The sequence below is a fragment of the bacterium SCSIO 12696 genome, assembly GCA_024397955.1.
In the GTDB taxonomy this organism is placed as follows: domain Bacteria; phylum Pseudomonadota; class Gammaproteobacteria; order Pseudomonadales; family Porticoccaceae; genus SCSIO-12696.
On sequence record CP073744.1, the window covers coordinates 2,075,941 to 2,300,000 of the forward strand.

General features: G+C 52.8%; 219 protein-coding genes and 1 other annotated feature (2 of these 220 only partly in view). Of the genes, 138 read left to right on the forward strand and 81 right to left on the reverse strand.

Going from position 1 to position 224,060, the window contains the following annotated elements; all coding sequences use genetic code 11:
- Window positions 1–88, reverse strand: the 5' end (the start) of a protein-coding gene (locus KFE80_09555) for an energy-coupling factor ABC transporter permease (GenBank protein UTW44638.1). It extends 581 nt beyond the left edge of the window; 88 of the gene's 669 nt are visible here — the first part of the coding sequence; the start codon lies at window positions 86–88; its stop codon lies off the left edge, out of view.
- Window positions 89–373: 285 nt separating this feature from the next.
- Window positions 374–991, reverse strand: a complete 618-nt coding sequence (locus tag KFE80_09560; protein ID UTW44639.1) for a DUF4329 domain-containing protein — start codon at window positions 989–991, stop codon at window positions 374–376.
- A gap of 183 nt (window positions 992–1,174) precedes the next feature.
- Here KFE80_09560 and KFE80_09565 point away from each other — a divergent pair, with 183 nt between their 5' ends.
- The 3 genes from KFE80_09565 (at window position 1,175) to KFE80_09575 (ending at window position 2,947) form a co-directional block, all read left to right on the forward strand.
- On the forward strand, window positions 1,175–1,771 hold the full coding sequence (locus KFE80_09565) for a DUF488 domain-containing protein (protein UTW44640.1): 597 nt from the start codon (window positions 1,175–1,177) through the stop codon (window positions 1,769–1,771).
- Complete coding sequence (locus KFE80_09570) at window positions 1,764–2,162, forward strand: DUF2007 domain-containing protein (GenBank protein ID UTW44641.1); 399 nt, start codon at window positions 1,764–1,766, stop codon at window positions 2,160–2,162. The genes KFE80_09565 and KFE80_09570 overlap by 8 nt, the downstream gene beginning before the upstream one ends.
- A 77-nt stretch (window positions 2,163–2,239) precedes the next feature.
- Window positions 2,240–2,947: a hypothetical protein gene (locus KFE80_09575; GenBank protein UTW44642.1), complete on the forward strand. Its 708-nt coding sequence runs from the start codon at window positions 2,240–2,242 to the stop codon at window positions 2,945–2,947.
- A gap of 13 nt (window positions 2,948–2,960) precedes the next feature.
- Here KFE80_09575 and pspF read toward each other — a convergent pair whose 3' ends face one another.
- Window positions 2,961–3,944: a phage shock protein operon transcriptional activator gene (gene pspF, locus KFE80_09580; GenBank protein ID UTW44643.1), complete on the reverse strand. Its 984-nt coding sequence runs from the start codon at window positions 3,942–3,944 to the stop codon at window positions 2,961–2,963.
- A gap of 177 nt (window positions 3,945–4,121) precedes the next feature.
- Between pspF and pspA the strand changes: the two genes are divergently transcribed.
- The 4 genes from pspA (at window position 4,122) to KFE80_09600 (ending at window position 6,645) form a co-directional block, all read left to right on the forward strand.
- Entirely contained in the window at window positions 4,122–4,814 is a 693-nt protein-coding gene (gene pspA / locus KFE80_09585; protein UTW44644.1) for a phage shock protein PspA, read from the forward strand.
- Window positions 4,815–4,877: 63 nt separating this feature from the next.
- Window positions 4,878–5,138 (forward strand): envelope stress response membrane protein PspB, encoded by a 261-nt coding sequence (locus KFE80_09590; GenBank protein UTW44645.1) that lies wholly within the window; start codon window positions 4,878–4,880, stop codon window positions 5,136–5,138.
- A gap of 15 nt (window positions 5,139–5,153) precedes the next feature.
- A complete protein-coding gene (pspC, locus tag KFE80_09595) occupies window positions 5,154–5,612 on the forward strand; it encodes an envelope stress response membrane protein PspC (protein UTW44646.1) in 459 nt (152 codons plus the stop codon).
- A 25-nt stretch (window positions 5,613–5,637) separates the two neighbouring features.
- Complete coding sequence (locus KFE80_09600; protein UTW44647.1) at window positions 5,638–6,645, forward strand: DUF4097 family beta strand repeat protein; 1,008 nt, start codon at window positions 5,638–5,640, stop codon at window positions 6,643–6,645.
- On the opposite strand, the gene KFE80_09605 is transcribed toward KFE80_09600, so the two are convergent.
- From KFE80_09605 to glyQ, 6 genes are all read right to left on the reverse strand, one after another.
- Window positions 6,642–7,511 carry a DMT family transporter gene (locus KFE80_09605; protein ID UTW44648.1) on the reverse strand — a complete coding sequence of 290 codons (870 nt, stop codon included), beginning with the start codon at window positions 7,509–7,511 and terminating at the stop codon, window positions 6,642–6,644. The two genes, KFE80_09600 and KFE80_09605, sit on opposite strands and share 4 nt — an antisense overlap.
- A 150-nt stretch (window positions 7,512–7,661) precedes the next feature.
- Complete coding sequence (locus tag KFE80_09610; GenBank protein UTW44649.1) at window positions 7,662–7,826, reverse strand: hypothetical protein; 165 nt, start codon at window positions 7,824–7,826, stop codon at window positions 7,662–7,664.
- Window positions 7,827–7,913: 87 nt separating this feature from the next.
- Window positions 7,914–8,141, reverse strand: coding sequence for a hypothetical protein (locus KFE80_09615; GenBank protein ID UTW44650.1), 228 nt, complete (start codon window positions 8,139–8,141; stop codon window positions 7,914–7,916).
- A 134-nt stretch (window positions 8,142–8,275) separates the two neighbouring features.
- Complete coding sequence (locus KFE80_09620; GenBank protein UTW44651.1) at window positions 8,276–9,010, reverse strand: 1-acyl-sn-glycerol-3-phosphate acyltransferase; 735 nt, start codon at window positions 9,008–9,010, stop codon at window positions 8,276–8,278.
- 107 nt (window positions 9,011–9,117) lie between these two features.
- Window positions 9,118–11,193: a glycine--tRNA ligase subunit beta gene (gene glyS, locus KFE80_09625; GenBank protein ID UTW44652.1), complete on the reverse strand. Its 2,076-nt coding sequence runs from the start codon at window positions 11,191–11,193 to the stop codon at window positions 9,118–9,120.
- Window positions 11,190–12,170 (reverse strand): glycine--tRNA ligase subunit alpha, encoded by a 981-nt coding sequence (glyQ, locus tag KFE80_09630; GenBank protein ID UTW44653.1) that lies wholly within the window; start codon window positions 12,168–12,170, stop codon window positions 11,190–11,192. Before glyQ ends, glyS begins: the two co-directional genes overlap by 4 nt.
- Before the next feature lie 121 nt (window positions 12,171–12,291).
- On the opposite strand from glyQ, the gene KFE80_09635 reads away from it, so the two are divergent.
- From KFE80_09635 to KFE80_09705, 15 genes are all read left to right on the forward strand, one after another.
- Window positions 12,292–13,164 carry a lysophospholipid acyltransferase family protein gene (locus KFE80_09635; protein UTW44654.1) on the forward strand — a complete coding sequence of 291 codons (873 nt, stop codon included), beginning with the start codon at window positions 12,292–12,294 and terminating at the stop codon, window positions 13,162–13,164.
- 60 nt (window positions 13,165–13,224) lie between these two features.
- Window positions 13,225–13,869, forward strand: a complete 645-nt coding sequence (locus tag KFE80_09640) for a DUF2959 domain-containing protein (GenBank protein ID UTW44655.1) — start codon at window positions 13,225–13,227, stop codon at window positions 13,867–13,869.
- An 80-nt stretch (window positions 13,870–13,949) separates the two neighbouring features.
- Entirely contained in the window at window positions 13,950–15,140 is a 1,191-nt protein-coding gene (locus KFE80_09645) for a hypothetical protein (GenBank protein ID UTW44656.1), read from the forward strand.
- 61 nt (window positions 15,141–15,201) lie between these two features.
- Window positions 15,202–16,092 carry an MBL fold metallo-hydrolase gene (locus tag KFE80_09650; protein ID UTW44657.1) on the forward strand — a complete coding sequence of 297 codons (891 nt, stop codon included), beginning with the start codon at window positions 15,202–15,204 and terminating at the stop codon, window positions 16,090–16,092.
- A gap of 58 nt (window positions 16,093–16,150) precedes the next feature.
- Complete coding sequence (locus KFE80_09655; protein ID UTW44658.1) at window positions 16,151–16,753, forward strand: YfbM family protein; 603 nt, start codon at window positions 16,151–16,153, stop codon at window positions 16,751–16,753.
- Window positions 16,754–16,849: 96 nt separating this feature from the next.
- Entirely contained in the window at window positions 16,850–17,320 is a 471-nt protein-coding gene (locus tag KFE80_09660) for a hypothetical protein (GenBank protein UTW44659.1), read from the forward strand.
- Window positions 17,321–17,380: 60 nt separating this feature from the next.
- Entirely contained in the window at window positions 17,381–17,848 is a 468-nt protein-coding gene (locus tag KFE80_09665) for a DUF2269 domain-containing protein (protein ID UTW44660.1), read from the forward strand.
- Window positions 17,845–18,843, forward strand: a complete 999-nt coding sequence (locus KFE80_09670) for a DUF4166 domain-containing protein (GenBank protein UTW44661.1) — start codon at window positions 17,845–17,847, stop codon at window positions 18,841–18,843. Before KFE80_09665 ends, KFE80_09670 begins: the two co-directional genes overlap by 4 nt.
- Window positions 18,844–18,851: 8 nt before the next feature.
- Window positions 18,852–19,958, forward strand: coding sequence for a saccharopine dehydrogenase NADP-binding domain-containing protein (locus KFE80_09675; protein UTW46688.1), 1,107 nt, complete (start codon window positions 18,852–18,854; stop codon window positions 19,956–19,958).
- A 279-nt stretch (window positions 19,959–20,237) separates the two neighbouring features.
- Entirely contained in the window at window positions 20,238–21,668 is a 1,431-nt protein-coding gene (locus tag KFE80_09680; protein ID UTW44662.1) for an SMEK domain-containing protein, read from the forward strand.
- Window positions 21,646–23,103, forward strand: a complete 1,458-nt coding sequence (locus tag KFE80_09685) for a hypothetical protein (protein ID UTW44663.1) — start codon at window positions 21,646–21,648, stop codon at window positions 23,101–23,103. Before KFE80_09680 ends, KFE80_09685 begins: the two co-directional genes overlap by 23 nt.
- A 351-nt stretch (window positions 23,104–23,454) precedes the next feature.
- A complete protein-coding gene (locus tag KFE80_09690; protein UTW44664.1) occupies window positions 23,455–24,660 on the forward strand; it encodes an RtcB family protein in 1,206 nt (401 codons plus the stop codon).
- A 104-nt stretch (window positions 24,661–24,764) separates the two neighbouring features.
- A complete protein-coding gene (locus KFE80_09695; GenBank protein UTW44665.1) occupies window positions 24,765–25,700 on the forward strand; it encodes a hypothetical protein in 936 nt (311 codons plus the stop codon).
- Window positions 25,701–25,830: 130 nt separating this feature from the next.
- Window positions 25,831–26,022, forward strand: coding sequence for a hypothetical protein (locus tag KFE80_09700; protein ID UTW44666.1), 192 nt, complete (start codon window positions 25,831–25,833; stop codon window positions 26,020–26,022).
- A 174-nt stretch (window positions 26,023–26,196) separates the two neighbouring features.
- The gene (locus tag KFE80_09705; GenBank protein UTW44667.1) at window positions 26,197–27,633 is read left to right on the forward strand and encodes a hypothetical protein; all 1,437 of its coding nucleotides are present in this window, start codon (window positions 26,197–26,199) and stop codon (window positions 27,631–27,633) included.
- A gap of 94 nt (window positions 27,634–27,727) precedes the next feature.
- On the opposite strand, the gene KFE80_09710 is transcribed toward KFE80_09705, so the two are convergent.
- Window positions 27,728–28,684: a LysR family transcriptional regulator gene (locus KFE80_09710; protein UTW44668.1), complete on the reverse strand. Its 957-nt coding sequence runs from the start codon at window positions 28,682–28,684 to the stop codon at window positions 27,728–27,730.
- A 102-nt stretch (window positions 28,685–28,786) separates the two neighbouring features.
- On the opposite strand from KFE80_09710, the gene KFE80_09715 reads away from it, so the two are divergent.
- The gene (locus tag KFE80_09715; protein UTW44669.1) at window positions 28,787–29,776 is read left to right on the forward strand and encodes a zinc-dependent alcohol dehydrogenase family protein; all 990 of its coding nucleotides are present in this window, start codon (window positions 28,787–28,789) and stop codon (window positions 29,774–29,776) included.
- Window positions 29,777–29,908: 132 nt separating this feature from the next.
- On the opposite strand, the gene KFE80_09720 is transcribed toward KFE80_09715, so the two are convergent.
- Window positions 29,909–30,742 carry a mechanosensitive ion channel gene (locus KFE80_09720; GenBank protein ID UTW44670.1) on the reverse strand — a complete coding sequence of 278 codons (834 nt, stop codon included), beginning with the start codon at window positions 30,740–30,742 and terminating at the stop codon, window positions 29,909–29,911.
- A 250-nt stretch (window positions 30,743–30,992) separates the two neighbouring features.
- Here KFE80_09720 and KFE80_09725 point away from each other — a divergent pair, with 250 nt between their 5' ends.
- From KFE80_09725 to KFE80_09745, 5 genes are all read left to right on the forward strand, one after another.
- The gene (locus tag KFE80_09725) at window positions 30,993–31,463 is read left to right on the forward strand and encodes an NYN domain-containing protein (GenBank protein ID UTW44671.1); all 471 of its coding nucleotides are present in this window, start codon (window positions 30,993–30,995) and stop codon (window positions 31,461–31,463) included.
- A complete protein-coding gene (locus tag KFE80_09730) occupies window positions 31,460–34,012 on the forward strand; it encodes a YdbH domain-containing protein (protein ID UTW44672.1) in 2,553 nt (850 codons plus the stop codon). Before KFE80_09725 ends, KFE80_09730 begins: the two co-directional genes overlap by 4 nt.
- Window positions 34,013–34,087: 75 nt before the next feature.
- Entirely contained in the window at window positions 34,088–34,285 is a 198-nt protein-coding gene (locus tag KFE80_09735) for a YnbE family lipoprotein (GenBank protein UTW44673.1), read from the forward strand.
- A gap of 10 nt (window positions 34,286–34,295) precedes the next feature.
- Entirely contained in the window at window positions 34,296–34,625 is a 330-nt protein-coding gene (locus tag KFE80_09740) for a YdbL family protein (GenBank protein UTW44674.1), read from the forward strand.
- Window positions 34,610–35,143, forward strand: coding sequence for a hypothetical protein (locus KFE80_09745; GenBank protein ID UTW44675.1), 534 nt, complete (start codon window positions 34,610–34,612; stop codon window positions 35,141–35,143). The genes KFE80_09740 and KFE80_09745 overlap by 16 nt, the downstream gene beginning before the upstream one ends.
- A 38-nt stretch (window positions 35,144–35,181) precedes the next feature.
- Here the strand turns inward: KFE80_09745 and KFE80_09750 are convergent, their stop codons facing one another.
- The 9 genes from KFE80_09750 to KFE80_09790 all read right to left on the reverse strand — a co-directional run bounded on the left by KFE80_09750 (window position 35,182) and on the right by KFE80_09790 (window position 43,177).
- Complete coding sequence (locus KFE80_09750; GenBank protein ID UTW44676.1) at window positions 35,182–35,718, reverse strand: VOC family protein; 537 nt, start codon at window positions 35,716–35,718, stop codon at window positions 35,182–35,184.
- 170 nt (window positions 35,719–35,888) lie between these two features.
- Entirely contained in the window at window positions 35,889–36,662 is a 774-nt protein-coding gene (gene hisF / locus KFE80_09755; protein ID UTW44677.1) for an imidazole glycerol phosphate synthase subunit HisF, read from the reverse strand.
- Window positions 36,644–37,378, reverse strand: coding sequence for a 1-(5-phosphoribosyl)-5-[(5-phosphoribosylamino)methylideneamino]imidazole-4-carboxamide isomerase (gene hisA, locus KFE80_09760; GenBank protein UTW44678.1), 735 nt, complete (start codon window positions 37,376–37,378; stop codon window positions 36,644–36,646). The genes hisF and hisA overlap by 19 nt, the downstream gene beginning before the upstream one ends.
- Before the next feature lie 130 nt (window positions 37,379–37,508).
- The gene (gene hisH, locus KFE80_09765; GenBank protein UTW44679.1) at window positions 37,509–38,090 is read right to left on the reverse strand and encodes an imidazole glycerol phosphate synthase subunit HisH; all 582 of its coding nucleotides are present in this window, start codon (window positions 38,088–38,090) and stop codon (window positions 37,509–37,511) included.
- 3 nt (window positions 38,091–38,093) lie between these two features.
- Window positions 38,094–39,161 carry a bifunctional histidinol-phosphatase/imidazoleglycerol-phosphate dehydratase HisB gene (gene hisB, locus KFE80_09770; GenBank protein UTW44680.1) on the reverse strand — a complete coding sequence of 356 codons (1,068 nt, stop codon included), beginning with the start codon at window positions 39,159–39,161 and terminating at the stop codon, window positions 38,094–38,096.
- Window positions 39,158–40,219 (reverse strand): histidinol-phosphate transaminase, encoded by a 1,062-nt coding sequence (gene hisC / locus KFE80_09775; protein ID UTW44681.1) that lies wholly within the window; start codon window positions 40,217–40,219, stop codon window positions 39,158–39,160. Before hisC ends, hisB begins: the two co-directional genes overlap by 4 nt.
- Entirely contained in the window at window positions 40,216–41,544 is a 1,329-nt protein-coding gene (gene hisD, locus KFE80_09780) for a histidinol dehydrogenase (protein ID UTW44682.1), read from the reverse strand. Before hisD ends, hisC begins: the two co-directional genes overlap by 4 nt.
- Before the next feature lie 2 nt (window positions 41,545–41,546).
- Window positions 41,547–42,446: an ATP phosphoribosyltransferase gene (hisG, locus tag KFE80_09785; protein UTW44683.1), complete on the reverse strand. Its 900-nt coding sequence runs from the start codon at window positions 42,444–42,446 to the stop codon at window positions 41,547–41,549.
- 60 nt (window positions 42,447–42,506) lie between these two features.
- Window positions 42,507–42,635, reverse strand: a sequence feature (His leader region).
- A 113-nt stretch (window positions 42,636–42,748) separates the two neighbouring features.
- Entirely contained in the window at window positions 42,749–43,177 is a 429-nt protein-coding gene (locus KFE80_09790) for an Lrp/AsnC family transcriptional regulator (protein UTW44684.1), read from the reverse strand.
- A gap of 165 nt (window positions 43,178–43,342) precedes the next feature.
- Between KFE80_09790 and KFE80_09795 the strand changes: the two genes are divergently transcribed.
- The 4 genes from KFE80_09795 to KFE80_09810 all read left to right on the forward strand — a co-directional run bounded on the left by KFE80_09795 (window position 43,343) and on the right by KFE80_09810 (window position 46,702).
- A complete protein-coding gene (locus tag KFE80_09795; GenBank protein UTW44685.1) occupies window positions 43,343–44,860 on the forward strand; it encodes an aldehyde dehydrogenase family protein in 1,518 nt (505 codons plus the stop codon).
- A gap of 136 nt (window positions 44,861–44,996) precedes the next feature.
- The gene (locus tag KFE80_09800) at window positions 44,997–45,377 is read left to right on the forward strand and encodes a hypothetical protein (GenBank protein UTW44686.1); all 381 of its coding nucleotides are present in this window, start codon (window positions 44,997–44,999) and stop codon (window positions 45,375–45,377) included.
- 16 nt (window positions 45,378–45,393) lie between these two features.
- Complete coding sequence (locus tag KFE80_09805) at window positions 45,394–46,029, forward strand: LysE family translocator (protein ID UTW44687.1); 636 nt, start codon at window positions 45,394–45,396, stop codon at window positions 46,027–46,029.
- Between the two features lie 4 nt (window positions 46,030–46,033).
- Window positions 46,034–46,702: a penicillin-insensitive murein endopeptidase gene (locus KFE80_09810; protein UTW44688.1), complete on the forward strand. Its 669-nt coding sequence runs from the start codon at window positions 46,034–46,036 to the stop codon at window positions 46,700–46,702.
- A gap of 35 nt (window positions 46,703–46,737) precedes the next feature.
- Here KFE80_09810 and KFE80_09815 read toward each other — a convergent pair whose 3' ends face one another.
- From KFE80_09815 to KFE80_09825, 3 genes are read right to left on the reverse strand one after another with little or no spacing between them, the layout of a single operon-like run.
- The gene (locus KFE80_09815; protein ID UTW44689.1) at window positions 46,738–47,124 is read right to left on the reverse strand and encodes an acyl-CoA thioesterase; all 387 of its coding nucleotides are present in this window, start codon (window positions 47,122–47,124) and stop codon (window positions 46,738–46,740) included.
- A 42-nt stretch (window positions 47,125–47,166) separates the two neighbouring features.
- Window positions 47,167–48,531, reverse strand: a complete 1,365-nt coding sequence (locus tag KFE80_09820; GenBank protein UTW44690.1) for a TRAP transporter large permease subunit — start codon at window positions 48,529–48,531, stop codon at window positions 47,167–47,169.
- A 2-nt stretch (window positions 48,532–48,533) separates the two neighbouring features.
- A complete protein-coding gene (locus KFE80_09825; GenBank protein ID UTW44691.1) occupies window positions 48,534–49,085 on the reverse strand; it encodes a TRAP transporter small permease subunit in 552 nt (183 codons plus the stop codon).
- 200 nt (window positions 49,086–49,285) lie between these two features.
- On the opposite strand from KFE80_09825, the gene KFE80_09830 reads away from it, so the two are divergent.
- The 5 genes from KFE80_09830 to phoU all read left to right on the forward strand — a co-directional run bounded on the left by KFE80_09830 (window position 49,286) and on the right by phoU (window position 54,857).
- Window positions 49,286–50,350: a PstS family phosphate ABC transporter substrate-binding protein gene (locus KFE80_09830; protein UTW46689.1), complete on the forward strand. Its 1,065-nt coding sequence runs from the start codon at window positions 49,286–49,288 to the stop codon at window positions 50,348–50,350.
- Window positions 50,351–50,511: 161 nt separating this feature from the next.
- The gene (pstC, locus tag KFE80_09835; GenBank protein ID UTW44692.1) at window positions 50,512–51,906 is read left to right on the forward strand and encodes a phosphate ABC transporter permease subunit PstC; all 1,395 of its coding nucleotides are present in this window, start codon (window positions 50,512–50,514) and stop codon (window positions 51,904–51,906) included.
- The gene (gene pstA, locus KFE80_09840; GenBank protein ID UTW44693.1) at window positions 51,899–53,200 is read left to right on the forward strand and encodes a phosphate ABC transporter permease PstA; all 1,302 of its coding nucleotides are present in this window, start codon (window positions 51,899–51,901) and stop codon (window positions 53,198–53,200) included. The genes pstC and pstA overlap by 8 nt, the downstream gene beginning before the upstream one ends.
- Before the next feature lie 100 nt (window positions 53,201–53,300).
- Window positions 53,301–54,143: a phosphate ABC transporter ATP-binding protein gene (locus KFE80_09845; GenBank protein UTW44694.1), complete on the forward strand. Its 843-nt coding sequence runs from the start codon at window positions 53,301–53,303 to the stop codon at window positions 54,141–54,143.
- An 18-nt stretch (window positions 54,144–54,161) separates the two neighbouring features.
- The gene (phoU, locus tag KFE80_09850) at window positions 54,162–54,857 is read left to right on the forward strand and encodes a phosphate signaling complex protein PhoU (protein ID UTW44695.1); all 696 of its coding nucleotides are present in this window, start codon (window positions 54,162–54,164) and stop codon (window positions 54,855–54,857) included.
- A gap of 61 nt (window positions 54,858–54,918) precedes the next feature.
- Here phoU and KFE80_09855 read toward each other — a convergent pair whose 3' ends face one another.
- Both KFE80_09855 and KFE80_09860 read right to left on the reverse strand, forming a co-directional pair.
- Complete coding sequence (locus KFE80_09855; GenBank protein UTW44696.1) at window positions 54,919–56,280, reverse strand: hypothetical protein; 1,362 nt, start codon at window positions 56,278–56,280, stop codon at window positions 54,919–54,921.
- A gap of 92 nt (window positions 56,281–56,372) precedes the next feature.
- Window positions 56,373–57,662, reverse strand: a complete 1,290-nt coding sequence (locus tag KFE80_09860) for a M48 family metalloprotease (GenBank protein UTW44697.1) — start codon at window positions 57,660–57,662, stop codon at window positions 56,373–56,375.
- A gap of 79 nt (window positions 57,663–57,741) precedes the next feature.
- Here KFE80_09860 and yaaA point away from each other — a divergent pair, with 79 nt between their 5' ends.
- The 6 genes from yaaA to KFE80_09890 all read left to right on the forward strand — a co-directional run bounded on the left by yaaA (window position 57,742) and on the right by KFE80_09890 (window position 61,850).
- The gene (gene yaaA, locus KFE80_09865) at window positions 57,742–58,515 is read left to right on the forward strand and encodes a peroxide stress protein YaaA (GenBank protein UTW44698.1); all 774 of its coding nucleotides are present in this window, start codon (window positions 57,742–57,744) and stop codon (window positions 58,513–58,515) included.
- A gap of 16 nt (window positions 58,516–58,531) precedes the next feature.
- Window positions 58,532–59,125 (forward strand): DUF938 domain-containing protein, encoded by a 594-nt coding sequence (locus KFE80_09870; protein ID UTW44699.1) that lies wholly within the window; start codon window positions 58,532–58,534, stop codon window positions 59,123–59,125.
- A gap of 3 nt (window positions 59,126–59,128) precedes the next feature.
- Window positions 59,129–59,734: an FMN-binding negative transcriptional regulator gene (locus KFE80_09875; protein ID UTW44700.1), complete on the forward strand. Its 606-nt coding sequence runs from the start codon at window positions 59,129–59,131 to the stop codon at window positions 59,732–59,734.
- Window positions 59,727–60,662 carry a pyridoxal-phosphate dependent enzyme gene (locus KFE80_09880; GenBank protein UTW44701.1) on the forward strand — a complete coding sequence of 312 codons (936 nt, stop codon included), beginning with the start codon at window positions 59,727–59,729 and terminating at the stop codon, window positions 60,660–60,662. Before KFE80_09875 ends, KFE80_09880 begins: the two co-directional genes overlap by 8 nt.
- Before the next feature lies 1 nt (window position 60,663).
- A complete protein-coding gene (locus tag KFE80_09885) occupies window positions 60,664–61,263 on the forward strand; it encodes a DUF924 domain-containing protein (protein UTW44702.1) in 600 nt (199 codons plus the stop codon).
- Between the two features lie 113 nt (window positions 61,264–61,376).
- Window positions 61,377–61,850: a DUF4234 domain-containing protein gene (locus KFE80_09890; protein ID UTW44703.1), complete on the forward strand. Its 474-nt coding sequence runs from the start codon at window positions 61,377–61,379 to the stop codon at window positions 61,848–61,850.
- A 56-nt stretch (window positions 61,851–61,906) separates the two neighbouring features.
- Here the strand turns inward: KFE80_09890 and KFE80_09895 are convergent, their stop codons facing one another.
- Window positions 61,907–63,055 (reverse strand): N-acetyltransferase, encoded by a 1,149-nt coding sequence (locus tag KFE80_09895; protein UTW44704.1) that lies wholly within the window; start codon window positions 63,053–63,055, stop codon window positions 61,907–61,909.
- 88 nt (window positions 63,056–63,143) lie between these two features.
- Here KFE80_09895 and KFE80_09900 point away from each other — a divergent pair, with 88 nt between their 5' ends.
- Complete coding sequence (locus tag KFE80_09900; GenBank protein UTW44705.1) at window positions 63,144–64,430, forward strand: Glu/Leu/Phe/Val dehydrogenase; 1,287 nt, start codon at window positions 63,144–63,146, stop codon at window positions 64,428–64,430.
- A gap of 54 nt (window positions 64,431–64,484) precedes the next feature.
- Here the strand turns inward: KFE80_09900 and phoR are convergent, their stop codons facing one another.
- The 4 genes from phoR to ubiA all read right to left on the reverse strand — a co-directional run bounded on the left by phoR (window position 64,485) and on the right by ubiA (window position 68,174).
- Window positions 64,485–65,771 carry a phosphate regulon sensor histidine kinase PhoR gene (gene phoR, locus KFE80_09905; protein ID UTW44706.1) on the reverse strand — a complete coding sequence of 429 codons (1,287 nt, stop codon included), beginning with the start codon at window positions 65,769–65,771 and terminating at the stop codon, window positions 64,485–64,487.
- An 88-nt stretch (window positions 65,772–65,859) separates the two neighbouring features.
- Window positions 65,860–66,564, reverse strand: a complete 705-nt coding sequence (phoB, locus tag KFE80_09910) for a phosphate regulon transcriptional regulator PhoB (protein ID UTW44707.1) — start codon at window positions 66,562–66,564, stop codon at window positions 65,860–65,862.
- A 146-nt stretch (window positions 66,565–66,710) separates the two neighbouring features.
- Window positions 66,711–67,193, reverse strand: coding sequence for a peptidylprolyl isomerase (locus tag KFE80_09915; protein ID UTW44708.1), 483 nt, complete (start codon window positions 67,191–67,193; stop codon window positions 66,711–66,713).
- Between the two features lie 114 nt (window positions 67,194–67,307).
- Window positions 67,308–68,174, reverse strand: a complete 867-nt coding sequence (gene ubiA / locus KFE80_09920; GenBank protein ID UTW44709.1) for a 4-hydroxybenzoate octaprenyltransferase — start codon at window positions 68,172–68,174, stop codon at window positions 67,308–67,310.
- Window positions 68,175–68,403: 229 nt separating this feature from the next.
- Between ubiA and KFE80_09925 the strand changes: the two genes are divergently transcribed.
- From KFE80_09925 to KFE80_09940, 4 genes are all read left to right on the forward strand, one after another.
- Window positions 68,404–69,024, forward strand: coding sequence for a phosphoadenosine phosphosulfate reductase family protein (locus tag KFE80_09925; protein UTW44710.1), 621 nt, complete (start codon window positions 68,404–68,406; stop codon window positions 69,022–69,024).
- Between the two features lie 331 nt (window positions 69,025–69,355).
- Window positions 69,356–69,688, forward strand: a complete 333-nt coding sequence (locus tag KFE80_09930; protein ID UTW44711.1) for a hypothetical protein — start codon at window positions 69,356–69,358, stop codon at window positions 69,686–69,688.
- Between the two features lie 98 nt (window positions 69,689–69,786).
- The gene (locus tag KFE80_09935; protein ID UTW44712.1) at window positions 69,787–70,131 is read left to right on the forward strand and encodes a hypothetical protein; all 345 of its coding nucleotides are present in this window, start codon (window positions 69,787–69,789) and stop codon (window positions 70,129–70,131) included.
- Between the two features lie 177 nt (window positions 70,132–70,308).
- The gene (locus tag KFE80_09940) at window positions 70,309–70,653 is read left to right on the forward strand and encodes a hypothetical protein (protein UTW44713.1); all 345 of its coding nucleotides are present in this window, start codon (window positions 70,309–70,311) and stop codon (window positions 70,651–70,653) included.
- A gap of 112 nt (window positions 70,654–70,765) precedes the next feature.
- On the opposite strand, the gene KFE80_09945 is transcribed toward KFE80_09940, so the two are convergent.
- Window positions 70,766–72,088, reverse strand: coding sequence for a PDZ domain-containing protein (locus tag KFE80_09945; protein UTW44714.1), 1,323 nt, complete (start codon window positions 72,086–72,088; stop codon window positions 70,766–70,768).
- A 122-nt stretch (window positions 72,089–72,210) separates the two neighbouring features.
- On the opposite strand from KFE80_09945, the gene KFE80_09950 reads away from it, so the two are divergent.
- The gene (locus tag KFE80_09950) at window positions 72,211–73,005 is read left to right on the forward strand and encodes a LytTR family transcriptional regulator (GenBank protein UTW44715.1); all 795 of its coding nucleotides are present in this window, start codon (window positions 72,211–72,213) and stop codon (window positions 73,003–73,005) included.
- Between the two features lie 12 nt (window positions 73,006–73,017).
- On the opposite strand, the gene KFE80_09955 is transcribed toward KFE80_09950, so the two are convergent.
- A complete protein-coding gene (locus tag KFE80_09955) occupies window positions 73,018–73,608 on the reverse strand; it encodes a chorismate lyase (protein UTW46690.1) in 591 nt (196 codons plus the stop codon).
- Between the two features lie 143 nt (window positions 73,609–73,751).
- Between KFE80_09955 and KFE80_09960 the strand changes: the two genes are divergently transcribed.
- The 4 genes from KFE80_09960 to KFE80_09975 all read left to right on the forward strand — a co-directional run bounded on the left by KFE80_09960 (window position 73,752) and on the right by KFE80_09975 (window position 76,873).
- Window positions 73,752–74,084 (forward strand): YbjQ family protein, encoded by a 333-nt coding sequence (locus KFE80_09960; GenBank protein UTW44716.1) that lies wholly within the window; start codon window positions 73,752–73,754, stop codon window positions 74,082–74,084.
- A 2-nt stretch (window positions 74,085–74,086) separates the two neighbouring features.
- Complete coding sequence (locus KFE80_09965; protein UTW44717.1) at window positions 74,087–74,590, forward strand: heavy metal-binding domain-containing protein; 504 nt, start codon at window positions 74,087–74,089, stop codon at window positions 74,588–74,590.
- Between the two features lie 10 nt (window positions 74,591–74,600).
- On the forward strand, window positions 74,601–75,446 hold the full coding sequence (locus KFE80_09970; GenBank protein UTW44718.1) for a M48 family metallopeptidase: 846 nt from the start codon (window positions 74,601–74,603) through the stop codon (window positions 75,444–75,446).
- A 116-nt stretch (window positions 75,447–75,562) separates the two neighbouring features.
- Window positions 75,563–76,873 carry a dicarboxylate/amino acid:cation symporter gene (locus KFE80_09975; GenBank protein UTW44719.1) on the forward strand — a complete coding sequence of 437 codons (1,311 nt, stop codon included), beginning with the start codon at window positions 75,563–75,565 and terminating at the stop codon, window positions 76,871–76,873.
- Here the strand turns inward: KFE80_09975 and KFE80_09980 are convergent.
- The 4 genes from KFE80_09980 to KFE80_09995 all read right to left on the reverse strand — a co-directional run bounded on the left by KFE80_09980 (window position 76,847) and on the right by KFE80_09995 (window position 80,510).
- Window positions 76,847–77,107 carry a Rho-binding antiterminator gene (locus tag KFE80_09980; protein ID UTW44720.1) on the reverse strand — a complete coding sequence of 87 codons (261 nt, stop codon included), beginning with the start codon at window positions 77,105–77,107 and terminating at the stop codon, window positions 76,847–76,849. The genes KFE80_09975 and KFE80_09980 overlap by 27 nt on opposite strands.
- Before the next feature lie 85 nt (window positions 77,108–77,192).
- Window positions 77,193–78,467: an inorganic phosphate transporter gene (locus tag KFE80_09985; GenBank protein ID UTW44721.1), complete on the reverse strand. Its 1,275-nt coding sequence runs from the start codon at window positions 78,465–78,467 to the stop codon at window positions 77,193–77,195.
- A gap of 116 nt (window positions 78,468–78,583) precedes the next feature.
- A complete protein-coding gene (locus tag KFE80_09990; GenBank protein UTW44722.1) occupies window positions 78,584–79,258 on the reverse strand; it encodes a TIGR00153 family protein in 675 nt (224 codons plus the stop codon).
- 238 nt (window positions 79,259–79,496) lie between these two features.
- Window positions 79,497–80,510, reverse strand: a complete 1,014-nt coding sequence (locus KFE80_09995; GenBank protein UTW44723.1) for a helix-turn-helix domain-containing protein — start codon at window positions 80,508–80,510, stop codon at window positions 79,497–79,499.
- Window positions 80,511–80,622: 112 nt separating this feature from the next.
- Between KFE80_09995 and KFE80_10000 the strand changes: the two genes are divergently transcribed.
- Together KFE80_10000 and KFE80_10005 are read left to right on the forward strand one after the other, a co-directional pair.
- Window positions 80,623–82,524, forward strand: coding sequence for a beta-ketoacyl synthase (locus KFE80_10000; GenBank protein UTW44724.1), 1,902 nt, complete (start codon window positions 80,623–80,625; stop codon window positions 82,522–82,524).
- Between the two features lie 255 nt (window positions 82,525–82,779).
- Window positions 82,780–83,247: a septum formation family protein gene (locus tag KFE80_10005; GenBank protein ID UTW44725.1), complete on the forward strand. Its 468-nt coding sequence runs from the start codon at window positions 82,780–82,782 to the stop codon at window positions 83,245–83,247.
- 125 nt (window positions 83,248–83,372) lie between these two features.
- Here the strand turns inward: KFE80_10005 and KFE80_10010 are convergent, their stop codons facing one another.
- From KFE80_10010 to pilM, 16 genes are all read right to left on the reverse strand, one after another.
- Window positions 83,373–84,413, reverse strand: coding sequence for a putative porin (locus tag KFE80_10010; protein UTW44726.1), 1,041 nt, complete (start codon window positions 84,411–84,413; stop codon window positions 83,373–83,375).
- A gap of 184 nt (window positions 84,414–84,597) precedes the next feature.
- Entirely contained in the window at window positions 84,598–88,500 is a 3,903-nt protein-coding gene (locus KFE80_10015; protein UTW44727.1) for a hypothetical protein, read from the reverse strand.
- Window positions 88,497–88,913 carry an MSHA biogenesis protein MshP gene (locus KFE80_10020; GenBank protein ID UTW46691.1) on the reverse strand — a complete coding sequence of 139 codons (417 nt, stop codon included), beginning with the start codon at window positions 88,911–88,913 and terminating at the stop codon, window positions 88,497–88,499. The genes KFE80_10015 and KFE80_10020 overlap by 4 nt, the downstream gene beginning before the upstream one ends.
- Window positions 88,914–88,935: 22 nt before the next feature.
- Window positions 88,936–89,715, reverse strand: coding sequence for a prepilin-type N-terminal cleavage/methylation domain-containing protein (locus tag KFE80_10025; protein ID UTW44728.1), 780 nt, complete (start codon window positions 89,713–89,715; stop codon window positions 88,936–88,938).
- Window positions 89,715–90,218, reverse strand: a complete 504-nt coding sequence (locus tag KFE80_10030) for a prepilin-type N-terminal cleavage/methylation domain-containing protein (protein ID UTW44729.1) — start codon at window positions 90,216–90,218, stop codon at window positions 89,715–89,717. The genes KFE80_10025 and KFE80_10030 overlap by 1 nt, the downstream gene beginning before the upstream one ends.
- Window positions 90,208–90,624: a type II secretion system protein gene (locus tag KFE80_10035; protein ID UTW44730.1), complete on the reverse strand. Its 417-nt coding sequence runs from the start codon at window positions 90,622–90,624 to the stop codon at window positions 90,208–90,210. The genes KFE80_10030 and KFE80_10035 overlap by 11 nt, the downstream gene beginning before the upstream one ends.
- Window positions 90,625–90,650: 26 nt before the next feature.
- Window positions 90,651–91,052, reverse strand: coding sequence for a type II secretion system protein (locus KFE80_10040; protein UTW44731.1), 402 nt, complete (start codon window positions 91,050–91,052; stop codon window positions 90,651–90,653).
- A gap of 196 nt (window positions 91,053–91,248) precedes the next feature.
- Window positions 91,249–92,478, reverse strand: a complete 1,230-nt coding sequence (locus KFE80_10045) for a type II secretion system F family protein (protein UTW44732.1) — start codon at window positions 92,476–92,478, stop codon at window positions 91,249–91,251.
- Entirely contained in the window at window positions 92,475–94,214 is a 1,740-nt protein-coding gene (locus tag KFE80_10050; GenBank protein ID UTW44733.1) for a type II/IV secretion system protein, read from the reverse strand. The genes KFE80_10045 and KFE80_10050 overlap by 4 nt, the downstream gene beginning before the upstream one ends.
- A 28-nt stretch (window positions 94,215–94,242) precedes the next feature.
- Entirely contained in the window at window positions 94,243–95,220 is a 978-nt protein-coding gene (locus tag KFE80_10055; protein UTW44734.1) for a hypothetical protein, read from the reverse strand.
- Entirely contained in the window at window positions 95,217–96,134 is a 918-nt protein-coding gene (locus KFE80_10060; protein ID UTW44735.1) for an AAA family ATPase, read from the reverse strand. The genes KFE80_10055 and KFE80_10060 overlap by 4 nt, the downstream gene beginning before the upstream one ends.
- Window positions 96,135–96,175: 41 nt before the next feature.
- Window positions 96,176–97,858 (reverse strand): secretin N-terminal domain-containing protein, encoded by a 1,683-nt coding sequence (locus KFE80_10065; protein UTW44736.1) that lies wholly within the window; start codon window positions 97,856–97,858, stop codon window positions 96,176–96,178.
- 8 nt (window positions 97,859–97,866) lie between these two features.
- Window positions 97,867–98,256 carry a hypothetical protein gene (locus KFE80_10070; protein UTW44737.1) on the reverse strand — a complete coding sequence of 130 codons (390 nt, stop codon included), beginning with the start codon at window positions 98,254–98,256 and terminating at the stop codon, window positions 97,867–97,869.
- The gene (pilO, locus tag KFE80_10075) at window positions 98,249–98,890 is read right to left on the reverse strand and encodes a type 4a pilus biogenesis protein PilO (protein ID UTW44738.1); all 642 of its coding nucleotides are present in this window, start codon (window positions 98,888–98,890) and stop codon (window positions 98,249–98,251) included. The genes KFE80_10070 and pilO overlap by 8 nt, the downstream gene beginning before the upstream one ends.
- On the reverse strand, window positions 98,887–99,507 hold the full coding sequence (locus KFE80_10080; GenBank protein ID UTW44739.1) for a hypothetical protein: 621 nt from the start codon (window positions 99,505–99,507) through the stop codon (window positions 98,887–98,889). Before KFE80_10080 ends, pilO begins: the two co-directional genes overlap by 4 nt.
- On the reverse strand, window positions 99,504–100,388 hold the full coding sequence (pilM, locus tag KFE80_10085) for a pilus assembly protein PilM (GenBank protein UTW44740.1): 885 nt from the start codon (window positions 100,386–100,388) through the stop codon (window positions 99,504–99,506). The genes KFE80_10080 and pilM overlap by 4 nt, the downstream gene beginning before the upstream one ends.
- Window positions 100,389–100,619: 231 nt before the next feature.
- Here pilM and speA point away from each other — a divergent pair, with 231 nt between their 5' ends.
- The 4 genes from speA (at window position 100,620) to KFE80_10105 (ending at window position 104,763) form a co-directional block, all read left to right on the forward strand.
- Window positions 100,620–102,536 carry a biosynthetic arginine decarboxylase gene (gene speA / locus KFE80_10090; protein UTW44741.1) on the forward strand — a complete coding sequence of 639 codons (1,917 nt, stop codon included), beginning with the start codon at window positions 100,620–100,622 and terminating at the stop codon, window positions 102,534–102,536.
- A gap of 109 nt (window positions 102,537–102,645) precedes the next feature.
- Complete coding sequence (locus tag KFE80_10095) at window positions 102,646–102,828, forward strand: hypothetical protein (protein UTW44742.1); 183 nt, start codon at window positions 102,646–102,648, stop codon at window positions 102,826–102,828.
- Window positions 102,829–102,883: 55 nt separating this feature from the next.
- The gene (locus KFE80_10100) at window positions 102,884–104,275 is read left to right on the forward strand and encodes a DNA-3-methyladenine glycosylase 2 family protein (protein ID UTW44743.1); all 1,392 of its coding nucleotides are present in this window, start codon (window positions 102,884–102,886) and stop codon (window positions 104,273–104,275) included.
- An 11-nt stretch (window positions 104,276–104,286) separates the two neighbouring features.
- Complete coding sequence (locus KFE80_10105) at window positions 104,287–104,763, forward strand: methylated-DNA--[protein]-cysteine S-methyltransferase (protein ID UTW44744.1); 477 nt, start codon at window positions 104,287–104,289, stop codon at window positions 104,761–104,763.
- 88 nt (window positions 104,764–104,851) lie between these two features.
- Here the strand turns inward: KFE80_10105 and KFE80_10110 are convergent, their stop codons facing one another.
- The gene (locus KFE80_10110; GenBank protein ID UTW44745.1) at window positions 104,852–105,367 is read right to left on the reverse strand and encodes a hypothetical protein; all 516 of its coding nucleotides are present in this window, start codon (window positions 105,365–105,367) and stop codon (window positions 104,852–104,854) included.
- A gap of 61 nt (window positions 105,368–105,428) precedes the next feature.
- Window positions 105,429–106,898 (reverse strand): 4-hydroxy-3-polyprenylbenzoate decarboxylase, encoded by a 1,470-nt coding sequence (ubiD, locus tag KFE80_10115; GenBank protein ID UTW44746.1) that lies wholly within the window; start codon window positions 106,896–106,898, stop codon window positions 105,429–105,431.
- Window positions 106,899–107,049: 151 nt separating this feature from the next.
- Between ubiD and KFE80_10120 the strand changes: the two genes are divergently transcribed.
- Window positions 107,050–107,256, forward strand: coding sequence for a cold-shock protein (locus KFE80_10120; protein UTW46692.1), 207 nt, complete (start codon window positions 107,050–107,052; stop codon window positions 107,254–107,256).
- 68 nt (window positions 107,257–107,324) lie between these two features.
- On the opposite strand, the gene rho is transcribed toward KFE80_10120, so the two are convergent.
- Together rho and trxA are read right to left on the reverse strand one after the other, a co-directional pair.
- Window positions 107,325–108,584, reverse strand: a complete 1,260-nt coding sequence (rho, locus tag KFE80_10125; protein ID UTW44747.1) for a transcription termination factor Rho — start codon at window positions 108,582–108,584, stop codon at window positions 107,325–107,327.
- A gap of 309 nt (window positions 108,585–108,893) precedes the next feature.
- Window positions 108,894–109,214, reverse strand: a complete 321-nt coding sequence (gene trxA, locus KFE80_10130; protein ID UTW44748.1) for a thioredoxin TrxA — start codon at window positions 109,212–109,214, stop codon at window positions 108,894–108,896.
- 154 nt (window positions 109,215–109,368) lie between these two features.
- On the opposite strand from trxA, the gene ppx reads away from it, so the two are divergent.
- The gene (gene ppx, locus KFE80_10135; protein ID UTW44749.1) at window positions 109,369–110,874 is read left to right on the forward strand and encodes an exopolyphosphatase; all 1,506 of its coding nucleotides are present in this window, start codon (window positions 109,369–109,371) and stop codon (window positions 110,872–110,874) included.
- Between the two features lie 376 nt (window positions 110,875–111,250).
- On the opposite strand, the gene ppk1 is transcribed toward ppx, so the two are convergent.
- Window positions 111,251–113,401, reverse strand: coding sequence for a polyphosphate kinase 1 (gene ppk1, locus KFE80_10140; GenBank protein ID UTW44750.1), 2,151 nt, complete (start codon window positions 113,399–113,401; stop codon window positions 111,251–111,253).
- A gap of 147 nt (window positions 113,402–113,548) precedes the next feature.
- Between ppk1 and KFE80_10145 the strand changes: the two genes are divergently transcribed.
- The 5 genes from KFE80_10145 (at window position 113,549) to KFE80_10165 (ending at window position 120,173) form a co-directional block, all read left to right on the forward strand.
- Entirely contained in the window at window positions 113,549–115,708 is a 2,160-nt protein-coding gene (locus tag KFE80_10145) for an FAD-dependent oxidoreductase (GenBank protein UTW44751.1), read from the forward strand.
- Between the two features lie 89 nt (window positions 115,709–115,797).
- Complete coding sequence (locus KFE80_10150) at window positions 115,798–116,877, forward strand: methyltransferase domain-containing protein (protein ID UTW44752.1); 1,080 nt, start codon at window positions 115,798–115,800, stop codon at window positions 116,875–116,877.
- Between the two features lie 388 nt (window positions 116,878–117,265).
- Window positions 117,266–118,429 (forward strand): 2-octaprenyl-6-methoxyphenyl hydroxylase, encoded by a 1,164-nt coding sequence (gene ubiH, locus KFE80_10155; GenBank protein ID UTW44753.1) that lies wholly within the window; start codon window positions 117,266–117,268, stop codon window positions 118,427–118,429.
- On the forward strand, window positions 118,429–119,616 hold the full coding sequence (locus KFE80_10160) for a UbiH/UbiF/VisC/COQ6 family ubiquinone biosynthesis hydroxylase (GenBank protein ID UTW44754.1): 1,188 nt from the start codon (window positions 118,429–118,431) through the stop codon (window positions 119,614–119,616). Before ubiH ends, KFE80_10160 begins: the two co-directional genes overlap by 1 nt.
- 104 nt (window positions 119,617–119,720) lie before the next feature.
- A complete protein-coding gene (locus KFE80_10165) occupies window positions 119,721–120,173 on the forward strand; it encodes a phosphate-starvation-inducible PsiE family protein (protein UTW44755.1) in 453 nt (150 codons plus the stop codon).
- A gap of 11 nt (window positions 120,174–120,184) precedes the next feature.
- Here KFE80_10165 and KFE80_10170 read toward each other — a convergent pair whose 3' ends face one another.
- The 4 genes from KFE80_10170 to KFE80_10185 all read right to left on the reverse strand — a co-directional run bounded on the left by KFE80_10170 (window position 120,185) and on the right by KFE80_10185 (window position 125,996).
- Complete coding sequence (locus KFE80_10170; GenBank protein ID UTW44756.1) at window positions 120,185–121,006, reverse strand: aminotransferase class IV; 822 nt, start codon at window positions 121,004–121,006, stop codon at window positions 120,185–120,187.
- The gene (locus KFE80_10175; protein ID UTW44757.1) at window positions 121,003–122,289 is read right to left on the reverse strand and encodes a dicarboxylate/amino acid:cation symporter; all 1,287 of its coding nucleotides are present in this window, start codon (window positions 122,287–122,289) and stop codon (window positions 121,003–121,005) included. The genes KFE80_10170 and KFE80_10175 overlap by 4 nt, the downstream gene beginning before the upstream one ends.
- A gap of 4 nt (window positions 122,290–122,293) precedes the next feature.
- The gene (locus KFE80_10180) at window positions 122,294–124,903 is read right to left on the reverse strand and encodes an EAL domain-containing protein (GenBank protein UTW44758.1); all 2,610 of its coding nucleotides are present in this window, start codon (window positions 124,901–124,903) and stop codon (window positions 122,294–122,296) included.
- Window positions 124,904–124,991: 88 nt separating this feature from the next.
- Window positions 124,992–125,996: a serine/threonine protein kinase gene (locus KFE80_10185; protein UTW44759.1), complete on the reverse strand. Its 1,005-nt coding sequence runs from the start codon at window positions 125,994–125,996 to the stop codon at window positions 124,992–124,994.
- 98 nt (window positions 125,997–126,094) lie between these two features.
- Between KFE80_10185 and gcvT the strand changes: the two genes are divergently transcribed.
- From gcvT to waaA, 20 genes are all read left to right on the forward strand, one after another.
- The gene (gene gcvT / locus KFE80_10190) at window positions 126,095–127,189 is read left to right on the forward strand and encodes a glycine cleavage system aminomethyltransferase GcvT (GenBank protein ID UTW44760.1); all 1,095 of its coding nucleotides are present in this window, start codon (window positions 126,095–126,097) and stop codon (window positions 127,187–127,189) included.
- Between the two features lie 246 nt (window positions 127,190–127,435).
- Window positions 127,436–127,825, forward strand: a complete 390-nt coding sequence (gcvH, locus tag KFE80_10195; GenBank protein ID UTW44761.1) for a glycine cleavage system protein GcvH — start codon at window positions 127,436–127,438, stop codon at window positions 127,823–127,825.
- 200 nt (window positions 127,826–128,025) lie between these two features.
- Window positions 128,026–129,228 (forward strand): class I SAM-dependent rRNA methyltransferase, encoded by a 1,203-nt coding sequence (locus tag KFE80_10200; GenBank protein ID UTW44762.1) that lies wholly within the window; start codon window positions 128,026–128,028, stop codon window positions 129,226–129,228.
- Window positions 129,215–129,445, forward strand: a complete 231-nt coding sequence (locus KFE80_10205) for a DUF1653 domain-containing protein (GenBank protein UTW44763.1) — start codon at window positions 129,215–129,217, stop codon at window positions 129,443–129,445. The genes KFE80_10200 and KFE80_10205 overlap by 14 nt, the downstream gene beginning before the upstream one ends.
- 220 nt (window positions 129,446–129,665) lie before the next feature.
- Window positions 129,666–131,096 carry a PhoH family protein gene (locus KFE80_10210; GenBank protein UTW46693.1) on the forward strand — a complete coding sequence of 477 codons (1,431 nt, stop codon included), beginning with the start codon at window positions 129,666–129,668 and terminating at the stop codon, window positions 131,094–131,096.
- Window positions 131,097–131,223: 127 nt separating this feature from the next.
- Entirely contained in the window at window positions 131,224–131,730 is a 507-nt protein-coding gene (rppH, locus tag KFE80_10215; protein UTW44764.1) for an RNA pyrophosphohydrolase, read from the forward strand.
- Window positions 131,723–134,011: a phosphoenolpyruvate--protein phosphotransferase gene (gene ptsP / locus KFE80_10220; protein ID UTW44765.1), complete on the forward strand. Its 2,289-nt coding sequence runs from the start codon at window positions 131,723–131,725 to the stop codon at window positions 134,009–134,011. Before rppH ends, ptsP begins: the two co-directional genes overlap by 8 nt.
- A 99-nt stretch (window positions 134,012–134,110) precedes the next feature.
- The gene (locus tag KFE80_10225; protein ID UTW44766.1) at window positions 134,111–134,962 is read left to right on the forward strand and encodes a prolipoprotein diacylglyceryl transferase; all 852 of its coding nucleotides are present in this window, start codon (window positions 134,111–134,113) and stop codon (window positions 134,960–134,962) included.
- Window positions 134,959–135,792 carry a thymidylate synthase gene (locus KFE80_10230; GenBank protein ID UTW44767.1) on the forward strand — a complete coding sequence of 278 codons (834 nt, stop codon included), beginning with the start codon at window positions 134,959–134,961 and terminating at the stop codon, window positions 135,790–135,792. The genes KFE80_10225 and KFE80_10230 overlap by 4 nt, the downstream gene beginning before the upstream one ends.
- 9 nt (window positions 135,793–135,801) lie before the next feature.
- Entirely contained in the window at window positions 135,802–136,320 is a 519-nt protein-coding gene (locus KFE80_10235) for a dihydrofolate reductase (protein UTW44768.1), read from the forward strand.
- A gap of 224 nt (window positions 136,321–136,544) precedes the next feature.
- A complete protein-coding gene (locus tag KFE80_10240; protein ID UTW44769.1) occupies window positions 136,545–137,312 on the forward strand; it encodes a DUF3450 domain-containing protein in 768 nt (255 codons plus the stop codon).
- Window positions 137,312–138,697 (forward strand): MotA/TolQ/ExbB proton channel family protein, encoded by a 1,386-nt coding sequence (locus tag KFE80_10245; GenBank protein ID UTW44770.1) that lies wholly within the window; start codon window positions 137,312–137,314, stop codon window positions 138,695–138,697. The genes KFE80_10240 and KFE80_10245 overlap by 1 nt, the downstream gene beginning before the upstream one ends.
- 2 nt (window positions 138,698–138,699) lie before the next feature.
- Entirely contained in the window at window positions 138,700–139,230 is a 531-nt protein-coding gene (locus tag KFE80_10250) for a MotA/TolQ/ExbB proton channel family protein (GenBank protein UTW44771.1), read from the forward strand.
- A 67-nt stretch (window positions 139,231–139,297) separates the two neighbouring features.
- Window positions 139,298–139,705 carry a biopolymer transporter ExbD gene (locus tag KFE80_10255; protein ID UTW44772.1) on the forward strand — a complete coding sequence of 136 codons (408 nt, stop codon included), beginning with the start codon at window positions 139,298–139,300 and terminating at the stop codon, window positions 139,703–139,705.
- Between the two features lie 3 nt (window positions 139,706–139,708).
- Window positions 139,709–140,341 carry an energy transducer TonB gene (locus KFE80_10260; protein UTW44773.1) on the forward strand — a complete coding sequence of 211 codons (633 nt, stop codon included), beginning with the start codon at window positions 139,709–139,711 and terminating at the stop codon, window positions 140,339–140,341.
- Window positions 140,342–140,615: 274 nt separating this feature from the next.
- Window positions 140,616–141,860 carry a hypothetical protein gene (locus tag KFE80_10265; GenBank protein ID UTW44774.1) on the forward strand — a complete coding sequence of 415 codons (1,245 nt, stop codon included), beginning with the start codon at window positions 140,616–140,618 and terminating at the stop codon, window positions 141,858–141,860.
- Window positions 141,861–142,034: 174 nt separating this feature from the next.
- Entirely contained in the window at window positions 142,035–143,810 is a 1,776-nt protein-coding gene (locus KFE80_10270) for a type II/IV secretion system protein (protein ID UTW44775.1), read from the forward strand.
- 3 nt (window positions 143,811–143,813) lie between these two features.
- A complete protein-coding gene (glnE, locus tag KFE80_10275) occupies window positions 143,814–146,783 on the forward strand; it encodes a bifunctional [glutamate--ammonia ligase]-adenylyl-L-tyrosine phosphorylase/[glutamate--ammonia-ligase] adenylyltransferase (GenBank protein UTW44776.1) in 2,970 nt (989 codons plus the stop codon).
- Between the two features lie 9 nt (window positions 146,784–146,792).
- Window positions 146,793–147,527, forward strand: a complete 735-nt coding sequence (locus tag KFE80_10280; protein ID UTW44777.1) for a glycosyltransferase — start codon at window positions 146,793–146,795, stop codon at window positions 147,525–147,527.
- 25 nt (window positions 147,528–147,552) lie between these two features.
- Window positions 147,553–148,827, forward strand: a complete 1,275-nt coding sequence (gene waaA / locus KFE80_10285; GenBank protein UTW44778.1) for a lipid IV(A) 3-deoxy-D-manno-octulosonic acid transferase — start codon at window positions 147,553–147,555, stop codon at window positions 148,825–148,827.
- Window positions 148,828–148,841: 14 nt separating this feature from the next.
- On the opposite strand, the gene KFE80_10290 is transcribed toward waaA, so the two are convergent.
- The gene (locus KFE80_10290) at window positions 148,842–150,233 is read right to left on the reverse strand and encodes a TolC family outer membrane protein (protein UTW44779.1); all 1,392 of its coding nucleotides are present in this window, start codon (window positions 150,231–150,233) and stop codon (window positions 148,842–148,844) included.
- Window positions 150,234–150,760: 527 nt separating this feature from the next.
- Between KFE80_10290 and KFE80_10295 the strand changes: the two genes are divergently transcribed.
- From KFE80_10295 to KFE80_10325, 7 genes are all read left to right on the forward strand, one after another.
- On the forward strand, window positions 150,761–151,180 hold the full coding sequence (locus tag KFE80_10295) for a DUF1249 domain-containing protein (GenBank protein UTW44780.1): 420 nt from the start codon (window positions 150,761–150,763) through the stop codon (window positions 151,178–151,180).
- A 49-nt stretch (window positions 151,181–151,229) separates the two neighbouring features.
- A complete protein-coding gene (locus tag KFE80_10300; GenBank protein ID UTW44781.1) occupies window positions 151,230–152,048 on the forward strand; it encodes a metallophosphoesterase in 819 nt (272 codons plus the stop codon).
- 61 nt (window positions 152,049–152,109) lie between these two features.
- A complete protein-coding gene (locus tag KFE80_10305; GenBank protein ID UTW44782.1) occupies window positions 152,110–152,685 on the forward strand; it encodes an alpha/beta fold hydrolase in 576 nt (191 codons plus the stop codon).
- A 23-nt stretch (window positions 152,686–152,708) separates the two neighbouring features.
- Window positions 152,709–154,592, forward strand: a complete 1,884-nt coding sequence (gene parE, locus KFE80_10310) for a DNA topoisomerase IV subunit B (GenBank protein ID UTW44783.1) — start codon at window positions 152,709–152,711, stop codon at window positions 154,590–154,592.
- Window positions 154,593–154,728: 136 nt separating this feature from the next.
- Window positions 154,729–156,981, forward strand: a complete 2,253-nt coding sequence (gene parC, locus KFE80_10315; GenBank protein UTW44784.1) for a DNA topoisomerase IV subunit A — start codon at window positions 154,729–154,731, stop codon at window positions 156,979–156,981.
- 145 nt (window positions 156,982–157,126) lie between these two features.
- The gene (locus KFE80_10320; GenBank protein UTW44785.1) at window positions 157,127–157,990 is read left to right on the forward strand and encodes a mechanosensitive ion channel; all 864 of its coding nucleotides are present in this window, start codon (window positions 157,127–157,129) and stop codon (window positions 157,988–157,990) included.
- A gap of 35 nt (window positions 157,991–158,025) precedes the next feature.
- Window positions 158,026–158,277, forward strand: coding sequence for a GlsB/YeaQ/YmgE family stress response membrane protein (locus KFE80_10325; protein UTW44786.1), 252 nt, complete (start codon window positions 158,026–158,028; stop codon window positions 158,275–158,277).
- 702 nt (window positions 158,278–158,979) lie between these two features.
- Here the strand turns inward: KFE80_10325 and KFE80_10330 are convergent.
- Both KFE80_10330 and KFE80_10335 read right to left on the reverse strand, forming a co-directional pair.
- Window positions 158,980–159,507 carry a hypothetical protein gene (locus tag KFE80_10330; protein UTW46694.1) on the reverse strand — a complete coding sequence of 176 codons (528 nt, stop codon included), beginning with the start codon at window positions 159,505–159,507 and terminating at the stop codon, window positions 158,980–158,982.
- 46 nt (window positions 159,508–159,553) lie between these two features.
- A complete protein-coding gene (locus KFE80_10335) occupies window positions 159,554–160,672 on the reverse strand; it encodes a hypothetical protein (protein UTW44787.1) in 1,119 nt (372 codons plus the stop codon).
- 165 nt (window positions 160,673–160,837) lie between these two features.
- Here KFE80_10335 and KFE80_10340 point away from each other — a divergent pair, with 165 nt between their 5' ends.
- The 5 genes from KFE80_10340 to KFE80_10360 all read left to right on the forward strand — a co-directional run bounded on the left by KFE80_10340 (window position 160,838) and on the right by KFE80_10360 (window position 167,445).
- On the forward strand, window positions 160,838–162,946 hold the full coding sequence (locus KFE80_10340; protein ID UTW44788.1) for a TonB-dependent receptor: 2,109 nt from the start codon (window positions 160,838–160,840) through the stop codon (window positions 162,944–162,946).
- Window positions 162,947–163,037: 91 nt separating this feature from the next.
- Window positions 163,038–165,047, forward strand: a complete 2,010-nt coding sequence (locus KFE80_10345; protein ID UTW44789.1) for a TonB-dependent receptor — start codon at window positions 163,038–163,040, stop codon at window positions 165,045–165,047.
- Between the two features lie 12 nt (window positions 165,048–165,059).
- Window positions 165,060–166,421 (forward strand): DNA repair protein RadA, encoded by a 1,362-nt coding sequence (gene radA, locus KFE80_10350; GenBank protein ID UTW44790.1) that lies wholly within the window; start codon window positions 165,060–165,062, stop codon window positions 166,419–166,421.
- Window positions 166,422–166,489: 68 nt separating this feature from the next.
- Window positions 166,490–167,137 carry an SPOR domain-containing protein gene (locus tag KFE80_10355; GenBank protein ID UTW44791.1) on the forward strand — a complete coding sequence of 216 codons (648 nt, stop codon included), beginning with the start codon at window positions 166,490–166,492 and terminating at the stop codon, window positions 167,135–167,137.
- 20 nt (window positions 167,138–167,157) lie between these two features.
- Window positions 167,158–167,445: a DUF4404 family protein gene (locus KFE80_10360; protein UTW44792.1), complete on the forward strand. Its 288-nt coding sequence runs from the start codon at window positions 167,158–167,160 to the stop codon at window positions 167,443–167,445.
- A gap of 4 nt (window positions 167,446–167,449) precedes the next feature.
- Here the strand turns inward: KFE80_10360 and KFE80_10365 are convergent, their stop codons facing one another.
- The 3 genes from KFE80_10365 to KFE80_10375 form a co-directional block, all read right to left on the reverse strand.
- A complete protein-coding gene (locus KFE80_10365) occupies window positions 167,450–169,393 on the reverse strand; it encodes a hypothetical protein (protein ID UTW44793.1) in 1,944 nt (647 codons plus the stop codon).
- Between the two features lie 106 nt (window positions 169,394–169,499).
- Entirely contained in the window at window positions 169,500–170,000 is a 501-nt protein-coding gene (locus tag KFE80_10370; GenBank protein UTW44794.1) for a VOC family protein, read from the reverse strand.
- A gap of 106 nt (window positions 170,001–170,106) precedes the next feature.
- Window positions 170,107–171,117: a GGDEF domain-containing protein gene (locus tag KFE80_10375; protein UTW44795.1), complete on the reverse strand. Its 1,011-nt coding sequence runs from the start codon at window positions 171,115–171,117 to the stop codon at window positions 170,107–170,109.
- Between the two features lie 262 nt (window positions 171,118–171,379).
- Here KFE80_10375 and KFE80_10380 point away from each other — a divergent pair, with 262 nt between their 5' ends.
- From KFE80_10380 to KFE80_10425, 10 genes are all read left to right on the forward strand, one after another.
- Entirely contained in the window at window positions 171,380–171,835 is a 456-nt protein-coding gene (locus tag KFE80_10380; GenBank protein UTW44796.1) for a GAF domain-containing protein, read from the forward strand.
- Window positions 171,835–173,190 (forward strand): 23S rRNA (uracil(1939)-C(5))-methyltransferase RlmD, encoded by a 1,356-nt coding sequence (gene rlmD, locus KFE80_10385; protein UTW44797.1) that lies wholly within the window; start codon window positions 171,835–171,837, stop codon window positions 173,188–173,190. The genes KFE80_10380 and rlmD overlap by 1 nt, the downstream gene beginning before the upstream one ends.
- A gap of 360 nt (window positions 173,191–173,550) precedes the next feature.
- Window positions 173,551–174,255, forward strand: coding sequence for a response regulator transcription factor (locus tag KFE80_10390; protein ID UTW44798.1), 705 nt, complete (start codon window positions 173,551–173,553; stop codon window positions 174,253–174,255).
- Window positions 174,256–174,294: 39 nt separating this feature from the next.
- Window positions 174,295–175,563 carry a HAMP domain-containing protein gene (locus tag KFE80_10395; GenBank protein UTW44799.1) on the forward strand — a complete coding sequence of 423 codons (1,269 nt, stop codon included), beginning with the start codon at window positions 174,295–174,297 and terminating at the stop codon, window positions 175,561–175,563.
- A gap of 52 nt (window positions 175,564–175,615) precedes the next feature.
- Entirely contained in the window at window positions 175,616–176,092 is a 477-nt protein-coding gene (gene moaC / locus KFE80_10400) for a cyclic pyranopterin monophosphate synthase MoaC (GenBank protein UTW44800.1), read from the forward strand.
- The gene (gene moaD, locus KFE80_10405; GenBank protein ID UTW44801.1) at window positions 176,085–176,333 is read left to right on the forward strand and encodes a molybdopterin converting factor subunit 1; all 249 of its coding nucleotides are present in this window, start codon (window positions 176,085–176,087) and stop codon (window positions 176,331–176,333) included. Before moaC ends, moaD begins: the two co-directional genes overlap by 8 nt.
- Entirely contained in the window at window positions 176,333–176,800 is a 468-nt protein-coding gene (moaE, locus tag KFE80_10410) for a molybdopterin synthase catalytic subunit MoaE (GenBank protein UTW46695.1), read from the forward strand. The genes moaD and moaE overlap by 1 nt, the downstream gene beginning before the upstream one ends.
- 7 nt (window positions 176,801–176,807) lie before the next feature.
- Entirely contained in the window at window positions 176,808–177,800 is a 993-nt protein-coding gene (gene moaA / locus KFE80_10415) for a GTP 3',8-cyclase MoaA (GenBank protein UTW46696.1), read from the forward strand.
- Window positions 177,801–177,839: 39 nt separating this feature from the next.
- A complete protein-coding gene (gene moaB / locus KFE80_10420; protein UTW44802.1) occupies window positions 177,840–178,343 on the forward strand; it encodes a molybdenum cofactor biosynthesis protein B in 504 nt (167 codons plus the stop codon).
- A gap of 5 nt (window positions 178,344–178,348) precedes the next feature.
- Window positions 178,349–179,581 carry a molybdopterin molybdotransferase MoeA gene (locus KFE80_10425; protein ID UTW44803.1) on the forward strand — a complete coding sequence of 411 codons (1,233 nt, stop codon included), beginning with the start codon at window positions 178,349–178,351 and terminating at the stop codon, window positions 179,579–179,581.
- Here KFE80_10425 and KFE80_10430 read toward each other — a convergent pair.
- Window positions 179,574–181,139, reverse strand: a complete 1,566-nt coding sequence (locus KFE80_10430; protein UTW44804.1) for a hypothetical protein — start codon at window positions 181,137–181,139, stop codon at window positions 179,574–179,576. The two genes, KFE80_10425 and KFE80_10430, sit on opposite strands and share 8 nt — an antisense overlap.
- A 144-nt stretch (window positions 181,140–181,283) precedes the next feature.
- On the opposite strand from KFE80_10430, the gene KFE80_10435 reads away from it, so the two are divergent.
- Both KFE80_10435 and KFE80_10440 read left to right on the forward strand, forming a co-directional pair.
- A complete protein-coding gene (locus tag KFE80_10435) occupies window positions 181,284–181,817 on the forward strand; it encodes a TlpA family protein disulfide reductase (protein ID UTW44805.1) in 534 nt (177 codons plus the stop codon).
- On the forward strand, window positions 181,818–182,564 hold the full coding sequence (locus KFE80_10440; GenBank protein ID UTW44806.1) for a HesA/MoeB/ThiF family protein: 747 nt from the start codon (window positions 181,818–181,820) through the stop codon (window positions 182,562–182,564).
- A 29-nt stretch (window positions 182,565–182,593) separates the two neighbouring features.
- On the opposite strand, the gene ettA is transcribed toward KFE80_10440, so the two are convergent.
- Window positions 182,594–184,258 carry an energy-dependent translational throttle protein EttA gene (ettA, locus tag KFE80_10445; protein ID UTW44807.1) on the reverse strand — a complete coding sequence of 555 codons (1,665 nt, stop codon included), beginning with the start codon at window positions 184,256–184,258 and terminating at the stop codon, window positions 182,594–182,596.
- 403 nt (window positions 184,259–184,661) lie between these two features.
- Between ettA and KFE80_10450 the strand changes: the two genes are divergently transcribed.
- The 3 genes from KFE80_10450 to KFE80_10460 all read left to right on the forward strand — a co-directional run bounded on the left by KFE80_10450 (window position 184,662) and on the right by KFE80_10460 (window position 190,807).
- Window positions 184,662–185,945: a TlpA family protein disulfide reductase gene (locus tag KFE80_10450; GenBank protein UTW44808.1), complete on the forward strand. Its 1,284-nt coding sequence runs from the start codon at window positions 184,662–184,664 to the stop codon at window positions 185,943–185,945.
- Window positions 185,946–186,141: 196 nt separating this feature from the next.
- Window positions 186,142–188,397 (forward strand): thioredoxin family protein, encoded by a 2,256-nt coding sequence (locus KFE80_10455; GenBank protein UTW44809.1) that lies wholly within the window; start codon window positions 186,142–186,144, stop codon window positions 188,395–188,397.
- A 349-nt stretch (window positions 188,398–188,746) separates the two neighbouring features.
- Window positions 188,747–190,807 carry a M13 family metallopeptidase gene (locus tag KFE80_10460; GenBank protein UTW44810.1) on the forward strand — a complete coding sequence of 687 codons (2,061 nt, stop codon included), beginning with the start codon at window positions 188,747–188,749 and terminating at the stop codon, window positions 190,805–190,807.
- Between the two features lie 37 nt (window positions 190,808–190,844).
- Here the strand turns inward: KFE80_10460 and KFE80_10465 are convergent, their stop codons facing one another.
- On the reverse strand, window positions 190,845–191,114 hold the full coding sequence (locus tag KFE80_10465) for a helix-turn-helix transcriptional regulator (GenBank protein ID UTW44811.1): 270 nt from the start codon (window positions 191,112–191,114) through the stop codon (window positions 190,845–190,847).
- Between the two features lie 91 nt (window positions 191,115–191,205).
- Between KFE80_10465 and KFE80_10470 the strand changes: the two genes are divergently transcribed.
- Both KFE80_10470 and KFE80_10475 read left to right on the forward strand, forming a co-directional pair.
- Window positions 191,206–191,511, forward strand: coding sequence for a hypothetical protein (locus tag KFE80_10470; GenBank protein UTW44812.1), 306 nt, complete (start codon window positions 191,206–191,208; stop codon window positions 191,509–191,511).
- Between the two features lie 18 nt (window positions 191,512–191,529).
- The gene (locus KFE80_10475; protein UTW44813.1) at window positions 191,530–191,799 is read left to right on the forward strand and encodes a hypothetical protein; all 270 of its coding nucleotides are present in this window, start codon (window positions 191,530–191,532) and stop codon (window positions 191,797–191,799) included.
- A gap of 289 nt (window positions 191,800–192,088) precedes the next feature.
- Here the strand turns inward: KFE80_10475 and KFE80_10480 are convergent, their stop codons facing one another.
- Complete coding sequence (locus tag KFE80_10480; GenBank protein ID UTW44814.1) at window positions 192,089–192,466, reverse strand: hypothetical protein; 378 nt, start codon at window positions 192,464–192,466, stop codon at window positions 192,089–192,091.
- Window positions 192,467–192,564: 98 nt separating this feature from the next.
- On the opposite strand from KFE80_10480, the gene KFE80_10485 reads away from it, so the two are divergent.
- The 5 genes from KFE80_10485 to KFE80_10505 all read left to right on the forward strand — a co-directional run bounded on the left by KFE80_10485 (window position 192,565) and on the right by KFE80_10505 (window position 197,203).
- On the forward strand, window positions 192,565–192,888 hold the full coding sequence (locus KFE80_10485; protein ID UTW44815.1) for a hypothetical protein: 324 nt from the start codon (window positions 192,565–192,567) through the stop codon (window positions 192,886–192,888).
- A gap of 40 nt (window positions 192,889–192,928) precedes the next feature.
- On the forward strand, window positions 192,929–193,528 hold the full coding sequence (locus tag KFE80_10490) for a sigma-70 family RNA polymerase sigma factor (GenBank protein UTW44816.1): 600 nt from the start codon (window positions 192,929–192,931) through the stop codon (window positions 193,526–193,528).
- Between the two features lie 2 nt (window positions 193,529–193,530).
- A complete protein-coding gene (locus tag KFE80_10495; protein UTW44817.1) occupies window positions 193,531–194,010 on the forward strand; it encodes a hypothetical protein in 480 nt (159 codons plus the stop codon).
- Window positions 194,011–194,035: 25 nt separating this feature from the next.
- Window positions 194,036–194,884: a PDZ domain-containing protein gene (locus KFE80_10500; GenBank protein UTW44818.1), complete on the forward strand. Its 849-nt coding sequence runs from the start codon at window positions 194,036–194,038 to the stop codon at window positions 194,882–194,884.
- Window positions 194,885–195,127: 243 nt separating this feature from the next.
- Complete coding sequence (locus KFE80_10505; GenBank protein UTW44819.1) at window positions 195,128–197,203, forward strand: VWA domain-containing protein; 2,076 nt, start codon at window positions 195,128–195,130, stop codon at window positions 197,201–197,203.
- Between the two features lie 66 nt (window positions 197,204–197,269).
- Here KFE80_10505 and KFE80_10510 read toward each other — a convergent pair whose 3' ends face one another.
- A complete protein-coding gene (locus tag KFE80_10510; GenBank protein ID UTW46697.1) occupies window positions 197,270–197,989 on the reverse strand; it encodes a helix-turn-helix transcriptional regulator in 720 nt (239 codons plus the stop codon).
- Between the two features lie 178 nt (window positions 197,990–198,167).
- Here KFE80_10510 and KFE80_10515 point away from each other — a divergent pair, with 178 nt between their 5' ends.
- From KFE80_10515 to KFE80_10540, 6 genes are all read left to right on the forward strand, one after another.
- A complete protein-coding gene (locus KFE80_10515) occupies window positions 198,168–201,629 on the forward strand; it encodes an acyl-[ACP]--phospholipid O-acyltransferase (GenBank protein ID UTW44820.1) in 3,462 nt (1,153 codons plus the stop codon).
- A complete protein-coding gene (locus tag KFE80_10520) occupies window positions 201,622–202,284 on the forward strand; it encodes a hypothetical protein (GenBank protein ID UTW44821.1) in 663 nt (220 codons plus the stop codon). Before KFE80_10515 ends, KFE80_10520 begins: the two co-directional genes overlap by 8 nt.
- Window positions 202,281–202,943 (forward strand): alpha/beta hydrolase, encoded by a 663-nt coding sequence (locus tag KFE80_10525; protein ID UTW46698.1) that lies wholly within the window; start codon window positions 202,281–202,283, stop codon window positions 202,941–202,943. Before KFE80_10520 ends, KFE80_10525 begins: the two co-directional genes overlap by 4 nt.
- A complete protein-coding gene (locus KFE80_10530) occupies window positions 202,936–203,304 on the forward strand; it encodes a DUF393 domain-containing protein (GenBank protein UTW44822.1) in 369 nt (122 codons plus the stop codon). Before KFE80_10525 ends, KFE80_10530 begins: the two co-directional genes overlap by 8 nt.
- Window positions 203,305–203,316: 12 nt before the next feature.
- Window positions 203,317–203,571, forward strand: a complete 255-nt coding sequence (locus tag KFE80_10535; protein ID UTW44823.1) for a YkgJ family cysteine cluster protein — start codon at window positions 203,317–203,319, stop codon at window positions 203,569–203,571.
- Window positions 203,572–203,705: 134 nt separating this feature from the next.
- A complete protein-coding gene (locus KFE80_10540) occupies window positions 203,706–204,875 on the forward strand; it encodes a hypothetical protein (GenBank protein UTW44824.1) in 1,170 nt (389 codons plus the stop codon).
- Between the two features lie 3 nt (window positions 204,876–204,878).
- Here the strand turns inward: KFE80_10540 and KFE80_10545 are convergent, their stop codons facing one another.
- Entirely contained in the window at window positions 204,879–205,319 is a 441-nt protein-coding gene (locus tag KFE80_10545; GenBank protein ID UTW44825.1) for a DUF3010 family protein, read from the reverse strand.
- A gap of 133 nt (window positions 205,320–205,452) precedes the next feature.
- On the opposite strand from KFE80_10545, the gene KFE80_10550 reads away from it, so the two are divergent.
- Window positions 205,453–205,980 carry a hypothetical protein gene (locus KFE80_10550; GenBank protein ID UTW44826.1) on the forward strand — a complete coding sequence of 176 codons (528 nt, stop codon included), beginning with the start codon at window positions 205,453–205,455 and terminating at the stop codon, window positions 205,978–205,980.
- Window positions 205,981–206,040: 60 nt separating this feature from the next.
- Here the strand turns inward: KFE80_10550 and KFE80_10555 are convergent, their stop codons facing one another.
- Genes KFE80_10555 through KFE80_10565 form a run of 3 tightly spaced genes read right to left on the reverse strand, consistent with a single transcriptional unit; the run spans window position 206,041 to window position 207,791 of the window.
- The gene (locus KFE80_10555) at window positions 206,041–206,625 is read right to left on the reverse strand and encodes a YceI family protein (GenBank protein UTW44827.1); all 585 of its coding nucleotides are present in this window, start codon (window positions 206,623–206,625) and stop codon (window positions 206,041–206,043) included.
- Complete coding sequence (locus tag KFE80_10560) at window positions 206,622–207,173, reverse strand: cytochrome b (protein ID UTW44828.1); 552 nt, start codon at window positions 207,171–207,173, stop codon at window positions 206,622–206,624. The genes KFE80_10555 and KFE80_10560 overlap by 4 nt, the downstream gene beginning before the upstream one ends.
- A gap of 15 nt (window positions 207,174–207,188) precedes the next feature.
- On the reverse strand, window positions 207,189–207,791 hold the full coding sequence (locus tag KFE80_10565) for an NAD(P)H-dependent oxidoreductase (protein ID UTW44829.1): 603 nt from the start codon (window positions 207,789–207,791) through the stop codon (window positions 207,189–207,191).
- A 108-nt stretch (window positions 207,792–207,899) separates the two neighbouring features.
- Here KFE80_10565 and KFE80_10570 point away from each other — a divergent pair, with 108 nt between their 5' ends.
- From KFE80_10570 to KFE80_10580, 3 genes are all read left to right on the forward strand, one after another.
- The gene (locus KFE80_10570) at window positions 207,900–208,808 is read left to right on the forward strand and encodes a LysR family transcriptional regulator (GenBank protein UTW44830.1); all 909 of its coding nucleotides are present in this window, start codon (window positions 207,900–207,902) and stop codon (window positions 208,806–208,808) included.
- A 75-nt stretch (window positions 208,809–208,883) separates the two neighbouring features.
- Entirely contained in the window at window positions 208,884–209,642 is a 759-nt protein-coding gene (locus KFE80_10575) for an NINE protein (protein UTW44831.1), read from the forward strand.
- A 52-nt stretch (window positions 209,643–209,694) separates the two neighbouring features.
- A complete protein-coding gene (locus KFE80_10580) occupies window positions 209,695–210,375 on the forward strand; it encodes a hypothetical protein (protein UTW44832.1) in 681 nt (226 codons plus the stop codon).
- A gap of 49 nt (window positions 210,376–210,424) precedes the next feature.
- Here KFE80_10580 and KFE80_10585 read toward each other — a convergent pair whose 3' ends face one another.
- Window positions 210,425–211,492 carry a branched-chain amino acid aminotransferase gene (locus tag KFE80_10585; protein UTW44833.1) on the reverse strand — a complete coding sequence of 356 codons (1,068 nt, stop codon included), beginning with the start codon at window positions 211,490–211,492 and terminating at the stop codon, window positions 210,425–210,427.
- A 235-nt stretch (window positions 211,493–211,727) separates the two neighbouring features.
- Between KFE80_10585 and KFE80_10590 the strand changes: the two genes are divergently transcribed.
- Both KFE80_10590 and KFE80_10595 read left to right on the forward strand, forming a co-directional pair.
- A complete protein-coding gene (locus KFE80_10590; GenBank protein ID UTW44834.1) occupies window positions 211,728–212,093 on the forward strand; it encodes an STAS/SEC14 domain-containing protein in 366 nt (121 codons plus the stop codon).
- A gap of 206 nt (window positions 212,094–212,299) precedes the next feature.
- The gene (locus tag KFE80_10595) at window positions 212,300–212,857 is read left to right on the forward strand and encodes an NAAT family transporter (protein ID UTW46699.1); all 558 of its coding nucleotides are present in this window, start codon (window positions 212,300–212,302) and stop codon (window positions 212,855–212,857) included.
- Here KFE80_10595 and hemJ read toward each other — a convergent pair.
- Window positions 212,854–213,297, reverse strand: coding sequence for a protoporphyrinogen oxidase HemJ (hemJ, locus tag KFE80_10600; GenBank protein ID UTW44835.1), 444 nt, complete (start codon window positions 213,295–213,297; stop codon window positions 212,854–212,856). The genes KFE80_10595 and hemJ overlap by 4 nt on opposite strands.
- A gap of 26 nt (window positions 213,298–213,323) precedes the next feature.
- Window positions 213,324–215,090 carry a chloride channel protein gene (locus KFE80_10605; protein UTW44836.1) on the reverse strand — a complete coding sequence of 589 codons (1,767 nt, stop codon included), beginning with the start codon at window positions 215,088–215,090 and terminating at the stop codon, window positions 213,324–213,326.
- Between the two features lie 676 nt (window positions 215,091–215,766).
- Between KFE80_10605 and KFE80_10610 the strand changes: the two genes are divergently transcribed.
- From KFE80_10610 to KFE80_10630, 5 genes are all read left to right on the forward strand, one after another.
- Window positions 215,767–216,318 carry a polymer-forming cytoskeletal protein gene (locus KFE80_10610; GenBank protein UTW44837.1) on the forward strand — a complete coding sequence of 184 codons (552 nt, stop codon included), beginning with the start codon at window positions 215,767–215,769 and terminating at the stop codon, window positions 216,316–216,318.
- A gap of 131 nt (window positions 216,319–216,449) precedes the next feature.
- Complete coding sequence (gene erpA, locus KFE80_10615; protein ID UTW44838.1) at window positions 216,450–216,803, forward strand: iron-sulfur cluster insertion protein ErpA; 354 nt, start codon at window positions 216,450–216,452, stop codon at window positions 216,801–216,803.
- 9 nt (window positions 216,804–216,812) lie between these two features.
- Window positions 216,813–217,304 (forward strand): acyl-CoA transferase, encoded by a 492-nt coding sequence (locus KFE80_10620; protein UTW44839.1) that lies wholly within the window; start codon window positions 216,813–216,815, stop codon window positions 217,302–217,304.
- Window positions 217,301–219,706, forward strand: a complete 2,406-nt coding sequence (locus tag KFE80_10625; protein UTW44840.1) for a DNA polymerase II — start codon at window positions 217,301–217,303, stop codon at window positions 219,704–219,706. Before KFE80_10620 ends, KFE80_10625 begins: the two co-directional genes overlap by 4 nt.
- A 38-nt stretch (window positions 219,707–219,744) precedes the next feature.
- Window positions 219,745–220,770 carry a putative sulfate exporter family transporter gene (locus KFE80_10630; protein UTW44841.1) on the forward strand — a complete coding sequence of 342 codons (1,026 nt, stop codon included), beginning with the start codon at window positions 219,745–219,747 and terminating at the stop codon, window positions 220,768–220,770.
- Here KFE80_10630 and KFE80_10635 read toward each other — a convergent pair.
- Window positions 220,767–221,900, reverse strand: a complete 1,134-nt coding sequence (locus tag KFE80_10635; protein ID UTW44842.1) for an anhydro-N-acetylmuramic acid kinase — start codon at window positions 221,898–221,900, stop codon at window positions 220,767–220,769. The genes KFE80_10630 and KFE80_10635 overlap by 4 nt on opposite strands.
- 6 nt (window positions 221,901–221,906) lie before the next feature.
- Window positions 221,907–223,283, reverse strand: a complete 1,377-nt coding sequence (locus KFE80_10640) for a peptidoglycan DD-metalloendopeptidase family protein (GenBank protein ID UTW46700.1) — start codon at window positions 223,281–223,283, stop codon at window positions 221,907–221,909.
- Window positions 223,284–223,480: 197 nt separating this feature from the next.
- Between KFE80_10640 and tyrS the strand changes: the two genes are divergently transcribed.
- A protein-coding gene (tyrS, locus tag KFE80_10645) for a tyrosine--tRNA ligase (protein UTW46701.1) crosses the window boundary here: on the forward strand, window positions 223,481–224,060 show its start. It continues 695 nt past the right edge of the window; only the first 580 of its 1,275 coding nucleotides appear in the window; its start codon is at window positions 223,481–223,483; the stop codon falls past the right edge of the window.

The window sequence follows — 224,060 nt, forward strand, 5'->3', positions numbered from 1 at the left end:
GCCAAATAGCCAGGCCGCCGCAGAGTACCAATAGTGGCCAACAGAGCCAGTGCCAAAACCAGGGGAGAATGTCGGTATAAAACGTCACGATATCGGCTTTGTAGAGCGAGTGACGCTATTGTAATGGCGTTTACTTAAGCGTTGGTGATAAATCGAGATTCGCGCTCTTAAACCGCTTTTTAGAGAGAAGTGTAGACTCAGAGCAAGCCTTCCCTGGCTTGTAAAACGTATTAATCAGTCCCTGCTATGACGACTTGAAACGATACTCAGGCTTGCAGTGGCTCCAGCGCAGATCTGCACCACTGAACCGAAAAAAGCTCGCACCCCACGGGATTCCCGTGAGGTACGAACAGGGGACAAACTTGTCACAGGCTTACTCTTCCAGCTTGGCGACCTGTTTTTTGTCGTCAGTGCTATGCAAGTCACTGGGTTTGGTGGCGATGGCGACAGAGTTACCTTGGTCGTCTTTTACCAACGTTCCCTCAGAGGCGCCTCGAGCGTAGAAGCCCAACCGTTGTGCGGTTCTCAGTGGCAGGGTTTTATCGCCAGGGTTATATACCTTCAGTTGCCCGGTGTGGTCTGCCAGGTAAAATGGCAGGTTCAATTGCTCAGACACATTTCGGTCGGAGGGTGAGAAATAACGGTTGTAATGGCTAACCCGGCCGTGTGTTTGCCACAAGGCAACGGCGTTGCCAAAGGACTCATCGGGCAACAGCGTGGTAATTTCGTCGTGGCCACGAGCACCGACAGTGTAGGTGTAGTAAAACAGGCCATCCTTTTCCAAGATGGTACCCATGTACTCTTTATCTTTGCGAATGGAGTTTGGGTTAAAGCGGTTGGCGGCAGCGGTAACTGCGGCCACCTCGGTAGCGTAAGGTTGAGTAACCATACGAGTTTCATCTGCGAAGCTGCTGCTGGCAAATGCAAACAGTGCAATGGTCAATGCGAATAAGCCGGTGGTTTTTGCTGGGGTGCGTTTCAGAGTAGTCATGGTCAGTTTCCTCCTGGTATCGTCTCTCTGTGGCTATATAGACGCAGCGAAAAACAGTTTCGGATGCGGAAAATTAAAATTTTTTTAAAACCGCTTTAAAAATTTTCTATTCAGGTGGAATCCGCGGTCTAACTTACTGATATCCATCCATTTCCTTTGTTTGTTAAGAAACGTAAAAACAAAATGGCGCAACTCTACAGCATTGGCTATGCCACCAAGCCACTGGATACATTTTTGGAACAACTGGCGGCGAACCGTATCGCCGCTGTTGCCGATGTGCGCTCTGTGCCTTACAGCAAGCGCTTTTATGACTATCACCGGGAAGCCCTGCAAGCCACTTTGCGAGCTCGAGGTATTTACTACATCTATATGGGGGAGGAGTTGGGCCCACGCTCCAAAGATGACAACCACTACGATAACTGCGGTCAGGTGCAATTTGATCGCCTGATGACATCGGCGCTTTTTCAAAAAGGCATTGAGCGTTTACAAAATGGGTTGAGCAAGGGCTTGAACATTGCCCTGTTGTGCGCAGAAAAGGATCCAGCGGAGTGTCATCGCAGCTTGTTAGTGGGCTACTATTTAAAAAGTCGGTTGGCGCTTGAGGTCACACATATCGGTCACCACGGAGAGCTTGAAAGCCAGGCTGCCATGGAAGATCGTCTGGCAGAGCTACACGGTGTCAAAGGGGATTTGTTCTTGTCAACGGAGCAGCAGCTGCACTCTGCCTGGAAACAACAGTGTCAGCGGATGGCGTATACGAGGCCTGCTACTGATGAGTAAATTTACCACTATTGCCAGGTTTGATTTTCCCTTTCAAGCGCAAATTGCAAAGTCTTCTCTTGAGTCAGCAGGTATTGAGGCATTTGTTTTAGATGAGCACACAATTAATATGAACTGGTTGTACTCTAATGCCATGGGCGGTGTTCGTTTACAGGTTTTTACTTGCCAAGCAGAAGAGGCTAAAGCATTACTCAGTGAAGACTACTCCGAAAAAATACCAGAGGATAAAAAAGAAGCCTGCCCTGAGTGTAAAGAAAACCAGTGGGAAATTTTTACTCAAGGAAAAAAGCCCGCATTTATTGTATTTTTACTCTTGGGGTTTCCTCTTTTCTTTTATAAAAAAACACTCCGCTGTTCGTCTTGTGGCTATATAAAGAAAAGCCAATCATAAAATAAACGATGAATAGAAAAACTCTGGTTATCCAATCCCATCGTTCTCCACTGCCTTATTCCTGGCTGAATGTTTGCTTGGAATCGGTAAAAAATTGGTCTGAAAAAAATCACTACGATTACATTTTTTTAGGCGATGAATTTTTTAAATTAATGACTACGGAGTTGTTGGAAAAAACAAACCGTCAAAAAGTGATTGCGACCGACTTGGCGCGCTTAAAATGGATGCAGAAGTTTTTAGCAGAGGGTTATGAGTCGGTTGTTTGGTGTGATGCGGATTTTTTGGTTTTCTGCCCAGATCAATTTATTTTACCTGGCACAGAAAATCTACCGGAAGGCTATGCGTTAGGTAGGGAAGTGTGGGTGCAAAAAAATCAGCAGCAAACGGGAAAATTAAAAGCGTACAAAAAAGTACACAACGCATTTTTGTTGTTTCGCCAGGGCAACCATTTTCTCGACTTTTATTGCGCCCATGCAGAGCGCCTATTGCAAAACACAACGGGCCCAATGCCCCCGCAGTTTATCGGCCCCAAATTACTGACGGCGTTGCACAACACCATCCAGTGTCCGGTGGTTGAGTTCGCTGGCATGCTTAGCCCAGTTGTTATTCAGGCGATTAACCAGGGCGGTGGTCCGGCTGTCGATGCAATGACAGCGCGTTCCTCATCCCCACTGTATGGCGCCAATCTTTGTACCTCTATGGCGGAGCGGGGTGAACTGAATAATAACGATATGGAGCAAGCGATAGGCCGCTTACTTGACAACGGCATACCTGGGTTCAAGTAACCGCGTTTAAAAATTAACCGCCCAGTTTGTGCTTGCGGTACAAGCCACGGAATTGGTGATAGGTGAGCCCCAGACTTTTTGCGGCTTTGCCCTGATGGAAATGGTTAGTCTCCAGGGCTTTCTGCATTAACTGCGACTCGAATTGCCGAGTGGCCTCGGTAAAGTTGGGCAGCTCGCTATTACCGGCAATGGTTTGATCCAGCTCAGTAGCAAGGCCTGTGGTATCCGTGTCAGCGGCAAATGGATCGATCACTACCCGGTCAATGGCGTCTTCGGGGTTGCCCCAGCGGTACACCGAACGTTCGACCACGTTTTTTAGCTCGCGAACATTGCCGGGCCAGGAATAATCGCGCAGCTGGCGCATGGCTGAGGGCGAAAAACCGGGAAAGAAATCCCAGCCCAACTCATGGCCCATGCGCACCGCAAAATGCTCGCACAGTGGTTGTATATCCCCTTGCCGTCGGCGCAGTGGTGGCAGATGCACCACATCGAAAGCGAGCCTGTCCAGAAGGTCGTGGCGAAATTGGTGGTTATCTGCCATGGCTTTAAGGTCGGCATTGGTAGCAGCGACAATGCGTACATCCACGCTAATGGCTTCCTGGCCACCAAGGCGCTCAAATTCACCGTATTCAATAATGCGCAGCACTTTTTCTTGAACTCGGTTGGGCATCGTGCCCAGCTCATCCAGGAACAATGTGCCACCATCGGCTCGCTCAAAATGGCCTCGGTGCAAGCGGGTGGCCCCGGTAAAGGCGCCGGGTTCATAGCCAAATAACTCAGATTCCAGCAGCCCGTCGGTGTAGGCGGCGCAATTGATTTTGATAAACGGCTGATCCCAGCGCGGCGACAGGTAATGCAGCCGCTCTGCCACCAGCTCCTTGCCGGTACCCCGTTCCCCCAAAACCAGTGCGGCCCGGTTGATTGGGGCCAGTTGGGATACCTGGTCCAACGCCTCTACCCAGGCGGGAGACTCACCAATAATACGTTGTTCACTCATAATTAGTTAAATTTACCAAATAATAAGCGGCTTAAATAGCTAAATATAAGTTTTAAAGGCCACATTAGATTTGCTCTAAAACATAAAATTCAATAAAAACAAATGCTTATGTTTTTGGCACGGTAGTTGTAATGCAATAGGCAACACATTCAATATGCATCAACAGGAGAGCAACACATGGGCATCTTTTCTCGAATGGCCGACATCATTAATTCCAACCTCAATGCCATGTTGGACAAGGCCGAAGACCCTCGCAAAATGATCCGCTTGATTATCCAGGAGATGGAAGAAACCCTGGTGGAAGTGCGCAGTTCATCGGCACGGGTTATTGCCGATCGCAAAACCGTCCAGCGTCGCCTGGATCGAGTGCGCTCCGAGGTGGACGAATGGGAAAGCAAAGCCCGTTTGGCAATCAGTAAAGGTCGCGAAGATTTGGCTCGCGCTGCACTGGCTGAGAAGCAAGCAATGTCTGAGGAGTGTGTTGCCATTGAAGAAGAGCTGATCGCCCTTGACGAACAAATGGAACACCTGAATGACGAAGTGGCTCAGCTGCAGCAAAAGCTCAACGACGCTCGCGCCAAGGAAAAGGCCCTGCTGCTGCGCAACAAAACCGTCAATGACCGCATGCGGGTTAAACGTCAGGTGCACCGCGAAGCACTGGACGAAGCCTTTAACCGCTTCGAGCACTTTGAGCGCAGAATGGATCAACTGGAAGGCCAGGTAGAAGCCATGGACCTGGGTAAAGAGCCCAAACCAGACCTGGCTACGGAAATCGACAACCTGCAGCAGGACGAAAAAGTCAACGAAGAGCTGGAGCGCATCAAGGCAGAGATGTCCGGCAATACCGAAGGTGAAGGCAAGCAGCACTAATCCCCCCGGTGGTAAACTTTGGATCTATTCCTTTTTTAGTACCAGGGCCGGAGCTCATTCACTATGCAATCATCACATTTATTTGTACTGGCGCTCGTTTTTATGGTCGTGGTGGTACCGATGCTGATTTCCAGCAGAAACCGCCACACCAAGTCCATGGAACGCACCGCGGGGTCGCCCTTGGATCAGCAAGATCGCGAAGTGGTGGAAGAAATGTTGGAAACCATCGACACCTTGGCTGACCGCATCGAAGTGTTGGAATCCATACTGGACGATACCCACCCGAATTGGCGCAAGGTTAAAAAGCGCAGCGCTGGGGAATAACGGAGAACACATACTATGTCACAGCATCACAATGACTGGCAGAAAACCAAACGTAAATTTAATAACTCCCGTGAGTCGGGCTGGAACCGCGATCTGTATCGCAACAAAAAAGAGGGTGTTATTGCCGGTGTTTGCGCGGGCCTTGCCGACTACTTCGGTTGCGCCACCTGGATTATGCGCCTGGGTTTTGTTCTGGGCTTCTTTATGCTCTCGGGCACGGCAATAATCATTTACCTAATTGCCTGGCTGGTGGTGGGCAAGCGCCCAAAGGAAGCCTATGAAAACGCGGCTTCAGGCACGCAAAAAAAGGCGACCGAAGCCCCCAAAACTCGCGAATACAAAGTGTCATCTATTCGCTTGCGCCGGGCACAGGAACGCTTGAAACGCGCCGTTAGCCGAGTAGAAGGAATGGAAGCTTATGTGACGTCCCGACAGTTCGAACTCAATCGCGAGTTCGCCAAAATGGATTCTTGATGGATACCCAAGGGGGAGGGGAACAATGAACAAACTAACTACTGCACTGCTATCCACGCTACTACTACTGCTGCTGCCTGTGCTCAGTACCGCTGCGGATCGGGAAGTGAAAAAAGCATTCACAGTGAATCCCGGTGAACAACTGGTGGTGGATTCTGAAAGGGGTGCCATCAACGTGGAATCTCACTCAAAAGACACCGTAATAATACGAGTGGAGATCGAAGGTCTGGATGATGACGAATTCCAGGTATCCATGGACTACCGCAACGGTGTTGTGGAGGTTGTTGGAGAAATGGAAAAGAAACTGCTCAATTGGAGCTGGGGCAACCGTCGAGTACGCTACCACCTGGTGGTACCCGAGCAATTTGATGTCGACTTAAAAACCCGCGGCGGCGCCATTGATGTTCGCGACCTCGAAGGCGATATAGAGGCGAAAACCGCCGGTGGCAGCCTCGGCTTTGATGGCATTACTGGCAACATCAACGGCAAAACCTCTGGGGGCAGTATTCAGATTGCGGATGTCTCCGGTGATGTCACAGTGAAAACCTCCGGTGGTGCCATCAGTGCCAAGAGGATTGAGGGTGATCTGGAGGCGCGTACCGCCGGTGGCAGTATTCAACTGGCAGGCATAAGCGGCTTTGCGGAAGTGGCCACTTCTGGTGGCGGCATCAACGCAACCGGTGTGCATGCTGGCTTGAACGCAAAAACCGCTGGCGGCAGTATCAAGGCGGTATTTAATCATCAGCCCAGTGCCGACTCTCGCCTGGCCACCAGCGCTGGGAGTGTCACTGCATTGATCGCATCGGGAGTTGCACTGGATATAGACGCCAAGGGCTCGCGGGTTCGTTCAGAGCTGTCACTGGAAAACACCACCAGCAACCGCAAAAAATCCCTTAGCGGTACTCTTAATGGCGGTGGCCCACAGTTGAAAATACGCACCAGTGCCGGGAATGTGCGAATTCTGAAATCAACGGCACAGCGGCAGGCGATTAAAAGTCACTCGCCCCGCCGGTTTTCAGGCATTGCCCTTTAAACAACCACCAGCGCGACGCCCGGCAATCCCAGCAACAACCCAAACCATTGAACCGGCCGCAACCGCTCCCCCTTGATGGCGGCAATCACCGCCGCCATCAGCGCACAAGTCACCAACAAGGTTTGGGCAACACCGGCTGGTAGCTCTTTAATGGCCAGCTGCAGCCCCCACAGAGCCACGAAAGTACCCAGCACAATCGCCCAGAACAGCAACCAGTATTGGCGGTTGCTGGGGCGACTTTTGGGCACAAGGCTCACCCGGTTCACCGCCATCAACAACAGCACAATGGCCAGGCCACCGAGCAGCCGCCAAAAGGCGCTGGCTTCGGCACTGATGTCCTCGGTGGTAAAAACGGCCCTGGAGATAATAACGCCGATGGCCTGACACAATGCCGACAGGGTAGCCCAGCCAATGCCGACCCGGTTAAGCACATTGCCGCTATTGGTTGCGCGCAGGCCCACCACCATATCCACAGCGGCAACTACCACGACCATGCCAATGATCTGGCGAACACTCAGCTGTTCGTTGAGGAAAAACCAGGCGGCGATAACCACAAAAGCAGGGGCAAAGGTCTCTGCAATCATCAAGCTGCGAGACTCCCCCATCTGCATCAGGGCGCGGAACAGCGCGGTATCCCCAAGGCCGATGCCAATCGCCCCGCTGAGTATCAGCCAAACAATGGCCTCACCGAAGTTATTGCCAAAGCCGCTACCAAACACAAGGATCCAAACAGCGAACATCACGCTGGCAACACCGCTCTTGATGCAAGTGAGCACCAGGGGTGGCCACAGGCTGCCCATGGCTCGATATATGCGGGTGGCGATGGCCCAGCCCAGTGCGGCAATCAGTGCGGCAAAAACGCCCATAGGGTATCTATCTGATGCTAAAGGAGCGCCAGTTTAGGGGGGTATGGGGCAAATAGAAAGCGGCTAGCAGCGCGGAATCCGGTGTAAACCAAAATCCGGTAAAACCGCGTTGCCAAGTAACGCTTAAAATTGAAGGTTTGTAAGTGCTTACTACGGAGCGTCGTGCCAGTACTCGTGATCACAGTCTCGTCGGCCTGGGCCAATACGGCGATCCGGTTTGCCGGGCTCGAAGCGAATATCCTGGCGCCGATCGGCCAGGGTGCGGCGTTTTATCTGGCGGCGCTCAGGGCCAGTATAGGGGGTGTTGGAAAGCATGGCTCGGGTCCCTTATGAATATGCTTACACCGTTAAATGTAGCAATAAAAGGCCGTGTTGAGCCACAACAATCTGTGGGAATCTAAGCTACAGGATTTCCAGTTTTACCTGATAATCACGCATGTCGAAATCCTCTTTGCGGCGGCCGGCGTTGGTGCGCCGATCGGCCTCAAAGCGAATGTCCTTGCGCCGGTCACGCTGGGTACGGCGCGGCCCCCGGCGGCGGTCAGCCCCGAAAAATAGTTTTCCGTCTTTGGTTCTGCGGCAATTGTGCGCATACACCTGACCGGTGGTGTCTTCTTCAACCAGTTTCATACGTATCAGTAGGTAATTAATGCTTTGGCGTGAACAATCGACGCCAAAGCTCAGAGGTTGGCGATAGCTTTATCGCCAGTAAGAATTATAAAAGTGTGAACTGGTTAATACTTTAGTTGTGAGACAGCTGGTACTTATGGGCGATCAATCACGGCTTGTTGCCGTTCAATCCAATTTTCCACCCGTTCGGTGAGCTCTTTGCTGGTTAGCCCTTCGGTGGTGATGGGTTCGCCAATCACCACTTTAATGGTGCCGGGGAATTTGAGAAAACGGCGGCCAGGCCAACACAGGCCCGCATTATGGGCCAAGGGCAGTACCGGAACACCGGCCTCAATGGCCAGTGCGGCGCCGCTGCGGGCGTATTTGCCTTTCTCACCGGGGTCGACTCGGGTGCCCTCTGGGTAAATGACCACATTGTTGCCCTCCGCCAGGCGCTCCTTGCCCTGCGCCATAATCTGTTTCATGGCGGCGCGGGGGTTGTCCCGATCAATGCCAATAGGGTGCAACTTGTTGAGCCCCCAGCCGAACACGGGTATCGACAGCAGTTCTTTCTTGAGAATGGTGCTCACCGGCCGGAACAGCCGCTGCATATGGTAGGTTTCCCACGTAGACTGGTGCTTTGCCAGCACTACCATGGGGCCTTCGGGGATATTCTCTTTGCCCGTGGTTTCGATTTTTACCCCACAGCACACCCGCAGCCAAAAGTTGGTGCATGTGGTGCCCAGCGACACAATGTCGTGACGGGTTTTGTAGGGCACCAGCAGGCCGATGGTAAAACCACAGCTGGAGAAAAACGTCATACAAGGCACGTAAGTGATGTAAAACAGTGCGGAACGTATGCCGTAAAATGCTTTTTTCACTGGGCTCATAGTTTATGGCTCATTTTCGTTGCTCATGTCGCCCCCACAACAGCGGGGGTAACTCATGAGTGAACAGTCGTAACCTGATGGATTTCCGCCCTGGCGGAAAACCGGTTCTATTTTGCTGGAACCAGCAGTGAAATATCGGCGATGTCCAGGAACAGCTTGCGAAGCTTGGTGAGCAGGGCAAGTCGATTGTTCCGCAGTGCCGAATCGTCGGCCATGACCATAACATCGTCAAAGAATTTGTCCACACCCTCACGAAGCTGGGCCAACTCACCCATGGCATCGGCGTAATGGCGCTCTGCCAACATCGGGGCAATGGTGGGTTCCAGTCGCTCTAAATCGGCGGCCAAAGCCTGCTCGGCGGGCTCTTGAAGTAAACCCTTCTGAATCTCACCAGCCACGTCACTACCCTCCAGCTTAGCAAGGATATTGGACACTCGTTTGTTGGCGGCAGCCAGTGCGGCGGCGGCTTCCAGTTGACTGAACTGGTGAATGGCCTGCACCCGCTGATCGATATCCAGTGGGTTGCTGAGCTGTTTGGCGACTACCGCCATAAACACTTCGGCGGCGATGCCCTGGTCAACATATATAGCGCGGAAGCGATCTGTCATGTAAGTAAGTACTTGCTCCACAACGCTGTCGGCCTTTGGTAGCCCACTGTATAACTGAGCCGCCTGAGTCAGCGCATCGCGCAAATCCAGATCGATGTCGTTCTCCACCAACAGGCGCAACACACCCAGGCTGGCCCGGCGTAACGCAAATGGGTCCTTGGAGCCAGTAGGGGTCATCCCAATACCAAAGATGCCCACCAGAGTATCGATGCGGTCTGCCAATGCCAGGGTGGTACCCACCTGAGTTTGTGGCAACCGGTCTCCGGCAAAGCGGGGCAGGTACTGCTCGAACAGAGCTTCGCAAACGTCGCTTGGCTCGCCATCGTGCTGGGCGTAGTAGCGGCCCATCAAACCCTGCAGGTCGCTGAACTCCAGCACCATTTCCGACACCAGGTCGGACTTGCTTAACTGCGCCGCCCGATTCGCTTCTGTGGGGTTGGCGCCAACGGTGGGCGCCAGCGCTTCGGCCAGCTTGGCCACCCGTTCGGTCTTTTCGAAAACCGTGCCCAACTGCGCCTGGAAAACAATTTTTTGCAGCTTCTCGCGGCGATTTTGCAATGACGTCTTTTTATCGGTGTCGTAGAAAAACGCAGCGTCCGCCAGCCGTGGGCGAATCACTCGTTCGTTGCCAGCGATTACCTGAGTCGGGTCTTTCGACTCAATGTTGGCAATGGTGATAAACAGTGGCATCAGCGCGCCGTTACTGTTCACCACATGGAAGTACTTTTGGTGTTCCTTCATAGAGGAAATCAGTGCCTCGGCGGGCACCTCCAAAAAGCGCTCTTCAAAGCGGCCCAACAGTGCAGTGGGCCACTCGTTCAAGGCGGTCACCTCATTCAACAGGTCGTCGTCAATTACCGCCCGGCCACCGGCTTTTTCAGCGGCGGCTTCCACCTGGCTGCGAATCAGCTCCCGGCGTTCGTTAAAGTCCGCCATCACGTAGCCACTGCGCAGCAGCTCCAGGTAATCAGCTGGGCTATTAACGGTGATATCGCCGTCGCTGTGGATGCGGTGGCCACGGGTAGTGCGGCCAGATTCAATACCCATCACGCTGCCATCAATCACCTGGTCGCCATGCAGCAGCACCAACCAGTGCATGGGGCGAACAAACTCGGTGCGCGACGCCCCCCAACGCATACGTTTGGCAATGGGCAGTGCCTTTAGGCTGCTTTCAATAATGCCGCCAATCACCTCGCGGGTTTTGGCACCCTCCTGAGTAGCTCGGTGGCACAATTTGTCTTGCTTGCCGTCGTTCTCAACTTGCAGAGCAGACACCTCAAGGCCGTTCTTCTTGGCAAAGGCTTCGGCGGCTTTGGCTGGGTTGCCCTCTGCATCGAAGGCAATTTTTGCTGGTGGCCCCCAGGCGACAACCTCTTGGGAGGGGGCCTGTTCAACCAGGCCCTTTACCAACACCGCCAAGCGGCGGGGCGAGGCGTAAGCCACGCTGGACTCAAAAGCCAATTGCGCTTCTTTCAAACCGCGGGTTATGCCGTCGTGAAAGCCGTTGGAAAGTTGCAGCAACGATTTGGGTGGCAGCTCTTCAGTGCCAATCTCAACCAGAAAATCTGCGCTCATGGCTTGTCTCCTTCTGGCTGGTTGGCAGCAATCACTTCATCCGCCAGGGCTTTGGGTGCCAGCGGAAAGCCCAGAGCCATTCGCTTGTTGAAATAGCTGGTGGCGGCATCTCGGGACAAGGCCCGCACCCGCAAAATATAGCCCTGGCGCTCGGTAACCGAGATCGCATGACGAGCATCCAACAGGTTAAAAATGTGCGATGCCTTCATCACCATTTCGTAGGCGGGCAAGGGCAGGTCCGCAGCCACCAGCTTGGCGCACTCGCGCTCGTAGTGGTCAAACTGCTGGAATAAAAAGTCCACGTCCGCCTGTTCAAAGTTGTAGGTGGACATCTCCACTTCGTTTTGGTGGAAAATATCCCCGTAAGTTACCGGCGTGCCGTCGGGGCCGTGGGTCCACACCAAATCGTAGATGCTGTCCACGCCCTGCAAATACATGGCAATGCGTTCCAGGCCGTAGGTGATTTCGCCAGTGACCGGGTAGCATTCCAGGCCACCGGCCTGTTGGAAGTAGGTAAATTGGGTGACTTCCATACCGTTGAGCCACACCTCCCAACCCAAGCCCCAGGCACCCAGAGTGGGTGATTCCCAGTTGTCTTCCACAAAGCGGATGTCGTGGATTTCGGGGTCAACGCCCATGGCCTGCAATGAGCCCAGGTACAGTTCCTGAATATTGTCAGGGGATGGCTTCATCACTACCTGGAATTGGTAGTAGTGCTGCAGGCGGTTGGGGTTTTCGCCGTAGCGGCCATCGGTGGGGCGGCGGCAAGGTTGTACGTAAGCGGCGTTCCAGGATTCCGGGCCCACAGCGCGTAAAAACGTGGCCGGATGGAAGGTGCCGGCACCTACCTCCATATCCAGTGGCTGCATCACTACACAGCCCTGAGCACTCCAGTAATCCTGCAGTGCACTGATCAGCTCCTGAAAGGTGCCGGGAAAAGTCTGTTTGTCTGCCACGTTAGGAAACTCCGCAGGCATTATAAAAGCGGGCCATTATACGGGGCACCGATGGTCTGTGACAGAGTGGCCGAGCAATTTGATTGGGGTGTGCTTCAAATTCCGGTAAGCTCTGGCCCCATTATTGGCACAGCGTTTTTTTATGAAAACCAAAATAGCTCTCGCTCTGTTCCGCTTTGTGGGTTATTGGCCTCTGGGTGTGGCCCGTGGCCTGGGCACCTTGGTGGGCCGCATCATGTGGCGTAAGCAAACCCGCGAAGCGCGCATTACCCAAACCAATATCGAGCTGTGCTTCCCGGCCCTGAGTGCGGATCAACAAGCCGAGCTGGCCAGAGCCAGTGTGATCGAATTGGGCAAAACCTTTTTTGAATTGCCCCTGGTGCTGCAACGCAACCCCCAGTGGGTGTACCGCAAAATCAAAAAGGTTCATAACCAGGCGTTGCTGGACGAAGCGCTGGCCAGCGAGCGGGGCACACTGATCGTCAGCCCTCACCTGGGCAACTGGGAAGTGATCGGCTTTGAAGTGGGCCGCCAGTGCCACATGACTACTATGTACGAACCGTCCCGCTACCCGGAAATGGACGCCATCGTTAAAGAATCCCGCAGCAAATTGGGCGCCGATCTGGTACCCACCGACAAACGCGGGGTAATGGCGTTGGTCAAAACCCTGCGCACCGGTGGAACCGTGGGAATTTTGCCCGACCAGGAGCCCGACCTGGAAAGCGGCGACTTCGCGCCTTTCTTTGATACCCCGGCTCTCACCATGACCCTGCTAAATAAACTGGTGCAGCGCACCGGTGCTCGTGCCATTATTACCTTCAGCTTACGAGTGCCCGGCGGTTTCGAAATGTTTTACCAAGAGCCGGAGGCCGAGTTTTACGGCGATGATGAAAAACAGGCGCTGGCCGCGCTCAATCGCAGTGTTGAAGCGGCGGTATCAAACGCGCCAGCCCAGTATCAGTGGGAATACAAACGTTTCAAGCGGCGCCCGGATGGGCTGCCACCTGTTTACTAATTTACCAATGTGGGTTTATTGAGCTTTTTACAAAAAGCTTGCCCAACACAAGGAGCTACCATGCTGACAAGAGCACTACTGTTATCTGCTGGCCTGTTACTACTGGCCGGCTGCGAAAGCGCTTACTACAGCGCCTGGGAAAAAGTCGGCGTCCACAAGCGGGATATTTTGGTGGACCGCATCGAAGATACCCAGGAAGCCCAGGAAGACACCCAGGAACAATTTCAGGATGCCCTGGAAAAATACCGCTCGGTGGTTAACTTCGATGGCGGCAACCTGGAAAAGCTCTATAACCAGCTCAAGGGTGAATACGAAGACAGCGAGGCCGCTGCCGCCAAAATAACCGCGCGCATCGACAGTGTGGAAGACGTGGCCGAAGACCTGTTCGACGAATGGGAAGAAGAGCTGGAAAGCTACACCAGCGATCGCCTGCGCCGTGACAGCGCCAGCAAATTGCGCGATACCCGCGCCCAATACCAGCGCCTGGTAAAAACCATGCGCCGTGCTGAAAAAAGCGTTGCCCCGGTACTCAATACCCTGCGCGACCAAACCCTGTACCTGAAGCACAACCTCAACGCCCGTGCCATCGATTCCCTGAAGGGCGAGCTAAAAACCATCGATGCCGATGTGGGCCGACTGATCTACCAAATGCAGCAGTCCATCGAGCAGGCCAACCAGTTTATTAACAAGATCAAACAGGGCTAAGAGCGCTTCTTACGCGTTCTTGCCTCCGCGCCTTTGCCCGGCAAAGGCGATCAAAACCAGCACCAAACAGAGGAATTGCCATGAATCACAAGCACACACTCGGGGGAATACTGCTAGCGTTATTGCTGTGCGGCTCGGCCTGGGCTCACAACAGCAAAGTGGAAAACCCGGCCCCCACTTGTGGTTTTGGTGACCTGCGCATCGACAGCGACTTTCCAATGGGACGGGTAAGTGAGTGCTCACAAATTGGCAAGAACGAATACAGCATTAGCGTTAAGCCAGAGAACCGACCCATCAACCACTCTGCCTGGTACGCCTTCAAAGTTTACGCGGCGAAAAAGCGCACCATCCGTATTTACCTGAACTACGACCACTCCCCCCATCGCTACCCGCCCAAAATGAGTCGCGACGGTCGCAACTGGGAACTGTTGCCAGAGAAAAACCAGCAGCTGCTGTACGACAACAAAACCCTGAAACTGACCTTGAAGGTTGGGCCTGAGCCCCTGTGGATATCCGGCCAGGAAATTATCAGCAATCAGGACCACATCAACTGGGCAGACAACGTGGCAGCCCGGGGCCTGATGCAAAAGACCCTGTTGGGTGAATCCGCCGAAGGCCGCCCCATCTACAAGTTGGAATCCAACACCGCCGAGCGCCCCGGCTATGTGGCCATTGTGGGCCGCCAACACCCTCCGGAAGTTACGGGTGCACTGGCACTGATGCCGTTTGTGGAAGAAGTGATGGGCGATAGCGAACTGGCCCGTCAGTTCCGCGACAAATTCAACGTACTGGTGGTACCCAATCTCAACCCAGACGGTGTGGAACACGGCCACTGGCGCCATGGTACCGGCGGTATCGATCTGAACCGCGACTGGGGGCCGTTCACCCAACCAGAAACACAACTGATGCGCGACGAACTGGCTCGCTTTAAAGGCGAAGACGGCGACTCCCTTTACCTGTTCCTGGACTTTCACTCCACCTACGAAAACATTTTCTACACCCAGCCAGACGACAAAAAGAACTTCCCACAAGGGTTCACCAAAGCCTGGCTGGAAGCGCTGCTAAAACGCATTCCCGGCTTTACCATGAAGCGCAATCCCGGCCACAACCCCGGGCTGCCTACCTCGCGCAACTACATGCACGAAAACTTTGGGGTAACCGCGATCACCTACGAAATGGCGGATAAAACCGACCGGGAAGAAATCAAAATCATCGCCGAGCGCGCCGCTCAGGAAATGATGAAACTGCTGCTTTCCAGCTATCAGGAATAAAAGCTGCCATCCCCGCGAAGGCGGGGGCGGGGATTCACTGTTTTAAACCGGAGGGAGAACCATGAAAAAAACCGTACTCGCAGTGGCGGCACTGGTTGCATCCAGCGTTACCTTTGCTCACAACCACGACCGCTTTGCCAACGTAAAAATAGAAAGCACTCAAGTGACCGACGGCATCTACATGCTGAAAGGGGCGGGCGGTAACCTGGGCCTGTCGATAGGGGAAGATGGTACCTTCCTGATCGACGACCAATTCGCACCCCTGGCAGATCGTATTGCTGCAGCCATCAAAAAGCTCGGTGGTGACACGCCCAAATTCCTACTCAACACCCACTGGCACGGCGACCATACCGGTGGCAACGAACACTTTGGTAACGCGGGCAGCATTATTGTGGCCCACGACAACGTGCGCAAACGCCTCACCACCGAACAGTTTGTCAAAGCCTTTAATATGAAGTCGCCACCACAGCCCAAAGCGGCGCTGCCAGTGGTGACCTTCTCACACACCATGACCTTGCACTGGAACGGTGACGAACTGAACGCCGTGCACGTAGGCAACGCCCACACCGACGGCGACAGCTTTGTGGTGTTTAAAAACGCCAACGTGATTCACACTGGCGACCTGTACTTTGCCGGTATGTACCCGTTTATTGACCCGGACAGCGGCGGTTCCATCGCCGGTGTGGTTAAAGCCGTGGACAAAATGTTGGCTCACAGCGACGACAACACCAAAATTATTCCCGGCCACGGCCCGCTCTCCAACAAAGCGGAACTGCAAAAATACCGGGATATGCTGGCCACTGTTCACAAGCGCATCAAAGCCCTGAAAGACCAGGGCAAAACCGAAGAAGAGACAGTTGCGGCAAAACCCACTGCGGATCTGGACGCTGTGTGGAATGGCGGTTTTTTAAAAGCGGATAACTGGGTAGGAATTATTTACCGGGGTATTTAATACCCGAACCATACAAGGCTCCCGCCCAAGAGGGAGCCTTGTCTCAAAGGAGTGAAAAATGGGAATGTGCTTGGCGCTTCACAGCGTATCCGATAAAAACATTGAAAAAATCCTGAACCAGCCAGAGCTTATATGGCAGCTCATTGCACCAGACGACCCAGAAATTTACCAAGACGCTATTCAGCAAATACAACAACCGGGCTTTCTGGCCCGGCTATTTGGTAAAAAGCCACCCGCCCCCGTTGAACCCCAGCAACTGAACCTGGCAGAAGGCGAGGGCGTTGAAGATGACCTGGATAAATCCTGGCATGGCATCCACTTTTGCCTGAATAAAACCGACTATGACGCACAGCCGCCTATGGACTTTATTACCGTGGGCGGCCTAAGCGCTGGTGATATTGATGTGGGCTACGGCCCCGCAAGGCTTTTTCACCACGACACAGTAAAAACCATTCACCAGCACCTATCGGAAATATCCACGGAAGGCCTACAGGCCAACTACGACCCACAGAAAATGGACGAACTGGATATCTACCCCAATATTTGGAAGCGTGATAGCGATGAAGGTTTTGAATACATCGCAGACTACTTTGATAACCTTAAAACCTTTGTTGAAAAGTGCGTAAAAAATAAGCTGGGAATGGCGGTGTATTTGTGTTGAATATCCGTTACGAACCGTAATCGGTAGCACAAAGAAGGCGCTGGTAAATTTGTATTTAACGGTAACATCCATTGATAAACAAAAATAAGGAACGTTATGACGGATAATAACTTGTATAAATCTCCAGATAGCGAATTGGTAAGCACTTCTTCAGCTGAAGATATTGCTACCTATCGAAAAAAGCTAATACCGAAATGGATCAAAGTATTTGGCTGGATATTTATTGTGATAGGTAGTTTGGCGCCAATGATAGCTATTTTTTCAGCAATGACTGGAGTGAATGGCGAGTTCGCCCTTTATGGGTTAGAAACTACCGGGTCGATACTTTCCCCAGTAGCGATGCTAATTGTAGGACTTTTTTTGGCCCATGGAATTTGCGCATTTGGCCTACTGTTTACAAGATCTTGGGGTGTTAGCTCTTGTATGGTGTTGGGGTATATCAGTGCAGGAATATGCGTTTATACAATGTTTATTGGTGATGGCCTATTCATTCGCTTGGAATTAGCTGTTCTCATCCCGTATATCGTTAAGTTGCACAAACTAAAACCAATTTGGTCAGGTAGTTAAAAGGTCGGCAAGTTTAAAAACTGTTAAAAGCACCCTAAATTTGAGGCGAAAAATTTAACAATGAACATCTACCTCGCCATAAAAACTCTCCATATCCTGAGTTCCACCGTGCTGTTTGGTACCGGCATAGGCATAGCCTTCTTTATGTTTCGCTCGATGCGAGCAAACAACCTTCACGAAAAACTTTACGCTGCTAAAAATACCGTATTGGCTGACTGCCTGTTCACCCTGCCCGCAGTGATTATTCAGCCGTTATCTGGAATCGCACTGATTTATCTGGTGGGCTATAACTGGAACGATTTTTGGTTAACCACCACCTACATTATTTATATTCTGGTCGGCTTGTGTTGGCTGCCGGTAGTGTGGATTCAAATACAACTGAAAAAAATGCTCGCTTTGGCCATAGAAACAGAGGAACAACTTCCCCAGCGTTATTATCGGCTATTTAAACTGTGGTGTGCGTTGGGTTGGCCAGCCTTTATAGGTTTGATGGCAGTGTTTTACCTGATGGTGGCCAAACCGGTATGAACGAGTTTTCCGCAGAAGGCGTTTGGTTTATCTACGATGGCGAGTGCCCAATTTGCAATCAGGCTGCCCAGGCCCTGCGTATCAAAGAAAAGTACGGCGCACTACATTTATTAAATGCTCGCGAAGAAAAAGGACATCCTCTTCTACAAACAATTACACAAAAAGAATTTGACCTGGACGAAGGCATGGTGATCTACACTGATGGCCGCTTTTACCACGGCAAAGATGCCCTCAAATTTATGGCCCGCCATGGCGAAACCAAAAATCCGTTTATGGCGTTTTGCAAAAGCCTGTTCTGGTCAGACGGGTTGGCCAAATTTTTATACCCGCCCATGCGTGCAGTACGCAACTGGTTAATCAATCGTAAGGGCGCAGGGCGTATCGATAATTTGCAGTTAAAAGAACAGCCGATTTTTCAATCTATCTTTGGTGACAGCTGGCAAGCACTGCCACCAGTAATGCACAAGCACTACCGCAACCGGCCCTACACAAACGACAAATATTTGGTGCGCGGACGTCTGGATGTAATGTGCAAACCCCCCCTTACTTGGCTAGCACCGCTGATGCGTTTAATGGGGCAAATCCCCACCCGCAACGCGCAAAACGTACAGACAACAGTAGAGTTTCAAAGTGAGATAAAGAGTAAGGCATTTCACTTTTACCGCAAATTCTATTTCACGGCTGACAAGCCCTATATCTTCCATTCAAAAATGCTGCCGCTAAACGATGGCGAAGTCGTGGAACTAATGGCGTTTGGATTGGGCTGGAAATCCAAATACAGCTGGGACGGCGAAAAGGTGATTCTGGCGCACAGGGGTTATGTACTGCGTTTGTTCGGCTGGCTTATGCCACTACCTTTGCATTGGTTTATGGGCAAAGGCTACGCCGAAGAGCGCGCCATAGACGACAATCACTTTGAAATGGAAACCCATATTCGCCACCCATGGTGGGGCAAAGTGTATGAGTACAAAGGAAAGTTCGAGGTGGTCGATTGAGTGGCCCTATAAAGCGTGTATTGATTATTGGTGGTTACGGCAACTTTGGCCGTTTTATCGCCAAACGACTGGCTACCGATGCCAACCGGCAATTGATCATTGCCGGTCGCTCACTGGAAAAAGCCCAAGCACTGATTGCCGACATGGAGGCGGCCAATCAGCCAGAAGCAATAGCCCTGGATATTCACCAAAACCTTGAACAGTCATTACAGGCTATAAAGCCAAATATCGTGATTCACACCTCCGGCCCCTTTCAGGGGCAGGGCCACGATGTGGCGAAAGCCTGTATCCAATGCGGCGCACACTATATTGACTTGGCAGATGGTCGGGAATTTGTGGCAGGCATTGACGCACTCGACGCTCAGGCAAAAGCCGCCGGAATAACTGTAATCAGCGGTGCCAGCTCTGTTCCCTGCTTAACCTCGGCACTGATGGATTACTACCAAGATGACTTCAGTGAAATGGAATCGCTGGATTACGGCATCACCACCGCCCAGAAAACCACCCGCGGCTTGGCCACCACAGCAGCCATACTTAGCTATACGGGCAAACCGTTTACTACACGGATAGAAGGCAAAGAGCGCTCTGTCTATGGCTGGCAAGGGCTAAAGCGAAAGCACTTTAAACAACTTGGCTGGCGCCTGCTGGGCAACTGTAATGTGCCTGATCTGGCGCTGTTTCCCAAACGTTACCCAAGCCTAAAAACTATTCGCTTCTATGCCGGGCTGGAATTGCCATTTATTCATATAACTCTATGGTTGCTATCCTTTTTGGTACGAATCGGGTTAATTCGCAAATTGGAAAAGTCCGCAGGCTTACTACTAAAAACCTCCTTCCTGTTCGACCGCCTGGGCAGTGCCAATAGTGGCTTTTATATGCAGCTTTCAGGTAAGGGGAAAGAGGGCAAGCCCAAAACCATAGAATTTGAGCTTACCGCTAAAAGTGGCGATGGGCCCTATATTCCCTGTATGCCAGCTATATTGCTTTGCGGCAAATTAGCACGAGGGGAGCTGAATCAGGCAGGGGCTTATCCCTGTATTGGGTTTATCAGTAAGGAAGAGTATTTAATGGCTTTGGAAAGTATGGATATTTCTTGGGAAGAAAGCACCTCCTAACCCCTCCCCGTCATTGCGAGGAGCCGAAGGCGACGCGGCAATCTCTCTCAGAAACCGCCTATCTTCAAGTCGACATGGCCTGTTCACATCAAATGTTAAATAAAGCACTATAGTGCCTATACAGCTGGCAGGATGTGCGGCAGGGGGTATTCAGGGTTTCCTTTCTAGTTTGTTTCTTGTCGGCTAATAATGCTCTTTTGAATAGAGTGTCTGTTTTCGAACCAAAGCGGACACTGGAACCAAAAATCGAACGAATAAATAAATTTAAGGATTTCGTCATTGAAAGCTAAATTAGAATTGGAAAACGATCTAAGAGATATTGTTTCTCGCATAATGTCTCAAGTATCCATAGCTTCAAAGCAAACCCGAACAGATATCAATCTAGCCTCTGAGGATGCATGGATACCGATCCTGAGGGAGGTATTTCAGGCGTCTAAACTTGAAAATTTAAATCGCCATCAAAAAAATTATCCCGGGATTGATCTTGGAGATACCGAAAATCGCATTAGCTTTCAAGTAACGGCAACAACTAACCTCGACAAAGTAAAAGATTCAGTAACCACATTTATTGACAAGCAATATTACAATACTTTTGATGACCTCTATGTGTTTACCCTAGTTAAACGGCAAAAAACATACTCGCAAGAAGCAATCGATAAGATAGTTGGTGAAATGCCGTTTCATTTTTCTACGAGTGAACACATTGTTGATCCAGAAGTAATAGTGGAAAAAATTACGAGCATGCGTTTTGCGACGCAGCAGAGATTACTTAGAGAGTTAAAGGGCGTCGCAGGAGATATTGATGCCAGAATTAACAGTTTGGATACGGATGACAATGTTCCATATGTTTTTGTATCTAACTTAGCTCAAGTGACTTTCCCAACTTCGATCTATAGTGCAGTTCCAGAAATTGATAAAGATGGCATTTGGGAGACTGCAAAAGAATTCTTGACATATCTGCCTAAAAAAAAGACGACGCGATCATGTTTGTATCTAGGGTTAGAGTTAGCTGGGTACTCACACGCTCAATTTGTACTTCACGAAAATAAAGTATTCACATTTGAAAACTTGGAAGAGTCTTCTCCTTTCTCTGGAATGATAGATGAGGGAACAATCGAACGGTTTGATGTTACAGAATTTTTCAATAGCGAATTCTCAGAATATGAAAATATTTTTAAACAACTTTTGAAGTCCAATATACAAGAGACTCTAAAAAAGGATGAGGTTTATTATCGGAGAAAAGATAGACTTTTCTTGTTTATGCCAAAAGAGGAAGGCGATAAAGCGAGAAAAGTAACTTGGAAAGATAAGCGGAAGGCGACGAGAACTGTTTATGATCAGATAAAGTCTTCTAAAGATGAATATAAAATATACGCACATAGGCACTTTGGCTTTGATTTAACTTTTACCATGATTGAGGATGAATGGTACTGCATGATATATCCATCGTGGCTGTTTACATACCAACTAAAGCGCACACATTTAGACAATCATAAATTGGTATCAGATAAAAAGAAGCTTGAGAAAAATCATTCTGTCAGGGATCACATTAGATTCGTATCCAGTTACCTAGGTGAGCTGACATCAAAAAATGAATCATTTGTAAAAATAAGCAGCCCTCTGGAGTTTGAATTCAAACACTCAGAGATCGTTGATTTGTCCGACGAGGAAGATTTGGAGGGAGAAAATGAAATTCAAAATATTGGATGAGCCCAAATTAACTTTTGGTAGAGGCGATCACGTTTGCCCTAAAACTGGAATTGAGTCTCTTGGTGTTTACGATATCAATGACGAGCTTAGAAAGTCAGAATTACGAGTTGGACTTGTGGGGCGACCAAAAGGAATAGATGATTTGAATGGATGGTTGCGTCATTGTCAATCATTTATAGAAGGTAAAGAAAGCAAGCTGCCTAACTTGTTTCGAGGGTTTGGCGGGTTTTCAGATACACATGGTTATTACTGTAAGCTGCTCTATGGGGATAGATCAACTCGTCCTATTGAGAATTCGAAAATCCAAAAAATACAGAAGATAAAAGATATTGAAGAGCGTATTAATTCTTGTGTTCAGCTTTATTTCGAAGAAATTCGCTTCTTAGCCGAAAATAGGCCTGTGGATGTTATTGTTTGTGCGCTGCCAGATGATTTATTTTCGGCCGTTACTGAGAGCCCATCTTTAGAAAAAATTAAAAACAATGAAGATATTTTAGAAGATCGGCTAGGTGAGCAAGCTGATGAGGAAGCTACCCAGCTAGAATACAATTTTAGGCGTCTTCTAAAGGCGAAAACTATGCCGTTCGGTGTTCCGCTCCAACTTGCGAGAGAGAAGGTGTTCTGTGTTGGAAAAAATCCGAGAGATATTGAGGATGAGGCTACGAGAGCTTGGAATTTTTGTACAGCCCTTTACTATAAAGGTATAAAAACTATTCCGTGGAGATTAAGAGAAGACGTTAATAAACCCAGAACATGTTATGTTGGAGTAGGGTTTTATAAGAGCCGTGATAAAAAAACAATTTCTACAAGCTTGGCGCAGGTTTTCGATGAATATGGTCATGGTGTTATCTTAAGAGGCTCTCCAGTTTCAATAGACAAAGATAATAAACGACCGTATATGGATAAACAGCAGGCATTTGATTTGCTGTCTAATGCTTTAGATGAATACAAGCGCGCTTTAAAGCAATCTCCTGCTCGTGTTGTTGTTCATAAAAAAAGTAACTTTAGAAAAGAAGAGATTGACGGATTTAATATCGCACTCGAATTGAAAGGCGTTCAGCTAAAAGACTATGTAACTGTTATGCCGTCCTCTATTAAATTATTCAGTTACGAATTATTTCCTCCACCTAGAGGAAGCTTTTTAGCATTGAGTGATGATCGAGCTATTTTATATACTCGTGGTTTCATCAACTACTATAAAACTTACCCTGGCGGTTATGTGCCCACTCCTATAGAGATAAGAGCTTTTGAAAACGAATATTCAATAGAAAATATCGCTACGGAAATCCTGGGCCTTACAAAGATGAACTGGAACAATGCCCGCCTAGATGGAAAATGGCCAATTACCTTGGAGTGTGCGGAACGAGTTGGTGAAATCCTAAAGTATGTGGAAGACAAGCAGACGCCTCAGGCGAGCTATGCATTTTATATGTAGTAGTGTGTAAATATGCACAGCATGAAATGTCCGCTCTTGGCCGAAGGCATACATAATTTTGCCACTTGACACAAATCTCAATCTCGCTATCATTCCCACCACTCAACCCTCGCTGCCAATCAGCCACCCAAATGAGGAGCACTTAAATGTACCAATCAACAATTCGGAAAAATAAAAAATAACCTTTTAAGTGCTGATGCCTGGAAGGTTATTCAAAATACCTTCCAGCCCGAAAACCGCTTTCTATAAAGCCCTGGCTGGTACTGCCGGGGCTTTTTCGTTTTTGCGTTAACAATCCCGCTGGAAGGTTTAATCAATAACAGCATGCCCGAAACAGGGCAGGGGTTTGTTATGCCTGTAAAAATGGAACTCAATGCCGGCAATAACGGTTTTAAGCCGGTAAAAAGTTATACGCGGGATGTGGATAACACCGCGTTGACGCAATTAAAAAATTTGTCGCAATTGTCTTTTATTCACTCCCATGTGGCCGCGATGCCAGATGTGCACGCGGGTATTGGCGCCACGGTGGGCTCTGTGATTCCCACTAAGTCGGCAATTATTCCCGCGGCGGTGGGGGTGGATATTGGCTGTGGGATGGTGGCGGTACAGCTATCGCTGAATGCGGCGCAGCTGCCAGATAATCTGAAGCCCATGCGCGATGCCATTGAGCGTGCGGTGCCGGTGGGTGCCAGAGCGCACAAAATGGTGAGCGCTCGTGATTCCGCATGCCGCTCTTTGCAAGGCGGTGTCAGTTGGTTGTTGGAGAAGCACCCAACGCTGCAAAAAATGCTGAAAAACCCACAACAAACCTGGGTAAAGCAGCTGGGCACGTTGGGCAGTGGCAATCACTTTATCGAGCTGTGTCTGGATGAAAGTAACGGCGTGTGGGTGATGCTGCATTCCGGCAGCCGGGGCATTGGCAACGCTATTGGTCGCTACTTTATCCAGCTGGCTCGCAAAGATATGAGCGGCCATATGCACAATTTGCCAGATCGTGATTTGGCCTACTTTAGCGAGGGCAACCCACACTTTACAGACTATATGGCGGCGGTGGAGTGGGCGCAGGAGTACGCGCGCATCAACCGGGAAGAGATGTTGAATCTGGTATTGCGGGCCATTCGCCCACTGTTGCCGGCGTTTACTTTGATGGAAAGCGCCATTAACTGCCATCACAACTACGTGAGCCGTGAACATCACTACGGCGAGGACGTATACGTGACGCGCAAAGGCGCTATCCGTGCTGGTGAAGGTGAGTTAGGCATTATCCCCGGCAGTATGGGGGCGCGTTCTTACATTGTGCGCGGCAAGGGCAGTGAGCAGTCGTTTTGTTCCTGCGCCCACGGTGCTGGTCGCACCATGAGCCGCAGTGAAGCGCGGCGGCGCTTTAAGCGCGAGGATTTGGTGCGTCAAACCCAAGGTGTGGAATGCCGCAAGGACAAGGGCGTGCTGGATGAAATCCCCGCCGCTTATAAGGATATCGATGTAGTGATGGATAACCAGAGTGATCTGGTTGAGGTGGTGTACACCCTGAAACAAGTACTTTGCGTTAAAGGTTAGCGATTTAAAAGAAACATTCCTGAGGAGGAAGCCAATGAAAACCATTCCCGGTTTTAACACCGAACGAACGACAACACTTTTTAGAAAAAATTTTGGAAAGAACTATGGACACTCAATTACTCGACGAAGTAATCGCTTGTCTGTCTGGAGAGCGTTATCTGTTCCCCTACAACGATGATCGCTATGCGGTCGCGTTGTTGCAACGCCTGTTGCGCAGTGGTGAGCAGAGAATATCCGACTTAAAGCGTACTCCCTACGGCAAGCTGTTAAATAAACCGGCCATTCAGAAAATGGTGGCCACAAAAGGTGATGGCAAACTCAACCGCCAGGATTTGGATTGGTTGGCGATGAGCAGTAACCCCTATGTGCTTACCTTGGGTCGTTGGGGCGGCAAGCCGGATTACCGTTGGAGCCAGATTTCCCGCCCCGGCGAAAACCTGGTATTGCAGCTGAATTTTAATCGCGGTCACGATCAAGACTTTGAGCACTCCCTGACTATTGATCGGGAGGAATTTAACGGCTGGAGTCACCCCACCAGTGATAGCGGCAGAAGCACCCTGAGTTGGGCACGAATCGATCTGGATCTGGACAGCGGCCAGGCGCTGATTGAGGAAATACAAACGGACTGGTACCGGGATGTGCTGCGTTTGTATCGCCGCAAACAGTGGGCGGAAAACCAAAAAAGGGAGCAGTTTTTCTTTTGGGGTTATGAACTGTCCGTTAAACAGGTTCACGGTTATTGCATGCGCACATTGGGTGCGCACCAAAAGTGGAACGAAGCCATGCTAACGGCGGCACTGACGTTTTTGTGGGAGCAGGTGGGCATTAACGACATTTACTACCACAGCTACGAAACTGGCCGCATGCTGAAAAACATTGGCGAGTACAGTGGTCCGCCCCGTTCCCTGTACACTGATCTACCCAAGCGCTTTTGTTTTCAGGAAGTAGAGCAAGGCCCGCAGTGGATCGAAAACTGCACACCGGCGCGGCGGCGGTTAAAGAAAGTGAAACAACCGAAGTGGTTTCGGTTGTGCATTTAATCCGGTTCGTCATTGCGAGGAGCGAAGCGACGCGGCAATCTCCATCAATGCACTGCCATGCTAGCTGAGATCGCCGCGCTTCGCTCGCGATGACGAGAATTAAACGTGGGATCACAATAAAGGAGGAACCATGCCTGATAGAAACCACAACAATCGGCGCACTCAGCGTCAAGCCACGGGCAATCCCATTGCCCAAAATCCTTTGCTTCGCAAAGGTGGCGTGCACGAAAAATCCAATAGTGCCAAACGCCAAAGCGCCAAGCGCGACCTGAAACAGCGGGTTCGCGCCTGGCGCAATTTTTTAAAAACTTTGCCTGCCTAGCTTTTATATACTTAAAATTAACAGCCAGCTGCTTCACTATAAGACCAAGTATAAGTTCTCTGCTTATACCTTTATATTTACTTATCAAGCAGTGTAAATTTATATACTGCTGGCGTAATTTCCCCAGAAAAATACTCATCTGAAACATTAATTTCTATAAAAAGGGATTTCGTAATGATCAATATTAAAATACTCGTTGCTTCTATTTTATCTGGCCTTTTGTGTCCAGAAGTAGCACCCGCGTGTGAACGCACCTTACAGTCATATGGGGCAGTTGGTGATGGTGTCACTGATGATACTTTTGCATTGAATGCAGCTTTTTCGGACGTCTGCGATCTTGATGGCGAGTGGCTAACTTACGTTACTACTTCTGAATTAAGAATTGAGAACGATATACATGTTAAGAATTTTGAATTGAGGCTATCAGAGCTGGCTTGTACGACTGAATGTTATCCAAGCCTGTCTGCTGTAGGTACTGATATTCTGACGAAGTATGGGGGCACTGTAAGCCTTAAAAATGTGACAGTGAATCGTGGCGCAAATTTAGCGAATGGAAGAAGCCCAGACTCTACTGCAGCGATCCTCATAAGTGGGGTAACAAGCGGTCTTCTTGAGGACGTTTCGGTCACGGGCGATGGTATTGGTTCTGGAATTAGAGTAGTCGATTCAGATAATGTTGAATTGAATGGCGGTCTAATACATGACATGAAGTTTTCTTCAGAAACACCACTGGATGCTTCTGGAGAGCACGAAAGGCTTCAGGGTATTTTAGTTCAGAGGTCAACTAACGTTAGAATTTTGGGTACGAAAATAGAAAGATTGCACTCTACAGATGATGGAGGAGTAACTTATTTGCCATTTCAAACAGATGGCATAACAGTATCCGGTACGGATGGTCTGTTTATTCTTAGTGTAGCAGTTGAAAGTGTAGGTGAAGGTATCGACTTGACTGGCAACCTGACTATTCCTGGTGGAAGTGGTTTAGTTGGAAATAGGAACTTTGAAATTGCGCACTCTTCGGTTTTTGATGCTCACTCATGGGGGTTCAAATTTGCCAATACGGCTCGTCATGGGTTGGTGCGAGATTCGACCGCCGTACGGTCGGGCTATGCAGGCTTTGTGTTCTCAGGGCCATCTAATAGCAATACAATAGGGGCTGAGGCAACACAGAATATAATTGCTGATAACTGTCTTGCAAAAGATACGGGCTACAATAGTTCTTGGCCTGCTGCTTATGGCTTCTTGGTTTTAAAAAACGACAATTTTTTTTCATCATATCCAAAAAAAATAGTCATCCGAAATAGTGTCGCTAAAGACGATCAGGCCATTCCTACCATGAATTATGGCTTCTTTAGTCAAAACCCGATTAACGTTGTGAACAACGTCGATTCTTATCACCATATTATCGATGGAGCTAGTGGGTTCGACTCTGCAGCGTACACTACTTCTACAATCGAAGCCCATCATCAGAACATACTTGGCTGCGCCGTAAAAGATACAAGCTTAGAGTGGTGGTTTGAAAAGGGCGCATTTGGTGGCTGGGACGAAGCACGTTTGGTTGCAGACCTTAATGATCTTCTTAACAGACATGATTTTGGCAGCTGTCAGTAGGTAAACACTGATGGCGATCACTTTTGCAAAGAACACAAACGCCAAAGCGCCAAGCGCGACCTGCAGCAGCGGGTTCGCGCCTGGCGCAATCTTTTTATGGTTTTTGTATAACGCGACTATCCAGGTAACCCGCCTCAACCAATTGCTTGAGTAACTCCTGACATTTTTCTCGCACCCGATCTCGCAACAACCGTACCGCCGGAGTGATGGATTGCCGACTGGGGCAAATTAGCCACAGTTCCGTAGAGCGGGGCTGGTAATCCGGCATCACGGTAACCACTTTGCCTGCCAACAAGTCCGCCGCCATATCCAGGCAAGACTTTATCGCCAAACCGTGTCCGGCCACGCACCAGCGTCGTACCAGGTCGCCATCGTTAGAAGCGCGATTGCCTTTCATTTTTATTTTGTGAGTTTTTTCTTTGTTGGCCCGCCCTCTATGAGTAAAGGCCCAAGTGTCGTGAATCACATCGTGCAGTTGGTAAAAAAGCCCATTGTGGGCGGCCAAGTCTTCCGGCTTTTTGGGCGTGCCGTGGGTTTGTAAATACGATTCTGTGGCGCACAGCAGGGCGGGCACATCGCAAATTTTAAAACCGTACAGGCTGGCGTCGTTGGGGGAGCCGTAGCGCAGGGCCATATCTACCGAGTCCCGATAAAAGTCGATATTGCTGTCGCTCACATTGAGTTTCAGGCTCAGGTTTGGGTAAGTTGCGACAAATTCATCGAGCCAGGGCGTCACCAGATTGCGCCCCAAATCCGATGACACCGCAAGGCGCAGCTCACCGTCCACCACGTCCAGGTCGTCTTTCATGTTTTGTTTGGCCTGCTCCAGCACCTGAAGTGCTTGCTGGCACTGAGGAATGTACTTTTCCCCGGCGGGAGACAAACGCAACTGCCGGGTGGTGCGGATAAACAGCTCCGTGCCCAGGTGGTTTTCCACCCGTTTAAGGGCGGCACTGGCGGTGGCGGTGCGCATATCCAGGTTGGTCGCGGCTGCGGTGATGCTGCGAAACTCCGCGACTTTCAAAACCACTTGCAAGTCTTCTACTAACATATTCTCAAATTATTTTTGATAATTATTCAAAGATTACGCTGTTTAAGGGTGTGCTGGCAAATTCTAAGATGCCTCTCGTTGCTAACGAATTGGAGAGAGCCCATGAAAGCCATGATCATCAACGCCTACGGCGACAGCGATGTGTTTGAAGCCGCCGATATCGAAAAGCCCGCGGTAAAACCCGGCCATATTCTGGTTAAAGTCGCCGCCACCAGTGTCAATACCGTGGATACCATGATTCGTTCCATGGGCGAAGAGCTCCCGTTGTCACCGCCATTGCCCGCCGTACTGGGTATGGATTTCGCGGGGACGGTGGTTGAGGTGGCGGATGACGCTACCGGGTTCAGTGTGGGCGACGAAGTCTACGGTTGTGCGGGAGGCCTGGCCGACCTGCAAGGGTCTTTGGCGGAATATATGTTGGCGGATGCCAAACTGGTTGCCCACAAACCCAAATCACTGTCCATGCGCGAAGCGGCGGCATTGCCACTGGTAGGTATTACCGCCTACGAAGGTTTGGTGCGCGCTGGTGTTGGCCAGGGCCAGAAAGTGTTGGTTCACGGTGGCGCTGGCGGTGTTGGCCATGTGGCGGTGCAACTGGCCAGGCACATGGGAGCAGAGGTGTACGCCACCATCGGCCGCGACGAGCACGTAGCGTTGGTTGAACAGTTAGGGGCTACGCCCATTAACTATCGCACGGTAACCGTGGCGGATTACGTCAATGAACATACCGCGGGTGCGGGCTTTGATGTGGTGTTTGACTCTGTGGGCGGCGCCAACATTGTGAATTCTTTTGAAGCGGCGGCTTTAAATGGCCAGGTGGCCACCACCGTATCCATGTTGGAATTGGATCTGACACTCGCGCACTTTAAAGGCTTGTCGTTGCATGTGGTGTTTATGCTTATCCCTATGTTGCATGATTTTAAACGGGAACAACACAGTTCGATTTTGGCCGATATTGCAAACATTGCCGATGCGGATCACCTAACGGCAATTGTTGATAAGCCGGAATTCGGATTGGATGAAATTGGCAAAGCCCATGACCGGCTGGCCAGTGGTCAGGCGACTGGGAAGGTGGTTGTGTCTGTTAAATAAAAGTAGTCCGTCATTGCGAGAAGCCTTTCCTGTAAGGAAAGGCGACGCGGCAATCTCAAGAATTTGGCACGTTGTAGAATGAGATCGCCGCGCTTCGCTCGCGATGACAGCTCTGTGATTGGCGTAATATTTTCAAACTTGCCCGGATTTAATATGCAAATCCCGCTGTGGGTAAGGAATGGAAATACCTTCCCGGTCAAACGCCAGTTTTACATTTTCCATCGTGCCAAAGTGCACATCCCAAAAATGCTCTGACTTGCACCAGGGGCGCACCAGAATATTGATAGAACTGTCGGCATGGGCGCTGACAAAAATATCCGGGGCCGGTTCTTTTAATACATTTTCGTCCGCTGCCAGCACATCGGCGATCACTTGTTTGGCTTTGCCAATATCGTCTTCGTAGCTGATGCCGTAGGTCATATCCACCCGGCGAGTGGGCTCGGCAAAAATGTTTTTCAGACAACCGTTGGATAAGTTGCCGTTGGGAATCACAATTTTTTCGTTGTCGCGGGTCAGCAGAATGGTGTTAAAAATCTGAATTTCCTGCACCACACCGCGGTAGCCCTGTGCTTCAATTTCATCCCCTGCTTTGAAAGGTTTGAAAAACAGAATCAGCACCCCACCGGCAAAGTTGGCCAGGCTGCCCTGCAACGCTAACCCCACCGCCAAACCTGCGGCACCCATAATGGCAATCAGCGACGCGGTTTCCACGCCAATGGTGGTGGCGAAAATCACCAGCACGATCATCTTTAAAATAATACCGACAATGCTCCGCAGGAACTTCACCAGAGTGGGTTCGGCATTGGTGCGTATCAAAGTGCGATGCATTAACTTAACCACCCGGTTGCTCAGCCACCAACCAATAACCAGTACCAGTAAGGCCAGCAGCAATTTGGGGCCGTGGGTCATGGCCAGCTCAACCGCTTTGTCGATGTATTCTTGTTGGTTTTCCATCAAGCTTTCCATAGTTCCTCCAGAGTTAAAGTCGATTGCATTGTGTTGGATATAGTCTGTCTTTAGTATGGTTGCCACAGATTTTTTACATTCAAGTCCTACGGGCACCCCTAAAAATGCACTATTTCCCCGATAGCTGCGTTGGCGTCGTACTCGCCTCCTCATGTATGCCTTATACACTGCGGGTCTGCGTGCGCCGCCGCCTTGCTATCGCAAAAATATCACTATTTTTAGACGTACCCTTACATTAAAGAGAAGCAGCATGACCGAAGTCGCTATTTTTGTCGACGTGCAAAATATCTACTACACCACTCGCGAGGGTCACGGGCGCCGTTTTGATTACAATCGTTTTTGGGCTCAGGCGACCGAGGGTCGCGAGGTCGTTGCGGCCTACGCCTACGCCATTGATCGCGGCGACGAAAAACAGCGCCAGTTCCAGAATATCCTCCGCGCTATCGGCTTTGAGGTAAAGCTAAAACCGTTTATTCAGCGCAGCGATGGTTCTGCCAAAGGGGATTGGGACGTAGGCATTGCCATTGACGTGATGGATCACTTGGCAACAGCCGATGTAATCGTGCTGGCCTCCGGCGACGGCGATTTTGATTTGCTGCTGCAGCGTGCTGAGGAACAGGGCACTGCTACAGAGGTCTACGGTGTACCGGCGCTAACCGCTGCATCGTTGATTAACAGCGCCGGTGAATTCATTCCTATCCAGGGCGAGCTGTTGTTGTGAACTTGGTAAAAAAGGGCTCGGTAAAAAAGTGGGTTGTGCGAAGCCTGATTGTTATCGGCACGGTTGTTTTTGTGCTGGCAGGTCTTTTTGTGTTTCGCCAACCGGTTGCCACTTTTACCCTTGAACGATTGCTGGCCGATACCACAGTCACGCTCGAGCAGCTGGACGGTCTGGATATTGGCTGGAGCCAGATACAGATTAAACAGTTGGCGTTGCGCACAGACAGCTTTCAGCAGCCGATTCGCATACGCGGCCTGAAGGTGGGCTTTTCAGCGTTTGATGGCAAGCTGAAAGATATCGCTATTGATCGCCTTTTTATTCCCGCTTACCAGCAAAAACAAACCTCGCCTGAGGAAACATCACCACTGCCCGGCTTGGGTGAGTCCATCCGCCAGTTGCACGAGTTGCCTGTGCAATCGCTGCGAATTCACCAGGTCAGTGGGTTGCCGCAGGGCGAGCTGGAGGATGTGCACTGGCAGCACAAGCCTGGTCAGCAATTATTGCACCTCGAGTACAAAGACTTGCTGCTGGCACTGGATCTGACAACTACGGTAGAACCCTCGGTGCAGATGCTGGTGGAGGCAAAGCTGCGCAGGGAAAAACAGGATGTGCTGGCGTTACAGATTGCATTGACCCAGCAAGAAGACAATTACCTGGGTAAGCTGGTTCTGGAATCATCTTTTCAAAATTGGGCGGCTGAGTTGGCGTTATTGCAACAGCAGATTCCCAGCTTGGCCGCAATCAGCGATGTTCACGGCCAGTTGAATTTATTGCTGCAAACGGAGCTGACCGACAACCTCGACCAGCTTTTTCAGCAAGCGCTTTCGGTAACAGTTATTCCCGATATGGATAGCACGGCGCAGTATGCGGATGCCGCATTACCCAAGTCGCCACTACAAATGGCTCTCAAACTGGATCAACCGATAGCGCTAAACATCAAAAATCAGGAAGCGGCTAACCTTAGCCTGGCGTCTCTCAAAATATCGCTGTCTGATATGAACGATCAGCTGACTGCCAACCTGGATTTGTCCGCCATAAATTGCCAATGGCAATCCACCTTAACCTGCAATATGGCTTTGAGCGCTGCGCTGCAGGCAACGGCACTGTCGGTGCAAGATGTTCAAGTGCAGTCTGTTGAAGCCAACACCAGAGGCACGTTGATGGTTACCGATCAACAAGTAGTTGCGGTATTAAATGCCGGTCAGTTACTGCGAATGGAAAAACTTCAGCAGGAAGAAATTACTCTGCAAGAACTGGCCTTGAATAGCCCCAAGCCAATACAAATCACCTTGGACAGATCGAGTAACGAGATTGCCCTGATAGCAGATACGTTGCTGGCAAAAGTTAAAGATGCCCAGTTGCCACAAGCTGAGTTAAGTACCGAACTGGTATTTAACAAGCTTCGCTTAAAACAAACGGATCAACTGGCTTTGCAAACCGCGGTGTCGGCCATGCCCATTAATGTGCGAATCCCCGAACAGCCTCTGCCGGATTTTGGTTTTGTGGGTGACCTCAGCTTACAAGATGAAACATTGGCAATCTCCGGCTCCCTGAGCAGCGATTTGGCAAAACCGCTGGTGGAGGTTAAAGGTGAACACCGTATCGACGAACAAGATGGAAACCTTCGCCTGCGTTCGGCAACCGTACCCTTTGACCAAGCCGCCAATAGCCTGTCAAAGCACTTTAGCAACTGGCCCTGGAAGTTCGATATTGTGAGTGGCCAGTGGCTGATGAATTCAACCCTGGCCTGGCAACAACAAGGGGATGAGTTTGCGGTTAGTGGCCAATTTTCTCAGACACTGGAGCAGCTGGCGGGCAACTACCAGGATATCGCCTTTAGCGGATTGCAAAGCACGCTGGATACTCAGATTAAAAGTATCGACAGCCTGGTGAGCGCGGCACCAGCGACCCTGACTATTAAGGCGATGGATATGGGGTTGCCGGTATCCGATATTCAAGTGCGGGCCTCTTTTGATAGCAGTGCACCGCAATTACATCTGCATCAATTTGATGCCCGGTTACTGGGTGGCACCGTGTCCGCTGAAGATATTGTCTACCGGCCCGGCGAACAGGAAACCCCGGCCCCTGTGACCATAGCCAATATCGATTTGGGGGAGCTGGTGCGTTTAACCTCCAGCAAGGAGATTTCCGTCACCGGCAAACTCAGTGGCGAGTTGCCTTTGGTGATTGGCCCCGACGGCCCCTATATGGCGAAGGGGCTGCTGGGGGCGCTGGAGCCCGGTGGGGTTCTCAAGTATCAACCGGATGCCGCCACCCAGCAGGCAATCGCGGAAAACCCCGCCACCCAGTTCGCTTATCAGGTGCTCGGCAACTACCACTACTCGACGCTGGATGCCGAGGTGAGCTATCAGCCCGACGGCCAGTTGGTGCTCAGCAACCGCATGTACGGTATTAACCCGGATTTAAATAACGGCCAGCCCATAAAACTTAACCCGAAAATAGAAATCAATGTATTGGATACCCTGAAAAGCCTGAGGATTGGCCGTGCGGTGGAAGATTTTTTTGAACAGCAGCTGGAAAATCCCTGATCTCCTGTTCAGCTGGTGTTAATCTTCAGTGCAGTACCATTGAAAGTGAACCTAATAGCCAACGAGATTGCGCCCATGACAAAAACCTCTCTCAAAGTGACGTTGCCAGTGATGTTGTTACTGCTGACTGCAGCGTGCACTCCCACGGTGAAAGTCGCCGTGCCGGACAAGCCCATTGAAATCAATCTCAATGTCAAAATCGAGCACGACATTCGCGTTAAGGTGGATAAAGAGCTCGACGAACTCTTTGAAGAAGAAAGTGACCTGTTCTAAGGAGTCTGCAATGTTTAAGAAATTACTGTTAGGCGTGGTGTTAGTGGTTGCCGGTATTGCCCCGGCACTGGCGATGGATTTGAAACAGGCCAAAGACAGCGGCCTGGTGGGCGAGCGCAATGACGGCTACGTGGGCTATGTGGTCAAGCCGCCCCGCAATGAGGTGGTGGCCATCGTCAAACAGGTGAACAACAAGCGCAAAGCCAAATTTGCATCTACCGCAAAAAATAATGGCATTACCGTGGAGCAGGTTGCCGCCCGTTTTTACCAGCGTGCGGTGGGTATGACCAAATCCGGTAATTACTATCAGGACGCCAGTGGCCGGTGGGTGAAAAAATAAAGGCATTGGAAAAAGCCATCGAGGCATTTGATGGCAAAGACATTTCCAATCTGAAACAAGCCGCCGCCTTGGTGGATGTAAAGGTGGAAGCAAATAAGGCCGCAGTAGACGGCCTTATTTGCTACTGTCAAAAAGACTCAGACACTTCCGCACAAGGTGCCAGTTGGGTATTAAAATTTTGGTGGGAAAAAGGCTGGGCGTTTAGTTCATCTCAAGCCAACAAGCTAATAGATAGTTTAATCAACGCGGAAAGCTGGCAATTGCGACTGCATATTTTGCAATTGCTTTCCGGATTGACCATTGCTGAAAATCAAACCGAAAAATTGCACTACCACCTGCGACACTGCCTGTGTGACACCAATAAATTTGTGCGCGCCTGGAGCTATAACGGCTTGGCAGAATTGGCCAAGCAATACCCACGGTATCGGGATGAGGTGAAACAGTTGTTTGAACTGGCGCAGAACGATGATGGTGAAGCGGCCTCAGTAAAGGCGCGGATTCGGAATATAAAGATATAACCCGGGTGGCGCGGTGCTCCACCCGGGTTATTAGACGTTTAGCCTTCGCCTTTAATCTTGGTGGCAAACATCCAACGGTGGCCGTCCCAGTCACTGATCAGTGCGGTGCGGTCGCCCCACGGAGAATCCATGGGTTCTGCCAGAATATAAGCACCGGCTTCGCGGGCGCGTTCGGTCAAGGCGTCCACGTTATCCACATACACGTACAGGTTAACGGCACTGACAATGTGATTGTGGGCTGGCGTAGCAGCAATACCGCCAAAAGCACCTTCTGGAGCGAACATGGCGACAATCTTGCGCTTGTACATCATCTCTGCGTGAATGGTCACGCCTTCCGGACTCTGAGTGCTCTCACCCACGGTAAAGCCAAAGGCCTTCTGGTAGAAGTCCAGGCTGGCATCCGCATCGCGCACGGTTAAGTAAGGCGTCAGCCAGTTGGCCTTGGCGGGCTTAACATCGGCAGAGGTAGGTTTTTTGGGAGCGGCTTTCTTAGGGGCGGCTTTTTTTGCAGGTACTTTTTTCTTTTTGGCCGCAGGTTTTTTTGGGGCGGGTTTGGCGTCTGTTTTCTCAGCCATCACAGGGTCCTCGGTTATTTCAAGTGGGGCTATCAGCGCGCATCAGACAACAACAATGGCCTGGAAAACATACCCTTTACGCAGTAATCGGTGAGTGCTGTTCGAGGTTTTGAAAAATGAAGACTGTAGGGCGGATTACGCTGCACTAATCCGCCCTACAAGTGTGGTGATTATGGGCGAACTACTACGCCTTCATTGGTCAGATATTCTTTCAGTTCACCAATATTAATCACCTGGCGGTGAAACACGCTGGCGGCTAGAGCGCCGTCTACATTGGCTTGCTGGAATACGTCGCGGAAGTGCACCATTTCGCCAGCACCGCCAGAGGCAATCAGTGGCACCTTGCAGCGCTCGCGAATTTTTGCCATTTGGTCAATATCGTAACCTTTGCGCACGCCGTCCTGGTTCATGGCGTTCAGTACAATTTCTCCGGCGCCGCGCTGTTGCACTTCGTCGATCCAGTCCAGGGTTTTGCGGCCGGTGTTGCTAGTACGCTTTTCGTCACCGGTAAATTGGTACACCTGGTATTGGCCTTGCTCGGCGTCGAAGTAGGAATCCACCCCCACCACAATGCACTGCACGCCAAAGGCGTTGGCCAGGTCGGTAATCAATTCCGGGTTACTGAGCGCCGGGCTGTTGACCGACACTTTGTCGGCGCCGTTTTCCAGAATACGGCGGGCGTCGTCCAGAGTTTTAATGCCGCCTGCCACGCAGAAAGGAATGTCAATCACTTTCGCCACTTTGCTGACCCAGCTTTTGTCCACCACCCGGTCGTCGGAGCTGGCGGTAATGTCGTAAAACACCAGTTCATCGGCGCCTTCGGCGGCGTAGCGTTCCGCCAGCGGCACAATGTCGCCAATAATGTCGTGGTTGCGGAACTGCACGCCCTTGACCACCTGGCCGTTGCGAACGTCCAGGCATGGGATTATTCGCCTTGCCAGCATGCGATAGCCTCCTCGGTGGTGAATTTGCCTTCCAACAGAGCGCGGCCAACAATCACGCCGCTCACGCCAGTGCCGCGCAACGCGGCGATATCGTCCAGGCTGCCAATGCCGCCGGAGGACTGCCATTGAATATCCGGGTATTCGGCGGTCACTTCTTTATATAAGTCCACGTTACTACCCGCCAGGGTGCCGTCCCGGGAAATGTCGGTGCACAACACATGGCGCAGGCCAAGAGGTTGGTAGAAGCGAATCAGGCTTTCCAGGGTTTCCTGGGAATCTTCTTGCCAGCCGGAGACTGCGACGCGTTTTTCGCCGTCGATAATATTCACATCCAGCGCCAGTACGATTTTCTCTGGGCCAAACTCCACAAACCACTTGGCCACTTCGTCTTTTTGTTTTACCGCACAAGAACCCACTACCACGCGGGCGGCACCGGCAGCCAATAAGTTGCGCACATCATCGGCTGAGCGCACACCACCGCCGATCTGGATTTTGGCGGGCACGCCATCCAGCAGCTGACGAATCACATCGAGTTGGCGACCGTCTGGGTTTTTAGCGCCATCCAGATCCACCAGATGCAACCAGTCTGCGCCGGCGTTGTGGTACAGGCTGAACTGCTGTTGTGGGTTGTCGCCGTAAACGGTTTTCTGGGCGTAGTCCCCCTGGTAGAGGCGGACGATATTGCCGTCGATTAGATCGAGAGCGGGGATAATCATATTGGTTTTCCTAAAGCCTGCGTCATTGCGAGGAGCCTTTTGTTTTAAAGAAAGGCGACGCGGCAATCTCAGCCAGTTTGGCAGTGAACTGATGGAGATTGCGTCGCTGCGCTCGCAATGACGGCGGTGGTTACATCTCTAAAAAGTTCTTGATCAACTGCGCCCCAGCTTTGCCGGAACGCTCCGGGTGGAATTGCACCCCATAAAAGTTGCCCTGTTGTACGGCGGCGGTAAATGGCGATCCGTAGTCGCAGGTGGCAATGGTGTAGTCACCTACTGGCAGGGCAAAGCTGTGGACAAAATAAAAGTAGTCACCGGATTTAATACCCTTAAATAGCGGGTGCTCGCTGGCTACTGCGTTCCAACCCATATGAGGCAGTGGTAATTCACCGGTTTCCATTTTGTTGACATTGGCGTCTACCAGGCCCAGGCATCTTTGTTCGCCTTCTTCTGAGAAAGTGGCGAGCAATTGCATGCCCAAACAGATACCCAGTACCGGCTGAGTCAGACTGTTAATCAGCTCCGGCAACTGGCGCTCTTTCAGGTTGTTCATGGCTTCGTTGGCAGTGCCCACGCCCGGCAGCAACACCTTGTCGGCGGCGTGCACCACATCCGGGTCGCGACTGACCACTGGCTGGTAACCCAGCCGCTCCACCGCGTAACGCACTGAGGCCAGGTTGGCGCAGCCGGTATCGAGAATAACCACGTTCATTGTTTACAGGACTCCCTTACTACTGGGCAGCTCATTGCCTTCCACTCGAATGGCCTGGCGCAGGGCGCGGCCAAACACTTTAAACAAACCTTCCACCTGATGGTGGCCGTTGCCTTTATCCACCCCCAGGTGCAGGCTGCAGCGCAGGCCATCTGCCAGGGAGCGGAAAAAGTGGGGCACCATTTCGGTGGCCAGACCGCCGACGGTTTCCCGGCTGAATTCCCCTTCAAAGCGCATAAACGGGCGGCCAGATAAGTCGATGGTGCAATGGGCGCGGCACTCGTCCATGGGCAGCACAAAGCCAAAGCGGCCAATGCCGCGTTTGTCGCCGAGGGCCTGAGCCAGCGCATCGCCCAGTGCGAGGGCGGTATCTTCCACACTGTGGTGGTCGTCGATATGCAGGTCGCCCTTCACACTCAAATTCATGCGAAAACCACCGTGGGTGGCGATTTGATCGAGCATATGGTCAAAAAAGCCGATGCCCGTCTCTATTTTGCTGCCGCCGCTGGCGTCCAGATCAACCGCCACCTTGATGTCGGTTTCCTTGGTGGTGCGCACCACTTCCGCCGTGCGGGGAGTGGTGGTGAGCTGGCGCACAATGGCGGGCCAGTTCAGGCCGTCCGGCGAATACTGAAGGCCCGTAATACCCATATTCTCTGCTAGCTGCACATCGGTGATGCGGTCGCCGATCACGTAGCTACTGGTAAAATCCACTTTGCCTTGTTGCAGGTACTCTTTCACCAAGCCCAGTTTGGGTTTGCGGCAGCTGCAGTTGTCTTCGTCGAAGTGGGGGCAGATCAGTACGTCGTCAAAGCGCACGCCCTGGCTTTCGAAGATGTGCATCATCAGATCGTGGGGGGCGTCGAAATCCGCTTGCGGAAAGCTGTCGGTGCCCAGACCATCCTGGTTGCTCACCATCACCAACCGGTAACCCGCATCTTGCAGGGTGAGCAGGGCAGGGATAACGCCGGGCTCAAAGGCCAGCTTGTCGAGGCGATCCAGTTGCTTGTCTACTGGGGGTTCTTCCACCAGAGTGCCGTCGCGGTCGATAAAAAGGATTTTTTGTTTCATGTTTTGCTGCTCTTTAGTACGTCTACTGCCCGTTCCAATTCTTCCCGCTTACCCACAGTAAACCGCAGGCAGCCATCCAGGCCCAGCTGTTTGCTCTGGTCGCGCACGATGACGCCATTGGCACTGAGCGCGGCAAAGGTTTTGGGAGCGTTGTGAAAGCGGGCCAACAAATAGTTGCCGGCACCGGGGTAGGCGGCGGCCACGTCTGGGCATTGTTCCAGCTGCTGCAACAGCCACTGGCGGTTGTCATTCAGTTCTGCCACTCGTTGCTGCATGGCATTAATACCGGCAGGGGTCAGCGCTTGCGCTGCCAGGTCAGCTATCGGTACCGGAATGGGGTACGGGGCGATGACTTTTAGCAGCAGGCCAATGATCTCGGCACTGGCCAGGGCAAAACCGCAGCGCAAGCCCGCCAGGCCAAAGGCCTTGGACAGGGTGCGCAGTATGGCCACATTGTCGTATTGGTTAATCAACTCAACGCAGTTGGCCTCTGGTGAAAATTCGATATAGGCCTCGTCAACCACCACGATGGCGCGGCCTGCACAGGCCTGAATCACCGCTTCAATATCTTCCCGCTTTAGCAGGTTGCCGGTGGGGTTGTGGGGGGAGCAGACAAATACCAGTTTGACGTTATCCAGATTAGCTTTGATGGCGTCCACATCCAGCTGCCAGTCTGCCGTTAGCGGCACGGTTTTAATACCCACGCCGCAGGTTTGCGCGGAGATGGTGTACATGCCGTAGGTGGGTGGGCAATAAAGAATGTTGTCGTCGCTGCCGCAGAAAGTGCGGATCAGCAGTTCAATAGCTTCGTCTGCACCGCGGCTTACCAACAGTTGATCTGTGCCAATACCTGCGTACGCTGCGTAGTTGGTAAGCACTTGCTCCGGCTGTGGCTCCGGGTAGCGGTTAAGGGCGTCGTCAGAGAGCGTCAGGTTGGGTGCCGCCGGGGCTTCGTTGGCGTTAAGCCATACGTCGCCATTGCCGCCAATGCGGCGGGCAGATTGGTACGGCGTCAGTTGCCGCACATTGTTTACTGCTAATTTTTCTATATCGCTCATGGCTGCTCCCCTTTACTCTCCCCTTTGCTCAGGGCATCCAGGCGCAAGCGTACGGCGTTGCCGTGGGCGGCCAGTTGTTCCGCATCTGCCAGGGTGGCCACGGTGGGGCCCAGCTGGCGCAGGCCGTCGGCGCTGAGTTCTTGCACGGTAAAACGCTTCATAAAATCCGCCAGCCCAAGGCTGGAGTAGTTGCGGGTGTAGCCGTAGGTGGGCAATACGTGATTGGTGCCAGAGGCGTAATCCCCCACCGATTCCGGTGACCAGGGGCCGAGGAAAATAGAGCCGGCGTCGCGCAGTTGTGGCAACAGGGCGCGAGGGTCTGCAGTTTGCACAATCAGGTGCTCAGGGCCGTAGTAATTACTTACTTCGATGGCCTGCTCCAAGGTATCTGTGACAATCAGGCGGCTGTTGGCCAGTGCCTGAGCGGCAATCTCCGCCCTGGGCAGTTGTGCCAACTGCTGAGCCAATTCGGTAGCCACAGCATTGGCCAGAGATTCGCTGGGGGTGGCCAGAATCACTTGAGAGTCGGGGCCGTGTTCTGCCTGGGATAATAAGTCCGCAGCCACAAACCCCGGGTTGGCGCTGTCGTCTGCCAACACCAATACCTCCGATGGCCCGGCGGGCATATCGATGGCAGCCCCGGAGATGTCGTTGCTCACCTGGCGCTTGGCTTCGGTCACAAAGGCGTTGCCAGGGCCGAAGATTTTATCCACTTTGGCAATGCTGTCGGTGCCGTAGGCCATGGCGGCGATAGCTTGCGCGCCACCCACTTGAGCGATGGTTGTCACACCACACAAGCGTGCCGCATAGAGGATTTCATCGGCTACCGGTGGCGGTGAGCACAGAGTAATCTGTTGGCAGCCGGCAATTTGTGCGGGGATGGCCAACATCAACACGGTGGAGGGCAGCGGAGCGCTGCCGCCGGGCACATACAGACCCACCGAGCGCATGGCCACGCAGTGTTGTTCACACACAACACCTGGCTGGGTTTCCACCTGAATAGGCTGGGGTTTCTGGGCTTCGTGGAAGCGACGTATGTTGCTGGCGGCCTGTTGCAGGGCTTGCTTTACATCATCCCCCAGGCGGGCTTCGGCATCATCAATACTGCTGGCGTCTACCCGCAGCTGTTGCAGTTCAACCTTATCGAACTGGGTGCTCAGTGCCTTCAGGGCGTTGTCGCCCTCAGAACGAACGCGCTGGATAATCGCGGCAACTGTGTCTGCCAGGCTGTCGGCATTAGCCAGCGCCGGGCGCGACAGCAATTGACGTTGCTGGCTGCTGTCTAGTTCGCTCCAGCGAACCGCTTTTGGTAACGGCGTAGTCATGGTCAGCCCAGCATTTTCTCAATGGGCAGCACCAGAATAGAGCTGGCACCCAGGGTTTTCAGTTCTTCCATGGTTTCCCAGAACAGGTTCTCGGTGCTGACCACGTGCACGGCCACCTGATCACTGGAGCCTTCCAGCGGCAGGATGGTGGGCTTTTCTGAGCCGGGCAACAGTGCGGTCACTTCCGCCAATTTGCTCACCGGTGCGTGCAGCATGATGTATTTGCTTTCACTGGCCTGCATGACTCCCTGTGCGCGGGTCAGCAGTCGGTCGATCAGCTGAGCCTTGTCGGCGTCGATTTCGCCGGTGCGTTGGATCAGGGTGGCGGTAGAGCGGTAAATCACTTCCACTTCCTTCAGGCCATTGGCTTCCAGGGTCGCGCCGGTGGATACCAGATCGCACACTGCGTCTGCCAAGCCAGCGCGTGGAGCGACTTCCACCGAGCCGGTGAGCAGGGTGTGCTTGATGGCAATGCCCTGTTCATCCATAAAACGCTTGAGCAGGCACGGGTAGGTGCTGGCGATGCGCATATTGGCTAGGTCGGCGGCACCGGTGTAGTTCATCTTCTGCGGCACTGCCAAAGACAGGCGGCAGCCACCAAAATTGAGCGGGCTCAGCTCGGTGTAATCCGCAGGCAGGCCGTTGTGCATGCGGGTCATGGACTTTTCTTCCAGCACGTTCTGGCCGACGATACCCAGGTCAACCACGCCATCCATCACCAGGCCCGGAATGTCGTCGCTGCGCACTTTGAGCAAATCCAGCGGCATATTGGTGGCGTGGGCAATCAGGTTATTGTCTCGCAGGTTCAGCTTAACGCCACACTGCTTCAGCAGTTTGTAAGCGTCGTCACTGAGGCGGCCTTTTTTCTGTACGGCGATGCGCAAGCGCTTGCTGTTGTTCATTTGTCTCTCTCGTTGCACTTTCGTTTAAGCACGTTAGTTAAGCCTTGGTGCGGCGAACGTAAAAAACCCCCGGAAGAGGTGTATCTACCGAGGGTTTGAGAATTCTGTTTGCCTGACCCGGAAGATACCTTTCTATCTTCCAGCAGCACACTCACACTGGAAGACTATTCAGCGTGGTGATGGTGATGCACGGATTGTGCGTAAACCTGTGTGCAGTTGGTCATTTTGTGGTCACCTTGTCAGGAGGTGGCAAGTTAACCAGAGGGGGGGTAAAAATGCAAGAAAAACGCCCTTCAAAAGGGCTATCTGACGAACTTGGTTTCCAGGATTACCGATGAATTGGTGCGCTCAATGCCCTCCAGGTTGCCAATCTTGTCGATCACCTGATTCAGCTCTCCCGCAGATTCCGCACTCAACACCGCAATCATGTCGTATTCGCCGCTGATGGAATAAAGCGCACTGATCTGGGGGATTTTTTGCAGAGCAACAAACGTGGGGCCGGTGAGCTTTTGCACCAATTGCAGCATGACGTGTGCCTTGAGTAGTCGCTTGTCGTACTCTTCATTAAACTGAACCGTGTAGCCGCTGATCACCTTGCGAGTTTCCAGGCGTCGCAGCCGGCTCTGAATCGTGGAGCGTGAGATATCCAGCTGGCGAGCCAGTTCGGAGGTGCTGAGGCGGGCGTTCATGCGCAGTAATGAAATCAGTCTTCGGTCGGTATCATCAAGCATACTGTCAGCGCCTTTGGTTAAATTGCATTTTTGGTAAGTAATTTTGCTAATTTTAGCCCTTTATTTTGATGGTGCAAAGACTGACACTACTGGGCAAATTTTTGCGTGTGCGGAGTGCTTTTTCCGCCCCAATGCCTACAGCAAGCGATACAAGAGAGTCTGACTATGAGCGTTCAAAACCAGTTGAGCAGTGCCCTGGGGTCCATGGGTGTGGATATGGCGGTGATCAACAGCGGCAGCCTGGCTGTGTTTTCCCCCACCGACGGCTCAAAACTGGGCTCGGTTGTGCCACACAGCGCTGCTGATGCAGAAGCCAAGATTGCTCGTTCGACTAAAGCGTTTAAAGCGTGGCGCAGTGTTCCGGCCCCTCGTCGCGGCGAGCTGATTCGCCTGCTGGGCGAAGAACTGCGGGAGCATAAAGAGGCGCTGGGCTCTCTGGTGACATTGGAGTGCGGCAAGATCTACCAGGAAGGCCTGGGCGAAGTGCAAGAGATGATCGATATCTGCGATTTTGCCGTGGGCCTTTCTCGCCAGCTCTATGGCCTGACCATCGCCTCCGAGCGCCCCGGCCACAAGATGAGCGAGTACTGGCAGCCCATTGGCCCGGTGGGCATTATCTCTGCGTTTAACTTTCCGGTGGCGGTGTGGGCGTGGAATGCGGCGCTGGCGCTGGTGTGTGGTGATAGCGTGCTTTGGAAACCATCGGAAAAAACCCCGATTACCGCCATTGCCTGCCAGCACTTGCTCGGTAAAGCCATTGCTCGCTTTGGTGAGGACGCACCGGAGGGGTTGTCTGAACTGCTGATTGGCCACGCCGATATTGGCCAGCAGCTGGTGGATGACAAGCGCGTACCGGTGATTTCCGCCACCGGTTCCTGTGCGATGGGCCGCAAAGTTGGCCCTCGTGTCGCCGAGCGTTTTGGCCGTTCTATTCTGGAGTTGGGCGGCAACAATGCGATTATTGTCGCCCCATCAGCGGATCTGGATATGGCGGTGCGCGCCATTCTGTTTGGTGCGGTGGGTACTTGCGGCCAACGCTGTACGTCTACCCGGCGTATCTTTGTGCACGACGATATTTACGACAAGCTGGTTCCAGCTCTAAAAACCGCTTACGGCAAGATTTCTCTGGGTGATCCTATGGACGCCAGCACCTTGGTTGGCCCGCTGATTGATGAGGATTCCTTTAACAATATGGAGGCGGCGCTCGCTCGTGCTACTGAAGGTGGCGGCACAGTAGTGGGTGGCGGCCGTGCCCTGGCGGATCAATACCCCAACGCTTACTACGTGAACCCGGCCATTGTGGAGATGAAAGGCGAAGCCAATAATGTGCAGGAAGAGACCTTTGCGCCAATCCTGTACGTGTTCCGCTACAGCGATCTGGAAGAGGCCATTGAGCGCCAGAACGACGTGCCTCAAGGGTTGTCTTCGGCCATTTTCACTCTCAATGTGCGTGAGGCGGAAACTTTTGTGACCGCTGCTGGTTCTGACTGCGGTATTGCCAACGTCAATATCGGTACTTCGGGTGCGGAAATTGGTGGGGCCTTTGGCGGTGAAAAAGAAACCGGTGGTGGTCGCGAATCCGGCTCCGATGCCTGGAAGGCCTATATGCGCCGCCAAACCAGCACGGTTAATTACTCCAAAGCGCTGCCGCTGGCCCAAGGGATTGAGTTCAACTTGGACTAAAGCCTGCCCCTGTCGCGGTAACAGCGCCTCAATATTTTACGCTTAGCCCTCCCCAAGGTCTGTTGTTGCACCAGGCCGCGGTTGCGCCAATAATGGCAGCCGAATATCCATGGTCTAAGTAGGGAAGAGACAGGGAATGAGTGAGGACGTATTCCACACCAGCGGTGGTAAAATCATTAAATTGGAGGATGACCTGGCGGAGGTCGTGGTTTCTGACGGCATGGAAGTGACCGCAGAAATGGTTGACAACAGTGAGCGCATACTCAGGCAACACTTTCAGTGCCCTTGCCGCATGCTGGTTTCCCGCCACCATTCTTACCACTACACGTTTTCTGCCCAGCAGCGAATCGCTGACTTGGAATGCGTGTATGCGGTGGCAATTTTGTCCAATAGCCGCTCTGGTGAAATTACCGCCCGGATTATCAGCATGTTCCCGGGCAAGGGTAACTGGAAGGTGAACTTCTTTTCTGATCGAGCAAGTGCACTGAAATGGCTCGATAAAAAAAAGCAGAGCTAAGGCACAACTATCTTTTATGTTTGAATGGGCGAACCTGTCTTTATTTCTGGCTACTGCCTTTGTACTGACGCTGGCACCTGGGCCTGACCTGGTATTTTTGGCCACCCAGAGTATCAGCCGTGGCCCTCGTGCCGGCTTTATGACCGCCATGGGTTTGAGTGCGGGTAATCTGGTGCATACCTTGGCGGCGGCGCTGGGGGTGTCGGTTATCTTCCAGACGTCCGCTACCGCCTTTACCGCGCTAAAAATTGCCGGCGCCCTTTACTTGCTCTATTTGGCCTATAAGGCTTTTCGTGCCACGCCTTCCAGCGACAGTGATCCCAAAAGTCCGCCAGCGAATGGTGGCTCGCTGTTTTGGCGCGGTGTGCTGATGAATACCTTGAACCCCAAAGTCGCCCTTTTCTTTCTGGCGTTTCTGCCTCAGTTCACCATTGCCGGTGCCCCGCAGCCTATCTGGCAACAAATGCTGATTCTGGGCCTGCTGTTCACCTTGCAGGTGGTGTTGGTCTTTGGCAGCGCCGGTTTATTTGCTGGCGCTATTAGCCAACGCTTTAGCGGTAAAGGCAGTGGCCGTTTTAGCCTCTGGGCCAATAAAGTGGTCGGGCTGGTGTTTGTGGGCTTGGCGGTGCGGTTGCTTTTGGTAGAGAAGTAGCCCATTGAAGGTTGTTATTTTTTGCCTGTCTGTTTTTGCTTCCTGTGCGTTCGCCCAAACCAGTAGTTGCTACGGCACAACCTCCGATGGCCGCCTGGAAAACGGTGTTGAGTTGCCCTTTCGAGGCGCGAACTTTGTTGGCTATAGCCGCGTAGGCAGGTTGGCAGGGCGTACGTATGTGCACTCCGAAGTACGTAAAATCATCCTTAAATCATATGAGCACTTAAACCGTGAATACCCGGATAAAGTGTTTAAGTACGCGGAAACCGGGTTTAAACAAGGGGGGCAGTTTAAGCCTCATAAGACGCACAGAAATGGCCTGTCGGTTGATTTTATGAGCCCCGTTATTAACTCGGAGGGGAAATCTGTGCATTTGCCAACCCATGCCTTTAACCGCTTTGGCTATGACATCGAGTTCGACGCGTCCGGGAAGTACAAAGACTTGGCGATTGATTACAACTCCTTAGCTGCGCATATTGTGTCTCTGCACAAAACGGCTCAGTCAGAAGGCTATGAATTGTGGCGAGTTATTTTTGACCCAGGGCTCCAGCCCTATTTATTGGCTACACAGTACGGTGACTACCTGAAGAAAAACATTCGTTTTTCTAAAAAGCGTTCGTGGGTAAGGCATGACGAGCATTACCATGTTGATTTTCAAATACCCTGTAAATAAGGGATTGTAGGCCATTGGAGCAGTATCGTGGTCATTCAGTCTGACTTTGGCACTGCCCGGCTTTTCCCTTCATCATCAATCGCCACAAACACAAATTCTCCCTCAGTCACTTTAAATGCCTCCAGTTCATCCAGTGGGGTACACCACACATCCAGCTTAAAGTGCATCGAGGCGTGCCCTACTTTTTCCAGCTCGGTGTAACAACTTACGGTTGAGCCCACCGGAACGGGTTTGAGAAACGACATATTGCTGATGTGCACAGTGGCCACCCGCCCTTTGGCAATACGGCGGGCGTGGATGCTGGCCGCCAAGTCCATTTGCGACAGCACCCAGCCGCCAAAAATATCGCCGTTGGGATTGGTGTCGGCGGGCATGGCAATGGTTTGCAGGCTGAGGGTGCCGGTGGGAAGTGTTTGGCTCATGGGTTTGCTACTCGTTGGGTTCTGGGCAGGTTTGCCCTCGATTCAAAACAGTTTTTCCGGCAACCAGGTGGCCAGATCCGGCCACAGTGCCAGTACGGCCATCATTGAAAGCTGAATGGCAATAAAAGGTATGACGCCTTTATAGATGTGCCCTGTGGCGACGGATTCTGGCGCCACCCCACGCAGGTAAAACAGGGCAAAGCCAAACGGTGGCGTCAGGAATGAGGTTTGAAGGTTTATGGCAATCATAATGCCCAACCAAACCGGGTCCAGGCCCATGGCCAGCAGTACCGGGGCCACAATGGGCACCACCACAAAGGTGATTTCGATAAAGTCGAGGATAAAGCCGAGCAGAAAGATCACCAGCATTACCAGCAGGGTGGCCCCGAACACGCCGCCAGGCAGGCTTTCAAAGACCTCGGTGACCAGTTCTTCGCCACCAAAACCCCGGAACACCAGGGAAAAAATCGCCGCGCCGATCAATATCATAAACACCATGGCGGTGACTTCGGTGGTGTTGCGCATTACCTGGCGCAGCCGTTCCAGATTCAGTTGCTGGCGCACCAGTGCCAGTACGGTCGCCCCAATAGCGCCGACGCCGGCAGCTTCGGTGGGGGTGGCGGCCCCTTTCAGAATAGAGCCGAGTACCAACACAATCAGCAGTACGGGAGGCAGCAGGCTTTTCAGGAGTTGGCCGGTAGTGATGGCTTCCAGGTCATCGCTGGCGGGAGCCAGCTCGGGTTTGATGCGGGCCACAAACAACAGATAAATAATATAAAGCACCACTAACGCCAGCCCGGGAATAATCGCACCCACAAACAGCTCGCCAATGGATACGGTGTCCGGGGTAAAGATGCCCATATTGAGCTGGGCTTGTTGGTAGGCATTGGAAAGAATGTCCCCCAGCAATACCAGGGCAATGGAAGGGGGAATAATCTGCCCCAGGGTGCCAGTGGCGCAGATGGTGCCGCTGGCCAATGCCGGGCTGTAACCGCGCTTGAGCATGGTGGGTAACGACATCAGCCCCATGGTAACGACAGTGGCGCCGACAATACCGGTACTGGCCGCCAACAGCATTCCCACCACAATCACCGCAATGCCAAGGCCGCCGGGGAGGCGGCCAAACAGCCGCGACATGCTGTCCAGTAAGTCTTCTGCCAAGCGGGCTTTTTCCAGCATCACCCCCATCAGGATAAACAGCGGTACCGCAATCAGTGTCTGGTTGGCCATGGTGCCGTAAAGGCGGTTGGGAAGGGCTTCCAGAAACGCCATATCAAAGTGGCCGGTGGCGCTGCCCACCGCGGCAAAAATCAGTGCGGTACCGCCCAGTGTCATGGCTACCGGGTAGCCCAGCATCAGCAGCAGGCAGACCACCGCGAACATAATCAGAGGGATACTTTCGACCATGATCACAGGCCCCCGTCGTGGGGTTCGATGTGGCTACCGCCTTTGCCGAGGAAGAATAAGGTATTGGCAATAATGTCTGCCAAGGCTTGCAGGCCGAGGGTGATTGGCATCATCAACAACAGGGATTTCAGCAGGTAGACAAACGGCAGGCCACCGGGCTCGGTAGAGACTTCCCTGACCTGCCAACTGGCAGCCACGTAGTCCAGGCACAGCCAGAAAATCACCACGCACATGGGCAGCAGTAGCAATAAGCCACCAAGGGCATCCACGAGGGCTTGCCAGCGGGGTTGCAGCCGGCGGTAGAAAAGGTCGACGCGCACATGGCCGCCACGCTTGAGGGTAAAGGCGGCACCCATCAAAAACACGGTGGCGTGCAAGTAGGTGACGCTTTCTTGCAGGGCGATGGAGTTGATTTCCAAGACATAGCGCATCACCACCACGGTTGTGGTTAGCAGCGCCATGGCCAGGGTTAGCCAGCTGAGGGCGCGGCCACTCCATTCGCTGAAATGGTTGATGGCGGAGGCCAGTTGTTGCAAGGGCTGTGAGGGAGTCATGTTGCCGTCATATTTTTGTTATCAATGGCGGATAGTATCAGGAGAACAGTTAAAGGAGACAGAGCGCAGTTTACAGGAGAGCGAGTATGCCCCTGATCTGTGCCCACTGTAATCTTTCTGTCACATACCATTCATATTATTGTCATCCGAAAAATCTAGCATTTTCCCGGAAGTAACTGATCCATAACCCTCCCATGGAGATGACCAACGTGAAAAAGAGCACCAAATTAACTATCGCTGGCCTGGCTGCCGCTGCTACTCTGGCAAGTGCCGCTGCTATCGCCGCTTCTCGTGACTACATTAGCATTGTAGGTTCTTCTACTGTTTACCCGTTTGCTACTGTTGTTGCTGAGCGTTTCGGTAAAGCCACCAAGTTCAGCACTCCCAAGATCGAATCCACTGGTTCTGGTGGTGGTATGAAGCTGTTCTGTGCTGGCCTGGGCGCCGAGCACCCAGACATCACCAACGCTTCTCGTCGCATGAAAGCGTCTGAGTTCGAGCTGTGCAAAAAGAACGGTGTAACTAACGTCGTTGAAGTTCTGATCGGTTACGACGGCATTGTTCTGTCTAACTCTGTTAAGAGCAAGCCCATGCAGCTGAGCCGCAAGGACATCTACCTGGCTCTGGCCAAAGACGTTCCTAACCCAGACGGTTCTGAGTCTCTGATCCCTAACCCTTACAAGACCTGGAAAGACGTTAACCCGGCTCTGCCTAACGTTAAAATCGAGGTTTTGGGTCCTCCTCCAACTTCCGGTACCCGTGACGCTTTCGCCGAGCTGGCAATGGAAGGTGGCGCCAAGAAATTTGCTTGGATCAAGGCCATGAAGAAGAAAGACAAGAAGAAGTACAAAGCTATCGCTCACACTGTTCGTGAAGACGGCGCGTACATCGAAGCGGGCGAGAACGACAACCTGATCGTTCAAAAGCTGGCTGCTAACCCCAATGCCCTGGGTATCTTCGGCTTCTCTTTCCTGGAGCAGAACAGCGACAAGGTTCAAGGTTCTATCATTGAAGGCAACGCGCCTACCTTTGAAACCATTGCTGACAAGTCTTACCCGGTTTCTCGCCCACTGTACTTCTACGTGAAGAAGGACCACGTTGGCGTGATCCCTGGCATCAAGCAATACCTGGCTGAATTCACCAGCGAAAAAGCTTGGGGTGAAGAAGGCTACCTGGCTGAGAAAGGTATGATCCCAATGGGTTCTACCAAGCGTCGTGGCATGGCTGCTTCTGTTAACGGCCTGCAGACTCTGGAATCTCTGTAAGGAACCGAAAAGGGGAGTTGCAACAGTGACTCCTCTTTTTTTAAACCAACGGAATGGTTAATGGACTTAGCTCAGTAGTGACACACTGCTGAGCTATTTCTTTCTCTGGGCCGCGCTAAAAAGTGCGCCCTGATTGCCAAACAACAGGAACTGAACCAACCATGCAAACCGCCAACCTGATTATTGTGCTGGCTGCGATGGTGGGCATTGCCTACTACCTGGGGCGCGGCCGATCGTTTGCCCTGGCCAAGCCAATGGGGGGCATTCGCCACCTCAATTCGTTGCCGTTTTACTACGGTGCACAAACCGCTATTTGGTGTTGTGTTCCGGCCCTGCTGTTAATGGCGCTGTGGGCTATGTTTGATGAGCCCATCATTACCCAGGTGGTGCTGTCTGGGCTGCCAGACGCCCTGCAGCCGCAAACCACCGCTGAGCACAATCTGTTGCTCAACCGTATTGAGAATATTGCCTCTGGGGCGTTGTCTGCGGGTGCAGACGAGCAAGCCCTGGCAGCCGCTGCAGATCGTTTGACCGCTCTGCAGGGCAACACCCAAAAAATCCTTACCGCCGCGGTTTTGTCGCTGGCGGTTGTGGGCGGCTTTTGGGGTTGGCGCAAAGTGTCGCCACAGCTGAAAGCCCGCCACCATGTGGAAATTGTGTTTAAAACCACACTGCTGGCTTGTGCCTGTATCGCCATTCTGACCACCGTGGGCATTGTCTTCTCTGTGGTATTTGAAACCATCCGTTTCTTCAACTTCGACGAGGTGACGGTTACCGGCTTTATCTTTGGTACCGAGTGGAGCCCGCAAACCGCGATTCGTGCGGACCAGGTGGCGTCATCCGGTAGCTTTGGCGCTGTGCCACTGTTCGTTGGCACCTTGCTGATCTCCTTTATTGCCATGGTAGTGGCGGTGCCGGTTGGCCTGATGTCGGCCATCTACCTGGCGGAATACGCCAACCCTCGAGTGCGCAGTGTGGCCAAGCCCATGCTGGAAATTCTGGCGGGTATCCCCACCGTGGTTTACGGCTTCTTCGCCGCTTTGACCGTTGCCCCGTTCCTGCGCGAACTGGGTGAATCTATGGGCCTGGATGTGTCTTCGGAATCTGCCCTCGCCGCCGGTGGCGTGATGGGCATTATGATTATCCCGTTTGTTTCCTCTCTGGCGGACGATGTGATTACCGCGGTGCCCCAGAGCCTGCGCGATGGCTCTTTGGGTCTGGGTGCCACCAAGTCGGAAACCATCAAGAAAGTGATTTTCCCGGCGGCACTGCCGGGTATTGTCGGCGGCATTATGCTGGCGGTGTCTCGCGCCATTGGTGAAACCATGATTGTGGTGATGGCCGCTGGCCTGGCGGCCAATATGACCGCCAACCCATTGGATACCGTGACCACGGTAACCGTTCAGATCGTTACCCTGTTGGTGGGCGACCAAGAATTCGACAGTCCGAAGACCCTGGCAGCCTTTGCCCTGGGCCTGATGCTGTTCGTGGTTACCCTGTTGTTGAACCTGTTCGCCCTGCGTACTGTGAAGAAATATCGAGAGCAATATGACTGATACCACACAGCAAAACGGCGCCCCTGCCACCAGCAATATCGACAAGGTCAACAAAACCCTGGCGAAACGCTACCGGGCAGAAAAGCGCTTCCGTCTTTACGGCATACTCTCTATTGCGTTTGGCCTGTTGGCGTTGGTGATTCTGTTCACCGACATTATCAGCAAGGGCAAAGGGGCTTTCTTCCAGGCGTATATTCAACTGGAAGTCACCTACGACGCTGATGTGTTGGGGGTGTACGACGTCAACGACGAGGACCAGATGGCCCTCGCCAACTTTGAAGGCGTGGTGAAGAAGGCTCTGCGCGACCGCTTCCCGGAAGCCAGTACCCGCAAGCAGAAAAAAGAGCTTTATCGCATTGCCAGTTTGGGTGCCTCGTTTGAGCTACGGGAACGTCTGCAAAACGATCCACAGCTATTGGGAAAAACCGAAACCCTATGGTTGCTGGCGGATGACGATATCGACACTTATTACAAAACTCTGAGTGGCGAAGAGTTTACCGGTGCTACCACCGAAAACCAGCGTACCTGGACCAAAGCGCTGGCGGAGTCCGGCGAGATAGAGCTGCAATTCAGCCGCAACTTCTTCAGCAATGGTGATTCTCGCGAGCCTGAGCTGGCGGGTATCTGGGGGGCAGCCAAAGGCTCGTTCTTCACCCTGCTGATTACCCTGATGTTGTCGTTCCCGATCGGTGTGGCGGCGGCGGTCTATCTGGAAGAGTTTGCCCCCAAGAACAAATGGACGGACTTGATTGAGGTAAATATCAACAACCTCGCGGCCGTACCTTCCATTATTTTCGGTTTGTTGGGTTTGGCGGTATTTATCAACTTCTTCCACACCCCTCGTTCCACGCCCATTGTGGCGGGCCTGGTGCTGACGTTGATGACTTTGCCGACGATTATTATTTCCAGTCGCGCAGCCATTAAGGCCGTGCCGCCCTCCATCCGCCAGGCGGCCATGGGCATGGGTGCCTCGCCCATGCAGGTGGTGCTGCACCACGTACTGCCATTGGCCATGCCCGGCATGCTTACCGGTTCCATTATCGGTATGGCGCAAGCGCTGGGTGAAAGTGCGCCGCTGCTGATGATTGGTTTGGTGGCCTTCGTGGTGGACGTGCCCGGAGCCATCAACGATCCGGCCACGGTGCTGCCTGTGCAGATTTATCTGTGGGCAGACAGCCCGGAACGGGCATTTGTGGAAAAGACGTCGGCGGCAATTATGGTGCTGCTGAGCTTCCTGATCATGATGAATACCCTGGCAGTAATTTTGCGTAAGCGGCTTGAGCGCCGCTGGTAACAGCTATGGCAGAGTGGTGGCGGTGCGTTGCACGCCACCGAAATGCGAACAACTTAGGTAGAATGCGATGACAACTCTAGCGACAGGACAAACCGGCGGGATGTTAATGAACAAAGAAGAACGCACCGAGTCAGAAGTGGTACGTGATATCGAGCATGGTGAAACCGTGGGTGAGCCTCTGGTGGACGATGCCAAAATGGCCGTGCGCAACGCCAATGTGTTTTATGGCGAAAAGCAGGCGATTTTTGATGTTAGCCTGGATGTGGGTAAGAATCAGGTGATTGCTATGATCGGCCCGTCCGGCTGTGGTAAATCCACCTTCTTGCGCTGCCTCAACCGCATGAACGACACCGTGGAGAGTTGCCGTGTGAGTGGTGACCTGACCCTGGATGGCGAAGACATCTACGGTAAGAAGATGGACGTGGTTGCCTTGCGCGCTCGTATCGGCATGGTGTTCCAAAAGCCGAATCCTTTCCCCAAGTCTATTTATGACAATGTGGCTTACGGCCCGCGTTTGCACGGCCTGGCCAGTCGCCGTGGTGAGCTGGATGAAATTGTTGAAACCAGTTTGCGTCGCGCTTCCCTGTGGGATGAGGTGAAAGATCGCCTGCAATCACCGGGTACCGGCCTCTCCGGTGGTCAGCAACAGCGCCTGTGTATTGCTCGCGCCATTGCGGTAAGCCCGGAAGTGATTTTGATGGATGAGCCCTGTTCTGCTTTGGACCCCATTGCAACCGCTCGCATCGAAGAACTGATTGCCGAGCTGCGCGAAAATTACACCATCGCCATTGTGACTCACTCGATGCAACAGGCGGCGCGGGTTTCCCAGCGCACCGCTTACTTCCACCTGGGGCACCTGGTAGAAGTGAATGACACCCAGAAAGTGTTTACCTCGCCGGAGCATGAGCTCACCGAAGCTTACATTACCGGCCGTTTCGGATAAGGAAAGGAGTATAACAACATGGCTAGTATGCAATTTGACCAACATATTTCTCAGGAATTTAACGACGAACTTGAGCAGGTAAAAACCCGTATGCTGGAAATGGGTGGCTCGGTTCATCAGCAGCTGCTGGATGCGGTACAGGCGGTAGAGCACGCCGACTCCTCTCTGGCGGAGCGAGTTATTGAGCAGGAAGTGGACATCGATGAAACCGAAATGGAAATCGACGAAGCTTGCACCCTGTTGATCGCACGCCGCCAACCGGCTGCCAGTGACCTGCGCATGGTGATTGCGGTGAGCAAAACCGTACACGACCTGGAGCGCATTGGTGACGAAGCGGTTCGCGTTGCCAAAATGGCCATTAACCTGAGTGAGCAGGGTACGGCGCCTCGCGGTTATCTGGAAATTCGCCATATCGCCAACAGCGTGTGTGACATGCTCAACAGCTCGCTGAATGCCTTTGCTCGCTACGATGTGGAAGCAGCGTTAAAAACCCTTGGTGATGATGACCAAGTGGATATGGACTACAAGAGCGCCCTGCGTGAGCTGGTGACTTACATGATGGAAGACCCTCGCAGCATTACCCGGGTGATGAACATTATGTGGACTCTGCGTGCACTGGAGCGTGTTGGTGACCACGCCAAAAATATCTGTGAGCAGGTGGTTTACCTGGTGAAAGGTAAAGACATTCGCCACGGGCACTTGGACGAAGCGTAAAGCTGAGTTTTCCCCAAGTGGTATAAAAACGCCTTGCTATTTTGTGTAGCAAGGCGTTTTTTTATTTTTTCAGTAATTGATAAACATCCAGATTTCCACCGGTGCCGAACTCTGTGCGCAGCAGCTGGTTAGTCAAATGATAAGTGTCCGGACTCATGGGCTGGTCACTGCTAAGCGCATAACGGATCAGCCGGTCTAACTTGCCTTGTTGGTCCGGTTGCTGAAAAGCCTGATCCAGTAATTGTTGCCGATAGTCATCACCAATCAGCGCGGCCTGTTGCGCCACTCGCTCAGCGCCCTTGGCCAGTACAGATTGTCTCAGCTCTGCCCGGCTTAACGGGTCTCTGGGGTTGTCGTTCAAGCCGATCCGCGAGTCGCCGGTAAAGACCTGATCGTCGTAACGATAGGTAACAGTGGCATTTTGCTGTTCATTGCCTTGGGTAAAACTCAGTTCCAGTGTCGCCGTCTGCACCACTTCCAGCACCGGGTAGGTGTAGGTAGCGTAAACGTCTTCGATAATTTCAACGGGAGTGGCGGCCAATTCGTCTTCGAGGTGGTGGTAGTCGCGTTCGCACTTCTGTAATTGGTGCAGAGTATCCTTGAGGTCGCTTTGCAGTGACGCCAGTTGGTCTTTGCTTTGGCGCACACGTTGTTTCAGTTCACTGATGCGTTGTTGAATGTCTGTGTGCTCAGTAGTGCCCGGTGTCGATGCTGACAGTAAGCGGCGTTGCTCATCAAGAGCACCTTTGCGTTTCGCCAGCCGGTGTTCCTGCTTACCAATGCCTGACTGTTGGTAGTGCTCCTGTTCTCGCAATTGCTCCAGCTGGTAATGGAGTGATTGTAAATCGTCCTCAATGACCAGGTATTCCGGATTGCTGCGGGTAATGGTGCCGCTGACGTACTCGTAACTGCCGGTGGCTTCAAACTCTTGCACATCAAACACAGGCTGGCCTGCGGTGACTTTCAGTGGAATATGGTTGGCCTCGCCTGAACGGTAAGTTTGAGTAGGTTGCTCAGTGGTACTGATCAACTCGGCGTCGCCTGTTACGAATACCTGAGGTGCGTAAGCCTGTGTGAGTTTCCGTCGCAGTTTTGCGGCTCGTGTTGCTGCCGCACTGTCCCCTCGTAATTGCGACTGCTTTTGGTAGAGCACGGCGGCCAGACCAGACAGTTGGCTCTGTTCGCTGCGGCTGGCAGCAGCGGCAATCTGATCGCTCCAGATATCCAGCTGCTGTTGTGCAATGGCCAGCTTTTGCTGGGCTTTTACCGAGTCGGGCTTGGTGATGAGCGCCTGCTGGTAGGCTTCTACAGCGCGCTCGTAGTTGCCGCCGGTGAATTGTTGGTCGCCCCGGTTGATGGCGTTGTTAAAAGCGCAACCACCGCAAACGGCGGCTGCGCACAAAAGGGCAAGTAATCTGGACATTGTTCTGCACCGGTCTTGTTGTTATTCGGGGCCTGTGGTCAGGTATTGGTGCAGTGTATATCGGTTAATCTGAATCGAAGCTGAACAGGTTCTCAGGGTTGAGTTTGGCCTTGCGGTTGCATTTCCGCCATACGCTGTTGGGCTTTTTGCGCCAGATCACCACTGCCTCGAGCCGCTTCCTGGAAGTACTTTTGCGCCCGCTGATAGTCTCTGCGCTGAAACGCCAACTCACCCAGGTAATAGCTGGTAGGCAAGGTTGGCAGAATCCGATAGCTGGCCAATAAATCCTGTTCCGCCGAATTTAATTGGTTTTGTTGCAGACGCACCAAACCGCGGAGTGCGTGGGGTTTGAAATAAGCAGGGTTCTTGCCAATGGCGGTGGTGTAGGACTTTTCCGCATTGGCCAAGTTGTTTTGCATCTCCCAGGCAACGCCACGCAGTTCCCAAAAGCTACTTTCTCCTGGCTGCAAGGCCACTGCCCGGTCCAGCTTTTTCAGGGCCTCTTGAGGTTTTTGGGCGGCCAATAACTGCTGTGCCTCTTCTGCTGCCTGGTAGGCCGGGGCGTCCTTCTTGAGTTGGGCGATGGCCCGTTGGTAACCGCTGCGATTGCGAGTGCCGCCGCTGCCCAATTGCGCCACATGACTTTTATTAGCAGCGACTCGCTGTTGGGATGGCGGATGGCTGGCAAACAGGGCGGAGATCGGGTCGCTGCGTCGCCCCTGGGAAAGGCGCACAAACACCTGCTGTAACTCCACCGCCCCCTGGGGGTCGTAGCCCGCCCGTTTCATATACAGCATGCCGTACTGGTCGGATTCCAGCTCGTCGTCACGCCCGTAGCGGGCCATCAACGCAGAGGCGCCCAGTCCACCCCACTGGGCTAATGCGCCTTCGTATTGGGTGTCTTTGGCAAAACCGCCGGCTACCGCTAACCCTGCTCCCAGCAATTGCTGCTGGCTAAGGCGCGCTGCAGTGTGGCGGGCGGCGGCGTGAACAATTTCGTGGCTCAGCACCGCCGCCAGCTGGGCTTCATCTTCCAGATACACCAACAAACCGCGGTTGATGGCGATCTTGCCGCCGGGCAGGGCCCAGGCGTTGGGTACAGAGCTGTTGAGTACGGTGAATTCGTAGGGCAAATCGGGGCGATCGCTGACTTTGGCCAGCTTTTGGCCCACATTGTTGATATAAAACTGCAGCTCGTTGTCCACATAGTAACTCCCTCCCTGAGACTGCACTTGCGGGCGATATTGCTGTTGGCCAATCTGAACCTCCTGTTGGGTAGATAGTAGCGACAGTTCCTTTTTGCCGGTAACCGGGTTTACTGCGCAGCCGCTGGCAAACAGCGCTGACAGCAGTACAAGCAATAGGGGGCGACGTAGAGACATGGCAATCATCCTTTTCGGTCAGTTTGGCCGTATAATCGTTGTTAATTTTAGCGCCTGAACAGCCGCCAAAGGTAAAAATATGCACATAATTATTTCCCCTGCGAAAACCCTGGATTTTGACACGCCCCCCAAAGCCAACAGGCACAGCCAAGCGGAGTTTCTGGCTAATTCTGCCAAATTGATCGGTGAGCTACGCCAGTTGGCACCCCAGGACATCAGTGCGTTGATGAAGGTGAGCGATAAGATCGGCCAGCTCAACTACGACCGTTTTCAAAGCTGGAAGCGCCCTTTTACGGAAAAAAATGCCAAGCAGGCATTGTTGGCGTTTAAGGGGGATGTATACACCGGCCTGGATGCGGAGAGCTTTACTCAGCACGACTTTAATTGGGCGCAGAAACATTTACGCATTCTCTCTGGCCTTTACGGCCTGTTAAAGCCGCTGGACCTGATTCAGCCTTATCGGCTGGAAATGGGTACCAAATTTGCCAACAAAGGCGGTAAAAATCTCTATGAGTTTTGGGGCGATACCATTACCGAGGCTTTGAATGTTGAGCTGGCCAGTGACAAAAAACCGGTACTGATTAATCTGGCCTCCAATGAGTACTTTAAAGCGGTACAGCCGAAGGCCTTGAATGCGGAAATTATTACCCCGGCGTTTAAGGATTTTAAAAATGGTCAGTACAAAATGATTAGCTTTTACGCCAAAAAAGCTCGAGGTTTGATGAGTGCCTATATCATTAAAAGTCGCCTCAAGAATCCCGAAGATATTAAAAACTTTGACAGCGATGGCTACTATTACAGCGAAGAGCAATCAACAGGAAATAACTGGGTATTCCTTAGAGATGAACAGTGAGGGATGAGTTCGCATCATGGAAAAGCCGTATTCCCAAGCCTGCGAAAATAACAAAAGGCCAGTTCTTGCAATTCTGAAAAAGGCGCTTGCGCACAGCAAGCGAGTACTGGAAGTGGGTAGTGGCACCGGCCAGCATGCGGTTCATTTTGCTCCGGAGCTTCCTCACCTGCACTGGCAAACCAGTGACTTGCCGGAAAATCACATTGGCATTAACCAGTGGATTGATGATTTTCCATGCGCTAATTTGCAGCGCCCTTTATTGCTGGATGTCGATATGCCGGAGTGGAATTTAGACGCTGTCGATGGCGTGTTTACTGCCAATACCTTGCATATTATGTCTTGGCAAAGTGTGCAGAATCTATTTGTTCATGTGGGTAAGGTATTGTCGCCTGGTGGCCGCTTCTGTATTTACGGGCCGTTTAATTACAATGGCCAATACACCAGCGACAGCAATGCCAGTTTTGATGTCTGGTTAAAAGAGACGGCATCTCACCGGGCAATTCGCGATTTTGAAGCGGTTGAAAAGCTGGCGAAGGAGCAGAGCATGTCGTTGTTGGATGACTATGAAATGCCGGCAAATAATCGGTTGTTGGTTTGGGAAAAGAAATAATTTATGTATGTCCCCGATAAATGGAGGATGAAAGAAGCCGATAAAATTTATAGTTTTATCGATAACTACAGTTTTGCCACAGTGATTTCCGGAAATCTTGACGCTTCCCACCTCCCTCTCCTATTGAAGTTTCAGAGTGATGGTATCCCAGTGCTGTACGGGCACTTTTCCAAAGCCAATACACAAATAAAACAAATTGCTCAAACTCGGGTGTTAGCAGTTTTTCATGGGCCGCACGCTTATATATCGCCATCTTGGTACGCGAATAAGCCCGCCGTGCCTACCTGGAACTATGCGGCTGTTCATGTACAGGGTACGGTGCATCTAACAGATGGAGACGAAACTCTTAAACGCCTGGATCAATTGATTCAAAAATACGATCCGGGTTTGTCTGCTGAAGTTATTTCAGACGAGCATAAAAATAAATTATTGAATGGTATCGTTGGTTTTAAAATTGTTGTCGACGATATTCAAGCCAAGGAAAAGTTGGGCCAGCATAAAAGCTCAGAGGATCAAAGGGGTGTAACACATGGTTTGGCGAATGAATGTGGTGATGCCAGGCAGCTGCTTGAGTACATGCGTAAGTACGGCATAGGTACTGGTGACTAATTTGCCTTGTTCGGAGTTGGGGCTAGCGACGCCAATAGAGCGTGTTAGGGTTGGCGTGCTGGCTGAGAAAGATATCCAACTGATTATCAAACGCGAAGACCTTCGCCACCCACAAATTTCTGGCAATAAATTTCACAAGCTGAAGTACAACCTGGACTACGCAAAGCGGGAGGGTTTTTCCGCCGTTGCCAGTTTTGGCGGTGCCTGGTCGAACCATCTTCATGCCCTGGCCTATGCGGGAAAACAACAGGGATTAAATACTATCGGCTTTATTCGTGGCCCCTTGCCTCAGCCACTCAATGCCATGTTGAAAGACGCCCAGAGCTGGGGAATGGATTTGAGGCCGCTGAGTTACGGAGATTATCGTCGCCGCTATGAGGATGATTTTTGTCAGGAGCTGATGGCGTCGGTCACCAATGGCTACCTGATTCCTGAAGGCGGTGCTGGTCAATTAGCGGTTCGTGGTTGTGCCGAGCTGGGTGCAGAAATTGTGGCCCAAACACCGGGGATGGATTACCTCTGTGTCGCCTGTGGCACCGGTGCCACCATGGCGGGGCTAATTGCAGGGGTTAAGGGTCGGGCAACCGTTCTGGGTTTTTCTGTGATCAAAAACAACCATAAGCTACAAAGCGATATTCGCAGCTGGTTGCCTGAACACTGTCTTCAAAAGCCATGGCGCATTATTGAGGGCTATGATTGTGGTGGTTTCGGTAAACTCAGTCAGCAGCTGGTGGCGTTTATGGATCAATGGCACTCTCATAGCAGTATCCCACTTGAGCCACTTTACACCGGTAAAATGCTTTATGGATTATTCCATCTGATTGATGCCGATTACTTTCCGCCGGCCTCAAAGGTTGTGGTGTTGCACAGTGGTGGCTTACAGGGTTTGCGGGGTATGGAATCTGAAATGGAAAAATATCGGAGCTGAGATGGCAACAGATTATCAACAGGTATTGGACTTTTGGTTTGGTGATGGCGCTGATGCAGAAATTGCCAGTCGCCAATCATCGCTTTGGTGGGGTAAAAATCCGGAAGTGGATTGCCAGATTAAACGCCAGTTTGAAGGAGACTTGCAGGCCCTTGTTGACGGCCAGCAACCGCAATGGCTGGAAAGCCCACAGGGCCGGCTGGCGGCCATTGTTGTACTCGACCAATTCTCGCGCAATATGTACCGCGATAGTGGCCAATCTTTCTCCCAAGATGGTTTGGCACTGGCATTATGCATTGAAGGGATTGACCGTGGTGTTGATAAAAAACTCAGCCCGATCCAGCGTGTGTTTTTCTACATGCCCTTGGAGCACGCAGAGTCCATGGACATGCAAAACTTATCGGTGACGGCCTTCGAACGACTCCACAGTGAAGTGCCAGAAACCGATCAAAAATTGTTTGCCGGGTTTGTTGAATTTGCGGAAAAACACCGAGTAATTATTGAACGCTTCGGCCGTTATCCTCATCGAAATAAATTATTAGGTCGTGAGTCAACGGCAGAAGAAGTTGAGTTTTTAAAACAGCCGGGTAGTAGATTTTAGTACTTCAACGTGCGGTTTTTGCAAAAGCATTAATTGCCCATGGTGGCGTTGCTCTTGAAATATTTGCCATTGAAGATAGTATGGCGCCTTCAATAATTAACAAGGATGCGTTCATGGAACACACAACTGCAAACCCATACAAGACCCCCGGTTCTGAGGTGCTGAATACCAATGCAAAAGCGGGGGCTATGAACTTTAAACGCATTAGCGCTTGGGGTGTTTTTGGTTTAGGTATTATTACGTTGGGTATTTATTATATTTATTGGATGTATAACCGGGCACAGGTGATTAACCAATTCCATGGTGAAAAAATATCTGCAGGCCTGCTCAATGGATTTGTCGCAATCGTGATTGCTACCTTCTTGTCGGGCTTTATCACTGAATTCGTTGATGAGTCCGGTCTTATTCTAGAGGCTATTCTCAATCTGGCTTACTTCGTGCTGTGGCTACTGGTGATTTTCGGTATTCGTAGTCGACTGGAAAATATTCTTGCTCGAAAACTTAATGGCATTATGACGTTCTTTTTTGGTGGGCTTTACCTGCAATACAAAATCAATGAAGCCATTGATGAATCCATTCAAGAATGAGTGGTGCTTGACGAGTATTTATTTGACACTGCAAGGTGAGTCAGCGAAAAACTGGCTCACCATTCTATTTTTTTATAAGGCAAATACTGCCCCGCATCTTCCATATAACGCGTGTTCATCGCGGTTTCTTGTGCCAGAAAATCCGCAATCGCGTGATTAAAACGCTCGTCAGCTAGCCAGTGATAAGAGCAGGTTTCCACAGGCTCAAAACCGCGGCGTATTTTGTGTTCTCCTTGGGCGCCGGCATCAAATCGTTGCAGCCCCTTTTCGATGGCGTATTCAATGCCCTGATAGTAACAAAGCTCGAAGTGTAAACCGTCCAGCTCCATGGCGGTGCCCCAATAGCGGCCGTACAATGTGTTTTGATCGTGAAAGAATAATGCGGCTGCTACTAACGAACCGTCGGCATCCCGCGCGGTGGCCACCATAATTTGTTCCGCCATGGTGTTGCCAATGCGTTCAAAAAAGTCCCGGTTTAGATAGCCGGTACCGCCGCTGCGTTTTAAATAAGTGCGATGATACAGCGGGTAAAATTGATCCCACAGAGAGTGGTTTAGCTGCTCGCCGGTCAGTCGCTCCAGCACCAGTTTATGTTCAGCAACTTTGCGCCGTTCGGCCTGTACGGTTTTGCGTTTGCGGGCCTTAAACCCACTGAGAAAATCATCAAAACACCGATAACCGCGGTTCAGCCAATGGAACTGGGTGCCGGTTCGACGCTGTAAAAAATCCAGATTTCGTAGTTGCTGGTCTTGCTCAGGGTTTGGGAACAACAAGTGAAAGCCAGAGTGTTCCTGTTGTTCAGCAACGTCACGAATGGCCGCGCCCATGTTTTCGATAATGGTGTTGGTATCGCAACCTGGTGCCATTAACAGTCGGGGGCCGGTGGCGGGGGTAAACGGTACTGCACTCAGCAGCTTGGGGTAGTAGGGCAGTTGCAGGCGCTGATAGGCGTCGGCCCAACTCCAGTCGAACACGTACTCCCCCCAAGAGTGGTGTTTTTCATACAGCGGCAAGGCGGCCACAGGGGTGTTGTTGTCCCGTAACAGCAGGTGGCGTGGCTGCCACCCGGTGTCTTCGCAGACACTGCCGCTGTTCTCCAGGGCGGCGAGAAACCGGTGTTGCAAAAACGGGTAGTCGCACCCCAACAGGTGGTTCCAACAGTCTGCAGATATACCGTTGATACTGGTGCAGAAATCCACGTCCACAAAAGGTCACTCTTGCTATTGGTGCGCTGAGCCAGAGGATATACACTGGTGCGCCGACAATAACAACCGTTATGGAGAGAGTAGCTCGATGGACGTATTCACTGATGCAGTGGCCCGCCTCAATCGCCTGGGCCTGGAAGCAGGCATCGACCTGGAAGTTCTGCAAACCCTGAACTACCCGGAACAAACCGTTACCGCCGCACTCCCAGTGCGCATGGACAACGGTCGCACAGAAGTCTTTGTAGGCCACCGCTGCCGTTTCAACTCAGCGCTGGGCCCAACCAAGGGCGGCATTCGCTATCACCCCGGTGTGACCGTGGAAGAAGTGCAGGCGCTGGCGCTGTGGATGACCATCAAGTGTTCACTGGCCAATATCCCTTATGGTGGTGGTAAAGGCGGTGTAACGGTAGACCCCAAATCTCTGTCGCCCATGGAGCTCGAACGCCTGTCCCGCAGCTACATGCGCGCCATGGTAGACGTGGTCGGGCCGAGCCGGGATATTCCGGCTCCAGATGTGTACACCAATGCCCGCATCATGGGCTGGATGGCGGATGAATACGAACGTATTCAGCGGGAAAAGGCACCGGGCGTGATTACCGGTAAACCCATTGAGCTGGGTGGTAGCCTCGGCCGTGATGAAGCCACCGGGCGCGGTGCTTTTATCGTTACTCAACAGCTCGCGGAAAAACTGAGCTGGAACCCCGCTGATATTCGCGTCGCAGTACAGGGCTTTGGTAACGCCGGTTATCATGTGGCTCGCTTGCTGCATCAGACTGGCTATCGCATCGTTGCGGTCAGTGACTCCCAGGGTGCGATTTATTCTGAGCACGGTTTTGATGTTGAAAGCCTGTATCAACATAAGCAGCGGCAGCGCAAGCTGGAAGCCGTTTACTGCGAAGGCTCGGTGTGTACCTTGCAAGAGCACCAGCGCATCAGCAACGAAGCGCTGCTGGAGCTGGACGTTGACCTGTTGGTTCCCTCGGCTTTGGAAGGGGTGATTACCGCAGACAACGCCAGCCGCATCAAAGCGCCGGTGATTGTGGAAGTGGCCAACGGCCCTATCGAAAGCGACGCCGACAAGATACTTGAGGATAAAGGCATACAGGTGCTGCCCGACGTACTGGCCAACGCCGGTGGCGTGGTAGTGAGTTACTTTGAGTGGGTTCAAAACCGCCAGGGTTGGGCGTGGCCGTTGGAGCAGGTGCGGGAGCGTTTGCACGGTACACTGACCGAAGCCTTTGACCGCATGTGGCAAGTGCACAAGGAAGAGGGGGTGCCACTGCGCAACGCCGCTTATGCAGTAGCCTTGCGTCGCATTTCACAAGCCATCAGTAGCCATGGCACCCAAGAGTATTTTCAGAACGGGGACGGGTAATTCTGCGCTCTCACCGTCATACCCGCACAGGCGGTTATGACGGTGAGCGCTAATTTACTCCACAACCCGACTTTTCGGGAAGCGACAGCTAAATACCGAGCCCTTGCCCAGCGTACTTTCTATTTCCAGTGAGCCTTCGTGGCGCAGCATTACGTGTTTAACAATGGCCAGGCCCAAACCAGTCCCCCCGGAGTTGGAGGTGCGGCTGGCGTCTACTCGATAAAAGCGTTCGGTGAGTCTTGGCAGGTGAGAGGGGTCGATACCCATGCCGGTATCGCTGATATCGATATGAAAGCTGGCACCATTGTTTACCGCGTTGATATTGATGTCACAACCCTGTGGGTTGTGGCGCACCGCGTTAAACACCAGGTTGGAAATCGCGCTCTGAATTTGCGACTGCTTACCCCGCAGAGACAGGCTGATATCTCCCTGTAAGGTAATCTGGTGCTTGCCTTCGCTGAGGGCGTTGGCATCGGTAACGACTTGTTGCAACAGCGGTTCCAGTGGCACCTTCTTTTTGCCCGCGTGCTTTTCCAGAGACTCCAGCTTCGACAACATCACCAGGTCGTCTGCCAAACTGCTCATGCGGTCGGTTTGCTGCTTCATCTGGCCCATGGCTCTGGTGACTGGTTTAGGCAGCATATCGGTCATTGCGCCCAGGTTTTCCAGGTAGCCGGAAATCACGGTTAGCGGGGTGCGCAGTTCGTGGGAAACGTTGCCGACAAACTCTTTGCGCATTTCTTCCAGGTTGCGCAGGCGGGTGATGTCGCGCACCACCAGCACCACTTCGTCGTCGCCAAAGGCGGCGGCACTGCAAGCCAAAATTCGCGAGATACTGCCGGGGGCGCGAATCTCCAGGGAATCCTTAAACTCATGCTGCTGAATAAATTCCACAAAGCGGGGGTCGCGCACCAGATTGACAATGGACTGGTGACGGTCGTCGGTTTCCAGTGATAGCAATAACTCCGCACTGGGGTTCCACCACTCCAAAGACCGGTTTCGATCCAAAATTAATATGCCGTCGCTGAGTGCGTCGGTGATCTTTTGAATACGAATGGTCAGGGACTTGAGGTTGTGCTGGCTGCGCATAACCCGCTTTTGCAGGCGGTAGAGGTAATCGGACATATCTCCCCAAACGCCAGTGGCATCCGGGGGCAGGCCGCGAGCACCGCCGTCGAGCCAGCGGTAAATTTGCTGAAACTTGTAAAAGCCCCAGGCAATATAGCCCAGGCACCCTGCGAGCAGGGTGGCCAGCATATGACCGTTAAAGTAGCCGAACAGCAGCAGGCCACTGAGCAGCAAAACAACGCGCTGAATCTCGGTGTGGAAGCTTCGCTTCAAGTGGGGGCTCCCCAGGGGCAGAGGTTACGAGGGCAATATACAGGGCACCTCTAAAAATACATTAGTTTTAGAGGTGCCCTACAATCCTTTAACTTTGTTCGGCCACCTTGGTGGAAAAACGGTAGCCAGCGCCGCGCACAGTTTGAATGAAACGGTCGTGGCCATCAATACCAAGGGCCTTGCGCAGGCGACGAATATGGACGTCTACAGTGCGCTCTTCCATGTACACATTGCCGCCCCACACGTGGTCGAGAATCTGGTCACGGCTGTATACCCGCTCCTGATGAGTGAGAAAGAACTCCAGTAGGCGGTATTCGGTGGGGCCCATGGAAACCGGTGTGTCGTTAATGCTAACCCGATGACTGATGGGGTCGAACAACAGACCTTCGATAGAAATAGGCTCTTCTGGTGCACCGGGGCCGGTGCGACGCAGCAATGCCTTGATGCGAGCAATCAATTCCCGGGGTGAGAACGGCTTGGTGACGTAGTCGTCCGCACCGGAGTCAAAGCCCTGGATCTTGTTGTCTTCATCGGATTTGGCGGTGAGCATGATCACCGGCAATTTGGCGGTAAGCTCCTGGCGTTTGAGGCGCCGCACCAGCTCAATGCCGCTGGTGCCGGGCATCATCCAGTCCAGCAGTACCAGGTCGGGGCATTCATCGATAATCAGGCCGTGTGCGTCCTGGGCATTGGAGGCCTGCAGGCAGTTGTAGCCCGCTACTTCCAGTGCCATGACAATCATGTCGCGGATGGGCGCTTCGTCGTCCACCACGAGAATGGTTGCTGGTTGCATAAGTCCACCCTTGGTCATTTTGTACAGCGCTATTAGATGACGGCACTGTGACAGCAATATTACAAAGGGTGGGGCGTTTTCGCCATGGTATGGCCTGGGTGTTAATGTGTGTGAACCAGGTTACGTTGGAAGTGAGCTAACTTAAATCAGCTCTCGCAGCTGCCGCCCACGTGGGGGTGGCCGTGAGCCAGCTCTTCTTCGGTGGCGTCACGCAATTCAGCAACGGTGACATCAAAATGCAGGGTTTTGCCCGCCAGTGGGTGATTGGCGTCAACACTCACGCTGTCGTCACTGACATCGGTAATCACTACAGACATGGGCCCATTGTCGGTTTGCGCCTGAAAGCGCATGCCAGCTTGAACTTCTTGGTCGTCGCCAAACAGATTGCGGGGTACCGATTGCACCAGACCGTCCTGGTATTCGCCGTAGGCTTCCGCCGGGGCTACAGACACTTTTAGTTCGTCACCAATCGCTTTGCCCAACAGGGCGTTTTCCAAGCCGGGGATGATATTTCCAGCGCCTTGTAAATACACCAGCGGTTCGCCGCCTTGGGATGAGTCCAGTTGCACACCGTCATCGTCGGTGAGTGTGTAGTGAATGGAAACCACGGAGTCCGCTTGAATAGACATAAAAAGCCCTGCTTGGAAAAACTGTCATGAAAAGATTAGAGGGCGCGGACAAAAAGTACTGAACGCGCCGTGAAATGACCATATGGGGGCGGAATCCGTATTTGCAAGCTGGCCTTACAGTTGGTAGTCCAGAACCAGCCCCACAAATACCGCAACGCCGACCCAGTTGTTGTTTAAAAAGGCCTGGAAGCAGGCATCTCGATCACGGCCACTGGTAATGCGCTGCTGGTGGAGGAACAACAGGGCTGCCACGGCAACACCGCCGTAGTAGTACCAGCCCCGCTCAAAATTCTGGCCGGTCATCAACAATGCCAAAATACACAGTACTTGCAGGGCCAGCACAATGACACGATCCTGGTCGCCAAACAAAATGGCGGTGGATTTCACCCCTAACTTTAAATCGTCGTCGCGATCCACCATGGCGTAAAAGGTATCGTAAGCCACTGTCCACATCACCACCCCGGCGTACAGTGCCCACAGGGCAGGGCTCAGCGCACCGGTCTGGGCGGCGAAGGCCATGGGAATCGCCCAGGCAAAGGCAGCTCCCAACACCACTTGGGGCAGATGAGTGTAGCGCTTCATAAACGGGTAGCAAGCCGCCAATAGTACGCCCCCCAAAGACAGTTGAATCGTCAAACCATTGGTAAACAGCACCAACACAAAAGCAACCAGGGCGAGGCCAGCAAACAACAACAGCGCCTCTTTGGGTGCTACCTGGCCGCTGGGGATGGGGCGCTGTTCGGTACGTTTAACGTGGCCATCGATGTGACGGTCGGCGTAATCGTTAATCACACAGCCCGCTGCCCGCATCAGAGTCACTCCCAGCACAAAAATCACCAGTACATGCCAGTCGGGGAATCCGCCTGCGGCAAACCACAGTGCCCACAGGGTGGGCCATAGCAACAGCAAGGTGCCGATGGGTTTGTCAAAGCGCATCAGGCGCATAAAGTGGGGCAGACGTTGTTTGAAGGTTTGATTCATAGTGAGGGGCTGTGGTGAATTGGCCGCTATCATAAAAGCACGAACGGCAATTGACCATTTTTATGCTTGCGCCAAGGGCAATAAATGCGATTCCGGTCTATGGCCATAAAAAAACAGTATGGCTCCCCCGGCTTGAAATCATGTAAAACGCCATCATACCTAAATCCCATACATACATTGCGTTCGCACAGGTTGTGCTCTGAATGCGCCGAATGACCAAGGTAACCCCATGATTGATATTGCCCAAGCCAACCAACAGCTCCAGGGGGCAACCCCACAACAGATTATTGAAGCCGCCCTGCAGGATTCTGCCAAGCCGTTGGTGTCCACCAACTTTGGCCCTTACGAGGCGGTCATACTGCACATGGCCACCCAGGTGAAGGCGGATATTCCGGTGATTTGGGTGGACTCGGGTTATAACACCCGCGACACGTATCGGACGGCGGATAAGCTGATCGAACTGTTGAATCTGAATATTCAGGTGTACACACCAACCATGACCACTGGGCGCTGGGACCTGGCCCACGGTGGTGTGCCGGATATTGACGAAGACCGCCACGCCACCTTTACCGAGCACTTTAAACTGGAACCCTTTGCCCGGGCCATGGCCGAGCAGCGCCCGGATGTGTGGTTAACCGCAGTGAGAAGTGAGCAGACTGCGTTTCGCCAGAACATGGAGGTGTTTGCCGAAGGCGCTAACGGTGTTACCAAAGTGGCGCCGCTGCTGCACTGGAAAGAAGCCGATATGCAAAAGTACTTGCAGCAACACAATCTGCCTAACGTAGAAAGCTACTTTGACCCCACCAAGGGTTTGGCGAACAGAGAGTGTGGGCTGCATACTCAGCTGTAATTCCCTGATCAGAGTTCGCTTTCTGCTTTATTATCAAATAGGCCTCCTGAAAGTACACAGACCTAGGTGCTTCCAGGAGGTTTGCTGATATGCTCGCCTTGAGCATTTGAAATATTAAAAATAGCAATGAGTTGTTGAGGTTGCTTGGAAAACATCCAGGCCCTCGCTATGATTGCGTTTAAGGCACCTCATACACACCAAAAGGGAATTTGGTATCTAAAAATCTTCCTTTCGGTTCGATGAGTTAAGTTCAGATAAGAGCCAAATTCTTATTTGGCAAATCACGCCTGCGCTATATAAATTTTATGTTTTTAAAGGATGGAGAATAACATTGAAGATTAGAGTGACTCTTTTATCGGTGCTGCTTGTTTTTGTAGGCAATATGGCTTTAGCTGCTGGCTGGTCTGGTGGTGCTAATATCCAAGAGATATACCCGTCTCCTGGTAATAATGGTGTTTTTATTAAACATGGTTCAATGCCAAACCCTGACAATTGCCCATCTCCCGGTTATTACCTATTGCCTAAAGACAATCCGTTGTTTTCGGAGATCTACGCCTTGTTAATGTCGGCCCAGGCTAGACAGGCAACTATAAATATACAAATAGTAAGCTGTGGTGGTGAAAATAATTTATATCCCCTCATTTACCAAGTAATAGCTAATTGAAATACAACAAGTAAATACAGCATCACCCTGTGAGCTGAGTAATCTAATGTCTGCAACTGCTTTGGGTGTTCCGTTCTAAAAATATCAGGACAATGAAAATGAAAATCACATCAATATTACTAGCAACTTTAGGCTTGCTAACAAGTGTTTTATCCTCAGCTTCAACTCTCAATGTCACTAATGCTACTGTGACAAGAGTCCAAGCATACGAGACTACAGACAACAGCACTAACGTATGGATTCATTTAAATGGAAATGGAAGAGTAGGCCCCAATCCGATAAACACTGGCACTACCTGTGAGTTGTGGACCAATAATAAAACTGTCTACTCAACCGCGTTAGCGGCGCTGATGTCAGGTAAAAAGGTAGAGGTTTATTATGCCGATAGAGGTGAAGGGACATTGTGGTGTAAGGTGGTTAATTTTTCAATCTTAAGTAACTGACGTAATAAGAATGGATAAAAGATATGGTTCAAATAGCTGAGCTGTTTGGCTGTTTCTGCTGGCAGTGTTAATTGCAAGTAATCTAAACCAAATTTACTTCTCCTCATACTGCAAGTGAAATCTCTATGGTGCGCCAGATAACCAATATACGACGAGGTTAAATGTGAGATTTCGGATATGAAAAAATTTATTTACGGGCTGGTTTTGGGTGTTGCACTCGGTGTAGGCGGTGCAAATCTGTCTGACGATAAAAAAGATATTGCGATTGAGCCAGCTCGAATAGAAATAGTAGAAAAAAGCCCCTCCTACAGGGCCTCATTAGGTTCGAAGACTCTGGAATCGATGTTGGAAGATGGAAAGGCGGCTCCCTGCTTTTGTCAGCACGAGGTGCCCGAGCTGGATAGGTGGTGTGAACATGAAAATTTGTATTGCGATGAAGATGCAGCGGAGTTGTGTCAACAAAGATACACTGAACATATCTGTCGACCTGGTATTCCAGCGAGGCTGATTCCAACTTTGTAATGAAAGAGGAGTCAGCTAACTGACAGCCTGTTACTCAGAGAGGGCAGTTAGCTGTTTTGCTGTTTAAGAATGATGGCTTTGCCTCCACAATTTAATCAGTAGACTGCATTAGTTATTGTTTATTTAACTCCTTTGCCCAATCTACCAATACCTGGCCAATTTTATCGCTCCACTTGCCGGGCTTGCCCGTAAAAGAATCTTTTGCAGTCGCATGGATGGTGTACCAGTGATCCATGTCTGGGTGTTTATAAAATTCAAAATCTTGGTGGTTGTTGCGTTTGAGTGTGTCCACAATCATATGGTTATCTGCTTCTGACATAATCCAGTCCAGCGTGCCCCAGCGAATGCGTGCAGGGGCGGCTAATTTTTCCCATTCCCCCGGTACATTAAAGCCTTGTAATTGGTGGTAGAAACTCATTGGGCGGCCATACATGTGTTCCGGCAAGTGGTAATTGTATTTAGCCAACAGAGGGTTTTCGTCAATCATTTGTGCGTAGCTTTTCTTTTCCACCAACATACCGTAGTAAAGCGGTATATAGGCGTGCACCATTTGTTGGTTGATGTCTGCTTCGCTGACGTCTTGCATCTGTTTGATGCGTCGCTCGATTTCCAGCATGTGTTCAAACCAGGAACGATAAAAGGTGCCGTCAGAGATAATGCCGTTTAACTGGTATTTATTGGCCAGGTAGGGTGCCAGCGCGCTGCCCATACTGCTGCCGTACACAATCACTCGCTCGGGATCTACATAAGGCAGCGACAGTAGTTGTTGCAAAGCAGTTTCGTAACCATCCAATTCAGTGTAGAAATCGGTCTGCGAACAATCGCCTTCGCTGTCACCCAGCCCAGGCTTTTCGACTCTCAACATCACCATGCCCGACTGTTTAGCCAGGTTGGTGAGTGAGCGTATAAAGTTGGATTTGCGCCCCGGGGTATTTTCAATACTGGAACAGCTGAGTCCCTGCACCACAAAAATAGCCGGTTGGCGGCCTTTCTTGTTGGCTGGCCGGGTGATGATGGTACGTTGGCGAATGCCGTAATTGCTGGTGATCTGGGAGTAAGCGACCGCCAAGTTGGGGTAGCTTTCCAGAGGTACTGGCGCAAAGCGCACATCCGCTGTATGAGCATCAACTCCGCGCCGATAGGTAATTCGATAATTGCGGTCAGCCACCAAGGCGTCGGTGATATCGTTTCGTTGAGGGTTGCTGGTAATGGCCTTGCCATCAATGGCGACAATACGGTCGCCTACTTGCAGCCCAGCTTGTTTCAAAGGCGAGCTAGCTTCCAGTTTGCTAACCAATAAACCAGCGCTGTCCTGTAGTTGCAGGGTAGCTTGCCATTTGGCTCGTCGAGGCAGTTCGTCGGTAGTTGGTGGCTGGCTAAATGTCGGTTGAATTAACAGCAGGGCAGTGATGAAAACGGTGATTTTCAACGGCATTTTTGTTCTCCAGGGCAGGGGGTTGGTTGAGGCTCCAATGGGCTTGTTATAACCTTGAACCCTGCGCCACAGAGGGCTTTTATGCGAAATCCAGGTTTTTTTATGCCAATTGCGGTGATGCTATGACGAACGCGACAGGTTTTGGGCTGCGCTTGAGCCGTTGGTTTGATGCCCAGGGTTATGTGTTTGGCTCACGGGTTGCCACCCATGTGTTGTTTTGGTTGCTTTACTACCTGTCGTTCAGCTTGATATGGGCCAATCCTGAGAAAGGCTACTTCGGTTCGTTTTACTTGGAGTTCGTGTTGCTGCCGGTTCGCATTTTGGCGGCGTACGCGTTGATTTATGTGTTGTTCCCCCGCTACTTGCTGCAGAAGCGCTTTGGGCGATTCTTCGCAGCGTACCTGCTGCTGCTTGCCGCTTCCGGTTTGCTCTACCGGTTTTGTGATTACTTTTTTTACGACCGGTTATACCTGGGTCAAGCCACCGCGTTTTTTCAGTTCTCCGAATGGTTACGCAATATTCTGCTAATTAACACGACGGTGGTGGTGGTCGGGGCCATTCGCCTGCTCAAGTTGTTGTTTGTTATGCAACAGCAGGTTGAGCAAACATTGCCTCGAAAAATCGAGATAAAAGCCAATCGCCGTACTCACCTGGTAGATCCGGCGCGTATTGTCTTTATAGAGGGTATGGGAAACTACACCACCTATTACCTGGACGGTGGCGAAAAGCTGGTGGCTTACGGCACCATTAAATCAGCTCTACAATCACTGCCGTCGCAATTTGTGCGCTTACACCGCTCCTATGTGGTGAACAAGGATCATATCGAGTCGTTTAATGCAGAAGATGTAACTGTGGCCCACAGTACATTACCCAGAGGCAAAGAAGTGAGCGACGACCTGTTGATGCCGGGAGCTTAGGGTCTGTCGTCGCTATTCGTTTTCGAACTCTGTCTGATACTCAACTCCATATCCATAGCCTGGTTTATAACCAGGGAACCCCGGCAAAAATATCTCACTTACCATCAGCGGTTTGTTATCCAGCTGAAACACCGAGCGCCGCCCCCAGACCGGGTGATTCAGTTTCCCCAGCTGCGTGGGCACAACCGCATTGTCGGTGGTCAAACAGGCGATTTCCATGGGGCTGCGCTCCATGGTCGGGTCACTGAATAGCAGTGCTCCCAAGGGGCGGTTATCCAGTTGGCGCATGGCCCGCAAGCGGCCGGTGAGGGTGGCCATGGGCAGTACACTGCGGGCGTATACCCAGGGCTGGTCGGCGCCGTGAAGAATCACTTCTCGCACCAGAGCGTGATGGCGGCTGGGTAAGCCCAACAAGCGGCATTCTGATAACCGGGGCAGTTGCCAGCGCTGGTTGAGTACTTGCACCTGAAAGCGGGTGCCACTGGCGGCGATCAAGCGTTCAGTGAGCGATCCTTGATCCAGCAGCCAATGCCGCAATGACTGCGGAATGCTGTGCCGAGGCACCCGCCGATAGCTGCGCCAGGCGGGTTCCCGGTGGAACAGTTTGTTGGAAAATCGGGATGTAGACACGCAGGTATTCCACAGTTAAAGCGGCATTTTAACGGCCTTATTGCTGGCTGGATACAGTTGCGTGAGCTCTTGTAAGGTTGCATCATCGGGGCATTAACAACGCAGGAGAGCGAACTTTGATTATCACCAATATCGAAACCGTGCCCGGCAAAACCATCGTCAAGCACCTGGGTATGGTGCAGGGCAATACGGTGCGCGCCAAGCACGTGGGCAAAGACATTCTTGCCGGCTTCAAGAATGTGTTTGGCGGTGAACTAAAAAGCTATACGGATTTGCTCACCGAATCCCGCGAGGAAGCCACCCAGCGTATGGAGGCCCAGGCCAGTGCCATCGGTGCCAATGCAGTGATCAATGTGCGTTACTCCACGTCGTCGGTAGCCGCCGGTGCCGCCGAGCTGTTTGTGTACGGCACGGCGGTAGTTGTAGAAGACGCCAGCAGCGGGAGCTGAACATGGAAAACCTGATTGGCTTTGTCACGCTGCTGATTCTCGGTTATGTGTTTGGCCGGCTGGCGGAGCGCCGCCACTTTCGCTCCATTATCAAACGCGAGCACCAATACGCAGGCACACTGACGTTTAGCGCCAAAACCCCTCCAGCGGATATGGCCGTGGCCAATGCTCGTTTGGTATCGGGCAATGTGGTGGTGTCGGTGGATTACTTCAAGCAGGTGCTGGCGGGGCTGCGGGCACTGCTTGGTGGGCGAGTAAGCGCTTACGAAACTTTAGTAGAGCGGGCTCGGCGCGAAGCCATTCTGCGCATGAAAGAACAGGCCCGGCAGTTGGACGCAGAGATGATTTTTAACGTCAAGTTGGAAACCGCGTCTATCTCCAAAGGCGAGCAACAGCAGGTGGGCAGTGTGGAAGTGTTTGCCTATGGCACTGCCCTGGTGCCTCAAAAAACCGCTACAGCCAGCCCGAATTTGGGCCAGCCCATGGCAAGCAGGGAGTCGGCTTAGGGCGTAGTTCATGGAATACCAAAACCCCCAAGTGCCGGAAGGCATTAATGTGTCGAAACAGCATCCGCTGAAAGAGTTTGCGTGGATGCTGGCCACGGTGGGGGCAATCACTCTGGCGGTGGTTCTGTTGTTGAGCTTGCTGGCCGGGTGGCTGGTGAAGTTTGTGCCTTTTTCGGTGGAGCAGCAGTTGGCAAGTCAGGTGATCCAGCAGTTGCCGCCGTCGGCATCCGGGCCAAACCATCTACAGGTCGAAACCTATTTACAGCAGTTGGCGGACAAGCTGGTGGCCAACGCGCCGCTCCCTGAAGGCATGACTATCACCGTTCACTATGTGGACGACAGCACGGTGAATGCGGCGGCCACACTGGGCGGCCATGTGCTGATGTATCGAGGCTTGCTGGAAAAACTGCCCAATGAAAATGCCCTGGCTATGGTGATGGCCCACGAAATTGCCCATGTACGCCACCGCGATCCGATGATGTCCCTTGGGCGCGGTGTGGTGGTGACCACCGCATTGGCCGCATTGAGCGGTTTTTCCGACACTCAGCTAAGTGGTTGGGTGGTGGGTTTTAGCGGCAATTTAACTCTGCTGAAATTTAGCCGCGACCAAGAGCACGCCGCCGATGAAAATGGTTTGCTGGCAGTGCATGCTACCTACGGGCATACCGGGGGCAGCGAACAGCTGTTTGAAGTGCTGGCGCAGGCTCACGGCGACAGAGAAGCCTGGGCCACTTTTCTCGCCACTCACCCACTAGGCGACGAGCGCATTGCGGCACTGGTAGAACAGGCACAGCGCAATGGCTGGCAGCAGTCTGGCCCGCTGACACCATTGCCGGAATTTGTTCGACAGCTTTGAGCCATAAGGTGTGTTGTTGCGACATTTTGTAGCGATTTAGGGTAAGTAGCTGCCATACTGAAAAAGATTGTCGCAACGACAGAGACGGCTTTTAAAACACCAACAAGGACTGACCCATGACTCTCACAACGCGAATTTTGATCGGAATGCTGGCTGGAATGCTGGTGGGTGGTGTGATCAATGGGGCAACTGGTGCTGGCTGGATTGCCAACGCCAACGAGTTTTTTCTGGTGGATCTGGTGTTTGATCCAGTGGGCGCGATTTTTATTGCCTGCCTGAAAATGGCGGTGATTCCGGTGGTGTTCTTTTCCCTCACCTGTGGTTCTGCGGCCATGGGTGCCAACGCTCGTATGGGGCGCCTGGCGGGGGGCACGCTGGGGTTGTATTTAATCACCACTGCCATGGCGGTGGCGATTGCGCTGTTGATTGCCAATATTATCGACCCGGGTATCGGTGTGCCCAGAGAGGGATTTGATGCCTTCGAACCCAAAAATGCCCCTGGCCTGAAAGACGTGATTGTGGGTATGTTCCCCACCAACCCGGTACAGGCGATGGCAGAGGGCAAGATGCTGCAGATCATTATGTTCTGCATTCTGTTGGGCATTGCCCTGTCCATGGCCGGTGATGCGGGCAACCGAGTATTGGTGGTCTTCCAGGACGTTAATGAGGTCGTGCTGAAGATGATTACCTTGATTCTTCACCTGGCACCCTACGGTGTGTTTGCGTTGTTAGCGAAACAGTTCAGCCTGTTTGGCTGGTCGGAGTTTGTCAAAGTGGGGCTCTATATGGTGGCGGTTGCCGTCGCCCTGGTGGTGCACTTCTGTGTTACCTACCCGGGGCTGTTAAAGCTGTTCACCGGGCTGAATCCACTGACCTTCGTAAAAAACGTGCGCCCGGCCATGATTACCGCATTCAGCACCTCGTCCAGCGCCGCCACCATGCCGGTGACCATGAGTGTAGTAAAGCGTCGCCTGGGGGTGGATAACCGGGTTGCGTCGTTCACCATTCCCCTGGGAGCCACCATCAACATGGATGGCACCGCCATTATGCAGGGGGTGGCCACGGTGTTTATCGCCCAAGTGTACGGGGTGGAGCTAAGCTTTGTGGCCTATCTGACGGTGATTGTGACCGCCACCCTGGCCTCGGTGGGTACTGCAGCGGTGCCTTCTGCGGGGCTGATTATGCTCGCTATTGTCCTGCAACAGCTGGAGTTGCCAGCGGAAGCCATCGGTATGATTCTGGGGGTAGACCGGCTGCTGGATATGATGCGCACCTGCGTCAATATCGGCGGTGATTGTGCGGTAAGCACCATTGTTGCCAAACGCAACGATATGCTGGATGAAACCGTGTTTAATGACCTGTCCGATGGCGACGACCACAGGGTGCGCCCAAATACGCCCTCAGGGCAGCTCGATACGCGGGAATAACCCTTTGGGGCTTATGGGCTCAAAGCCCTTGATATGATCTAGGCGGATCGCCTGTTGTTTGTTGTCAGGTAATTGACACAGCAGCCATTCGGTTTTGTCGCTGCGTGCCTGAATGGTGATGGCAGTGGCTTCCAGGGTTTCACCACTGTCGCAGTCAATACGCAGCAGCGCACCGGCAATGCAAGCCAGTTCCAAGTGATCGTGTATGGAGCATGGGATCGGTGAGTAGGGCATTGGATAATCATAACCAAATGACATTGTAGTCGTCACCGGGTTAAAGGCCGTGACATCCCCGCGCAGGCGGGGATCACGGTGGCAGTTAACTAAAAATGCCTTTAAACAAAAAGAAGAACAAAATTGCCAGCCCGGCACCGGCGGGCAGGGTAACCACCCAAGACATAAAAATGGTGCCGATGGCGCGCAAGTTGAGGGCGCCAATACCTCGAGCCAAACCCACGCCCAACACCGCGCCAACCAGCACTTGAGTGGTGGAGACCGGCAGCCCGGTGCCGGAGGCAACCACCACAGTACCGGCGGCCCCCAGTTCGGCGGCAAAGCCCCGACTGGGGGTGAGCTCAGTGATCTTCTTGCCGATGGTGGCCATCACCTTAAAGCCCAGTGTGGCCAGGCCCACCACGATGCCACTGGCACCCAGCAACAAAATCCAGCCAGGCATTTTCGAACTGGTGGTGACAACACCGCTGTCCAATACCGAATACACTGCTGCCAATGGCCCCACCGCATTGGCCACGTCGTTGGAGCCGTGGGCAAACGCCATGGCGCAGGCGGTAAAGATCATCAGCACCGCAAATACTTTTTCCACGCTCGCAAAGCGGTTTTCCTGTTCGGCGGGCTCATCCCGGTGTACCCGGTTGAGCAACAGCTTGCCGATAAATGCAACCACGATACCGACAACCGTGGCCCAAAGGGCGGCTTCGCCAAATGAAAAGCTGATGTCATGGCTTTTAAAAACGTGCTTGAGTCCTTTGAGGATGGTGACCATGGCCATTAAAAAGCCAACACCAAACATATAGATGGGAATGTATTTCTTGGCGCGGGCAAACGGATTTTCCTGGGTGAGGATCAACTTTTGCACACTGCGGAACAGAATGAATGAGATAGTGCCTGCCAACACCGGTGCCACTACCCAGCTGGCGACTACGCTGCCAACTTTTCCCCATTTTACCGCTTCCATCGATATACCCACCGCAGCAAAACCGACAATGGCACCGATAATGGAGTGGGTAGTGGATACCGGCCAGCCCCGTGCGGTAGCCACCAACAGCCAGGTGCCCGCCGCCAACAGAGCCGACATCATGCCAAACACCAGTAGCTCCGGGCTGCCCGCCAATACATCCGCATCAATCAAGCCTTTGCGAATGGTTTTGGTGACTTCGCCGCCCGCCAGGTAGGCTCCGGCAAACTCGAATACCATGGCGATCAAAATGGCTTGCTTGATGGTCAAGGCTTTTGAACCCACCGACGTGCCCATGGCATTGGCCACGTCGTTGGCACCTACACCCCAAGCCATGAAGAAGCCAAAGGTGCAAACCAGAATCAGCAGGATGGTGTTGTATTCGTTAAGAATGTCCACAGCGGAGTCTCTTGTTTGTTGTTTTTGGTTGCCGTAACTATTTACCTCGCGCCGACTGTGTCGGCGTCGGCACATCCATGTGCCGAACTATTAGTTTGCTTGATACTGAACCCGTACTAGCGGGCCAGCAGCAGCTGCAGGCGTCCACCGACACGCTCGGCGTGGTCTGCCATGGCGCCAATACCGCCAATGGTTTGGTAGAGAAACATCACCTCTACCGGTGGCAGGTCAGCTTCCAGAGCAAACAGCTTTTGGCGCAGTTCCCGTTCTAGACCGTCGGTGGTGTCTTCCAGTTCGTCGAGGCGCTCGATCATCTGTTCGATAATGTCGATTTCGCCACCGCTAAAACCGGTTTCCAGTAACTCGTCCAACTCATTGATAGCTTTCAGCGCTTGCTGTGCTACCGCGATGGCGGCACCGACAAAGTCTTTCATCTTCGGCTGCAGAGGTTCGGGAATAGCCATCTGGCGGCCCAGCATGATGCCGGAGATGTCTTTAGCCGCATTGGCTACTTTGTCCTGTACAGACAGCAATTCCAGCAGGTCGGAGCGAGACATGGGCATAAACAGGCTTTTCGGCAGGTGCAGGCGCAGCTGTTTTTTCAGCTCGTCAGCGCGGTGCTCGGTGTTGCCAATCTGTTCGTGCAGGTTGGCCGCGGTCTTCCAGTCTGCGGCGATGGTGGCGTCGAGAAACGCGGCGAGATATTGAGCGCAATCCACCACCGCAGTCATGTGTTCCTGCAGAGGCTTAATCGGCGACTTGCCGAACAGGCTGGCAAAAGGATTAGACATAGCATGGCTCCTTGGTTTGTGCGCGAGTATATGAGGGCTTATCGGGGTTGTCACATTTTTGAAATAAAAATGTAACTACAGCGGCGGGCTACGAGCTGTTAGCTGCGAGCAGAAATGTACGTAATTGTCATCCTGAGCGCAGCGAAGGATCTCTTAACTTGCGGCCGGTATGAGATCCTTCGCTGCGCTCAGGATGACAGACTCGCTCGATCTGCTCGCAGCCCGCCGCTCGCAGCTGTCAGTACTTCAGCGTCTTCTCCGGCTTAAACAACTTCGCCCGAACCACTTCGCGATAGCGGGTGGGGGAGGTGTGATAATGGGCGGTAAATAACTTGCTGAATGCTCCGGTGTCCTGATAACCCACGCGGGCTGCCACTTCGGCTACCGACAGGTTGGCTTTTTGCAGCAGCTCGCGGGCGTTCTCCAGGCGGATCTCTTGCAGGTAAGTGAGCGGGGTTTTCCCCAGCGCCGCTTTGAAACGGCGGTTAAAGGTACGCACGCTCATGCCCAGCTGACTGGCAAGCTCGGTCATGCGCACGACCTTGCCAAAGTTATCCTGCAGCCAGATCTGTGCTTGGGCCACCTGTTCATCCGGGTGGTATTGCACCTGATCCGCCAGGTAGCCCACCGGTTCGTTGAGGTTGCGAATTTCGTGGAAGAAGTGGCGTGCCACATGGGTGGCAATTTCGCTTCCGTAGAGGCGGTGGATCATATGCACAGTGAGTTCGCCCAGGGCGTTAACGCTGGCCGCGCAATACAGGTTGCCGGCCTGGGTAATAAAATATTGGCGCTTTAATTGAACGTTGGGATAGTCCTGCTGGAAGCGGTCAAAGTAATGCCAGTGAGTGGTGGCGGGCTTGTCATCGAGCAGACCCGCCTCGGCGAGAAAGCAGACGCCGGTGCCGACGGCGGAAATCAGCGCGCCTCGTTCTGCCTGGGCGCGTAACCAGGGCAGCGCCGCCGCGTGCTTGTGCAGAACCGGGCGGGGATTGCGCCATTGGCCGGGGATGTGCACCAGATTGTACTGTTGCTTATCCAGTGGTCCATCGGCCTGCAACAAAAAACCCGCCGCGGAATCCACGGCTTTGCCTTCCACACTCAAGGTGCGCATTTCAATGGTGCGCGCATAACGATTTTTTTGCAGCGCCGCTGCCTGGGCGCTGCGCAGCATTTCCATCGGCATGGTGGCACTGGTGGCCAGTTGGTTGTCGCACAACAATACCGCGACCTTAAAGGGCTCCTGGGTTGGCATACTGCTTACCTGAGTGTAATGACCAGAATTTCCTAATATATGTCTAATTCGGCCTTTTATTCAACCGAAGCCGGGGGCAAAATGATGGGCTGACTACATTGTGGGGTTTGCTATGACAGCTTTACCGGTAATCGTTGCATTTGGCGGCATCAACGCCGCTGGCCGCAGTTCATTTCACCAGGGCTATCGCCGGACGGTGTTGGATTCTCTACCTGCCAGCGAGCAGGAAAAAACCATTGCTGGCCTCGCCTGCCTGATGAATCTGGTGAGCTGGGAAAACGACCACTATGTGGATGCGGAAGGCGGCACCATGAGCGAGGCAGAAGTGGCCCACGAGTACCGTCAAAAGGTGCTGGATGGCACGTTGATTCGCCGCATTGAAGAAGACAGTCACTTCGACCCGGATAACGTCCCCTGCAATAACTTGCTCAAGTTGGAAGCCACTGGCGAAGCCCTGAAATTCATTACTAAGCGCCGCAGTTTGCCACCGGTTTTGCCCTCCGACTGGCGTGTGGTGGATATCGAAGACGGTAAGGTGCAAGTGGAAATCAGCGGCACCGCTGAGGGCCTAGTGCCCAATACTCGTAGTATCCCAGTGAAATCTGCGGGCATTTTGCCCACCGGTTTCGAGCCCGCAAAACTGTACAACTCTCGCTACCAGCCCCGCGGTTTGCAGTTGGCCATCTACGGCGCGTCTGACACGGTACGCTCGATGGGCATTGACTGGGACACCGTATGCAACGCCGTGCATCCTGACGAAATTGGCGTCTACGCCAGTAGTGCACTGGGGCAGTTACACGACGAAGGTTGGGGTGGGGTGATTTCCAACCGCTTTAAGGGCGGCCGCCCCAGCTCCAAACAGATTCCTATGGCGCTGAACAGCATGCCAGCGGACTTCCTCAATGCCTATGTGCTGGGCAGCGTCGGCCATACCGAATCCGTTGCCGGCGCCTGTGCCAGCTTCCTCTACAACCTGCGCTCTGCGGTGGATGACATCCGCTCCGGTCGCCGCCGTGTGGCGGTAGTGGGCAATTCTGAGTCCCCGATGAACCCGGAGGTGCTGGAAGGCTTTACCATGATGGGTGCATTGGCCACTGAAGAAGGCCTGGCAAAAATCGACGGTACCGACAAGCCCGACCCGCGCAAAACCAGTCGTCCCTTTGGTGATAACTGTGGGTTTACCGCTGGTGAATCTGCCCAGTACATTATTTTGATGGACGATGCCTTGGCGGTGGAATTGGGAGCCGATATTCACGGCGCCGTACCGGATGTATTCGTCAACGCCGACGGTGTGAAAAAATCCATTTCCAGCCCTGGTGCCGGCAACTACGTATCGGTGGCCAAGGCGGTGGCGGCGGCCAAGGCGATTCTCGGTGAAGAATCCATACGTGAGCGCAGCTTTGTTCAGGCTCATGGTTCCAGTACCCCACAAAACCGGGTGACTGAATCCCATATCTTCCATGAAGTGGCCGAGGCTTTTGGCATCGAAAACTGGCCGGTGGCCGCAGTCAAAGCTTACGTGGGACACTCCATGGCTCCCGCTAGTGGCGACCAGATGATCAGCACCTTGGGCGTGTTCCGCTATGGTTTGGTACCTGGTGTTAAGACCACTGACAAAGTGGCGGACGACGTGTACGACGACCACCTCACGATTCCTCTGCAAGATATGGATGTGGGTGTCGGCAATCTGGATGTGGCATTTATCAATGCGAAGGGTTTTGGTGGCAACAACGCCACTGGTGTGGTGATGTCGCCCCAAGTGACTGAGCAGATGCTGCAAAAGCGCCATGCCGAGCAGTGGGCGGAATACGAAGCACGTCGGGAACAAACCCGTGCGGCTGCAGCTGATTACGAACAGCAGGCGGACCGCTGCGAGCTAGAACCGATTTATCGTTTTGGTGAAGGTATTATTAACGAAGCCGACATCGAAATTACGTCCGAAAAAATGGTGATGCCGGGCTTTGCCCAACCAGTAGTATTCGACCAGAATAATCCCTATGGGGATATGAGATAGTTTTCGAGATGTAAGATAGTTTTCACAATCCATCAATTGTACTTTTTAGGGCAGCCTTCGGGTTGCCCTTTGTTTTTTTTGGATAGAAAATACTATTAGCGCCAGCGTTGAGAAATGTCTACTGACCGGTTTGACAGCGCGTCTCAGAGGTTATTACGATCAGTGACGCTGTAGCCATTTGCTTATTCAAAAAATAGTGCTTAGCTCCAGTCCATTCTATTTTTGGAAAGATAATAACTGTATAAGGAATGTAATATGTCTCGTTCAACAATAATCGTGATTGCTGTCATTGTCGGTGTCTTTGCTTATAAGCATTTCAATAAGGCGGATCGTGATGATGCAGGTAACATCGTTGCAGAGGGCTCTGTTGATGCTTTTTCAGTGAAGGTGGGTGACTGCTTTAATGAGCCTAAAGGTGCTGAGGTTGAAACAGTGGTTGGCGTGCCGTGCAATGAACCTCACGATAGCGAAGTGTTTTATCAGTTTGATATTGAATCTCAAGAGTTTCCAACGCAAACCGTAGAGCAAATAGCCAACGATGGTTGCCTGGAAAAGTTTGAAGCATTTGTCGGCAAAAATTACAACGATTCCCTGCTAGAACTTTATTATTTATACCCAACCCGAGAAAGCTGGGTGCGTATGAACGATCGAGCCGTCACTTGCGCTGTCTATCACTCCCAAAATAAAAAGCTAACCAGCAGCGCTCGAGGCATGGCTATTTAGTGATAAGCTGTTTTGTTCGGGCAACCTTTGGGTTGCCCTTTGTTATCTTGGTAAGTATCTAACTCAGAAGAATCGACAGCTTCCAGGTTTGTGTCAATGTGATTGAATATATTTTGAAGTTATTACTAAAAACGCAGGTTGACATTGATAGACCAAAGATCACCATCAGTTTCTGGATTTAAACTGTTTAACGTACCTACTCCAACTCCCTCCGTGTTTCCTGAAATAAAGCTGCGTGATTTTCTATTGGAGCGATCATAGGCCAGTGTGATGCTCGACATTTCATTAAAGAACCAACGTGTAAAAACACCGTAAGTGGAATTTTCAATACGATTTGTTATTTGTATTGGCGAGAAGGTAGCAGTATCGAATGGCGCTGTAGGGTTAAAAGCAACGTCGATACCAGAGAAGATAAGTGAGTCGTCGGGGATAACACTTGAAAAGGTTGCCAGTTTTATTTCTGCATCGGTATAGCCGACACCAAAACTCAGCCGGCGATTCGGGTATACGATCGCGGTGATGCCGTATGTGTCACTTGAATCAACATTGTTGCCATCGGCGGTCCCAAAAAAACCACTGACAGAGTAATTGAGCCCGGAAATAAACTCACCAAAATGCCGTACCCTGGCTATGTACTCTTCGTCAGCGAGGCTAAATAGATTGTCGTTGTCTATCCAATCCAGAGTAATTGTTGTATTTGTTGCCACGTAGTAGCCCACAGATAAGCTCTTTCGGTCTGCGCTGCCGAACCCGAACGGCAAATCCTGTTGGGAGAAGCTGGCACCGATAATCCAGCCATGTTCTTTGTTGATGTATAGACCTGATATGCCCAATGTATCGATATTTCTGGCGTCACTGTAATTCAGAGTAATGCTTGAAGCGCGATCCAAAAAAGCGGCTTCTGCCAAGGGCCCTCTTGATGTATCCACAGGGCTAAAGAAATAGCTGCCAGCTATACCCTTTGAGTCAGTTTCGACGGTTTGTGTTGTAAGCTCTATGGGGCCGAAACTAGAAAAAGGGAGTGGGGAAAAGCCCGAGTTGGGAACAAGCTGCTCTTCTCTGAGCTCGGAGTAAGACCCGGAAATTTCGTACTGAAATGTGTTGGCAAAAGATACGGAGCTGGCAGTTAGGCAAAGAGTACAGGTGAGAGCGCGCGATAGCGTCATAAGATATCCCTATCAGGTAGTTAAAGAGTTAAAGTGTCATGCAGTTAAAAATTGAAGCGATTTTAACAGCCTGAGCGATAAATTATTTACCCCGGCAACGGTACAGGAAATGTGTTCGCAATATTGTAATAACTGTGCTGTAGTTGCCGCGCTCTGCGGTAAGGCTTGGCAGAGTCTCTAGTTATCAATCAAACCGCTCCCGCCAATAAATCACACGATCGTGGCCACGATAAGAGCCAAAGCTGATAGTGGCTTCGGGCAGTCCGGTATCGTTGTTAAAGTTGCCATCCTGGTTCCAGTCGGAGCGCAGCCAGGGATAGTTAATCAGGTTGATGTTCACTGGGAAGTTGCCGGTATTGCCGGCCCCGGGAGGCGAAAATATTAGCCCGAAGGTGCCGCCGGTTGACTGTACATTAGGTGTGGCAAAAAAGAAGGTACCGTTGCTGTCGGTTCCGGCTCCGCCGATAAAATCAACGCCCTGAGGGCTGGTGCTGACGACGGCATTATTGAATCGAATTTGGTCTACAGCGATAACACTGCAGCTATCGGTCAGACTTGCAGTAAAGCGGTTGCCGTCCCAGTACTCAGTGCCAAAAGGCACGTTTAGCAGGGTGCTTTCCGGGCCGTGGGTGTCACTGACAAAGGCGCGGCCAAAACGTAAGTTCAGCGGTGAACCAATATCGCTACTGCCTGAAATATCCGCATCGTTGTCGTTTTCCGCCAGGCTTAGTTGTACTGCGCTGAAGGGTCCATCGGGCGCTGAGGAGGCCTGCCGATTAATTGCTGCAGCAGGCGTATTTAGTGTGTACACACCGTTAACCCATTCGGTGCTATCAATCACCAGGCGGTTGCTTAAATTAGCTGCTCCCTGCTGTGCATTGTGGCTAATAGTGGCAACTGGGTAATTGGCTGTCGCAGTAACGCCGTCACTGTCTGCTGCGTAGTTGCTGGTGGTTGCACCGGAGATGTTACGCGCTTCCAAGTTATAGCTGACGGAGATATTGGGTTGGCCCAGGTAGGTAAAGCTGCCACAGCCGTTGTTGGTGTTGTCAGACGTTAACGCAAAGTCGGCTGGAAAGAAGCGCCCCACATTTCCGGAGGGTTGTGGGTTGTTGGCAGGGCCTGCTCCCAAGTAACTGTTATCCGCCACATCTGCCAGCAGAGTGATGGTGCCGACGTTATCCCAGCTTAATCCTGAGACTGTAAAGGTGCCATTGCCGCCGCTGGCAGTTCCGCCCGACAAGTTGCCAATGTCGCCTCCAACAGGCATCACCAGTGAGCCGATGTTCACAGCAACGCTTTCCGGTAAAGCTTCATTGCCATAGTTAGGGGCAATATCGTTGGTGCCAGTACGAGCAGTGACGGTAGCGGCAAAGGTGGCTCCAGCGGCGATAAAGCCACTGCCTGATGTGGTGGTGCCGGGATTAGCGCTGACAGTGATGTCGAAGTGGTGGGGGCGCACCACAAAACTGTTACTGTCACCGGCAATAGGTGTTGCACCAGTGTTGTTGCGGGCCTGCAGTTGCAAACGGCCAACATCGTTGTAATTAAAATTGGGAATATCAGCGATGGAATTGCCGTCAAAATTCAGGGTTACCGCTGCACTACTGGCAATGGACTGACCGCCGATGGTGGCTGAAACGCCCGCGCCTGCAGTGGGGTTTATGTAGCTGGAACTGAATTCAACACTAAGGCTTTGATTGGGATTTAACGGAACGCAACTACCATCTGGGCCAGTATTCACCGCCCGCAGTCGCAAACTGTTGTCGCTAACCCCAGCCACTTGATTGGGGATGCCTGCAGCAAAGTTGCCGGTACCAAATTCAAAGCCTGACAAGGCTACGGTAACCGCTGCATTCTCAAGGCTGTTAATACTGCCGTCGCTGGCGGTGATGGTGATCGACTCGGTTGCCCCAATGAGTTGGCTGTAAAGCAACGTGGCATTAACACTGCTTGCCCCAGAGGCAAACGCTACCGATGCCGTGCCGTCGCCATTATCTGTAACCCCAGCGCCCGACCAGGTACCGCGGTTGGTGCCGGTATCCAGTGTTACGGTTGCCCCCTGGCCATCCACCGGGGTATCACCAATATCGTGAGCCTCTACCGTGACAGTAAATGGCGAGCAGGCAATGGTATTCCCCGGTGCGGCTACGTTGTAATGGTCAGGGCCTGACGGGCCGCTGAAGTCTGCTTCAAACGCGCGGGAAAAAACAAACACACTGGCCCGCTCGGTGGTGTGCGCTCGTTCGCTATCGGACGAGGTATCTTCATCCACTGCCAGTCCAACCCGGTTACTTTGTTGGTCGCAGCGACGTACCCAGCCACCGTCCCCACCATCTCGGGTGTTTTGACTGGCCGTCACCAGTGGGGAGCTGTAAGTCTCCGCAAATGGCACCGAGAAACAACCGTTGTCCCAGCCTCTAATGCTGTCGTTGCTGAGCAGCATTTCAAAATCTACGGTGTTGTTGTCTGTGGCGGTGAGCTGGCCGTTGGTGCCATTGCTGACAGCAAAATAGGCGATGCGCTCGTTGGTGTTGACGGTTCCCGTGCGTGTTTCTGCACGATCCAGAGCCCACTGCATACTGTTGCTGTTGAGGTTGCGCATGGCGACGGTCATCCACGGTGACGACACCAGATTTGGCTCAAGCCCAGGCTCGTTATTATTACTTTGAATTTGGGTGATCACCGCCGGCGCAGAGCTAAAAGAAGAACTAAAGTTTTGGCTGGCAAAGCTATCTCCCGTGCCATCATTGCGGCCCACTCGTGCCGACACATCCCGCTGTACCACCTCAAAAGTATCGCCGCTGGTGGTGGTGTGGGTTCCCGGCACAACCGCCACGTAATCCACGGTCATTTGTGTGGCGGGTGGGTTGGAGCCGTCCGGCGAAAATCCGGCAATTTCAAAGCCATTAATGCTGGCATTGCGCACTCGCACGTTGGTTGGTTCACCGCTGGCGTCGGTGGGCAGAGTGAAGATAACGGGAACATCGTTAAATGCATTGGGAAAGTTAACCTGCGTCCACTGGGTGGTGCTGGATACGGCTGCGGGAACTGTTACTGAACCGCCTTCAAGTCCACGGCCGTTGCGCTGGCCAAAAAAATTGCTGTCAAACGCCAGCACGCCAGCGGATTCATCGGCACCGTGGGAACGGTTGCTACCATCACTTTCGTCTTCGTCCATCACCAGGCCAACGCTGTTAGCACTGATGGCGCAACGCCGTATCCAGCCAAAATCCCCACCGTTGGCGGTATTTTTACTGGCAACAACTCTGGGAGCATTGGCAAAGCTGGTAACAAAACTATTGGAAAAACAGCCTGCATCATCCACACCTTCAATGTTGGTTGGTGTCAGCAGTGCCTGTATTTGTGCCCCGCCCAATGTAAAACTGTCACCGGATTCCATGGCGATATAGCCGATGGTCTCGTTGGTGACTGTGCCGGTATTGGTTTTTGAGCGGTCAAGGGCAATTTGCATATCGTCATCGGTGACGTTGCGAATGGCGACGTCCAACCAGGGCTCACCGAGAATCCCTGCATCCAGCCCAGGCTGACTGTTGATGGTTTGTACCTGGCCAACCACTGCGGGAGAGTTGTTAAAAGCGGAGCTAGGGAAGGTAACAAATGACCAAGCTTGGCCAACTCGAGACCCCACCTGCCCAGCAGTGGTTAATGTGCCTACCACCATTCGTTGGCCGCCGGGAAAAGTGTAAGTGCCTAGTTCAGCAACAAAGTAGTCTACGACAGTGGCAGTGGTCGCCCCATCGGCGCCTTGCGGTTCTACAATACCCACCTCAAATCCGGTGGTGGTGACATTTCGGATACGGGCGGTGGCAGGGTCCGGATTCTCAGTGGTGGCGGTTACGATAACAACCGGCGTTGTCGAGTAGGTTTGTTGGAAATTTACCTGTAGCCAGGCAATGGGTGTACTGGGCGGAGCCAACTGGTTAATCGTCACCCGATCGACTTTCATATCGATGGCTAAAGCCATCGTGCAGCAGAGGCCCGCGAGTACGGTGAGCAATAACCTGGTGATGCTTTTGGGCGATAGCTTGGCGAAGGTTTGTTTGTTTACTCTGACTGTCATCATTCAAAAAATGCCGATACTTCTACAGTGCGGGTGGCTCTCACCTCGCCGCTGCCGCAGTTGCCCACGCTGGTAATAGTGTAAAAACTGGCTGTGCCGCTGGTGTTGCGACCACAGCTAACGGCCGCGCTGCAATTGGAAAGCCCTGCAGCGCTGAATGATGGGGCTAAATTCATGGTGTCGCAGCGATTGTTAATGGCCGCCTGGCTGAGTGGGTTGGCGCTGTCGTAGTACAGATTACTCATGCCCAGCTGGGCACCACTTTCGGCGCTGTAAAACGCTTGCAGGGTAATGGCCTCCTGTGCCACGGAAATGCCAGTTTGCCCACTGGTGCGCATCAGCGTTGCGGCCATAACCGCCATTGCTACCAGAATAAATGCCGCCAGCGGCATCAGGTAGCCTTGCTGTCGTCCAATCTCGCATCTCCCGCTTATCGTATTAAGGCACATTGCGAATGGTCACTTGTTGTTGAAGGTTGACGGTTTCGCCCCCTTCGGTGAAATCCAGGTCAATATCCACGATGGTGCTGCGGGACTCTGTGCCTGCCTGTAAGGCAAAACCGCCTGCTACCTGTTGTGCCATCAAGTTGCCGGTTCCTGAAGGCGTCCATCCCAACGTGTTGCCCTGCAAAAAGTGCAGCTCATTGCCAACCACACAAAACGCCTGGGGATCGTCTGCCAGAAAAAAACGTCTCTCAATCGAGTTTCGAATCCAAACTTGATCGGATGACAGTGCAATGCCGCTCTGACTGCTGCCTTGCGTTAGTGGGCTGGACAGGGAGGCACTGGCCCCGCCGCTGTAAATATCGTTGTCGTTAAGAGCGCCGATGATCGCGTAACGAGCGGTGCCAAAATCCACTTGGTAAGGGGCGCTGCCAATGGCGCTGCTGGCGGCAGCGCCATTGGCATTGTCGGGTATGGGGTTTTGGTAAAAGCCGCCACTGGCCATAGGCAGGAATTTAATGCAGGTGTTGGCAGCAAACAGCTGAATGCTGTTGGGTACTGCGCCGCGCAGTTGCCGGGTCATACGCTCCATGGCCTGGCGACTTTTGTTTACCAGTTTGGCGCGGCTTTGTACCTGCTGGTAACTCTCGGTGCTGGACACCACAAAGTTGCTGCCGATGGTGGCGATAATGGCCAGTAAGACGATTACGGTGATCAGTTCGATCAGTGTAAAGCCGGATTGCTGGGCTACGGGAGTGGTGTGGGTGCTCGCCATTAAAAATTCACCCGGTAGCTGGATAGAGTAAGGGTATCGCCGGTGGACGCAGTAACAGTGACGGTAATGCGTTTGGCGTTGCCGTTGGCAATACCCAGCTCGGTGCCGGCCAAGTTCACAGTGACGGCGCTGTTGTAGCCGGAAACAGTAGTGCTGTAATTGTGGAAGTCGTCCACGTCGTCCAGGCTTGCGGCGTTGGTCAGGTTCTCGCCAGTGTCCAGACCAAAACTGCAGGGTTGGGCGCCGGTTTCGGCACTGCCGCAGGCGGGCACGCCGCCGGTGGGCGTGTTTTCGTCGTATTTGCGTGCGGCGACTTCGTCTAATTGAGACTGTGCAATTTCCAGCATTTTGACTCGCACCAGCGGGTCTACGCTGTTGATCAGAGATTGGTTATACACCGCGATCAGCGCCCCCAGCCCGATGGAGATAACCACCAGAAACACCACCATTTCCACTAGAGTAAAACCGGTTTCGGAGTTGAACGTTGAGCATCTAATGTGCATACCCAGTGGCCTCCACAGTAATGGTGGCACTGGTTCCTGAACCATCGCTCAGGGTGAAGCTGGTGGCGTTGGTGCGCCCTAGTTTATCGAAGACCAGAGTGGCGTTGGGGGTGATGGTAATGCCGCTGGGCAGCGATAGTGGATAGTTGGCGGAGTCTAGCGTAACGCCGTCTTCTTCCACAGTAACGCTGTTGCCATTGGCAATAAATTCAATGGTGGCGCTGTTGCCTCGTGCAATAGCTACTTGTTGAGCATAAAACAAACCCGCGACAATATTGTCGCGGGCCGTAAGTACATTAAAAGAAGAAGTATTTGCAAAGCGGCTTGCCACAACTGCAGAAACCACTCCAAGTATGGCTAGGACAGTAATTAGTTCAACGAGGGAAAAACCACGATCTCGACCCATTTGCCACAAAATACCATCTTTAAAAATTATGGATTGGTTACATTATGTGCACGGAAAGTAGCAGATCGAGCTGCATCATTTGCATCTGAAACCGTACAGTCAATAGAGTTTCCTTGTGGACCTGGGATTGCAGCGGCTGTGATTGTGAATTGAGCATCAAGGCCACCATCTAGTAATGCTGCTACGCCAGTACAGTTAGTTACTGCAGTAGGTGCTGTCGCTCCTGCAATACCTGCATCAGCAACTAGGTTTGCTGCGTTATTCAGAGAAGATGCCCCGGCTAGTGCAGCAGCTGCCCCTTCAACAGCGGCCTGCCTTGCAGAGTCTTGCAAATTTACAAATCTTGGTACAGCAACCGCTGCCAAAATCCCCAAAATAACAATAACGGCGATCAGTTCGATCAGGGTAAAACCCGCTTGACGGTTCATAGTGTGTCTCCGATTTGGATCTCTGTTTTATAAAATTATTGTGATAAAACCCTATGCGGTCTGAGCAGGGTTTTATCGATTTTTGCTGTTAAAAGCAAATGTAACTCCTTGATTTGTGAAGTTGTTTGTTCCGTAAACAACCACTGTTCAAAACTCGGTGGCTCAGGGCTGAGTTTCGCCCCAAAGCCTATATCGGCTAGTTTTGCTGAATACTGAACATATCCCACATGGGCAGGAAGATTCCCAGCGCCAGAATCAGAACAAAGGCCGCCATAATGACGATAATGATGGGTTCTAATCGGTCGCTGAGGTTTTTCAGGTCGTATTCCACTTCTCGTTCGTAATACTCCGCCACTTCTGCAAGCAGCGTGTCCACCTGGCCACTGGCCTCGCCCACAGAAATCATTTGCAGCACCAGTGGGGTAAACATGCCGCTGGCCATATGGGTGCGATAGAGGTTGTCACCGCGCTCGATGCTGGAGCGAATATCACGCACTTTGGCGGCCAGATACGGGTTGTCCAACGCTCTTGCGGACAGCTCAAGGGCTTTGGGCAGTGGCACCCCAGAGCGCAGCATCATGGCAAAGGTGCGCGCATAACGAGCCAGGGTGGCGCGGTTAACGATATCGCCCACTACCGGTAGTTTGAGCTTGCGCTGACCCCAGTTAAGGGCTCCCTTTTCGGTGTTCAAATAATGGCGTACCCAGAAAAAGCCGCCCACGGCAGCCACCAAAAGGTAGGGCCAGAAGGTGACAAAAAAATCGGAAATCCCAATAAGGATTTGGGTAGGTAGGGGTAACTCGGCCCCAAACTTGTTGAACATATCGGCGAACTTGGGAATCACCATGGTGTTCACCACCGCCATGGCAATGGCGATTGCCAACAGTACAAATGACGGGTAACGCAGGGCAGTTTTAACACCGCGGGCGGTTTCCTGATCCCGTTCCAGGTATTCACTCAGCTGCAAAAAAGCTTCGTCCACTCGGCCGGAGTCTTCGCCGACTCGTACCAGGTTGATAATGAGGTCACTGAACACTTTGGGGTGCTGGCTCATGGCCGCCGATAATTCGGTGCCAGTTTCCAGCCGTTCGACAATATCGTGTAGAGCATCTTGCAGCAGGCGATTGTGTACCGTGTCCGCCAGTCCGCGAATGCTGACAATCAGGGGGATGCCCGCTTTGGTGATGGTGTACATCTGGCGGGCGAACATGATCAGGTCTTCGGTGCTGACTTTTTCGTTGCGCAGCCAGGCGGGCAATTTGATTTCTTTGGACGCCAGGTTACTGGCGGCCATATCGATGGCGGTGGGGGTGATGCCACGACGGCTCAGCTGGCTTGCGATGGCATCGGCACTGGCGCCCTGTAGTTCACCGGTAACGCTGACACCATTGCGGTCTCGGCCTTTGTACTTGAACGTACCGCTCATTGCTCGTCATCCTCGCCGGTGTCATCCACCTCCGCCGATACTCGCATCACTTCGCTGAGGGTGGTGATGCCTTCGGCGGCGTAACCCAGAGCACTGACGTTCAGTGGTCGGAATGAACGGTGGTCGTGCACCGCCTGGTTAAAGGCGCGGATGTCGTTTTCCCGCAGGGCATCGGCCATGTCCCGGTCGATTTCCAGTAATTCGAATACCCCAATACGCCCCCGGTAGCCGGTGTTAAAGCAATGAACACAGCCCCGGCCTTTGCGCAGGTTCAGGTTTTCCAATTCCCGCTGGCGAGACAGGCTTTTGATCAGCTGCAGCTCGTTGGCATCCGGCTCATAGGGTTCGGCGCAGTGCTCGCATACCTTGCGTACCAGCCGCTGTGCCAGTACGCCCTTAAGTGCTGCCGATACGAGGTATGGGTCTACCCCCATATCGGTGAGGCGCAGGGCGGAGGTGATGGCGTCGTTGGTGTGCAGGGTGGACAGTACCAGGTGGCCAGTCATGGCCGCGCGCAGGGCGATTTCGGCGGATTCCCGGTCGCGAATCTCGCCGACTAACAGTACGTCCGGGTCTTGCCGCAAGGTGGCTTTCAATACCTTGGCAAAGCTGAGGTCGATCTTGTGGTTGATCTGTACCTGGCTGATGCGTGGCAGGCGGTACTCCACCGGGTCTTCCACGGTGATGATCTTGCGGTCCGGGGTATTGAGTTCGGTCAGGCCGCCGTACAAGGTGGTGGTTTTACCGCTGCCGGTGGGGCCGGTAACCAGCACCAGGCCGTTGGGGCGATGAAGCAAGTGGCGTACCCGGTCAATCATACGTTGCGGCATGCCGACTTTTTCCAATCCCAGGATGCCCTGGCTGTGGTCCAGCAAACGCATCACCACAGATTCGCCCCACTGCACCGGCATAGTGGACAGGCGCACGTCGATGCTGCGACCACTCACCTTGAGGTTAAAGCGGCCATCCTGGGGCAGGCGTTTTTCGGAGATATCCAGTTCCGACATGAGCTTGAGGCGCACCACCAAGGCGCCGGCGATGCTCTTCTCGTTCATCACCTGCTCGCTGAGTACGCCGTCGATACGCTGGCGAATACGCAGCACGGTTTCGTCTGGTTCGATATGGATATCCGAAGCTTTGGTACGCAAGGCATCCTCGAAGATTTTTTGCAGCATCTTCACCACCGGTGCGTCACTGTCGGTGACGTCGGTGGCGATATCCGCCAGGTCGACGGCGGATTCTTCCAACTCTTCGTGCAGCTGTTCGGCCAGGTGGGCGATTTCTTCTTGCTGGCAGTAGGCCACATCGACAATATCGAGTAGCTGCGACTCTCGCACTACGGCAGGCTCCAGGTGCCTGTTCAACACTTTAGCGAGATCGTCGAGGCAAAAAATATCCGTGGGGTCGGCCATGCCCAACAACAGGCTGTCGCCGCGATCTTCCAATACCACCACCCGGTGGCGTCGCGCCTGTGCCTCTGGCAGCAGGTTGACCACCGCGTTTTCGAAGGGGTAGTTGGCCAGGTCGATAAAAGGAATGTTGAGTTGCTGGGAGAGAATGCCCAGCAGTTCGTTTTCCTGCACCAAACCCAACTCAATCAGCTGTTTGCCCAGTTTGAGGCCACTGTTTTTTTGTGCCTGCAGGGCATCCATCAGCTGAGGTTCAGTAATCAGCTGTTTTTCCACCAGCAGGTCGCCGAGGCGCAGACGTTGTGGTTTGGCTGAGGGTTGGGCCATGGGTTGTCCTTTTACTGCTCTAAGGTTCTTAACCTGGGTTTTTTAATTGTTGAATGCGCTGCTCCACATAAGCGGCCACATCCGGGTTGCTGTTCAACTGCCGGGTTGTTTGGAACGCCCCCAGGGCGTTGCGATCCTGCATGGCGTCCAGCGCCACTGCCAGGCCAAGCCAGTAAATAGCGTTGTCTTGCTCAAAGCCCACCAACTCGCTATACAGTTCCGCCGCCTGCTGGTGCTGGCCCTGCTTGTGATAAATACCCGCCAGCAGAGCGTAGTGCTCAGGGTGCTGGCCCATGTCTGGCTGGATGCTCTGTAGTTGCAGCGCTGCGGCTGCCAGGTCTCCTCGGCTCAGTAGTGCTCTTGCTTGTGCCTGTACGGCCTGGCGTTGTTCAGTGGCGGCGCTGGTGGCGACTTGTGTTTGTACAGGGCTTTGTGATTCTGGGTTTTGTCGTTCAGTGCTTTGCTGTTCTGAATTTTGTGGCTCTGGTGCGGTTTCCGCAGTGGCTGTGGTAACTTGTGGCCGTGTCTCGATTGGCGCCTGTTGTGGTGGCTGCTCTGAAGCGCTTACCTCAACCACTGCTTGCGTTGGTGCATCTAAAGTGGTTTTGTCTGGCTCGATAATCTCGGCCACTTTTGCTGTTTCTACCGGTTTGGCAACTGTCTGCTTTGTGGCTTGTGAAGCGTCAATAGAGGCGGGCGCAATCGTTTCGATAACGGCTGGTTGTGGTATTGCTGACTCTGTAGTTGTAGCTTCAGGTTCAACTTGAGTTGCGGCCTGAAGTGAAGCTGTTGGTACTTTAGCCTCTGGTGCCTGCCACCAGTTGTTGTGCCAGGAGAGCAGAACTGCCGCGCAGGTAAACAGGCTGAGGCCGATGGTCAATGACAGTTTGCTGCCATGGGGTGAGGGCTCTTTGTGAGCTTCCAGCGCTGCCGAAATACCTGGTGGCTGTCCAGTGGTGTCCTGGCGCTCTTCCAAGTCGCGGAGCATATTGTTGACCAGGCTCATATCACGCCCCCCTGGGCATAAACCAATGTGCCCGCCAGGGACATGGCACCCAGCAATGGCCACAGCAGATGCCAGCGCAGTGCCAGCAGTTTGCCAGTGCGTTTGCTTTCCGGTGTGTCCTGGATAGCGCGGGCGATGTGATAGCTGGTTACCCGGCGATTGCCGCGCCCGTAACAGGCAATCAATGCTTTGTGGGCGAGTACGTTGATAAGCCTTGGTACGCCACCAGAGGCTCGGTACAACAGAGATAATGCCGCGGTGCTAAACAGTCTGGCATCCGGGTAACCTGCAGAGGCCAGTCGGTGGTTGATGTAGTAACCCACGCCTTTTTTATCGAATGGCGTCAGGTATTCTGAAAACATAATACGTTGCTTGAGTTGGCGCAGGTCTTTGCGGCCGAGCAGGGTGTCCAGTTCCGGCTGCCCAAACAAAACCACTTGCAACAGCTTGCGCTTTTCCGTTTCCAGATTGCTGAGCAGGCGCAGTGCTTCGATGGTGTCTCTGGGCATGGCCTGGGCTTCGTCGATCATCATCACCACTTGTTTGCCATCCGCAGCCAAGTCGATCAGGCGGCGGGTGATACGTGACAACACCTGAGGCCCTGGCATGTCGGAGCTGACGTCGGCGCCGATCTCTTCCGCCAGCAGGTAACGCAGTTCCTCCGGCGACAGGTAAGGGTTGGGAATATAGGCAGCTTTGTAGCGCTTGCTGCTCAAGCTGGTCATCAACTTGCGGCACAGCAGGGTTTTCCCGGTGCCTACTTCCCCCACCACTTTAATAAAGCCTTCTCGCTGTTGCAGCGCGACAACCAATGTATTGAGTACGCTGCGATGGCTCTGCCGATTAAAAAAGAACTGGGTGTCCGGGGTCAGCGAGAACGGCTTTTCACGCAGTTGGAAGTAGCGTTCATACATGAGTGGATCCCCTGCTCCAGAAAGTCAGCTTGTGTGTGCCTTCAATCAATTCTCAATAACCTGCGCTGTTCGTTGCCCAGTTCGCGAATCCGGTCGCGGCTTCGCTGTACCTCGTGGCGGGTGGTATTGCTGTCGATGATTGTGGGCTTGATCAAGATCACCAGTTCGGATTTGCGCACTCTGACGGTTTTGCCGCGGAACAGGCCGCCGATTACCGGTACATCGCCAGCGCCGGCGTAGCGGCGTTTTTCGTAGTCTTCTACTTCTTGCATCAGGCCGCCCAGTACCACCACTTCGCCGTTTCTGGCGCGCACGATGGTGTCGGATTCACGAATATCCCGGAATGCAGTCGGGAAGCTGAAGGTCTGGTCACCCAGCTGGATGGGTTTTACCAGGTCTCGAACTTCGGTAATCACTGGGTGAACGTGCATGATGATGTCGCCATCAGCGGAAATTTGTGGGGTTACATCCAGTGCGATGCCGCTGAAGAACGGGGTGATTTCAATGTCTGGGGTGTTCACAATCGCCGAGGCGCTGGTGGTGGTGTCGCTGGAAATGTCGGTCACAAAGTATTCGTCGGAGCCCACTCGCAGCACCGCTTTCTGATTGTTGATGGTGGCTTGTTTGGGACTGGACAGCACCTGCACCGAGCCCTGTTCCCCCAGCAGGTCGATAAAGCTGTTGATGTCAGCAATATTGAACACCGAGTTGAAAACCCCAGTGGTCACACCGGTACGGCTGTTGTTGTAGTTGTAGGAAAGACTGCCACCAATCTCGTTCCAGTTAATTCCTGCGTTGTAATCGTCGTTGAGGCGCACTTCGATAATCTTCGCCTCCAGCTGTACCTGGCGCTGTACGCTCAACTCGGAACGTTCCAGGAAGTCGCGCACATCGTGCAGCTCGTTGGGCAGGGCTTTCACCACCACCATGCCCGCCTGGGGCGATACCATTACCTGGCGACCATCCACTTCGCCGCCTACCATGGAAGTAATAAATGCCCTTAATTCACTCCAGAAATCCGATCGAGTCAAAGTCTGGATGCGGGCTCCCTGGCTGCTGCCACTGGCGCTGCCCTGATTATTGCCCTGCTGGTCTGCCAGCAGCAGGCTGAGCAAGCCACTGTCGCCCTGATTGTTGCCACCAAAGTTGCGGTTATTGTTGCGGCTATTACTGCCACCGCTGCTTTCCAGGCGGCCAACGCTGACCGTGGTATCGGACAGGCCCACCCGTTTGATGTCCAGGTAGTCGATGTGGAATATCTGGGTACTCAGCTCTCTGGGGGAGATCAAGTAGGTGTTGCCGCTGATCTTGTAGTCGTAGCCGTAGATTTCCCGGCAAATTTCCAGCACGTCTTCGATGGTGACATCGTTGAGGTTGAGGCTGATGGTGCCTTTGAGGTTGTTGTCTGTGACGATGTTGATATCGGTGCCTTCCATCAAGCTCAGGAAGAAGCGCCCGGCAGGTACATCGTTGGCAGCGACATCAAAGCGCTCCATGGCAGGGCTGACTTCGGCACTGCTTTCCCCCAGTAGCAGGTCGCTGACCGCATTGGGCACTTCTGCGGGCGCTTGCGGTGCTTGCAGCTCTGCGGCAATGCGATCCATCTGGGTTTCCGCGGGCAGGGGCTTTTGTACGCTGGGTGCGCACCCGGCCATTAACACGGCCAAGGCGATGGGCAGCGCGGCGCGGTTAATAGAAAGTGGCAGGCGATTTTTAAATAACATGGTTTGCCTCATTTTGTACCGCCACTGCGGTCGCGTTTTGTGGTTTTAACGGCGCTGGTTTTGATGGTGTTGGTGTGCAGGCTCAACAGCTGCCGCTTGCCATTGCGTTCGATGGTGACCCCACTGGTGGATATGGCGACGATGCGGACACCGGCAATACGATCGCCTTCTTCAACCAGGGTGCCATTGATGCTGGCGTGGCGGCGTTGTTTGCTTACCAGCAGTGAGTCCAATTTGAGGCCGCTGTGCTGTTGTTGGCTGATTGCCGGTGGCTTGTAGGCAATGGGGCGCGTGGGGTCGCGCTCAGCAGTTGCCAGCGGGGCACAAGCCAATAGTGCGCAGGCGACTAATAAGGCTTTTTTACTGTTCACCAAACTATTCATTACCAAGCTATTCATTTCCAAACAAGCCCTCCTCGGTGGTCAGGGTGTAGACCTGTAAGGTGACATCCGCTGTGGGGTAATCGGCGGCGCGATAGCTCAGTTGTTCCCAGCGCAGCCCCCAGGGCAGGGCTTCCAGGGCTTCCAGGTAGGCCACTACATCAAAATAGCGGCCGCTCAGTTGCAGGGTTACCGGGTGCTTGAATACGCCTGCACTGACCGCTTCGCCATCGCTATCGGTGGCGGCCAATTGCAGCTCTTCCACCGGCTGTGCCTCCAGGCGCTCCAGAGTCAGCTTGCCGGTTTTAACCAGCACGTCTTCGAGAATTCTTGGCAGTTGTTGAGCGTCTGCCAAACCACCAGACAGGCTGGCGAGTTCGCTGCGCAGGGCGTCAATTTGCTGTTCCAGGGCCTGCAGTTGTGGCCCTTTATTACCAGCGGCGCTGGCTTGCAGTTGCTGCATTTGCTCTTGGCTGGTGGCCATGGTGTCGCGGTTGGCTTGCAATTGTTTGAGCAGCTGTTGGTGCTCATCGTCAGCGGGTTTGAGCAGGACAAACTCGACAATCATGTAGATCACCGCCACTGCCACCAGGCTCAGTAACACTTTTTCCCGCTGCTGCAGGGCATCAAATTTGGCAGACAGGGCATTCATGGTCGTACTCCCTCTGGCTCCGGCATGTCGCCCAATTGAAATTGCACCAGGCCGTGACGCTCTTGATCTCGTTGCAGTTGCAGGGAGCCAAAGCGGGCACTATCAAAACGTTCGTCCTGTTGAAGCTTTTGCACATATTGCAGCACCGCTTCCGCTGGTTGGGTTTCGCCATTCATGGTCAGGTAGCCGCCGCCATTGAGCAGATGTATCTGCTGTAGCGAAATGCCAGTTTGATGGTGGTCTGCTAACCCGGACAGTTGCTCCGCAAAGCTGAAACGCCGTGCAGAGCGCTGTTGTTGCATCAGCCCACGAATCTGTTGCAAACGCACCAGCTCATCCTGTTTCTGGGCCAGTTGCTGTTCCAGGTCGATACCGCTGGTGGCTACAAGTTGTTGTTGCAGTTGCTGGTTTTGCGCTTGAATTTGTTGCAGCTGGTTGTCGTTGCTGGTCAGTTGCTGACGGAGTTTGTTATTAGCGAGCTTTTGGTTGACGCCGATAAAAACAAGCACAGCGGCCAGTACAGTAGCCGCAATGGCCACTGTTGGCAGATTAAATGCCAAGCCACTGCCAGCACTGCGGTTTTGCTTGCGATACAGATTGATCTGCTGGTAACTCATGCCGCCACCTTGTTATCGCTGCGCAGTGAAGCGCCGATGGCTGCTACGCAAAGTGGGAGTTGTTCGCTGTCCACTCCAGCGGGCAGCGGCAAGTGCTGACTGAGGTCGAGCACGTCGATGGGGGTTGAGAGACTGTTGCGCAAGTCGTCACCGACTTTGTCGCTGCTGATGTGTTGGCCACACAGGTACACCTGTTTGGGCGGTGGCTGGCGCATCTGGCGTTCGAAGTAATCCAGGGAGCGTTGCAGTTCCAGGCCCAACGCGTCTTCCGGCAGGTCTTCCATCAAGCCACCCTGCCATTTAATGTCAAATTGACGGGTGAGGTAGAGAGCGTCGTCGCCGTACACATTCACGCAAACTCGCCCTGGGGATATCAGTGCAATGGCGATACTGCGTTGACCGCTGTGGATGGCACTGGCCAGATTGCGCAGCGCCAGTTCGTTAATATCGATGGATTGCAGCTTGAGGCCCGCCTCGCTAATGATTTGTGCCGCTTGCTCTACATCGCTGGTGGCAGCAGCCACTGCGTACACGTTGTCGCTGCGGCCGGTGTTTTTAGGCAGCGGGAACGCGTCGATAACCGCTTCCTCCAGCGGCATGGGAATCTGGTCCTGAATTTTCCAGCGAATGGCGTCGCGCAGTTCGTCATCCGGTACTTGAGGGGCTTCAGTCAGGTGCAAATGATAGCTACCCATCGGCAGAGCGGCGTGGCAGCGCGCACCTTTCAAGCCCAGCGAGCAGATGCAATCGCGCAATAGGGCGGCCCTGTCGGCGTCTGCGTCGCAGGGCAGAAATTCGCAAGCGAGAAGTTGTTTTTCACCTTGAGGGTTGGCGTTGATTTGAGCGACGGCAATCCCGTCTGGCCTGATTTCAACCCCCACAGCTGCCGCAGATTGGCGGCCTTTGTTTTTCCATCCGAGCAAAGTGGTCTACCGTTTTTGGTTTTTATGTTGGGATAGCTACGCAGACAGTATCGAACGTTGCGCAGATAACTTTAGCTCTGTATGGAGGCGTAGTTTACCACCCACCCGCTCGGGGTAGAACGGTTTTTAAGTGTTTTCCGTCACACTCGGGGCTATAGTTCTGAATCCATTATTTGTGGAGTAATTGCCTTGTCCAGCACCAAGCCAGAGAGTTGGCGTGTCGAAGATTCTGCCAGTCTGTACCGTATCAATGAATGGGGAGCCGGTTATTTCCGCCTTTCCGACAGCGGTGAGGTGACGATTACCGCGCCGACCCCGGAAGGTCCGGCGACAGTTCAGCTAAACGATATCATCGCTGGCATTCGCGAGCGGGGCTACGACACACCGGTACAGTTGCGCATCGATAACTTGCTTGAAGACCGTATAGCGCAACTCAATAACGCCTTTGCCAGCGCTATTGATGCCAATAATTATCAGGGTCAGTATCGGGGTGTGTTTCCGATCAAGGTCAACCAACAAGCCCAGGTGGTGGAGCAGATTGCCCGTGTGGGTGAGCCTTACCATCACGGCTTGGAGGCAGGCAGTATTGCGGAATTGATGATTGCTTTGGCCCTGTGCCGGGGCACTGAAAGTGTGATTGTGTGCAATGGCTACAAAGATCGGGATTTTATTGACCTGGGGTTGCACGCCATTCAGCTGGGTGTGCGCTGCTTTTTTGTGGCAGAAACCCTTCACGAGCTGCCGCTGATTATCGAGCGCAGTCGCAGAATGGGGGTTGAGCCTCTGGTTGGCTTCCGGGTGAAATTGTCCACCAAGGTTCAGGGGCACTGGGAGGCCGATTCCGGCGAGCGTTCTATTTTTGGCCTCAGCATTATTCAGATGATGGAGGCGGTAAAGCTGCTGCGTCGGGAAAATATGCTCCACTGCGTAAAGCTGCTGCATTGCCACCTGGGCTCACAGCTGCCAGATATCGGTAATATTTGTGACGGTGTGCGCGAAGCTTGCCGCTATTACACCGACTTGATTGCCGAGGGCTGCCCTTTGGGTTGGCTCGATATGGGGGGCGGCCTGGCGGTGGACTACGACGGCTCCAACAGCACCGGCGGCTACTCCAAAAACTACACTGTGGAGCAATACTGCGACAGTATTGTGCGCACTACCGCTGAAATGTTGGATGAGGTGGGTATTGCCCACCCGATGCTGGTGACCGAATCCGGTCGTGCCACGGTGGCTTACAGTTCTATTTTACTGTTCAACATTCTCGATGTGAGCCATTTCGATGCTTTGGCTCTGCCGCAACAGCTTCCGGATGATGTGCACTCTCAAGTAGTCGCTCTGTCGGTGTGTGCTGAGCGCATGCAGGAAGCCACTATGGAGCGCTCCCACGACAGCGCTGTTACTTTGCGCAACAGCATTCGCAGCTTGTTTGCCGAGGGGAGCATCAAATTGCCAGAGTTGGCGTTGGCAGAGAATATCTACTACGACCTAATGCAGCGTATTGCCGATATGGCTGCCACTATGGACAAGCCGCCAGAAAAGTTGGCCAACCTCAAGCAGGCGAGAGCGGATATTTACTACGGCAATTTTAGCCTGTTTCAATCCTTGCCGGATAACTGGGCGCTGCAGCAATTGTTTCCGGTGGTGCCTCTGAATCGACTCAATGAGCGGCCTACTCGTGAAGCGATCATCGCCGATATTACCTGCGACTGCGATGGCAAAATGGATCGCTTTATTGGCAATACCGGGCCGCGCAGTACCTTGCCCCTCCATGAATTTACACCGGGCGACGATTATTGCCTGGGGGTGTTTTTGGTGGGCGCGTACCAAGAAACTCTGGGCTCGTTACACAATCTGTTTGGTGATAATCACGTAATTAGTGTGCGGATTAACCCGGACGCCAGCTTTGATTTTGTGCATGAGATTAAAGCGGATGACGCCGACGAAGTATTGCGTACGGTGGAATACGATCCCCAATATTTATTGAATGAGTTGCGCAACAAAGCCGAGACGGCGGCGCAAAATGGTTTGATAGAGGTTGCTGATCGCCCTCAGATTCTGGAAGACTACGCCAAGTGCCTGCGGGGGTATACGTATTTTGAGCGTTAGGGTTTGTTAATAGGTTTTAGGCTATTGTCGCCATTAAGATAATTGATTTTATTTACCAGGCTCTCTTTTCTAAACTGGTTTCCAGCTTCAGAAAACAGGATTGGTAACGATGAAAACCTTAATTACCTGTGCGGCTCTTGCTGCCGTTATAACCGTTCCCGCCATGGCCAGGGACTTATTGGGCCATAACGACAAGCCAAGCGCAGTCAAAAGTGCGGCTGCCCACCAATTGCTGATTCGCGAGCGCAATAAAGTGGAGCTTGTTTCCGCGAACCCAGACGCTCAACGATAAACATCGACTGCCGAAAGCGACTACTTTCCGTTCACCACTGTCGTACACTCAAGGGATGAGTGATGTCGGTTTTCAAATACAAGCAGATACCTGTCGTCGTGCTCGCCTGGCCAGAGACCGGCGTTTTGATGGGCTGTTTTTTGTGGCAGTAAAAACCACGGGTATTTACTGTCGCCCGGTGTGCCCGGCATCGCCCCCCAAAGAGACCAACGTTCGTTATTTTCCATCCGCGTTGGCCGCTAGCCAACAGGGTTTTCGCCCTTGTCTGCGCTGCCGCCCTGAGTCTGCCCCAGGGTCCCCTGCCTGGCAGGGAACGCAGACGACGTTATCCCGAGCAGTAGCGCTGATCGACGCTGGCGGCTGGTGCCAGCAAACCTTGCCTCAGTTTTGCCAGCGTTTAGGGGTGGGGGAGCGACACCTGCGCCAGTTGTTTCACAATGAATTGGGGGTGTCTCCCCAGAGTTATCGCAATTTTCGCCGTTTGATGCTGGCCAAGCAGTTGCTTCACCAAACCCGGTTGCCTATTGCAGATATTGCCATCACTGTTGGTTTTGGTAGCGTGCGACGTTTTAATGCGGCGTTTAAAACCGCGCTTCAGCTCACCCCTGTGCAGGTGCGAAAGTTGGGTAAAGCCAGTGCGCATTTAGCCGGAGGTGTGCAGCTATTTCTCAGTTATCGCCCGCCTTACAACTGGGCTTGGTTGCAGGGCTTTTTAAGCCAGAGGGCAATTGACGGCCTGGAAGTGGTTTGCACGGACAGCTATGAACGCAGTTTGCACCTGAATGCCGGCCATGGCCGTTTTGTCGCCAGGCATATCGCGGATAAATGCGGCTTTGCAGTCACCTTGTGGTTGCAGCAAGATGCCGATCTGCCCGCTGCAGTGTCCACGGTTCGTCGCCTGTTGGATTTGGATGCGGATCGCACCACCATTGATCATCATTTGTGCCAGTGTTCTGCCCTTGCAGAAAACTACTTGCCAGGAGTTCCACTGCCCGGAATGGCAACACCGTTTGAAGCGGGAGTACGGGCTATTTTGGGGCAGCAAGTGAGCGTAGTGGCGGCTCGGAAGTTGGTCACCACACTGGTGCATGAATTGGGTGGAACAATGGCGGATAATCGGCGTTTGTTTCCGGTGGCAAGTGCAGTCGCTGGATCGACGCTGGACTTTTTGGCGATGCCAGGCAGCCGCAAGAATACGCTAAAGCGCTTTGCCCAACATCTAACTGAACACCCTCACAGTGGGCCTCAGGAATGGTTGGGCCTCAAAGGTATTGGCCCTTGGACGGCGGATTATGCGGCCATGCGTTTGGGTAATCCGGATATCTGGTTGGGCTCGGATTTGGGCGTTCGCAAGGGGCTGGCAACGCTCAATGGCGACCCCAACCCGAATCATTGGGCGCCTTGGCGCAGTTACGCCAGCTTACAAATGTGGCAACGATTAAATTGAAGAATGAAAATATGGAAACAGCAATTATTGAATCCCCAATTGGCAATATTCGCATCAGTGCCGATGAGCAAGGCTTAACGGAATTACGTTTTCGCGATCAGCCACTTACTGAAAAAGTTACTCACCCAATTCTTATTGAAACCACGAAACAGCTGCGCGAGTATTTTACTGGCGAACGCCAGATTTTCGACTTGCCGCTGCATCCTGTCGGTACAAATTTTCAGCAAAACGTTTGGCGAGAATTGTTGGCGGTGAGTTTTGGTGAAACCACCAGTTATGGAAATATTGCCAACACACTCGGCAAGCCAACCGCCAGCCGAGCAGTAGGGGCGGCCAATGGCCAGAACCCTATCTCCATTATTGTGCCCTGCCACCGCATTATCGGTAGCAGTGGAAAACTGACAGGATATGCAGGTGGGCTTGAGCGCAAGCAATGGTTGTTAAACCATGAGTACAAGATGGTGAATGGTATTGATGAGCTGTTTTAATAATCTCCGGCATTGCGAGGAGCCCATAGGGCGACGTGGCAATCTAGTGACTTTAACCCGTGGTTGTTTCTTTAGGCTGATTTTTATTTCAGGATTGTGTTTGCTCTAAATGCTCAGGAGTATACTGACGAAAATTTTTATGCCAGGGCAGGAATAGTCTATTTTTGGATTGAAAATCATTTATAAATAGCTCTACGGTAGGTTGTCCATAAGCTTTACTATGCCTGATAGCTACAATTTCTTGCCACGATAATTTTCGATAGCATTTTCGAAACCCAAAGATTATGCAGTCTTTGGTAGTGGTAACATTTAGTGCGGCATAAAAATCATCAAGAGGGGAAAGGCCGATGACTGTTTGATATTCGCAATCTGATGGGTACATTTCTTTGCGAGAGGCTGTAGTTCCTACTTTGAGTAAGTGGCTTCTTATTTTTTTTCGCTTCTGCGAAACATTGTATATGATAACTAAAAAAACGCACAAAACCGCAAAAACGCCAGATATAAACAGCGATTTGTTAAAGTGATAAGCCACTCCAAACGCTATCAAGAACACAAGGCTCACTTGGAAGTTTGGTCTCAACCTAAGCTTTGGCCAATTTTGCATATGCTACCTTTTTGAGAAAGCTGCTCAACGCCTTGTCAGATATGCGGCATATAGATAATGCCTACAAATTGATTCCCAAACTTTCCCATATGTCATCCACCTTCTGCTTTACTTCCCCACTCATAGCAATCGGCTCTCCCCATTCCCGGTCGGTTTCACCAGGCCATTTGTTGGTAGCGTCGAAGCCGATTTTCGAGCCGAGGCCGGAAACCGGCGAGGCAAAATCCAAATAATCGATAGGGGTGTTGTCGATCATGACGGTGTCGCGACTTGGGTCCATGCGGGTGGTCATCGCCCAGATGACGTCGTTCCAGTCACGAGCGTTAACGTCGTCGTCGGTGACCACCACAAATTTGGTGTACATAAACTGACGCAGAAAAGACCACACGCCCATCATCACTCGCTTGGCGTGGCCGGCGTATTGTTTTTTGATGGTGACCACTGCAAATCGGTAGGAGCAGCCTTCTGGCGGCAGGTAAAAATCTTGAATTTCCGGGAATTGCTTTTGCAGAATGGGCACAAATACTTCGTTGAGCGCTACCCCTAAAATAGCGGGTTCGTCCGGCGGCCGTCCGGTGTAAGTACTGTGATAAATCGGATTTTCCCGGTGAGTAATGCGCTCTACGGTAAACACCGGAAAGCGTTCTACTTCGTTGTAGTAGCCCGTGTGGTCACCAAAGGGACCTTCGTCCGCCATTTCTCCAGGGTGTAAGTGACCTTCCAAAATAAATTCGGCGCTGGCAGGTACCTGCAAGTCGTTGCCGATGCTTTTAACCACTTCGGTTTTTTCGCCCCTTAATAAACCGGCAAAGGCGTATTCGGAAAGGCTGTCGGGCACCGGTGTGACTGCGCCTAAAATTGTCGCTGGGTCGGCCCCCAGGGCGATGGATACGGGAAACGGTTCACCCGGGTGTTTTTGTTGCCAGTCGCGAAAATCCAGAGCGCCGCCGCGATGGGCCAACCAGCGCATAATCAGTTTGTTTTTACCGATTTTTTGCATCCGATAGATACCCAGATTCTGACGCTCCTTCTCTGGTCCACGAGTCACCACCAGTGGCCAGGTTACCAATGGCCCCGCATCGCCGGGCCAGCAGGTTTGAATGGGAATCTTGTCCAGATTTACGTCATCACCCTCCAGCACCACTTTTTGGCAGGGCGCTTTCTTGATTTCTTTGGCGGGCATATTAAGCACCTGTTTGAAGGTGCCGCGCTTTTCCCAGAGTTCTTTAAAGCCCTTTGGTGGTTCTGGTTCTTTTAAGAACGCCAGCAGTTTGCCCACGTCTCGCAATGCGGTGACGTTCTCCTGGCCCATGCCCATAGCTACGCGGTCGGGTGTGCCGAACAGGTTGGCGAGTACGGGTATGTCATAACCCACCGGGTTTTCAAACAGCAGTGCCGGGCCGCCAGCGCGCAGAGTGCGGTCGGCAATTTCGGTCATTTCCAGGTTTGGGTCGACGGGGGTGGTGATGCGTTTGAGTTCACCGCGCTTTTCTAGAAAGTCGATAAAGTCGCGCAAATCTTTACAGGGCATTTAGTATGGGCCTAACTCTGTTTTACAGGCCGCTGACTGTAGCACAAACAGGGTATAAGCAGACTTGAAAATCAACGGTATCAATTCTAAAGTAGCGACGCGCAAGGGTAGTTTGCGTGGATAATAATAAAGAGAGGTATTTATGTCCGAGATAGTAACCGGCATCGTCAAGTGGTTTAACGATGCCAAGGGGTATGGCTTTATTGAGAAAGAGGGCAGTGCGGATATATTTGTGCACTTCCGGGAAATTAATGGTACCGGGCGCCGAACTCTTTACGATGGCCAGGAAGTCAGCTTTGAGCTGGTGCAAGGGGACAAGGGTTTGCAAGCAGCTAACGTGACTGTGGTTGGCGTTTGATCGGCAAACTCTTGAAGGCATAAAAAAACCGGCTAAAAAGCCGGTTTTTTTATGCCGCAATGACGGAGTTATTTCTTCTTCATCGCCAGGAAGAATTCGTCGTTGGTTTTAAAGCCTTTCAAACGATCGATCAAAAATTCCGTACCGGCAATATCTTCCATATCGTGGAGCAGTTTGCGCAGTATCCACACCCGTTGCAGTTCGTCTTCCTTCATCAACAGGTCTTCACGGCGGGTGCCGGAGCGACGCACGTTGATGGCTGGGAATACGCGCTTCTCAGCAATCTTGCGATCCAGGTGCAGTTCCTGGTTGCCGGTGCCTTTAAATTCTTCGTAGATCACTTCGTCCATTTTGGAACCGGTGTCTACCAGCGCGGTGGCAATAATGGTCAGCGAACCACCTTGTTCAATGTTGCGGGCGGCACCGAAAAAGCGCTTGGGCTTTTCCAGAGCGTGGGCGTCAACACCACCGGTAAGTACCTTGCCGGAGGAGGGTTGCACGGTGTTGTAGGCGCGGGCCAGACGAGTGATAGAGTCGAGCAGGATCACCACGTCTTTTTTGTGTTCCACCAGGCGTTTGGCTTTTTCGATCACCATCTCGGCCACTTGTACGTGGCGGCTGGGGGGCTCATCGAAGGTGGAGGCCACCACTTCACCGCGCACGGTGCGTTCCATTTCGGTGACCTCTTCCGGACGCTCGTCGATCAGCAGCACCATAATGTGCGCTTCCGGGTTGTTGCGGATAATCGATTGAGCGATGTTTTGCATCATGATGGTTTTACCAGCTTTGGGCGGTGCCACAATCAGGCCGCGCTGGCCTTTGCCGATGGGGGAAACCAGGTCGATGATACGGCCGGTTAAGTCTTCGGTACTGCCATTGCCCGCTTCCAGCTTGAGGCGTTCGTCCGGGAACAGCGGGGTCAGGTTTTCAAACAGAATCTTGTTGCGGGCGTTTTCTGGTTTGTCGAAGTTGATGGTGTCCAACTTGAGCATGGCGAAGTAGCGTTCGCCGTCTTTGGGGGGGCGAATTTTGCCCGCCAGGGAATCACCGGTGCGCAGGTTAAAGCGGCGAATCTGGCTGGGAGACACGTAAATGTCGTCTGGGCCTGCCAGGTAGGAACCGTCTGCGGAACGCAAAAAACCAAAGCCGTCTGGAAGAATTTCCAATACCCCTTCGCCGTAAATGTCTTCGCCGGATTTGGCGTGGCGCTTGAGGATGGTAAAGATAATGTCTTGCTTGCGGGAGCGGGCCAGGTTGTCCAGGCCGATGCTCTCGGCAATTTTCAGCAATTCACCAATAGGCTTGGTTTTCAGGTCGGTCAGGTTCATACGGAATGGCTTTGTTGGTTTTGTAAAAGGTCTGGCAAATAACGGGCAGGAATTGGGTGCTTGCAGGTTGTATTGGCGGCCAATGGCTACAGGTATTTGCTATGGTTCGAATGAGTTATCGCTGGTCTCAGGGTATTAAAAACAATTGCCCGGCCGATATTTTTGATTTTTACAGTTTGGGTCGGGGAGGAGTACTGGGAACAGCGGATCGTAGATGGCGCCAGTATAACGCTTAATGCCAGTGATGCAAAGGGATAGAGAGCGGTGCCGCGGTTACCTGCGAGCAGGCAGTGCGGCACCGATCACAGATTAGCAGTTCTCTTCAACGAACTGAGTCAGCTGAGGCTTGGACAGGGCGCCCACCTTGCTGGCTTCCAGATTGCCGTTTTTGAACATCATCAGAGTGGGAACGCCACGTACGTTGAATTTGGCGGCCATCTCTTTGTTGCCGTCGATGTCGATTTTGCAAACTTTAACTTTACCGTCCATTTCAGTGGCCAGCTCGTCGAGGATGGGGGCAATCATTTTGCAGGGGCCACACCAGGTTGCCCAAAAATCAACCAGAACAGGCAAGTCTGAATTCAGTACTTCAGCGTCAAAAGAGGCATCGGTAATTTGTGAAATGCTCATATACTGTCTCCAAAAAGGATGAATGGATAACCGCTGTCAGCGCGTTGATACAACTGCCTGCATTGGTACAATTGCGGGCGATCATAGCATCCACTGAGATAAGCAACAACGGACATTGCGGGCTTATATTGGGGCCAATTATTGGAAATCAAGCATGAATAAAAATAACACCGCTGACCCTGCGCCGCTGCTGGCTGCCGTTGATATGGGCTCTAACAGTTTCCATATGATTGTGGCCCGGGTGGAGCACGGTGAGATACGCCCTATAGAACGTATTGGCGAGAAGGTGCAGCTGGCGGCAGGTATCGGCCTGGACGGCAACCTCAGTGCTGAATCCATGGAGCGTGGCCTGGCCTGTCTGTCCCGTTTTAAGCAAGTGCTGGACAGTCTGCAACCGGGTCTGGTGAGGCTGGTTGGCACCAATGCTTTGCGCGCCGCCAAAAACCGACAAGTGTTTTCCGAGCAGGCGGAAGCCCTGCTCGGTTATCCGCTGGAGATTATTGCTGGCCGGGAAGAAGCCCGGCTGATCTATTTGGGCGTCGCCCATACCTTGTCGGACGATGAGCAGTCGCGTCTCGTGGTGGATATTGGCGGTGGCAGTACCGAATTTGCCATCGGCCAACGCTTTGAACCCATGCAGCTGGAAAGCCTGCATATGGGTTGTGTGAGTTACATGAAGCGCTTTTTCCCCGATGGCAAGATCGACAAGAGCAGTTTTCGCCGGGCCTACGAGGCCGCCACTCTGGAAGTGCTGAATATTCGCTACAGCTACCAACAAACTGGTTGGCATGAAGCGGTTGGTTCAGCCGGAACACTCAACGCCATTGCCAATGTATTGCAAAGCCAGGGCTGGGGCGATGGTGATATTACGCCGAAAGGACTGGCGTCGCTGTGCCGGCACATGCTGGCTGTGGACCATGTCAATCAACTTCAGTTCGAGGGTTTGAAAGACAACCGTCGCACCGTGTTCCCTTCCGGGGTAGCCATTACCTGTGCACTGGTGGATTGCCTGGGCATTGAGCGCATGAGTATTTCTCAGGGAGCACTGCGGGAAGGGGTGGTGTACGACATGATTGGTCGCCTCAGCCACGAAGACGTTCGCGAGCGTACGGTGAATGCGTTGGCTCGTCGTTGTGGTGTAGCCCAACAAAACGCCGATCGGGTAGAAGCCATGGCCGCGCAATTATTCGCTGCAGTGAGCGCCAGCTGGCAGTTAAAAGGTGAAGCGTTGCAGCTGCTGTGCTGGGCGGCGCGACTTCACGAGATTGGCCTGTCTATTTCCCACAGTCAGTTTCACAAGCACGGTGAATACCTGATCCAGAATTCGGATTTGCCCGGGTTTTCGCAGCGTGACCAGCAATGGCTGGCGACGTTGGTGCGCTGCCATCGGCGCAAGCTCCCGGTAGATATGCTGGCGGAATTGCCTGAAAACAGCCGTAAGACCCTTGAACGCCTATGCTTGCTGCTGCGCCTTGCGGTGTTGTTTAAATACGTTGCACCGCTGGAGGGTGAGCCGGAGTTCGATGCTTTTGCCAATGGCGATACCTTGACGTTGCGCACCACAGAGGAGTGGCGTTTGCGCCACCCATTGACCATGACGGAGCTGGAAGCAGAAGCTCAGGCGGTGGCAGCGGGTGGTTATCATTTGCAGGTGGTTTAGTTTCGGCAACCACCGCCATTGCGAGGGAGTGCAGCGAGCGCGACAATCTTGTGGCTTTAGCTCCGTACCGTCATTCTGAGCGTAGCGAAGAATCTCGGAGTTGTGTTTTTATTTATTGGTAATTTTTCAGTGCAGGTTTCGCCTGCTGGCGAATCCCTTTTCTTTACTCGTATAAAGAAAAGGAATCAAAAGAAAGTACGCTCCAGTCGCCCTTGGCCTTCGGCTACCCTCGCTCCTTCGGTGCCATGGCCGGGTCGCGCAGAGGGTACCTCCTGTACCCGCTGTGCTGAAACGGACGTCCTGTCCGTTTCACCCTATGCCACCTCTGTCACTCGGCAAGGGCAAAGGGGAATTAGGTGTGCTCCATAGTTAAATATTATCCTGAAAACTTTTCCAACAGCTCCAATTGCGCGCTGCGCGGTTCTTCTCCTTCCGCCGGTTGCTGCAGCAGGTACTCACCGTTAGCCTGCAGCTCCCAGCTGTGGGTGTTGTCATGCAGGTAGCAGTCCAGCTCATCGAGAATGCGTTTGCGCAGTTTTTTATTCTCCACTGGGAAAGCGATCTCCACCCGGTGTTTGAGGTTGCGCTCCATCATATCCGCACTGCCGCAGAACAGTTGCGGGCTGGCGTTTTCGAAGTAGTAGGTGCGGGTGTGTTCCAGAAAGCGGCCGATAATGGACACTACGCGAATATTGTCTGACAGGCCGGGAACGCCGGGGCGTAAGCAGCACATACCGCGCACCACCAAATCAATCTTCACGCCGGCCTGGCTGGCTTTGTAGAGTTCCTGAATGATGTTGCCTTCGGTCAGACTGTTCACTTTCATAATGATTCGAGCGGGCTTGCCCTCTTGGGCGGCACTGGCTTCGCCGCGAATCATGCGAGTAATTTTTTTGTGCAGGCTGAAGGGCGCGCTGAGCAAGCGCTGCAGGCCCTCAGCCTTACCCATACCAGTGAGCTGCTGGAAGATTTTGTGCACATCGCTGCCCAGTTCTTCGTCGCAGCTCAACAGGCTGTAATCGGTGTACACCCGGGCATTGCCCGCGTGGTAGTTGCCGGTTCCCAAATGCACGTAACGGCGCAACTTATGGCCTTCTCGGCGCACGATCAGCAAGGTTTTGGCGTGGGTTTTGTAGTTCACCACACCGTAGGTAATAACAGCTCCTGCGTCCTGCAGACGGCTGGCCAGTTGCAGATTTTCGGCTTCGTCAAAACGGGCGCGCAGCTCAATCACCACGGTGACTTCTTTGCCATTTCGAGCCGCTTCCACCAGTGCGTCAACAATCTCTGAGGTGGCACCGGTACGGTATAGAGTTTGTTTGATGGCGAGCACGTCTGGGTCACGGGCGGCTTCGCGCAGCAAATCAATAATTGGGCTAAACGACTGGAACGGGTGCAGCAGTAACACGTCGTCCTTGCGAACCGCGTCAAAAGTCGGGGTTTCCGGGTTGAGCAGTGCCTTGGGCAGTGCTGCCGATAATGGCGGGTATCTCAGGTCCGGGCGATCCACTTCTTTCATCAGCTGCATCATCCGGCCCAGGTTGACTGGCCCGTGTACCCGGTAGAGCTGATATTCGGTGAGGTTTACCTGATCCAGCAGAAAGTCCACCAGCTCCTGAGGGCAGTCGTCGGTCACTTCCAGGCGCACAGCACTGCCAAAGCGGCGAGAGTGCAGTTCACCGCGCAGGGCACGGGCGATGTCTTCCACTTCGGTGGTGTTCAAGTCCAGGTCGGCGTCGCGAGTCAGGCGGAATTGATAGCAGCCTGTAGGGGTCATGCCGGGAAACAACTCGCCGATATGGGCGTGCATCATCGATGACAGGTAAACAAAATTGTCGCCGCCGTCGCATAACTCACTGGGTACCTTAATCAACCGAGGTAGGGAGCGTGGTGCAGGCACAATGGCACGGTTCATTTCCCGGCCAAAGGCGTCGGTACCTTCAAGGGAAACAATAAAATTGAGGCTTTTGTTGGCCAGGCGTGGGAATGGGTGCACTGGGTCCAGACCCAGTGGGCTCACTACTGGCTGAATCTGGGTGTGGAAGTAGTCTTCTACCCAGCTGGCGACCTGATCATTCCATTCGCAGCGCTTGAGAAAGCGGATGTTTTCCTTTTCCAGGGCCGGCATCAGGATGTCGTTGAGAATGCGATATTGCTTGTCAAAGCCGTCGTGGCACTGGCGACTCAGTTGTTTCAGTACTTCCTGAGGGTGGATGCCATCCAGGGCGACACTTTCACGGGAGTAGTTGATTTGCCGTTGTAGGCCCGCCAGGCGAATTTCAAAGAATTCATCCATGTTACTGCTGAAAATCAGCAGGAACATCAACCGCTCCAACAGCGGGTATTCTTCGTTGAGCGCTTGCTCCAGTACCCGCAAATTGAACTGCATCAGGCTCAAGTGGCGGTTGATGTAGTAATCCGGGTTGGACAGGTTAATGTCACCGTTTGTTTCAGGGTGCAAAGGCACAACACTATCGGGCAGTTGTTCAGACATGGCTTTTTTCATGGCAAATTCGAGAGAATCCATCTTCTGTGATTTATGTGACAGATTTTAGACGGTTTTGTGTCAACAGGCACGATGACAGGATTCGTAGCAAAGGGTATACAGACCAAACGGTTGAACCCACAGCCACTTTTTCGCTCTAAGGGCCACATTTCCACCGAGAACGACACAATGTCTGCTAAAAAAATTCTGATCTTATTGGTAGTTGCCGCGGTGCTCTACCTCTACTTTTTCACCGGTTTGGGTGACTACATTACGCCGAGTTATTTCCAGCAACTCTACTCTGAGCAGCCGGTATTAACTGTAGCGATCTTCTTTGCAGCCTACATACTGCTCTGTTCTCTGCCAGTGGCAGCGCTACTGACGGTGATGGGCGGCATGGTATTTGGTGCTACTACCGGAACACTGGTGGTTTCATTTGCCAGCACTATGGGTGCGACGGTGGCGTTTCTGGTGGCTCGCGGCTTGCTGGGTGACTGGGTGCAAAGCCGCTTTGGCAGCTATCTGGAAACCGTTAACCGCGGTGTGGAAAAAGACGGTGCCTTTTACCTGTTTAGCCTGCGCTTGATTCCAGCGGTGCCATTCTCGGTGATTAACCCGGTAATGGGCCTGACCAAAATGAAGCCGTTTACCTTTTACTGGGTGAGCCAACTGGGCATGTTGCCCGGCACCTTTGTGTATGTGAATGCCGGTGCTCAGCTCGGCGCGGTGGATGAATTCTCCGTTGCTGGCGTGCTGACGCCAGGCCTGATTGCCTCGTTTGTGCTGCTGGCGATTCTGCCCTTTATTGCCCGCGCCATCGTCGGTTCAGTACAAAAAGCCAAAGTATACAAAGGCTATAAAAAGCCTAAGAGCTTCGACACCAATATGGCAGTCATTGGCGGCGGTAGCGCAGGCTTGGTCAGTTCTTATATTGCGGCAGCCGTAAAAGCCAAAGTGACTTTGATCGAGCGCCACAAGATGGGGGGCGACTGCCTGAATACCGGTTGCGTACCCAGTAAGGCATTAATTCGCTCTGCCAAAATTGTCAAAGAAGTGCGCAATGCGGAGCACTACGGTGTGTCTGCGGGCGAGCCAAAAGTGGACTTTGCCAAAGTGATGGAGCGGGTTGGCCAGGTGGTGAAAGACATCGAGCCCCACGACTCCATCGAGCGCTACACCGGCCTGGGTGTGGACTGTGTAACCGGCGACGCCAAAATCATTTCCCCTTGGGAAGTGCAGGTGGGCGACCAGGTAATCACCACCAAAAACATCGTTATTGCCAGTGGCGCACGCCCCTTTGTGCCCCCGATTCCCGGCATTGACCAAGTGGACTATCTCACCTCCGACAACCTGTGGGACTTGCGCGAATTGCCAGAGCGCCTATTAGTATTGGGCGGCGGCCCGATTGGCTGTGAATTGGCGCAATCCTTCCAACGCCTGGGTGCAAAAGTCACGCAAGTGGATATGGCGCCGCGCCTGATGCCCCGTGAAGACGAAGACGTTTCCCAGTTTGTGATGGAGAAATTTACTTCCGAAGGCATCGACGTACGTGTCAATCACAAAACCGTGGCCTTCGAAGTCCGCGACGGTGAGAGTGTGGCCATTCTGGAGTCCGGCGATGACAAAGTGGAAGTCACCTTCGACAAAGTACTGGTTGCTGTGGGCCGCAAAGCCAATGTGACCGATATGGGCCTGGAAGAATTGAACATCGACACTCTGCCTCAGGGCACCGTGGCGGTGGACGATTACCTGCGCACCCGCTACCCCAATATCTACGCCTGTGGTGACGTGGCCGGCCCTTATCAGTTTACTCACACCGCTGCCCACCAAGCTTGGTACGCGGCTGTAAACGCGCTGTTCTCTGGCCTGAAAAGCTACAAAGTGGATTACTCGGTAATCCCTTGGGCTACTTTTGTGGATCCCGAAGTGGCTCGCGTTGGTCTTAGCGAAGCAGAGGCTAAGGAGAAGGGTATCGAATACGAAGTGACCAAATACGGTATTGATGATCTGGACCGCGCCATCGCCGACGGCGAAGCCCAGGGCTTTGTCAAAGTGCTCACGCCTCCGGGCAAAGATAAAATACTGGGTGCCACCATTGTGGGTTATCACGCCAGTGACTTGATTACCGAATTTGTTACCGGCATGAAGCGTAATATCGGCCTCAACAAGATATTGGGCACCATCCATATCTACCCCACCGTGAGCGAGGCCAATAAGTACGCTGCTGGTGAGTGGAAACGCGCCAATGCGCCAGAGAAAGCTCTGCAATGGTTGTTCAAATTCCACAACTGGCGTCGCGGTGCTTCCAGCGCAGATGCACCACAACAGGTAGCTACTGCGAAAGAGTAATCTGCTGACTCAAGATCGACGAAGGGCGCGCTACAAAGTAAAGTAGTCGCCCTTCTTTCGTCTAACGCCCACCCGCAAATGGAAACAACATGAGCGCCCACGACTCTTCTGAAGAAAACGTTAAAGACTCCGTCAAAGACTATTACGGCAAAGAACTGCAAGGCTCTGCCGATTTAAAAACCGACGCCTGCTGCACCGTTGGCAGTTTGCCTCAACACCTCAAGGACATTATGTCCCGCATTCATCCGGAAGTGAGCGGTCGTTACTACGGCTGCGGTTTGGTGGCGCCGGATTTGCTCAACGGTATGCGCATTCTCGATTTGGGCAGCGGCTCCGGTCAGGATGTGTATGTGCTGTCCGCGATGGTGGGCAGCAACGGCTCTGTGGTCGGTGTGGATATGACCGACGAGCAACTGGCGGTGGCCAACGCTCATATCGATTACCACCGCAATGAGTTTGGTTACTGCCAGGCCAACGTGGAATTCAAGAAAGGCTATATCGAAAAACTGGATGAGCTGGGTCTGGAAGACGAGAGCTTTGACATTATTGTGTCCAACTGTGTGATTAACCTGTCGCCGGATAAACAAGCGGTATTGGAACAGGCCCACCGCCTGCTCAAGCCAGGTGGTGAGCTGTACTTCTCCGACGTGTACGCCGACCGTCGTGTACCTGCGGAGCTGGTAAACGATCCTGTGTTGTACGGAGAATGTTTAAGCGGCGCTCTATATTGGAATGACTTTGTTAACTTGGCCAAGCGTGCCGGTTTTGCCGACCCTCGATTGGTGGAAGATCGCCCTCTGGGTATCGACAACGACGACGTCAAAGCCAAAATCGGCCATATCGGTTTTTACTCCGCCACTTACCGTTTATGGAAGCTGGATTCCCTGGAGCCCGCCTGCGAAGACTACGGCCAGGCGGTAATCTACAAAGGCACCATCCCCAACTGCGAGCGTGAATTTACCCTGGATAAAGGTCATGTCATCACGGCTGGCAAGGTATTCCCTGTCTGCGGTAATACCTGGAATATGCTGGCGCAAACCCGGTTTGCGGAACACTTTGAATTTGTCGGCAACTTCGATACCCACTATGGGATCTTTGAAGGTTGTGGGTCGTCGTTGCCCTACGATACGGAAGTGTCTGAAGGCTCTGCTGGTGGTAGTTGTTGTTAAGTCAACTTAGTCCCGGAGCCGTATATTGGCTTTCAGGGCACGCAGCAAATACATCCATGTATGCTCGTCGTCAGCATCCCTGCTGACGGCGGCCCTGAAAGCCAATACACAACTCCTGCCGGTATACACCCATCTCTGATGAGAAGATTTGGTGTGGGGTGCGCTTTCCCTGACCGTATGCGGCAAGGAAGCCGCATCCGAGCGTGCAGGGACGCATTCACAGCGTGTCAGGGAAAGTGCGCCCCATGGCGAATCGCCACCCAAACCTGCAAGGTCATCTTGTTTTATACGCTCGTTTAGAGTTAGCTTAAGTCCTCTATTCAACTCGGCGTAATTTCCTTTGGGCCAAAAAACTCAACATTACGATATCGCCATCGCTGGAGCCGGTATGGTCGGGTCCACCTTGGCTTTGTTACTGCGTCAGGCAAATCCGGATTGGCGCATTCTGGTGGTGGAACCCCACCCGCAACAAACCAGTGGCGACTACAGCCCCAGTTTTGACGATCGCTCCACGGCGCTTTCCTGGCGTACACGAGAAGTGTTTGAAGGGTTGGAGTTGTGGCAGCAATTGGAACAGCGCGCCGCCGCTATTGAGCAGATTCAAGTGAGCGACCGGGGGCATATTGCCTCCACCCAGCTCAGTGCTCAAGAGCAGGGCATGACCGCTTATGGTTATGTGGTGGAAAACCGCTGGCTGGGTCAGGTATTGCAACAGCAGCTTGCCAACAGAGATATTGAACTGGCGGCACCGGCCACCATTGAGCAGGTGTCAATGACGCCCAGTGGTGCCGAAATATCTCTTAGCAACGGTGATGTCCCTATCTCTTGTGAGTTACTGATCATTGCCGATGGTGCCCGCTCCACTACCCGCAAATTGTTGGGCATTGGCATAGATGTGCAGGACTACGGCCAGATGGGCCTGATCGCCAATATCGCTTTGGCCCAACCCCACAACGGTGTCGCTTACGAACGCTTTACTGCCAATGGGCCGATGGCGCTTTTGCCTTTACCTGACAGCGCCGATGGCCAACATCGCAGCGCACTGGTGTGGACGCTACCGCCGGATCAAGCCGAGCATTTAAGTCAGTGTGATGAAGCCAAGTTTTTGGCCCAGCTGCAACAAGTGTTTGGTTACCGCCAGGGGCAATTGTTGGCAGCCGGTGAGCGCCAGCTCTATCCACTGAAGTTGATGGAAACCCGCGAGCAGGTGCGTCGCAATCTGGTGGTGGTGGGCAATGCCGCTCACAGTTTGCACCCGGTAGCGGGGCAGGGTTTTAACTTGGCGATAAGGGATATTGCGACGTTGGTTGAAGTGTTAGCAGAGGGCGCCAGCGACGGCTGCCGTTTGGGTGATTTAACTCTGCTGCAACAGTATCAACGGGATCGTGAAGCCGACCAGCAGCGCACTGTCGCCGTCAGCCATTGGTTGCCAAAGCTATTTGCTATTGATAGCCCAGCTGCTGCTTTGGCTCGCGGAGCTGGTCTGTTTGCTATGGATATGGTGCCGTCACTGCGGGGGCAGTTTGCTCGTTATGGAATGGGGGTGGAATAATGACTGGTCAATACGATTTAGTGGTAGCCGGTGGCGGTCTGGTGGGGTCGGCGTTTGCCGCTTTGCTGGCGGATCGCTGCCCGGAGTTGTCCATTGCCGTGGTGGAGTCACGGCTTTTTGATGGTTACTACGACGGTGATCAATTTGATCCACGAGTGGTAGCGCTCACTGACACTTCCCGACAGCTGCTGGAGCAAATTGGTGTTTGGTCAGCCATCGCGTCGAGGCGAATCGCCCCCTACACCCATATGTCCGTATGGGATGCGGATGGCACCGGCTTTATTGAATTCGACAGCCGCGATGTGGGTGCCCCCAGCCTGGGCCATATTGTGGAGAACTCCAATATCGTCGGTGCCCTGCAACAGCGCATCGAACAGTTGGCCAATATCGAATGGATTTGCCCCGCCAAAGTGGCACAGGTGGAGCGAAGCAACGAGCAAGTCCATGTAGAGCTGGATAACGGCGAACGTTTGAACACGCCCTTGCTGGTAGCAGCAGATGGTGCGCTTTCCAGTGTGCGCGATCTGTGTGACTTTCAGCTGGATGATACGCCCTACGGCCACAGCGCCATTGTTGCCACCATTCACTGCCAGCAGCCTCATCAAAATACCGCCCGTCAGTGGTTCGCCAGTGATGGGCCATTGGCATTCTTGCCGCTGCCGGAAAAGCACGCGGTTTCTTTTGTGTGGTCCCAGCGGGAGAAGAAAGCTGAGCAGTTAATGGCGCTTTCGAGCGAAGAATTTTGCACCCAGCTGATTCGTGCCAGCAGTGCCTGTTTGGGTGCGGTGGAATCGGTGTCAAAGCGCTTCTGCTTCCCCCTTCATCAACGCCACGCCAGCGACTATGTACAACCAGGCATCGCCCTGTTGGGTGATGCGGCACACACCATTCACCCCTTGGCCGGACAGGGGGTTAACCTGGGTTTTAAAGATGTGATTTCCCTAGTGGATGAATTGCGGCGGGCCAGCCAGCGTGGTTTGCCCTTGGGCGATCTGTCGGTACTAAGCCGCTATCAGCGCCAGCGCAAGCCGGACAATTTGGCCACCATGTTGGCGATGAAAGGGTTTAAAGAATTGTTTGCCAGTGACAACCTTGGGGTGCGCTTGCTTCGCAACGAAGGCATGTCGCTGGTTAATCGCATGGGTTTGGTGAAAAAGCAATTGGTGCGGCAGGCTATGGGCTTATAGGTTTGAATAATTAGGTTTGTTTTTTGTAAATCTGCTTCTAAGTGGCAAATGAGTCTTGCTAGGCTGGAGATTCAGGGTAAATTGGCAACAAAGGACAGCTAACCATGATTCACGAAGAAATTCCCAAGGAACATCCGGATCCGTTTCTTGAAAAGCTCCATCGCGCTATTCGGCTGGCGGTGAAAATTCTCGCAGTTCTGATGGTAGTGGTGATCTTCTGGAGTATTTTGGATGTGATTTATGTGCTGTACCGGCAGCTGATGTTGCCGCCCAAATTCCTGTTGGACGTTGGCGATATTCTGCAGGTGTTTGGTGCTTTTATGGTGGTGTTGATCGCTATTGAAATTTTTATCAATATTCGACTCTACCTTGGTACAGAGGTATTCCCAGTTCAATTGGTGTTGGCGACTGCGCTGATGGCGATTGCCCGTAAAGTGATTGTGCTCGACTTGGATATTGTTACCTCAGAACAAATACTGGGCATTGCTCTGGTGACTTTGGCATTGGGTATTTCTTACTGGCTGGTTTCGAAAAAGATAAAAGCCGAACGGGCGTAAGGTCAAAAGCCCTAAGAATAATTTTCCAAATATTGCTGGAACATCGCCATCAGTTTTTTGGTATTTCTGCCAACCTTTCCATCACCGATTGACTGGTTGTCGATGGTTGATACCGGCAGCACATTTTTGCTGGTGGAGGTTAAAAAGGCTTCGTCGATATTTGCTAGCGCCTCCACCGGTATATCCCGTTCTTCAATATGAAATTCCGTCGCTGCCAACTGCAGAACAATTTTTCGCGTAATTCCGTAGAGGATGTCTTCGGCGGGGGTAATCAATGCATCACCGCAAAAAGCAAAGAAATTGCTGCGCGGACTTTCAGTAATGCTTTGCCGGTTGTAATAGAGTAAATCGAGGGCGTTGTGCTGGCGTTTTTTCTGCTCCATGCGAATGGAGTTCATATAGTTAATGGATTTTACTTGGGGCAGCTCCCGCTGGTATTCCATAGTGATTAACGTGGCACCCTGGGAGAAGTAAACGTCAGGGTAAGTGGGCAGCTCTTCGGCAATCATAATCAGGTTAGGTTGTTTGGGGCTCAAGCCGCTGTTGCCACCGGTGAGTAGCAGACGTACTGCCGGAGTCCTCAGGTCACTCCGGTCGATAAGCTGTTGAGCGATAGCCATGATTTCCTGGTCGCTTAGAGGTACCTCTAGATGTAACTCCCTGGCGGACTGCCGCAAGCGGGCGATGTTGTCAGCAAAGTGAAACAGCTTGCCGTTGTGGGTGCGGCCAAAATCAAATACCCCATACCCCCGTTGCAGTGCCAGGTCGGTGATGCCAATAACGCCATTATCGGTAGGCTGGATGTCACCATTGACATAACAGTAAGTACTCATGGTTTATCCTCTGTGGGTACGTTGCCCGTAAGAGACAGATCCTGGTTGTAAACAGTTTCATCCAGCTCGCCTTCGCTTTTGGCTACCAGTACAGACACCATCGCGTCGCCAGTTACGTTCACAGCGGTGCGGGCCATATCGAGAATACGGTCTATGCCTGCGATCAGAGCCACGCCTTCCAAGGGTAGGCCTACTGAAGTCAACACCAGCGACAGCATAATCAAACCAGCACCGGGAATGCCTGCAGTGCCGATAGATGCCAGCGTGGAGGTGGCGACGATGGTCAAGTAGTGTCCGGCATTGAGATCAATGCCATAAGCTTGGGCCACAAACAATACCGCCACACCCTGGTAGAGAGCGGTGCCGTCCATGTTGATGGTGGCTCCCAGAGGCAATACAAAACTGGAAACCGGGCGGGAAACTCCGAGATTCTTTTGCGTACATTCCAACGTTACTGGCAAGGTGCCCGAGCTACTGGTGGTCGTAAATGCCACCGCTTGGGCGGAGCGAATGCCTTTGAGGAACATCAACGGGTTGAGGCGGGCAAACAGCACAATAGCGGCACCGATCACCAGTGTGACGTGCACCAGCGAACCGAGGTAAACACCGCCGATTACCTTGCCAAGAGGCAGCAGTACTTCCAGGCCAAAGGTGCCCGCCACCCACGCCATCAAGCCAAAGACGCCGATAGGCGCAAAGGCGATAACAATGTCGGTCATCTTGTACATGACCTCAGCCAGTGAGTCGATCACTTTGGCAACCGGCTTGCCCGCGTCTCCAGCGAGGTTAATGGCTACTCCCAGAATCACCGCAAAAAAGATAATTTGTAAAATATTGGCATTGGCAAATGCGCTGATGGGATTCTGCGGAATAATGGCAATCAGCGTGTCGATAAACGCTGGACTTTCGCGGACGCTCATCGCTGAGCTGGTTGTGATTTCAACACCGCTTCCCGGTTGCAATAACGTACCGAATAACAGGCCAACGCTGATGGCTACGGCGGTTGTTAGCAAGTAAATGCCAAAGGTTTTTGACCCCAAACGCCCCATTTTTTTGAGGTCATTCATCGAGCATAGGCCCGCCACCAAGGAGCTGAATACCAGAGGCACAATCAGCATTTTAATCAGGCTGATAAAAATGGTGCCCAGCGGTTTTAACCAAGTGGTGGCAATTGCCTCACCCACCAAAGCCCCCACCGCTAGACCCGCTATCAATGCGATAAGGATTTTTTTCCAAAGTGGAGTATTGGAAATTAGTTGAATAAGTTTTGTTGTTTGAGGCATGGCTTTAGTTTTTTGTACGGTAGTTATCCACCCATTTTTCGAAGGCGTCTCTGTCCATTGGCCGCCCTAAATAATACCCTTGCCCAAAATGACAGCCCTGCTCCTTGAGGAAGGCCAGCTGCTCTTGGGTTTCCACACCCTCGCCAACGACTTGTAATGACAGCTTTTGGGCCAGGCTAATAATGGTGTCTGTGAGAGTGGCGGCGGATGAGTCTTCTTCGATGCGTGACACAAAAGCCCGATCGATTTTAATAATATCGATGGGGAATGTGGTCAGGTAGCTCAAGGACGAATAGCCGGTACCAAAGTCGTCAATAGCGATGGTAATGCCGGCGCCTTGCAAGCGATTCAGTACTTTTAAAGAGCGCTCCACATTCTGTGCCAATAAGCGTTCGGTAATTTCTACGGTGATGTTAATGCTTTTGGCCTGTTCGGTAATAAGGTCAAGCCATAGCTCCAGAGAATTGTCGCGGGTGGAAAATACCCTCGGAGAAATATTTACTGATAAACAGGGGGCGCGGCCCTGTTGTTGTTTCATTTGCAGGATGGCGGCGCTGGCCTTTTTGAGTACAAGGCGGTCGATGGCGTTAATCATGCCAGTTTCTTCCGCCAGCGGAATAAACTCGTTGGGTGGCACAAATTTGCCGTTGTCGACCCAGCGCACCAGGGCTTCGCATTTTAACGGCAGGTCGTCCATCAACGGTACGATCGGCTGGAAATGCGCTTCCAGTTGCTCCGCAGAAATCGCCGCCAGTAACCGGTTATGCATGATGTGGCGATTTTCAGAAATACGCTGCATTTCCGCAGTAAAGTACAGGCAACCGTTGCGGCCAGATTTTTTGACCTCGTACATGGCCTGGTCGGCGTTGGTTACCAGTTCTTCGGCGCTACGACCATGCTCTGGAAAACTGGAGATGCCAACGCTGGCGCTACAGAACAGTTGGTGGTCAAGAAGATCAAAGGGTTCGTTGATGCGCTTTAAAATGTTGGCGGCAATGGCATAGGCGTCGCCACTGTTGTTGATGTTATTAAGGATTACGGTGAATTCATCCCCGCTGTAGCGGGCCACGGTGTCTGAACGCCGGGTGCAGGATTTAATGCGATGGCCGACCTCGCTTAGCAGCAAATCCCCCGCCTTGTGCCCCAGGTTGTCGTTAACCGCTTTGAAGTTGTCCAGGTCGATAAACAAAATGGCAACGCTGTGGCCTTCACGCTCCGCTTGGGGCAGGACTTTTGCCAATCGGTTTTCAAATAAAAACCGATTGGCGAGACCGGTCACCGTATCGTAGGTGGCCTGCTGTTGAATCATTTCAACAAATTTTTTCTTTTCGGTAATGTCCTGTACTGCACCGACGACCTCGGCAATGTGTCCGCGGCGGTGTACCGGGTTGCCAATCAGGCGCACCCAGCGAGTGTCACCGTCTTGCTCAATGCTCAGTTCCACATCGAACTTGCGGCCACTGGTGATGGCTTCTTGAAACAGGTATTTAAGCTGTTTGCTTTGGGTTTCGGGAAACAGTCCCAGAATCGTTTCGATGTTCTGTTCGGCGCCTTCCTCAAATCCAAAGATTTGCGAGGACTGTTCGCTCAGGTGAGACAGTTCGCCATCTGCGTGGAGTTTCCAACCCCCAATCAGTGCCAGCTTGCCCGCGTCTCGCAGTAGTTGCTCACTCTCTTTTAGTTTTGATTCAAAGCGCCTGTGGTTGGCTGCGTCGCGATGGCGGTTGCGCAATATCAACAAAGCAATGGTTGCAATCAGCAAGGTGAGCGCTCGAAGTAACCACACTTCCAACGGTGAGTGGTACCAGCCATCGTTGGGTTGAGCGCTGATTTGCCAAAAGCCAGAACAGACCGGAATGGTGGTTTGTATGTTATCTGGGTTGTTGAACAGGTCGTCGTTGCCAAAAAAAGCGGAGCTGGCGGTACTGAGCGTTGTGCGATTGCGAATGGCAATGTTGATGGCGGTACCGTTATTTTGCAGGCCAATACTTTGGTACAACCGGTTGGCGTCAATGGGGGCAGAGACTACCCCCCAAAATTTGCCATTATCTGGGCCACGGCGGAGAAATACCGGAGCGCGCAAAATAAAGGCACTGCCGCCTTGTACCAGGTCTACTGGGCCAGCCAGTACCAACGATTTGCTGTCTCGGCTCAGCAGCACATCGTCCCGCTGGGCATCATTTTTCATATAATCGAGGCCCATGACTCGCTCATTGCCTTCCATGGGATGCACCATGGTGACTACCAGGTCGGGTGCCGCGGCAAGGTTTACCAGTAGAGGGCTGTCTTGCAATAGCTCTTCCGCAAATTGGGAAAAGTCGTTTTTATCCAAATCAGGAATAAGGGATATATGAGCGGTAAGGCCATGAATAAGAGAGGTAGTGCGTGCGATTTCGCCGCTAAGGCGTGTGGTAATGGAGTTTATTCGAGCTGCCGTCTCTCTGCTTAATGCCTTGGCATGCTGCTGTTGTAAGTAGTATTCGGGAATAAAACCCAACAGGAAAATCAACGGCAGACAAAGCAGGGTGCCCAGCCACGGAACAACCCGCCTGCTGCAAAGGTACACAGCGGCGACAATAACAACGGCAATACAAGCGAAGTAGAGAATATCCATTCCAGTTCAGTGGTTCTTATTATTGTATTTATCGGGCTGTTGGCTTAAATCTAAATTGCGGTGAGTATTCCTGCGGTTGTTGATAACGTCAAGGTTGCAAGCTCAAGGGCGGCTCCTGCAGCGCCGCCAGCTGCTCGCGCAATTCCAGGATGTGTTCCCCCCAGTAACGTTCGCTGTTGAACCAGGGGAATGCCCGCGGAAACGCCGGGTCATCCCAGCGGCGCGCCAACCAGGCGGCGTAGTGCATGATACGCAGGGTACGCAGCCCTTCGATCAACGCCAATTCCGCCGGATCGAAATCGCAAAACTGCTCATAGCCTTCCAGAATCGCATCCAGCTGTTCTGTCTGCTGACGGCGGCCGCCGGACAGCAGCATCCACAAATCCTGGATTGCCGGGCCGCTGCGGCAATCGTCAAAATCCACAAAATGCGGCAGATCGTCGCGCCACAAAATATTACCCGGGTGGCAATCTCCATGCAGGCGGATGGTTTGAAAATCGCAACGGCTGAACAAGGCTTCCAGTTGGGGCAGTAAATCTTCCACCAGTGTGCAGTAGGCGGTTTCCAGCGCCATGGGCAGGCACTGATGGCTTTTTAAAAACTGGTAGCTGTCGATGGCGTAGCTCTGCACATCAACCGCAGGCCGGTGCTGAAATGGCTGGGCCTTGCCTGCAGCGTGGATACGCCCCAGGTAACGGCCGAGGATTTCCAGATTGTCGAGGTTATCCAGTTCCGGGGCACGGCCGCCGCGCCGCTGGAACAGGGCGAAGTCAAAGTCGCCGTCGTTGTGCAGGGTTTTGCCATCACTGTCTGCCAGTGGCGGCACCACCGGAATCTCCAAATGCGCCAGCTCGTGGGTAAACTGGTGCTCTTCAAGAATCTGTTCTCTGCTCCAGCGCTGGGGCCGATAGAACTTGGCGATCAGATGCTCACCATCTTCGATACCTACCTGATAAACCCGGTTCTCGTAACTGTTTAATGGCAGTATGCGGGCATCACTGAAATAACCCTGTTGCTCCACTGCATCGATCACTCGATCTGGCGTCAGGGCATCGTATGGATGAGCATTGTTGTTTGAGTCGCGATCAGTCATGGCGGCATGATACATGAGTGTTGAAATCTTGTTGGGGCTGTATCGGTTTACCTATAAAATGCCGCCTTTCAACCGACTAAGCACAACGGGTATTTGTTATGGGTAACCGCACTGAGTTGTTCCAGACTCACAGCGAGCTGGGCGGCAAAATTGTCGATTTTGGCGGCTGGGATATGCCGCTTAATTACGGTTCGCAAATTGAAGAGCATCACGCGGTACGCCAGAAGGCGGGGATGTTCGACGTCAGCCACATGACGGTGATTGACGTCGCCGGCTCAGACGCTCGCGCCTACTTGCGCAAACTGGTCACCCACGACGTCGCCAAACTCGACGGCCAGCCCGGCAAGGCACTGTACAGCGGAATGCTCAATGAACAGGGCGGGGTGATTGACGACCTGATCATCTACCACAACAGCGCCACGGATTACCGCGTGGTGGTGAACTGCGCCACCCGTGAAAAAGACCTGGACTGGATGACTGAGCAAGCAAATGGCTTTGAGGTCACCCTGAGTGAACGCCCGGAATTTGCCATGATCGCCATTCAGGGGCCGCAGGCCATCGAGCTGACCAAATCCGTTGTTTGCGACGATGCGGTGGCTGCCATCGACGAGCTCAAGCCTTTTGTGGCTAGACAAGTGGGCAGTTGGTACATCGCCCGTACCGGTTACTCCGGAGAAGATGGCCTGGAAATTATGTTGCCTGGCGAAAAAGCCGCCGATTTTTGGCAGCGACTGCACAACGCCGGTGTTGAACCCTGCGGCCTCGCAGCTCGAGATACCTTGCGTCTGGAAGCGGGCATGAATCTGTATGGCAACGACATGACCGACGAGGTATCACCCCTGGAAGCCAATATGGCCTGGACGGTGACCTGGGAGCCACAAGACCGCGACTTTATTGGCCGCGCGGCATTAACCCAGCAAAAAGCCGACGGCGTTAAGAACAAATTGGTAGGCCTGGTGTTTGAAGGCCGCGGAGTATTGCGCGCCGGAATGCGCGTAGAGGTTGAAGGCAGCGATGACGACGGTATTATTACCAGCGGTGCTTTTTCACCCACCCTGGGTACCGCCATCGCCTTTGCCAGGGTACCGAAAACCGTTGGTGACCAAGTTCAGGTGGAATTGCGGGGCAAGCTGGCCCCCGCCCGAGTCATCAAACCCTGCTTTGTGCGCAATGGCGCCAAGGCATTTGACTAATACCTTGGCAATCCAAAATGCCATCCTGGCTTTTGGATTGCGTCGCGCTATCAATGCTGGCGCAAAGGTGTGACTTTGCTGGCCTTGATAGCGCTCGCGCTGGCAAGCCAGCGGCGGCACATCTGACCGCCACGGATGGCGGAAATGCCGTTTTTGCAGGAGCAAAAAACGGCCCTGTGCCGCGAGCGTATGAGAGACATCAATATTTAAACCGGGTTTTACCGAATTAAGTAAGAGGAATAAAAAATGAGCGAAGTAATCAGCGGCCTGAAGTACATAGCCTCCCACGAGTGGATTCGCGATGAAGGCGACGGCACCGTAACCGTAGGCATTACCGACCATGCCCAGGAAGCCCTGGGCGATATTGTGTTTGTGGAACTGCCCGAAGTGGGTGCTGAGCTGTCTGCTGGTGACGACGCCGGTGTGGTGGAATCCGTAAAAGCGGCCTCTGACATCTACAGCCCGGTATCCGGTGAAGTGGTGGCCATCAATGACGACCTGGAAGACGCCCCGGAAACCGCCAACAGCTCACCCTACGGCGACGGCTGGTTTTTCCAAATCAAACTGAGCGATGCCTCTGAGTTGGAATCCCTGCTGGATGCGGATGCGTACCAGGAAGTATGCGACAACGAGTAAATGCGGCCTCTTTGGCGCATTGCTGTGTTGAAGGCTTTGCTGCGCTGCTAATGAACGGATGTTCACTCCGCTGCTCGCGCAACCTTCGCCTTGCACTGCATCCAAATAGACCACATTTACAGGGCCATCGGGTAAAGCCGCCATTTTAGGCGGCTTTATTTTTGCTCAAGTACAAACCCTACAAGCCACCGAGAACCAAAATGACCGAATTGAAACTGCGCCTTAAACCCGGCAAAGAACGCCGACTTCGCGGCGGCCACCCCTGGGTATACAGCAACGAAGTGGATGTGGCGGCAACACCGCTGAAAGGAATGGCTGCAGGCGCTGTGGCAGTGGTTGAAGATAGCCGCGGCAACCCCTTGGGTGTCGCAGGGGTCAGCCCCAACAGCCTGATTTGTGCGCGCTTATACAGCCGCGACCCGAACCAGAAACTCGATACCAACTTTTTACACCAGCGCCTGCAAGCGGCTCTGGCGCAAAGGGAGCAAGCTTACCCCGGCGGTTGTTACCGGCTCTGTTATGGCGATGCCGACGGCCTGCCCGGCTTGGTGGTGGACCGCTTTGGTGATTATCTGGCGGTGCAGCTGGCCACGACCACCATGGATCAGATGCAAGACCAGGTGGTTAAAACACTGGTCGAGCTGATCGACCCTAAGGGCATTCTGCTGCGCAATATGGGGCCGTTCCGCCAGCAGGAAGGCTTGCCGGAATCTGTGGAAGTGGCTTTTGGCGATGTGCCAGAAACCGTGGAAATTACGGAGAACAACACTCGCTTTATGGTGCCACTGCTGGCGGGCCAAAAAACCGGTTGGTTTTACGACCACCGGGAGAACCGCGCCCTGCTGCAGCGGTTGTGCCCCGGCAAAAGTGTGTTGGATGTATTCAGTTACGCCGGTGGCTGGGGCGTGGAAGCACTGACGGCTGGCGCTGGTTCGGCCTGTTGTGTGGATGCTTCCGAAGAAGCCCTTAATGCCGCTGCCGCCAGTGCTGAACTCAACGGCGTGGCCAGTCAATTCAGCGGGCGCCAGGGAAAGGCCGCTGAAGTGCTAAAAGCCATGGCTGCAGAAAAGCAGCAATTCGATATTGTGGTGCTCGACCCACCGGCCTTTATAAAACGCCGCAAGGATATTCGCCAGGGTGAGAAGGCTTACCACCAAATCAACCAACTGGCGATTAAGGTGCTGGCGCCCGGTGGTTTGTTGGTGTCTGCTTCCTGCTCCATGCATTTGTCGGAGGCAATGCTAATGGATGTGGTGCGTCAGGCGGGCTCTCGCAGTGGCCGTCAGTTGCAGGTAATCGCCAGCGGTGGTGCTGGCCTGGATCACCCGCTGCATCCTGCGATTCCGGAAACCCGGTATCTAAAAGCCATCTTTGCCAAGGAGGTGATCGATGCCCAGCAATGATTTGCAGCCTGGTCTCTACCGACACTATAAGGGCAACAACTACGAAGTGGTTGGCGTGGCCAGGCATTCGGAAACCGAAGAGTTGTTGGTTGTCTACCGACCCTGCTACGGTGACCGAAGCCTGTGGGTGCGGCCGCTGACCATGTTTGTAGAAACGGTGACTATTGATGGCAACGCCGTACCGCGTTTCCAGCACCTTGGCCAGGTTGAGGAATAACTGTGACTGGGTGTTTGTATTGAGCCCATTTAAAATTTAAAAAAATTCCCAAAAAAAACAAAAAAAGATTTACAGACAGCGGCCGATATAGGCATAGTTGCCTTGCAACATCAGCAAGTTTATTGGCAGGCTGTTTGGGTATCTGCCAATTGCTCACAGAGCATCCATAAGCCTGCCGTTTTCCACGACACGACCTGGAGAAGTGCTTATGGGAGACGCCATGCCGGTGGCCGAACACAGCGTTCACAATTCTAATAGCGATAACACCGCTCACCCTTCCAGCGAACAACCGACAATCTATATCCTGGACACCAACGTCCTGATTCACGACCCCACTGCCTTACTCAATTTTGAAGAACACCATGTCGCCATTCCAATGACCGTATTGGAAGAGTTGGACAAGCTAAAAAGTGGCCGCAACACCCTGGCTGCTGACTGCCGTCAGGCGATTCGTGGTATTGATCAAATACTGGGAGGCGCTACCTCTGACGAAGTGGAAAGTGGTGTCGCTATCCGCCGCGGGGAGAAAAGCGAGCCCCTGGGTACCCTTTCAATTCTGATGAGTCAGGCACCGGATAATGTCGCCGTATTACCCACTCATCTCAACGACAACAAAATCATCAACGATATTTGCCTGCTGAAACAGCAGTACCCGGAAAAGCGGGTGGTGCTAGTGACTAAAGACATCAATATGCGCCTCAAAGCTCGAGGCTGCGGCATCGATTCTGAGGATTATCACAGCGACCAATTGGTCAGCGATATCGAGCTGATCAACAAAGGCTTTGTGGAATTTGCCGGTAGTTTTTGGGACTCCATCGAATCGGTGGAGACTGAGGCAGACGCCGGGTATGCCTATCACCGAGTGCCACGCTGCGCTCACTTGCAAGATGTTCACCCCAACCAGTTTGTGCTCGATGAGCAGGGGTTTGTGGGGCAGGTGGTGGGAATCACCGATGACAGCATTACCCTTAAGCAACTGGATCAGCAGTCCCTGCTGGAGCAGGAGGCCTGGGGCCTGAAACCTCGCGATATCTACCAGGCCATGGCTTTGCATCTGTTGATGGATCCGGACATTCATCTGGTGAATCTGGTGGGTTCGGCGGGCTCTGGTAAAACTATTCTTGCCCTAGCAGCGGCCATTGAGCAAACGGTCACCACCAAAACCTACCGCCGTATTATCGCCACTCGCAGCACCCAGGGGTTGGATGAAGACATCGGTTTTTTGCCGGGCACGGAGGAGGAAAAAATGGAGCCCTGGCTGGGTGCCATTACCGATAATCTGGAAGCCTTGCACTACGACGATGAGGATTGCTCTGGCAGTGTCGACTACGTGCTCAATAAGGTGCCGTTAATGTTTAAGTCGTTGAACTACATTCGCGGTCGCAGCTTTCAGCACAGCCTGATTTTGATCGACGAGTCGCAAAACCTCACGCCTCATCAGATCAAAACCATCGTCACTCGCGCGGGTAAGGGTTCCAAAGTGGTTTGCCTGGGCAATCTGGCGCAGATCGACACCCCCTACTTGAGCGCCACCAGTTCCGGGCTCACTTATCTCACAGAGCGCTTTAAAGGCTTTGAATACGGCGGCAATATTCAGCTGCAGGGTGTGCCCCGCTCGCTGCTGGCGGAGTACGCGGAAGCCAATCTTTAAGCGCAACGCTCAGTAGAAACTGCAAAGCCGCCTTCGGGCGGCTTTTTTTATCAGTCAAAAATGAACATCTCCTGTGCATATGGTCTGAAGTTATGGAACAATAACCTTCATTCTAAGGAGGCTGTAAGTGATTGATAAAGAGGGCTTTCGCCCCAACGTAGGCATTGTTATTGCCAATGATTTCGGCCAGTTACTGTGGGCCAAACGCATTGGCCAGAATGCCTGGCAGTTCCCTCAGGGTGGGGTGGATCGGGGTGAGTCCCCCGAGCAAGCGCTCTACCGTGAGCTGTATGAGGAGGTGGGGCTGCGTAAAAAAGACGTCAAGTTGTTGGCGTCCACCCGCCACTGGCTGCGTTATCGCCTGCCGAAAAAATACGTGCGCCAAAACGCCAAACCCCTGTGTATCGGCCAGAAGCAAAAGTGGTTTTTACTCAAGTTGGTAGGGGATGAAAGCGACATTTGCTTTGAGTGTGGTCACAAAGCCGAGTTTGATGGCTGGCAGTGGGTAAATTACTGGTACCCGGTGGACAAAGTAGTGGATTTTAAACGGGATGTTTATCGCCGTGCGCTGCGTGAGTTGGCGCCTGCACAAATTGAATTGGAACGTGGCCAATTGAGGAATCAGCGTGCTTGAATCCTTGCGCAGTATTGTTCAGGAGGTTAATGCTGCCGGTAGTATGGCAGAGGTACTGACTATTGCTGCTCAACGTGTCAAAGAGGAAATGAAGGTTGGCGGCTGCTCGGTTTTTTTGTGCCAACAGGGCGGTTACGTGCTGCGTGCTACCGATGGTTTCTACCAACAGGCAGTTGGCAAGGTTTATATTGCCGATGGCGAGGGCCTGATCGGTCTGGTGGCCACCAAAGAAGAGCCCATCAACCTGGAAAATGCCAGCCGACATCCCAGATATACCTATTTCCCCGAAACCGGTGAGGAACGCTTTGCCGCCTTTTTAGGGGCCCCAATTATTCATCATCGCAAAGTGTTGGGTGTGGTTTGTGTCCAGGAAGAGGAGTCCCGCCGTTTTGACGAAGGCGAGGAAGCTTTTCTGGTTACTATTTGCGCTCAACTGGCGGCCACCATTGCTCATGCTGAGGCCACTGGCGAGCTCAAACAACAATTGAGTTCCCCCGGTGCAAACCCACCACAAGTGCCCTCCGAGGTTGTGCTTAACGGTATTCCCAGTGCCCCTGGCATTGCTATTGGCGTTGCGGTATTGGTGGCGGCCCCGGCGGATTTGCGGGCGGTATCCCGCCGTTACATAGAGGATGTGGACGGGGAATTGGTGCGCTTTAAGGAGGCGATTCGTCGTACCAAGGAGGACCTGCACAACCTGGACGCGAATATGGTTGGCAAGCTCAGCAACAGCGAGCGAGCTTTGTTTGGGGTCTATATCAGTATGCTCGATGATCACAGCCTCAGTGACGAGGTTGTCGCCATGATTCGCGACCAGAAGCTGGCTGCTCAAAGTGCCTGGGCTGCTGTGATTCGCGAACACGTGCGCAACTTTGAGAGCATGGATGATGCCTATCTCCGCGAGCGTGCATCCGATGTGCGCGACCTGGGTCGGCGAGTGTTGGCACACATTCAGCAGAGCCAGCCCAGGCAAATCGAATACCCGGAGAATACCATTCTGATCGGTGAAGAGTTGGCAGCGCCGATGTTGGCGGATGTGCCTCACGACAAACTGGTGGGGATGATTTCGGTGCGCGGTTCACGCAACTCTCACATGGCGATTTTGGGCCGTGCACTGGGTGTGCCCACGGTGATGGGGGCGGTGGATTTGCCGCTGTTGGAGGTGGATGGTTGTGAGCTGATTGTCGATGGTCATCAAGGCAGGGTGATCGCCCACTTTACCCCGGCGCTGCGGGTTAGCTACGAACAACAACGCTATGAAGAGCAATTGTTGGCGGCTAACCTGGAGCAGCTGCGTGATCAGCCCTGTGTTACTTGTGATGATCAACGGGTGGGCCTTTGGGTGAACACGGGCCTGCGCATCGATACCATGTTATCTCTGGATCGCGGCGCAGAGGGCGTTGGCCTGTACCGCACCGAAGTGCCGTTCTTGATGCATGAACGCTTTCCTTCAGAAGAAGAGCAGCGAAAAATTTACCGGGAACAGCTGGAAATATTTGCGCCGCGCCCGGTGACCATGCGTACCCTGGATGTGGGCGGTGACAAAGCGCTGCCTTATTTTCCCATCGAAGAGGCCAATCCGTTTCTGGGGTGGCGGGGGATTCGCGTTACTCTTGATCATCCGGAGATTTTTCTCGGTCAAATTCGCGCCATGATGAAGGCCTCGGAAGGGCTGGATAACCTGCGCATCATGCTGCCGATGATTTCCAATATTCCAGAGTTGGAAGCGGCCATGGATTTGATCTACCGCGCTTTTGATGAGCTCACCAAGGAAGAGGGTTATAGCCTGGTGATGCCACAAATTGGGGCCATGGTGGAAGTGCCCGCTGCGGTGTATCAAATTCGCGAAATTGCCCGTCGGGTGGATTTTTTATCGGTAGGCACCAATGATCTCACCCAATACCTACTGGCAGTGGATCGCAACAACAGCCGGGTAGCCGATCTGTATCACGCCTTTCACCCGGCGTTGCTCAATGCACTGCAAACCATCGTTGATGGTGCACTGCGGGAAAATCGCCCGGTGAGTGTCTGCGGTGAATTTGCCGGCGACCCTCTTGGGGCGGTGCTGCTGGTTGGAATGGGCTATGAGGTATTGTCGATGAGCTCATCCAATTTGCTTCGAGTGAAAGCCATTCTGCGCCAGGTCAGTAGTCGGGAAGCTCGCAAACTGGCGGAATCTGCACAAGCCATGCCCGATGCGTTTGCAGTGGTTGAGCTCTTGCAGAGTAAGCTCGCCAGGCCGGGTATGAAAGAATTGCTGAGAGCCGTTAACACCAAGTAAGCCCTCCCGCTGTTGCCAACAAGCGGCTGAGATAGTTATTGCCGCACTTCCACGTTAGAATCACCACCGCTGTTCAACGGCTACTGAGAATCGTGTTCCATGACTTACCCCAATATTGACCCCGTCGCCCTGGACTTGGGGTTCGTCCAAATACACTGGTACGGTGTGATGTACCTGCTGGCATTTGCCAGCGCCTGGTTGTTGGCCCGCCACCGCAGTCGCCAGTCCTGGGCGGTGGTGCAACCGAAGGATGTGGAAGATCTGATTGTTTACATCGCCTTTGGTGTGATTGTGGGTGGCCGTTTGGGCTCCGCCATCTTTTACAACTTTGGCCATTGGTTGGACGACCCGCTGTGGATATTCCGCATCTGGGAAGGGGGGATGGCCTTCCACGGTGGCTTGATCGGGGTACTGGTTGCTCTCTGGCGCTTTAGCTGCCGTATTAAAAAACCGTTTGTGCCGGTGGCGGAATTTATTGTGCCCATGGTGCCATTGGGGTTGGCGTTTGGCCGCCTGGGGAATTTTATCGGTGGCGAACTCTGGGGGCGGCCCACGGATGGTTGGTGGGGCATGGTGTTTCCCAAGGCCGACAGTCAGCCACGCCACCCCTCGCAGTTGTACGAAATGTTCCTTGAAGGCATTGTGCTGTTTATTATCCTGTTCTGGGTGAGCCGCAAACCACGGCCAGCGGGTTTGGTGGGTGGCTTGTTCCTGTTTTTATATGGCCTGTTCCGTTATCTGGTGGAGTTTGTGCGCGAGCCTGACAGCGGCATACCGCTGTTGTTTGACTGGATGACCCGCGGTCAACAACTCTGCTTGCCGATGATGGCGGCAGGCATCGCGTTGCTGATTTGGGCCTGGCGTCAAAAGTCAGCACCGCAGCCGCAAGCTGCTCAGCCTGCAGAAGCGACCAAGCCAAAGAAACGCGCCAAGAAAAAGAGAAGAAAATGAAAGCCTATCTCGAACTGCTAAAAGATGTTTTGGAAAACGGTGCCGATAAAGGGGACCGTACCGGCACGGGCACCCGCTCCGTGTTTGGTCGCATGGTGCGTTACGACCTGGCGGAAGGCTTTCCCCTGCTCACCACCAAAAAGTTGCATATTCGTTCTATCCTCCACGAACTGTTGTGGTTTTTAAAAGGTGACACCAACATCAAGAGCCTCAATGACAATGGTGTGACCATTTGGGATGAGTGGGCCACGCAGGAAGGGGAGTTGGGCCCGGTATACGGCCACCAGTGGCGCTTTTGGCCCGATGGTAAGGGCGGCCATATTGACCAGATTGCCGAGCTGGTGGAAGGGTTAAAAGCCAACCCCAACAGCCGTCGCCATATTTTCCACGCCTGGAATGTGGCGCAGTTGCCGGATGAATCAAAAAAGCCTTGGGAGAATGCTGCCGAAGGGCGTATGGCGTTGCCTCCCTGTCACTTGCTGTATCAGTTTTATGTGGTCGACAATAAATTGTCGGCGATGCTCTATATTCGTTCCAATGACTTGTTTTTGGGCAACCCCTACAATACCGCCAGCCTGGCATTTCTCACTCATATGTTGGCTCAGCAGTGCGGTTACGAGCCTGGCGAGATTGTTATTTCCGTGGCGGATCTGCATCTGTATCAGAATCACCTGGAGCAGGCTCGTACACAATTGGAAAGGGAGCCGCGACCCCTGCCCAAACTGGTGATTCATCGTGTGCCAGAGTCGATTTTCGATTACCGCTTTGAAGATTTTGAAATTGTCGATTACGACCCGCATCCCCATATCTCTGCCCCCATTGCTGTTTAAGGACACGCTGTGAACATTTGCCTGATTGTCGCTATGGCTCGCAATGGCACCATTGGCCGCAACAACCAATTGCCCTGGCATCTTTCTGGTGACCTGCGTTATTTCAAGGCGGTTACCATGGGCAAGCCGGTGATTATGGGGCGCAAAACCTGGGAGTCCATTGGTCGTCCACTGCCTGGGCGCACCAATATTGTGGTGACCCGGCAAGCCGGGTGGTGCCCTGAAGGCGAGAATATGGCGGCTGTGAAAGTGGCTAACTCCCTGGATGCTGCCCTTGAGCTGGCCCAGCAGGTGGCTGCCGCTGACGGTGTGTCTGAGCTGATGGTCATGGGTGGCGGTGAAATTTACCGCCAGGCATTGCCGTTGGCGGACCGCCTCTATATCACTGAAGTGGACGCGGATGTGGAAGGGGATGCTCACTTTCCGGCTTTGGATACCAACGCGTGGCAAGAGGTGGAACGTACTTCCGGAGAGCCTGGAGGGGATTACCACTACCACTTTGTGGTGAAGGATCGGGCACGTACATAGCTCCCAGTTATACGCAGCGACGGATTCTGGTCGTTGTGCATTCATGTGTTACCTAACGTAACAGTCAAAATAGTAATCTGCTCTCGATTGATGGGTTTCGTTGCCAAAGAAACTCGCCGCTGTTAATAATTGCTGCCCCGTTGCCATAAAACGGTGACCCTATGCCTAACCCGAAGTGGTGGGGCAGCCCGTTATAACTGTTTGATACCCATATCGAGGGACGTATGAAACACTCATTAAAACTGATAATTGCCGCCGCCGCGCTGGGTGTTGGTGCCGCTGGTACGCAGGCCGCTGAGGTCGACGACATTCTCAAGGCTGGAGAGAAGAAACTGGCTAATGCCCAGGCTTCCCAAAAGCGTATCGACAAGATCGCTGCTGCGACTGACGACCTGGTTCTGGACTTCCAAACCGTCAACGACGAACTGGAAGACACCAAGGTTTACAATCGCCAGAAAGAACTGGTGATTGCTCACCAAAAATTGCAAATGGATCGCCTCAAGGCTTCTATTGCCGGTGTTCAGGATACCGAGCGTCGCATTCCACCTCTGATTGAACGCATGATCGAGGGTCTGGAGCAGCACGTTGCCATCGATCTGCCATTCAACTTGGAAGAGCGCCAAGAGCGCGTTAAGCGCTTCCGCGAAAGCATCGGCGATTCCGGTCTGTCGGTTGCGGAAAAATTCCGTCAGGTTCTCGAGGCGTATCGTATCGAGCTGGAATACGGCAACAAAATTGAAACTTATGTGACTGAAATTGAAGTGGACGGTGCTCCTCAGGAAGTGAATATCTTCCGTTTGGGCCGCACTTCATTGGTTTATCAAACCAAAGACAAAGGCAAGGCCGGTGTTTGGGATCAGGCCAGCCGCAGCTGGGTTCCTCTTGATGCGGGTGAATATCGCAACGCCATCTCTACCGCTATTCGCATCGCCAAGAAAACCGCCACTCTGGATATTATGACCATGCCGATCAAAGCGCCGGAGGCACAATAATGAACAAGCGTATCTTTAAAAAAGGCCTGATGGCCGTTGCCTCTGTCGCTCTGGCGTTTTCCGTAAACGCTGCTGAGCAGGAAAAGGCAGCATCTCTGGAAGAGCTGTTGAAGATGATTGAAGCTGGCTCCATCAATGAGTCCGCCGAACACCGTCAACGTGAGCAGCGTTTCCTCAGCGAGCAGCAAAATCGCCAGTCCATGCTCAACAATGTTCGCGCTCAGCTGAACCGTGAAAAAGCCCGTTCTGAAGCCCTGGAAAAGCAAGAGGCGGACAATGAGCGTGCTATCGGTGAGCTGCAAGAGCAGTACAACAATCGCCTGGGTTCATTGAAAGAGCTGTTTGGTCACTTGTCCTCCACTTCTGGTGACGTGATCAGTTATCTCAACGATTCCATTGTCAGTGCCCAGTACCCTGATCGTACTGCACCACTGGAAGAGTTGCGTTCAAAAATTTCCAGCACTTCTACGCCAACCCTGCCAGACATCAGTGAAATCGAAGGCATGTGGAAAGCCATGCTGTTTGAAATTGACCAGGGCACCAAAGTGGTTAAGTTCAACACCAGCATTTTTAGCGGTGGTGAAAAAGTGGATGCCGAAGTTCTGCGTATCGGTAACTACGGCCTGACTTCTGGTGGCGACTACCTGAACTACGACAAAGAGACTGGCAATATTTCCTCTCTGCCTTCTCAGCCTAAAGGGTCTTACACCAGCTCTATTGCTGCATTGGGCGGTGCCACCTCTGGCTTCACCGCTACCGCGCTGGATCCCCAGGGTGCACAGGGCCCAACCCTGATGACCAAACTGGTTGACCTGCCAACCATTACTGAAAAGTGGCACCAGGGCGGTCTGGTTGGTTACATCATTAGTGGTGTAGGTGTGTTCGCAGTACTGTTGGCCATCTTCCGCTTTATCGTACTGTCCGGTGTGGGTGCTAAAGTGAACGCCCAGCTGCGTGATACCACTCAAGCCAATAACAACAACCCATTGGGCCGTGTGCTGAAAGTGGCTGAAGAAAACCCACAGGCTGACGCGGAATCTCTGGAACTGAAGCTTCACGAAGCTGTTCTGAAAGAGCGCCCTGCTATTGAGTCTGGTCTCAACCTGCTGAAGATTATTGCCATGGTTGCCCCACTGTTGGGTCTGCTGGGTACCGTAACCGGTATGATTGCTACCTTCCAGGCGATTACCATCTTCGGTGCCGGTGACCCCAAAAACATGGCCGGTGGTATTTCTTCTGCCTTGGTGACCACGGTATTGGGTCTGGTAGTGGCTATTCCTACCATCTTGCTACACACCTTGGTAAATGGTCGTGCACAGCGCATCCTCCACGTGTTGGAAGAGCAGAGTGCCGGTATTGTGGCTGAGAACGCCGAGGGCCAATAATCATGGATGCTCTGAACGACGCACTCACTGGAATCCAGGACTTCCTGAACATGGGGGGTGAAATACTCAAGTATTTCATCGTTCCCCTGCTGTTCATACTGTGGACACTGATCTTCGAGCGCGTATGGTATTTCAAAACCTCCCTGAAAAGGGACGTTCAGGCTGCCATTGATACCTGGGAGGAGCGTGCCGAGCGCCGCTCCAAACGGGCTCACCAGGTTCGCGAAGCGATCATTTCTCGCGTCGAGGTAAAAATCGACGAAAACATGAACATGGTGAAAACCATGATCGCCCTGGCGCCATTGTTTGGCCTGATGGGTACTGTTTGGGGGATGATTCACGTCTTCGATATTATGGGTATTACTGGAGGCGGTGACGCCAAGTCCATGGCAAGCGGCGTATTTAAAGCCACTATCCCAACCATGGCTGGTATGGTGACCGCCATTTCCGGTGTATTTGGTAATACGTATCTGGATCGGGTTGCTACCCGTGAGAAAGGCCTGCTTGAAGACCATATGACGATGGATCACTGAGCCCGCGGTTAACCGCTGGGCTCGGTGGTGTTTACATTCGAGTCACTTATATTTAACGAGAACTGTCATGCGGGAAAGAACACGCAAAGCAGAACCACAGGGCCAGTCTATCGACTTGACGCCAATGCTCGACGTGGTTTTCATTATGCTGATCTTCTTTATTGTTACGGCATCTTTTATCAAGACGCCGGGTCAGGAGATCAACAAGGTAGAAGCCAAAACCGCACGTTTAAAGCCTACAGCTGTATTGGTCTCAGTGAACGCCAATAACGAGGTTCACATCGACAAAAAGCCTGTCGAGGACAACGATCTGAAACCGGTTATCAAACGTCTGTTTGCTGAGAACCCAAAAGGCAATGTGGTTATCCAGGTGGATGAAAAGTCCAAACTGGAAGCGGTTGGTAAAGTCTACGATGCCGCCAGAGATGCTGGTGTTACCGGCATCATTATCGCCACGAGCAAAGAGGGAGGGTAGCAAATGTTGCAAGCAAGATTAGGTATCTCCTTACTGCCGGGTGCGATTATTACTTTTGGCCTTCTGGTTTTGATGTACACGTTGGTCGCTTCCGATGTGCAGGCACCGACTAACGAAGAGTCAACGCCGCTGGCCAATATCTGGCAGGCAGAGGAACAGATCGAAGCCAACTTCAAAAAGTTTGAGCCACCAAAGCCAGAGGCCAAAGAACCACCTCCGCCGCGTATGCAGCAACAACAAGCCAAAGTGGACGATGTTCAGCTGGCTGTGCAGATTGATGCTCCCCGTGTGGAAACCGGTCTAGGTTTGGGTGCAGGTGGGTTTGGTGGTAGCAGTGAAGCGCGCCCCATTAAGCGGGTTGCTCCTCGCTATCCTCAGCGCGCACTGGAGCGTGGCCAAGAAGGTTACGTGATTGTGGAGTTTACGGTATCCGTGAACGGCGTTGTATTGGATCCCACTGTTATTGAAGGTGTTGTCAAACAGAAAGATGGCTCTTACAAACCAAGTACGGTATTCAATAACGAAGCCATCAAAGCGGCTAAAAAGCTTAAATTTAAGCCTAAGATAGAGGAAAACCAGCCGGTAGAATTCATCACTACTTATCAGTTCACCTTTGAACTGGAAAAAGACAGCTAAGTTGGGCGATTTGCCGTCAAAACAGTGGTCTGAACAAGTATTGGTGCCGATACGGTGTGGTTGAATACAGATGTTAAGTCGGAGCGACAAAATGTTTAGTTTTCATAAAGCAGCAATAAAAGTTGCAACTGGGGGAGCTTTGGCTTTGGCCATTCTTGCAGCCCCCCCTGTGTTGACTCCTTTTGTTGATTTGGGCGCGTCCGCTGAGGCGGCAACTTGGCCTAACAAAAAGTCGAAGTACAAAAAAGAAAAAGAACTGAGGCGTGTTGAGCCCTTGGGTAATTCTTTTGCCCGCCAATTTGATAAGTTGTCAAAAATGGCGGAAGAGAAAGATTGGGATAGTTTTGGAAGCACCCTTTCCAGTATGCGCTCTCGCTACAGCAAATACACGGATGCGGAAAAAATCAGCTTTTTGTGGAAAGAGATCGAGTACGCATTTGCCATTGATGGCCTTAAAAGCGAAAAAGATCCCAAGCACGAAAGTGACTACGGGCCCATTATTAAGCATTACGAAACGTTGTTGACTTTGCACCAGAAAATGCGTGAGTCACAAATTCGTGAAATCCTTAATACCTTGTCTGAACTTCACATGGCTAGCGGTAATTTCCAAAAGGCGCTCGACTATCACCACGAGTGGCTGGGAATGGGTGTTGAAGTCAAGCCGGACAAAAAGTTCAAGATTGGCCAAACGCACTTTTTCCTGGAGCAGTATGGGCGCTCACTTGAGTGGGTAGAAGAAGCTATCGCTGACGTAAAAGCCGCGGGTCAACTGCCTAAGGAACGTTGGTACGCGACTCAGAAGTTTATTTACAGTGAACAGAAAAACTCAAAGAAAGTTGCTGAGATTCTGGAAATTTTGGTAACGCACTTCCCCAAAAAGCGCTACTGGCAGGAACTGGGCGTGGTTTATCAACAGGATTTGGAACGCCCACTGGACGCTCTTTACATCTTTGACTCCCTGTTTATGCAGGATCAGCTGACCAAGTCCACTTTCTTGAAAGCGTTGGCCTATGGCTACAACTCTAACGGTGCGCCTTACCAGATGGCCAAAGTCTACGAATATGGCTTGGAAAAAGGCTACCTGGAAGAAACTCCTAAACACCTGAAAGACCTTTTCTTTACCCTGCAACAAGCCGGTGAAAGGAAGAAGTCTATTTCTGTGTTGGAGCGTTACGTGAAATTGTCTAATAACGATGCCGAGATGTTGAATATACTGGCAGAAGAGTACATCAACTCCGGTGCTTATCAGAAAGCCATAGACACTGCACGCAAATCCCAGAAGGCGAAAGACAAGGCTCGTAAACCCGGGGCCAGTCACTTCCAGGAAGGTGTTGCTCTGTTTTACCTGAAAAAATATTCGGACTCTGTAAAAGCCTTGCAACGGGCTGCCAAAGATCCGAAAGTTAAAGGTACCGCTGATCCTTGGATTGGCTATGTAAAAAGCCGTATCAACGAGCTGAAAAGTGCGCGGGAATTGGAAAAGCAACTGCGCGAAGAGATTGCCAAAGGGGTTGGTTAACTTTAACTCCAAGGCTTTTAAACCGGTCGCTAAAAAGCGGCCGGTTTTTTTATGGGCGCTAAAAATTTGCAACAGTTGTGATTGCCGGGTTAATAAGCATCCAACAAAACTGTTGTCTGGGGAATAATCTGGTTATAGTCCTGTTTATGTCCGTAAAACAACAGGTCGATAGTAATGGCTGACGCAACAGGGGCTGATCGCTGCCTCGAACTACGCACCGTGCTCGCTGAGCTGGAAGCCGATGGGTTGCTGCTGCGTGAGTCGGTAAATTTTGTCTCGGGCAGTAGTCGCAGCAGAGAAGAGGCGCTACAGCACCCGCTGATTTATATCGCTACGCAGCAGCTGGATGGTGCGGGGGAGTGGCAGGGAAAAACTATTTCCCTGGATCACTTAACCGACTGGCTGGCGGACAAGAGTGGCCTTGATGTTGTGCACATCGACCCGCTCAAAATTCAGGTATCCTCGGTTACCGAGGTTATGTCTTTCGCGTTTGCCAAGCGCCACGGCATCCTGTGTGTGGAGGTACGTGGGGATGAGTTAGTTATCGCCACTCAGGAACCCTATGCCAGCAGCTGGATAGAAGGCTTGGAACAGGTTACCCGGAAAACCGTGCGCCGGGTAATGGCGAACCCGGCAGATATTCAAAAATATCGGATGGAGTTTTATACCCTTTCCCGGTCTATTTCAGGAGCAGACCAGCAGCCTGGCGCCAATTCGGTAGTTACCAATGTAGAGCAATTGATTGAGCTGGGAAAAACCGCCAGCCCAGATGCTCAGGATCAACATATTGTTGCCATTGTCGACTGGTTGCTGCAATACGCTTTTGAGCAGCGAGCAAGCGATATTCACATCGAGCCGAGGAGAGAGAAAGGCAAAATTCGTTTTCGCATCGATGGGGTTTTGCACTTGGTGTATGAAATGCCGCTGCAAATCATGATTGCCATGACCAGTCGCTTGAAAGTTTTGGGTCGGATGAATGTGGCGGAAAAACGCAAACCTCAGGATGGTCGAATCAAAACCACCTCCCCTGACAATGGTGAAGTGGAACTGCGGCTCTCTACATTACCTACCGCGTTTGGTGAAAAACTGGTAATGCGCATTTTTGACCCGGATGTGTTGCTGCGCAACTTCTCTGAGCTGGGTTTGGTGGGAGAAGACAGTAACCGTTGGCAGGATATGGTGCAGCGGCCTCACGGAATTGTGCTGGTCACCGGGCCTACTGGTTCCGGTAAAACCACCACGCTTTATTCGAGCCTTAAACAGTTGGCCACAGAGAGTGTCAATGTCAGTACGGTTGAAGATCCCATTGAAATGGTGGTGGATAACTTCAATCAGACCCAGGTGCACCACAAGATTAACCTCGACTTCGCTGCGGGCATTCGTACCCTGATGCGTCAGGACCCGGATATCATCATGGTGGGCGAGATTCGCGATCAGGAAACCGCTGAAATGGCCACTCAGGCGGCGCTTACCGGCCACTTGGTTATTTCCACGCTGCACACCAATGACGCACCTACAGCCATCACCCGGTTACTGGATATTGGCGTACCTGCACATCTCATCCGCGCCACCCTCAATGGTGTGATGGCGCAACGGTTGGTGCGCACTTTGTGCCCCCACTGCAAGGAGGCTTCGGAACTGGATCCAGGGGCCTGGCAGCAGCTGGTGCGTCCCTGGAAGGTGGCACTGCCTAAGGCCGTGTATCGACCAGTGGGTTGCCTGGAGTGTCGCGGCACCGGTTACTTGGGTCGCCAGGGTATCTATGAAATATTGCCCCTCAGTGACAGCCTGCGGCCGCTGGTGAAAGACGACGGCGACATAGAACAACTGCGTGTGCAAGCCATGAAAGAGGGAATGCGAACCCTGCGCCTTTCCGGCGCCCAAAAAGTAGCCGCTGGGCTGACATCCATCAACGAAGTGATGCGGGTGGCACCGGACTCCGGGAAGTAACCCATGTCAACTCATCCGGTTTGGCTGGCGCCGTTGCAATCCAGCCCTCTTCTGCAAAAACAGTGGCAGCAGTTTCAGCAAGCCTTGTGCAGTGCCTCCCCGGAACTCAATGATCAGTTACAACAGCTGTGCCAACAGCAGCCTGAGCTTGCTCAACAACTGCAGCTGCTGGGCAGTTGCAGTGACTTTGTGGCTAGTTTTGCCTGCCAGCAGAGCCAGGCATTTATGGCTCTATTGCGCAGTGGTGATTTGTATCGGTGTTTCGATCACCAATCCTGGCAACAGCGTTATCAACAGGCTCTGATCGATTGTGATGACGAAGACCTGTTTGCCAGCACTCTGCGACAATTGCGCAATCGCGAGATGGTGCGCATCGTCTGGCGGGACTTTTGTGGTCTGGCGGATTTGGCGGAAACCACCGCCGATATGACCGCCCTGGCACAGTGCAGCATAGACAGCGCCATCCAGTTTCTCTACCCGCGGCTGTGCCAGCAGTGGGGAGTGCCCACCGGCAAAGAGTCCGGCTGCCGCCAGCAGTTAGTGGTTCTGGGTATGGGTAAGCTAGGAGCAGGGGAGCTCAATGTTTCTTCAGACATTGACCTGATTTTCGCGTACCCGGAAAGCGGCGAAACAAATCGTGACAACGCCACCAGCAAGCGTGAGCGTAGCAATCAGGAGTTCTTTGAACGTTTGGGGCGTCAGTTGATACAGATGCTCGATAACCGCACTGCGGACGGGTTTGTGTTCCGCGTGGATATGCGCTTGCGCCCCTATGGCAGTAGCGGCCCACTGGTGGGCAGCTTTGCGGCGCTGGAGCAGTACTATCAAACCCAGGGGCGTGACTGGGAGCGTTTTGCGATGATTAAAGCTTGTCCGGTAGCCGGTGACACAAGTGCAGGCAAGCAGTTGCTGGAAACCCTCAAGCCTTTTGTGTATCGCAAGTACATAGACTACAGCGTGATTGAGTCACTGAGGGAGATAAAAGCGCTGATTGAGCAGGAAGTACACCGTTCTGGCGCCCAGGAGGATGTGAAGCGTGGCCACGGTGGCATTCGCGAGATAGAGTTTATTGCCCAGGCGTTTCAGTTAATACGCGGTGGGCGCGACCCCCGTTTGCAAAGGCCGCCGCTGTTGGAAGTCCTGCCTTTGCTTGAACAAGAAAACTTGCTGCCGCAAGGCAAGGCCGACCAGCTGTTGCGCAGCTACCGGTTGTTGCGTCGTGTAGAACATATTTTGCAGGGTATTGCGGATCGACAAACCCAGTCGCTGCCCACCGATGCGCTGGGCCGAGCCAGGTTGACGACTGTACTTGGGTATAATGATTGGTCGAATTTCTACAACGATTTGCAACAGGCCAGGGCCACAGTGGCCGATGAGTTTGCCGCTGTGGTGGGTGCTCCTCCGGAAGAAGGCGATAGCGAGGAGTCTCAGCTGTGGGCAGTAGAGGCGTGGCAACAGCTGCGTCGCGGCAGCCCCGTTGCCGCATCGTTATTGAGTGCTGGTTTTGAACAGCCGGAGCAATCAGAACAGCAACTGCAGACACTGCTTGCCAGTCGGGCTATTCAGCAATTGCAGACAAGTGCTCGCAATCGTCTCAACCGCTTTATGCCGATTCTCTTGGCCGGCTGCCAAAGCCACGGTAAGCCGTCCCAATTGCTGCAACGGACCCTGGCGTTGGTGGAGGCCGTTGCCCGCCGCAGTTCCTACCTGTTGCTGCTGGTAGAAAACCCCCAAGCGTTACAGCAGTTGTTGATACTCTGTGCTGCCAGCCCTTGGGTAGCACAACAATTGGCGACCCATCCGGCACTGTTGGATGAACTGCTTGATGCGCGCTCGCTGTATGCGCCCCGCAGTCGCGATACGCTGGCCGATGAATTGCGTCAGCACATGCTGCGTGTGCCCGAAGAGGATGTTGAAGCGCAGCTGGAGGTGTTGCGTTATTTCAAACGTTCCAACCGCCTGCGCGTAGCGGCCTGCGAGGTGACTGATGCCCTGCCGCTGATGCAGGTGAGTGACAACCTGACCTGGATTGCGGAAGCATTACTCGAACAGGTGTTGGAAATGGCCTGGCGACAGATGACAGAGCGCTATGGGTTTCCTGATGGGGTAGATGCTACGGGTACAAAGGAGGGGGCTCAGGCCGACTTTTTGATTGTTGGCTACGGCAAAATGGGCGGCATTGAAATGGGCCACAACTCGGATCTGGATTTGGTGTTTATCTACGATGCCGACCCTCAGGGTTACACCGACGGTGAGCGCAGTATCGACAACGCCACTTTTTACCTGCGTCTGGGCCAGCGGGTGATTCATTTGCTGACCACGCAAACCGCTTCCGGACAATTGTACGAAGTGGATATGCGTCTGCGCCCCTCAGGTAATTCCGGCATGCTGGTCAGTTCCCTGCAAGGGTTCGAAAAATACCAGAATAACGATGCCTGGACCTGGGAGTGGCAGGCACTAGTACGTGCCAGGCCCGTAGCAGGCAGTGCCCGGTTGGCAGACAAATTTGCCCAGGTGCGCAGCCGGGTTCTCGGCAGCCCACGAGACTTGCCGGCGCTGTCCAAAGAGGTTGTCGATATGCGCCAGAAGATGCGTGATCATTTGGCAAAAGGCACAGATGACTCCACCCTGTTTGACCTCAAACAGGGTGGGGGCGGTATCGTGGATATCGAATTTATGGTTCAATTTGCAGTTCTGGCTTGGGGGCACAGCCACCCAGAACTGCTTGCTTGGAGTGACAATATTCGCATTCTGGAAGTGCTGGGAGAAATATCTGCCAAACACGCCAGTTTTGATGGTGTTATCTCCAGTGCAGAAACTGCGCAGCTGATCGAGGCGTATCGGCAATACCGCGCTGCTGGTCATCGCGCCCAACTGCAGCAGCAACCGACGCTTGTGGAAAGCCAGCAATTTCATGGTCATCGCCAGCAAGTGAGCCACTTGTGGCAGAGACTATTGCCCGCCAACAATTGAGATACCAATATGGCCAATGACCAGCCGGTGAATATTATTTGCATGAAGTGGGGCCAGAAATATGGCCCTGAATACGCCAATCGCTTGTATCGTATGGTGGCTCGCAATATCACTCGCCCATTCCGCTTTATCTGCTTTACTGACGACAGCAACGGCTTGCTTGAGGAAATAGAACCGCAGGCACTGCCTTCCCTGGAATTGCCCCCGGGCACCCCAGAGCGGGGCTGGAATAAACTGTCTACCCTGGCGGAAGGTTTTGGTGGCCTGGAGGGGGAGGCGCTGTTTCTGGATTTGGATGTGGTGATTGTCGGCAACATTGACGAGCTGTTTGAGCATTCCGGCGAGTTCTTGATTATTCGCGATAAAAAATTCAAAAAACGACTGATCGGCAACTCCTCGGTGTATCGTTTTAAGATTGGTCGCTACGACGCATCATTGCGCAAATTTCAGCAAAACTTCGACCAGGTAAAAAGCAGCTTTCGTAACGAGCAGGCTTACTTGAGCGATGAGGTCAATCAGCGTGGCGAACTGTCGTTCTGGCCCCCCCAGTGGTGCGTCAGCTTTAAATACGACTGCGCTTCACCTTGGCCGCTGGGTTTGTTTAAAACGCCTAAGGCCCCAGAGGGCAGTAAAATATTGATCTTCCACGGTCATCCGTTGCCCGATGAGGCCATTGAAGGGGTTTCTCATAAATGGTATCGGCCTATTCGCCCCTGCCCGTGGTTAAAAGAATATTGGAAGTGAGTCTGCGGCTCACTTCATCTCAACCATGATTCGTTTTATATACACCCTGGCTTTCTATCTCGCAGTGCCTTTGATCTTTGTGCGCTTGCTGCTGCGCAGCCGTAAGGCTCCAGCTTATCGCAAGCGCTGGGGTGAGCGCTTTGGTTTTGTTCCAAAACTATCTTCGGGTCAGGTTATTTGGGTACATTCAGTCTCGGTGGGTGAAACCCTCGCGGCGGTGCCTTTGATTAAGCAGCTGCAAAAGCGGCATCCGGACGCACAATTGGTGGTGACCACAATGACGCCCACTGGTTCTGAGCGGGTAAAAGCCAGCTTTGGGGACTCGGTGTACCACGTCTATGCGCCCTACGATCTGCCGGATGTAGTTGCCCGTTTTCTTAATCGAGTGCAGCCCGATGTATTGGTGATTATGGAAACCGAATTGTGGCCCAATCTGATATTCGGCTGTGCCAAACGCGGTATTCCCATGGTGCTCGCCAATGCTCGATTGTCTGAGCAGTCCGCTGAGGGGTACAGCAAAATACCGGCTCTAATGGGTTCCATGTTACGCAAAATGCACAAAGTGGCGGCTCAACACAAAGACGATGGCGAACGCTTTGTAGGCTTGGGGCTACCCAAAAAACAGCTAAAGGTTACCGGTAATATCAAGTTTGATCTGGAGCTGAGCGCAGAGATCAAGCAAAAGGCCAAGCAGTTGCGCAGCCAATGGAGAGGGGATGCAAAGCGCTCGGTTTTGCTGGTTGCCAGCACCCATCGTGGTGAAGACGAAATCATTCTCGACAGCTTTCAGCAGCTGTTACAAAGCCATCCATCACTGTTGCTGGTGTTGGTGCCTCGCCACCCGGAACGCTTTGATGAGGTGGCCGAGTTGTGTGAAAGCAGGGAACTGTCCCTGATAAGGCGCAGCCAAGAGGTAGCACCGGAATCAAGCCATCAAGTGTTGCTGGGAGACACCATGGGTGAACTGTTGGCGTTTTGTGGCGCTAGCGATGTGGTGTTTATGGGCGGTTCTCTGGTTCCAGTGGGCGGCCATAATGTGATTGAACCGGCAGCCTGGGGGGTGCCGGTTGTTTCAGGCCCGTACCTGTTTAATTTCGCCGAAGCGTCTCAACTGTTGTTGGAAGCAGATGGTTTGCAGGTGTGTAATGGTAGTGAACAGATTGCCGTTGCTGTCGATGAACTGGTGAGCGACCCGGATCACCGCCACACGATGGGTGCTGCCGCCAACACCGTGGCGGAGCAAAATCGGGGGGCGCTCGAGAAGCTGTTAAAACTGATTTCGCCTCTGGTAGCGAATTAAAAAAAGCCGAGTCCTTAGCCTTTCTCCTTGATCACGTTCTGGGCGTCATCCAGCCAGCCATTTAGGGTAAATACATCTTCAGGGCTTAGCTGGCCAGATTGCAGCTTTAATTCCATAAAACTGAGGATGTAATCGTAACGGGCGTTGGCGTAGTTTTGCTGGGCCTGGAACAGGCGTGATTGTTCGGTAAGTACATCCAGAATGGTCTGTGTACCCACTTCGTAGCCGGATTGGGTGGCTTTATAGGCACTCTCGGCAGAGGTGACGGCGGAAGCCAGGGCTCTTACTCGAGCCGCGTTGGTTTTTGCGTTCAGGAATGAGGTTCGCGTATTTTGAATAATCTGACGGCGGGCACCCACGTAGTTGTGGTGAGCCTGCACTTTTTGCTGGGCAGCCACTTTGCGCTGGGATTGATTTAAACCCCAGGTGAATATGGGTACAGAGATACGCACATTGGTGTTTCTGTAAGAAGAGCTTTCCCTGGCGGGGGACTGCTGAGGGCCTTGTCCAAAGTCGACGACTGAATCGGGAGTATCTATATACTCAAACCCACCTGCAGTTATAGACACGGTTGGTGTGTAGTTATAGGCACTGCTTTTGGTGCGGTCTACAATGGCTTCCTGGGTGAACTTGGCCACTTTTAACTGGTTGTTGTTTTGCAGGGAAAAGTCGACCCATTGATCCCGGTCCAATGGCTCAGGATCCGCTACCGGGAAGTCTGCTTTTAGTGCGGATACCTCAAAATGACGCTTTCCAGTCAGTACTTCTAATGCCTCAAAACGGATGGCGAACTCTCCTTCCGCTTGTAGGACTGCAACTACCGCATTGTCGAAAGTGGCCTGCGCCTGGTGTACATCGGTAATGGCCACCAGCCCTACTGAAAACCGCTCTTTGGCACTTTGCAGTCGTTGCTTGGATTCGGTTTCGTTACTGCGGGCAATGCGCAGTGCCTCGCTGGCGCGCAATACATCCAGGTAGGCACCGACAACCCGCACAATCAAATTTTGCTGATCCAGGGCAAACTGGGCTTCCGCTCGTTCCAGGTCGTGTTTGGCGGCCTTAAAGTCAAACCAGTTGCGAACATTAAAGCTGTAATTAAGGCCATCCACAGAAAAGGTTTTTATGCCTTTTGCGGTGCGGGTTTGTACTAAGTTGGCGTCTTGTCGTAAGCGGCTTTTCCCCGCCCCAAGGTTATAGCCGGCAGAGGCGCTTTCGGCAATTGATGGCAGCAGGTTTTTGCGTGGCGCGACAATCCCTTCTTGGTCGATCAAAAAACTGGCTTCGGAAGCCTTAAATGTGGCGTCATTTTCCAGTGCCAATTGATAAATTTCTGCCAGTGTTTCCCCTTGTGCCAGAGGTACTGCGCCCAGCAGGGAAACGATTGCCAATTTGCGAAGACAGTTCATGGGTTTGACCTTGCGTCCATTTGCGATGCCCGGAGTCTATCAGAACGACTATTCCGGTTATATACAAACTCCATCGTGGGTCGTAAGGTTTTGTTAACAGGTTGCTACAGGGTTAGGGTCTGTTGACGTTTCATATCCGCCACTGTTGGCGGTTGAAAAGGCGTCCATCTAGGCGCGAGTCGTGTGGTTTGGTTATTCGAAATGAGCGACGAGCAACAACGAGGGGCGCCTTTTCAGCCCCAACCCACAGGGCTGAGGCTATTTTTTGCGCTCCACTGCGTTAGAAAAAGCTGGTGTAGAGCGACTACACGTCGCTTTTCCTGCCTTGTTGAGCGCAAAAATTACTCTCAGCAGAGGTGGATATGCAACGTCAACAGACCCTAGACAGTGTCCGGTACCAAGGGTAGAGTGAGTTTTTAGAAGCATTTCACAACTCCATTTTGCGAATGGCAACTGGTTAACATTCTCGGTAGGTGGCAGTGGCTGTTATTGATAAATTTCGATACAAGGTAGACCTGAGGCGGTACATGGCGGATTGCGATGCCAACTACCTCCGGTTTATCAAGCTGTTTCCGGAGTACCAGTCAGCATCTTCACGCACTTTTGTTCTCAATGGGCAAAATCGTGTGGTCACCATCACAGTGCTTGAGCGCACCCCCTACACCACCTTAATGACGTTAAAACAAACACAGTTGGAACAGGATTGTGGCAACGGCTGGCTACAGATGCCGACGTTAAAGGTACGCCTTTACCACGATGCCAAGGTTGCCGAAGTGTTGGATTGCGAAGGCCACAGAAGCCCGAGCCCGCGCTTTGAGTACCCCAATCCGAACATGTACCAGCAGGATGAAAAGGCTCAATGGAACCGATTCCTGGCTGACTTGCTGGCACATTGCCTGCAATACGGCTGCGAAACGGGGAGCTGTTTTGATCGCGCTTCCAACTGAGCACGAAGGAAAACCTCAAGGTGGGGTAAATGGATGAGATTAACAGGGCATGACAGCAACGGTGAAAACCCTTAACAAACAAGCCTGCCAACCAACTTGCGAACAGCGGGTACGCGTCGTTCAGATCACCGACCCCCATCTGGGGCCGTCGGCGGATTACCAATTGGCGGGTATCAACACCTGCGACAGCCTTAATGCCGTTTTGGAACGTTGCCGTGATATGGCCGATGCCTTTGTAGTAACCGGCGATGTGGCTGGCGACGGCGCACTGCCTGCCTACGAGCTGTTTGATAAAAAATTGTCTGCAGAATCCGTCCCCTATTACTGGCTGCCTGGCAACCATGACGATCTGGAAACCATGGCCGCCACCCTGAACACCCCGTTTCGCTTCGAAGTGACCGTGGGCAACTGGCTGTTGCTGATGCTGGATAGCCGCCAGCCCGGAAAAGTAGGTGGTCATATCGGTAACAAGCAATTGCAGGCGACATTGGCCGCAGCGGAAAAGCACAACGGGCCGGTGGCGGTGTTTATGCACCATCCACTGGTGGATGTGAACTGTGCCTGGCTGGATAAGCAAAAAGTTTCCGATGGCGATGCCATCCTTGAACGGCTGGCAGAGTGCAGCAACATTAAAGCCGTGTTTGGTGGCCATGTGCACCAGCCCACCACCACTAAACGCTATGGCATTTCGGTATACACCACGCCTTCTACCTGTTTCCAATTTGCCGCTAACAGTGACGAATTTGCGTTTGGCGACCAGGGTCCAGGTTTTCGTTGGATCGACTTTAACGACGACGGTACCATCGACACTGGTGTAGTTGAACTGCCCGCCATGGACAACCTCGACCGCCATTGCGTCGGCTATTGATCATTCCTTGTTAGCCAGCAGCACATCGTTATAATCGGTATCTTTCAGGTACCGATTTTTTATGTTTCTGCTTTATCTGCACGGATTTAACAGCTCACCACTCTCCTTTAAATCTGAGGCCACGCGACGCTGGTTGGAACAACATCACCCGGATGTCGAATTTCACTGCCCACAGCTTCACAATTATCCGGAGCGGGCCGTAGCTCAGCTCGAAGATATTATTGCCCAGTCTGGCACGCCCCCTGCTTTGGCGGGTAGTTCTATGGGCGGTTTTTTTGCCACTTATCTGGCTGAAAAATACGCTTTGCGTGCGGTTATTATTAACCCCGCTGTGCGCCCCTGGCGGGGTATGCACGAATACGTTGGCGAAAACGCCAACTACCACACCGGCGAAACCTGGGTGATGGAGCCTCACCATGTAGAGCAATACCGCCAGTTTGACGTGGAAACTCTGCAGCGCCCAGAAAATTTGTGGGCGCTCTTGCAGACCGACGACGAAGTGTTGGATTATCGCGATGCGGAAGAAAAGTACGCTGCCTGTAAACTCACCATAGAGCAGGGTGGCGATCACAGCTTTCAAGGCTATGAACGATTTCTGCCAGACATCTATAAGTTCTTGTTTGAAAAAAGAACATAACTAAAAAGAAGCCAACAAACAGAATGACCAACTACACCGCCGAAGATATTGAAGTCCTTACCGGCCTCGACCCGGTAAAGAAACGCCCGGGCATGTACACCGATACCGCTCGCCCCAACCACTTGGCCCAGGAAGTCATTGACAACTCTGTGGATGAGGCCTTGGCCGGGCACGCCCGCAAGCTGGATGTGGTGTTGCACAAAGATGGCTCCCTGTCAGTGAGCGACGATGGTCGCGGTATGCCGGTGGATATTCACCCGGAGCAGGGTAAGCCCGGTGTCGAAGTGATCCTCTCCACCCTCCACGCTGGCGGCAAGTTTTCCAACAAAAACTACCAGTTTTCCGGTGGCCTTCACGGGGTGGGAGTGTCGGTTGTTAACGCTTTGTCCCTGAAGCTGGAAGTGACCATTCGCCGGGACGGTAAGGTGCACCAGATTGCCTTTGCCAACGGCGACAAATACAACGACTTGGAAGTGATCGACAGCTGCGGCAAGCGCAATACTGGCACGACGGTACGGTTTTTGGCCGACCCGCAATACTTCGACTCCACCAAATACTCCGTGCGCCGCCTCAAACACGTGCTGCGCGCGAAGGCAGTATTGTGCGCTGGGCTCACGGTAACCTTTAAAGAAGAAGCCAGCGGTGACACCGAAGAATGGTGCTATGAAGATGGCCTCAGTGATTATCTGATCAGTGCCACTCACGGTTGGGACGTACTGCCCACGGAACCGTTTTTGGGCACCTTCAGTGCGGAAACAGAAGCAGTGGACTGGGCTGTGCAATGGCTGCCGGAAGGTGGCGAACTCACCCAGGAAAGTTACGTTAACCTGATTCCCACCGCTCAGGGTGGTACTCACGTTAACGGCTTACGCAGCGGCTTGCTGGAAGCCATGCGCGAGTTTTGTGAATTCCGCAATTTGCTGCCTAGGGGGGTGAAGCTGACCCCGGACGATATCTGGGATCGCTGTTGTTATGTGTTATCTTCCAAGCTGGCCGACCCGCAGTTCTCCGGGCAGACCAAAGAGCGTTTATCTTCTCGTGAGGCGGCGGCGTTTGTTTCCGGCGTGGTAAAAGACGCCTTTAGCCTGTGGCTCAATCAGCACACCGAAGAAGCGGAAAAACTTGCCGACCTGTGTATCAGCAATGCCCAAAAGCGAATGCGTGCCAGCAAAAAAGTGGCGCGCAAGAAAGTTACCCAAGGGCCTGCGCTGCCAGGCAAATTGGCGGATTGCTCCGGGGACGATCCCTGTTTTGGTGAGCTGTTTCTGGTGGAGGGGGACTCCGCCGGCGGTTCCGCCAAACAGGCTCGCAACCGCGAAACCCAGGCGATTCTGCCTTTGCGAGGCAAAATTCTGAATACGTGGGAAGTGGATTCTCAGGAAATTTTGGCCAGCCAGGAAGTACACGATATTGCCGTGGCCCTGGGCATCGACCCGGCCAGTGATGACCTCTCCGGCTTGCGCTACCACAAAATCTGTATTCTGGCGGACGCCGACTCCGACGGCCTGCATATCGCCACTCTGATTTGTGCCTTATTTGTGCGCCACTTCCGTCATATGGTGCAGGCTGGGCACGTGTACGTGGCCATGCCACCTTTGTATCGCATCGATATCGGCAAAGAGGTGTACTACGCCCTGGATGAGTACGAAAAACAGGGTGTGCTTGACCGTATCGCTGCGGAGGGTAAGCGTGGAAAAGTGAATGTGCAGCGTTTTAAAGGCCTGGGTGAAATGAATCCGCTGCAATTGCGTGAAACCACCATGGATCCGGATACCCGCCGCCTGGTGCAGCTCACCATCGAACCTGGCGACGATACCAATTCCATTATGGATATGCTGCTGGCGAAAAAACGTGCGTCTGACCGCAAGACGTGGTTGGAGAGCAAGGGCGATCTGGCGGAAGTGTAAAAGTCTGCGCCTTGTCATCCTGAGCGTAAGCGAAGGATCTCAGGGTTCGATAAACAGAGAGATTCTTCGCTTACGCTCAGAATGACATCTGAGAGAACAAGAATGACAAAAGGCGCGCTGCGCCCGGCAAATAAACATGACTGACTACGTAAAAATCGACGACGACGGCATCGAAAAAGCCTCCCTCAGCACCTACGCGGAAAAGGCGTATCTGGATTATTCCATGTACGTGATCCTCGACCGAGCCTTGCCTCATATTGGCGATGGCCTCAAGCCCGTGCAGCGGCGTATTGTCTATGCCATGAGCGAACTGGGCTTAAAGGCCAGCGCCAAATACAAAAAATCCGCGCGCACCGTGGGCGATGTGATCGGCAAATTCCACCCCCACGGAGACAGCGCCGCCTACGAGGCCATGGTGCTGATGGCGCAACCGTTCAGCTATCGCTATCCACTGGTGGATGGCCAGGGTAACTGGGGTTCGCCGGACGATCCCAAGTCGTTTGCCGCTATGCGTTATACGGAATCCAAACTCACTAAATATTCCGAGGCGCTGCTGTCGGAACTGGGCCAGGGCACAGTGAATTGGCAGCCGAATTTCGACGGCACATTGGACGAGCCGGAAGTATTGCCCGCGCGAGTGCCCAATGTGTTGCTCAATGGCACCACCGGTATTGCGGTGGGTATGGCCACGGATATTCCGCCGCACAATTTGAACGAAGTGGTAAAAGCCACGGTACATTTGCTGGAAAACCCCAAGGCCACCGTGGAAGACCTGTGTCAGTTCGTGCCGGGGCCGGATTTTCCCACCCACGCGGAAATTATTACCCCGCAGGACGAAATTCAAAAGGTCTACGAAACCGGCCGCGGCTCGCTAAAAATGCGTGCGGTGTGGCACAAGGAAGACGGCGATGTAGTGGTGACTGCGCTGCCCCACCAGGCGTCTGGTTCCAAGGTGCTGGAGCAAATTGCCAGCCAGATGCAGGCCAAAAAACTGCCCATGGTGGCAGACCTTCGGGACGAGTCGGATCATGAAAACCCCACTCGGTTGGTGATTGTGCCGCGCTCCAACCGCGTGGATCTTGAGCAGATGATGAGCCACCTGTTCGCCTCCACGGATCTGGAGCGCAACTACCGCATCAACCTGAATATGATCGGTATTGACGGCAAGCCGGGGGTCAAACCACTTAACCGCATTTTGGCGGAGTGGCTGAAATTCCGTACCGATACCACCCGCCGTCGCCTTGAATACCGGCTGGAAAAGGTTAACAAACGCCTACACCTGTTGGATGGTTTACTGGTCGCCTTCCTCAATATCGACGAAGTGATTCATATCATTCGCACCGAGGACGAACCGAAAAAAGTGCTGATGAAGCGCTTCGACCTCACCGAGGTGCAAGCGGATTACATTCTCGATACCAAGTTGCGCCAGCTGGCGCGTTTGGAAGAAATGAAAATCCGCGCCGAACAGGAGGAGCTGCAAAAGGAAAAAGAGCAGCTGGAATTGATCCTCGGCTCGGCGGCGCGGCTGAAAACCCTGGTGAAAAAAGAACTGCTGGCGGCCATGGAGGAATTTGGCGACGAGCGTAAATCTCCATTGGTGCAACGGGATGAGGCCAAGGCTTTCTCGGAAACCGACCTGCTCAGCTCCGACCCGGTAACGGTGGTGATTTCAAAAATGGGCTGGATTCGCGCCGCCAAGGGCCACGAGATTGACCCGGCAGCGCTCAACTACAAGTCCGGCGACGATTACGCTCTCTCCGCCAAAGGACGCAGCAATCAGAATGTGATTTTGCTGGATTCCACCGGCCGCAGTTATGCCTTGGCTGCCCACACCTTGCCGTCGGCGCGAGGGCAGGGGGAGCCTGTCACTGGCCGCCTCAACGCGCCGTCTGGTGCGACCTTTGAAGGCGCGATGATGGGTGATGATAAGCAGGCTATCCTGATGTGTACCGATGCCGGTTACGGTTTTATTGGCCGTCTCGGCGAGCTGTACACCAAAAATAAAGCCGGAAAAGTATCCCTGTCAGTGCCCAAAGGCGGGCGGGTGATGGCGCCCAAGTTGGTAGACGATCCGGAAAATGACTTGCTGGTGGCCATCAGCAACGAAGGCCGTATGCTGGCTTTCCCCGTCAAAGAGCTGCCGGAGCTGGCGCGAGGCAAGGGCAATAAAATTCTCAGTATTCCCACCGGGCGGGTGCAGAGTCGGGAAGAGTTTATGGTGGCGCTGGTTACCTTAAACGATTCGCAAACCCTAAAAGTGTATTCCGGTAAGCGGCATATTGGCCTCAAGCGCAGCGACCTGGAACACTATGTGGGCGAGCGCGGTCGCCGTGGCCATAAACTGCCGCGCGGGTTCCAAAAAGTGGACTCAGTGGAAGTGGTTGATTAGTGCGCAACACGCTTGTCACAATCTTGTTACAGAGTTTGGTACTTTTAGCTGGTCACTACTTATATAGACTCTCTATTAGACTTGGCACGATTCAAAAAACCTACCTATAGTTTAGGTAACACAATCAAAAATAAGGGGAAATTCCATGGCAGAAGAAAAAGCTACAGCACCAGCTGAAAGCGGTGGCTTTGACATTAGCAACCTCAGTTTTGAGCAAATCTGGGGTATGACCGAAAACGTCGTGTATGCGCTGGCCATTATTATTATCGGAATGTGGGTGGCCAAAAAAATCCGCGCCGGTTTGCGCACAGCAATGGGCAAAAAGGATGTTGACCCAGCGGTAGCCGGCTTTGTAGCCAGCCTCTGTTACTACGGTATTGTTGCTTTTGTTGTCATTGCCGCACTCTCTAAAATCGGTGTTGCTGCCACGTCCTTTGTGGCCATCCTCGGTGCCGCCGGTTTGGCCGTTGGCTTGGCGTTGCAAGGCTCTTTGTCTAACTTTGCTTCAGGCGTACTGATCCTGATTTTCAAGCCGTTCAAAATCGGTGACTTTGTGGAACTGGCGGGCACTTCTGGTTCGGTAAAGGAGATCACCATTTTTACTACCGAACTGGCAACACCAGACAACAAAAAAGTGATTGTGCCTAACTCATCTGCAATGGGCGGCAATATTGTCAACTACTCCGCCCACGACACTCGTCGAGTGGACATGGTGTTTGGTATTGGTTACGGCGACGACATCGACAAAGCACGCAATATCATCAAAGCCATTCTGGAAGCAGACGACCGTGTACTGGTGGATCCAGCGCCTGCGGTGGCGGTTGCTGAATTGGCGGACAGCAGTGTTAACTTCAATGTGCGCCCGTGGGTGGCCACAGCCGATTACTGGGGTGTGTTTAACGATGTGCATGAACAAGTGAAGAAACACTTCGACGCCGAAGGCATCTCCATCCCGTTCCCACAACAGGATGTACATATGCACACTGTGGCGGCCAACGGCGCTGACTGATCCTCAGCGTTTAACCATCAACCAGGAGATTTCACATGGGAATTCTTTCGTGGATTGTTTTGGGCTTATTGGCAGGCATTCTTGCCAAGTGGATTATGCCAGGCAAAGACGGTGGCGGTTTTATTATGACCACTTTGCTGGGTATCGCTGGCGCTTTTGTTGGTGGCTGGGTCGGTTCCCTGTTCGGCATGGGTGCTGTGGGTGAGTTCAGCTTTGGCGGTTTGATTACCGCTGTGGTTGGCGCTCTGTTGCTGCTGTTTATTTACAATAAAGTGATTAAGAAGTAGCCGTTTATTTAGAAAGCAAAAAGGGCAGCAAACGCTGCCCTTTTTTGTGTCCGTCATTCGATTGGGCGAGTACCAAATTTATTGCTCGTCATTGCGAGGAGCCGAAGGCGACGTGGCAATCTAGTGGCTTTAACTCTGTCGTTATTTCCTTAGTAATCTTTAGCAAAGGTTTCGCCCTGCTGGGCGACTTACTTTCTTTACTCGTGTAAAGAAAGATAAGCAAAGAAAACACGCCCCAGCGCCCTTGGCCTTCGGCTCCCCTTGTTCCTCCGGTGCCATGGCCGGGTCGCGCAGAGGGTACTTCCTGTACCCGCTGCGCTGAAACGGACGTCCTGTCCGTTTCACCCTATGTCACCTCCGTCACTCGGCAAGGGCGAAGGGGAATAGGTGTACTCCGTAGTAAATTCCGTGCGTGATTTTTTCCCCTTTGGAGTTGCCGAGCGCAGCGCAATTGGTAGGGAAACGCGCACATGGATGTGCGCGTTAGGTCGATCGAGCAGGGATGCGAGTAAGACCGACCCGTGGCAATTGTGCGGAGCGAAGGGAGCCCGAAGGGCCAACGGAACGGGGGTGCCCTTTCTTTTGGTTAGCTTTTCTTTGGGCAAACAAAGAAAAGTAACTCGCTAGCAGGCGAAACCTGCACTGAAAAATTACCTACAGAAAAAACGACGAAGCCAAAGCTGTGAGATTACTGCAGTCGATTTAACTATTACCCAGCAACTCCTTCAATTCCGCCACTCGCTCGCGACTCTCCGCTTTGGAAAGCGGCTCTGCGGGCTTTTCTTCCAGCAGCTCCGGAGCTTCGACAACCAACTTCTCCCCGGACAAAACTCGTTGGCATATGTCCTGATAGTTCTTTTCAAACAACGGGAAGGCTTTACGTTCCACTTCATTGCCAAGCACATACCAGCCAGTTTCCAAGGCGGCGTGATACACCGCTGGGTGCGACCAGCGATAGGTGGCTTTGGGGGTGGGGGCGTTACAGGCTTCCACGTAGGCATCGTGGGCACTGGGCAGAGCGCCACCTGGACCTTGCTGCTGGCACAGTTGAATCATGCGGTGCAGGTTTGGCAAATATTCGCACTGCTCAATGGCGGCTTTGGCGGCCTGCAGGATTTGTTGCGGGGTAAACTTACCCAGGCTTTCCAGCCACAGTTTTTTGGTGAAATCCTGATCTTGTTGGTCGGGAAAGGCACTGAAAAACTGGTTGTGGTAGTTCAGCTGAAACAGGGTGAAGGTCTGATTGATGGCATCGATCAGCGCGTCTTTGCTGGCACTAGCTTGCCCAGCTGCGGTCGGTGAGCTGTTGGACGGCTGAGCGGCCTCGTGAACCGCCTGTTCGATTAGGTCTTTGTTGTCTTTCATGGCTGCTCGCAGTGCTTGCGGGTGAGGCATCGGGCAGGGTGTTTTGCCTTGCCCATTGGCGTTTTACATTTTGCAGGAAGCGGGTATTCCAAGAGCTTTCTACCCGGCCAGTGTCTCGCCAATAGAGCACAAACTCGGCAACTTGCTGTTCGGCAAATTGGCGGTCGATATTGGCCAGGGCAAGGACATCGTATACGGTGTCGTCTGGCTGCCAATCCGTGTTGATTGGCCGTGGTTCGGCATCACTCTTGATCACAGCGGTAAAACGGGCCCATTGCTTTTTGATATGCAGGATAAAGCGGGAATTCCAGGTGGATGATGCTTCACCACGTTCGCACCAATAGAGCACGAATTCGGGAATGGCGTCTTCCACAAAGTGTTTACTGATGCCCGCTTGGCGGGTCAATATCTCCATGGCGTCCTGGCTGGGGCGCCAGTCGGGTGACATTGACAGCTCTCTGCTTTGGCGGGTGTCTCTGGCTTGCTGCTGACGCCATTGCTTGAGTACCTGTTTGATAAATTTTGAGCCCCAACTGTGCTGAGGCTCACCTCTTTCGCTCCAATAAGTGACAAACTCCGGTACCTGCTCCAAGGCGAAGGCTTGGGGAATGTTGTATTGAGCCAGTTGACGCAACAACTCCGCGTCCGGCTGCCAATTTTGGGCAATGGCGTTGGCGCTGCGAGTGACCACTGGATTGCTAGGTGGTTTAACCGGTTCGTTGCCAGTGCTGGTCTCGTTAACGGCAAAGCGCAGTTGGCCAGATTCACTAAATGGGGCAGAGGCAATCAGTAGAATGCCCTGGTTGCGCAAGTTGGTCGTGATGCGCTGAATATCCCGATCGTTCCAAAACGGCGCGACACGTTGCAGCTGAATTGCAGATACCTCAAGCCAGTCAAAATTGTTGTGTCGTTGAGGGCTGCCGTGGTCCAAAAAGTCCCCCAGAATGCCCAGCAATAGTGCTTCCTCCAGGCCGATGGTGGCCGCCAGTGAAGGAGACAGAGTAAGGGGCTTTTCCGGGATCAATGACATGGCGCCACTTTACCAGAATTTGCCAGTGCCCTTTCAAAGTAATTTTGTGACCACGCAATTACCTTGAAAGGGCACTAGATGCCCGAACTCGTTTGCATCTTTTGGTCAGGGGAGTACACTCATTGTGAATAAGAATTAATAACTTACTGCATTACTGGTGCGCCTATGATTTGGCAATCGAGCCCACAGGATGGGCTGCCGCAAACTCTACTACTGATCGCCTCTTTCTCCATTGGCACAGCCTCCACTCAGATACTGGCTGATGACCTGACCGAACAGGATTTAATGCAAGAAATGCCGATGGTGATGGCAGCCACCCGCTTGCCGCAATCGGTTGTTGATTCCCCGGGCTCCATCACAGTTCTTGATCGCGAGCTGATTGCCGCTTCCGGTTTTTTGGAAATTGGCGACTTGTTTCGCCTGGTGCCTGGTTTTCAGGTAGCACGCTCATGGCGGGATCACCACACGGTCACCACTTACCACGGCCAGACTGATGGCTTGTCGCGACGTATGCAGGTGTTGGTGGATGGCCGAACGGCGTTTACTTCCCAGTTCGGTTTGACCGATTGGGATCGCCTCGGCATTACTGTGCACGATATTGAACGCATCGAGGTGATGCGCGGCCCTGCAGGGTCAGCTTACGGCTCTAACGCGTTTGTTGCCGCCATCAATATCGTCACCCGCAAACCGGTAAATGCAAAAGGCAGCGAACTGTTTTTGGCGGCTGGTGACAGCGATACCCAGCTGGCGGGATTGCGTTATCACTACAACGGTTCACAAATGCGTTACACCGCCGCTGCCACGTATTTAGGCAGTGACGGTTTTGACGGCGGTAACAGCGGGGTCAATGTACTCAATCTGCGGATGCAGGGGCAGTACCAGTTAAGTGGCGAACGTACCTTGGAGTTTCAGGTGCTCCATGCAGATGGCCCCTCTGGTCGCGGTGGTAGCCCGAATTCATTGTTTGATCCTGTGGGTGACAAGGAAATTCTGGAACAAAATGCCCTGCTTCGCTTTACCAATGTCGTGAACGCCAATAATGAATGGCACTTTCAGTTGGGTTTGGATCGCACCGTACGCGGTGACCAGGTGCTCCCAGGTTCGGTCGCCGATATTTTGGCTGTTGCCGGAATCGGCCCGGATCAGTTGCAAGATTATCTTGATAATTTTCCGGTGGAATTGCCTGAAGATATTGCTCAGCAGCAAGCGGTGGCCGGGCCCTATAACTATCGCGCCAATCGCGTGGACTTGGAAGCTCAGCAAACCTATTCGTTCAGTAGTGACTCCCGTTTGTTGTGGGGCGTGGGTTGGCGCAAGACACGGGTGCGCGGTGGTTTGGTGTTGAACAGTAATGACCATTTTGAAAGTGACAGTGCGCGCCTGTTTGCCAATTGGGAGTACCGTCAAGATGACTGGCTATTCAATGCGGGGGGATTGTACGAAGAGGGGGATCTGGCAACCGGTGACCTGTCTTCACGACTGGGTGTGAATTACCAGTTGGCCCCCAATCACACTGTGCGGGCGAGCTTTGCTCGCGGTTGGCGGCAACCGTTTGTGGGTGAGGCCTACCATGAATTGGCCTTGAAGACGGAACAGGGCTTCCCTCTGGAGCGCTTTATCGAAGTGGGCTCTGAACGGTTAACGCCAGAGAAAATCACCACTTGGGAGCTGGGTTATGTGGGCGAGTGGGGTCACTTGCGTACTGAAATTAAATTGTTTGATGAGGCGCTGGAGAACGAAATTCAGGAAGTCTTTGATCCCACTGCCCCAGAACTGTTGTCTCTGTTTGCTCAAGAAAATGGTCAGCCCCCGGGGGTACTGTTTCGCGTTAACGGTGGCCGCACGGACATCACGGGCGTAGAGGGCAACCTCGATTACCGGATCAGCAATCGAACCCGTTTTTGGCTCAGCTATGGGTACAGCAGCGTGACACAGCAGTTGCCGCCGTTATCCATTCGCAGTCTGCAACACAATACCAACGGTACACCTCGCCATACCGCCAGCGCACTATTGTCCCATCGCTTTAACGGCCAGTGGCAGGCCAGTTTGGGTTATTACTACCTGGATGATACCTCCTGGTTTTTGTTTGGCAGTGATACCGAAGCTTATGACCGAGTGGATTTGCGTTTGGCGAAGACCGTTGACCTTTGGTCGCAGCCGGTAAAAATGGAGTTTATTGGGCAAAACCTGTTTGGCAGCGATTACAGTGAATTCAATGTTCAGAATCGCTTTGATAGCATGTTTTTTGTTCGCTTTACCATGGCCCTAGAGTAGCCTGTAACGCTCAGCAGCGAACGCTTTTGACAGCCGAATCCGCTGGCTTCAAAATGCACTCATCTGTTTTTTTGTCGTTGTGTGAGTGTGTATGCCGTCGAATACCTGCCCCGTTGTTTCCCTTCTTTTTTTGGCGGCTTTCAGTTCTTCTATTGTGTGCTCAGAAGAACTCACTGAATCGGATTTGATGCAGCAAATGCCGATGGTGATGAGTGCCACCCGCTTGTCCCAACCCCTGGCAGACACACCGGTGGCTACCACCATCATTGATCGTGAATTGATTGATGCGTCAGCCGCGGTAGAAATTGTCGATCTATTGCGTTTGGTGCCCGGCATGCAAGTGGGACTCAGTTGGCGCAATCACCACAGTGGTTTTACCTACCACGGCCAGAATGATGGCTTGTCCCGGCGTATGCAGGTGTTGGTGGATGGCCGTGTGACTCTGAGTTCACAATTTGGTCTGACTGACTGGGACCGTTTGGGCATTCGCCTGGACGATATAGAACGAATAGAGGTGGTGCGCGGTACATCCGCTGCCAGCTATGGTTCTCATGCTTATTTGGGCGCTATCAATATCATCACTCGCGATGCTGCTCTGCAGCCTGGTTGGCAACTGTCTTCCACACAAGGGGCTAACGGTTTATCCATTGCCAGCGGCCGTTACAGCTATGTCGGTGAGCGCAGTCAACAGCAGCTGCGCTTCGGCCAGTATCGTACGGATGGCTTTGATAGCGCCAATGATGAAGTACGCGCCCCTTATATTCGCTGGTCTGGCGATTATCAGTTGAGCGGCCAGCAAAGCCTCGATTGGCAGCTGGGCTACGCCGCCGGTGATGGCGGTGGCGGCGGCGCTAATGAATTCCCCTTGGTGGATACCCCGCGCAGTACCGGCATTGTAGAGAGTCATGCAGTGGTTCGTTGGAACAACAACTTGTCGCCCAGTAATCAGTGGCATCTGCAGTTGAGCTATAACAACAGCGTCACCGATGATCGTTCCACACATGGGCAGCTGTCTGACTTTTTTCCTGCAGGCTTGCCTGCCGGAGTGGATGATGAACCCGTGCTATCCGGCGTGATTGATTTGCGGGCAGATCGTACTGACCTGGAGTTTGAACAGTCTCTGGTATTGAATTCGGATCAGCGCCTGGTTTGGGGCGCGGGTGCGCGCCTGAATCGCATGCGCGGGTTTCTGACCTTGCAGGATTTTGGTTACTTTGAGGATCTCAGCTCACGGGTTTTTGCCAATTTGGAACAGCGCTTTGGGCCGTTGTTGGTGAATGCTGGCGTGCTGGTGGAAAAGGGCGATTTAATGTCAGCGGAAGCGTCCTATCGGGTGGGAGGCAATTACCGCATTAATGACCGCCATGTGGTGCGTGCCACCGTTGCCCGTGGGGTGCGTCAGCCTTTTATTGCCGAGGCGTTTCACGAGTTGGGTTTAAAAACCGCCAGTGGCCGCTTGGTAGATGCTTTGCTGGTGGTGCCTCAGCCATTGCAACCGGAGAAGATCGATTCTTACGCGTTGGGCTTGGTGAGTGAGCTGGGGCCGGTACAGTTGGATGTTAAGCTGTTTCGCGACCGCCTTAGCAATGAAATCATTGAAGCGGCTAACCCATTCTTCCCGGACTTGGTGACGGCGGTTTTGCCGGGCTCTCTGGTTCGTATCAACGGCGGTTCCACCACGATTAAAGGCGCAGAATTCAGTTTTGATGCGGAACTATGGCGCGATAGCCGCTTGTGGGTTGCCTACAGTTACGCCACTGCCGACCAGGAGTCTCCCGCGGCGGCGGTGCGTGCCCAGCAAACTTTAAGTGCGACGCCACGTCATACCTTGGCCTTGTCTCTGGCACAGCAGCTGCCGGGACAGTGGCAAGCCAGCTTGAATTACTACTATTTGGCGGAGATGGAATGGTTGTTTTATGGCCAGCCTTTGTCCAGTTATGACCGTCTTGATATGAAGCTGAGTAAAACCTTCGACATGGGTGGCAGCAGCTTCAAAGTAGAGCTCTTAGGGCAAAATCTGTTTGGTGCCACCTACAGCGAATTTAACCTCAGCAACCAGTTTGATCGCCGTGGTTTTGTGCGCGTTTCTCTGGATTTTTAACAGGTAGCTCCCTTGGCAAAGAAAAAGACTCTGTATGTGTGCAGTGACTGTGGTTCCGACTACAGCAAATGGCAGGGGCAATGCAGCGATTGCGGTGCCTGGAATACGCTCAGTGAAATGCGCCATGCCGCACCCTCTCGAAATGCAGGTGTCGGTGCGGGTTATGCGGGAGCCGCCGACGGTGAAGTTAAGCGCCTGGCGGAAATCGATCTGCAAGAACTGCCGCGAATCTCCAGTGGTGGCCACGAATTCGATCTGGTGCTGGGTGGCGGTCTGGTTCCTGGTTCTTGCGTATTGATTGGTGGCGAGCCCGGTGCTGGCAAAAGTACTTTGTTGTTACAGACACTGTGCCATTTGGCAGAATCCATGGAAACCCTGTACGTCACTGGAGAAGAATCCCCTCAACAAGTGGCCATGCGCGCTAAGCGCCTCGGGCTTGCGACAGACAAGCTCAATATTATGGCGGAAACCAGCGTCGAAACCATTTGTCACACCGCGGAAAAACGCCAGCCGAAAATACTGGTGGTGGACTCCATTCAGGTTGTGCATCTGGCGGATATCAACTCCGCGCCGGGCAGTGTTTCCCAAGTGCGTGAAGCGGCAGCGCAACTGGTTCGGTTTGCCAAGCAGACAGGCACGGTATTGTTGTTGGTTGGCCATGTGACCAAGGACGGTACCTTGGCTGGGCCTAAAGTATTGGAACATATGATTGATTGCTCGTTGATGTTGGAGGGCTCTGGAGACAGCCGCTTCCGCACCTTGCGTGGCATCAAAAATCGCTTTGGTGCTGTCAACGAGTTGGGGGTGTTCGCAATGACCGAAGCGGGTCTCAAAGAGGTCAACAACCCTTCTGCCATTTTCTTGAGTCGCGCCGATGAAGTCGCCTCTGGGAGTTTGGTGACGGTGGTTTGGGAAGGCACCCGCCCGCTGCTCGTGGAACTCCAGGCTCTGGTGGACGAAAGCCCTTTTAACAACCCACGTCGGGTGGTTGTGGGTTTGGATCATAATCGCCTGGCCATGTTGTTGGCGGTGTTGCATCGCCACGGTGGCATTATGGCGGCGGACCAGGATGTGTTCGTCAATATTGTCGGCGGTGTCAAAGTGGTCGAAACCAGTGCAGATTTGCCACTGCTGTTGGCGGTAGTATCCAGCTTTCGCGATCAAACCCTGCCCAGTGATTTGATTGCCTTTGGCGAGGTGGGCCTGTCTGGCGAGCTGCGCCCGGTTCCAAGTGGAGTAGAACGTTTGCGAGAGGCTGCCAAGCACGGCTTTAAGCGCGCTATTGTGCCGGTGGCCAATGCTCCCAGGCAGCCGATAAAAGGCATGGAAATCATAGCTGCAAAGACGCTTGCAGAAGCACTGGAAGGGCTTTGATTTTTCTTAAACCGGTTTTTATTCAAAACAAATAGATTTTTATAACAATAAAAATAGCGATATTGTCCATGAAACCATCGTTGCTGTTTTCAGGAGCTGCTTTTCTGCTGTTTACGGGCTGCTCAGCATTACCCCAGCAAACAAGCACGGCTAAAGATTGGCAGTGGTTGTGCGACCCCAGCCCTGTCATTGAAGAGTGGCGGTGCCAGCAAGTCGCCATTGAAGCGTCTATTCCAATAGTACCTGGGGTTGTTCAAATGGGCCCTGTCAAGGAGGCCCCAGCAGTTGCCAAAGACGCCCGTTCACAACCTCATACCCCTGTACACACTGAGAGAACGGTTTTAGAAATAATGCCTGAGGCAATCAGTGATACCAGCGAGGCAGAGGCTTTGGCTAAAGAAGGGTCGTCGGTAGCCCCTGCTGTTGATGTTCAGCCGTCTTTGTCGGGTTATTTGGTACAGCTGGCGGCTTTGGGCAGCGAAGCCAATGCAGAGCGCTTTTTTGAGCAGCACGCCCTGCCTTCTGCGTCGTTTTTGCGCCATAAAACGGTTAGCCAGGGCAGAGGTTGGTATGTGATCACCAGCCATCCGGTGGCTACCCGCCGTCAAGCCCTGGCTTTGGCTGGAGGGCTTAAAGCCACTTATCCGCAGCTAGACACCTGGGTTCGCTCTGCTGCTTCACTGCAGCGTGCAATTCGTGATGCGGGTGGGCCTTAATAATCGGCTATGTATCTTTTATGGCCTATACTTTTGATATGACAGACGAAGAACTGAAACAACAAATTGCCGAATTGCGTGTCGCTCTGGAAGAGGCCAGCCAAACTGATATACACGTGAAAGATATGCTTGGCTTGCTGATGGAAGACATTGTCCGGCTCACTTCTGAAAATGATCAAGCACAGTCAGACAGCCAGCAAGTTCAGTCTCAGCTGAGCCAGCAAGCGGCGGACTTTGATGCCCAGCACCCAAGAATTTCCGGTCTGTTGCGCCAGCTGATGGACCAGTTAGCCAAGATGGGTATCTAGGCGTTTATTTCGGTAAATTTGCAAGGTTGGGAAACGTCTTTTTCGCTTCTGCGTGCAACCGGCGATGCTGCTTGTATATCGGAAACTCGATACTCAATAAATATTCCAGAGTATCCTTTTTTTCGTGCGTGTAGTTCTGCAAGGTATGAGACAGCGCGTCTTCCAAAAAATGCTCCGCGCCCAGAGTGGCGCCCTTGTCTCGGATGTATTTCGCCAGCTCTAAGTTATCGTTTTTAATGGCAGTTAAAAATGGTGTAAAACTTGGATAGCGATAGTCAAAAGACAGCCCTTTTGAGTGAAAATAATCCAGAAGTTCAAAGTCTGAAAATGTGCTTTTTTTCAATGCGTCTGCGAGAGGTCGTCGAACTCTATCGACTTCAAGACCCAGATAAAACAGTCGATCTAGGCTATCTATATCGTGTTTTTTAATACTCCTGGATATCAGACGACGTGGAATCATTTGGTTGATTTCAATCGCAGAGACTTCGCCGGATAAGGCGGCGTTTTCCAAGTCTTCGATATAGGTAGAGTATGCCCCAAATCGCTTTCGTAAATCAGGGTCTATGGGCGCTTTAACGGAAGTTGGCCGACTGTAGATGCGCTTAAAGTGTATATAGCGTGTGGATATTTTTGACAGTGCCTCTTCAATGCGCTTGTCAGAGTAATGTGGCTTCTGTTCATTTAGCCATGCAATAAAGTCCTGCTTGGCCAGTTTTTTATCCAGCTTTATTTCGTCCAGAGTATTTTTGTAATTTTCTGTACATTCGTCAAAGCTTTCAAGGCTTTCATTAAAACCATAGATATCATCAAGTTTGACACCTATCTTGTCGGCTACTCTAAGTATGCTGCTGGAATAAAGGCTTTGGGTGTTCAGTTTTTTAAGTTCGATGACTTCTGGTAGATAGTCCTGGGTTATCCATTCTGGAATATTTTTAGCATTATTTTGTAGATGTATTATCGTTAATATGGAAGGGAAAATGTTATTTTCTGACAGCCATTTTAAGAAAATGATTTTTTGTTCTTGGCTTGTTGATATAGTTTTGTTAGAGGCGTTTTGAATCTCATTTGAGGTGGCGAACTGAATTGCAAAATCGGCGATGTGAGATTTTTTGGGTACAAAATCTGTATTTGCCCCTTTGTGTAGAAAAAGCTCAACTATTTCTGCATTTTGATATCTGGCGAGGAAAATGTACGCATAGTCCGAGTCATCGAAGCTGTTATGGCTGCGTGCAGGCAGGTTTTCTATCTTTTTAATAATTTTTTTCTCTAACCTATTATTAAAAGGCGTTGTTAATGCCAAATACGATATGTGAGCAAGTGTGTGTAAGTCGGTTACTATTCCTGAGTCCATTAGTCGATCAAACTGTTGTTCAGATAGTGAGATTTTATCAGCCAGCCTGAGAAGATTTGAGCTAACTAACGGTCGATCTTTAACAGGTATAGCTTCAATAATTTCTAGAAGATCGTTGCCATTTTTAACGTTTTTTAAATCTTGCACTATACTTGATAGTCGTGCGGATTTTAGTTGTTCTTTTTTTGCTTTATCTCTCTTTTTCCACACTTCGGCGTCAACACTTCCAACTATGGGGGATTCCTTGAGGTGTTGCAGTAGCGCATAAATCGCCTCAACGTCTTCATTGTTGAGGATCATGTTTGATAATTGGTCGGCTATTTGTTCCTGATTGGGAAAATCAGGGTATACACAAAGGTGGTCGAAATCTGGGTTGGGCTCAAGCAGGACCTTTATGCTTTCAGGAGGAGGTGGTGGAAGGTCAGAGCTGTCGTCTTCGGAAACCTTATTGTCCGGTGGTGTTCGGGGTTCGTTCGCAGGAGTAGTAAGGAGGGGTTCCTTGTTGGCTAGTGCTTCCTGAGTGTTATGAATTTCTATCCATGCCAGCGCTGCCCCCAGAAGGGAAACAAGCGATACAACAAATAGCCATTTTTTCATCTGAACCCCTGAGCATCCGTTCGCAGCCCTGTATTTAAAACCTATTCACAGGGCTGGTCTAGCACAGATGCTCAGTGGGACTGTGGGTGGTGCAGAAGTGAAAAAGTTACTTCTTGGGCGGAGTGTGTTTGAATTCCAAACGATTGCCGCTGGGTTCGCGCAGCATCATATGCTTTGCCGGGCCGCCGTAGGAAGGTTCTGGCGCAAATTCAATCACGACACCCGGGTAGGCTTTGGCGCGCCGGTGGAGTTCGTCCAGTAGCTCAAAGCTATCTACTGTAATCGCCAGGTGGTGCAGGCCAACGTTGGATTTGCGGTTGAAATCGGTCAGATTTTTGGTGTCTTGTACTGCCCAAAGGGTGAGAAACATCTTGCCGTCACTGACGAAGTTGGCGGGGTATTTGGCATCTCCGCCAACCTTGCGCCAGCCCAGTACATCGGTGAAAAAACCGGTGGAACCATCCAGATTTTTCACCGTAAGGCCCACGTGATTGAAACCAGAGGTTAACGGCTTGCTCGGTGCTTTTGCAGGTGCTTCGGCCCAGCTGTAAGCAGGGGTGGCCAGGCAGGCCAGTGTTAGCAGTGACGTCAATATCTGGTGTTTCATCTCGGGGCTCCTTGAATTTAGGGTAGCCCTATTGGGTCGAATCCGCTCGCAAAAGTTCCCATTCGTCAGTGGGTTTTGCTGTGCAGTTGAACGGTGCCAATCGATCTTAACTGGCCAGTTCAACCCGGTTGCGCCCGTTTTCCTTGGCCTGATAAAGGGCTTTATCGGCGCGTTCTTTCAGACTGTCAGCGCTGTCATCGGCACTGGCTTGAGCGACGCCGATGGATACGCTGATGTCATTGATGATATCCCCGGTATCCGCTTGGCGAACGCTGATGGCAGTGACCTGTTCGCGAATGGTTTCTGCAATTTGTGAGGCCGCCTCAGCAGGTTGTTCGCAGATGACCGCAAACTCCTCGCCGCCATAACGCATAGGGTGGACCTGATCGTTGGCAACGCCTGACAACAGGTCGCCAACTTCTTCGAGAATTCGGTCGCCGGTGACGTGCCCATAGGTGTCATTGCATTTTTTAAAGTGATCCAGGTCCAGTAACAGCAATGTGGTGGGTTGGCTGCTGTCCCGCAAGCAGCGAGCGATGGTTTGGTCAAACGCGCGACGATTGCCAATTTGAGTGAGCTCGTCCAGTAACGCGGTTTTCTCCGATGCTTGCAGTTGTTGGCGCAGGTTCTCCACCTCTTGCCGCGCCTCTACCAAGTGAGATTGAAAGTCCTGAGTCAACTGATTCACCGCGTCAGTATCGCGCAGCAAGTTGCTCAGTGCTTTCTGAACCTCTTTGGGGTCGTCGGTGTTTTGCACCGCCGCAATGGTGTTTTTCAAAGACTCGCTGTACTGGCTGGTGCCCTCGGTGGCTTTGTTTACCGTGTCAAACAGCTGGCTAAGTAACTCCGCTACCGCGCCTTGGGTTTCATCTTCTGCGGGCACTTGGTCGCGGACAAAATAGTCGTAAAATAGCTGTTGGCTTTTTTGTGGGTCATAGGTGCCCGCCGCTGGAAATTCAAACAGCAAGCGCTCGCTGAGTTCTTTATTGATGTTCTTGACGTGCGAATACCAGAGCGCGTAGTTCAGCGGGTTGGTGGGTATTTGCCGTTGCACCATCAATGGAACGGCTTGCTTCAGGTATTGGGCGGAAGCGGCGGAATCTTCATCAAATTGCATAGTGGCCCCATCGGTCTTGAGCAATCCATGCGGTGTTGTTGTTTTAATCTGACGCAGAGGTACGGCAGGGATAAACCAGAGTAATCAGCGGCTAAATCTTGCCCAAGACGCAAGTTTGAATCAATCATCAGGTCGCACTTTTTTGCGCTGGCGGGCATTTTTTTACATTTCGCAGGCATTTGCCGTGGTAAGTCTAAGCGCCATAGCCATCAGGCGTTGGAGAATAAGGTAGACTGGCGCAATTTGTTGTGTGAAAGATGAGATGAGCAACAGCTACGACACATTGTATTTACAGCTCCAGGGTTTGCTGGAAAACGAATCTGACTGGATTGCCAACCTGGCCAATGCCTCGGCACTGCTGTGGATGAGCCTGCCAGACATCAACTGGGTAGGGTTTTACCTGCGCGGTGGCAATCAGCTGGTACTGGGGCCGTTTCAGGGTAAGCCGGCCTGTACTCGTATCGATATGGGGGCAGGTGTATGTGGCACAGCTGCCGCGAATAACGCCACACAACTTGTGGCAGATGTGCATCAGTTCGATGGCCATATTGCCTGCGATGCGGCGTCTAATTCGGAACTGGTGGTGCCCATTGCTGTTAATGGCAACGTGGTTGCGGTACTGGATATCGACAGCCCGTTATTGGGCCGCTTTGACGAGTCGGATCAGCAAGGTATGGAACGGCTGGTTACGCTATTGACGGCCAAATACCCACGCTGATGCCACCCGATAAGCGCAGACAGCGCCGCCCTCGCAAGCCGCACCCGATAAAGCTACCTGAACCGGTAGAGGTGACAATCACCGACCTGAATGGTCACGGCCGGGGCGTGTCTCGAGTGGCGGGCCGAACCCTGTTTATCGACGGCGGCTTGCCTGGTGAACGGGTGTTGGCCCGCTATCGGCAGCGCCGGGGTAAGTTTGACTTGGGGGCAGTGCAGCAGATTATTGAGCCATCATCACAGCGAACCGCGCCTCAATGCCGTCATTTTGGCCGTTGCGGCGGCTGCCAGTTGCAACACCTGAATCACTCTGATCAGCTGCACCATAAGCAGCTGCTGCTTCAGCGTAATCTCAAACGTATTGGCGGTGTGGAACCGGTGCATTGGTTACCCACTATCCACAGTCGGCCTTGGGGCTACCGTCGCCGAGCGCGGTTGGCAGTACGCTGGCTAAAAAAGGCCGGTGTGGCTGAGCTGGGTTTCCGCCAGTCTGGCAGCGAGCAGTTGGTGGCTATCAAGCAGTGCCCGATTCTGGCGCCACCGTTTCAGGAGCTATTGGAACCCATTGCTGCGCTGATTGGTGAGCTACAGGCCCGTGAGCGCATTCCCCAGATTGAACTATTGGCCATGGATTCCGCCAACGCCATCAACGTACACTTGTTGGGTGAGATGACGGCCACGGACCGGGAAACATTGCGGGCATTTGGCGGTTCACACAATTTGCAGATCTATCGCCAGCCCGCGGGAGTCGAAACTGTAGAGTCGTTGTCTGATGGGTCGGCGCTGAGTTATCAGCTACCGGCATCTGATCTCGAGCTGCACACCCAGCCGGGCAGCTTTGTCCAGGTTAATGGTGATGTGAATCGCCAACTGATTGAATGCGCTTTGGAATTATTGCAGCTTCGGCCCGATGATCATGTGCTGGATTTGTTTTGTGGCCTTGGTAATTTCACCTTGCCATTGGCACGGCAGGCGATGGCGGTTCACGGTGTGGAGGGCAGTACAGCGGCCATTGACCTGGCCCGCCGCAACGCCGACCACAATGGCATCGATAATGTGGATTTTGATGTGGCGGATCTGAGTCGCTGCCAGCGCAATTCCAGCTGGGCCGCCAAAAACTACGATGTGGTGTTGCTGGACCCACCTCGCTCTGGTGCCCAAGCGGTATTGCCGTTGGTGGCGGACAGCGGTGCCAGCAGGGTGCTGTACGTATCTTGTCACCCCGGATCGTTGGCCAGAGATTTGGGAATACTGGTCAGTGAGCATGGCTATCAGTTGGAAAGCGCCGGTGTGGTGGATATGTTTCCACACACGGCTCACCTGGAGTCGGTTGCTTTGCTGACCAGGAACCAGTGACATTAGGGCCTGTTAACACTAATGGAGTCGCCACTGTTGTGACTAAAAAATCGTCAATCAAGGCGCGAGGAGAGCGGTTTGGTCATTCCCCTCTTCATTATGAGGAGTAGCGACGAGCAACGCCGAGTGACGCTTTTTTAGCCGCAACCCGAAGGGCTGGGGCCATTTTTCCGCCCAGCTGTGTTATCAGTCGCTTATGTAGAGTGACTACACCGCACTCCTTCTGCCTTGCTGGGCGAAAAAATGGCTCCCAGCAGTGATGATTCCATTAGTGTTAACAGGCCCTAGCAAAAAGTTTATTTTACCGGCTGGGGCTGAGCTATGATTGCCGCTTCCAACCGCCGCGAATGGAGTGCTCGAATGAGTGATAACAAAAGCAAAATCCTGCTGATTGATGACGATAAAGACCTGACCGGCTTGCTGGCCACCTACCTGAAAGCCAATGGTTTTGAGGCGGATGCGGTACACAGCGGCGCGGAGGCTTTGGATACTCTGGGAAGTAACGATGATTATGACCTGATCGTGCTGGATATTCAGATGCCCGGCATGACCGGCCTGGAATTGTTGCCGCAACTGCGTGCTCGTATCAGCACACCGGTGATTATGCTCACCGGCCGCGGCGAAGAGGTGGATCGCATACTCGGGCTGGAAATGGGTGCCGACGATTACCTGGGCAAGCCGTGCAACCCGAGGGAATTACTTGCCCGCATCAACGCGGTGTTGCGCCGTAGTAAGGCGGTGCAAAAGAAAGTCGAGCAGTCCCAGGTCAGCCTTCATGGTATGGCACTGGATATGGGCAGCCGTTCAATCACCCACAGCGGCAAAGATCTGGATCTGACCGGCACCGAATTTGAGGTGCTGGCAATGTTGATGCAAAACGCAGGTAGTATTGTCAGCAAGGAAGACATGACCCGCAAGGTACTGCACCGGGAACTCACACCTTACGATCGCAGCATCGACGTGCACGTCAGCCGTGTGCGCCAACAGCTACGCCAATTTTTTGGTGATCAGGAATTGATTAAGACCGTGCGTGGGGTTGGCTACCAGATGATCGCCGAGAGCTGATCAACCGCCGTGCGCAGTGTTTTCTGGAAAATTTTCCTGGTGTTGTGGTTCACCAGCTCCTTGGTGGTGGTCACCAGCTCCGGCCTGCTGTACGTAGAGCTGTTTGAGCTGGGCGAGCGCATCGACTGGAACGAGGCTCACCAGGATGAGCTGCAAGGCTTGATTGCTCAGTATGAACGCTACGGCAGCCGCGATGACCTGTTTGGCAATGAGCGCATTCCCTACAACTACGGCCTGAACATGCAGGTGTTCGATGCGGACACCGGCATTATGATTTACGGCATAGAAGATGGCGGCACCACCCGCTGGCAGACCTTCGATTACATATCCGGCAACGGCCGCAGCTATCAGGTGCAGATTCCCCGCCTGGAAAGCACCTACTGGTTGAGTGTCTACCGCTCTATCCAGGACGTTACCCTGTTTCGCTGGTTGCTGACGTTGATGGTGTCCGGCGCCTTCAGTGTGTTTTTGGCACTGCTGATTATTCGCCCGGTAAAACGTCTGCGTTCCCACATCGATATCATGGGTTCCGGTGAGCTGGACACGCGCCTGGATCGAAACCTCACCTCCCGCCGGGATGAGTTTGGCAATCTGGCCAGGTCATTTAACGATATGGCGGATCATATCCAGCAGTTGGTGGATTCCAAGCAGCAACTGCTGCACGATGTTTCCCACGAACTGCGTGCCCCATTGGCTCGGCTGCAAGTGGCTGGCGAGCTGGCCCGTTGCGAGGCGCAAGCGGTTGGTGTGGGTGAGGAAATGTACGACCGGGTTGATCGAGAGTGTGTTGCCCTCAATAAACTGATCGATGAAATCTTGACCCTTTCCAAAGCTCAATCTGGCAACCCGGGTATTGAAGAACGCCGCGCGCTGAATCTATCGGAGTTGGTGGGCCAAGTGGTGGCCGATGCCCGCTTTTTGCACACTGGGCAAACCATCAACTTGAATGAATCCGGGCGCTGTAAAAACGTTGTGCTGTCACCGGGTGTGTTTGAAAAAGCCTTTAAAAATATACTCGAGAACGCCCTGAAGTACGGCCAGGGAAATCCCGTGGACGTCTCTTTGGATTACGGTCGGCGCCGTGTCACCTTGGTGGTGGCGGATCGCGGGCCGGGTATGTCTGAACAAGACCTGAAACAGATGTTTACCCCGTTTTACCGGGCCAAGGCCTACAACAGCAAAGAAGGTTACGGCTTGGGAATGAGTATTACCTTGAAAGCCGTACAACAGATGAACGGTGACGTGCAGGCGGTTAATCGCCCCGGTGGCGGTTTGCAGGTTTCGCTGGTGTTGCCTTACAAGCCGTAGTTTCGATTGTGTTACGGTGGTTTTGTACCGTCAAAAGAACAATATCTGAACCATGAGTAAATTGACCCATTTGGATTCGAGTGGCCAAGCCCATATGGTCGATGTGGGCGACAAGCCCGACAGTCAGCGCCTGGGTGTGGCAGAAGCCTTTGTCACCATGCAGCCATCGACCCTTGATTTAATTGTGCAAGGCGGTCATCCCAAAGGGGATGTGCTTGCGGTGGCGCGAATTGCCGGTGTTCAGGCAGCAAAGCGCACCTGGGAGCTGATCCCCCTGTGCCACCCGATTATGCTGACTTCGGTCAAAGTGGCCATTGAGCCTGCAGGCGGCGATTGCCTGCGGGTTGAAGCCCGTTGCAAAAATAATGGTCAAACCGGGGTTGAGATGGAGGCCTTGACCGCGGCTTCGGTAGCCGCATTGACGTTGTACGATATGTGCAAGGCGGTGGACCGGGGCATCAGTGTTGACAAGCTGCGTTTGGTCAAAAAAGCCGGGGGCAAATCCGGCGACTGGGAACGGGATGATTGAGGTCAAATATTTTGCCGCCTTGCGCGACCAGTTGGGCAGCAGCGGCGAACAGCTGTCAGTACCCTCAGCGTGCACCGTATTGGAGTTACGTCAGTTGCTTGCTCAGCGGGGAGGCGTTTGGGCCGAGCAGTTACTGGGCAGCCACAACCTGGTGGCGGTCAATCAACAGATGGCCAGCCCCGACACCGCGATTCATGACGGTGACGAAGTAGCGTTCTTCCCACCGGTAACGGGTGGTTAATCGTGAGTGTTCGGATTCAGGCGGAAGATTTTGACGTTGGCGCCGAATACCAGCGGCTGCGTGCCAGTGACAGCGGCGCTGTCGTTACGTTTAGCGGCTGCGTTCGCGGTCATAACAGCATTCGGGCTCTGTTTCTTGAGCACTACCCGGGCATGACAGAGCGTGTTCTACACTCTATTCTGGAAGAAGCCCGGCAACGCTGGCACCTAAACGCCGTTACCGTGATACACCGCATTGGCGAGATACTGGTAGGCGAACAAATTGTGTTTGTGGGGGTGGCCAGCGGCCATCGTGGCGAAGCGTTTGCCGCTGGTGAATTTATAATGGACTGCCTGAAAACCCGAGCGCCGTTTTGGAAAAAGGAAATCGACGCTGACGGTGAGCGCTGGTTGGCCGCTAAGCCCAGCGATTGCGAACAGGCTCAGCGTTGGCATCAAGTAAGCACAAATGACAAATCCGATGATTGACAGCACTATGCCCGCTGAGTTGGTCGACCCCTTCGGCCGACGGGTGAATTACGTGCGCATTTCAATCACGGATCGCTGCGATTTTCGCTGTCAGTACTGCATGGCGGAAAAAATGACGTTCCTGCCCCGGGAGCAGATTTTGAGCTATGAGGAAATCACCACTATTGCCCGAGCCTTCAGTGAGCTTGGTGTTGGCAATATTCGTTTGACCGGGGGAGAGCCGCTAATACGCCACGACAGTGAACAGCTGATCGAAACGCTGGCGGCACTGCGCGGTGTTCGCGAGCTCAGTCTGACCACCAACGGCTCACAGCTGGCAAAAATGGCGCCTGCGCTCAAAGCCGCTGGCGTCAAGCGCATCAACATCAGCCTCGACAGCCTCAACAAAGACAAATTCAAACGTATTACCCGGGTCGGTGATTTAGAGGCTGTAATCGCCGGTATTGATGCGGCCTGCGATGCTGGCTTTCAGCGCCTTAAACTCAATACCGTGGTGATGCGTGGTTACAATGAAGATGAAGTACTGAATCTGGTGGATTTTGCCATTCAGCGCGCTATGGACATCAGTTTTATCGAAGAAATGCCCCTTGGCAATGTGACTCACAGTCGGGCGCTGAGTTACTGTTCCAGCGATCAGGTGCGCGCCTTGATTGAACAGCAATACCCGCTGTTGCCCACCACCGAAACCACCAATGGGCCGTCCCGCTATTTTCGTTTACAGAACCACGCGGCTACCCGCATCGGTTTTATCTCTCCCCACAGCCACAACTTCTGTGGCAGCTGCAATCGGGTGCGTTTAACCTCTGAAGGGCGCTTGCTGCTGTGCCTGGGCAACGAGCACTCCGTTGATTTGCGCGCGCTGGTGCGCCGTCGCCCTGGTGATATCGATGCGGTAAAGCGGGCAATTGTCGATGCCATTGCCAACAAACCCAAACAGCATGAATTTGATGTCAATAACGAGCCACAAATTGTGCGCTTTATGAATATGACCGGTGGCTAGCTGCCATGGTTTTTGATCGATGAATTACCTGAGTAAATCATGTCTGACTTTATCCCTCTGAACATTGCCGTTCTAACCGTTTCCGATACTCGCACGCCGGACACCGACAGCTCCGGCCAGCTGCTTGCAGACAGCGTTGCCGAGGCCGGTCATCAGCTGGCGGGTCGAGAAATTGTCATTGATGACATCTACCAGATTCGCGCCCGCCTTTCCCAATGGATTGCGGATAAGAGTATTCACGTTGTGCTAGTTACCGGTGGTACCGGCTTTTCAGGCCGCGACTCCACGCCAGAAGCGGTGATACCACTGTTCGATAAAACCGTAGAGGGGTTTGGTGAGCTGTTTCGCCATCTGTCCCTGGCACAAATCGGTACCTCGACGGTGCAGTCCCGAGCGGTTGCCGGGTTGGCCAACAACACTCTGGTGTTCTGCCTGCCCGGTTCCAACAATGCTTGCCGAACCGGTTGGCAACAGATTATTTGTGAACAGCTGGATTCACGCACCAAACCCTGTAACTTTGTCGCTACCCTGGTAGGCGGCTAACAACGATGGCTGATTGGTTGACGGTAGAACAGGCGCTGGATCACTTGCGTCAGCAAGTAAAGCCGGTTGCTGAAACAGAAACCGTAAACCTGATCGCTGCCAATGGCCGAGTGCTGGCCAGCGACCAGATTGCGGTCGTCAATGTGCCCCCCGCAGACAACTCTGCGATGGACGGTTTTGCATTTGCATTTGCCGATTTACAAGCTGGTGGCGAGCTGCCAGTGACTTTGCCGGTCAGCCAACGCATCCCTGCGGGGTTGGCCCCCGAACCGCTTGAGCCCGGTAGCGCGGCCCGTATTTTTACCGGTAGTGAGATTCCCCCCGGGGCCGACACGGTGGTGATGCAGGAAAACTGCACGTATTCAGAAGAGGGTGATCAGGTAATTGTTCATCGGGCTCCCAGCAAGGGGGCGGGGGACAATGTACGACCCTGTGGCCAGGATATTCGCAGTGGTGAAGTACTGCTAAAAGCGGGCCAGCGCTTGCGGGCGCCGGAGCTGGGTTTGTTGGCTTCTGTGGGTATTGGTGTTGTGCCGGTGTACCGACGCATCAAGGTGGCGGTGGTTTCGACTGGTGATGAACTGGTGGAGCCCGGCGATTCATTGGCATCGGGGCAGATATACAATGCCAATCGGTATTTGCTGGCGGGGTTGCTGCAGGGGTTGGGTGCTGAGGTGGTGGACCTTGGCTGTGCTAAGGACCACCCGGACAGCATTGAAGTATTGTTGCGCCGTGCAGCCAGTGAAGCGGACTGTGTACTGTCCAGCGGCGGGGTTTCGGTCGGTGAAGAAGACCACGTCAAATCGGTGCTGGCCAAACTGGGTCGCCAAGTGTTTTGGAAAATCGCTGTCAAACCCGGCAAGCCATTGGCTTTTGGTCATATTTGCGACACCCCGTTTTTTGGCTTGCCAGGAAATCCAGTGTCCGCCTGCGTCACCTTTGCGCTGTTTACCCGTCCCTATTTGTCAGCGATGCAAGGGGCCGGTTTTGTGCAACCGCGCCGCTTTGTTGCCAAAGCGGGGTTTGATGTTGCCAAACCCCGCCGGCGGGAAGAGTATTTACGAGCCAATTTGGAAGTGATCGATGGCCAATTGACTGCGGTGCCGTTGGCCAATCAGAGCTCCGGGGTGTTGACCTCCATCAGTCGATCTGATGTTTTGGCAGTGGTGCCGATTCGCAAGACGATTGATCGTGGCGCTGATGTAAAAGTGATACCCATTCAAGGGCTGCTCAATTAGCAGCCTCTGCCGTTTTTTCGTTTTCGAGCAGTTTGCTTAAACTCTGTTTGGCTTTTTTCGTAAACGCATTACGGCTGGCTGCCAGGTGCCGGTAGAGGTTCTTGGCTGGCTCAGTTTGTTGCTGTTGTTCATACATCTTTGCTAGCTCGAAGTAATACTTCATATCTCCAAATCGATAGGCTAGCTCCTGTAGTGCAGTAGAGGCTTCTTGCATTCCTTTCCCTTCGCTTAATAAAGATGGATCTTTCCTGTATACCTGTGCCAGCCCTTCCCAGGCACGTAAGTGGGCGCTGTCGGCTCTAAGGGCTTTTCGGAATTTACTGCGAGCCTGCTTAAGTAGCTTTGTTGACTCTTCCCCGTTGGTGTCCCAGGCTTTGCCAAAAAGCAAATCTCCGTACAGTGCATTCAGCCATGGGTCATCTTTGTGATCGGGGTAGATGACGCCTAACTGCTGAATGATTTCATCGGTTTCCTTTGTTTTCAGCCATAAGTGACGCAGCGCATAGCTTTGAGAGGTGGGGGAAGAGGGGTCCAGTTCTATAGATTTTCTAAGTAATACGGATGCCTCGTCACGGCCGCTTTTGTGCCTCAGCCACATGACCTGCCCCAAGTGAAAGGCAATTTCGCTATCAGGAAGTTTTCTGATGGAATGAAAGTCATTAACAGCAGGTTTTTCAGGTTCGTATGTTAGATATGTATATTGTCTTTTTTTTGTGTGTTTTTTTACTAAACGGCCTAAATCGCTGTAAGACATCTCAAAGGCAGCCTGAAAAGCTTTGTCTATATCGACCCCTTTATTCCATAGGCTCAAATATTTGATAACTTTTTTTTGGTAGTTAGGGTTTGCGAAAAAATAATGTTGCAGTGCCCATGAGGAAGCATGAAATTCACTTCTTTTAGCGATTTTTTTCGGGTGTTGAGTTGCTTTAAAAATTTCCTCTATTGGTATTACTCTCAATCTGTTGACAGTCCATAAGTATCTTTCAGTCCGCATCCCGTATTTAATAATATTGCTGTCAATAACCGTTGCGGAGAGAAATGAATTAAGACCTCCTCGATACCACAGAGGGTAGTTAGTTGTGTTACCAGTATTCCTTAAAAGGAAGTTTACATAAACTCCAAACAGTGTTTGCCTGGCGGAATTATTTTCTTTCTTTTTTGTTTTAAAATCGCTGGCTTTAACGACGCTGAAATTGCCATCGTGCCTGGAAAAGGTGAATGCTGCTTGGTATCGGTTGCTGCCTATGTCAATACGGCGGAAATGAGCTGCTTTTTTGATGACGAATATCTTATAGCGATTCACACCTTCGATGTTTTTACTGTTGATAAACATTTGTGCAAAGCGTCTAAATGCTTCAAGGTCATGGGCAAACGCCTTGGCGTAGTTTTCATCAGCGTCTGTAATAATATGAAAGCTTTCCGTTTTGACCTCTAGCCATTCATCATCTAGCAGTTTGAGGGGGCTGCTATCAGCAAAAAGCGTGCATGATAATAAGCAAGCGATGGTGCTGCTGAGTAGTTTTGAAAAAAGGGCGAAGCGACGTAGGTTGATGAGCATTCAGTGGCACTCCTTTGCTGTAAGTGTTAAAAATTGTTGTCTAGCTTACCAAAAGCCCATCTAAACTTCATAATGCCCTGTTTAATGCTGATCCCCATGATTTCGCACCCCGCTCGGGGTAAATCACTTTTGCAGGACACGACCATGATCATGAAACACATTGCTCGTCGAGGAATGAAGCTTTTACTGGCTCCGCTGGCATTGATTGCCCTCGGTGGTGCCAAAATGCCTGAACACAGTTACGTGGGTGCTGGAGATATGGCTCCCGGTTTTTCGGTGACGACCACAGAAGGCAAAGTGGTGGATACCAAGGCTCTAAAGGGCAAGGTTGTGTTGGTGAATTTCTTCGCCACCTGGTGCCCCTACTGCAAAGTGAAGCTCCCGCTGATTGATAAAACCATTTACCAACAAATTGATCACGACGACTTTGTGGTGATTAACTTGGGCCGTGAGCACGACACCGCTGAGATGGTGGAATACAAGGATGAATACAATTTCGCCATGCCGTTTGCCCCAGATCCCGGGCGCGCGATATACAAGCAGTACGCGGAACAAATGATTCCCCGCAGTGTGGTCATTGGCCGAGACGGCGTTATAGTGCTGCACCAGCAGGACTCCACCCCGGAAGCCGTAAAAAACCTCAAGCGGGTTATTCAGCAGCAGCTGAGCGCACCCTGAGTGGCAGATACGCCGAGCTTACGCTACGCCCGCCAGCGTTTATTGCCAGAGGTGGGTGAACAAGGCCAGCAATCGCTGGCCTCTTGTCGTGTGCTATTGGTCGGCGCCGGTGGCTTGGGTGCGCCGGCAGCACTGTATTTGGCCGGTGCCGGTATGGGCACTCTTATTGTCGCTGATGGTGATGCGGTTGATGTAACTAACTTGCATCGTCAGGTGTTGTACCGAGCAGGCGACTGCGGCACCAGTAAGTCCGACAGTGCCCAGAGTCAGCTGGAGGCGTTAAACCCTCACACCACTGTGGAGTCCATTGATGAACGCCTGGATCTAGAAGCGTTAGATTACTACGTGCCGGAAGTGGACGTGGTACTGGATTGCAGCGATAACCTGGCCACTCGCCTGGCGGTAAACAGCGCCTGCCAGCGCCATGGCACATCACTGGTGTTTGGTGCCGCGGTAGGTTGGGACGGTCAGTTGGCGGTGTTTGATTACGGCAGCGGGCAGAAGCAACCTTGCTATCAGTGCCTGTTCGGCAATCAATTGCCTCCGGTGCAGGCGAGTTGTGCGGAGATGGGAGTCATGGGGCCGGTGGTCGGTATGCTCGGAACGGCGATGGCCCTGGAGGCCATCAAACTGCGCTTGGGTATGGGGTCTAAAGCACGCAACAGGCTGCAATTATTCGACGGCCAGAATTTTACCTGGCGTTCCATATCGTTGGGGGCAAATCCAGATTGCCCGGTTTGCGGCTGAGCGATTGCCGTCCCTGGCAGCTTGCTCAATCAGTCTTTCAGCTTTTTGTACTTGATGCGGTGAGGTTGTGCATCTTCGCCTTTGCGCTTGATCAGGTCTTCGTGGTATTCCGTGTAATTGCCCTCGTAAAACTCGATGTTGCCGTCGTCTTCGTAGGCCAGAATATGAGTGGCAATGCGATCCAGGAACCAGCGGTCGTGAGAAATCACCATGGCGCAGCCGGGGAAGGTTTGCAGCGCTTCTTCCAGGGCACGCAGGGTTTCCACGTCCAGGTCATTTGAGGGTTCGTCCAGCAGCAGCATATTGGCGCCCTGCTTGAGGGTATTGGCCAAGTGTAGGCGGCCGCGCTCACCACCGGACAGGTCGCCAACTCGTTTCTGCTGGTCACTGCCTTTAAAATTAAAGCGGCCCACGTAAGCGCGGGAGCTGACTTCGTAGTTGCCAATGCGCAGTACGTCGTGGCCACCGGAGACTTCTTCCCAAACACTTTTGCTGTCGTCCAGGTTGGCCCGGCTCTGATCCACAAAACCCACTTGTACGGTTTCGCCGATGTTGATGGTGCCGCTGTCGGGCTGCTCCTGGCCAGTAATCATGCGGAACAGAGTGGATTTGCCCATGCCGTTGGCACCGATGATGCCGACAATAGCTCCTTTTGGAATGGAGAAGCTCAGGTTTTCCATCAAGGTACGGCCATCGTAACTTTTGGTGACATTGTCAAACTCAATGACCTTGTCGCCCAGGCGCTCGCCCACCGGAATATAAATTTCGTTGGTTTCGTTGCGCTTTTGGAATTCCTGGCTGTTCATTTCTTCGAAGCGGGCCAGACGGGCTTTGTTTTTAGCCTGACGGCCTTTGGGGTTTTGGCGTACCCACTCCAGCTCTTGCTTGATGGCTTTTTGGTGAGACGCTTCGGTTTTTTCTTCCTGGGCCAGACGAGCCTCTTTCTGTTCCAGCCAGCTGGTGTAATTGCCCTCATAGGGAATACCGCGGCCGCGGTCCAACTCCAGAATCCAGCCAGCGGCGTTATCGAGGAAGTAACGGTCGTGGGTGATGGCCACTACAGTACCGTTGAAGTCCACCAGAAAACGCTCCAACCAGTGTACCGATTCGGCATCCAGGTGGTTGGTCGGCTCGTCCAGAAGCAGCATGTCCGGGCGCGATAACAGCAGGCGACACAAGGCTACGCGGCGGCGTTCACCACCAGACAGCTTGGTGACGTCTGCGTCCCAAGCGGGTAAACGCAGTGCGTCTGCGGCTACATCCATACGGTTCTGGATGTTGTGGGCGTCCCAAGCCTGAATAATGTTCTCAAACGCTTCCTGTTTTTTTGCCAACTTGTCGAAATCGGCGTCCGGGTCGGCGTAATCGGCGTACACCTGTTCCAACCCTGCGAGGGCGTCAAAAGCCTCTCTCAAGCCGTCTTCCACGTTGCCTTTGACGTCTTTGTCCGGATCCAGCTCGGGCTCCTGAGGCAAGTAGCCCACCTTGATGTCCGGCATTGGGCGAGCTTCGCCTTCGTAGTCTTTGTCGACCCCCGCCATGATCCGCAGCAGAGTAGACTTACCGGCGCCGTTCAGGCCAAGTACGCCGATTTTGGCGCCGGGGAAAAATGACAGGGAAATATCTTTAAGAATTTCGCGCTTGGGGGGAACAATTTTCCCCACCCGGTTCATGGAATAAACGTATTCAGCCATGGCGGCAACTGGCCTCGTGAAAGGTGAATGAAAGTGCGCGGATTCTACCCTATGACGAGCTTGGTTACAGCTTTCCGGGGCCGCTATATAGCGAGTTAATCGCTCCTAAGGCATTGGCATTATTGGTAATTTGCAGTATGGTTGGTGCCTAGAAAATCAAGAGCCTGTTAAGGGCCGCATACCCAAAATACTAACCCCTGGCTGGCATCTCCCTCCGTCACCAGGGGTTTTTTGTGTTTTACGCGTTGAATTAGGCGCATATCAAGGTTTTTGATTCACCAGCCTAATTTGTCTAACTTATTGATTTACATGCCTTAAAGAGGGTGTAAAGTTAGGTAAACCGCATGGTTGAGGGTGCTTGCCCTGTGTATCTTCACCGATTGAAGTTAACCGGCAGGTTGTTATGTTTCACTGCTTTTGCTCCCCGACATCAACGTCAAATCACACAAAATACCGACTGCTGGTGGTTATTGCAGCCTTGCTGTTTGGCCAACTGACTGCGGTAGCTGACGAGAAGCGCGCGGCTGCCTGGCAAAACATCAATCAGCAGTTTGAAGTCCTGCGCATCGAAATCCAAACATCCAGAAAGCAAGGCAGGAAACTTGCCCCCCAGCAAATCGCGCAACGTCGCCAGCAAATCCTCAATCACGTTATTGCTCTCTATCGACAACAACCCCGGGATGCCGTAGCTCTCGATGCCATGCTATTGGCTCTGCACTCCAGCAACGATCGCAAGACCCACCTGGAAGTGTGTCGCAACCTGCTGACCAATCATCTGCAAAACCCGTCGCTGTACATGGCTTTTCCGATGATTGCTTCGTTGATTCACTTCGATGATGACTGTGAACAGTTATTGTTGCAGGCATCGGAGCGCGGTTCCAATGAACAGGTGCGCCATGTAGCCGCCCTGCAATTGGCGGTGATTTACTCAAAAATGGCTCAGTTGTTGGCCAATACCACTGAGCTGGGTATGTCCATGGAAGAATATGTCACTTCAAAAACCCGCTCTTCTTTTGGCGAACTATCCAATCAGGCCGCTGCGAATATTACTCACCCTCTGTGCAGCAATAACTGGCTCGACAGAGACTGGCGCCACGTGCGCAGCCGAGCGCTTCAGCTGGTACAGGCGGTGATGAACAGCGAGCAACCCATCGGCTTTTATTTGCCCGCTCATAAAAAAAATCCGCGCAAGTCAGCCATGGAAACCGTAGCAGACGTGGCCGCGGTGGTTCACCATCGGCTCACCAACGCCTCTTCCGGGGTGAAGTTGGAAGAGTTTGCCTTTAAGGACTTTGAAGGAAACGCCACTAGCTTGAGCAGTCACTTGGGCAATGTGGTGGTTATTGACGTATGGGCCACCTGGTGTCGCCCTTGTGTCACTGGTATGGCGAGTATGAGGGATTTGAATCAACGCATGGCGGGGCGGCCTTTTTCATTGATAACCATCAGTGTTGATAGTGACCTGGGGCTGGCGAAGCGATTTGCCGAACGCAACGACATGCCGTTCCACAACTGGTATGTGGGTGAAAACAGTGAGTTTCTGACCCGCTGGGGAATCCGTCATATTCCAAAGATTATTGTGCTGGATGAAAAAGGCGTGGTGCGGACAATTCCCAACATCGGCCATCAAGATCTGGTGAAGCATGTGGATCAGCTGGTAACTGCGGCCCAGCAATCACAACCGTAAAAAGGCCTTATAGCGTTATTGGTTTTGTGAGCCGCTATTTACCTTTCTTAAACTATTTCCTTGTATATTAACCATTTGAACAGGCCTGAAACAGATTTCTCAGTGGATTTTCTGTACATTGTGCCCCCTAAAAATTTACGCAAAATCACACTTTTTGGTGTCTGATCCACACTGAAAAATTATATCGAGGTGAATAATGAAAGCGGCCCAAAAAGCGCTTTTAACCCTTTCCTTGCTGGTGTTATCCAGCCTGTCTGTATTCACACAGGCTCAGCCCGTCCGCGCCAGCTACAGTTCTGTGGAGCTGGTTTCTGAAGTCGCCAGTGTCAAGCCTGGTGAAACCTTTACCTTGGGGTTAATTGTTACCCCCGACCCATCCTGGCACAACTACTGGGTGAACCCAGGCGAAGCGGGCAAGGAAATGAAGGTGCGCTGGAACAACCTTGCCGAAGGGGTAGAGGTTGGTGATTTCGTGTACCAGGTACCCCATGTCACCTCAATGGGTGGCATCATCACCTACGGCTTTGCGGAACAAAACATCATTACCATGGATGTTACGGTGCCCGAAGGGTTTGCCGAGGAAAGTTTACTGTTAGCGGGCCAGGCCAATTATCTGGTGTGCGATGACGCCAACTGTGTACCACAAAGCGCGCCGGTTTTTCTGAGCTTACCCATTGGCGATGGCGCGCTTAACAGCTCCAATGACTTGCTGTTCCAGTCAGCTCGCGACCACCAGCCGCAAATGGTGGATTGGGACGCGGCGTTTTACAGCAATGAAGATTTGTCCAAAGTCAGCTTTGATGTGGCCTTTGCCGAACCAGGTGCCAGCGACATCTATGTCTGGCCTACCGTGCACAAAATGGTTATTCATACCCTGACGCAAACACCGCAGGTCAAAGACGGGTTGCTGAGTATCACCATGGACGCGGGCAGGCGCCTGGAACGTTATCAACAAACCGATTTGCTGATCACTTACAAAGACGCCAACGGCAATGAGCAAGCGGGCTATATCACTGGGGTTACTAAAGCCTCAGGGCCCGGCGCGGTTTCTACGACGGCTAATTCGTCCACCGGGGTGGGCTCCAATACCGGTGATGTCGGCATTTTGTGGGCACTGGGTGCTGCATTTTTGGGCGGTTTAATTCTCAACTTAATGCCCTGCGTGCTGCCGGTGTTGAGCCTGAAAATGCTCAGTTTGGCAAAAATGGGAGAGTCGCACCCACGGGTAGTGCGCACCTCCGGTATTTACTACACCACCGGTGTGATTCTCAGCTTTGTGGCTTTGGCCATTGTGGTGATTGCCATCAAGTCCGCTGGTGAAGCTGCGTCTTGGGGCTTTCAGCTGCAAAACCCCATTGTTGTGCTCGGCCTGGTGCTGCTCATGACTCTGATTGGCCTAAATCTGCTGGGGGTTTTTGAGTTTGGCACCGGCATGATGAATGTCGGCTCGAACCTGACCAGCGATGGTGACGGTCACTCGAAAAAATCGTCTTTCTGGACCGGTGTTCTGGCGGTTGTGGTTGCCACACCTTGCACAGCGCCGTTTATGGCGGGGGCACTGGGTTACGCGTTCACCCAGCCCGTACACATCTCGTTATTGGTGTTCGTGTTCCTGGGGCTGGGTTTGGCGTTCCCCTATCTACTGATTGCGTTTGTACCCGGTGCGCGTCGTATTGTGCCCAACCCTGGCCCTTGGATGAGTGTGTTTAAAACTGCTCTGGCGTTCCCCATGTTTGGTACCGCGGCCTGGCTGGTATGGGTGTTGGGAGACAAAGACACGATTTTGTGGACTCTGTTCGCCATGCTGGCGATTGCCTTGGCTGCATGGGCTTGGGGCAAAGTGCCTGTGGCGGCACGCCCCAATGCCTGGAGAGTGACAGCGGTGGTTTTCTTGGTGGGTACCTTGTACCTGGGCAACACGGCCATTGAGCGCAAAGAGTCGTCTTTGGCGATGGCTGCTGCAGAGAAGGTGCGTAAAACCCAAAGCATCAAAACCATTAACGCCTTGAAGGCGGCCCTGCAAGAAGCGGCGCGCACCGGTGGCCAACTCAATGAACAGGCCCAGGCATTATTGGGTAGTCAGTCGGGCAGCCACGATTCGGAAATGCCATTCAGCGAAAAAGAGCTTATGGCATTGCTGGATAACGGTCAGCATGTGTTTGCTTACTTTACCGCTGACTGGTGTGTGAGCTGTAAAGTGAACGAAAAAGCGTCATTGCACAAAGACGCAACTCTGAAGTTTTTTGCCGATCACAATATTCAGGTGATGGTGGGTGATCACACCGATGGTGACCCGGAAATCGACCGCATTATTGAGTTGTACAAGCACCCTGGTGTGCCGTTGTACCTGTACTACAAGCCTGGAGATCGGCTGCAAGACGGTCGTAAGCTGCCACAGCTGCTGCCCACCCCCAGTGTACTGATTGATGGTATAAAAGCGTTTCGGGGTTAACACTCATCTGCAAAGCCGGCAATTAGCCGGCTTTTTTATTAAAAGATCCTAGGGCCTGTTCACACTAATAAGTCGTCACTGTTGTGACTAAAAAAGCGCCAATCAAGGCGCGAGGAGGGTGGTTTGGTCATTCCAAATGAGCGACGAGCAACACAGAGTGGCGCTTTTTTAGCCGCAACCCGAAGGGCTGGGGCCATTTTTTCGCTCAACTGTGTTATCAGTCGCTTATGTAGAATGACTACACAGCACTCCTTCTGCCTTGCTGAGCAAAAAAATGGCGCCCAGCAGTGATGACTTAATTAGTGTGAACAGGCCCTAAACAATAACACTCAACAAAAGAGGAAGAGTAATGGGAAAAATAACGCTGACAGCCGCTGTCGCCACAATGGCGATGTTGGTTGCCTGTGGTGGCGGTCGTGTCGCTGACACGGGACCACAGCCGGTATACGGGGATTGGGGGGTCGATTTGACCGCTCAGAATCTGGCGGTAAAACCCGGTGACGACTTTTACCGCTATTCCAGTGGCGCCTGGCTGGACAGCTATAAATTGCCTGCAGACAAAACCCGCTATGGGGTGTTTTCGCGCTTGGCGGATGACGCTCAAAAGCAAGTGAAAGCCATTATTCTGGAGCTGGGTGAAGGTTCCTACGAGAAAGGCACCGTCGAGCAAAAAATTGGTGACCTTTACAAAAGCTATATGGATCTGGAGCGCCGAGACAAATTGGGCATCAGCCCAATCAGTGATCAGCTCGCCGCTATTGCCGCCATTGCAGACAACAAAGCCTTGGTCGCCGCGTTTGCCAATGCGGACCTGACCGGTGTGGGTGCGCCCATTGGTGTGGGCGGAGGGCTCGATCGCAAAGACCCCTCTCAGAAAGTGCTGGCTGCTGGAGTGGGTGGTACCAATTTGCCGGATCGGGATTTTTACCTTGAGGAGCAGTTTGCGCCGATTCGCGATGCCTACAAAATTCACATTGCCAAGATGCTGGCGTTTGCGGATTACGGCAAAGCGCGCCGCCAGCAAGCGGCGGAAAATATTCTGGCCCTGGAAACCGAGATTGCCAAAAAGCAATTAAACCGGGTGGAATATCGCGACCCCAACAAAACCTATAACCCATACACCTACGATGAATTAAAAGCCGCGTTCCCTGGCTTGGACTGGGATTTCTTTGTCACGGAAACCGGTTTGAATCCGACCATCAGCGCCGAGAAAAAGTGGATCATCAGCAATCCCGGTGCGATCAATCCGGGGCTTGAACTGATCAATGACCCAGACAACCTCGAGGCCTGGAAGGATTACTTGGCGTTTACTCTGATCAGCAGCAACTCCGGTGTGCTCCACAACGAACTGGCACGGGCGGCATTTGAATTTCGTCGCATCCTCAGCGGCCAGCAAAAACAAAGTGATCGTTGGAAGCGAGGAGTGGGCTTCGTGTCCAGCCTGTTTGGTGAGGCCATCGGCGAAGTGTATGTGAAGCGTCACTTCCCCGAGCAGTCCAAAGAAATGATGGGTGAGCTGGTAGCCAATGTAAAAGAAGCCCTGCGCAGCCGAATCCGCAAACTGGAGTGGATGAGTGATGACACCAAAGCCCAGGCGGAACTGAAAATGGACGCCTTCGGCACCAAGATTGGCTACCCGGAAAAATTTGAAAAGTACGCTGGCCTGGAAATCACCGAAGGGGATTTGTACGGCAATATCAAAGCGTCTCGGGTGTACGGCCGGGCGAAAGCGGTCAAGGAACTGAGCGAGCCGGTGGATCGTACCGAGTGGGGCATGACGCCACAAACCGTCAATGCTTACTACAGCCCTCTGTTTAACGAAATTGTGTTCCCCGCTGCTATTTTGCAGGCGCCATTTTTTGACCCAATGGCCGATGCGGCGGTGAACTACGGTGCCATCGGTGTGGTGATTGGCCATGAAATGAGCCACGGTTTTGATGACCAGGGCCGCAAATCCGACGCCAATGGCGTATTGCGAGACTGGTGGAACGAAACCGATGCAGAGGAATTTAAGCGTCGTGCGGATCAGCTGGTGGCCCAGTTTAATCAGTACGAAGCGGTGCCGGGTAACTTTGTGGACGGCCGCTTTACCCTGGGGGAAAACATTGGCGACCTGGGTGGGGTTATGATCGCCTATGAAGCCTACCAGCGACACCTCAATGGTCAGGAAGACAAAGTGATTAACGGGCTAACTGGCGATCAAAGATTTTTCCTCGCTTACGCACAGGTGTGGCGCGGCAAAACCCGTGAGGAGCGCCAGTTGCAGCTGCTGAAATCCGACCCTCATTCTCCGGGTGAATTTCGGGTCAATGGCATTGTTCGCAACGTGGATGCCTGGTATCAGGCGTTTAATGTGCAGCCCGGTGATGCGCTTTACCTGCCACCGGAAGAGCGCGTCAGAATCTGGTAAATGGGATGAATTGAGAGGGCCGCTCAGCGGCCCTTTTTCACTCTGAATCACCGACCGGTAAATTCAGTAAATCAGATATTGGCTGATTAAAAGCACTGGCAATGCGATACAAATTAGCCAGCGTGATGTTCTCTGTTTCGCCACTTTCGATGCGTTGGTATTGTCGCAGCGACAACCCGAATTGCTGCATGTCTTCTTGAGTGAGGCCATGTTGATGGCGCAGCTCAATAATGCGCTGCCGCAGTGCTCGGGTAAATTGCTGAAAAGCGGGATGAAGCGGATCCTGTTCGGGAATACTGCGTTTCATAGCTTGGGCTCTGCTGGCTGGACATGACATTAATGTCATGATTAAATAGTTCGCGCCACGCCATTAATGGCGTATCGACAGGGAGGCCCTAATGTCAGCTTCAGGTGGCGGAACTCAAAATAAACACCCATCGGCTTCAGTTAACTGCCTCACTCAACAATTGGTCCCCCTTTACGATGAGATGGCGGAATTGGAAGCCCTTAATAGCTTTCTCTACGACGCTTTTCTCACCTTGGCTACAGAGGCGGATGACGCCTTTTCAGCGAGCACCAGCAGTGGGCTGGGCCTTACCTGTCAGTGGTTGCGGCAACGCCAGCAGCGCCTCAAGCGAGAATTTCATCAGCTGATCCAGTGTTCTAAAGAACAGCTCTCAGCCCATAACAACCACCCGCAGTAAACGAAAGGACGCAGCACCATGCACACCATCATGTACCGAATATGGGTTCGGCCAGGCCGTGAGCAACAGTTAAAAAGTGTCTGGAAACAGCAAGCGGATATGTTGCGAGAAATGGGGGCGCAGTCCGGTTGGGTGGTCACTTACTCCGGGGGTGAATGCGCGGCTTACTTGCAATGGCAACAGCGCCAATACTGGGAGAATGTCCGCCAGTATTGCAGCTTGATGGACGAAGTCGCCCGTGCCATGGGTGATCATATGCTGGGGTGGTTGTCGGAATACCCGGCCTAGGGCCTGTTAACACTAATGGAGTCATCACTGCTGGGAGTCACTTTTTTGCTCAGCAAGGCAGAAGGAGTGCCGTGTAGTCACTCTACATAAGCGACTGATAACACAGCTGGGCGGACTTCCTGTTTATAAACAGGGGCCCCAGCCCCTGGGGTTGCGGCTAAAAAAGCGCCACCCGGTGTTGCTCGTCGCTCATTTGGAATGACCAAACCACACGACTCGCGCCATGATTGACGCTTTTTTAGTCACAACAGTGGCGACTCCATTATTGTTAACAGGCCCTAGTAAGGGTTTAAGAGCGGCGCTGCTTAATCAGTGCCGCCAGCATATCGACGGCTACCGGTAATTGTTGCGGGGTTAATTGCCGCGCTGTATCCAGCAATGCTTGCCACTGGGGGTCAGTGGCTTGGTAGTCTGCCCTGGTTTCTGCGACCGCCGATGCCCCCCGCTCATCCATCCAGCCGTGAGGTTTGTGAAAAGCCCGCTCCAGCTTGCGTGCCAGGCGCTCACCGACGTTACGTAACTTGCCCGACGGCAATGGGGTTCGGTTGATGATCTGGCTGATGTACGCGGCATTGGTACCGGCTTGTCGGGCCAACATGGCCTGGTTTCCCTGGCAGTGTTCCAGCAGTTCTTGCAATTTCTGATAACGAATCTCTTGTACAGTCATTGTTTGTCTGTCCTAAAGCATTTACATTTATTTTAGCTTGAAACTAATTAGCGTAAAGCTATATATTTATACAGTGTTGAATACGAGGGGATGGTTTTGTGCCGGGAAAGCAGCGTTCGTCCAAGTTGGTCGGTGATTGCCGTCAACATCAAATAACTCAACTGGTGCAGTGGTGTGATGAGCTGGCTGAGCTTCAGGCTTTGGGCCACTTCTTCTCGATGGCTGCAATCGGTGAGTGTGTCGATAATTCTACAAGGGGCGAGGTGGCTAATAACCTGTGGATACGGGGAGCAGAGTCATTGGCTGGGCAGCTGCAACAGCGTTTGCAAGGCCTGCACAGTCAACTTTATCGGGAGTTGTGCGGTCTTCGTGAACAGTCCCCTGGCGCCAAGTCGTGCAACATCGCGACAAAAGTTCGCTAAGCTTTGTCACACTATGACTCAACCAGTCGTCTATAGGGGTATGAAACAGAGCGCATTTGCTATCGACCTGTCGATGGATGTTATCAGGCGAGCCCAACAGGGCGAGATGGCGGCCTTTAGAACGGTATACGATACCTTCGAAGTGCCCGCGTACAGTCTGGCGCTCAAATTGTCGCAGTGCCCTGAAGTGGCCAGGGAAATACTTCAGGAAGGCATGTTGCTGGTGTTTCGAAAGATCAGCCAATATCGATTTGATGCCCCGTTTTGGGGCTGGCTACGCAAACTGTTTCTGAATACGTGCCTCAGTGAGTTGCGACGGCAAAAGCGCTGGCAGCGCTGGCAAGATGTGCCTCTGGATGAAGAAGTACAACCCGACAATTCGGCAAGAAGTTCTGAAACTGGAGACACCCAGCGGGACTTGGAACAAGCTCTGGCCCAGTTGCCGCCGCTGCGGCGCACGGTGATCTGGTTGCACGCGGTGGAAGGATACACCCACCGGGAGATTGCCGAGATTGCGGATATTACCGAAGCCAATTCAAGGGCCCAATTGTCCCGTGCCCGCAAAGAGCTGCAGGCGTGTCTGCCGGAAATGAGAGAGCCGCAAACCAATGGCTCGACAAAAGTAATGAGTGGTATTTAGTGATGAGTGAACCCAGCCAACAACACCCGATTGATCAAGCGCTGCGTGAATTGCCCTTGCAGCATGCGCCAGAGGACTGCTGGCAGCAGATTGCCGCCAACATGGAGCAGAGTAACCAGGTCAGCACCGGTTGGCGCCGTTGGGGTGCGATGGCGGCCTCGTTAGCGGCGGTGGGTCTCGCGTTTGTTTTGTGGCAGGGCCACGCTCCTTCTGTGAGCAACAATGCTCAACCTACGGTTGCCAATGGTTTTCAGGTGGCGGAGCCGGGGGATGAGCTATTGGCGAACTACGCCCGCAGCACTTACAGCACCGACCAGGCGCTTGAAGAAGTGGCGATTTTAAGCTGGATACAGCAGATTGATGAAAATCGTCACTATGGAGACCTGCGTCAACAAGTGTCTCTGCAACGCCAGCGTGACCACCTCAGTACACAGCTTTTGGAAGCCAACTTGCAGTTGCCAAGCAGCGGAGTGTGGCTCTAATTTTGGAAAGAAGTAGGAGATTATTATGAAAGCATTGCTTGTCGGCCTGGCCATTGGTGTTTGCAGCCAACTGGCAACGGCAAAAGAAGTCGCTGTCGACATCGATCAGCTGGATTTTGATACCCCGCAGTTTCAAGAGGCACTGCAGCTGCTGGCAGCTCACGACCCTTTGGAGTACGAAGAGCTGCTGGAGGACTTGAAAGACATCAAGTTGCATAAAAAGCCCGCCGGAGTGATCGGTATCTTGTTTGACACCACAGAAGACGGCCACATCATCATCACCAAAGTAATGCCCGGTGGTGCCGCTGATGAGGCGGGCATCAAAGGCGGAGATCGCATTGTGCAGGTGAACGGTGGAAGGATTGATACCGACGATGGCAGCGGCGATGCGTTGCGCCAGGCTATGGGCTTCTTTGGGCACCCGATGCCCGGTGACGCCATTAGCCTGGTGGTGGATCGCAACGGCAAGCAATTGGAAAAAAACATGGTTGCCAAAGCCCGCAATAGCGACTTTATGGTGTTCACGGGTAAAGAAAAGGAGATCGAGAAAATCCTTGAGCAGGCCGGTTTCCCCGGTGGTTTGATTGCTCTGCGGGAACCGGGTCGCGCCGGACTTGAAATGGCAAACCTGAACAAAGGTCTGGGTAAATACTTTGGCACTGATCGCGGTGTATTGGTACTTACCAGCGCAGATGACAATATTTACCAACTGCAACCAGGCGATGTCATTCTCGATATTGGTGGCCGCAAAGCCAAGGATCCCCGCTGGGTTACTAACCTGTTGTTTACCTATGGTGCGGGAGACGAACTGTCTATCGGTATTATGCGAGATAAGAAAAAGCGCACTCTCACCCTAACGATTCCCAAAGAGTAACCATTCCTGAGACGTGCTCACCTCGGAAAAATACTCATAGTTGATTTTGGTAAGAGGGGTTAGCCGGGCCATTGGGTTGTAGTAACCAGTGGCCCGGCTTTTTTATGTTCGCTGTAAAAGTATTGCCAGATAATCCTTTGGGTGTATTTTTTTGCACCTATTTCGGTTTTAGTTGTTCCTGGCAGTCTTCTTTTCTAGTTTGCCAATCGCCGCGTACAGAGCGGTGATGAAAAGGAGACAGCAATGAAAGTTTTTCAAAAGGTAATTCGACGATGTTTGGCAGCGGCTGCCGGTGTGGTGCTGTGCAGCCAAGCTGCGGTGGCTGCGGGCTTGATGATCCCCAAATCCAGCAGCCTGCCATCCCTGGAAATCAAACAGCATCACGTCAATGTGGTGATTGAAGATGGCTACGCCATCACCTCGGTGGAACAGGTGTTCTACAACCCTAACAGCGCAGAGCTGGAAGCCATTTACTCGTTCCCGGTGCCGGAAAAAGCCTCAGTAGGGGAATTTACCTACTGGATTGATGGAACACCGGTTACCGGTGAAGTGCTGGAGAAAAAGCAGGCCCGTGAACTCTACGAGCGGGAAAAATCCCAGGGCCGCGAAACCGCCATCACCGAGCAGGACGAATACCGCACCTTCGACAGTTCGGTGTACCCGGTACGTGGCAATCAGGAAGTAAAAATTCGCCTGGTCTACATTCAGCCCGTTCATGTGGATCACAGTATTGGCCGCTATGTATACCCGCTGGAAGAGGGTGGCGTGGATGAACAACAACTGGCGTTCTGGAACTACAACGACGAAGTCAGCGAAGCTTTTAGTTTCAACCTCAAGCTGCGCTCTTCTTACCCCATCGACACTCTGCGCCTGCCCAAACACCCGCAAGCGGTGGCTACCAACAGTTCGCCCCAGGAGTGGCAAGTGACGCTGGCCAATAGCAGTGCCAGTGCTGCCGCTAACACATTAGTGGATGAGGAGGGCACATCACCCGTTGTCCCTCAAACTGCGCCCCAAGTCATCCAGCGGCTGGATACGGATATCGTGGTCTACTGGCGTCACCAGCAAGGCCTGCCCGGCAGTATCGATATGGTGGCTCACAAACCGGACGCCAGCGGCCGCGGCACCTTTATGATGACGGTCACGCCGGGTGATGACCTGGCCCGCATCGAACAGGGTCGGGACTGGGTGTTTGTGCTGGATTTGTCTGGCTCCATGCAAGGTAAATACAGCAGCTTGGTGGAAGGGGTGAATAAGGGCCTCAAGCAACTGAACCCCAACGACCGTTTTAAAATCGTATTGTTTAACAATAGCGCTCGTGAATTAACACCGGGCTATGTGATGGCAACGCCGGAGGAAGTTAGCCACTACACCCAACAGCTGGCAAACACCCCCGCCAGCGGTGGTACTAACCTCTACGCCGGACTGCAAAAGGGCATGCGTGGTTTGGACGCCGACCGCCCCAGCGCCCTTGTTCTGGTGACCGATGGCGTGGCCAATGTGGGCGTCACCGAGAAAAAACGTTTTCTCAAGTTGCTGGAACAACACGATGTTCGCCTGTTTACCTTTGTGATGGGCAACAGCGCCAATCGCCCCTTGCTGGATGGTATGACCAAAGTCTCCAACGGCTTTGCCATGAGTGTGTCCAACAGCGACGACATTGTCGGCCAGTTGATGTTGGCCACTGAAAAACTCACCCACCAAGCGTTTCACGACATCGATGTGCGTATTAAAGGCGTCAAGGTGGAGGATATGGAACCCACTCGCATCGGCTCCCTGTATCGCGGCCAGCAGTTGATTGTGTTTGGCCACTATCGCGGTGACGGTGTTGCCGACGTAACTATCTCCGGCAAAGTATCCGGCCAGCCCAAAAGCTATCAAACCCGGATTGCTTTCCCTGAAACTGCCGATCTGAAACCAGAGATTGAACGCCTGTGGGCTTATGCCGCTATTGAGGGCCTGCAAGACCACATCGATTATTTGGGAGAGGATAGCGACAGCAAACAAGCCATTGTGGATATCGCCCGAGAGTACGGTTTGGTGACCAACTATACATCCATGGTGGTGGTGCGCGATGAAGTGTTTCAAGAGCAAGGTATCGAGCGTCGCAACCAGCAGCGGGTGCAGCAGGAGCACAACGCCCGGAAACAACGGGAAGCGGCTCCGGTACGTCACAACCGCGCGGACTCACAGCAACCGGCGTTTCAACAACCCCGGGCAACCCCTCGCAAAGGCGGTGGTGGCGGTTCGTTTGGAGTGTGGATGTTGGTGTTGTTGCCGCTGCTGCTATTCGGAAGAAGGAGATTGGTTCAATCTTAGGCGGCTGTAGCAGGCTTGTGTCACCCCCGCGAAGGCGGGGATCCATTGTTTGATATTGTCTGGTGATTACCGCCGATACTGCTCAAACAACGCAAAATGCCACTGCCTCACCGCAATCACTGCGGTGGTGCCGTGGCGCTCATTCAGGGGCAGGGCCAAATCGGCTTTGCCCAATTCGTTGAACTCACTGGCCAATTTGCGCATCCGTTTTTGAAACTGTTCGCTGGAGGCTGCCGACAAGGTGCCGTTGAGTACAATAAACTGCTCACCATCGCTGGCGAAATTCGAGTTAAAAAACTCCCGCTCTACCGAATTCTGGAAAAACTGCTGGATCGGGCCATTGGTTTGCCAGCGGAAGTTGGGGGCCACCCGCAGCTTGATGCGGTTGCCGGGCAGCAGCTCAATCACGCCCAGGCGGTCCAGTGCCGCCAGCTTACTTATACACTGTGGCTCCGTGATGTTGTAATAACTGATGATCTCGGCGAATTGCCACTGGTTGAGTACGCAGCTGGCCACCAGCAGCATAATGGGGTCTGCCACAAGCTCTTGTTCCTGTTCCATGGTGAGCTGACTCAGGGTGGGTTGCTGGGCTTCTGCCGCCACGCTGAGGCTGGTGATGGTGGTTCCCAGCCAGCTGCACAGGCGGTCGAGCCGCTTCAGGGACAGATCCCCGGAGGTGAAAATACGCTTTACGCTGGATTCGGAAAGGTCCAATAATTGCGCCACGTCGCGGTAAGTTTTGCCCTGCTGTTTGAGCGCTTTTTTGAGGGCGTTGATCAGGGCCATGATTTCTGAGTAAGGGCTTTCCGGCCGTGAATTCTCGTGCATATCTGGCACCTGTTGAAAAGTATTAATATATAGTACTTTTCGTTTGTATTTGAAGACTTTTTAGAAAAAAGTTGTTTTTGGGGGTGCTGTGGCTACATTGGCTCACAGCAAAACAACCATAACTAAGGATTGATGCATGACAGCGCTACACCGGATAACCGGCTTTCTGCCCTACATGGTGGTGGTATTTCTCAACGCCTTTGTGGACTTGGGCCATAAGATTATGGTGCAGAACACCGTATTCAAAATGTACGACGGTTCGGAGCAGGTGGTGCTGACCGCCATCGTCAATTCCTTGATTCTATTGCCCTATATCTTGCTAATGACCCCTGCGGGCTTTCTCTCCGATAAGTTTGCCAAAACCCGTGTGCTGCAATTGTCAGCGGCAGCGGCTATCGGGATTACCTTATTGATCACTTTGTGCTATTACATGGGCTGGTTCTGGCCGGCGTTTGGGTTGACGTTCCTGCTGGCGGTACAGAGTGCGTTTTACTCCCCTGCCAAGTTCGGCTACATCAAGGAGCTGGTGGGTAAGGAGCAGCTGGGGCGTGGTAATGGGGCTATTCAGGCCATTTCCATTATCGGCATCCTCGGTGGCACCATTTTCTTTTCGGTGTTGTTTGACGGTCGTCTGGATGGCCAGGGCTTTTCCTCGGAAGGGGATATCCTGCGTTTGATCGCGCCGTTGGGTTGGGCGTTGGTGGCACTGTCCATTGTCGAGTACCTTTTGTGCCTGCGCTTGCCCACGGTGGAGCGGGGCAAGCGGGATATGGTGTTCCAGTGGGCGGATTATCGCCGTGGCAAAATGCTTAAAAGCACCGTGCACACCATCACTCACCGCCGCGTTATCTGGCGTTCCATTGTTGGCCTGGCCATTTTCTGGTGCATTGGCCAAGTGCTGGTGGCCGCTTTCCCTGCCTTCGCCAAAGAGCAAATGGGGGTGACCAAAACCGCACTGATTCAGGGCGCAGTGGCCTGCTCCGGCATTGGCATTATGTTGGGTTCTCTGATTGCCGGGCGCGCTTCCCGCTCATACATCGAAACCGGTACCTTGCCAGTGGGTGCCCTGATTATGGCCATTACCCTGCTGCGCATTCCGGGGCTAGAAAGTATTACCGGTGCCATGATCAACTTTGTGATTCTGGGTATTGGCGGCGGTTTCGTAGTGGTGCCATTGAATTCTCTGGTGCAGTTCCACGCCGACAAACACGAGCTGGGCCGTATTCTGGCAGGCAACAACTGGGTGCAGAACATCGGTATGTTGGCGGTTTTGATCATTACCGCCCTGGTGTCTGCCGCCGGTGCCGGTACCGAAACCCTGTTCTACTTTGTGGCTTTGGTGGCCTGCGGCGGTGTGGTGTGGACTCTGTGCAAGCTGCCACAGGCGTTTGCCCGCTACGTGGCGGCGTTGATTATCGGTCGCCGTTACAAACTGCGTGTGCAAGGGCTTACTAACCTGCCGGGCCGCGGTGGTGTTCTGCTGCTGGGCAATCACATCAGCTGGATCGACTGGGCCATTGTACAGATTGCCTCACCACGCCCGGTGCGCTTTGTAATGTACAAAGACTTTTACCAGCGCTGGTATCTGAAGTGGTTTCTGGATTTGATGGGTGCCATTCCCATTGGTGGCAGCAGTACCAAAGCTGCCATGAAACGTATTACCGAATTGTTGAATCAGGGCGAAGTGGTGTGCCTGTTTCCGGAAGGGGTGATCAGTCGCACCGGCAATTTGGCGGAGTTTCAGCGGGGCTTTGAAACCGCTGCTGCGGATACCAACTCGGTGATTGTACCGTTCTACTTGCGCGGCCTGTGGGGCAGTCGCTTCTCTCGGTCCAGTGACCGCTTGGCGGCCATGACCGGGCGCGGCCTGCTGCGGGATATCATGGTGGCCTTTGGCAAACCGCTGCCCAGCGACACCACTGCCGAAGCGCTGAAGCGCAAAGTATTCGACCTTTCCATCCACTCATGGGACAGCTACACCAAGTCCCTGTGTTCGCTGCCCAACAGTTGGATTGACACCGTAAAACGCAACGGTTCGGAAATGTGTGCGGCGGATTCCACCGGTGCCAGCCTGTCGAACTACCGGATGTTGGCGGCGGCCATTGCCTTTTCCCGGCGCATCAAACGCCAGGCCAAAGAGCAAAATGTGGGCTTTTTGCTGCCCTCCACCAGTGGCACCGCCATTGCCAATATGGCCGCGTTGTTGTTGGGCAAAACCCTGGTGAATATCAATTTCACCGCTCCGGTGCAGGCGCAAAAGGCCGCCTTGCAAAAAGCCGGGGTGAACACGGTTTACAGCTCCAGGAAGTTCGTCGCCAAGTTGCGCAGCAAGGGGGTTGATCTCGACCCACTGCTGGCGGATGTGCAGGTGCATTACCTGGAGGATATGAAAGAGGGCATTGGAAAACAGGAGTTTGTGGGTTGGTTGTTATTGGTGGTGCTGTTACCCGGACGTCTGCTTAAACGCTTGTTCTGCGCCCGCCGCGACGTGGACGATCCGGCCGCGATTTTGTTTTCCAGTGGCAGTGAAGGCACACCGAAAGGGGTGGTGCTGAGCCACCGCAATATTCTCACCAACGTCAAGCAAATGACCGAGGTGCTGAATGTGGAAGATGGCGACGTGATTATGGGCACCTTGCCGCCGTTTCACGCTTTTGGCTTGTCGGTGACTCAATTCCTGCCGCTGATTGAAGGCCTGCCGGTGGTGTTCCACCCGGACCCTACCGATGCGGTCAATATCGGCAAGGCCATCGCCCGCTACCGCGCCACCATTTTCTGTGGCACCGCCACCTTCCTGCGCCTGTACACCTGCAATAACCGGGTGAAACCGCTGATGCTGGAATCACTGCGCCTGGTGGTGGCTGGTGCTGAGAAGCTGAGCCCGGATGTACGCGAGGCCTTTAAGCTGAAATTCAACAAGGAAATCTACGAAGGCTACGGCGCTACCGAAACCTCGCCGGTGGCCAGCGTTAATGTGCCGGATCGCCTCGACCCCAACGACTTCCGGGTGCAACTGGGCAGCAAAGCGGGCACGGTGGGTATGCCATTGCCAGGTACCAGTTTTCGAGTGGTGGACCCGCAAACCCTGGAAATACTGCCTGCTGGTGAACAGGGGCTGGTATTGGTCGGCGGTGGCCAGGTGATGCTGGGTTACTTGGACGAACCGGAAAAAACCGCAGAAGCCCTTGCCGAAATTGACGGTATTCGCTGGTACAAAACCGGTGACAAAGGTCATATCGACAGCGACGGATTCCTCACTATCGTCGACCGTTACTCCCGCTTTGCCAAACTAGGGGGCGAAATGGTCAGCCTGGGTGCGGTGGAACAAGCCGTGCGCGAGGCACTGAGGCAGCCAGAACTGGAGTTGGTGGCGGTAAATCTGCCGGACGCCAAAAAAGGTGAGAGAGTGGTACTGCTGATCGCCGGAGAATATCAGGCCAGCAATGTGCGCCAGAGCCTTCTGGATGCAGGTATCAATTCACTGATGATGCCCGCGAAGATTTACCCGGTCGCAGAGGTTCCGAAACTGGGTTCCGGGAAAACCGATTTTGCCGCCGCCAAGGCGTTGGCTGTGGCATTGGAGGCGGACAGTGAATAGTACCGAGCTGCGCAAACTTTCCCTGAAGTGCTTTATCGGCTTTCTTGCGCTCACCGGTGTGCTGGCGGTGGCCATGGTGCTGGTGGGGCGTTTCGGTGAATTGGAATTGAAGATACTGCTTTCTACTTTGGTGGTATCTGCAGCCAACGTGTGTGCACTGTCTTGCGCCGCTGCCATGGAGCGCCACGGTTATCGCGTTACCGGGTTGTCGGGGGTTGGCTGTGCAGTGGTGGCGGGATTGATGAGCCTGTTGGGCATCTGGGTGGAAGTGGATAGCAAAGTATTCTGGCAGACCACCGTCACGGCCATTATCTGCGCTGCCACGATGGCCCATTTGTTTTTGTTATTGCTGCCTACCTTGCAGCCCCGGCATCGCTGGTTTCAGTCACTTTCGGGTATTACCTTGATTGGGCTGGCAGGAATGCTCAATCTGTTGGTTTGGGCGGAGCTGGATTCTGAGGGGTATTTTCGTGCTCTGGCTGCCGTGGCCATCACCGCGCTTGTGCAGACACTGGTTATGCCCTTGTTGGCGCGGCTGGCGAAAGCGACACCGGCACTTCAAACAATCACTTTGGTGTCAGACCCGGAGCGGAGTGATATCTATCGCGACTCCCAAGGCCGCCTTTACCGCTTGCAGGAAGTTGTGGAGCCCTGATTGTGGCCGATAACTGCGCTATCTTGCTGCATGGCTTGGGTCGCACCCGCCGCTCCATGGTGCCGGTGCAAAAAGCGCTGACAAAAGCGGGCTATCGGGTTGTAAATATCGGTTACCCATCCCGCCACTTTTCCATTGAGGAACTTGCTACGCGGGCTATTCAAGCCGGGCTGCAACAGTGCCCGGCCAGTGCCACGGTGCATTTTGTGACCCATTCAATGGGCGGTATTCTGGTGCGACAATATCTGCGCTATCACCCTATTGCTAACCTGGGTAGGGTAGTTATGTTGGCATCGCCTAATGGTGGCAGCGAAGTGGTGGATAAGCTGTCTGGTTTGCCAGGCTTTAAATGGGCTAATGGTGAGGCGGGTTTGCAATTGGCCACTTCTGACAACAGTGTGCCCAACACACTGGGTGAGGTGTGTTGCGACCTGGGGGTGATTGCCGGCACTCGTTCGGTGAATCCGATTCTATCGACCTTTTTGCCCAGCCCGAATGATGGCAAAGTGTCTGTGGCCAGCACTCGAGTTGATGGCATGACCGATCATATCCAGCTGCCTGTGACCCACACTTTTATGATGCGCAACAAGAAAGTGATTGAGCAAGTGATTCATTATTTGGCTAACGGCGAATTCAGACGAGAGTTAGTGGATGAATAGCAATGGCCATAAGGTTACTGTCTACTACGATGGTGCTTGCCCCACCTGCGTCCGGGATCGGGATAGCTACCAAAAAATGGCGGGTAGTGCTGCTGACAATCTTCATTGGTTTGATATCACTGGGCGAGAGCAGGAACTGCGTGAGTTGGGTATCGACCCCGACAAAGCGTTGACCGAGTTGCACATTCGTGTCGATGATCAAATCCTCAGCGAGATCGATGCCTACCGGGTGTTGATGCAAAAAGTGCCCCGGCTCCGGCCTCTGGGTTGGTTAATTGGCATACCCGGTATTCGCCAGTTGGTAAGTAGCTGTTACCACTGGCAAGTAAATCGCAGACTGCGCAGGCAAGGGCGGTTATAACAGAGCCATACTATGAATTGTCGCCCTAATTGCGGTGCTTGTTGTATTGCGCCTTCTATTAATAACCCGATTCCCGGTATGCCCAATGGTAAGCCTGCTGGTGTAGTCTGTGTAAACTTGGACACGAATAACAATCGTTGTCGAATATGGGGTACGAAAGAATATCCACAGGTGTGTCGTGAATTTCTGCCGGAACCTGATATATGCGGAGAAAACCGTGATCAGGCAGTGCAGTTAATTAGTGATCTGGAGAAAATAACAAAATAATTGGTTGCCAGTATTAGCTCAATTTCGCTATATGGCTATCCGAATCTTTGAGCTAATGTCGATTAGCCTCTGACAAGTTTGCGCTTGTTGAATACAACAATTTTAGTGGTTTGGCTACATGGGAACGGGTTTCGATGAAAAATAGATTTCTTTTGGTTCAGATACCGATATTTATTCTTTGTACTTTATTTAATTCTTTAAAGGCGGAAGATGCTGATGAAGTTAGCCAGTTCCTTGATAGCATAGATTCGATTATCCAACAGGGTCAAGTAGATAAATTGGAGGAGTTGATCCATTTTGAGTCATTGGTAGACGAGGCCTTACTCAGAATAAAAGGTCTTCCATATTCAACGAGACAAGCACTAAAGCAAGGCTTTTTAAGTAATACCAAAGGTTCTGTAAAAGTAATGCTGGATGGTTTGTCTGGTGGTTCCCAAAAACGATTGCGTGTGCACAGTGCCAATAATATCAGCAAAGCACTTTATCGATTTGATCTTGGTGATAAGGGTTACAGCTATATCGAGTGGGTGCTAAAGCCAAATCACAAAAATCGAAAACTGCAGATTGTTGATTATTACTCTTATACTCTTGGTAAAACCTGGTCTGGCATGATTCGAGAGTTTTTTGCCTTTTCGCAATTAAACAACAATAATTTTGAAGAGATATTTCTGGTATTTACTGGGCAGAGGAATGCTATCAATAAAATTTCCGAAACGATGGTAAATTACTTGCGGACAAAAAAATCAGAACCATTTTTTGATGCTTATGCTCAAGCTACTGAAGAGGTTCGAAGTAGCGACTCGATTATTGACTTTTATTATCGTGTAGCGTCTGAAACCGGCGATGAAAATCGATATAGAGAAGCTTTAAAAATTCTTGCGAAATACAAGAGTGAAAACCCCAAATATGCATTTATCTTGATTGATCATTATTTTTATTTAGGGCAATTCGATAAGGCTATGCAAGCTTTGGAAAGCTTCGAATTGGCACTTGGAGTGAAAGATTCTGCTATTACCTTTCTGAAAGGGAATGTACAGTTGATGGCAGGTGACCATAAGGCTGCATTGTCTTATTACCGAGCAGCAAAAGCTATAGAGCCCGCTCTGGAAGAAATATATTGGTCAGAAGTGAGTGTTTATGTGGCTCAAGAAGACTATAAATCCTTGGTTATCCTCTTTAAGGGCATGGAGTCTGCCTTTGGGTATCTATTTGCCCGTGAAGATTTCTTGTCAGAGCCCTTTTATGGGGATTTTGTAAAGTCCCCAGAGTTTGATTCTTGGCTGAGAAGCACAACCTGTGGATAGTTATTAGTTTTTGCGGCTTAATGACGCAAACACTGTGGTAAATGCTGGCTCCAAAAATTTTTTCAGTCCTGTATCTGCAAAGTCGATAAACAACGGGGTGTGCTTCAGTTGTTCTTTGATATCGGTATTGGCAATCAGTGACACTTGTAAACCGTCAATCAATTGAATGGCTGCTTCCAGCTTGAACCCTACAGCGCCACCGGCAAATTTGCCCTTTTGTGGGCGTGAGCGAATCACCACCTGAGTGATGCCGTAATCGCCCATCAGTTTGGCAAAGGTGCGTTGAAAGGCTTGCAGCTGTTGTTGGTCATCGGCGTTGCGAATCTGTAGCCGTTGCTGGCGCAAGTCGGGGATAGTGAACAAGTCGCCACTTTTTACCAGCGGGCAGATCAATACTTCGTTGCTTTTGATCTCAATGCCGCAGGCTTTGGTTTCGCTGGCCATGGTGTGACTCCTGATGCTCAGTATGGGGCTGGTGTGGTTGGAGCGCGGATACTAACACGATTGCAGTGATTGCCTTAATGGCTCGACCGTGGCAGGCTTGCCCATCTGTTTTAGTAACTGGATATTGCACAATATGGCCGATAACGACACCTCTGCCGCAGCAGCGGAACAATCTACACAGTCCTCCACCCAGCCATCTGGGCAACAGCCCAAGGCCAATTTTCCTGAGCTGTTAAACCTGTGTAACGGCCTGCTGCATAACCTGTTTTTCAAGCTGCCGAAGCCCAAATCGAAAGAGCTGTTTTCGGAGGTCAAAAAAGGCGGCACCCCAGTGCTGGGTAACGTCACTGTGGGCGAGAAGATCACCCTAAAGTTGAAACTGACTCTGGATTACGGCGCGTTTGTGGGGCCTGGCTTTAATTTTGATGTGTTTCGCACCGCCTTGAAAGGCTTGTTGGAACGTATCAATACCACGCTGCGATTGAAAGCAGATCTTGGCTTGCGCACCAATCAGCAAGGTGGTGTGTTGATTGGTTTTGCTGGTACGGTCACCAAAAATGACCAGATGAATGCATTGATGATGGTTGTAGATATGGGCAAAGCCGGCGAAATTACCTTGCGCTTGAGCTTTGTGGACCCTACTCAGTTTCAGCAAGACTGATCAGAATCCTGAAAAAAGGGCGATGCCAATGGCATCGCCCTTTTTTAATGAACTCAGCATTTATTTGCTGATGCCCTCCACATCCAATGTCATGTAGACATGCTCGGCACCTGGCCCCATGGACCGCATGCCAAAGTCTTCCAGCTTCAGCGCCACAGTGCCGCGAAAGCCTGCGTGGTGAGCAGAGCCCCAAGGGGATTTGCCAGAGCCTATGTGCTCCACATCAATGGCGATCTCTTTGCTAACGCCGCGCAGAGTCAGGTTGCCCTTTAGTTCGGCTTTGCCGTCGCCTTTGTCGGTGAAGGAGGTACTTTTGAAGGTGGCCTTTGGGTATTCATCCACATTCAGGTACTTTTTGCCGCGCAGGTGCTTGTCGCGCTCGGCGTGCATGCTGTCGATGCTGGCCACATCAATTTCCACATTTACGGTGGATGCGCTGGGGTTGTCTGGATCGTAGCTGAAGTTGCCGTCAAATTTGTTGAAGCGCCCGCTGAGCCAGCTAAAGCCTAGGTGCTTGATCTGGAACTGGATAAAGGCGTGGGCACCTTTAATATCGAACTGGTAATCACGGGCAGTGGCCACGTTGGTGGTCAGCAGTGTAGCGGCCAGTGCGAGGCCAGCGGTGAGTGTGCGCACGATGGTCATTTGGAATCTCCTTTAAAGAAAGTCATGCGTTTGAGAGTGTTGTCTTTGTCAATAAAATGGTGCTTGAGTGCTGCCAAGGCATGCAGTGCCGCCAAGACAATTAATACCCAGGCAAGGATTTCATGGATATCGCCGGCGATATCTTCCTGGTTGTCGATATCCGTGAGGGTAGCGGGTACGGCAAACCAGTTAAATACATCGATGGCGCGGCCGTCGGCAGTGGAAATCAAGTAGCCGCTGACCATAATCAGTGCCATCAAGGCATACAGGGTGAGGTGGGCCCAGTGGGCGACGCGTTGCTCATTGGTTGAGCCAATAGGCTGAGGCTGGCGGCTGCCCATGCGCCAACCCCAACGTATCAGCAGCAGCACGAACAGCAGAACGCCAACACTTTTGTGGATGTGGGGCAGGGTACGATACAGCGGATCGTAGTAATCCAGCCCGACCATGTAAATGCCCAGCCCAAACAGGCCAAAAATCGCCAGTGCCATCACCCAGTGCAGTAGTTTCGCCACCAGCCCATAGCTTTGTAGGGTATTCGGGGTCATGCTCCAGTCCTTTTATCAGGCCGCTGCTTTGCGGCTCAGTAATGCTTCAGCCTGAGACAGCGATTGTTCTCGAACGTCACTCATGGCAAGCCCTTCAGCGTAAATAAAGTCGATATCCGTGATCCCCACAAAGCTGAAAATGCGGCGTACGAACTCAGTTTGCGTGTCTGCATCGGTGCCGGCGTATTGGCCGCCGCGGGTAGCAATAATATAAAGCTTCTTGCCCTTTAACAGCCCCTCTGGGCCGTTATCGCCGTATTGGAATGTTACGCCGGCGCGGGCTACGTGGTCGAACCAGGCTTTTAACGTGGAGGGCACGCCAAAGTTGTACATGGGCAGCCCTAGTACAATGGTGTCGCTGGCGCGTAATTCATGGATCAATTGGTCCGACAGTTCGGCGGCCTGTTGTTGTTCAGGGCTGCGCTCCTCTTGCTTGGCTGAGAAACCGCTAAAACGCTCTGCATTCAAGTGGGGGATATCGCTTGCATTGAGATCACGATGAGTGATCTGCAAGCTTGGGTGATGTTTTTGCAATTGCTCAATAAATTGCTGGCTCAGTTTGTTTGAGGTGCCCTCAGGGCCAAACAAGCTGCTTTGCAGTGATAGCAGGTGGTTCATGATATTTGCTCCAAGGTTGGTTTGTAATCTCAATGATGGCAAGATTACATCCAATTAACTGTTGTTTAACTGGTAGATTTTGATCAATTAAATCGAATTTATAGATATATGCCCGCTGAATGTACCCCAAAAGTCACACTGGAGCAGTGGCGTATGTTGTTGGCGGTGGTGGAGTACGGTAGCTTTGCCGCCGCTGCCAATCGCCTCCTCAAAAGCCAGTCGACGGTCAGTTACGCGATGGCGCGCTTGCAGGAGCAGCTGCAGGTAGCGGTGTTTGAGTTGCAGGGCCGCCGGGCAGTACTGACTGAAGCTGGCGAGCTGGTGGTGCGTCGCGCCCGCACCCTGGTGTCCGATGCCCAAGCGCTGGAGCAGGCAGCTCAGGTGTTGGCGTCCGGTTGGGAGTCAGAGATCCGCATCGTAGTGGATATGATATTTCCCCAGCAATTACTGGTGGCCATCCTGCAGCGCTTTTCCCCAGGTACCCAACATACCCGAGTGGAACTGATCGAGAGTTCACTGTCTGGCACCCAGGATGCCATTGTCCACGGCGGTGCAGACATGGCATTGGGCGGCATGTTGCCCACCGGGTTTTTGTCCGAGCCAGTGTGTCAGATGCAGTTTGTTGCAGTGGCACATCCACAGCACCCGTTGGTGCTGCTGAAGCGGCCGCTGCAAGAGGCGGACATGAAGCAGCAGCGTCAACTGGTTGTGCGGGATTCCGGCCCCCATCGGCGCCTCAATGCCGGTTGGCTGGGCGCTGAGCAACGCTGGACAGTAAGTCATTTTCACCAATCCATCCGCTTGCTTTTGGGCGGTTTGGGGTACGCCTTTGTGCCCATGCACATGGCCCAGCCTTATCTGGATACCGGGGAGCTGGTGGAACTGCCCATTGCCAGCGGTTCCACACGAGATGTGCCACTTCGCATGGTATTTGCTGATCGCACCAACGCTGGCCCGGCGTTACAGCGCTTTGCGGAGATCGTTCGGGAAGAGGGGCGGCTGTATTCAGGGACTTGAGGTAATTGAGTTTTCTCGCCTATGTCGCTACTTTGAGCAGCTATTACATAATCATAAAAATACGGAGAACCTGGAATGGATACGTCTTCCCCTTACACATCACCAGAGGCCGAATTACAGAATAATTTGGTCTTTTGCCGGGATTGTGGGCAAAAAATATCGCGAACCGCACCGACCTGCCCTCATTGTGGCGGTGTTCAATCAACCAATGGCAAGAGCAAGGTTGCTGCCGGGTTGCTGGCATTTTTTCTTGGGGGCTTGGGCATTCACCGCTTTTATCTGGGGCAATGGTGGGGATTGTTCTATTTGTTGTTTTGCTGGACTGGTATTCCGGGGCTAATCAGTTTTATCGAAGCCATCGTTTTTTGGTGCAGCAGCGACCAAAGCTGGAATGAAAAGTATGGCCATAAAAAAGGCATGTCAGCTCTGGTAGGTGTGTTGATCGGTTTTTTTGCCATTATTCCGGTTATCGGCATTTTGGCCGCTATTGCATTGCCCGCTTATCAGGACTACACCTTTCGGGCGCAGGTGGCAGAAGCCATGGCCGCGGTTCAACCTATTCGGCAGACAGTGGAATCGAATATTCTGGAAGGCACCTATTTTGATCGCGATGTGAATCTCCAACAGGTGAGCAATGACCGCTATTGGGTTGAGTTAAAAGACGATGCGGATATTGTTATTCACTTTACCCAAGCTAGGTTGCAGGGAACGCTGACCTACAATGCCACCAGTAATGGCGAAGATATCGAGTTTGGTCGCAGGGTGCATAGCGTTGACTGGGATTGCAAGGGCGGTACGTTAGAGCCGCGCTACCGACCGGTTATGTGCAGGTGAGCCATAAAGGTCGCACTCTTGAAATGGGGTGATTGTACTTAAAGGGAGTTTGATGAAGACGTTTGTTTTATTGATGTTGTCCGCTATAGCGATCCATACATTTTCGGATCAGGTAGAGCCTGTTGAGAACAAGTACCTTAGTGAAGCACACAAAAGGCAGTACGGCACGTTTGTTTTAACGCGATACTGGCAAAACGACGATGACAACGGCAACTACGGTTATCGTATCTGCTCTGAAAAAACAGATGATTGCCTGGATTTTCCAAAGTTTGAGTTTTCGTTAACCACATCTGTGGTCACTACAAACGATGAGGTGTTTTTGGTGGCCACACCTTTCTATGAGGTGGGTTTGGGAGATGCCGAAAATTGGAATTTGTCGATCTATCGCTGGCGGGATAAACAGCGTTTTGTCACGCTGCAATCCAGTACAGCGCCCAACTTGGGTGATTACAATGGCGATGGTCGCATCGATTTCTGGCTTGAAAGTGGCGCTGAAGAAGCCTGTGATTGGCACTTTGGCTATCCGAGGTTTTACACGCTCTCGCAAAACGGATTTGAACAGGTGCCACTGCGACAATTCCCGGAGGCATTGCGTCAATATGTCAAACGTATCAGAGGCGAGATTGAGCCGCTGAAAACACTCAGCGAGTCAGAATATCGCTTTGCGGCTGAGGTAATAAAGTGTGTGGAAGCTATGGCTGATAAGTGTGAAAGGATTGCTGAGAGGCAATAGTTGATACTTTAAGCCCATAAAAAAGCCGGGGAAACCCCGGCTTTTTTGTTTAGACAACTTCAATAACTTCCGTCCAACCAAATCGATCTTCGATATGACCGTACTGAATACCGGTTAACTCATCGTAAATCCGTTTTGCCACTGGGCCAGCCTGATTGTTGTTAATCAGGTACTCCTGGTCACCCATGCCGAATTTACCCACTGGCGCAATCACCGCCGCAGTACCACAGCCAAATACTTCGGTAATGGCGCCGGATTTGATGTCTGCCAACACGTCATTGACGTCAATCTGCTCTTCGGAGATCTCGTAGCCTAAGGAGTTGGCCATCTCCAGCACCGAGTACCGTGTGATGCCCGGCAAAATGCTACCGGTGAGCTTGGGGGTGATAATTTTGTCGCCATACACAAACATAATGTTCATGGCGCCCACTTCTTCCACATAGCGACCTTCAATGGCGTCGAGCCACAGCACTTGGGAATACCCCTTGTCGCTGGCTTCCTGACCCACAAACAGGCTGGCGGCGTAGTTGCCACCGGTTTTGGCGTCGCCGACACCGCCTTTTACCGCGCGGCGGTAAGTGTCTGAGATATAAACCCCCACTGGGTTAAAACCACCTTTGAAGTACGGGCCAACTGGGCCACCAATCACAAAGTGCAGGTAGCGGTTACTGGGCATAACCCCCAGTGCATTCTGGGTGGCGATCAAGCTGGGGCGAATGTAGTAGGAAGAGCCGGCTTCGGAAGGCACCCACTGGTGGTCCAATTTGACCAGTTCGCGGATGGATTCCAAGAATACGGCCTCATCCACAGGTGCCATAGCCATGCGTACCGCAGAACGGGTGAAGCGCTTGGCGTTGTCCCAGGGGCGAAACAGATTAATATTGCCGTCTGGGCGGCGGTAGGCCTTCAAACCTTCAAAAATTTCCTGTGCGTAGTGAAGCACGGCACAGGACGGGTCCAGGGTAAACGGGGTGTAGGGGCCAATAGCCGCGTCGTGCCAGGCACCGTCGCGGTATTCTTGGGTAAACATATGATCTGAGAAAACGCCGCCGAAGCCCAACTCGGTGGGAATGGGTTTGCGTTGTTCATCGTTTAAGGGGCGTATTGCAATCGCCATGTGTTGCTCCGTTACCAGGGCCGTTCAGCGGCCTTTTACCAAGCGGGGGATTATAGATGAGCTCAGCGGAATTTTTACTAGCATTTTTCCTAAAAAAACCGGGCAATTCCCTCCGTTTGTCTAAAATAACACTCTTGGAGTAAGTAAAACCCACTTTACCCTCGTAGTCAGCCATGTAGAATCATCGCTTCATAACCATTTTAACGCTGGATGTTTGGATAACGAGGGTTGCACTATGATTAGCTGTTCGCTGTTTGAAGATATCGATGTCTGTCTGCTGGAGCTGGGGGAGCATATTTCCGAGAAGAATATGCTGGAGGCTCGTGACCAGATTAATGAGTACCTCGGCAGCCATCCGAATCTGAGTGGCCTGGTTATACATGCGGAGTTTTTCCCCTGGTGGTCGGAGTTTGCCGAGCTGGTCGGGCTGTTGAGCTTTAACGGTAACCGTCACCAAACTCTGGTACGTGTTGCTCTGTGCAGTGATGTGGGTGTGGAAGGCATCCTGCCCCAGATCAGTGAGCACTTTTTTGCCGCTGAGGTAAAAGCTTATAAAGAAGACCAGGTTTCAGAGGCCCTGCACTGGGCACAAGGGGAGTAACTTCCTCATCTGGATGCAGAACCCCACTTTAAGGCTGTGGGGCTCGACGAGCGGTCGCAGGCAGGTGCTTTCAAATTGATGCACCTGCCTGATGTTTTTTAGAAGAAAGGTTTTGGAACCAAAGGTTTTAGAAATAAAGGTATTGATCTGTGGGCAGTTTTGTCTGGCAAGATATATTCGCTACTGTCGCGACCTTGTTTTTCATCATGGATTCGCTGGGGGCGATTCCATTGGTGCTGTCGCTGTTAAAGCGCTTCGATGACAGCAAAAAGCGTCGCATCATCATTCGCGAGCTGCTGATCGCACTGGTTATCCTGGTCGGTATCTTGTTTGCCGGTAACAGTATTCTGGGTTTCCTGGGGCTGCAGCAACCCACTCTGAATATCGCCGGCGGAATACTGCTGTTTATCATCGCTATCCGAATGGTGTTTCCTCAACCCGCTCGGGAAGAGGAGAGTGCGGTAGAAGACCCTTTCATTGTGCCGCTGGCTATGCCGATGCTGGCGGGGCCTTCTGCCATTGCGGTGTTGTTGCTGTTGAGTAGCAATCAGCCGGAGCGCATTTGGGAGTGGACGACGGCACTGGTTATCGCCTGGGGTTTGACGGCAGCGGTGTTATTGGCGGCGCCTCTGTTGCTAAAAATACTGGGCAACCGCGGTTTACGGGCGGTGGAGCGGTTGATGGGTATGCTGCTGATTCTGATGTCTATCCAAATGTTGTTGAATGGTATTTCCCAGTATCTGGAAGGTTTGCCCAAAGGCTAAAACGGTTTTACCACCACCATGATGACGATGCCTATCAGCAACAGTACTGGCGCTTCGTTAAACCAGCGAAAGAACACGTGGCTGAGGTTGCAGTTGTCTTTTTGAAACTGCTTGAGAAAGTAATAGCAGCCTCCGTGGTAAGCCAGTAGCAGCCCAACCAGTGCCAGTTTGAGGTGCATCCAGCCCTGGCTCATGTAGCTGGGAATAGCCATCAGCAACAGCATCCCCAGTATCACCGACGCCACCATGGACGGCGTGGCGATACCTCGATAAAGCTTGCGCTCCATCACTTTAAAACGCTCCTGGCTAACTCGGTCTTCAGCGCTGGCGTGGTACACAAACAGCCTCGGCAAATAGAAGATAGCTGCCATCCAGCAGATAACCGCCACAATGTGAAATGCTTTGACCCACAAAAAGTGTTCAACTAACCAAGCGCTCATCGATTCAAATCATCCCCATGAAAGGGTTAGTGGTAGTAGTTTTCGACCTGTTCGCGGGTCAGTACCCCTTGAACTTCTGACTGCAGAGGCGCCACGCGAGGGCGGCTGACATACACTGCCTCCACATTGGTCTGGCGCATCAACTGCAAGGCCTCCTGCAGTGTGGCGCGAGCGTGTATGGGTTTGAGTTCCCTATGCTCTCCAGGAATCTCCCCCAGCTGAATATCGGCATCCTCTTCCCACAGGGTGGCGTCATGTTCTTCCAGAAAATGGGCCAAATCCGCCGGGCGTATCAGTAATTTTGGCTCGCCAATGTCTTCCACCACCAGGCATTCGGGTTTCTCGGCGAGGATGTCTCGGGCTTGCTGCCGGGAAATAACATAGCTGCATGTGGCGTATTCGCGACACATCAAGCTGGTAACACCCGCTCGGCTTAACATCTGATAAACCGGGGATGAAAAGCGGTTGGGGTCGCGGCCCTGCAAAAACAGCCCTGGTTGCCCGGACAGCAAGCGAGCAGTAATTGACGCTACCACAATGGCCAGCATAGCGGGCATTACAATACTGTGGTTATAGGTCAGCTCCACCAGAGCCAACAATGCTGCCAGGGGCGCGTTGAGTACCGCGCCCATCATGGCACCCATACCCACCATGGCGTACAGGCCAACGGCGGACGCCTCCATGGGCATGATCATGGAGCCGACAATGCCCAGTGCGCCGCCAATGCAAGCACCGGAAACCAGGGTTGGGGAAATCACCCCGCCCGGTAATCCCAGGCTCACTACCGTCGATGCCACCAGCAACTTGCACAGCCCAATAGCGATTAACAGGCCGATACTGAGCTGCCCCAACAGCGCACTGCTGATGGTGTCGTACCCCAAGCCGAGTAACTGAGGCAGGGCAGCGCCGGCACAACCCACAACCACAGCGGCAATGGCAGCGCGCAGCAAAATCGGATACTTGTGCAGGCGCATACCCAGAACATGGAAACGCAGCATGCCTGCGGCAATGGTGCCAATCACCAAGGCACACAAAATCAGATAGGGCAGCTCCCAAAGGTTGGCCAGTTCCAGCGCGGGTACTAAAAATGCAGGGTCGTTGCCGTAGAAAATCCGGGACACTACTGTGCCGCCCACTGCAGCGAGAATGATGGGGATAAACCCGGCGATGGTGTACTCCATCAGCACCACTTCCATGGCAAAAATAACCCCGGCCAGCGGTGTATTGAACGAGGCGGCAATGGCGGCGGCGACTCCGCAACCAGCCAGTACGCGGAGGTTGTTGTTGGGCACTTTCATTTGCCGGCCAATAGCACTGGCACAAGCAGCCCCCAAGTGCACCGCCGGGCCTTCACGGCCCACCGGTGTGCCGCTGGACAGCAGCAGTGAACCACACACAAACTGCACCAATGCATTGCCACTGGGCAGCCGGCCCTGGTGCTGATGCACTCGATTAACCACATGGGCAACCCCGGTATCCCGGCGCCGTGGCTTTACAAAATGGCAGATGAGTCCCACCAGCAAAATGCCACAAAAGGGCATCAGGAAGTGGCTCAGAGTCGACAGTTGTTCAAACGCCTCTGTACCGGAGCTGTCCAGCATGGCTTTGAGGGGAAGCTCAAATGAGGCCCGAAACAGTACCGCGATCAGGCCCGTTAACAGGCCACTGATGCACCCCATAATGGCCAATTGTGGCAGCGCATCGGTGTGCGCCAGGCGGTAGCGGAAGTCATCGACCCGGCGTCGTAAATACTGCCAAAGCGTGGATTCTTCCGTTGTCGGTGATTTTGACATAGGGCGTTGGGGCCGTTTGTTTCCTGTATTATACGCGCCTAATTGCTCATTCTGCTGGATATTGTGATGTCTGACCAGGATCGCCTGGTGGTAACCCCCTACAATCCGCGACGTCGCCAACAAAAGTGGCTGTTGGCCATCGCCGGAGCGCTGCTGTGCCTGTTTGTGGGCTTATTGCTCGGCGGTCAATGGTTTGACCTGGAAATGATGGACAAGCGTGAGTTGGCAAGGGAATACAACCGCCTTCAAGACGATGTGGATGACCTCAAGCAGCAGCTGGCCACTGCTCAGCTCAATTCTCAAGTGGATGGCACCGCCCTGGAAACGGTACGCAAGGAGCTGTCTGACCTACAAGGCAAGCTGGCGGAGAGTCGTGAAGAGCTAAGGCTGTATCGCAATTTGCTGCAAAAAGAAGGCGTTGCTCAGGGCCTGATCATCAATGGTTTTGACCTGTATCGAAACAGTTCCGGTGAGTTGGAATACCAGCTGATTGTGCAACAGCGAGCGGGTAAGCTAAAAACCGTAAAGGTCACTGCCAAAGTGCAACTGTTGGGTAGTGCTGGCGGTGAAGACCAGAGCCTTTCGCTGGCCAAGCTGGATGCGGAGCAATCCGGTGATTTACTGCAAATGGAGTTTCGTTACTTTTACATTCATCAGGGCGTATTGCAGTTACCCGATGGTTTTGAGCCGCAAAACGTGTTGGTTCAGGTGTGGCCTTCAGGCCAGCCAAAGAAAACCGTGGAGCAAGAATTTCAATGGCCGCTGGAGGCCGAAGCTGTGGAGAACAAGCAACGTGAAAAATAAAAAATCAGCCGCAAATAACTTCAATAACGGTGCCACCACGCTGATTGCTGAGGGCACCGAAATTTCTGGGGAAATCCGTTTTTACGGCAATCTGGAGATTGAGGGCAAGGTCATCGGCAATGTGATTGCTATGGACGCTGACAAGTCACGGGTGCGAGTACTGCAAAGTGGTCAGGTGCAGGGTGAAATTCAGGCGCCTGCGGTGGTGGTCAATGGCCTGGTGGAAGGCGACTTGCAAGTGACCCAGTATCTGGAGCTGGCCGCCCGTGCGGTTGTGGATGGCAATGTGCATTACCGCCTGATCGAAGTGGAGAAAGGTGCCCAGGTAAACGGCAGTTTTATCCGTATGGCCAAGGAGGAGCAATCCTCTCGAGATAGGGATTCAGAGGACGCAGACGGTGCGTCTGCCCGGGTAGAAGTGTAGAATTGTAAAGATTGCGCTTGTGGCGCCACAGCACCCCTTTGAGTGGCGTGCTGAAATTGCTACAGTTAACCATTGGTGCCGCTAACAACCGGCGGCCCGGCTGTTGAATAGGTAGTACCAGTAGGTATTAGATGTCTGAGATCGAATCGTTTGTTCCCCCCACGGTGCAAGTTACGGAAAACGCTGTCACTAAGGTGAAAAACCTGGTCAGCGAAGAGGGCAATGACGCGTTAAAACTGAGGGTGTTTGTCACCGGTGGCGGTTGCTCCGGGTTTCAATATGGCTTCTCATTTGATGACGACGTTGCCGAAGACGATACTTTGATTGAGCAAAGTGGCATATCCGTATTGGTGGATGCACTGAGCTACCAGTATCTGGTCGGTGCAACGGTGGACTACGAAGAGGGTCTGGCTGGCTCGCGCTTTGTGGTTACCAACCCCAATGCATCCACCACTTGTGGTTGTGGCGCTTCCTTTTCTCTGTAGGGCAATGTGATGAAGTCTGCTCTCTGTGCACTGCTGCTGTTGATGTCTCTGCCGCTGATGGCGGGGGCGCAACCCCCAGTGGATGACAGTGTGCTGATCGATGAGCAAAGTCAAAAAGAAGTGCCCCCCGGCTACCTGGCTCGCCTGGAACTGAATAAGCCCGAAGAGGTGGAAGCGACCCTCCAGCGGGTGGAAGAAATTTACCTCTCTGGTCAACTGAACGCCGAGCAGCCGCCGGTCACGTTCATCATTCACGGTCCTGAAGCTCTGGTGTTCCTTGAAGAAAACTATGAGATGTATCAGGGCATTGTGGATCTGGCGAAAAAGCTTACCGAAGAGAAGGTGGTGGACATTCGCATCTGCCGCAATCGTCTGAGGATAGAGGGCGCGAAAAAGAAACCATTGCAGTCCTTCGTGGGAACGGTTCGCTTTGGCCCTCGGGAAGAGCGTCGCCTGCGCAGAGCTGAAGACTACGAATACTTTTCCGCCGACAGCCAGTGAGTGCTGTCTCCAGCACTGATACACCGCCGCTAACGGCATCAGGCTTTTTGATAACCCGCGCCAGCTCTGATGTTGCAGGTAAGGCTCAGGTTCAGCTCTGGGTGGCCACTGATCGTGGCCCTGCCTTGCTTCGTTGCAACGACCAACGCCCCCTGTTTTTTATTGATTCCAGCCAACACAGCGATGCTGCATTGCTTTTGCAGCACAACCAGGTGATGGCAGAACTCAAGCAACTGCCCCTGAAAACCTATCACCAGAAACCGGTCTCTGCGGTTTACTGCGCCAGTCTGCAACACTTTTTTAACGCCAGAAGGGCCTTGCAACAACGGGGCCTGGAACTGTTGGAATCCGACTTTCGCCTTCAAGACCGCTACCTGATGGAGCGCTTTATCTGCGGTGGCTTGTGTTTTACCGGTAAGCCAGTGCAGCGCGCTGGCTATGTGGAGTACCAGAACTGCCAGATCAAAAGTGCAGACTACCAGCCAAAGCTGAGCGTGTTGTCACTGGATATCGAATGCGATATGGATGGCGAGCTGTTTTCCGTGGCCCTTTACGGCAACAGTGCTGCCCAGCCGGTATCGGAAGTTTTGATGATTGGCGAGCCGCAGCCGTGCCCGGGAGTCCAAATGCAGTGGTACCAGGACGAAACTGCTTTGTTGAATGGCTTGCTGGAGCGCATTCAGCAGCTGGACCCGGACGTATTTATTGGCTGGAACCTGGTGAATTTTGACTTCCGCACCTTGCTGGCCCGAGCACAGCACTGCGGTGTGGCATTTGCCATTGGCCGCGGTGGCGCCTTGTCCCGCTGGCGAGATGCGAGGGACAGCAACCAAGGGTACATACACATTCCCGGCCGTGCCGCCGTAGACGGTATTGAAGCGCTGCGTTCGGCCACTTATTTGTTTAACAGCTTTTCCCTGGAAAACGTGGCCCAGGAGCTGCTGGGCCGAGGTAAGAAAGCCAAAGATGTGGACGATCGTATGGCGGAGATTCGCCATAATTTTCACCATGATAAACCCGCTTTGGCAGCCTACAACCTGGAAGATGCTCGCCTGGTGGTGGATATTTTCGAGTACACCCGCCTGCTGGATTACTTGGTGCTGCGCGCTCAACTCACTGGCCTGGAATTGGACCGGAGTGGTGGTTCGGTAGCGGCGTTTACCAACCTCTACCTGCCGCGCCTGCACCGCGCCGGTTATGTGGCTCCCAACCTGCCCGCAGATGGCGGCTTGGCGAGCCCTGGCGGTTATGTGATGAACTCCCAGCCTGGATTGTATCGCCATGTGTTGGTGCTGGATTTCAAAAGCCTGTACCCGTCGATTATTCGCACCTTCAAAGTTGATCCTTGGGGGTTGGTGGAAGGTTTGCTGGCGGCGGAAAAGGATGCTGACCAAGTGATTGAAGGTTTTCGCGGTGCCTGGTTTCATCGCCACAAACATTACTTGCCGGACATCATTACCAGCCTATGGCAGCAGCGGGACCAGGCTAAAGCCGAAGGTGACCAGGCGAGATCCCAGGCGTTAAAAATTCTGATGAACTCTTTTTACGGGGTGCTCGGCTCCGGCGGTTGCCGCTTTTACGACACCCGTCTGGCCAGCTCCATCACCTTGCGCGGCCACCAAATTATGCAAACCACCGCCCAGTGGATAGAGGAAAAAGGCTATCGGGTGATTTATGGGGATACGGATTCCACCTTTGTGTGGTTGGAGCACTGCTCCAGCAACGAGCACGCGCAACAAGTTGGCAAAAAGCTCGCCGATACCATCAATACAAAATGGCGCTCAGAGTTGGCTGAAAAACACCGGCTGGACTGCCATTTGGAAATAGAGTTTGAAACCCACTTCAGCCGTTTTTTAATGCCCACTATTCGAGGCTCCGAGGCTGGCAGTAAAAAACGCTACGCCGGCATGATCGAAACCGATCAGGGCGAAAAGCTGGTTTTTAAAGGCCTTGAAACGGTGCGTACCGACTGGACGGATCTGGCCAAACAGTTTCAGGTGCAACTGTTTGAAAAGCTGTTCCACGACGCTGATCCCTGCGAGCTGATTCGTTGCACGGTAAACGATACTCTACGGGGGAAATGCGACGGAGAATTAGTGTACCGCAAGCGTTTGCGCCGTCGTCTCGACCGCTACCAGAAAAATGTACCGCCTCATGTGCGTGCTGCCCGTTTGGCCGACCAGAAAAATCAACAGCAAGGTAAGCCGTTGCGTTATCAGCGCAAAGGCTGGATCAATTACGTGATGACCGTTAACGGGCCAGAACCGGTGGAATACCTGACCAGCCCTATCGATTATCAGCACTACATTGATCGCCAGCTAAAGCCGGTTGCAGACGCCATACTGCCGTTTGCGGGTTTGGAATTTGAAAGTATTGTGAGTGCACAGATGGGGTTGCTGTAACAGTGGCCCTGTAACTTATACCCGTTGTGAAAATCGGAATGATGAAAGCCTTAAGCCCTATAAAAAAACCTGTTGAAGTCCCATTAATCCGTGGCGTTTTTATCTGCGTGATTGTTGCCTTAGCAGCCTCGTTTATAGCAAACCACTACGGTGGCCCGGTGATGTTGTTTGCTCTGCTGCTGGGGATGGCGGTGAATTTTTTGGCGACGGATAAAGCCAGCGCTGCCGGTATCGACTTTTCAGCCAACGTTATTCTTAAAACCGGTGTGGCTCTATTGGGCGGACGAATCCTGTTTGAAGATATTTCCAGCCTGGGCTTATTGGGGGTGGCAGTGGTCGTCGCCTCCACGCTAGTCACTATTATGTTTGGCGCTCTGTTGGCCCGTTTGCTCAAGGTGCCCACCAATCTGGGTTTGCTGTCTGGCGGTGCGGTGGCCATTTGCGGGGTTTCCGCCACCATGACCTTGTCGACGGTAATGCCAAAAAATGAGCAGACCGAACGCTACATTGGCTTAACCGTGGTGATGGTGTCGGTGATTGGCTCTGTGGCGATGATTAGTTACCCCATTGTGATGCAACAACTGCAACTGAGTCCCGCTGCTACGGGCTTTATTCTGGGGGCGTCTATTCATGATGTTTCTCATGTGGCTGGTGCCAGTTTCAGCATCTCCCCGGAGGTGGGACACACTGCCATGGTGGTCAAAATGCTGCGCGTTGCCATGTTGATACCCATTGCCTGGATGTTCTTTTGGTATTTTCGAGGTAATGCTGCAGATGCGGGTAATGCAACAGCCACTGATCGCAGTGGCTTGCGCCTGCCGCTGTTTTTGATTGTTTTTGTGGTGCTTTGTTGTGTGAATAACTTTGGCTGGATTCCACAGCCAGTGGCTGCTGGAATGGAGGTGATTTCCCGATGGTGTTTTGTGATTGCGATTGTCGCCCTGGGAATCAAAACGTCGTTTCAGGGGTTGGCGGGTATCGGTTGGCGGCCGGTATTATTGGTGATACTGCAAAGTTTGTTTTTGGGCTTTTTGGCGGTGTTCTGGGCTTTGTATAGCTACTAACTAGAGTACACGCCGCCCAATATCACATCGCTTTTTGCGCCAGTTACTGCGGGTAGATTTCCGGATAGCTTTTCCAGTGTTCTTTTTGCCATCCAGGCAAAAGCGACGCACTCCACCTGTTTGGGATCGATGCCCAGAATCGCGGTAGTCGCTAATTGGGCTGGGTGCAGCATGGCTTCCAGTCGTGCTGTGAGTTGACCATTAAATGCGCCGCCGCCACAGAGAAATACCTCGTTGACATTGCCGCAGTCTTTAATGGCGTCGGCTACGGTGCGCGCGGTAAATTCCAGCAGGGTGGCTTGTACGTCTTGCGCCGATAATTCCCGGCCAAGTTCTGCCAGTATTCGTTGTAGCCAGCTCAGGTTAAAGTCTTCCCGCCCAGTGCTTTTGGGGGTGGGGCGCTGCAAGTAGGGATGAGCCATAAAGCGCTTTAGCAGTTCCAATTGCACCTTGCCGCTGGCGGCCCATTGGCCGTTTTTGTCATAGGGCTGTTGTAGATGCAGCTGGCACCAGTCGTCCATCACCATATTGGCGGGGCCGGTGTCGTAGCCTACTGCCTCTTGCCCGGCTGGTAGCCAGGTAATATTGGCAATGCCCCCCAAATTAACTACCGCGCGGTTGCGTTGGGAGTGGCGAAACAGGGCGTTGTGCAAGGCTGGCGCCAGTGGTGCCCCGTGGCCGCCCGCGGCCATATCCCGGCGACGAAAGTCTGCCACGGTGGTAACGCCGGTACGCTGGGCGATGATATTGGGGTCGCCAATTTGCAGGGTAAACGGGTGCGCTTCTCCGGGCTCTGGCGGCCGGTGGCGGATTGTCTGGCCGTGGCTGCCAATGGCTGTAACCTGTTCCGGTTGAACGCCAGCTTTGGCCATGATTTGTTGGGCGGTGGCGGCAAACAGCTCGCCAATCCAGTGGTCGGTGTGGCCCAGCAAGTCCACGTGATCGTCCCCGGGGGTTGATAACGCCAGAATATCCCGGCGCAAAGCGGGTGGGATGTCACTTTCAATGTGGGCGATGGTATTGGGCTGTGTGCCGCCGAGTTCAACCAGTACTGCGTCTACAGCGTCCACGCTGGTGCCTGACATCAGGCCAATAAACAGTTGTGTGGCCTCGGCAGAAGGGGAGGTCATTAGCAGTTAGCCTTCGTTTTTTTTCGGCTTACCCAGTTGTGCCAACTGGTTTTGGTCGCGGTGCTTGGCCAGGCTGGCGATTAGCGGTTGGGTTTGCTTCAGAAATTCCGCTTTGTGTTTTTCAGCGATGGGTTTGGCCTGGGGCAGTTTGACGGTACGCGGGTTGCGATGCACCCCATTCACCAGAAATTCGTAGTGCAGGTGGGGGCCGGTTGCCAGACCGGTAGCGCCTACAGTGCCGATGGTTTGGCCTTGGCGCACGCTTTGGCCGCGTTTCACCTTGCGTTTGTGCAGGTGCAGGTATTTGGTGCTGTAACTTTGGCCGTGCTGAATAACCACGTAGTTGCCATTGGCACGGGTGTAGCCAGCTTTAACCACTTTGCCATCGCCAGAAGCATATATTGGGGTACCGGTAGGTGCAGCGTAATCAATGCCTCGGTGGGGCCTCACTTTTTTGGTGATCGGGTGCAATCGGCGCATATTGAAGCCGGAGCTGACTCGAGCAAAGTTAACCGGTGTGCGCAGGAAGGCTTTGCGCATGCTCAGGCCTTCCGGGGTGTAGTAATTGGCGTGGCCATTGGCGTCTTCAAAGCGCACTGCTTTAAAGGTTTTGCCTTGGTTGGTGAATTCTGCGGCAAGGATGTTGCCATTGCCTATTTTTGCGCCGTCCAGAAACTTCTCTTCGTAAAGCACCATAAAATGGTCGCCCTTGCGAATATCCAGGGCAAAATCCACATCCCAGCCAAAAATGCCCGCCAGCTCCATAATTAGGTCGTGGGGAATGCCCACGTTGTCTGCCGCCACAAACAGGGAGCTGGTGATCTCTGCTTCCCGGTAAGTGGCAGTTACTTGAGGCTCCAAAACAATATGCTCAGCCTCAAACTGATCGCCTTGATGTTTAAATTGCCAAGATTCCAGCTGTGATATTCGATAGCGCAACGTGTCCAACTGGCCATCTTGGTTCAGGCCAAACGACAGGGTTTGGCCAGGAATAAGGCGCTTGAGTTGTTTGGCGCTTTTGCTGGAACTGACAAAGCGATGTACGTCCTGAGGGCTTAGGGAGGCCTTTTTAAACAATGTACTGAGATTGTCGCCAGACTTAACGGTAATCTCTTTCCAGGTTAAAGCGGGTTTACTGGGCAGGGCGACAACGGGCTCTTCAACAGGCGGCGGTTGAATGATGGCATCAAAGTCGCTGACCGCCACAGCATCGCTTTTTTCAACATCGGTTAGCTTGTGTTTGGCGGATGCCGGCTCGCTGGGCATCAACGCCAAAGCCGCGACGACGACTATCGTGACGCCAGTCGCTGCCAGTAGGTGGGCGCGAGGCAGCGCCGGGCTAACCAGCCTTTGCCACAGGCCTGGACGTCGCCGACTGGTCATCGGTTTTGGTGAAGATGCTGATTTCATGGCGGCTTTTATAACAGAATCCGGGACTTGCATAAAGAAGTGAAGTCAAACTGTGAGCTGATATTGCCAGCTATAGAGCCGATTTGTGACCTTGTTTTTGTTGCCGGATAGGGTAAGGTGGCGGCCTTTATTCCATTGGCCTTTTGATATTTGTGAGTGTTGCCATGACCATGACCGGCGCGGAGCTAATCGCCGATTTACGAGCCCGCGGGCTGATTGCCCAAATGACAGCGGATAAAGAGCTGGAAGAACACCTGGATCAGTCGCGCACTCTGTATTGTGGCTTCGACCCCACCGCCGACAGCCTACATATAGGTAGCTTGGTGCCGCTGCTGACATTGACGCGCTTCCAGTTGGCCGGTCACAAACCCATAGCTTTGGTGGGCGGTGCCACTGGTTTGGTGGGCGACCCCAGTGGCAAGTCGGAAGAGCGCAACCTCAATACACCAGATGTGGTCGCCAATTGGGTAGACAAGTTGCGTGCCCAAGTCAGTGCCTTTGTCGATTTTGAGTGCGGTGATAATTCGGCGGTTGTGGTGAATAACCTGGATTGGTCCGGTGAGGTCAGGGTGCTGGACTTTCTGCGGGATATCGGCAAGCACTTTGCCGTTAACCAGATGGTTAAGAAGGAATCCGTTAAACAGCGCATCGAGCGCGAAGGTGAGGGCATCTCTTTTACTGAGTTCAGCTATATGATTCTGCAGTCCTGGGATTTCGCTGAGCTTAATAAAGCCCACAATTGCACCCTGC

What these genes read in the sequence shown, in the direction of transcription:
- KFE80_09560 (UTW44639.1), bottom strand. Translation starts at nt 991, where the DNA reads ATGACTACTCTGAAACGCACCCCAGCAAAAACCACCGGCTTATTCGCA.
- KFE80_09565 (UTW44640.1), top strand. Translation starts at nt 1,175, where the DNA reads ATGGCGCAACTCTACAGCATTGGCTATGCCACCAAGCCACTGGATACA.
- KFE80_09570 (UTW44641.1), top strand. Translation starts at nt 1,764, where the DNA reads ATGAGTAAATTTACCACTATTGCCAGGTTTGATTTTCCCTTTCAAGCG.
- pspF (UTW44643.1), bottom strand. Translation starts at nt 3,944, where the DNA reads ATGAGTGAACAACGTATTATTGGTGAGTCTCCCGCCTGGGTAGAGGCG.
- pspA (UTW44644.1), top strand. Translation starts at nt 4,122, where the DNA reads ATGGGCATCTTTTCTCGAATGGCCGACATCATTAATTCCAACCTCAAT.
- KFE80_09590 (UTW44645.1), top strand. Translation starts at nt 4,878, where the DNA reads ATGCAATCATCACATTTATTTGTACTGGCGCTCGTTTTTATGGTCGTG.
- pspC (UTW44646.1), top strand. Translation starts at nt 5,154, where the DNA reads ATGTCACAGCATCACAATGACTGGCAGAAAACCAAACGTAAATTTAAT.
- KFE80_09600 (UTW44647.1), top strand. Translation starts at nt 5,638, where the DNA reads ATGAACAAACTAACTACTGCACTGCTATCCACGCTACTACTACTGCTG.
- KFE80_09605 (UTW44648.1), bottom strand. Translation starts at nt 7,511, where the DNA reads ATGGGCGTTTTTGCCGCACTGATTGCCGCACTGGGCTGGGCCATCGCC.
- KFE80_09610 (UTW44649.1), bottom strand. Translation starts at nt 7,826, where the DNA reads ATGCTTTCCAACACCCCCTATACTGGCCCTGAGCGCCGCCAGATAAAA.
- KFE80_09615 (UTW44650.1), bottom strand. Translation starts at nt 8,141, where the DNA reads ATGAAACTGGTTGAAGAAGACACCACCGGTCAGGTGTATGCGCACAAT.
- KFE80_09620 (UTW44651.1), bottom strand. Translation starts at nt 9,010, where the DNA reads ATGAGCCCAGTGAAAAAAGCATTTTACGGCATACGTTCCGCACTGTTT.
- glyS (UTW44652.1), bottom strand. Translation starts at nt 11,193, where the DNA reads ATGAGCGCAGATTTTCTGGTTGAGATTGGCACTGAAGAGCTGCCACCC.
- glyQ (UTW44653.1), bottom strand. Translation starts at nt 12,170, where the DNA reads ATGCCTGCGGAGTTTCCTAACGTGGCAGACAAACAGACTTTTCCCGGC.
- KFE80_09635 (UTW44654.1), top strand. Translation starts at nt 12,292, where the DNA reads ATGAAAACCAAAATAGCTCTCGCTCTGTTCCGCTTTGTGGGTTATTGG.
- KFE80_09640 (UTW44655.1), top strand. Translation starts at nt 13,225, where the DNA reads ATGCTGACAAGAGCACTACTGTTATCTGCTGGCCTGTTACTACTGGCC.
- KFE80_09645 (UTW44656.1), top strand. Translation starts at nt 13,950, where the DNA reads ATGAATCACAAGCACACACTCGGGGGAATACTGCTAGCGTTATTGCTG.
- KFE80_09650 (UTW44657.1), top strand. Translation starts at nt 15,202, where the DNA reads ATGAAAAAAACCGTACTCGCAGTGGCGGCACTGGTTGCATCCAGCGTT.
- KFE80_09655 (UTW44658.1), top strand. Translation starts at nt 16,151, where the DNA reads ATGGGAATGTGCTTGGCGCTTCACAGCGTATCCGATAAAAACATTGAA.
- KFE80_09660 (UTW44659.1), top strand. Translation starts at nt 16,850, where the DNA reads ATGACGGATAATAACTTGTATAAATCTCCAGATAGCGAATTGGTAAGC.
- KFE80_09665 (UTW44660.1), top strand. Translation starts at nt 17,381, where the DNA reads ATGAACATCTACCTCGCCATAAAAACTCTCCATATCCTGAGTTCCACC.
- KFE80_09670 (UTW44661.1), top strand. Translation starts at nt 17,845, where the DNA reads ATGAACGAGTTTTCCGCAGAAGGCGTTTGGTTTATCTACGATGGCGAG.
- KFE80_09685 (UTW44663.1), top strand. Translation starts at nt 21,646, where the DNA reads ATGAAATTCAAAATATTGGATGAGCCCAAATTAACTTTTGGTAGAGGC.
- KFE80_09690 (UTW44664.1), top strand. Translation starts at nt 23,455, where the DNA reads ATGCCTGTAAAAATGGAACTCAATGCCGGCAATAACGGTTTTAAGCCG.
- KFE80_09695 (UTW44665.1), top strand. Translation starts at nt 24,765, where the DNA reads ATGGACACTCAATTACTCGACGAAGTAATCGCTTGTCTGTCTGGAGAG.
- KFE80_09700 (UTW44666.1), top strand. Translation starts at nt 25,831, where the DNA reads ATGCCTGATAGAAACCACAACAATCGGCGCACTCAGCGTCAAGCCACG.
- KFE80_09705 (UTW44667.1), top strand. Translation starts at nt 26,197, where the DNA reads ATGATCAATATTAAAATACTCGTTGCTTCTATTTTATCTGGCCTTTTG.
- KFE80_09710 (UTW44668.1), bottom strand. Translation starts at nt 28,684, where the DNA reads ATGTTAGTAGAAGACTTGCAAGTGGTTTTGAAAGTCGCGGAGTTTCGC.
- KFE80_09715 (UTW44669.1), top strand. Translation starts at nt 28,787, where the DNA reads ATGAAAGCCATGATCATCAACGCCTACGGCGACAGCGATGTGTTTGAA.
- KFE80_09720 (UTW44670.1), bottom strand. Translation starts at nt 30,742, where the DNA reads ATGGAAAGCTTGATGGAAAACCAACAAGAATACATCGACAAAGCGGTT.
- KFE80_09725 (UTW44671.1), top strand. Translation starts at nt 30,993, where the DNA reads ATGACCGAAGTCGCTATTTTTGTCGACGTGCAAAATATCTACTACACC.
- KFE80_09735 (UTW44673.1), top strand. Translation starts at nt 34,088, where the DNA reads ATGACAAAAACCTCTCTCAAAGTGACGTTGCCAGTGATGTTGTTACTG.
- KFE80_09740 (UTW44674.1), top strand. Translation starts at nt 34,296, where the DNA reads ATGTTTAAGAAATTACTGTTAGGCGTGGTGTTAGTGGTTGCCGGTATT.
- KFE80_09750 (UTW44676.1), bottom strand. Translation starts at nt 35,718, where the DNA reads ATGGCTGAGAAAACAGACGCCAAACCCGCCCCAAAAAAACCTGCGGCC.
- hisF (UTW44677.1), bottom strand. Translation starts at nt 36,662, where the DNA reads ATGCTGGCAAGGCGAATAATCCCATGCCTGGACGTTCGCAACGGCCAG.
- hisA (UTW44678.1), bottom strand. Translation starts at nt 37,378, where the DNA reads ATGATTATCCCCGCTCTCGATCTAATCGACGGCAATATCGTCCGCCTC.
- hisH (UTW44679.1), bottom strand. Translation starts at nt 38,090, where the DNA reads ATGAACGTGGTTATTCTCGATACCGGCTGCGCCAACCTGGCCTCAGTG.
- hisB (UTW44680.1), bottom strand. Translation starts at nt 39,161, where the DNA reads ATGAAACAAAAAATCCTTTTTATCGACCGCGACGGCACTCTGGTGGAA.
- hisC (UTW44681.1), bottom strand. Translation starts at nt 40,219, where the DNA reads ATGAGCGATATAGAAAAATTAGCAGTAAACAATGTGCGGCAACTGACG.
- hisD (UTW44682.1), bottom strand. Translation starts at nt 41,544, where the DNA reads ATGACTACGCCGTTACCAAAAGCGGTTCGCTGGAGCGAACTAGACAGC.
- hisG (UTW44683.1), bottom strand. Translation starts at nt 42,446, where the DNA reads ATGAACAACAGCAAGCGCTTGCGCATCGCCGTACAGAAAAAAGGCCGC.
- KFE80_09790 (UTW44684.1), bottom strand. Translation starts at nt 43,177, where the DNA reads ATGCTTGATGATACCGACCGAAGACTGATTTCATTACTGCGCATGAAC.
- KFE80_09795 (UTW44685.1), top strand. Translation starts at nt 43,343, where the DNA reads ATGAGCGTTCAAAACCAGTTGAGCAGTGCCCTGGGGTCCATGGGTGTG.
- KFE80_09800 (UTW44686.1), top strand. Translation starts at nt 44,997, where the DNA reads ATGAGTGAGGACGTATTCCACACCAGCGGTGGTAAAATCATTAAATTG.
- KFE80_09805 (UTW44687.1), top strand. Translation starts at nt 45,394, where the DNA reads ATGTTTGAATGGGCGAACCTGTCTTTATTTCTGGCTACTGCCTTTGTA.
- KFE80_09815 (UTW44689.1), bottom strand. Translation starts at nt 47,124, where the DNA reads ATGAGCCAAACACTTCCCACCGGCACCCTCAGCCTGCAAACCATTGCC.
- KFE80_09820 (UTW44690.1), bottom strand. Translation starts at nt 48,531, where the DNA reads ATGGTCGAAAGTATCCCTCTGATTATGTTCGCGGTGGTCTGCCTGCTG.
- KFE80_09825 (UTW44691.1), bottom strand. Translation starts at nt 49,085, where the DNA reads ATGACTCCCTCACAGCCCTTGCAACAACTGGCCTCCGCCATCAACCAT.
- KFE80_09830 (UTW46689.1), top strand. Translation starts at nt 49,286, where the DNA reads ATGACCAACGTGAAAAAGAGCACCAAATTAACTATCGCTGGCCTGGCT.
- pstC (UTW44692.1), top strand. Translation starts at nt 50,512, where the DNA reads ATGCAAACCGCCAACCTGATTATTGTGCTGGCTGCGATGGTGGGCATT.
- pstA (UTW44693.1), top strand. Translation starts at nt 51,899, where the DNA reads ATGACTGATACCACACAGCAAAACGGCGCCCCTGCCACCAGCAATATC.
- KFE80_09845 (UTW44694.1), top strand. Translation starts at nt 53,301, where the DNA reads ATGTTAATGAACAAAGAAGAACGCACCGAGTCAGAAGTGGTACGTGAT.
- phoU (UTW44695.1), top strand. Translation starts at nt 54,162, where the DNA reads ATGGCTAGTATGCAATTTGACCAACATATTTCTCAGGAATTTAACGAC.
- KFE80_09855 (UTW44696.1), bottom strand. Translation starts at nt 56,280, where the DNA reads ATGTCCAGATTACTTGCCCTTTTGTGCGCAGCCGCCGTTTGCGGTGGT.
- KFE80_09860 (UTW44697.1), bottom strand. Translation starts at nt 57,662, where the DNA reads ATGTCTCTACGTCGCCCCCTATTGCTTGTACTGCTGTCAGCGCTGTTT.
- yaaA (UTW44698.1), top strand. Translation starts at nt 57,742, where the DNA reads ATGCACATAATTATTTCCCCTGCGAAAACCCTGGATTTTGACACGCCC.
- KFE80_09870 (UTW44699.1), top strand. Translation starts at nt 58,532, where the DNA reads ATGGAAAAGCCGTATTCCCAAGCCTGCGAAAATAACAAAAGGCCAGTT.
- KFE80_09875 (UTW44700.1), top strand. Translation starts at nt 59,129, where the DNA reads ATGTATGTCCCCGATAAATGGAGGATGAAAGAAGCCGATAAAATTTAT.
- KFE80_09885 (UTW44702.1), top strand. Translation starts at nt 60,664, where the DNA reads ATGGCAACAGATTATCAACAGGTATTGGACTTTTGGTTTGGTGATGGC.
- KFE80_09890 (UTW44703.1), top strand. Translation starts at nt 61,377, where the DNA reads ATGGAACACACAACTGCAAACCCATACAAGACCCCCGGTTCTGAGGTG.
- KFE80_09900 (UTW44705.1), top strand. Translation starts at nt 63,144, where the DNA reads ATGGACGTATTCACTGATGCAGTGGCCCGCCTCAATCGCCTGGGCCTG.
- phoB (UTW44707.1), bottom strand. Translation starts at nt 66,564, where the DNA reads ATGCAACCAGCAACCATTCTCGTGGTGGACGACGAAGCGCCCATCCGC.
- KFE80_09915 (UTW44708.1), bottom strand. Translation starts at nt 67,193, where the DNA reads ATGTCTATTCAAGCGGACTCCGTGGTTTCCATTCACTACACACTCACC.
- ubiA (UTW44709.1), bottom strand. Translation starts at nt 68,174, where the DNA reads ATGAATCAAACCTTCAAACAACGTCTGCCCCACTTTATGCGCCTGATG.
- KFE80_09925 (UTW44710.1), top strand. Translation starts at nt 68,404, where the DNA reads ATGATTGATATTGCCCAAGCCAACCAACAGCTCCAGGGGGCAACCCCA.
- KFE80_09935 (UTW44712.1), top strand. Translation starts at nt 69,787, where the DNA reads ATGAAAATCACATCAATATTACTAGCAACTTTAGGCTTGCTAACAAGT.
- KFE80_09940 (UTW44713.1), top strand. Translation starts at nt 70,309, where the DNA reads ATGAAAAAATTTATTTACGGGCTGGTTTTGGGTGTTGCACTCGGTGTA.
- KFE80_09945 (UTW44714.1), bottom strand. Translation starts at nt 72,088, where the DNA reads ATGCCGTTGAAAATCACCGTTTTCATCACTGCCCTGCTGTTAATTCAA.
- KFE80_09950 (UTW44715.1), top strand. Translation starts at nt 72,211, where the DNA reads ATGACGAACGCGACAGGTTTTGGGCTGCGCTTGAGCCGTTGGTTTGAT.
- KFE80_09965 (UTW44717.1), top strand. Translation starts at nt 74,087, where the DNA reads ATGGAAAACCTGATTGGCTTTGTCACGCTGCTGATTCTCGGTTATGTG.
- KFE80_09970 (UTW44718.1), top strand. Translation starts at nt 74,601, where the DNA reads ATGGAATACCAAAACCCCCAAGTGCCGGAAGGCATTAATGTGTCGAAA.
- KFE80_09975 (UTW44719.1), top strand. Translation starts at nt 75,563, where the DNA reads ATGACTCTCACAACGCGAATTTTGATCGGAATGCTGGCTGGAATGCTG.
- KFE80_09980 (UTW44720.1), bottom strand. Translation starts at nt 77,107, where the DNA reads ATGCCCTACTCACCGATCCCATGCTCCATACACGATCACTTGGAACTG.
- KFE80_09990 (UTW44722.1), bottom strand. Translation starts at nt 79,258, where the DNA reads ATGTCTAATCCTTTTGCCAGCCTGTTCGGCAAGTCGCCGATTAAGCCT.
- KFE80_09995 (UTW44723.1), bottom strand. Translation starts at nt 80,510, where the DNA reads ATGCCAACCCAGGAGCCCTTTAAGGTCGCGGTATTGTTGTGCGACAAC.
- KFE80_10000 (UTW44724.1), top strand. Translation starts at nt 80,623, where the DNA reads ATGACAGCTTTACCGGTAATCGTTGCATTTGGCGGCATCAACGCCGCT.
- KFE80_10005 (UTW44725.1), top strand. Translation starts at nt 82,780, where the DNA reads ATGTCTCGTTCAACAATAATCGTGATTGCTGTCATTGTCGGTGTCTTT.
- KFE80_10010 (UTW44726.1), bottom strand. Translation starts at nt 84,413, where the DNA reads ATGACGCTATCGCGCGCTCTCACCTGTACTCTTTGCCTAACTGCCAGC.
- KFE80_10015 (UTW44727.1), bottom strand. Translation starts at nt 88,500, where the DNA reads ATGATGACAGTCAGAGTAAACAAACAAACCTTCGCCAAGCTATCGCCC.
- KFE80_10025 (UTW44728.1), bottom strand. Translation starts at nt 89,715, where the DNA reads ATGGCGAGCACCCACACCACTCCCGTAGCCCAGCAATCCGGCTTTACA.
- KFE80_10030 (UTW44729.1), bottom strand. Translation starts at nt 90,218, where the DNA reads ATGCACATTAGATGCTCAACGTTCAACTCCGAAACCGGTTTTACTCTA.
- KFE80_10035 (UTW44730.1), bottom strand. Translation starts at nt 90,624, where the DNA reads ATGGGTCGAGATCGTGGTTTTTCCCTCGTTGAACTAATTACTGTCCTA.
- KFE80_10040 (UTW44731.1), bottom strand. Translation starts at nt 91,052, where the DNA reads ATGAACCGTCAAGCGGGTTTTACCCTGATCGAACTGATCGCCGTTATT.
- KFE80_10045 (UTW44732.1), bottom strand. Translation starts at nt 92,478, where the DNA reads ATGAGCGGTACGTTCAAGTACAAAGGCCGAGACCGCAATGGTGTCAGC.
- KFE80_10050 (UTW44733.1), bottom strand. Translation starts at nt 94,214, where the DNA reads ATGGCCCAACCCTCAGCCAAACCACAACGTCTGCGCCTCGGCGACCTG.
- KFE80_10055 (UTW44734.1), bottom strand. Translation starts at nt 95,220, where the DNA reads ATGAGCCTGGTCAACAATATGCTCCGCGACTTGGAAGAGCGCCAGGAC.
- KFE80_10060 (UTW44735.1), bottom strand. Translation starts at nt 96,134, where the DNA reads ATGTATGAACGCTACTTCCAACTGCGTGAAAAGCCGTTCTCGCTGACC.
- KFE80_10065 (UTW44736.1), bottom strand. Translation starts at nt 97,858, where the DNA reads ATGTTATTTAAAAATCGCCTGCCACTTTCTATTAACCGCGCCGCGCTG.
- KFE80_10070 (UTW44737.1), bottom strand. Translation starts at nt 98,256, where the DNA reads ATGAATAGCTTGGTAATGAATAGTTTGGTGAACAGTAAAAAAGCCTTA.
- pilO (UTW44738.1), bottom strand. Translation starts at nt 98,890, where the DNA reads ATGAATGCCCTGTCTGCCAAATTTGATGCCCTGCAGCAGCGGGAAAAA.
- KFE80_10080 (UTW44739.1), bottom strand. Translation starts at nt 99,507, where the DNA reads ATGAGTTACCAGCAGATCAATCTGTATCGCAAGCAAAACCGCAGTGCT.
- KFE80_10095 (UTW44742.1), top strand. Translation starts at nt 102,646, where the DNA reads ATGAAAACCTTAATTACCTGTGCGGCTCTTGCTGCCGTTATAACCGTT.
- KFE80_10100 (UTW44743.1), top strand. Translation starts at nt 102,884, where the DNA reads ATGAGTGATGTCGGTTTTCAAATACAAGCAGATACCTGTCGTCGTGCT.
- KFE80_10105 (UTW44744.1), top strand. Translation starts at nt 104,287, where the DNA reads ATGGAAACAGCAATTATTGAATCCCCAATTGGCAATATTCGCATCAGT.
- KFE80_10110 (UTW44745.1), bottom strand. Translation starts at nt 105,367, where the DNA reads ATGCAAAATTGGCCAAAGCTTAGGTTGAGACCAAACTTCCAAGTGAGC.
- ubiD (UTW44746.1), bottom strand. Translation starts at nt 106,898, where the DNA reads ATGCCCTGTAAAGATTTGCGCGACTTTATCGACTTTCTAGAAAAGCGC.
- rho (UTW44747.1), bottom strand. Translation starts at nt 108,584, where the DNA reads ATGAACCTGACCGACCTGAAAACCAAGCCTATTGGTGAATTGCTGAAA.
- trxA (UTW44748.1), bottom strand. Translation starts at nt 109,214, where the DNA reads ATGAGCATTTCACAAATTACCGATGCCTCTTTTGACGCTGAAGTACTG.
- ppx (UTW44749.1), top strand. Translation starts at nt 109,369, where the DNA reads ATGAATAAAAATAACACCGCTGACCCTGCGCCGCTGCTGGCTGCCGTT.
- ppk1 (UTW44750.1), bottom strand. Translation starts at nt 113,401, where the DNA reads ATGGATTCTCTCGAATTTGCCATGAAAAAAGCCATGTCTGAACAACTG.
- KFE80_10145 (UTW44751.1), top strand. Translation starts at nt 113,549, where the DNA reads ATGTCTGCTAAAAAAATTCTGATCTTATTGGTAGTTGCCGCGGTGCTC.
- KFE80_10150 (UTW44752.1), top strand. Translation starts at nt 115,798, where the DNA reads ATGAGCGCCCACGACTCTTCTGAAGAAAACGTTAAAGACTCCGTCAAA.
- ubiH (UTW44753.1), top strand. Translation starts at nt 117,266, where the DNA reads ATGGTCGGGTCCACCTTGGCTTTGTTACTGCGTCAGGCAAATCCGGAT.
- KFE80_10160 (UTW44754.1), top strand. Translation starts at nt 118,429, where the DNA reads ATGACTGGTCAATACGATTTAGTGGTAGCCGGTGGCGGTCTGGTGGGG.
- KFE80_10165 (UTW44755.1), top strand. Translation starts at nt 119,721, where the DNA reads ATGATTCACGAAGAAATTCCCAAGGAACATCCGGATCCGTTTCTTGAA.
- KFE80_10170 (UTW44756.1), bottom strand. Translation starts at nt 121,006, where the DNA reads ATGAGTACTTACTGTTATGTCAATGGTGACATCCAGCCTACCGATAAT.
- KFE80_10175 (UTW44757.1), bottom strand. Translation starts at nt 122,289, where the DNA reads ATGCCTCAAACAACAAAACTTATTCAACTAATTTCCAATACTCCACTT.
- KFE80_10180 (UTW44758.1), bottom strand. Translation starts at nt 124,903, where the DNA reads ATGGATATTCTCTACTTCGCTTGTATTGCCGTTGTTATTGTCGCCGCT.
- KFE80_10185 (UTW44759.1), bottom strand. Translation starts at nt 125,996, where the DNA reads ATGACTGATCGCGACTCAAACAACAATGCTCATCCATACGATGCCCTG.
- gcvT (UTW44760.1), top strand. Translation starts at nt 126,095, where the DNA reads ATGGGTAACCGCACTGAGTTGTTCCAGACTCACAGCGAGCTGGGCGGC.
- gcvH (UTW44761.1), top strand. Translation starts at nt 127,436, where the DNA reads ATGAGCGAAGTAATCAGCGGCCTGAAGTACATAGCCTCCCACGAGTGG.
- KFE80_10200 (UTW44762.1), top strand. Translation starts at nt 128,026, where the DNA reads ATGACCGAATTGAAACTGCGCCTTAAACCCGGCAAAGAACGCCGACTT.
- KFE80_10205 (UTW44763.1), top strand. Translation starts at nt 129,215, where the DNA reads ATGCCCAGCAATGATTTGCAGCCTGGTCTCTACCGACACTATAAGGGC.
- KFE80_10210 (UTW46693.1), top strand. Translation starts at nt 129,666, where the DNA reads ATGCCGGTGGCCGAACACAGCGTTCACAATTCTAATAGCGATAACACC.
- KFE80_10225 (UTW44766.1), top strand. Translation starts at nt 134,111, where the DNA reads ATGACTTACCCCAATATTGACCCCGTCGCCCTGGACTTGGGGTTCGTC.
- KFE80_10230 (UTW44767.1), top strand. Translation starts at nt 134,959, where the DNA reads ATGAAAGCCTATCTCGAACTGCTAAAAGATGTTTTGGAAAACGGTGCC.
- KFE80_10240 (UTW44769.1), top strand. Translation starts at nt 136,545, where the DNA reads ATGAAACACTCATTAAAACTGATAATTGCCGCCGCCGCGCTGGGTGTT.
- KFE80_10245 (UTW44770.1), top strand. Translation starts at nt 137,312, where the DNA reads ATGAACAAGCGTATCTTTAAAAAAGGCCTGATGGCCGTTGCCTCTGTC.
- KFE80_10250 (UTW44771.1), top strand. Translation starts at nt 138,700, where the DNA reads ATGGATGCTCTGAACGACGCACTCACTGGAATCCAGGACTTCCTGAAC.
- KFE80_10255 (UTW44772.1), top strand. Translation starts at nt 139,298, where the DNA reads ATGCGGGAAAGAACACGCAAAGCAGAACCACAGGGCCAGTCTATCGAC.
- KFE80_10260 (UTW44773.1), top strand. Translation starts at nt 139,709, where the DNA reads ATGTTGCAAGCAAGATTAGGTATCTCCTTACTGCCGGGTGCGATTATT.
- KFE80_10270 (UTW44775.1), top strand. Translation starts at nt 142,035, where the DNA reads ATGGCTGACGCAACAGGGGCTGATCGCTGCCTCGAACTACGCACCGTG.
- glnE (UTW44776.1), top strand. Translation starts at nt 143,814, where the DNA reads ATGTCAACTCATCCGGTTTGGCTGGCGCCGTTGCAATCCAGCCCTCTT.
- KFE80_10280 (UTW44777.1), top strand. Translation starts at nt 146,793, where the DNA reads ATGGCCAATGACCAGCCGGTGAATATTATTTGCATGAAGTGGGGCCAG.
- waaA (UTW44778.1), top strand. Translation starts at nt 147,553, where the DNA reads ATGATTCGTTTTATATACACCCTGGCTTTCTATCTCGCAGTGCCTTTG.
- KFE80_10290 (UTW44779.1), bottom strand. Translation starts at nt 150,233, where the DNA reads ATGAACTGTCTTCGCAAATTGGCAATCGTTTCCCTGCTGGGCGCAGTA.
- KFE80_10295 (UTW44780.1), top strand. Translation starts at nt 150,761, where the DNA reads ATGGCGGATTGCGATGCCAACTACCTCCGGTTTATCAAGCTGTTTCCG.
- KFE80_10300 (UTW44781.1), top strand. Translation starts at nt 151,230, where the DNA reads ATGACAGCAACGGTGAAAACCCTTAACAAACAAGCCTGCCAACCAACT.
- KFE80_10305 (UTW44782.1), top strand. Translation starts at nt 152,110, where the DNA reads ATGTTTCTGCTTTATCTGCACGGATTTAACAGCTCACCACTCTCCTTT.
- parE (UTW44783.1), top strand. Translation starts at nt 152,709, where the DNA reads ATGACCAACTACACCGCCGAAGATATTGAAGTCCTTACCGGCCTCGAC.
- parC (UTW44784.1), top strand. Translation starts at nt 154,729, where the DNA reads ATGACTGACTACGTAAAAATCGACGACGACGGCATCGAAAAAGCCTCC.
- KFE80_10320 (UTW44785.1), top strand. Translation starts at nt 157,127, where the DNA reads ATGGCAGAAGAAAAAGCTACAGCACCAGCTGAAAGCGGTGGCTTTGAC.
- KFE80_10325 (UTW44786.1), top strand. Translation starts at nt 158,026, where the DNA reads ATGGGAATTCTTTCGTGGATTGTTTTGGGCTTATTGGCAGGCATTCTT.
- KFE80_10335 (UTW44787.1), bottom strand. Translation starts at nt 160,672, where the DNA reads ATGTCATTGATCCCGGAAAAGCCCCTTACTCTGTCTCCTTCACTGGCG.
- KFE80_10340 (UTW44788.1), top strand. Translation starts at nt 160,838, where the DNA reads ATGATTTGGCAATCGAGCCCACAGGATGGGCTGCCGCAAACTCTACTA.
- KFE80_10345 (UTW44789.1), top strand. Translation starts at nt 163,038, where the DNA reads ATGCCGTCGAATACCTGCCCCGTTGTTTCCCTTCTTTTTTTGGCGGCT.
- KFE80_10355 (UTW44791.1), top strand. Translation starts at nt 166,490, where the DNA reads ATGAAACCATCGTTGCTGTTTTCAGGAGCTGCTTTTCTGCTGTTTACG.
- KFE80_10360 (UTW44792.1), top strand. Translation starts at nt 167,158, where the DNA reads ATGGCCTATACTTTTGATATGACAGACGAAGAACTGAAACAACAAATT.
- KFE80_10365 (UTW44793.1), bottom strand. Translation starts at nt 169,393, where the DNA reads ATGAAAAAATGGCTATTTGTTGTATCGCTTGTTTCCCTTCTGGGGGCA.
- KFE80_10370 (UTW44794.1), bottom strand. Translation starts at nt 170,000, where the DNA reads ATGAAACACCAGATATTGACGTCACTGCTAACACTGGCCTGCCTGGCC.
- KFE80_10375 (UTW44795.1), bottom strand. Translation starts at nt 171,117, where the DNA reads ATGCAATTTGATGAAGATTCCGCCGCTTCCGCCCAATACCTGAAGCAA.
- KFE80_10380 (UTW44796.1), top strand. Translation starts at nt 171,380, where the DNA reads ATGAGCAACAGCTACGACACATTGTATTTACAGCTCCAGGGTTTGCTG.
- rlmD (UTW44797.1), top strand. Translation starts at nt 171,835, where the DNA reads ATGCCACCCGATAAGCGCAGACAGCGCCGCCCTCGCAAGCCGCACCCG.
- KFE80_10390 (UTW44798.1), top strand. Translation starts at nt 173,551, where the DNA reads ATGAGTGATAACAAAAGCAAAATCCTGCTGATTGATGACGATAAAGAC.
- moaC (UTW44800.1), top strand. Translation starts at nt 175,616, where the DNA reads ATGAGTAAATTGACCCATTTGGATTCGAGTGGCCAAGCCCATATGGTC.
- moaD (UTW44801.1), top strand. Translation starts at nt 176,085, where the DNA reads ATGATTGAGGTCAAATATTTTGCCGCCTTGCGCGACCAGTTGGGCAGC.
- moaA (UTW46696.1), top strand. Translation starts at nt 176,808, where the DNA reads ATGCCCGCTGAGTTGGTCGACCCCTTCGGCCGACGGGTGAATTACGTG.
- moaB (UTW44802.1), top strand. Translation starts at nt 177,840, where the DNA reads ATGTCTGACTTTATCCCTCTGAACATTGCCGTTCTAACCGTTTCCGAT.
- KFE80_10425 (UTW44803.1), top strand. Translation starts at nt 178,349, where the DNA reads ATGGCTGATTGGTTGACGGTAGAACAGGCGCTGGATCACTTGCGTCAG.
- KFE80_10430 (UTW44804.1), bottom strand. Translation starts at nt 181,139, where the DNA reads ATGCTCATCAACCTACGTCGCTTCGCCCTTTTTTCAAAACTACTCAGC.
- KFE80_10435 (UTW44805.1), top strand. Translation starts at nt 181,284, where the DNA reads ATGATCATGAAACACATTGCTCGTCGAGGAATGAAGCTTTTACTGGCT.
- ettA (UTW44807.1), bottom strand. Translation starts at nt 184,258, where the DNA reads ATGGCTGAATACGTTTATTCCATGAACCGGGTGGGGAAAATTGTTCCC.
- KFE80_10450 (UTW44808.1), top strand. Translation starts at nt 184,662, where the DNA reads ATGTTTCACTGCTTTTGCTCCCCGACATCAACGTCAAATCACACAAAA.
- KFE80_10455 (UTW44809.1), top strand. Translation starts at nt 186,142, where the DNA reads ATGAAAGCGGCCCAAAAAGCGCTTTTAACCCTTTCCTTGCTGGTGTTA.
- KFE80_10460 (UTW44810.1), top strand. Translation starts at nt 188,747, where the DNA reads ATGGGAAAAATAACGCTGACAGCCGCTGTCGCCACAATGGCGATGTTG.
- KFE80_10465 (UTW44811.1), bottom strand. Translation starts at nt 191,114, where the DNA reads ATGAAACGCAGTATTCCCGAACAGGATCCGCTTCATCCCGCTTTTCAG.
- KFE80_10470 (UTW44812.1), top strand. Translation starts at nt 191,206, where the DNA reads ATGTCAGCTTCAGGTGGCGGAACTCAAAATAAACACCCATCGGCTTCA.
- KFE80_10475 (UTW44813.1), top strand. Translation starts at nt 191,530, where the DNA reads ATGCACACCATCATGTACCGAATATGGGTTCGGCCAGGCCGTGAGCAA.
- KFE80_10480 (UTW44814.1), bottom strand. Translation starts at nt 192,466, where the DNA reads ATGACTGTACAAGAGATTCGTTATCAGAAATTGCAAGAACTGCTGGAA.
- KFE80_10490 (UTW44816.1), top strand. Translation starts at nt 192,929, where the DNA reads ATGAAACAGAGCGCATTTGCTATCGACCTGTCGATGGATGTTATCAGG.
- KFE80_10495 (UTW44817.1), top strand. Translation starts at nt 193,531, where the DNA reads ATGAGTGAACCCAGCCAACAACACCCGATTGATCAAGCGCTGCGTGAA.
- KFE80_10500 (UTW44818.1), top strand. Translation starts at nt 194,036, where the DNA reads ATGAAAGCATTGCTTGTCGGCCTGGCCATTGGTGTTTGCAGCCAACTG.
- KFE80_10505 (UTW44819.1), top strand. Translation starts at nt 195,128, where the DNA reads ATGAAAGTTTTTCAAAAGGTAATTCGACGATGTTTGGCAGCGGCTGCC.
- KFE80_10510 (UTW46697.1), bottom strand. Translation starts at nt 197,989, where the DNA reads ATGGCCCTGATCAACGCCCTCAAAAAAGCGCTCAAACAGCAGGGCAAA.
- KFE80_10515 (UTW44820.1), top strand. Translation starts at nt 198,168, where the DNA reads ATGACAGCGCTACACCGGATAACCGGCTTTCTGCCCTACATGGTGGTG.
- KFE80_10530 (UTW44822.1), top strand. Translation starts at nt 202,936, where the DNA reads ATGAATAGCAATGGCCATAAGGTTACTGTCTACTACGATGGTGCTTGC.
- KFE80_10535 (UTW44823.1), top strand. Translation starts at nt 203,317, where the DNA reads ATGAATTGTCGCCCTAATTGCGGTGCTTGTTGTATTGCGCCTTCTATT.
- KFE80_10540 (UTW44824.1), top strand. Translation starts at nt 203,706, where the DNA reads ATGAAAAATAGATTTCTTTTGGTTCAGATACCGATATTTATTCTTTGT.
- KFE80_10545 (UTW44825.1), bottom strand. Translation starts at nt 205,319, where the DNA reads ATGGCCAGCGAAACCAAAGCCTGCGGCATTGAGATCAAAAGCAACGAA.
- KFE80_10550 (UTW44826.1), top strand. Translation starts at nt 205,453, where the DNA reads ATGGCCGATAACGACACCTCTGCCGCAGCAGCGGAACAATCTACACAG.
- KFE80_10555 (UTW44827.1), bottom strand. Translation starts at nt 206,625, where the DNA reads ATGACCATCGTGCGCACACTCACCGCTGGCCTCGCACTGGCCGCTACA.
- KFE80_10560 (UTW44828.1), bottom strand. Translation starts at nt 207,173, where the DNA reads ATGACCCCGAATACCCTACAAAGCTATGGGCTGGTGGCGAAACTACTG.
- KFE80_10565 (UTW44829.1), bottom strand. Translation starts at nt 207,791, where the DNA reads ATGAACCACCTGCTATCACTGCAAAGCAGCTTGTTTGGCCCTGAGGGC.
- KFE80_10570 (UTW44830.1), top strand. Translation starts at nt 207,900, where the DNA reads ATGCCCGCTGAATGTACCCCAAAAGTCACACTGGAGCAGTGGCGTATG.
- KFE80_10575 (UTW44831.1), top strand. Translation starts at nt 208,884, where the DNA reads ATGGATACGTCTTCCCCTTACACATCACCAGAGGCCGAATTACAGAAT.
- KFE80_10580 (UTW44832.1), top strand. Translation starts at nt 209,695, where the DNA reads ATGAAGACGTTTGTTTTATTGATGTTGTCCGCTATAGCGATCCATACA.
- KFE80_10585 (UTW44833.1), bottom strand. Translation starts at nt 211,492, where the DNA reads ATGGCGATTGCAATACGCCCCTTAAACGATGAACAACGCAAACCCATT.
- KFE80_10590 (UTW44834.1), top strand. Translation starts at nt 211,728, where the DNA reads ATGATTAGCTGTTCGCTGTTTGAAGATATCGATGTCTGTCTGCTGGAG.
- KFE80_10595 (UTW46699.1), top strand. Translation starts at nt 212,300, where the DNA reads ATGGATTCGCTGGGGGCGATTCCATTGGTGCTGTCGCTGTTAAAGCGC.
- hemJ (UTW44835.1), bottom strand. Translation starts at nt 213,297, where the DNA reads ATGAGCGCTTGGTTAGTTGAACACTTTTTGTGGGTCAAAGCATTTCAC.
- KFE80_10605 (UTW44836.1), bottom strand. Translation starts at nt 215,090, where the DNA reads ATGTCAAAATCACCGACAACGGAAGAATCCACGCTTTGGCAGTATTTA.
- KFE80_10610 (UTW44837.1), top strand. Translation starts at nt 215,767, where the DNA reads ATGGTTTTGAGCCGCAAAACGTGTTGGTTCAGGTGTGGCCTTCAGGCC.
- erpA (UTW44838.1), top strand. Translation starts at nt 216,450, where the DNA reads ATGTCTGAGATCGAATCGTTTGTTCCCCCCACGGTGCAAGTTACGGAA.
- KFE80_10620 (UTW44839.1), top strand. Translation starts at nt 216,813, where the DNA reads ATGAAGTCTGCTCTCTGTGCACTGCTGCTGTTGATGTCTCTGCCGCTG.
- KFE80_10630 (UTW44841.1), top strand. Translation starts at nt 219,745, where the DNA reads ATGATGAAAGCCTTAAGCCCTATAAAAAAACCTGTTGAAGTCCCATTA.
- KFE80_10635 (UTW44842.1), bottom strand. Translation starts at nt 221,900, where the DNA reads ATGACCTCCCCTTCTGCCGAGGCCACACAACTGTTTATTGGCCTGATG.
- KFE80_10640 (UTW46700.1), bottom strand. Translation starts at nt 223,283, where the DNA reads ATGACCAGTCGGCGACGTCCAGGCCTGTGGCAAAGGCTGGTTAGCCCG.